Below are 179465 nucleotides of genomic sequence, written 5' to 3'. Positions count from 1 at the left end.
ATGGCTCCGCAAGCGTGCGATGGCTCCGCAAGCGTGCGATGGCTCCGCAAGCGTGCGATGGCTCCGCAAGCGTGCGATGGCTCCGCAAGCGTGCGATGGCTCCGCAAGCGTGCGATGGCTCCGCAAGCGTGCGATCGGCCGGCCGGCACCCGCGACGAGGCGGACCCTTGGGTCTACTTCTTCAACGGGTCGTGGCCCCAGTTCATCAACGAGTACCGCCACTTCGTTTCCTTGATGTCGCCGTTCGGGCGCTGGGCCAGGTGCCGGTGGACGTACCCGGCCACCTTGCGCATGTGGGCCTCGTCCTCCTCCGTCAGGTCGCCCTTGCGGGTGTGCAGCAGCTTGATGATCTTCCGGCCCGAGTCGTGGCCCACCGATTCCGCGTTCTCCGACTTCTTCTGGCCGACCTCGCGCGACTCTTCCGTCTTCAGCCACTTCTCCAGCTCGCCGGCCGTCATGTTCACCGCCGCGCGGAAGTCCTCGTACACGTCAGTCACGGTGCAGCGCCCCCGGCTTGTGCACCGCTTCGCGGCCGGTCTTGTCGCTCTTGACCTTGTACTGCGGGTCGTCCTTCGACGCGTCGACCGTGCGGCCCGCCGCTTCCGTGCGCTTGGTGATCTTCTGCTCGACCTCGCCCTCGACCTTCTGACCGTGGCTGCTCCACGACACGTGGTCGCCCTTGCTGAGGTTCTCGTCATGTGCCATGAGCTGCGGATACCCGGCTAGGAGGGCAAGTAACTCACGAAGATCGCGGTGCCCGGGAACAGCCTGCCGCGCAGCGGGCTCCACTGGCCCCAGATCTGGTCGTGGCCCTCCGGCCATTCCGGCTCGACCAGGTCCGTCAGCACGAAGCCGGCCGCGACCAGCTCGCGGATCCGGTCGCCCAGGGTGCGGTGCTGCTCAACATAAGTTGGCACGCCGTCGGCGTCCTGTTCCACGTACGGCCGGCGGTCGAAATACGGGTGCACGGCCAGCAGGCCGTCCTCGCCCGGTTCGTCGAGGAAGATCCATCGCATCGGGTGGGTGAGCGAGAACACCCATTTTCCGCCCGGCTTCAGCACCCGGGCCACCTCGCGCATCACCGCGCCCGAGTCGGCCACGAACGGGATCGCGCCGAACGCCGTGCAGACCACGTCGAACGAGGACGTGGCGAACGGCAGGGCCAGCGCGTCGGCCTGGACCAGCGGCACCCGTACCCCTGAGCGCTCGGCCGCCTCGCGGGCGTGCCGCAGCATGCCCGCCGACAGGTCCAACGCGACCGCGTCGGCACCTTGTCCGTCCAGCCAGCGGGCGCCGGCCGCCGCTCCCGCGCCCAGCTCCAGGATCCGTTTGCCGCGCACCTCGCCGAGCAGGCGCGCGTCGGCCTCCCGCAGGCCCTCCGGGCACCAGACGAAATCCACGTCGCCCAGGAACTTGCCGTGCTCGTCCTGGTAGTCGTCCGCGTCCAGGTCCCACCAGTGCCGGCTGGCGACCCGGCTCTCCGCATCGGTCACCGCCCGGCGCAGGGTGCCGGCCACGGCGGTTGGTTGCGCTTCGATCACGCCCAAACGGTACGGGGACCGTACGACACTTCCCGTCCGAGGCTTCAAGACCGCTCCCCGAGCGCTCAAAACGCCACAAAAAGGCCGCTCAGAGCGGTTCCGCGGGAACAATGTGCCTCGGTCATCAGGAGGCCTTGCAACCTGTGGTAATGCGCACGGTAAGCTAGTCGATGCACTCGCGGATCGTGTGCCTCGGCAGGGAGCAGGTTCCGCAAGTCGTCGGTCCCAGCATGATCCTGCTCGCTTGATCTGACTCCAGTTGTCGTGATCACCGGATGTTCGTGCTGTGTCCGCCGTCAGTTCCGTGAGGGCGAGAGAGACACCACGACACCATCCGTTCGGAGCAACAGTCCACATGACGAGCAGCATCGAGGCCACCTCGAGCGCCAACAAGGTCACCGTCGACGATCTCGGCTCGGAGGAAGCATTCCTCGCAGCCATCGACGAGACCATCAAGTACTTCAACGACGGCGACATTGTCGAAGGCACCGTCGTCAAGGTCGATCGGGACGAGGTCCTGCTCGACATCGGCTACAAGACCGAGGGCGTCATCCCCTCGCGCGAGTTGTCGATCAAGCATGACGTGGACCCCGCGGAAGTGGTGTCGGTCGGTGACCACATCGAAGCCCTCGTCCTCACCAAGGAGGACAAGGAAGGTCGCCTGATCCTCTCGAAGAAGCGTGCGCAGTACGAGCGCGCGTGGGGCACGATCGAGAAGATCAAGGAGGACGACGGCGTCGTGCGCGGCTCCGTCATCGAGGTCGTCAAGGGCGGCCTCATCCTCGACATCGGTCTCCGCGGCTTCCTCCCGGCCTCGCTGGTCGAGATGCGCCGCGTGCGCGACCTGCAGCCGTACGTGGGCCGCGAGCTCGAAGCCAAGATCATCGAGCTGGACAAGAACCGCAACAACGTGGTCCTGTCCCGCCGGGCCTGGCTCGAGCAGACGCAGTCCGAGGTTCGCACCGAGTTCCTCAACAAGCTGCAGAAGGGCCAGGTCCGCAAGGGCGTCGTGTCCTCCATCGTCAACTTCGGTGCCTTCGTGGACCTGGGTGGCGTGGACGGCCTCGTGCACGTCTCCGAGCTCTCCTGGAAGCACATCGACCACCCGTCCGAGGTCGTCGAGGTCGGCCAGGAGGTCGAGGTCGAAGTGCTCGACGTCGACCTGGACCGCGAGCGCGTCTCGCTGTCGCTGAAGGCGACCCAGGAAGACCCGTGGCGCCAGTTCGCCCGCACCCACGCGATCAACCAGATCGTGCCGGGCAAGGTCACCAAGCTGGTTCCGTTCGGTGCGTTCGTCCGCGTGGACGACGGCATCGAGGGCCTGGTGCACATCTCCGAGCTGGCCGAGCGGCACGTCGAGCTGCCCGAGCAGGTCGTCCAGGTGGGCTCCGACGTCATGGTCAAGGTCATCGACATCGACCTCGAGCGTCGCCGGATCTCGCTGTCGCTCAAGCAGGCGAACGAGAACTTCGTCGAGGGCGAGGAGCACTTCGACCCGACCCTCTACGGCATGGCGGCGACGTACGACAACGAGGGCAACTACATCTACCCGGAGGGCTTCGACCCCGAGACGGGTGAGTGGCTCGAGGGCTTCGACAAGCAGCGCGAGGCGTGGGAGAAGCAGTACGCCGACGCTCGCGAGCGCTGGGAGGCCCACACCAAGCAGGTGCAGGCGTCCCGCGAGGCCGACGCCGAGGCCGCGCTCAACCCGGCTCCGGCCGGTGGCGTGACCACCTCGTCGTCCACCTCCACCTCCACCACGTCGACGAGCTCCACCGCGGGCCCGGCGCGTGCGGCGGAGGAGCCGGCCGGCACGCTGGCCACCGACGAGGCGCTCGCCGCTCTGCGCGAGAAGCTCGCCGGCGGCAAGGCCTGAGGTTCAGCGCCTGGCACGCTAGCTAGTTGATCGGTCCGCAGGGCCGTCCGCGATTTCGGTCGCGGGCGGCCCTTCGGCATACTTGCCCGGTGTTGAAGGTCGGTCTCACCGGAGGAATCGGCGCGGGCAAGAGCGCCGTCGCCCAGCGCCTGGTCGCCCGCGGCGCGGTGCTCATCGACGCCGACCGGCTGGCTCGCGAGGTGGTCGCGGCCGGCACGGACGGCCAGGCCGCGGTCATCGAGGCCTTCGGCCCGGCGGTGCTCGGCCCGGACGGCGAGCTCGACCGGCCGGCGCTGGGCGCGCGGGTCTTCGGCGACGAAGCGGCCCGGCGCCGCCTCGAGAGCATCATTCACCCCCGGGTACGCGCCCGTACGGCGGAACTGACCGCGGCCGCCGCCCCGGACGCGATCGTGGTCAACGACGTCCCGCTGCTGGTCGAGACGGGGCTGGCGGCGTCGTACCACCTGGTTGTCGTGGTCGACGCGGACCGGGAGACCCGGGTCCGGCGGCTGGTGGAGAGCCGTGGCATGAGCGCCGAGCAGGCCGCCTCCCGGATCGCCGCGCAGGCCGACGACGCCGTCCGGCGCGACGCCGCTGACGTGGTGCTGACCAACGACGGTGGTCTCGACGAGCTGGACGCGCGGGTCGAGCGCCTGTGGCAGGACCGGCTGCGCCCGTACGAGAAGAATCTGCGACTCGGCCGCCATGCCCCGGCCGATGGAGTGCTCCGCGTCGTACCCCCGGATCCGACCTGGCCCCGGCAGGCGCAGCGGGTGATCGACCGGATCCGGCACGCCCTGGCGCCGCAGCTCGGCGGCGCCGCCGACGTCGCGCACATCGGATCGACGGCCGTGCCCGGCCTGCCCGCGAAGGACCTGCTGGATCTCATGCTGGCCGTGCCGACCCTGGCCGAGGCCGACCGGCTCGCCGCGGCGCTCGGGGCCGCGGGCCTGCCGCGGCGGGCGGGCGACTGGTACGACAACGCCCGCGGCGTGCCCGGCCGGACCTGGCCGAAGCGGTTGCACGGCAGCGCCGACCCGGGACGGCCGGTCAATCTGCACGTACGGGTGACGGGCTCGCCGGGCTGGCGGTTCGCGCTGCTGATGCGGGATCACCTGCGCGCGGTGCCGGCCGCCCGGGACGCATATGCGCAGGCCAAGCAGGAGTGGGCGGCGCAGCACCGGGACGTGGAGGGCTACGCGGAGGCGAAGGAGCCCTGGTTCGACGCGGAGGCGGCCGCGGCCGACGCCTGGGCACAGTCGAGCGGCTGGCAGCCGCCGAGGTCCTAGCGGCCGGCCGATTCTCCCGGCCCGGCCCGGCGGCGTCCGGATGGGTCGCCGGCCTTTGAGTAGAGCGGCGGCGTCCGGACGGGTCGCCGCCGGTCCGGACAGTAAGGGGCGCTCGCGGCGGCCGGTTCGCGCGGTTGCGCGACCATCGCGGATGCGCGCGCCGGACGAGCCGGGGCAGCAATCCACGGGCCGGCCCGGGCGCACCGTGTGATGGTGCCGGACCGGGCCGGACGGCCGCCGCGAGCGGCCTACCCGATCACCGTATAGCCGCAGGTGAACGCAGGACAATGCCGTTTCCCGGGGCCGAATGTGCACTCTGCGAACAGGGTCACCCGGCGCCCGCGGAAACTTGTCACACCCGCGACGTACGGTGGTCTGCATGGCGCTCGACATCCCACGACTCGACGGCCGCTTCGAGGTCGTCAGCGACTACAAACCCGCCGGTGACCAGCCCACGGCCATCGCCGAGCTGGAGCGCCGGGTGCGCCGCGGCGACCGCAACACGGTGCTGCTCGGCGCGACCGGCACCGGCAAGAGCGCCACCACCGCCTGGCTCATCGAGAAGCTGCAGCGGCCGGCGCTGGTGATGGCCCCCAACAAGACCCTGTGCGCCCAGCTCGCCAAGGAGTTCCGCGAGCTGATGCCCAATAACGCGGTCGAATACTTCGTCAGTTACTACGACTACTACCAACCCGAGGCGTACATCGCCCAGTCCGACACCTACATCGAGAAGGACTCGTCGGTCAACGAGGAGGTCGAGCGGCTGCGGCACTCGGCCACCATGTCCCTGCTCACCCGGCGCGACGTGATCGTGGTGGCGACCGTGAGCGCGATCTACGGCCTCGGCACCCCGCAGGAGTACGTCGAGCAGGCGGTCAAGATCAAGGTCGGCCAGGAGTGGGACCGCGACAAGCTGCTGCGCCGCCTGGTCGACATCCGGTACGCCCGCAACGACATGGCTTTCCAGCGGGGCACCTTCCGGGTCCGGGGGGACACCTTGGAGATCATCCCGGCCTACGAGGAGCTGGCGGTCCGCGTCGAGCTGTTCGGCGACGAGATCGAGAAGCTCTACTATCTGCACCCGCTGACCGGCGACATCGTCCGCGAGGTCGACGAGCTGATCATCTTCCCGGCGACGCACTACGCGGCCGGCCCGGAGCGGATGGAGCGGGCGATCCGCGACATCGAGGCCGAGTTGGCCGAGCGGCTCGCCGAGCTGGAACGCCAGGGCAAGCTCCTGGAGTCGCAGCGGCTGCGGATGCGCACGACCTACGACATCGAGATGATGCGCCAGGTCGGCTTCTGCAACGGCATCGAGAACTACTCCATGCACATGGACGGCCGGTCGCCCGGCGAGCCGTCGCACACCTTGCTGGACTACTTCCCGGACGACTACCTCACCGTCATCGACGAGTCGCACGTGACGATCCCGCAGATCGGCGGCATGTACGAGGGCGACGCCTCCCGCAAGCGCATCCTGATCGAGCACGGCTTCCGGCTGCCCAGTGCCGCCGACAACCGGCCGCTGCGCTTCGACGAGTTCCTCGAGCGGGTCGGGCAGATGGTGTTCCTGTCCGCGACGCCCGGCCCGTGGGAGATGGGCCAGGCCCAGGGCGAGTTCGTCGAGCAGATCATCCGGCCGACCGGCCTGGTCGACCCGCAGGTGGTGGTGAAGCCGACCAAGGGCCAGATCGACGACCTGATGCACGAGATCAAGCTGCGCACCGAGAAGGACGAGCGGGTCCTGGTCACCACGCTGACCAAGAAGATGGCCGAGGACCTCACCGACTACCTGCTGGAGAACGGCATCCGGGTCCGCTACCTGCACTCCGAGGTCGACACGCTGCGCCGCGTCGAGCTGCTCAAGGAGCTGCGCAAGGGCGACTACGACGTACTGGTCGGCATCAACCTGCTCCGCGAGGGCCTCGACCTGCCCGAGGTGTCGCTGGTGGCGATCCTCGACGCGGACAAGGAGGGCTTCCTGCGCAGTGGCCGCTCCCTGATCCAGACGATCGGCCGCGCGGCCCGCAACGTCTCCGGCGAGGTCCACATGTACGCCGACAAGATGACCCCGTCCATGCGCGACGCGATCGAGGAGACCGACCGCCGCCGGGAGAAGCAGGTCGCCCACAACAAGGCGAACGGCATCAGCCCGGAGCCGCTGCGCAAGAAGATCCACGACATCCTGGACGACATCTACCGCGAGGCCGAGGACACCGACGCGGCGGTCGGCGGTCAGCTGGTGGGCGGTGGCGGCCGGCAGATGTCACGCGGCAAGGGCCCGGTGCCGGAGACCCGGTCGAAGGCCCGCGCGAGCTCGGTGCCGGCCCGCGAGGGCATGGCCCGGGCGGAGCTCGCCCAGCTGATCCAGGACCTCAACGACCAGATGCTGGCCGCGGCCCGCGAGCTGCAGTTCGAGCTGGCGGCCCGGATCCGCGACGAGGTCCAGGAGCTGAAGAAGGAGCTCCGCGGCATGGACATGACCGGGGTGCGCTGAGGACCATGCAGCGATCGGAGGCGGAGGCGTTCTACCGCGAGTACAACGCGGCCTGCAACGCCCACGCCTTCGATCGCCTGTCCGGGTTCGTGGCCGAGGACGTCCTGGTCAACGACCAGCCGCAGGGCCTGACGGCGTACGTGGCGGGTCTGCGTGAGGTGGTCCGGGCGTTTCCCGACTACCGCTGGGAGGTCCGCGGTCTGCTGATCGACGGCGACAGGATCGCGGCGCACTTCGTGGATACCGGGACTCACCGGGGTGAGTTTCTGGGGGTGGCGCCGACGGGGCGCAGGATTTCGACGCGGGAGTTCGCGGTCTACGAGCTGGAGGCGGGCCGGATCGCCCGGGTGTGGGTGGCGGCGGACAACCTGGCGGTGCTCGACCAGCTCCGCTGATTGCCGCGCGGCGCTTTCACGGGTGTTGCCCGTTGCGGGCTGCTGGCGCTTTCCCGGGCGTTGCCCGTTGCGGGCTGCTGGCGCTTTCCCGGGCGTTGCCCGTTGCGGGCTGCTGGCGCTTTCCCGGGCGTTGCCCGTTCCGGGCCGCTGGCGCCTTCCCGGGCGCTGGCCGCTCCGGGCGCTGGCCGCTCCGGGCGTTGCCCGCTCCGGGCCGTTGTCCGCCCGCTGCCCGTCCTGGAGTCGCGGGCGGCTGCTGCTGGTCGGGCCACTGCCCGACTCGCGGTGCGCGACGATTGGTGCCCGCCTCAGAATGCCTGGCGGCTGCGACGCCCATCGCCAGCCGGATTGCGGCCCGTTCACAGCCGAACTCATCGTGCCGCCAGAGACCGCGGCGAGGAATTCGGTGGGGCGCGAGCCAGGCGTTCCCTACGCTGGCGCCCGTGTCAACGATGGTCACCTGGGCGCCCCTGCCGTTCGACGACGAGGATGCACTCGTCTCGCTGGCCGCGCGCTGTCTAGCCGCCGACGGCGGACTCCCGCTTGCCGCCGACCCAGCCTTCCTGCGCCGACGATGGCAAGCCCCCGGCACCACCACCATCCAGGGCCGAGACCACGACGGCCGCCTCGTAGCCGCCGGTGCCGCACGCCCCACGCCCGGGACCGGTGGCGTCACCTTCTGCGGCCTGGTCGACCCCGACGTCCGGGGCCGGGGGATCGGCTCCCACCTGCTCACCTGGGGCCTCGACCGGGATCAGCCCGTCACCGTCGAGACCGAGTCGTTGACCGGCCCGGCCGAGGAGCTTTTCGCAGCCCGCGGACTCCGGCAGGTCTTCGCCGAGGACGTCATGCGCATCGACTTTGCTGACGGCGTACCGGATGCGTCCTGGCCGGCCGGCACTCAGCTTGCCGCTTGGTCCGAAGCGCTTGCGCCGCGCTTTCACGACGTCTACACGGCCGCTTTCCGGGACCGGCCCGGCTTCCCGGGATGGACCGCCGACGAGTGGATCGCCGATCTCACCGAGGACGACGACTTCCGGCCGCAGTGGTCCGTGTTGGCGGCCCTGCCCGACCTGGGCGACGCCGGGTTCGTCACCGCCGCGGTCGACTGGATCGTGCAGGTCGGGGTCGCGCCCGCCGCCCGCGGCCGCGGGCTCGGGGGAGCGCTCGTCGCGGAGGCGCTGCGGCGGATGCGCGCGGACGGCGCGACCCACGCGTGGCTGGACGTCAACGTCGACAACCCGGCGGTACGGCTCTACCGCAAGCTCGGCTTCGAGCACCGGGGACGGCGGGCGCGCTACCAGCTCGGCTAGGCCGGCGCCACGTCGTTGAAGTGTTCGACCAGCGGCGGCTTGGCGAAGTACGGGCCGATCAGCGTCCGCCACTGGGTGAAGCGGTCCGAGTTGCGGAAGTTCTCCTCGTGGGCCTCGATCGACTCCCACTCCACCAGCAGGACGAAGCGGGACGGCGATTCCACGCCGTGGGTCATCCGGACCGAGTGGCAGCCTTCCGTGCCCGCCAGGATCGGGTGGGCTTTCCGGTACGCCGCGGTGAACTTTTCTTCCTGGCCGGGTGAGACGTCGATCAAGGCGACTTCGAGAATCATGCTCCGCAGCATGCCACAGCAGGAGAACTAGCCTCCTAGGATGCGGTAGAGGCTGTGGTGGGTGTCTGAAACGTCGGCAGGTGCAGGGGTGTGTCCGGTTCGCGGGGAAAAGATAGCGAGAGCCTCGACACGGATAGCCGGGGCGATGTGCGAATCGGACCACCGATGCGACACAATGGCGGCGTAGGAGGGGAGTATTCCTCTGCGCCGGTCTCGTCAACACGGTCTTCACCCTTTGAGGTGAGCCCGGGGCCGGCGGTCGTCGCCCAGCCGGGCGCCGGCGGAAGAGACCTCCGACAGTCGCACGTCGTTGTGACCGCTTCATTCCGGGGCGGGAGCAGGGATGAACCGTGTCTGCCGGAGGTTCCCGTTGAATGTTTCCGCCTGGGTCTGGGTCGTCACCCTCGTTGCCCTGGTCGTTGTCCTTGCCGTTGATCTGCTGATCGTCGGCCGGCGACCGCACGAGCCCAGCATGCGCGAGGCCGGCGGCTGGGTCGCCTTCTACGTCACGCTGGCTCTCGCCTTCGGGGTGGCCGTGTGGGTCGTCTGGGGTGGTCAGGCCGCCGGCGAGTTCTACACGGGCTGGCTGACCGAATACAGCCTCTCGGTCGACAACCTCTTCGTCTTCGTGATCATCATGGCGCGCTTCGCGGTGCCCCGGCAGTTCCAGCAGAAGGTGCTGCTCATCGGCATCGTGCTGGCGCTCGTCATGCGCGGCGCGTTCATCGCCGCCGGCGCCGCGCTGATCGCGCAGTTCTCCTGGGTCTTCTACATCTTCGGCGCGTTCCTCGTCTACACCGCCATCACGCTGCTCAAGCAGGGTGAGAACGACGAGGAGGACTTCAAGGAGAACCTGCTCATCCGGTGGAGCAAGCGCGCGCTGCCCATCTCCTCGTCGTTCGACAGCGGCAAGATGACGGTGGTGACCGAGGCCGGCAAGCGGCTGTTCACGCCGATGCTCATCGTCATGATCGCGATCGGCACCACCGACCTGATCTTCGCGCTCGACTCGATCCCGGCGATCTTCGGCATCACCAAGGAGCCGTACCTCGTCTTCACCGCGAACGTCTTCGCGCTGATGGGCCTGCGCCAGCTGTACTTCCTGCTCGGTGGCCTGCTGGAGCGGCTGGTCTACCTCAACATCGGGCTGGCGTTCGTGCTCGCGTTCATCGGCGTGAAGCTGTTCCTCGAGGCGCTGCACACCAACGCGCTCGGCTTCATCAACGGTGGCGAGGGCGTGCACTGGGCGCCGGAGATCCCGATCTGGCTGTCGCTGCTGGTCATCCTGGGCACGCTGGGCATCGCCACGGTCGCGAGCCTGGTCAAGTCGTCGCGTGACAAAAGGAAAGAACTGATCAAGGCCTGAGCAAGTCAAAAGCCGGGGGTACGCGTTGTGCGTACCCCCGGCTTTTTGTCTGTCCGTCAGCCCTGGTGCTTGCGGCGGGCCGCAGCCCGGCCGCGGACCTGCTGGTCGAGCACGACCTTGCGGATCCGTACGGCCGCCGGGGTCACCTCGACGCACTCGTCCTCGCGGCAGAACTCGAGGGCCTGCTCCAGCGACAGCTTGCGCGGCGGGATCAGCTTCTCGGTCTCGTCGGAGGTCGACTGACGCATGTTCGTCAGCTTCTTCTCCTTGGTGATGTTGACGTCCATGTCGTCCTGGCGGGAGTTCTCGCCGACGATCATGCCTTCGTAGACCTCGGTGGTCGGCTCGACGAAGAGCTGGCCGCGCTCCTGCAGGTTGGTCATCGCGAACGCGGTCACCACACCCGCCCGGTCGGCCACCAGCGAACCGTTCTGCCGGGTGCGCAGCTCGCCGAACCACGGCTCGTAGTCCTCGAAGATGTGGTGCATGATGCCGGTGCCGCGGGTCTCGGTGAGGAACTCGGTCCGGAAGCCGATCAGGCCGCGCGCCGGGACCAGCCACTCCATCCGCAGCCAGCCGGTGCCGTGGTTGATCAGCTCTTCCATCCGGCCCTTGCGGGTGGACAGCAGCGTGGTGATGGCGCCCATGTACTCGTCCGGGGCGTCGATGGTCAGGCGCTCGACCGGCTCGTGGATCTTGCCGTCGATCGTCTTGGTGACCACCTGCGGCTTGCCGACGGTCAGCTCGTACGACTCGCGGCGCATCTGCTCGACCAGGATCGCCAGGGCCAGCTCGCCGCGGCCCTGCACCTCCCAGGCGTCGGGACGCTCGGTCGGCAGCACGCGCAGCGAGACGTTACCGATCATCTCGCGGTCGAGGCGGTCCTTGACCATGCGGGCGGTCACCTTGCCGCCCTTGACCTTGCCCACCAGCGGCGAGGTGTTGGTGCCCAGGACCATGGAGATGGCCGGCTCGTCGACGCTGATCAGCGGCAGCGGGATCGGGTTCTCCGCGTCGGCCAGGGTCTCGCCGATCATGATGTCGGCGATGCCGGCGACGGCCATGATGTCGCCGGGGCCGGCGCTCTCGGCCGGCTTGCGCTCCAGGCCCTCGGTGATCAGCAGCTCGGAGATGCGCACGTTGCTGATCGTGCCGTCGGTCTTGCACCAGGCCACGGTCTGGCCCTTGCGGATCGTGCCCTCGTGCACCCGGCACAGCGCGAGCCGGCCGAGGAAGTTCGAGGCGTCGAGGTTGACGACGTGCGCCTGCAGCGGCGCACCCTCGGTGTAGGTGGGGGCCGGGATGGTGTCCAGGATCGTGCTGAACAGCACCTCGAGGTCGGTGCTGTCCTCCGGGATCGTGCCGTCCTTCGGCTGGGTCAGGGAGGCGATGCCGTCGCGCGCGCACGCGTAGACGATCGGGAACTCGATCTGGTGCTCGTCGGCGTCGAGGTCGAGGAAGAGCTCGTACGTCTCGTCGACGACCTCCTTGATCCGGGCGTCGGGCCGGTCCACCTTGTTGATGATCAAGATGATCGGCAGCTTGGCCTGGAGCGCCTTGCGGAGCACGAAGCGGGTCTGCGGGAGCGGGCCTTCGGAGGCGTCGACGAGCAGGGCGACGCCGTCGACCATGGTGAGGCCGCGCTCGACCTCACCGCCGAAGTCGGCGTGGCCGGGGGTGTCGATGATGTTGATCGTGACGGGCTCGCCGTCGGCGGGCTTGTAGCTGATCGCCGTGTTCTTGGCGAGAATGGTGATGCCCTTTTCCCGCTCCAGGTCCATGGAGTCCATGGCGCGGTCGGCCATCTCGCCCCGTGCGTGGGACTGGCTCCCCTGGCGCAGCATGGCGTCGACCAGGGTGGTTTTGCCATGGTCGACGTGGGCGATGATGGCGACGTTGCGTAGGTCGGTGCGGGTCTGCATATCACCATTGTCCCCGGTCTTTGTTGCGGTGACGCTCCGGGGTCACAACCCGGAACCGGTGTCGGACCTCGTCCCTGATGGGCATTTTGTCGGGCGGCACGGGCGGCGGACCGCTGCTAGCGTTCGGGCGTCGTCTCCAGGCACCGGGAAGGACTTCGTCGATGAACCGCAGGCTTCTCCTGTTCGTCGCGGCCCTGGTCGGGTTGCTGGTGGTGAGCGGTTGCGGGCTCGGCGGTGGGAAGAAGCAGCCGGTCACGGTGGCGGCGCAGCCCACGGCGTCGGTGCCGGAGAACATCGTCGACCCGGTGCTCGAGGACGAGGAGCCCAGCCCGGAGCCGACCACGGCGAAGCCCAGGCCCAAGAAGAGCACGGCCGAGCCCAAGGCGACCCCGACCGAGGATCCGAACAACTTCCAGCTGCCCGCCTGCGCCGAGCGCGACGGCAAGGAGATGCCCAAGGCCAAGGCCAAGGCGGCTCTGAAAGCCGCGGCCGGCAAGACGTACTGGCCGGGGTCCGCGCCGCAGCTCAAGGTGCCGAGCCGGCTGGTCCTGGTCACCGCCTGGCACGAGAGCGGCTGGACCTCGAACTACGTGAACTGCGACGGCGGCCGGGGCCTGATGCAGGTGATGCCGGACACCGAGGCGTTCATCAACCAGCGTTTCGAGAAGTCGTACTCGAGCAAGGACTACAAGCAGAACGCGGTGCTCGGCGCCAACTACCTGGCCTGGCTGACCAAGGCGTTCGGGGACTCGTACTTCAAGGGCAAGTACGACCTGAGCACCAAGAAGTGCAAGAGCCACTCCAGCCTGTGCCTGCTCAACATGGTGATCGCGGGCTACAACATGGGCCGCGGGGCGGTCGACGAGGCGTACGCGCGCAAGGAGCTCCCCAACGAGCAGTACGTGGACGTCACCCGTTCGCTGATGAAGTCCTGCTACTGCGACCGCTACTAGCCGACCGGGTCGCCGGGCGCCGCAAGGGTCGAGCTACACTAGTCGGCGGAACCCGAGACTGTGCCCGCCGCTTTGACCCATTCTCGAGCGCGGTAGTAAGGTCTCGGGGTTGTCGTGCGTTGATGATGCTGGCGAGCTCCTGATGTAGGTTCGTGCAGCACACACTAAGGAGCTTTTGCGTAATGCCGCCCAAGAAGAAGACCCATGAGGTAACCCTCGCGCTTGAGGCGGGTAACGCCGCGATGGTCGACCTCGGCAAGATGCTCGGCCCGACCGGCGCCAACATGCGTGCCGTCAAGGTCGAGTACGACGAGGCGACGTCGAAGCAGCGTGGCGAGATCATCCCGGTCGTCGTGTCGGTCTACGAGGACCGCAGCCACACGCTGACCTACAAGACTCCGCCGACGAGCTTCCTGATCCGCAAGGCTCTGGGCATCCAGTCGGGCGCGTCCAACCCGCTGACCCAGACCGTGGGCACGCTCAGCGCCGACCAGATCAAGCAGATCGCCGAGCGCAAGCTCCCCGACCTGAACGCGAACGACGTCGACGCCGCGGTGAAGGTCGTCGCCGGCACCGCGCGCTCGATGGGCGTCAAGGTCGCCGAGTAAGTCTCGTAAGCACGGAAACGGCGCGGGTCCCGATCGGGGCCCGCGCCGTTTTTCATGCCTCTTTGCCGACGACCTCGTCGATGAGGCCGTAGTCGCGCGCCTCGGCCGAGCTGAGCACCCGCCCGGCGGACAGGTCGTCCTCGATCCTGCTGCGGGTCTGGCCGGTCACCGCGACCAGGCGCAGCACGACCTCCTCCAGCTCACGCAGGTGCTGCCCGGCGGCCGCGGCCACCTCGTCGGCGGTGCCGGTGACCCCGGCCGCGCGGGGCTCGGCCAGCTTGAAGCGGGCATGCCGGTACGCGGAGCGGCGCTCGGCGGCGGCCAGCACCGCCAGCACGGCCCCGCCGGCCTCGGAGGTGACCACCGCGTGCACGGGCGCGGCCATGGCGTCCATGACGTCGATGACGGCGTGCGCCGCGTTCAGGTCACCGCCGGAGCTGGCCACGTGCAGCTGGATCGGCTCCGGCCCGGCCGCGTCCAGGGTGAGCAGGGCGGCGGCGATCCCCGAGGCGGCCTGCCCGGTGAGCGGGCCTCGGATCATGACGATGCGCTGGTCGAAGAGGCGTTCCTCGAGCCAGCCGGGGAGGCCGGGCCCGCCGCCCGGCCACTGCTCGGGTGGGGGAGGAGGACTGGAAGGTTGCCATCGCAGATCGGGTGTCACCGGACCTCCGCGCGTCGAGGGGTGTTCCGAGTCTAGGGACGCGCGCACCGGATGGGGGAACGGTTCAGCCGTGGGCGGACGGCGCATTGCCCGCGGCTGCCCGGAGTGCTTGCATGGACACCATGTGACCCGCCGCACACCAGGAGTTGTGATGTCCGAACCGCTGCAGCTGGACCCCGCCACGACGGCACTCGTGCTGATCGAGTATCAGAACGAGTTCGTCTCGGAGGGCGGCGTGCTGCACAACGCCGTCGCGCCGGTGATGGACAAGACCGGGATGCTGGCCAACACGATCGCCCTGGTCGACGCGGCCCGCGCGGCCGGCGTGACGATCATGCACGCGCCGATCACGTTCGCGCCCGGCTACGGCGAGCTGTCGCGGCACCCGTACGGGATCCTCAAGGGAGTCGTGGACGGCAACGCCTTCGTCAAGGGCACCTGGGGCGCGGCGATCGTCGAGGATCTGACCCCGGCCGAGGGCGACATCCTCATCGAGGGCAAACGTGGCCTGGACACGTTCGCCAGCACGAACCTGGACTTCATCCTGCGCTCGCGCGGCATCTCGACGGTGATCCTGGCCGGCTTCCTGACCAACTGCTGCGTGGAGTCCACGATGCGCAGCGCGTACGAGAAAGGCTACCGGGTCATCACCCTGACCGACTGCACGGCGGCGACCTCGGCGGAGGAACACGACAACGCGATCGCGTACGACTACCCGATGTTCTCCCTGCCGCTGGAGTCGGCCAAGGTCACCGCCGCCCTCTGAGCCTCACCAGCCGCGCTCGCGCCACTCGGTCAGGTGGGGGCGTTCCTTGCCCAGGGTCGAATCCTTGCCGTGGCCCGGGTAGAACCACGTGTCGTCGCCCAGGCGGTCGAACAGCTTGGTCTCCACGTCGCCGATCAGGGACGCGAAGTTCTTCTTGTCGCCGCGGGTGTTGCCCACGCCGCCCGGGAACAGGCTGTCGCCGGTCCACAGGTGGGCGATGCCGTCCGGCTCGCGGTAGAGCAGCACGATCGAGCCCGGCGTGTGCCCCACCACGTGGATCACCTCGAGGGTGCAGTCGCCCACCGCGATGGTGTCGCCGTCGCGGACCGTGCGGGTCACCACCGGGATGGCCTCGGCGTCGTCGGCACCGGCGATCGATTCCGCGCCGGTGGCCTTGACCACCTGCTGGAGGGCACCGGTGTGGTCCGGGTGGCGGTGGGTGGTCACGACCGCCGCGAGGCCGGCCGGGCCGACCAGCTCCAGCAGGGTGTCCGCGTCGTTCGCGGCGTCGATCAGCACCTGCGTGCCGTCGGCGCGGCAGGTCAGCAGGTACGCGTTGTTGTCCATCGGGCCCACCGACACCTTGCGGACGGTCAGGCCGGTGAGCTCGCGTACGGCCGGCCGGCCGCCGCGGGTCACGTCTCCGGTGTAGGACATGTCACTTCCACCTCGGGGGCTCGGGCAGTGCGCCGTCCGGCGACACCGTGAGGTCGCTGCCGTCGGCGCGGCCGGCCAGCCACGCCGCGATCGAGCGGGTCGGGCCGCTGATCTCCGGGGCGCCGTCCGGGTTGCCGATGGTCAGCGTGTGCTCGACGCCCTGCGGGCGCAGCACCAGGTCGAGGTCCTGGATGTTGGTGACGATCTCGCGCAGCAGCCGCAGCGCGAACGCGTCCGACCAGTCCTCGGGGGTGTAGCCGCGGCCCAGGTCGACGTGGTGCACCTCCACCTCGCGCAGCCTGGCCCACGGCACCGCGGCCGCGGACGCGCCGGTGGGGGCCAGGAAGAACGTCCACGCCTCGGCCGGCATCGCCGCGGCCGCGTCGGCGAGGCGTTCGTGGGCCTCGCGCAGGTCGGCGATCTGCTCGGCCACCGGCCGGTCGGCGCCGGCGTCGATGCCGTCCGCCCGGGCCGTCGGCGACGCGTAGGCCGGCGTCTCCACGCCGGTGCGGGCCCAGGTCAGCAGGTTGGTGTAGGCGTCGGCGTTGCGGGCCACGTGGGTCAGGACGTGACCGACGGTCCAGCCCGGCAGCGCGGACGGCGCGCTCATCGCGCTGTCGTCCAACCCTTCCGCGGTCCGGATCAGACGCTCGGTGGCCTGGTCAACATCGGTCATCAGCACAAGCGGGTCAACCGTCACGAGACGACCCTAGTTGGTGGCCCGGTAGCGGGCGCCACGGAATTCGCTTTCGTGGCCGTAGCGGCGTCCGTACCGTCGGTGCAGACGCGCCAGACGATCACGGAGGGGGTGGGAATCGTGCTGTTCGTCGTTCGTGCGTTCCGGCTTCGCCCGGAGGCTGCCGCCTGACGCCTGTCGGCGCGGCCTCCCCTTCACCCTAAGGGTTCTCATGTCTGACCTGTCCGCGCTGGGCTGGGACGAGACACTCGCGTCCGCCTATCGACCCTTCGACCGTCCCGACGCCACCGCCGGCCGCGTGCTGCGGGCCGACCGCGGCGTCTGCACCGTTCTCGATCCGTCCGGGGTGACCCGGGCCAGCCTGGCCGGCAGTGTGCTGCTCGGCGCCGCTCACGACCCGGCCAATCTGCCCTGCGCCGGTGACTGGGTGGTGCTGCGGCGCTGGCCCGACCGGCGTACCACCGTCGACTGTGTGCTGCCGCGGCGCACCGCGCTGATCCGCCGTACCTCGGACAAGGACTCCGTCGGCCAGGTCCTGGCGGCCAACATGGATGCCGTCGCGGTCGTCGAGCCGATGCACCCGGCGCCCGACGACGCCCGCCTCGAACGCCTGCTCGCGCTGGCCTGGGAATCCGGCGCGCAGCCGGTCATCGTCCTTTCCAAGAGCGACACCGCGCGGGATCCACAGGCGGTCGCGCGCCAGCTCGCCGAGCTGGCCCCCGGGGTACGCGTCCTGCCGGTCAGCGTGCACCGCGGCACCGGCCTCGAGGCGTTACGCTCCTACGTCGCCCCGGGACGCACCCTGGCGTTGCTGGGCCGCTCCGGCGCGGGCAAGTCGTCGCTGGTCAACGCCCTCGCCGGCACCGACGTGATGGGCATCCAGGAGATCCGGCGCGCCGACGGCAAGGGCCGGCACACCACCGCGTACCGGAATCTGGTCGTCATCCCCGGCGGGGGAGCGGTCCTGGACACGCCCGGCATCCGCGGGGTGGGTCTGCTCGACACCGCCGCGGGTCTCGACCGGGCCTTCGCCGATGTGACGGAGCTGGCCGGGCAGTGCCGCTTCGGTGATTGTGGTCACGACGGCGAGCCGGGTTGCGCGGTCGCGGCGGCGCTGGCCGACGGGACGTTGCTGCCGCGGCGGCTGGAGAGCTGGCGCAAGCTGCACCGGGAGGTCGCCGTCGAGAGCAGCCGGCGGGCCGCGCGGCTGGCCCAGGCCGCGAGCTCGTCACGGCGCAGGCCGCGCCGCTGAGCGCCTCTGGCACAATTCACCGGTGCCCGCGGTGGAAGAGGTCCTGGACGAGCGCGGCCTCCCGGCCGCGGCGGCGCCCCCGCCCGCGCGGCGCCGCCGCCCCGACCTCTGGGCGCTGACCAGCTATCTCGCGCTCGGCGTGCTGGTGCTGATCCAGCTCTGGATCGACCCGGCCGGGCGGGTGCTGTCGCACAACGACGACGACCACGGCTTCTTCGCCTTCGCCATGGCGCACGGCGAGCGGGTCCTCTTCCACGGGGCGAACCCGCTGTTCAGTGACCGGATGAACGTGCCCGGCGGCGTCAACATGATGGCCAACACCTCAGAGCTGGCGCTCAGCGTGCCGATGGCCCCGGTCACGCACTGGCTGGGCGTGGGCGTCTCGGTCGTGCTGCTGCTCACTCTCGGTCTCGCCGGTACGGCCTTCGCCTGGTACTGGGTGCTGTCGCGGCACCTGGTCGAGAGCCGCCGGGCCGCCTGGATCGGTGGCCTGTGGTGCGGGTTCGCGCCGACGATGGTGTCGCACGCCAACGGGCACATCAATTTCGTCTCGCAGTTCGTCGTGCCGTTCATCGTCTGGCAGGTGCTGCGGCTGCGCGAGCCCGGCCGGGCGGTCCGCGGCGGGGTCGTGCTCGGGCTGCTGATCGTGCTGCAGGTCTTCATCAACGAGGAAGTCCTGCTGTTCACGGCGCTCACGCTGGGTGCGTTCGTGATCGCGTACGCGGCGCTGGCGTGGTCCGAGGTGCGCGGCTACTGGCGCCGGTTCCTGGCCGGGTTGGGTGTGGCGGGTATCACCGCGCTGGTGCCGCTGGCGTACCCGCTGTGGTTCCAGTTCACCGGGCCGCAGAGTTACAGCGGGCAGCCGTTCGAGCCGGGCAAGTTCGTCACCGACCTGCTGTCGCTGGGCGCGTACGCGCGGCAGTCGCTGGCCGGCAACGCGGCGATCGCCCGGGAGCTGAGCGTCAGCCCGACGGAGGAGAACACCTTCTTCGGCGTACCGCTGCTGGTGTTGCTCGTCGTCTCGCTGGTGCTGGTGTGGCGCAACCTGGCCGCCCGGGCCGCCGCGATCGCCGGCCTGGTCCTGCTGATCATGTCGATGGGCCCCGAGCTGCGCGTCGGTGGCTACGACACCGGCATCCCGCTGCCGTTCGCGCTGATCGCCCACGTGCCGGTGATCGACCTGGTCAGCGTCACCCGGTTCGCGATGGTGACCACGACGATCATCGGCCTGCTGCTGGCGCTGGCCGCCGACCGGGTGCCCGCGCTGAGCCGGCGCCGGCAGACCGCGTTCTGGGTCGGCCTGGCCCTGGCGATCGTGCCGGTGCTGCCCAAGCCGCTGCCGGTGGTCGCCGCCGACCCGCTGCCGCCGTTCATCGCCCAGCAGATGTGGCATGACTACGTCAGCGACGATCGCACCCTGGTGACCGTGCCGTTGCCCGAAGTCACCACGGGCCGGGCCGGGATGCGGTGGTTCGCGATGTCCGGGCTGGATTACCGGGTCCCGCGGGGCTACTTCATGGGCCCGGCGGACCCGCCGCTGAACAACACCGGCTCCTGGAACGCCGCACCCCGGCGCACCTCCGACCTGTTACGCATCGCGGGGGCGTACGGTCGGATGCCGGTGGTCACGGTCGCCGACCGGATGGCCGCCAAGAACGACCTGAACTACTGGCGGGCCGCGGTGGTGGTGCTCGTGCCGGGCACCCCGCACCACGACCTGCTCGAAACCGTCCTCACCGACCTGCTCGGGAAGGCTCCGCAGCAGGTCGGCGGGGTTCAGCTGTGGGACGTCCGGGACATCGTTCGCCCGTCCGGGTGACGGGAATGCCGGTCCCGTCCACGGCGCTGTAGTTCGCTGGCGGAAAACTTGTCGTACCCCGTGGCTAGGGTGGCGGCGCCCATTGTCTTGACGTTACGGAGTGGCTGGCTGTGGCCGACCGACTGATCATTCGCGGCGCGCGGGAGCACAACCTGCGCGACGTCAACCTCGACCTGCCCCGCGACGCGATGATCGTGTTCACCGGTCTCAGCGGCTCGGGCAAGTCCAGCCTCGCCTTCGACACCATCTTCGCGGAGGGCCAGCGCCGTTACGTGGAGTCGCTGTCGTCGTACGCGCGGCAGTTCCTCGGGCAGATGGACAAGCCCGACGTCGACTTCATCGAGGGCCTGTCCCCGGCCGTGTCCATCGACCAGAAGTCGACCTCACGCAACCCGCGCTCCACCGTCGGCACGATCACCGAGGTGTACGACTACCTGCGGTTGCTCTTCGCCCGTACCGGAATCCCGCACTGCCCGGTCTGCGGTGAGCGGATCAGCAAGCAGTCTCCGCAGCAGATCGTCGACCGGGTCCTGGCGATGCAGGAGGGCACCCGGTTCATGGTGCTCGCGCCGGTGATCCGCGGCCGCAAGGGCGAGTACGTCGACCTCTTCGCCGAGCTGCAGTCCAAGGGCTACGCCCGGGCCCGGGTCGACGGCGTGGTGCACCCGCTGGCCGAGCCGCCGAAGCTCAAGAAGCAGGAGAAGCACACCATCGAGGTGGTCGTCGACCGGCTCTCGGTGAAGGCGAGCAGCAAGCAGCGCCTCACCGACTCGGTCGAGGCGACGCTGGCGCTGTCCGGCGGCATCGTGCTGCTCGACTTCGTCGACCTGCCCGAGGACGACCCGAACCGCGAGCGCCGCTTCTCCGAGCACCTGGCCTGCCCCAACGACCACCCGCTGGCGATCGAGGACCTCGAACCGCGGGTCTTCTCCTTCAACGCGCCCTACGGCGCCTGCCCGGAATGCACCGGCCTGGGCACCAAGAAAGAGGTCGACCCTGAGCTGATCGTGCCGGACGAGGAGCGCACCCTGCGCGAGGGCGCGATCCAGCCCTGGTCCGGCGGCTCCACCATGGAGTATTTCCTGCGGCTGCTGGAGGCCCTGGCCAAGGCTGAGAAGTTCAGCGTCGACACCCCCTGGCGGCAGCTGCCGAGCCGGGCCCAGAAGACGATCCTGTACGGCTCCGAGGACCAGGTCCACGTCCGCTACCGCAACAAGTACGGCCGTGAGCGCTCCTACTACACCGGCTTCGAGGGCGTGGTGCAGTGGATCGAGCGCCGGCACAGCGACACCGAGAGCGACTGGTCCCGCGACAAGTACGAGGGCTACATGCGCGAGGTGCCCTGCCCGACGTGCTCCGGCGCCCGGCTCAAGCCCGAGGTGCTGGCGGTCACGATCGCCGGCAAGAGCATCGCCGAGATCTGCAACCTGTCCGTCGGCGAGTGCGCCGAGCTGCTGGCCACCATCGAGCTGACCGACCGCGAGAAGATGATCGCCGAGCGGGTGCTCAAGGAGATCAACGCCCGGTTGCGCTTCCTGGTCGACGTCGGCCTGGACTACCTGTCGCTGGACCGCGGCGCCGGCACCCTGTCCGGCGGTGAGGCGCAGCGCATCCGGCTGGCCACCCAGATCGGCTCCGGCCTGGTCGGCGTGCTCTACGTGCTGGACGAGCCGTCGATCGGCCTGCACCAGCGGGACAACCACCGGCTCATCGAGACGCTGGTCCGGCTCAAGAAGCTGGGCAACACGCTGATCGTGGTCGAGCACGACGAGGACACCATCCGTACCGCCGACTGGATCGTCGACATCGGCCCCGGCGCCGGTGAGCACGGCGGCAACATCGTGCACAGCGGCTCGGTCAAGGGCCTGCTGGCCAACAAGGAGTCCCCGACGGGGGCGTACCTCTCCGGCCGCAAGAAGATCCCCATGCCGGCCACCCGCCGCCCGCACACGCCGGGCCGGGAGCTGGTCGTGCAGGGCGCCCGCGAGCACAACCTGCGCGACATCACCGTCGGCTTCCCGCTGGGGCAGTTCATCGCGGTCACCGGGGTCAGCGGCTCGGGCAAGTCGACCCTGGTCAACGACATCCTCTACACCGTGCTGGCCAACCAGATCAACGGCGCCCGGATGGTGCCGGGCCGGCACACCCGGGTCTCCGGCCTGGAGCACGTCGACAAGGTCGTGGGCGTGGACCAGTCGCCGATCGGGCGCACCCCGCGCTCCAACCCCGCCACCTACACCGGCGTGTTCGACAACATCCGCAAGCTGTTCGCCGAGACCGTCGAGGCCAAGGTGCGCGGCTACGGTCCCGGCCGGTTCTCGTTCAACGTCAAGGGCGGCCGCTGCGAGAACTGCTCCGGCGACGGCACGATCAAGATCGAGATGAACTTCCTGCCGGACGTCTACGTCCCCTGCGAGGTGTGCAAGGGCGCCCGGTACAACCGGGAGACCCTCGAGGTGCACTACAAGGGCAAGACGATCTCCGAGGTGCTGGAGATGCCGATCGAGGAGGCCGCGACCTTCTTCGAGCCCATCACGTCGATCCACCGCCACCTCAAGACCCTGGTCGACGTCGGCCTGGGCTACGTCCGGCTGGGCCAGCCCGCGCCGACCCTGTCCGGTGGCGAGGCGCAGCGCGTCAAGCTCGCCTCCGAGCTGCAGAAGCGCTCCACCGGCCGGACGGTCTACGTGCTCGACGAGCCGACCACCGGCCTGCACTTCGAGGACATCCGCAAGCTGCTGCTGGTGCTCAACGGCCTGGTCGACAAGGGCAACACGGTCATCACCATCGAGCACAACCTCGACGTGATCAAGAACGCCGACTGGCTGATCGACATGGGCCCCGAGGGCGGCAACAAGGGCGGTCTGGTGCTGGCCACCGGCACCCCCGAGGAACTGGCCGACGTGCCCGACAGCCACACCGGGCAGTTCCTGCGCCCGATGCTCGGCCTCACCGGTGAGCCGGCCGGTGCGGCCGCCGCGCTGGCCCGCGCGGCCAAGGCCAACGGCGCCCCGAAGGCCGTGACCAAGCCCCGGGCCACCCGCTCCCGGGCCAAGGCCGCCGTCTGATCCACAGGTAACACACAGCTACGCCGTCCGCCCGCCCCGCTACCTGGGGCGGGCGCTGCGGCGTGCCCGAAACCACCGCGAAATACGGCATCCAGGCCGATATTTTTCCACCCGGCCCATGAACCACAACGCGGATGGCAGCGTATGTACAAGCAACGCCGCGTGACGCAAGCACGCGGATCAGGGGTACGGGAAGGGTTCGGAACAGATGACTGACGTGCAGACGAGGCCCGACGCCGAGATCACCGCCGTCCGGCCGGCCTGCGGGGGAGCGGGCTCGTCGCGCCGTGTCGTGCTGGCCGGAGCCACCGCGCTCGGCGCCGGCTGCCTGCTGGCCGCCTGTGGCACCGACACCGGCGGTGCCGGCAGCAACGGCTCCAGCGGCGGCGACTTCAGCAACAACCCCGCGCCGGCCGGCAGCAAGGGCGCCGACACCGGCTCGACCTCCGGCGGCGACTCGGGCGGCTCCGGTGGCGCGGCGCTCGCGCTGGTCGCGGACATCCCCGAGGGCGGCGGCATCATCAAGGGCGACTACGTCATCACCCAGCCCGCCTCGGGCACCTTCAAGGCGTTCAGCAAGGTCTGCACCCACCAGGGCTGCGACGTGAGCAAGGTCGACGGTGGCGTGATCACCTGCCCGTGCCACAACAGCACCTTCTCCATCGAGGACGGCGCGCCGACCGGCGGCCCGGCCAAGAAGCCGCTGCCCGAGACCAAGGTCAAGGTGGACGGCGACAACATCGTCGCGGCCTGAGGGCCGCGACCCGATAACTGGGGCCGGCGTGATCCTGCCGACACCGCCGGCCCCGACACACTCCGGCCGGAGGCCCGACGCCGTGGCGGCGGCAACGGGCCTCCGGTCGGATAATCATGTCAGGGGTCCGCACTAGTGTTGAGTCGTGCCTGACCCGTCCAGCTACCGGCCGGCGCCCGGGACCATTCCGGACGCCCCCGGTGTCTACCGCTTCCGTGACCCCACCGGCCGCGTCATCTACGTGGGCAAGGCGAAGAGCCTGCGCAGCCGGCTGAATTCGTACTTCGCCGACACGTTCAGCCTGCACGCGCGCACCCAGCAGATGGTCACCACCGCGGCCGCCGTCGACTGGGTCACCGTCAGCAGCGAGGTCGAGGCGCTGCAGCTGGAGTTCTCCTGGATCAAGGAGTTCGACCCGCGCTTCAACGTGAAATACCGCGACGACAAGTCGTACCCGTTCCTCGCCGTCACGCTCAACGAGGAATACCCCCGCCTGCAGGTCATGCGCGGCGCCAAACGCAAGGGCGTGCGCTACTTCGGGCCGTATTCGCACGCCTGGGCCATCCGCGAGACCCTCGACCTGCTGCTGCGCGTCTTCCCGGCCCGCACCTGCTCCACCGGCGTCTTCAAGCGCGCCGGCCAGATCGGCCGCCCCTGCCTGCTGGGCTACATCGGCAAATGCTCGGCCCCCTGCGTCGGCACCGTCTCCGCCGCCGAGCACCGGGCGATCGTCGACGACTTCTGCGACTTCATGGCCGGGCGCACCGACACGTTCGTCAAGCGCCTCGAACGCGACATGATGCGGATGTCCGAGCAGCTCGAGTTCGAGAAGGCGGCCCGGCTCCGCGACGACATCGCCGCCCTGCGCAAGGCCATGGAGAAGCAGACCGTCGTGCTCGGCGACGGCACCGACGCCGACGTCGTCGCCTTCGCCGAGGACCCGCTCGAAGCGGCGGTGCAGGTCTTCCACGTCCGCGACGGCCGCGTCCGCGGCCAGCGCGGCTGGGTCGTGGAAAAGGTCGAGGACCTGAGCACGGGAGACCTCGTGCACCACTTCTGCACCCAGGTGTACGGCGACGAGCACGGCGAGAACGACGTCCCCCGGGAGCTGCTCGTCCCCGCCCTGCCGCCGGACGCCGAAGCGCTGGAGAAGTGGCTCACCGAGCACCGCGGCAGCCGGGTCAGCCTGCGCGTGCCCCAGCGCGGCGACAAGCGTTCCCTGCTGGAGACGGTGGCCCGCAACGCCGGCGAGTCCCTGGCCCGGCACAAGCTGCGCCGAGCCGGCGACCTGACCACCCGCAGCAAGGCCCTCGACGAGATCGCCGAGGCGCTGGGCATGGAAACGGCGCCGCTGCGCATCGAATGCTTCGACGTGTCCCAGATCCAGGGCACGGACGTGGTGGCCAGCATGGTGGTCTTCGAGGACGGTCTGGCCCGCAAGAGTGAATACCGGCGCTTCGCGGTCCGCGGAAATCCCGACGGCTCAGGCACCGACGACCTGGCGGCGATGAGCGAGGTGATGCGGCGGCGGTTCGCCCGCTACCGTGCCGAGGCCTCGCCGGGCGGCTCCGCCCCACCGTCCGACGCCCTGACCGACGCCCTGACCGCCGGCCCAGCCGATGTCCTGGCCGGTGGTCCGGCTGATGTCCTGACCGGTGGTCCGGCTGATGGTTCGGCCGATCGCCTGGGTGGTCCGGCTGACCGCCTGGCCGGTGGTCCGGCCGATGCCGTTGCGGCGGCTGACGGCTCTGAGCCGGTGACCAGCGAGCTGCCCGGCATCGACCCGCTGACCGGGCGGCCGCGCCGCTTCGCCTACCCGCCCAACCTGGTCGTGGTCGACGGTGGTCAGCCGCAGGTCAACGCCGTGGCCGCGGTTCTGTCCGACCTGGGCATCACCGACGTGGCGCTGTGCGGCCTGGCCAAGCGGCTGGAGGAGGTGTGGCTGCCGGGCGAGGACTTCCCGGTGATCCTGCCCCGCACCTCCGAGGCCCTGTATCTGCTCCAGCGGGTGCGCGACGAGGCCCACCGCTTCGCCATCGCGTTCCACCGGCAGCGGCGCTCCAAGCGCATGACGGCTTCCGCGCTCGACAACATTCCCGGGCTGGGGGAGACGCGGCGCAAGGCGCTGCTGCGACACTTCGGCTCGCTGAAGCGGCTGGGACAGGCGACACCGGAGGAGATCACCGAGGTGCCGGGCATCGGCCGCCGGACAGCGGAGGCGGTTCTGGCGGCCCTGGCCGACACCACGAAGGCGGCCGACACCGCACCGGACCCGGCCACACCGGCGACAGGCGGTGCGGGCAGAACGAAGGCGGGAGCCAACCGCAACAGGGCTGCGCGGCCGTTCATCCCGACCCCCGACACCGTGGACCTGGGCGACCCGCCCGCTGCTGAGCCGGGGCCGGAGGAGCCGTCCGTGGCCGCGCTGGAACGGCCTTGACGCGACCATTCCGCTGACGCCCCGGGTGGTGGCGGAATACGGGCGGTGGGGACGCCGTTCACCGGGTGGGTCGATCGGGGTGGCTTGCGGGACCCTTCGGGCACCGGATCGGGTAAAGGACACCACGTCCGGCGGTACCGGGTCGACGCTTCGGCCTAGGATGCAGTGTCCGCCCGGAGGGGGCGCAGGCGCAGTGCGGTTCAGGAGGAGTGCGTGACCGAGTCGATGCCGGAGTTCGTTCCGGAGCTGACGCCCGACGAGGCCGGAACCGACCTCGTGGTGGTGACCGGGGTGTCCGGTGGTGGCCGCAGCACGGTCGCCCGCGCCCTGGAGAACGTCGGCTTCTACGTCGTCGACAACCTGCCGCAGGCGCTCATGCTCGACATGGCCCAGCTCGCGTTCGAGGCCGGCGGGGCTGCCCGGCGTACGGCAATGGTCCTCGACGTCCGCAGCCGGGCCTTCTCCACCGACCTGGCCGGCGCGGTCCGCGCGCTCAAGGAGCGCGGCTTCTCGCCGCGCGTCGTGTTCGTCGACGCCGACGACGAGGTGCTGATCCGGCGCTTCGAGTCCGTCCGGCGCTCGCACCCGCTGCAGGGCGACGGCCGTCTCGCCGACGGCATCGCCGCCGAGCGCAAGCTGCTCGAAGAGGCGCGCGAGCAGTCCGACGTGATCATCGACACCAGCCACCTGAACGTGAACCAGCTCCGGCGCCGCGTCGAGGAGCTCTTCGGCGGCGAGGACGCCCGGCGGCTGCGCATCACCGTGCTCTCGTTCGGCTTCAAATACGGCCTGCCGCCCGACGCCGACTACGTGATGGACGCGCGCTTCCTGCCGAACCCGTTCTGGGTGCCGGAGCTGCGCGAGCACACCGGTCTGGAAGAGGGCGTCAGCAGCTACGTACTCGGCCAGGAAGGCGCCCACGACTTCGTCGGCACGTACGCGGGCCTGATCGCCGCGACGGCGCCCGGCTTCGAGCGGGAGGGCAAGCGCTACCTGACGGTGGCGGTCGGCTGCACCGGCGGCAAGCACCGCAGCGTCGCGATCGCCGAGGAGCTCACGGCGCAGCTGCGCGACATCCGCCTGTCCGCCCATTCCTCGCACCGCGACCTGGGGCGGGAGTGACGGCGGCGCAGCCGGCGGGGCCGGGCAGCAGCCCGGCAGAGCAACGCGGTGTGACCGCCGGTTCCAGCGACGACAGCACGCGGCGCCGCATCAAGGTCGTGGCGTTCGGCGGCGGGCACGGGCTCGCCGCGTCCCTGCGCGGGCTGCGGAACTGTGCGCCCGAGCTGGACCTCGACATCACCGCCGTGGTGACGGTCGGTGACAACGGCGGGTCGAGCGGGCGGCTGCGGGCGGAACGGGATGCGCAGCTGCCGCCGGGCGACCTGCGGATGGCGCTCGCGGCGCTGGCCGGTGACGATCCCGGCCATCAGCGCACGGTGGCGCTCATGCAGCACCGGTTCGCGCTCGTCGGCAAGCCCGACCGCCGCGGCTCCGACTCCGACCTCGTGGCCGGCGGCTCGACAGCCGGAAGCAACGGGCGAGCCGGAAGCAGCGGGGAAGCCGGAAGCAGCGGGGGAGCCGCAAGCAGCGGGGGAGCCGCAAGCAGCGGGGAAACCGGGAACGGCTCGGATGCTGGGCTCGGCTCGAAAGCCGGGACCGGCTCCGGCGGCGGGATGGGCGCGGGCTCTGATCCCGGCGTCGGCGTCGGCGTCAGCGTGGAAGCGGGTGACAAAGCCGGCTGGGGCAGCGTCGACCGCCGGATCGCCTCTGTGGGCGGCAAGCACGATCCGCTCGCCGGGCACGCCGTCGGCAATCTGCTGCTGCTCGGCCTGCTCGAGCTGCTCGGCGACCCCGTCGCGGCCCTCGAGCACGCCGGCGCCATGGTCGGCGCCCGCGGCCGGGTCCTGCCCATGGCCTCGCACGCCGTCGGGATCGAGGCCGAGGTGCGCGGCGGTGACCCTGACCGGCCCGACGAAGTTGTCACCGTTCGCGGGCAGCATGCCGTCGCCGTCGCCACCGGGCACATCGAGGCGCTGCGGATCGTGCCGTCCTCCCCGCCGGCCTGTCCGCCCGCCCTGGCCGCCATCGCCGAGGCCGACTGGCTGATCTTCGGACCCGGCAGCTGGTACACGAGTGTGCTGCCGCATCTGCTCGTGCCTGAGCTGGCCGAGGCCATCGTCGCCAGTCCGGCCCGGCGGCTGGTCACGCTCAACCTCGGCGCCGACAACGAGACCTCCGGGCTCTCCGTGGCCGACCATCTGGCCGCCCTGCACTGGTATCTGCCGCAGCTGCGCGTGGACACCGTGCTGGCCGACGCGAAGTGGGTCGGCGAGCCCGATCCGGTGCACCGGGCCGCCCAGGCCCTGGGTGCACGCCTGGTACTGGCCCCGCTGGCCGTTGCGGACGGCAGTCCCAAGCATGATCCTGAGTCGTTGGGCACAGCACTGGTGCCAGTCCTCGGCTCCGATCGTTAAGCAACTGGCGTACCGCGAAACAAGCATGAGGTGACTTCGAAGATGGCGATGACGGCAGCGGTCAAGGACGAGCTGAGCCGGGTCGACGTACCCAAGCCGTGCTGCCGCCGTGCGGAGATGGCCGCCCTGCTGCGCTTCGCCGGTGGGCTGCACATCGTGTCCGGGCGGGTGGTCGTCGAGGCTGAACTCGACACCGGCGCGGTGGCCCGGCGGCTGCGGCGCGAGATCGCCGAGGTGTACGGCTACCCGAGCGAGGTGCACGTCCTCGCCTCCGGCGGCCTGCGCAAGGGCAGCCACTACATCGTGCGGATCGTCAAGGACGGCGAGGCGCTGGCCCGGCAGACCGGTCTGCTGGACGTCCGCGGCCGGCCCGTGCGGGGCTTGCCGCCGCATGTCGTCTCGGCCAATGTCTGCTGCGCTGTCGCGGCGTGGCGGGGCGCGTTCATGGCGCACGGCTCGCTGACCGAGCCCGGCCGCTCCAGCGCGCTGGAGATCACCTGCCCGGGCCCGGAGGCCGCGCTGGCGCTGCGCGGCGCCGCGCGCCGCATCGGCATCACCGCCAAGGAGCGCGAGGTGCGCGGCGTCGACCGCGTGGTGATCAAGGACGGCGACGCGATCGCGGCGCTGCTCACCCGCATCGGGGCGCACTCGAGCGTGCTGGCCTGGGAAGAGCGACGGGTACGCCGGGAAGTCCGCGCGACCGCGAACCGCCTGGCCAACTTCGACGACGCCAATCTGCGCCGCTCGGCCCGCGCGGCCGTGGCGGCAGCGGCGCGGGTGACCCGGGCGCTGGAGATCCTCGCCGACGAGGCGCCCAACCACCTGACCTCGGCCGGCCGGCTGCGGCTGGAGCACCGGCAGGCCTCCCTGGAAGAACTGGGCGCGCTGGCCGATCCACCACTGACGAAGGACGCGATCGCCGGCCGTATAAGGCGTCTGCTCGCCCTCGCCGACAAGCGCGCCCGCGACCTGGGCATCCCCGACACCGAAGCCGCCGTAACCCCAGAAATGATGGCCTGCTGACCCACCACCACCCCTGACGGCGCCCCGGCACTGCGCCTGACCGGGGCTTGGCGCCGCGCGTGACCGGGGGCCTGGCGCCGCGCGTGACCGGGGGCTTGGCGCTGCGCGTGACCGGGGGCTTGGCGCTGCGCGTGACCGGGGGCTTGGCGCTGCGCGTGACCGGGGGCTTGGCGCTGCGCGTGACCGGGGGCCTGGCGTGCCGGCCCGGCCGCGGGTCTCGACCAGCCCGGCCTGCTCCAGCTCGCGCGCTGCGCGTGACCGGGACCCGCCACCGAGCGTAACCGGCGCGGTCTATTCGCATGACCACCCACCGGCCTCGGCCTGCCCGACAGAATCCCCTGGCGTCACCCCAGGCGCGGCAGCCAGACCGCAAACCGCAAGGGGATCACCGCTTGCACCGTGCACTCAGCTGCGAGCGACCAAGAACCTCCCCGCAAGTGACTCGCATGCAAGGTTGGGGGCCGGGGGTGCCCAAGCAGGCATAAAAACGCTCCACCAGCCAGCTTGGGCACCCCCGGCCCCCAACCGTCAACCGCAACCAACCCGCCCACCCGGGCCGCAACCAACCCGCCCACCCGGGCCGCGCAACCAACCCGCCCACCCGGGCCGCAACCGACCCGCCCACCCGGGCCGCAACCGACCCGCCCACCCGGGCCGCAACCGACCCGCCCACCCGGGCCGCAACCGACCCGCCCACCCGGACCGCAACCGACCGCCAACCCCGGCAGAGCCCAACGGCCCGGACCACCCACCCGGGCGGCCAAGCGGACGGCGCCCAGCCAGGTTTGCGGTTGTCGATGGCTGTGCGCGTACCGGAAACGTTTGCGCACCTGAGGTCACGATCAGGTCGCGCCCCCGGTCCAGGGGCGAAAGGGTTCTCGGATAGGGTGAGCTCGACGGCGACGGTGCCGGCAAGCATGGCCGCCCGCGCCGGGCGCCGCCGGCAGCGCCAGCTCCGACCTGGCCGCGGCGGACTCGACCTTCGAGGCGCGGTGGCCAGATGAAGCAACTGCCGGCCCTCGATCAGGTCGGCACGCAGACCTCCGCCGGTCCTAGATCCCGGCGGACCGAAACGAGGAGATCCACCTGTGACCATCCGGGTTGGCATCAACGGCTTCGGCCGTATCGGCCGCAACTTCTTCCGGGCGGTTTCCGCCTCCGGCGCGGACATCGAGATCGTCGGTGTCAACGACCTGACCGACAACGCGACGCTCGCCCACCTGCTCAAGTACGACAGCATCCTGGGCCGCCTGCCGCACGAGGTGAAGGCCACCGCCGACGAGATCACCGTCGCCGGCAAGACCTTCAAGGCGTTCGCCGAGCGTGACCCGGCGAACCTGCACTGGGGTGACCTGGGTGCCGACGTCGTCATCGAGTCGACCGGCTTCTTCACCGACGCCACCAAGGCCAAGGCGCACGTCGACAACGGCGCCAAGAAGGTCATCATCTCGGCGCCGGCCAAGAACGAGGACATCACGATCGTGATGGGCGTCAACGACAACCTGTACGACGCCGCCAAGCACACGATCATCTCGAACGCGTCGTGCACCACCAACTGCCTCGCGCCGATGGCCAAGGTGCTCAACGACACGATCGGCATCGAGCGTGGCCTGATGACCACGATCCACGCCTACACGCAGGACCAGAACCTGCAGGACGGCCCGCACAAGGACCTGCGCCGCGCCCGCGCCGCCGCCCTCAACGTGGTGCCGACCTCCACCGGTGCGGCCAAGGCCGTCAGCCTGGTGCTGCCGGAGCTCAAGGGCAAGCTCGACGGCTTCGCGATGCGCGTGCCGATCCCGACCGGCTCGGCCACCGACCTGACCTTCCAGGCCGGCAAGGAGACCTCCGTCGACGAGGTCAACGCCGCCATCAAGGCCGCCGCGGACGGCCCGCTCAAGGGCATCCTGGTCTACACCGAGGACCAGATCGTCTCCTCGGACATCGTCACCGACCCGGCCTCCTGCATCTTCGACGCCGGCCTCACCAAGGTCATCGGCAACCAGGTCAAGGTCGTCGGCTGGTACGACAATGAGTGGGGCTACTCGAACCGCCTCGTCGACCTGGTCAAGCTGGTCGGCTGAGCAAGTTGAAGACTCTCGACGACCTGCTCGGCGAGGGTGTCTCGGGTCGGCGCGTGCTCGTGCGCGCCGACCTGAACGTCCCGTTCGACAAGGCTGACCCAAGCCGGATCAGTGACGACGGCCGCATCCGCGCGGTGCTGCCGACCCTGATCACTCTGCGTGACGCGGGTGCCCGCGTGATCGTGTGCTCGCACCTCGGCCGCCCCAAGGGCGCGCCGGACCCGAAGTACACGCTCGCCCCGGTCGCCACCCGCCTCGGTGAGCTGCTCGGCAACCCGGTCGTCTTCGCCGAGGACACCGTGGGCCCGTCCGCCAAGGCGGCCGCCGACGCGCTGCTCGACGGCCAGGTGCTGCTGCTGGAGAACCTGCGCTTCAACGCCGGCGAGACCAGCAAGGACGACGCCGAGCGCGGCGCGTTCGCGGACGAGCTGGCCGGGCTGGCGGAGTTCTACGTCGACGACGCGTTCGGCGCGGTGCACCGCAAGCACGCCTCGGTCTACGACGTCGCGGCCCGGCTCCCGCACTACGCCGGCGGCCTGGTCCTCACCGAGGTCGAGGTCCTGCGCAAGGTGACCGAGACCCCGGAGCAGCCGTACGTGGTGGTGCTCGGCGGCTCGAAGGTCTCCGACAAGCTCGCCGTCATCCAGGCGCTGCTGCCGAAGGTCGACAAGCTGCTCGTCGGCGGCGGCATGTGCTTCACCTTCCTCAAGGCCCAGGGCCACGAGGTCGGCAAGTCGCTGCTCGAGGCCGAGATGATCGACACCTGCGCCGACCTGCTCGCGCAGGCCCAGGGCCGGATCGTGCTGCCGGTGGATGTCGTCGCGGCCACGGCCTTCGACGCCAACGCTGAGCACGACGTGGTCGCCGCCGACGCGATCCCGGCCGACCGGCTCGGGCTCGACATCGGCCCGGCGTCGGTGGCGCTGTTCGCCGAGGCCATCGGTTCGGCCAAGACGGTCTTCTGGAACGGCCCGATGGGCGTCTTCGAGCTGGCGCCGTTCGCGGCCGGCACCCGGGGCGTCGCCGAGGCCATCACCAAGATCGACGGCTTCTCGGTGGTCGGCGGCGGCGACTCGGCCGCGGCCGTACGCACCCTGGGCATCGACGAGTCCGGCTTCGGGCACATCTCCACCGGTGGCGGCGCGTCGCTGGAATACCTCGAGGGCAAGTCCCTGCCCGGCGTCTCGGCACTGGAGTCCTGATGGCTGACGTGACCCGCCGGCCGATCATGGCCGGCAACTGGAAGATGAACCTCAACCACTTCGAGGCCATCCTCCTGGTGCAGAAGCTCGCCGCGAGCCTCACCGAGCAGCAGCTGACCGACGTCGAGGCAGTTGTGCTGCCGCCGTACACCGACCTGCGCAGCGTGCAGACGGCGATCGACGGCGACAAGGTGCCGATCCGTTACGGCGCGCAGGACCTGTCCCCGCACAAGGGTGGCGCGTACACCGGGGACATCTCCGGGGCGATGCTGGCCAAGCTGGGCTGCACCTACGTGGTGATCGGGCACTCCGAGCGCCGCGAGTACCACAACGAGGACGACGCGCTGGTCAACGCCAAGGTGAAGGCGGCCCTGGCCAACGACCTGACGCCGATCCTGTGCGTGGGTGAGGGCCTGGAGATCCGCGAGGCCGGCAGCCACGTGCCGCACTGCTGCTCGCAGCTCGACGGCGCGCTCGACGGGCTCAAGGCCGAGCAGGTCAAGAGCATCGTGATCGCGTACGAGCCGGTGTGGGCGATCGGCACCGGCAAGACCGCCACGCCCGACGACGCGCAGGAGGTGTGCGGCGCCATCCGGGCGCGGCTCGCCGAGAAGTACGGCGCGGAGACGGCGGACGCGGTGCGCATCCAGTACGGCGGCTCGGTGAAGGCGGCCAACATCGCCGCGATCATGGGGCAGCCCGACGTGGACGGCGCCCTGATCGGCGGCGCGAGCCTCGACGCGGAGGAGTTCGCGTCGATCGTCCGGTTCCGCGAGCACGTCCAGCGCTGAGTTGTAGGCCCGGCCGCCGCCGTGCGGTGGCCGGGGACCCGCTATTGTTGTGGCGCTGCTGTGCCCTTCGAGAGGAATGACCCGACCATGCCGATCGCGTTCGCGTACACGTTGATCGTGTTGCTGCTCATCTCCAGCATCCTGCTGACCCTGCTCGTCCTGCTGCACCGCGGCAAGGGCGGCGGCATGTCCAGCATGTTCGGTGGCGGCGTCACTTCCAGCCTCGCCGGCTCCTCGGTCGCGGAGAAGAACCTGGACCGCTACACGGTGCTCGTGGGCGTCATCTGGTTCGCCTGCATCGTCGGACTGGGCCTCTGGCTCAAGGTCGCGCAGGCGGGCTGAAACAGATAGTTAACGTCCGCTTTCCAAGCGTTCGTTATCAGGTCTTCCTCCAGATGCTCCGCGAGTCGTAGACTCTGCCGCGCGGTCCGGTCCGTCCGGGCCGCGCGGTTGTTTTCCACCGCTTTTATACCGCCGCTTTCCCCGGCGATGAAACGCCCTCGAGACAGGAGTGACTTCCGTGTCCAGTGGCAGTGCGATCCGCGGCAGTCGTGTCGGCTCCAGCCCGATGCGCCCTGACGAGCGCAGTGAGCCCGCCCCGCGGCGGGAGGTGACGTACTGGTGCGCCGCCGGACACCCCGTGGAGGTCCGCTTCGCGGCCGATGTGGTGCCCCCGGAGACGTGGGACTGCACCCGGTGCGGCCAGCCCGGCGGTCTCGACCGGGAGAAGCCTCCCGGCCGGATGCGCAGCGAGCCCTACAAGTCGCACCTGGCCTACGTCAAGGAGCGGCGCTCCGACGAGGACGGTGCGGCCATCCTGGCCGAGGCGCTGGCCAAGGTCCGGCAGCGCCGCGGCCGCAGCGAGTAGGACGCGTCACTCGGTCGTGTCCCGGCCGAGATAGGTGACGGTGGCCGCGCCGGGCACCGGGATCTCGACGAAGCCCAGCCGTTCGTAGAAGGCCCGGGCGCTGACGTTGGTCACCGCCATGCCCAGATGCACCCGGGGCACTCCAGCGGCGCGCAGGCCGGCCAGGAAGGCGCTGATCAGGCCGCGGCCCCAGCCCTGGCCCTGCCACTGCGGCAGCAGGTCGATGTGCAGGTGCGCGGGGTAGCCGGCCAGCTCGGGCACGATCATGCGCTCCGGGTGCTCGTGCAGCCACAGCATGCTGTCCTCACGGGTCACCGGGGGCTCGGCCGGGTGCGGGTACCGGCCGGCGGTGGCGGGCAGCCACTCGTCGCGGTAACGCTGCGCGAAACGGGCCGTGTCGGCGGTGCCGAGCACGTAGCCCACGGCTGCGCCGGTGCCGTCGTCGAGGACATACGCGTGTTCCGGCTCGAGCGTCACGTACGGCGCCGCGAAGATGTCGCCCATCAGGCGGTCGGACGAGTACTGACCCCGGGCGTCACCCCCGGCATCGGCGGTACGCACGCAGATGTCGTAGACGGCGTCGAGGTCGGCGGGACGGTACGCGCGGATCAAGGGCTGCACAGCCGCGAGTCTAGGTAACGGCAACCTGTGACGGGCGTCACCATGGCAGCGCCAACCTCCTGGGGCGCCGCGCGTCTACTCCTGCGAAGGATCACCCCCGACCGCACAGGAGTTCCGTGATGCGCCTGACCCGCCGTACCGCCTCGATCGCCACCGCCGCGACTGTCGTCGTCCTGGCCGGCGTGGTGACCGCCACCAGGGCCTTCGCGGACGAGGCCCCGGCGCCGGCGCCGGCGGTGACAAGCCCGGCCCCCGCCGTTTCGCCGGCCGAGCCGCCCGCCGCGTCGCCGGCCGAGTCACCCGCGCCCACCTCCAGCACCGCTCCGGACGAGACGGCCGCCCCGGCGGAGCCCCCGGCCGCGAGCCCGGTACCGGTGGAGGAGTCGCCGGAGCCGTCCGCCACGGCCGCGCCGGCTCCCTCGCCGACGCGCGTCGGCGGCAAGCCCCCCGTCTCCACGGTGCCGTCGCCGACGCGGGCCGGCGACAAGCCGGGCGCCACCCCGGTACCCTCGCCCACCCGGACCCGGCGCTGACCCACAGGACTGCCATGACCTTCGTCGTAGCGCTGCCGGCGCTCGTACCGCGCTGGCTGCGCTCGATGCTGTCCGGACGATCGGCGGCGGTGCGCGGCGAGGGCGCGGACGGGCCCCCGGCGATCAACGAGCTCTACCACGCCCGCCGGCTCAGCCTGGTGCGGCTGGCGGTGCTCATGGTCGACGACCTGCCCACCGCGGAGGACATCGTGCAGGACGTCTTCGCCGCCCTGTACCGGCGGCACGGGGCTGACCTGCGTACCGTGGCCGACCCGCACGCGTACCTCACGACCGGGGTCATGAACGCCGCGCGGTCGGCGCTGCGGCGCCGGCGCACCGCCCGCGCCTACGTCCCGCCGCGGCCGGGCCTCGCGCCGGCCGCCGAGGACGAGGTGCTGCTCGGCCAGGGCGACCGGGAGGTGCTGGCCGCGCTGGCCCGGCTCACCGTGCGGCAACGCCAGGTCGTGGTGCTGCGGTACTGGTCAGAGCTGTCCGAGCAGGAGATCGCCGAGGTGCTGCGGGTGTCCCGCGGCACGGTCAAGTCGACCGCGAGCCGCGCGCTGGGCATCCTGCGCGGCCTGCTGGGGGAGTACCGATGAGCACGGACCTGGAGGATCGGGTGCGCCGGGCATTGTCCGCGCGGGCCGGTCAGATCACCCCCGGCAGCCTGCAGCCGGCCGTGCCGCCGACCGCGGCGGCGCCGGCCCGCCGGTCGTGGCGGCCCCGGTGGCGCTCGCTGCTGGTGGTCGCGGCCGTCGTGGTGGCGGTGGTCTTCTCGGTACGGCGGCCCGCCGGTGATCCGCCGCTGCCGGTCCCGAACGCCCCGGCTGCCACGGTGCCCTCGCCGTCGTTCGCGCCGTCGCCCTCACCCAGCCCGACGTCGGTCTCCGAACCGGTCCCGTCGACCGTCGGCATCAGCGACTCGCCCCCGCCGCTGTCGGCCACGTCGGTGCCGAGCGCCTCTCCGAAGCGCGCCGGGCCCGACACCAAGCCCCTGCCACCCGCCCGGACGCCCTGACCGGCTCAGCCGTGCCGACCCGCGTGGCCGTGCCGACCCGCTCGGCCTGACCCGTGCTGTGCGGACCGGTCAGCGCAGGCTGCGGGCCTTCGGGGGTACGTTGGCCGCCGCGGCCCGGTCCAGCAGCCACAGCGTCTTGTCAGTGCCCACCGCGCCCGCCGCCGGCAGCTGCTTGGGCCCGGCACCCTCGATCGCCATGCCGACCGGGGCCGCCTTGTCCTTGCCCGCGGCGATCAGCCAGACCTCCTCGGCCGTCTGGATCGTGGGCATGGTCAGCGAGATCCGGGTCGGCGGCGGCTTCGGGCTGTTGTGCACCGCCGCGACCGTGCCGGTCTCGTAACCGCCCGGGTGCTCCGGGAAGATCGACGCCACGTGCCCGTCCTCGCCGACGCCGAGCATCAGCACGTCGAAGTGCGGCAGCTCCGAGCTGCCCGGCTTGGCCGCCGCAGCCAGCTCGCGGGCGTAGCGGGCGGCGGCCGCCTTGGCGTCGTCGCCGTCCGGGCCGTCGGACGGCGGCATGGCGTGCACGCGGGCGGGGTCCAGCGGCAGCGCGTCCAGCAGCGCCTCGCGGGCCTGGGTCTCGTTGCGGTCCTGGTCACCGGCGGGCAGGAAGCGCTCGTCGCCCCACCACAGGTCGACCCGGGACCAGTCGACCGCGTCCGAGGCCGGCAGCTCCTTGACCGAGCGCAGCACCTTGGCCGCCACCCGGCCGCCGGTCAGCACGACGCTGGCCCAGCCGCGCTCGGCCTGCGCGTCGATGATCTTGATGACCAGCCGCGCCGCCACCGTCGACGCCAGGATGTCGGCGTCGGGAACCACCACCACAACGGTCTCGCTCATGAAGCCCCTCGTCACCGGAGAAAGGGGCCACCCGCCGAGTCGGCGAGCGGCCCCCACGATCTTAGAGCGTCAGGCGGCTGAGCCACCCGGGCCCGCGAAGGCGCCGGCCTCGTCGCCCGCCTGGGCCGCCTGCATCGGGTCCTTCCACACGTGTACGCGCATCGCCGGCTTGCTGTCCAGCCCCGCGACACCGGCCATGGCCCCCAGCGCCTCGCCGTAGATCTGGTCGGCGTCCAGCCGGCGCAGCTCCTCGGCGAGCTCGTCACCGACGGGTCGCTTCGGCAGCGGCATGTACCGGTCTTCCTGGCCGGTGCGGCTGAACAGAGCCGTGCCCTCGTCGCGGGTGACCCGGACGCAGTCACCGTTGGCGCACTGGAGCTCCACCGAGTGCATCCGCGGCGAACGGTCGGTGTGCTCCCACACCGGGTCGATCCCCAGCCGCGACTTCAGCCAGCCCTGCATCAGCGCGGCGGTCGGGTCGTTGAGCGGCGCCACGATCGTCGCGCCGGTGACCCGCTCGTCGGTGGTGTCGAACGCGCCGGCCACCAGGGTGCGCCAGAGGGTGATCCGGGTCCAGGTGAGGTCGGTGTCGCCGGGGGCGTAGTCCTTCGCCCGTTGGCGCAGCGCGGCCACCGGGTCCGGCGCGAGCTTGCAGTCGGTGATGCGCCGGTCGGCCACCACGCCCAGGAAGTCGTTGGCGATGACGTCCGGCGGCTCGCTGTGCCACCAGGTCACCACGGGCACGTCCGGGGCGAGCAGCGGCATGACGACCGACTCGGCGTGCAGGGCCAGGCGGCCGTACATGCGCATCACGACGGCCTCGGCCGGGCCCAGCCGGCCGCCCACCACGATCTCCGCGTCCAGCCGGCTGCGGCCCTCGAGGTCCGAGCGGACGACGATGAGCAGGCGGCAGGGGTGCGCGGACGCCGCGATGGTCGCGGCCGCCTCGGCCTCGCGGACCTTCTTCTCCTCCACGACGGCGACCAGCGTCAGGGCGAGGCCGCTGGCCACACCACCCGCACTGCGCCGCTCGGCAGCCAGAGCCTTGACGACCTCGTTACCGGTCGTGTCCCACAGCCCGATCATGCTCGCCTCCACGCACGGCCCTCGCGGGCCAACATCTCGTCGGACGCCCGCGGGCCCCACTCGCCGGAGCGGTACGGCTCCGGCTTGGTCCCGGCCCAGGCGGCCTCCAGCGGGTCGACGACCTGCCAGCTCTGCTCGATCTCGGCCGCGTCCGGGAACAGCGTCCGGTCGCCGACGAGCACGTCGAGCACGAGCCGCTCGTAGGCCTCCGGGCTGGACTCGGTGAACGCCTCGCCGTACTGGAAGTCCATCGCGATGTCGCGGACCTCCATCGTGGTGCCCGGCACCTTGGAACCGAACTTGAGCACCACACCTTCGTCCGGCTGCACCCGGATGACCAGCTGGTTGTTGCCCAGCATCTCCACGTCGGCCGGGTCGAACGGCAGGTGCGGCGCCTTCTTGAACATGATGGCGATCTCGGTGACCCGCCGCGGCATCCGCTTGCCGACGCGGACGTAGAACGGCACCTCGGCCCAGCGTCTGTTCTGGATGCCGAGCCGGACGGCCACGTACGTCTCCGTGGTGGAGTCCGGCGGGATGTTGGCTTCCTCGAGGTAGCCGACCGCGCGCTCACCGGCGACCCAGCCGGGCAGATACTGCCCGCGGACCGAGCCCTTGGCGATGTCGGCGGGCAGGCTGATGGCCTTGAGGACCTTCAGCTTCTCGGCGCGTACGTCGTTGGGGTCGAAGCTCGTCGGCTCCTCCATGCCCACCAGCGCGAGCAGCTGCAGCAGGTGGTTCTGCAGCACGTCGCGGGCGGCGCCGGAGGCGTCGTAGAACGCCGCCCGGGTGCCGATGCCGACGTCCTCGGCCATGGTGATCTGCACCGAGTCGACGTACTTGGAATTCCACACCGGCTCGAACAGGTTGTTCGCGAAGCGCAGGGCCAGGATGTTCTGGACCGTCTCCTTGCCGAGGTAGTGGTCGATGCGGAACACGTCGGCCGGGGTGAAGACCTCGTCGACCAGCTTGTTCAGCGCCATCGCGGTCTTCAGGTCGTTGCCGAACGGCTTCTCGACCACCACCCGGCGCCAGCCGCCGGACTTGGCGTTGTCGGCCATCCCGGTGCGGGCCAGCTGGTTGAGCACCAGCGGGAACGCGGCCGGCGGGATGGAGAAGTAGAAGGCGGCGTTGCCCGCGATGCCGTTGCGCTCACGCAGGTCGTCCAGCGTGGTGGCCAGGTGGTCAAAGGCGGCGTCGTCGTCGAACGAGCCGGGCACGAACTGGAACTGGCTGGCCAGCCGGGTCCAGACGTCCTCACGCCACGGGGTCCGGGCGCCCTTCTTGGCCGCCTCGTAGGCCAGCGACTCGAAGTCGCCGTCGCCCCAGTCGCGGCGGGCGAAGCCCAGGACCACGAAGCCGGGCGGCAGCAGACCCCGGTTGGCCAGGTCGTAGACCGCCGGGATGAGTTTCTTTCGGGACAGGTCGCCCGTGACTCCGAAGATCACCAGAGCGCAGGGCTCGGGGATCCTGGGAAGCCGTCGGTCCTGTGCGGTACGCAGCGGATTACCCACGAGTCCCATCCTGCCAGCTTTCTGGTGTCCCGCAGCGTTACGGCCAAGGGTCAGTGCCGCAACATCTCGGGGGTGGTGAGGACCTGGCGGATGCCGCCGGGCCGGTCGGTGAGGTACAGGTGCAGCAGCGGACGGCCCCGGCGGGCGCGGGATCGGCGCTCTCGGCGGGGAGGTCCGGAACGGGAAGCCGTCGCCGGGTTGCCGTGAAACGGCAACCCCGCGGCGGCTTCCACGCCCGCGAGCAAGTGATCGGTCTTTACGACTTGGCGGCGTCGCTCGGGTTGTCCGAACCCTTGGCCGCGGCCTTGAGCGACTTCTTCACGTCTTCGAGCAGCTCGGCCCAGCTGGCCTCGAACTTCTCGACACCCTCGTCCTCGAGGACCCGGAACACGTCGGTCAGGTCGACACCGGCGGCGGCGACGTCGTCCATCACCTTCTGCGCCTGGGCGTACGAGCCGGTGACCGTGTCGCCGCGGGTCTCCCCGTGGTCCTCGAACGCCTTGATGACCGACTCCGGCATGGTGTTCACCGTGCCGGGAGCGATCAGCTCCTCGACGTAGATGGTGTCCTTGTAGTCCGGGTTCTTCGTGCCGGTCGAGGCCCAGAGCGGCCGCTGCGGGAGGGCACCCGCGTCGGCCAGCGCCTGCCAGCGGTCGGAGCTGAAGACCTCGGCGTACGCCTGGTACGCGAGTTGCGCGTTGGCCACCGCGGCCTTGCCCCGCAGCGCCTTGGCCTCCTCGCTGCCGATCTTGTCGAGCCGCTTGTCGATCTCGGTGTCCACCCGGGACACGAAGAACGACGCGACCGAACCGATCTTGGTGAGGTCGTGGCCGTTGGCCTTGGCCTGCTCCAGGCCCGCGAGGAACGCGTCCATGACGGCCCGGTAGCGCTCCAGCGAGAAGATCAGCGTCACGTTGACGCTGATGCCCGCGGCCAGCGTCGAGGTGATCGCCGGCAGGCCCGCCTGGGTCGCCGGGATCTTGATGTAGAGGTTCGGCCGGTCGACCAGCCACCACAGCGTCTTGGCCTCGGAGGCGGTCTTCTCGGTCAGGTGCGCGCTGCGCGGGTCCACCTCGATGGACACCCGGCCGTCGACACCGTTCGACGCGTCGTACGCCGGCTTCATCACGTCACACGCCCAGCGCACGTCGTACGACGTCAGCAGCCGCACGGCCTCCTCGACCGTGACCTCCTGCGCGGCCAGGTCCTTCAGCTGCTTGTCGTACGCCTCCGCGTCGGCCAGCGCCTTCGCGAAGATGGACGGGTTCGTGGTCACGCCGACCACGTGCTGCTCCCGACGCATCTTGTCGAGCGAGCCGGTCTCAAGCCGGACGCGGGAGAGATCGTCGAGCCATACCGCTACACCAGCGGCGGAAAGCTCTGCCAGCCTGTCGGTCATCGCTACTCCTCAGTTTCCGGTCTTGTGACCGGTGATTTCGCCGACCTTGGCGAGGGCGGCGTTGGCCTTGGCCACCACGTTGTCCGCGGTGAACCCGAACTGCTCGAACAGCACCTTGGCGGGGGCGCTGGCGCCGTAGTGCTCGATGCTGACCGCCTCGCCGGCCTCGCCCAGCAGGCGGTCCCAGCTCATCCGGATGCCGGCCTCGACCGTCACCCGGGCCTTGACGCCGCGCGGCAGGACCTGCTGCTGGTACGCCGTGTCCTGCTCGAAGAACCACTCCTGGCACGGCATGGACACGACCCGGGTCGGGGTGCCCTCGGCCTCCAGCCGCTCCTGCGCCTTGAGGCAGATGGACAGCTCGGAGCCGGTGCCGATGAGGATGACCTTGGGCTCGCCGCCGGTCGCGTCGGAGATGACGTAGCCGCCCTTGAGGGTGCCCTCGGCCGAGGCGTACTTGCTGCGGTCGATGGTCGGGAGGTTCTGCCGGGACAGCGCCAGCGCGGTCGGCCGGTCGGTGTGCTCCAGGGCGCCGCGCCAGGCCCACGCGGTCTCGTTGGCGTCGGCCGGGCGGACCACGTCGAGGCCGACGATGGCGCGCAGCGCGGTCAGCGTCTCGATCGGCTGGTGCGTCGGGCCGTCCTCGCCCAGGCCGATGGAGTCGTGCGTCCACACGTACGTGACCGGCAGCTTCATCAGCGCGGACAGCCGGACGGCGCCGCGCATGTAGTCGCTGAAGACCAGGAACGTGCCGCCGTACGGGCGGGTGCCGCCGTGCGCCACGATGCCGTTGAGGATCGAGCCCATGCCGTGCTCGCGGATGCCGAAGTGCAGCGTGCGGCCGTACTCGTGACCCGGGAACGCCTTGGTGGCGTACTCGCTCGGGATGAACGAGGGCTCGCCCTTCATGGTGGTGTTGTTGCTCTCGGCCAGGTCGGCCGAGCCACCCCACAGCTCGGGCAGCACCGGCGCCAGCGCGTCGAGGACCTTGCCCGAGGCGGCGCGGGTGGCGATGCCCTTCTCGTCGGCGGGGAACTCGGGCAGCGCCTCGTGCCAGCCCTGCGGCAGCGTACGGGTGGACAGCCGGTCGAAGAGGGCCTTGCCCTCGGCGTTGCTCGCGGCCCAGGCCTGGAAGGACTTGTCCCACTCGGCGTGCAGGGCGCGGCCGCGCTCGACGACCTGGCGGGCGTGCTGCAGAACCTCGTCGGCGACGTCGAAGGTCTTGTTCGGGTCGAAGCCGAGGATCTCCTTGGTCGCGCGGACCTCGTCCTCGCCCAGCGCGGAGCCGTGGATCTTGCCGGTGTTCTGCTTGTTCGGCGCGGGCCAGCCGATGATCGTCTTGAGCACGATGAACGTGGGGCGGTCGGTGACCTCCTGGCCCGCCTTGATCGCCGCGTACAGCGCCTCGACGTCCTCCTGGTACTCGGTGCCCTTGTCCGGGTCGCCCTTGCGCCAGTCGACGTGCCGCACGTCCCAGCCGTAGGCCGCGTACCGGGCGCCGACGTCCTCGTTCTTGGCGATCCGGGTGTCGTCCTCGATGGAGATCTCGTTGTCGTCGTAGATCACCGTGAGGTTGCCGAGCTTCTGCACGCCGGCGATGGCGCTCGACTCGTGGCTCACGCCCTCCTCGATGTCGCCGTCGGAGCACAGCGCGTACACGTTGTGGTCGAACAGCGAGTCACCGTCGGCGTTCGGGTCGAACAGACCGCGCTCGCGGCGGGCGGCCATCGCCATGCCCACGGCGTTGCCGATGCCCTGGCCGAGCGGGCCGGTGGTGACCTCGACGCCGGGGGTGTGGCCGTACTCCGGGTGGCCCGGGGTCAGCGAGCCCCACTGGCGCAGCGCGGCCAGGTCGTCCAGGGCCAGGCCGTAGCCGTTGAGGTAGAGCTGGATGTAGAGGGTGAGGCTGGAGTGGCCACAGGAGAGAACGAAGCGGTCCCGGCCGGCCCAGAGCGGATCTGTCGGGTCATGGCGCATGACCCGGTTGAAAAGCAGGTACGCGGCGGGCGCCAGGCTCATCGCCGTGCCGGGGTGGCCGTTACCGGATTTCTCGACGGCGTCCATGGCCAGCACCCGGACGGTGTCGACCGCCCGGCGGTCTAGGTCGGACCAGTTCAAATCGTCTTTGGCAGCCACGTCGGTTGCGCTCCTCGGGCATGGTGTGTCGAATCCTTTTGACTTGACCCTATCCATTCCCGGTAAACCCCCGCCCGGGGAACGGCACAGGCCCATACGCTGAGAGCGGACAGTGAACCTTGCGGGCTGTGACGCCGTACACCCGTGCCGGGTCGACCGGAGGGCGCCCCGGGCTGCGCGTAGTCTGATCGAACGTGCCGGCCGGTCCCCATCGGCCACGGCTCTGTTCCACACCCTCGCCGATGCCGGAAGGTGGCTGTCCGTGAGCATGATCACCGAGCGTCCCGACCAGGGGCGGTCGCCCGGTCTTCTCGAGGCGGTCCCGCCCACGGCGGGCCGGCCGGGAGGTCGCCGCGACATCGGCGCCGTGGTGAAGGCGTACGTCTCGCTGACCAAGCCGCGGATCGTCGAGCTGCTGCTGGTGACCACGATCCCGGCGATGATGCTCGCCGCGGGCGGCTGGCCCAGCCTGTGGCTGATGGCGGTCGTGCTGGTCGGCGGATCCCTGGCGGCCGGCGCGGCGAGCGCGCTGAACTGCTACATCGACCGCGACATCGACCAGCTGATGCGGCGTACCAAGCGGCGCCCGCTGCCGGCGCACACGGTCACCCCGCGCTCGGCCCTGATCTTCGGCCTGGTGCTCGCGGTGGTGTCGGTCGTGCTGATGGGCGCCTTCACGAACTGGCTCGCCACGGCGATGACGGCGGCGTCCATCTTCTACTACGACGTGGTGTACACGCTGTGGCTGAAGCGGCGTACCCCGGCGAACACCTTCTGGGGCGGCATCTGCGGGGCGGCCCCGGTGCTGATCGGCTGGGCCGCGGTGACCGGCTCGGTGGCCCCGCTGGGCTGGGCGCTTTTTGCGGTTGTGTTCTTTTGGCAGATGCCGCATTTCTATGCCCTGGCCATCAAGTACAAGGACGACTACGCCCGCGCCGGCATCCCGATGCTGCCCGTGGTGCGCTCGGCCGGCCGGGTCAACGCCGAAATCCTGATCTTCACGGTGCTGATGCTGGTGGCGTCCCTGGCGGCGTGGCCGCTGGGCCTGGGCCCGATCTACGGCGTCACGGCGGTGCTGTCGGGCGCGGTCTTCCTGTCCGAGGCGGTGCGGCTGGTGCTGCGCTCACGCCGCGGGGAGCCGCTCAAGCCGATGCGGCTGTTCCACTGGTCGTACACGTACCTGACGATTCTGTTCATCGCCGTGGCGGTCGACGCACTCGTCTGAGTTGGTGGCATTGCGTGATGACATTCACGCACGTCGCACAGAATGCCCGTTATTTGCGTTAGCGAGGTCACGCTCCGTACCCCCTTAGGTGGAACCTGAGCAGGGGTGCAATTCGGGCAGTATCGGTCGAAAACAATGTCCGTAGCGCTTAAACCCGCAGGTAATTGCCATCACAAAAACGCACTGGGTGTGCTTGCCAAGGCCGGAAGTCTGCCTAGGCTGCGAGTCATGGCAGAAGGTTCCGATACGACACTGACCGCCGACATCAAGTCGTTCGCCGTCGGCCACGGCGGCGCGAAGGCGGTCATCGAGTACGTCGGCAAGCGGGGCGCCCGCATCGTCCTGGTCGGCGAGGACGGCGAGTGGACCGACCAGTTCGCCGCCGACGGCACCGACGTCGCCCGCAAGGCGTGCGAAACAGCAGGCGTCGAAGTGGAAAACGCATGGGAGCGGGAGCTCATGGAGCAGATGCGCCCGAGCAACGACCTGTGGCGCTCGATGTCCCGCCGAAGCATGGCGCGCTGAGCCCGGGGCTACTCCGCCTCCTCACATACAGTCCTTGTCCGTTGCAGCGGCCCGGAAGCTTTCCGGGCCGCTTTCGTATGTCCAGGGTCTTGATGCGAGGGACCCCCGAGGCTTCACGAGAGCTTTCGCCCGCGCGTACGGCCTGACGCCGCAAGCGTGGCGTACCGGCGCCCGGGCAGGCGCTCGCGGATGCCGGGGTGGACGACTTGAACGTCGGCGACCCGCGGGACTGGGTGGCCGAGCACGGAGGTCAGGCGACGGGCTCGGGGATCGCGGCCGGGACCGGTGGGGCGTTCTGCGGTGACTCGTGGAACGGGCGTTCGCGCAGGCTCCACAGCATGTTCAGCGTCGCCACCCAGACCAGGCAGGCGCCGAGCATGTGAGCGCCGACCAGGAGCACCGGCAGGTGGGTGAAGTACTGGACGAAGCCGATCAGGCCCTGGGCCAGCTCCACCAGGATCAGCACCCCGGCCGCCCGGATCACCGGGGCGGGAGCCTTCACCGCGCGCAGGGCGAACCACAGGCCGAGCGACAGGCCGATCAGCAGGAAGACCAGGTCGGCGTGGGCCTGGGAGATCGTTGCCGGGTCCAGGCCGTTGCGCTTGGCGTCCTGGTCGCCGGCGTGCGGGCCGCTGCCTGTCACCACCACGCCGAGGACGATCACGGCCCCGCTGACCAGGGCGGTCAGGCGGGCCAGAGTCGGCAGCGGGGTGGGGACCAGGGTGCGGCGCGGGCGGTCGCCCTCCGTGGTGCGCTTCCACAAGGCGTACGTCACCGCGATCAGCGCCATCGAGAGCAGGAAGTGCAGGCCGACCACCCACGGGTTCAGGTCGGTCAGCACCGTGATGCCGCCGATCACGCCCTGGCCCGGGATGCCCAGGCCGGCCGCCAGCGCCAGCAGGATCAGCGACCGGCGTCGCGGCTTCTGCAGCAGGGCGGCGATGAAGCAGGCCAGGGCGATCAGGCCGAGCACGATGCCGAGCACCCGGTTGCCGAACTCGATCGCGCCGTTGATGCCCATCTCGGGGGTCGACGTGTACGACTCCTCGGTGCATCTGGGCCAGGTGGGGCAGCCGAGGCCGGAGCCGGTCAGGCGGACCGCCGCGCCCGTGACCACCAGGCCGACGTTGGCGACCAGCGAGGCCAGGGCCAGCCGGCGCAGGAGGGTGCGATTGCTCACCTCAGGCATCGTACGCCCGAATTTGATCTTGATTGAGCGCGCCCGGGGCACGCGGTGTCCTGGATCACCAGGGTGCCGGTTTGCAGGGGCTCCAGGAATTACGTAACGTTGGCGTAGTGAAAAACGGAGTGCTGGCGCTGAGCAGGGGAGTGGCCGCTGTGGCCCCTTCTGCCGACGCGCGCACCCGTGACCGGGTCGCCCAGCTGCTCTTCGAGAGCGGCGCGGCCACCGCCGCCGAGCTCGGCGCCCAGCTCGGGCTCAGCCCCGCCGCCATCCGCAAGCACCTCGACGCCATGCTGGCCGACCAGCTCGTCGAGGTCCGCGAGACCCGGCCGCAGGGCCCGCGCGGCCGGGGCCGGCCCGCCAAGGCGTTCGTGCTCACCGCGGCCGCCCGGGAGGGCTTCCCGCACTTCTACGACGGCATCGCCACCGCCGCCCTGCGGTGGATCGCCGAGCACGGCGGCCCGGAGGCGGTCACCGCCTTCGCCACCGCCCAGGTCTCGGCCCTGGAGGAGCGTTGCCGGGCCGCGTTGCTCGAGGCCGGCGACGACCCGATCGCGCGGGCGGAGGCGCTCGCGGAGGCCCTGACCGCCGAGGGCTACGCTGCCAACGCGACGACGATCGCGTCCGGCGGGCAGCTGTGCCAGCACCACTGCCCGGTGGCGCACGTCGCCGCCGAGTTCCCCCAGCTGTGCGACGCCGAGACCGCGGTCATCTCGCGGCTCATCGGCACCCACGTGCAGCGCCTGGCCACCATCGCGCACGGCGACGGGGTGTGCACCACGCACATCCCCACCCCGCCGCGTGTGATCAGCACAACCGATACAACCGCCACCACTGTGAGGACAGATAGATGACCGAGCAGATCGTTCAGCCCGTCGTCACCCAGGAAGAGCACCTCGCCGCCCTGGGCAAGTACGAATACGGCTGGGCCGACGTCGACACCGCCGGGGCGACCGCCCAGCGCGGCCTGTCCGAAGCGGTGGTGCGCAACATCTCCGCGCTCAAGAACGAACCGCAGTGGATGCTCGACCTGCGGCTCAAGGGCCTGCGCCTGTTCGACCGCAAGCCCATGCCGAACTGGGGCGCCGACCTCACCGGCATCGACTTCCAGAACATCAAGTACTTCGTGCGCTCCACCGAGAAGCAGGCCGCGTCCTGGGACGACCTGCCGGCGGACATCAAGAACACGTACGACAAGCTCGGCATCCCCGAGGCGGAGAAGCAGCGCCTCGTCTCCGGTGTCGCGGCGCAGTACGAGTCCGAGGTCGTCTACCACAAGATCCGTGAGGACCTCGAGCAGCAGGGTGTCCTGTTCCTGGACACCGACACCGCCCTGCGCGAGCACGAGGACATCTTCAAGGAGTACTTCGGCACGGTCATCCCGGTCGGCGACAACAAGTTCGCCGCGCTGAACACGTCCGTGTGGTCGGGTGGCTCCTTCATCTACGTGCCGAAGGGTGTGCACGTCGACATCCCGCTGCAGGCCTACTTCCGGATCAACACCGAGAACATGGGCCAGTTCGAGCGGACGCTGATCATCGTCGACGAGGGTGCCTACATCCACTACGTCGAGGGCTGCACCGCCCCGATCTACTCCTCCGACTCGCTGCACAGCGCGGTCGTGGAGATCATCGTCAAGAAAAACGCCCGGTGCCGGTACACGACCATCCAGAACTGGTCGAACAACGTGTACAACCTGGTCACCAAGCGCGCCACCTGCGAAGAGGGCGCGACCATGGAGTGGGTCGACGGCAACATCGGCTCCAAGGTGACGATGAAGTACCCGGCCGTCTACATGACCGGCCCGCACGCCAAGGGCGAGGTCCTGAGCGTCGCGATGGCCGGCGAGGGCCAGCACCAGGACGCCGGCGCCAAGATGGTGCACGCCGCGCCGCACACCTCCTCGTCGATCATCAGCAAGTCGATCGCCCGGGGCGGCGGCCGCACCTCGTACCGCGGCCTCGTGCAGGTCATGGAGGGCTCGCACCACAGCGCCAGCACGGTCAAGTGCGACGCGCTGCTGGTCGACACGATCTCCCGCTCGGACACGTACCCGTACGTGGACATCCGCGAGGACGACGTGGCGATGGGCCACGAGGCGACCGTCTCCAAGATCAGTGACGACCAGCTCTTCTACCTGATGAGCCGGGGCCTGACCGAGGACGAGGCCATGGCGATGATCGTGCGCGGCTTCATCGAGCCGATCGCCAAGGAGCTCCCGATGGAGTACGCCCTCGAGCTGAACCGCCTGATCGAGCTCCAGATGGAAGGGGCTGTGGGCTAAAAGAAGCCCCCGGCCGACGCAACGCAGACGCAAAGGACGAGATGACTACCGAGGCCATGGCCCCGCCGAGCACCAAGTCGCAGGTGCTGCGCTCCTTCGACGTCACCGACTTCCCGGCCGTGGGCGGCCTGGAGGAGGAGTGGCGCTTCACGCCGATCAAGCGCCTGAAGGAGCTGGTCACGGCGACCACGCTGACCGGGGCGGCGCCGGGCTTCGCGCCCGGCGACCTGCCGGCCGGCGTGTCGGTGACCCAGGTCGACGCGGGCAAGGTCGAGGCGGTGCTGACGCCGTTCGACCGGATCAGCGCGCTGGCGTACGGCGCGGCGGCGAACGTGACGCTGATCGACGTCGCCGCCGACACCGTCGCGGCCGAGCCGGTGGTCATCCGGGTCGTCGGGCAGGGCCTCGAAGCGGCTGCCGCCCGCACCTACGTCAAGCTGGGCAACTTCGCGCAGGCCACCGTGGTGCTGGAGCAGACCGGCGCGGCGACGCTGGCCGACAACATCGAGGTGGTGCTCGGCGACGGTGCCCAGCTCACCTTCGTCACGCTCACCGAGTGGGACGCCGAGGCGGTGCAGGCCCAGCACGTCAAGTTCAAGGTGGGCCGCGACGCCAAGGTCGTCCACGTGCAGGTCAGCCTCGGTGGCAGCCTGCTGCGGCAGTTCGCCAGCGTGGAGTATGCGGGCCGCGGCGGCGAGGCCGAGCTCTACGGCCTGTACTTCGCCGACGCCGGCCAGCACGTCGAGCACCGCCAGCTGGTCGACCACAGCGTGCCCGACTGCCGCAGCTACGTCGGCTACCGCGGCGCGCTGCAGGGCCGGTCGGCGCACACCGTCTGGGTCGGCGACGTGGTGATCCGGGCGGCGGCCACCGGCACGGAGACGTACGAGATCAACCGCAACCTGCTGCTCACCGACGGCGCCCGCGCCGACTCGGTGCCCAACCTCGAGATCGAGACCGGTGAGGTGGTCAGCGCCGGGCATGCCAGCGCGACCGGCCGCTTCGACGACGAGCAGCTGTTCTACCTGATGGCCCGCGGCATCCCGGAGTCCGAGGCGCGCAAACTGGTGGTCCGCGGCTTCTTCGCCGAGCTGATCAACAAGATCCCGGTCGAGGAGCTGCGCGAGCGCCTGGGCGACGCCATCGAGGCGAGGCTGGCGAAGGCGGGCTCATGAGTTTCGAGCTAGTGGGCCCGGCCGCGGATGTCGCCAAGGGCTCCGTCATCACCACGGAGCTCGACGGCGTGGAGATCGCCGTCGTGCACGCCGACGACGACCAGTTCTACGCCGTCCGGGACGAGTGCAGCCACGCCGCCGTCGCGCTCTCCGAGGGGGAGGTCGACGGTTGCACCCTCGAGTGCTGGCTGCACGGTTCCCGCTTCGACCTGCGTACCGGTGAGCCCAGCGGCCTGCCCGCCACCGAGCCGGTGGCAACCTTCCCCGTCGAGATCCGCGACGGCGACATCTACGTTTCGACCACGCCGAGTAATGGAGTCATGCCGTGAGCACCCTCGAGATCCACGACCTGCAGGTGTCGGTCAAGCTGCCCGAGGGCGAGCTGAAGCCGATCCTGGCCGGCGTCGACCTGACCGTGAAGTCGGGTGAGACGCACGCCATCATGGGCCCGAACGGCTCCGGCAAGTCCACCCTGGCCTACTCCATCGCCGGGCACCCGAAGTACGAGATCACCGGCGGCACCGTCACCCTCGACGGCGAGGACGTCCTCGCGATGACCGTCGACGAGCGCGCCCGGGCCGGCCTGTTCCTGGCCATGCAGTACCCGGTCGAGGTCCCCGGCGTCTCGGTGGCCAACTTCCTGCGCACCGCCAAGACCGCGATCGACGGCGAGGCGCCGAAGCTGCGCACCTGGGCCGGCGAGCTGCGCGGCGCCATGGAGAAGCTGCAGATGGACCCGGCGTTCGCCCAGCGCAACGTCAACGAGGGCTTCTCCGGCGGTGAGAAGAAGCGCCACGAGATCATGCAGCTCGAGCTGCTCAAGCCGAAGATGGCGATCCTCGACGAGACCGACTCCGGCCTCGACATCGACGCGCTGCGCATCGTCAGCGAGGGCGTCAACCGGGTCCGCGCGTCCGGCGAGGCCGGCCTGCTGCTGATCACCCACTACACCCGCATCCTGCGCTACATCAAGCCGGACTACGTGCACGTCTTCGTGGCCGGCAAGATCGTCCAGGAGGGCGGCCCGGAGCTCGCCGAGCAGCTCGAGGCCGAAGGTTACGAGCGTTACGTGGCCGGCGCGCGGGCCTGAGGATCGGGGCGATCATGACCTTCGACGTGGCGCGGGTGCGTGCCGACTTCCCGATCCTGAGCCGGGAGGTCAACGGGCACCCGCTGGTCTACCTCGACAGCGCGAACACCTCGCAGAAGCCGCGCCAGGTGCTCGACGCCATGCGGGCGCACCAGGAGCAGTACAACGGCAACGTGTCCCGCTCCGTGCACACGCTCGGCACCGAGTCCACCACGGCGTACGAGGATGCCCGCGCGAAGATCGCCGCCTTCATCGGGGCGCCCAGCCCCGACGAGGTCGTGTTCACCAAGAACTCGACCGAGGCGATCAACCTGGTGGCGTACACGTCGGCGGATCTGCTCAAGCTGGGCCCCGGCGACGAGATCGTGGTCTCCGAGATGGAGCACCACTCCAATCTCGTGCCGTGGCAGCTGCTCTGCCAGCGCACCGGGGCGACCCTGCGCTGGTTCGGCGTCACCGACGAGGGCCGGCTCGACGAGTCGGGCCTCGACGAGCTGGTCAACGAGCGCACCAAGCTGGTCTCGATCGTGCACATGTCCAACATCCTGGGCACGATCAACGACCCGGCGCGGATCGTCGCCCGGGCCCACGAGGTCGGCGCGCTGGTCATGCTGGACTGCTCGCAGTCGGTGCCGCACCTGCCGCTCGACGTGGTCGAGCTGGGCGCGGACTTCATCGCGTTCACCGGGCACAAGATGCTCGGCCCGACCGGCATCGGGGTGCTCTGGGGGCGGATGGCGCTGCTGGAGGCCATGCCGCCGTTCCTGGCCGGCGGGTCGACGATCGAGACGGTGACGATGGGCGGCACGACGTTCGCCCCGCCGCCGGCGCGCTTCGAGGGCGGCACCCCGCCGATCACCGAGGCGATCGGCCTGGGCGCGGCGGTGGACTACCTGACGGCGCTGGGCATGGAGAACGTCCACCGGCACGAGCAGGAGCTCACCGCGTACGCGTTGAAAGCCCTCGCGGACGTGCCGGGCGTCCGGGTCTTCGGCCCGGGCACCCCGGAAGGCCGCGGCGGCACGGTCTCGTTCGAGGTCGAAGGTGTGCACCCGCACGATGTCGGGCAGATTCTCGACGACCTCGGTGTTGAGGTCAGGGTGGGGCACCACTGCGCGCGCCCGGTGTGCGCGCGGTTCGGGGTCCCGGCGATGACCCGGGCCTCGTTCTACCTCTATACGACGACCGACGAGATCGACGCCCTGGCGCGCGGTCTGGAGCAGGTGCGGAAGGTGTTCGCCTGATGATCGACCAGCTGTACCAGGAGATCATCCTGGACCACTACAAGCATCCGCACGGCAAGGGCCTGCGGGCGCCGTTCGGTGGCGAGGCGCACCACGTCAACCCCACCTGCGGCGACGAGGTGACCTTCCGGGTCGCCGTCGACGGCTCCACCCTGACGGACATCTCGTACGACGGGATCGGCTGCTCGATCAGCCAGGCTTCGGCGTCCGTGCTGCACGAGCTGCTCCAGGGGCGCACGGTGGACGAGGCGGCCCCGGTGCAGGAGGCGTTCGTCGCGCTCATGCAGAGCCGCGGCCAGATCGAGCCCGACGAGGAAGTGCTCGGGGACGGGGTGGCGTTCGCCGGCGTGGCGCGCTATCCGGCCCGGGTCAAGTGTGCGCTGCTGCCGTGGATGGCGTTCAAGGACGCCGCGGCGCGCGCCGGTGTGGGCGTGAGCCCGGAGGTGAAGACAGCATGACGGACAAGACGCTGGAAGAGATCGCCTCGGACGCGGCCGACACGGCGGGTCCCGACGACGCGACGGCCCCTGTGGTGGCGGAGGCGGCACCCGGCACGGTCGTGTCGAAGCCGACCATCGCCGACATCGAGGAGGCGATGAAGGACGTCGTCGACCCGGAGCTCGGCATCAACGTCGTCGACCTCGGCCTGGTCTACGACGCGCACGTCGACGACGACAACGTGGTGACCCTGGACATGACGCTGACCTCGGCGGCCTGCCCGCTGACCGACGTCATCGAGGACCAGACCCGCCAGGCGCTGACCACCGGGCCGGGTGGCGGCCTGGTCAAGGACTTCCGGATCAACTGGGTGTGGCTGCCGCCGTGGGGCCCCGACAAGATCACCGACGACGGGCGCGAGCAGCTGCGCGCGCTGGGCTTCAACGTCTGAGATCGCACCGCATCGCCAGGAACGCCGGGTCAGCGAGCTGACCCGGCGTTCCTGCTGCTCAGGCGGGCGTCACCGATCCGTCGAAGAGGGTGCACCTGGTGGTGCCCCACCCGACGACCGTGCCGTAGGTGTCGAAGACGCCGACGGTCAGCTCCTCGGCCAGGTAGTACGGCGTGGTGGTGGTCGTGCGGACGTAACCCGCGTCGGTCCAGGTGCCGTCGGCGGCCCGGGTCACCCGGTGCTCGATGTCCCAGGCACCGCCGAGCAGCTCGGAGCGGAAGCGCGGTTCGTTCGGCCCGTTCTGGACGATGCGCACGATGTGATATCCGACCCGGGTCGGGCGTCCGGCCCCGGACGAGGCGCCGGCCTGCCCGTTGCTGCCGTCGACGGTCGCGGTGATCGTGCGCGCCTCGGGGTCACAGGTCAACGTGACCGTGGTTCGCTGGTCGTGGTCGCAGGTCGCCTCGCGCGTGGTCAGGGTGACCCCGGCTGCGTTCTTGAACGTCACGACGAGCTTCTCCCGGTAGTACAGGGAAGTCACGGGGTTGAAGGTGGTCTTGTAGCCGGTCGCGTTGACCTCGCCCGAACTGGTGCTCGTGGTCTTGACCACGAGCGGCACGGCCGCCGACGCCAGGGGCGCCGACGTCGTGGCCGTGACGACCGTCCCGCCACGGCGCTGGAACTCGACGGTCACGGGCGCCGGCGGGGTCCCCGGCGTGAACAGGGTGCCGGAGGCCGAGGTGGTAACGGCCCCGGTCTGGGCGTCGCAGGTGATGTTCGCCCGCAACGGCGGCGTCGCCGCCTGGGCCGCGACGGGCGTGAACAGCAGCCCGGTGGTCGCCAGCACGACCAGGCCGGCCAGCGTGCGCAATCTCGACATGGGTCCCCCGGTGATCTCGGCGATGATGCGCCCCAGACGCTAACAACGATCGACACGCGCCGCTGTCCCGGGTGGACGGTCTCAACTGGGCAGGCGGATCCCGGTCATGCCGCCGTCGACCGCCAGCAGCGTGCCCGTCGTCGCGGACGCCAACGGGCTGGCCAGATAGGCGATGGCGTGGGCGATCTCGGCCGCCGTGACCAGCCGTCCGGTCGGCTGCCGCCCGCGCAACGCGGCCGCGGCCGCCGCCGGATCCTCGGCCGCGTTCAGCAACCGGGCCACCCACGGGGTGTCGGCCGTGCCGGGCACGACCGCGTTGACCCGTACGCCCTGCCGGACGTGATCGGCGGCCATCGCCAGGGTCAGCGAGGCCACCGCGCCCTTGCTGGCCGAGTACAGCGCCCGCTGCGGCAGGCCGAGCGGTGCCGCGATCGAGCAGGTGTTGACGATGGCGGCGCTCGGCGAGGCGAGCAGGTACGGCAGCGCCGCCCGCGACATCCGCGCGATGCCGACCACGTTGATGTTGAGCACCCGGTGCCACTCGTCGTCGCTGTTCGCGGTGACGTCGCCGACCGCGCCGATGCCGGCGTTGTTGATCAGGATGTCGATGCGGCCGCAGTGCTCGGCGACCGTGGCGACGGCCGCGTCCACCGACGCGCTGTCGCCGACGTCGCAGACCACCGACAGATCGGCGTCCTGCTCGACCAGGTCGAGGCCGGCCACCTGGGCGCCGCGTTCGCGCAGCAGGGCGGCGGTCGCGGCCCCGATGCCGCTGGCGGCACCGGTGACTATCGCGGTGAGTCCGGCGAACTCAGTCATGCCTGGGCCTCCCATGCCGTGCCCTTCCGGCCCGCGCCGGTCAGGCGGTAATGCGATGTCGTGCCGGCCCGGCCCGCGCCGGCCGGGCGGTGATCCGTTGGCGTGCCGGCCCGGCCCGCGCCGGCCCGGCGGTGATTTAATGTCGCGGCGCCGGCCGGGCGGTGATCCGATGCCGCTGGGCGTGGCCGAGTGCGGCCGGTCATGACCGGAGCCGCGGATCGACGTGGATCTTTGGTCCGGCGCCCCAGCCGGGACGACGTTCGCCGGCCAGCACCGCGGCGACGTCGTCGAGCCCGACGGTGGCGGCGATCAGCGGACGCGGGTCGACCTCACCCGAGGCGAACAGCTCGACCGTCCCGGCGAAGCCACCGGAGGCGCTGAGCACCCCGACCGCGGTGACGTCCTTGAGGGCCAGCGTCCGCGAGTCGATCAGGCTCGGCTCGGCGGAGAGCCCGACGTAGACGACACGCCGCCCCGGCTCGACCAGCTCGGCGGCGAGCGCCGGCAGCTCCGGGCCGTTGGACGCGTCGATGACCGCGTCCCAGGCCAGGTCCGGCAGCGTCCCGGCGGTCCAGCCCTGCGGAAAGCCCACCGAGGCGGCGAACGCCAGCGACGGCTCGCTGCGCCCGAGCAGGTGCACGTCGGCACCCTGGGCGAGGGCGATCTGGGCGGTGAGCAGGCCGATCGCGCCGGGGCCCAGGATCAGCAGCCGCCCGCCCGGCGGCAGGGCCGCCCCGCGGACCGCGCGCAGCGCGTTGCCACCGGGCTCGACCAGGGCACCCAGGGCCGCGTCGACCTGCTCGGGCAGGACCTGCAGGGCCTTCACCGGTACGGGCAACTGCTCGGCCAGCGCCCCCGGCCAGCCGTTGCGTACGCCGATCTCGTACCGGTCGGCGCACACGTGCTGCCGCCCGGACCGGCACCGGGCGCAGCGCCCGCAGCCCAGCATGGTTTCACCGGTGACCCGCCGCCCGAGCCATGTCTCCGCGACCCCCGACCCGACGGCGCTGACCGTGCCGGACCATTCGTGGCCGATCCGCATCGGGTACTTCGCCTGGCCGGTGTGCAGGTACGACATCGCGCCGCTGAAGAACTCCATGTCGGTGCCGCACACGCCGGCTCGCTCGACGTCGACCACGACCTCTCCGGGACCGGCCGACGGCGGCTCCACCTCCTGGACCTCCGCCCGGCCCGGCCCGGTGATCACGAAGGCGCGCATCAGCGGGCGGGCACCACGGTCTGGCGCTGGCTGCCCAGGCCGTCGATGCCCAGCTCCATGACGTCGCCGGGGCGCAGCCAGACCGGCGGGTCGAAACCCATGCCGACGCCGGGCGGGGTGCCGGTGTTGATCAGGTCGCCGGGCTCCAGCACCAGGAACTGGCTCAGGTAGCGCACGATCTCGTACGGGTCGAAGACCATCGTCGCGGTGCTGCCGGTCTGCCGCCGGACCCCGTTGACGTCCAGCCACATGCCCAGCGCGTTGACGTCGGCGATCTCGTCCGGGGTGACCAGCCACGGCCCGGCCGGGTTGAACGTCTCGGCCGACTTGCCCTTCGACCACTGCCCGCCGCGTTCCATCTGGAAGGCCCGCTCGCTGATGTCGTTGCTGACCACGTAGCCGGCGATGGCCTCGCGGGCGGCGTCGTGGTCGTCGAGATAGCTCGCCCGCCGGCCGATCACGATGCCCAGCTCGACCTCCCAGTCCAGCTTGGTCGACCCGCGCGGCTGCCGCACTCTGTCGTACGGCCCGACCAGCGTGTTCGGCGGCTTGGTGAACAGGATCGGCTCGGCCGGCACGGCCTGCCCGGTCTCGGCGGCGTGGTCGCGGTAGTTGAGCCCGATGCAGAGGATCTGGTGCGGGCGGGGGATCGGCGCGCCGACCCGTTCCCCGGCGAACCGGCGTACCTGCCCGGCGGCGATCCGCGCCTCGACGGCCTGCCGGAACTCCCGCGGCGCGGTGAAGAACAGCGCCTCCAGGTCGGCGGTGTCGACGTAGGTGTCGTCGTCGACGCGGACGACGCTGCGCTCGAGGCCGGCGTTGCCGATGCGCATCAGCTTCATGTCTCTCCAGGGTTGGGTCCGGCCCACGGGGTCACCGGCAGCCCGGCGATCCCGACGTCGGCCAGGAAGAGCCGGCCGGACATCGGGTGCGCGGCCAGCTGGTCCGCATCGAGGTGGGCGGTGGCGGTGGTGATCAGCAGCCGGTCCAGGCCGGCACCGACGAACGCGACGCTGGTGGTGTGCGGGGCCGCGACCGTGACGACCCCGGCGGGACGGGCGTCGGGGGTGTAGCGGCGCACCTCACCGGCGCCCCAGATCGCGATCCACAGGTGCCCGTCCGCGTCGGCGCACAGACCGTCGGGCAGGCCGTCGGTGATGCGCAGCCACTCCCGGCGGGGCCCGGTGGCGCCGGTGGCCGCGTCGTACGAGCGGACCCAGACGATGCCCGGGACGCTGTCGATGCTGTAGAGCAGGCTGCCGTCGGGGCTCCAGCAGAGACCGTTCGACAGGTTGAGGTCGTCGTCGAGCACCGTCAGCGAGCCGTCGCGCTCCAGGCGTACCAGGGTCTCCTCGCCCTCGGTGTCGCCCAGGGCGAGCGTGCCCACCAGGAACGCGCCCGCCGGATCGCAGGCGCCGTCGTTCAGACGGTGGCCGGAGCCGGCGGCGACGACCCTAGTCGGCGGCGTGGTGAGCAGCGTTTCCGCGCCCGCCACCAGCAGCTCGCCGGCGGCCGAGCAGACCACCGCGCCGACCGTGCGGTCCCGTTTCTGGGTGCCGGTGACGAGCACCCGGTCGCCGGCGAGCCGGCCCTCGTGCACCGCGCCGGCGTCGATGTCGACCCAGAGCAGCCGGTCGCGCGGGGCATCCCACACGGGGCCCTCGCCGAGCATGAAGCTCTGCGTGGAGGCGACCTCGGCGGTCCGGTTCATCGGGCCTCCACCGTCGCCCGGATGGCCCGGACCTCGGCGACCAGGGTCGCCAGCGGGGTGCGGGAGACCGGCGCGGAAACGCTGACGGCGCCGCTGGGCCGGGTCGGCGACGTGAGGAACACGGGTACGGCGAGACAGACGATGCCCGGCTCGTTCTCCTGGTCATCGACGGCGTACCCGCGGGCGCGGATGGTCCGCAGCTCCGCGGCGAGGGCTTCGGCGCTGGTCAGGGTGTGTGGCGTGCGCTGGGGGAGGGTGCGGTCGCCGACCCAGGCGGTGACCGCGTCGTCGTCCGGCAGCGCGTACGCCAGCAGCAGCTTGCCGACCGCCGTGCTGTGCACCGGGTTGCGCCCGCCGACCGTGGAGCTCAGCCGCAGCGCCCCGGCCGCCGGGTCGACCTTGGCCCGGTAGACCACCGTGTGGCCGTCGAGCACCGCGTAGTGGGCGGTCTCGCCGTACCGCTCGGTCAGCGCGGTCAGCACCGGGGCGATCCGCAGGTGGTCGGGGCGGGCCTCGTGGTGGGCGAAGGCCAGCCGCAGGAACTCGTCGCCGAGCACGTACCGGCCGTGGCCGTTGCGGGCGGCGAAGCCGAAGCGGCACAAGGCGGCCAGGGCGCGGTGCACAGTGGGCTTGGGGCTGGCCACTGCCCTGGTCAGCTCCTCCAGGGAGGCGCCGTCGGGGTGGCCCGCCAGTTCGGCCAGAACGGCGAGCACCCGGTCCGTGCCGACCAAGGGGGGTGCGGTATCCGAGGGCACCGGCGTACCGTACCTGATATTCCAGATAGGCACCCAGCGTTCCGATTATTGGAAGTTATATGCCTGAACTGCGCAGCGCCCAGTGGTACGCCGGCCAGGACCGCAACTCCTACATCCACCGCGCCTGGATGCGCCGGGGATCACCGAACTCGGCGTTCGAGGGCCGCCGCCCGCAGGTCGCGATCGCCAACACCGCCTCCGACCTGACCCCCTGCAACAGCCACCTCGACGAGGTCGCCGAGCACGTCAAACGCGGGATCTGGGAGGCCGGCGGCGTCCCGCTCAACCTGCCCGTCGTGTCGATCGGCGAGACCCAGGTCCGCCCGACCGCGATGCTCTGGCGCAACATGGCCGCGATGGCGACCGAGGAGATGCTGCGGGCCAACCCGATCGACGGCGTGGTGCTGCTCGGCGGCTGCGACAAGACGATTCCGTCGCTGCTCATGGCCGCGGCCTCCGTCGACCTGCCGGCCGTCGTGGTGCCGGGCGGCCCGATGCTCACCGGTACGTTCCGCGGCACCCCGCTGGGCTGCGGCACCGACGTGTGGCGGCTCTCCGAGGAGGTCCGTGCCGGCACCCTGAGCCAGGCCGCCTTCCTCGAGTCCGAGTCCTCGATGATCCGCAGCCGCGGCCACTGCAACACCATGGGCACCGCCTCGACCATGGGCCTGCTCGCCGAGGCGCTCGGCACGGTGCTGCCCGGCACGGCGGGCACCCCGGCGCCGGACAGCCGGCTGCTGGCCCGCTCGCACGAGACCGGCCGGCTGATCGTGGAGATGATCGCCGCGGACCGCCGGCCCAGCCAGGTGCTCACCACGGGCTCGTTCCACAACGCGATCGTCGCGCTGGCCGCGCTCGGCGGCTCCACCAACGCCGTCGTGCACCTGCTGGCCATCGCCGGCCGGCTCGGCGTGCCGCTCACGCTCGCCGACTTCGACCGGATCGCCGCGGACGTCCCGCTGCTGGTCGATCTCCAGCCCGCCGGCAAGTACCTGATGGAGGACCTGTACCGGGCCGGTGGCCTGGCCGCGGTGCTGCGCGAGGTGGCCGACCTGCTCGACCCGGACGCGATCGACGTGACCGGCCGGCCCTTCGTCGAGTCGCTGACCGAGGCGCAGATCTGGGACCAGGACGTCATCCGCACCCGCGACAAGCCGCTGCTGCCGCAGGCCGGCATCGCCGTGCTGCACGGCAACCTGGCCCCGGCCGGCGCGATCATCAAGCCCGCCGCGGCCAGCCCGCACCTGCTGCGGCACCGCGGCCGGGCGGTCGTCTTCGACTCGGTGGAGGACTTCCACGACCGCATCGACGCGCCGGACCTCGACGTCGACGCGGACTCCGTGCTGGTGCTGCGCGGCTGCGGGCCGCGCGGCTACCCGGGCATGCCCGAGGTGGCGAACATGCCACTGCCGACCAAGCTGCTGCACCAAGGCGTCCGCGACATGGTCCGGGTCTGCGACGGACGGATGAGCGGTACGGCGTACGGGACGGTCGTGCTGCACGTGGCCCCGGAAGCCGCCGCCGGTGGACCGCTGGACCGGGTCCGCGACGGCGACTGGATCATCCTCGACGTGGAGAACAGGCAGCTGTCGGTCGACCTGCCGGACGAGGAACTGGCCGCCCGCGAGCCGTCCGCCGCCCTGCTGGCCGCGCTGGCCCGTCCCGACCGCGGCTGGCAGAAGTTGTACGTGGACACCGTCCTGGGCGCCGAAGTGGGCGCCGACCTGGACTTCCTCGTCGGCTCCAGCGGCGACGAGGTGAGCCGGGAGTCGCATTGAGCCGAAACTTGTCGCACGCCGGTGGTAGACCATCGGGATGACGCAGTTGCTTCCCTTCCCCGAACTGCTGGACCTGATCGCCGAGCGCTCCGCCGCCTTCCGCCAGGCGGTCGCCACGGGTGACACCGGAGCCCGCGTGCCCGGCTGTCCCGACTGGTCGCTGCGAGACCTGGTGGCGCACCTGGGCGCCGTCCAGCGTTTCTGGGCCGAGGTCGTGGCGGCCGGCCCGGCCGACAGCGCGCCCGAGTTCGTCACCAGCGATCCCGTCGGTGACCTGGTCGAATGGTCGGCCGAGTCGACCCGGTTGCTGATCGACGCGCTGCGCGTGGCCGGCCCCGACCGCGACTGCTGGACGTGGTGGGGCGCCACCGAAGCGCCGATGACCTCCGGCGCGGTGGCCCGCCACCAGGTTCAGGAGGCCGCGGTGCACGCCTGGGACGCCCAGGAGACCGTCGGCAAGCCGGAGCCGGTCCCGGCCGCGGTCGCCGTCGACACGATCGACGAGCTGCTGGTGGTGACCCTGGGCTCGATCGGCGCCTGGCCGCACCGGCCGGCCCGGATCGCGCTGTCGGCGGTCGAGGGCCCGACCTGGCTGGTCGACCTCACCCCGTCCGGGGCCAAGGCCGGCCCGGCGGCGAGCGGCGAGCCGCTGGCGACGATGCGCGGCTCGGCCAGCGACCTGGTACTGGCGATCTACAAGCGGGTCCCGCTGGAGAGCATCGAGGTGGACGGCGACCGCGAGGCCGTCGAGGAGTTCCTGGCCTGGACCGACACGGAATAGCGCTCAGAGGTGGTCGACCGTGTTGTAGCGGTCCAGCACGAGACGCCCTGACGACTCCCGGAAGCTGGTGATCGAGGCGTTGCGGACCTGGCCGTGCTGCTCGACGATGCCCGGCAGCGCGGCGAGCTCCAGGCCCTCGATGACGAAGCGCATCATCAGCACCACCGAGTCGTGGGCCACCACCACGACCCGTTCACCGGCGTGCTTGCCGTTCAGGTCGGCCAGAAAAGAGGAGAGCCGCTCAGCGATGTCACCGAAGGTCTCACCGCCCGGTGGCCGGTAGGCGTACTCACCGTCCTGCTCGAAACGGGCCGGCTCGTCCGGGAAACGCTGCCGGATCGCGGCGTCGGTCAGCATCTCCAGCTCCCCGGTCAGCCGGTCCACGAGCCGGTCGTCCGTGCTTGGCGCGGGCAGCGACAGCCCGGAGCTCTCGACGGCGATCCGCCATGTCTCCCGCGCCCGCCGGTACGGCGAGGTGATCACCACCTCGGGCAGCTCACCGGGCGACAGCGTGGCGAGCCACCGCCCGACCGCACGGGCCTGCTCAACCCCGAGCTCGGTCAGCTCCACATCGGTGTCCCGGCCACTGAGGCCGGATTCCAGCAGTCCCCGCTGGTTGGCGAGCGGAAAGGCGACGTTCGCCGCGCTCTGCCCGTGCCGGATCAGGATCAGCTCCGCGACCACGCCCATCCCCGGACCCTAACGTGTCCGCGGCGGCCGCGGCGGCCCGCCCGAAACGCGCCGGAGCACACCGCGGTCGCGCGTCCGGGCCTGCTCAACCCCAACTCCGGCGACACCGGCCGGCTGCTGCGCGAAATCGGTGGCCTCCACCGCGGCGTCCCGGCCATCATGGCGGCGTGAAGAAGCCGAGCCCGCAACCGACCCTGTCTGCCGCCGCGCCCGTCCGGGCCACGCGACAGCAGCGCGTCGCCGCCGGCCCGGCCACTCACCCGCCCGCACCATGACCGCGGCGTTCCTGGCCGGCGCGATCGCCGGTTACGGCGTCGCCGTGCCCGTCGGTGCCATCGCGGTCCTGATCGCCGGCCTCACCGCCCGCACCTCCCTGCGCGTCGGGGCGGCGGCCGGGCTGGGTGCGGCCACCGCCGACGGGGTGTACGCGCTGATCGCCGTCCTGGGCGGGGCGGCGCTGGCAGCGGCGATCGCACCGATCTCGACGCCGCTGCGCTGGGTCGCCGCGGTGGTCCTGCTGCTCCTGGCGGCGCATACCGCCTGGTCGGCCTTGCCCAAGCGTGCGGCCCAGCCTGATTCCCCGGGTGACCCAGCGCGTCCCGAGCGTGCGTCTCCCGATGGCGGCGCCCGCGCGCCGCGTCTCGCGGATCCGGATGCCGGTGCCCTCGGGGTGGGGCCGGTCGCTGCCGTGCCGGACACCACCACCGCCGGCCGCGCCTACCTCGGTGTGCTCGGGCTCACGCTGCTCAACCCGGCCACCATCGTCTACTTCGCCGCGCTGGTCATGGGCCGCGGCGGCACCGGCGGCGGGGTGTGGTTCGTGATCGGCGTCTTCCTGGCCTCGGCGAGCTGGCAGCTGCTCATCGCCGGCGGCGGTGCCCTGGTCGGTCGCCTGCTCACCGGCGACCGCGGCCGCCTGATCACCGCCATGGTCTCCAGCGCGGTGATCGCCGTCCTCGCCGTCGGCCTGGTCACCTGACCGTCGAGCGGTCACAGGTGCTTGGTGGCCTCACGGACCGACAGCGGCGACAGGCGGTCACGGTGGTCAGCGACGTAACGGGCCACCGCGGCCGGATCGGTACGGGCGTACTGCCGCAGCGCCCAGCCGATCGCCTTGCGCACGAAGAAGTCACGGTGGCCCGCCTGCCGGGTGCAGTATCCGAACAGGCGGTCCGTGTCCGTGTCCGTGCCGTAGTGCAGCTGATGCAGGATCGCCGTACGGATCAGCCACACGTCCTCCTCCGCCGACCAGGCGTCCATCTCCGCACCCAGCTCGGGATGCCGGCGCACCAGGCCGCCCGCCACGCGCGTGGCCAGCGGGTCGATGGTGTCCCACCACGACTTCGTCGTGATCAGGGTGCGCAGCGTGGCGAGGAAGCCCGGCCCCGGCACCGCGACGTGCCGGCGCAGCCAGTCACAGGCGAAGTACTGGTACTCCCGTTCGTCCAGCTCCCAGCACGCCAGCGCCACCGCACGCAGCTCGTCCTCGGTCGGCGCGGGCAGCCCGGCCACCACCGTGCGGGCCAGGGCCCGCTGCGTCGGCGCGGGGATGCCCAGGAACGCGAACTGCTCCCGCATGTACGCCGCCGCCGGCCCGGCGCGTTCCGGGTCACGGGCCGCCTCGTAGCCGCGCACCAGGCGGTCCAGCAGTTCCTCCGCGGGCGCTCGGGTCATGCCGGGATCATCCCACCGTAGGGTGGCAGTCATGAGCGCGAAACCGGCGGCAGGCGGCGGACGGTGGGTGGACGTGGCCCCCGAGCGGCTGGCCCGCTGGCTGGAGAACTTCGCCGGCCGGCACGGCCCGTGGACGGCCGACGGGCTGCTGCTGACCGCCGAGGACGGCGCGACCGCCGAGCTGGCGCCGCCGCCCGGGTCGCCCGGGACCAGAGATCTGGACGAGTTGCGCCGGGCGGCGGGGGAGTCGCGCCGGATCGGTCTGCTGCTGGCCCGCAAGGGCGCGGTGGCGGTCGGCGTGGCCGACGGCCCGAAGCTGGTCGTGTCCAAGGTCGACACGCACTACGTGCAGGGCCGCACGGCCGCGGGCGGCTGGTCCCAGCAGCGCTTCGCCCGCCGCCGCGACAACCAGGCCAGAGCGGCGGCCGCGGACGGCGCCGGCATCGCGGCCCGCCTGCTCCTTCCGGAGGTACGCACCCTGAGCGCCCTGGTGACCGGCGGCGACCACACCGCGGTGGACACCATCCTGGCCGCCGTACCCCTGCAACCTCTCGCCGCGCTGCGCAGCGACCGCTTCCTGGAGGTCCCGGAGCCTCGCAAGACGGTGCTGGAGGACGCGATCGCCCAGGCCCGGGCAGTCCGCATCCTCGTCCGGGACCCGGTTTGAGGCTGGCGTGCGTCAGCTGACCGCGCCCGCGGCGAAGGTGTCGCAGCTCTTCGGGTCGCCAGTGTCGTAGCCGCGCTGGAACCATTCCTGGCGCTGGGCGCTGGTGCCGTGGGTGAACTCCGCCGGGTTGACCGAGCCGCCGCTCTTCTTCTGCAGGGCGTCGTCACCGATCTTGGCCGCGGTGTCCAGGCCCTGCTGGATGTCCTCCTGGCTGATGCTCTTGAAGATCTTCTGGCCCGAGCCGTCGTCCGTGCCCGTGGCGTTCTTCGCCCAGGCGCCCGCGTAGCAGTCCGCCTGCAGTTCCAGCTTGACCGACTGCTCGTTCGCCCCGGTCGGGTTGCGCTCCTGCTCACGGCGCATCGCGCCCTCGGTGCCGAGCAGGTCCTGGACGTGATGGCCGTACTCGTGGGCCAGCACGTACGGCTGGGCGAACTCGCCCGGCGCGCCCAGCTGCTGGGCCAGCACGTCGTAGAAGGTCAGGTCGATGTAGACGCGGTCGTCGGCCGGGCAGTAGAACGGCCCGACGCCCGAGTCGGCGCTGCCGCAGCCGGTGCTGACCCGCTGCGAGAACAGCACGGTCTTGGACGCCTTGTACTGCTCGCCGAAGCTCGCCGGGAGGGCCTCCACCCAGTAGTCCTGGATCGAGTTGACATAGAGCACGTTGCGGCAGTCCAGCTGCTTGACCGCCTCGGACTGCGAGCACTTCTGGGTGAGGGAGGTGTTGTCCCCGGTCTGCGTGCTCGCCCCGTCACCACCGGTGAGATTGTTGATGCCGAGGAAGCCACCGACGACCGCGATGAGCACGGTGACGATGATGCCGGTGAGACCTCCGCCACCGATGGGCAGGCCGCCGATCCCGCCGCCGCCCCCGCCGGAGGAACGCTGGTCGTCGATCTGACTGGTGTCGATCCTGGCGTTCTCGTTGAGTTCCATCGCATCCTCGCTCGCGCGTCCACCACGTGTGGCGCCCTTCGTACCCGGTGTCCGCGCCCGCTAATCGGGTGGGGGGTCGTGGCCGGCGCCCGGTACAATTGCCGGGTGCTGCTCTGCGAAGGCTGACCTGCCCCGCGCCGACCGTGATCTTCCGCGATCCCGGCGGCGCTTCCGTGTGCCCTGAGCCAGCCTTCTTCCCTCGAGAGCGAGACGCTTCCTCATGATTACCGCCACCGGACTCGAACTGCGCGCCGGCTCCCGGATCCTGATCTCCCCGACGACGCTGCGGGTGCAGCCCGGCGACCGGATCGGCCTGGTCGGCCGCAACGGCGCCGGCAAGACCACGACGCTCAAGGTCTTGGCCGGCGAGGGCACCCCGTACGCGGGCGAGGTGACCCGCACCAGTGAGGTCGGTTACCTCCCGCAGGACCCCCGCACCGGCGACCTGAACGTCACCGCCCGCGACCGGGTGCTGTCCGCTCGCGGCCTGGATGTCCTGTTGTCGCAGATGCAGAAGCTCGAGGTCGAGCTCGAGGAGAGCGCCGACGAGAAGCTGATCCGCCGCTACGGCCAGCTGGAGGACCAGTTCGCCAGCCTGGGCGGGTACGCCGCCGAGGCCGAGGCCGCCCGGATCTGCTCCAACCTGGGCCTGCCCGATCGCGCGCTGGCCCAGACGATCGGCACCCTGTCCGGTGGTCAGCGCCGGCGCATCGAGCTGGCCCGCATCCTGTTCCAGAATTCCGGCCAGAACGGCAAGGGCATCCTGCTGCTCGACGAGCCCACCAACCACCTGGACCAGGACTCGATCACCTGGCTGCGCGGCTACATCGCCAACCACAAGGGCGGCCTGATCGTCATCAGCCACGACGTCGACCTGCTGGAAGCCGTGGTCAACCGGGTCTGGTATCTCGACGCCAACCGCGCCGAGGTCGACATGTACAACGTCGGCTGGAAGACGTACCTGGCCCAGCGGGAGACCGACGAGCGCCGCCGCCGCCGCGAGCGCGCCAACGCGGAGAAGAAGGCCGGCGCGCTGCTGGCCCAGGCCGACAAGATGCGGGCGAAGGCCACCAAGACCGTCGCCGCGCAGAACATGGCCAAGCGGGCCAACAAGCTGCTCGACGGCCTGGAGGACGTGCGCACCTCGGACAAGGTGGCCAAGGTCCGCTTCCCGAGCCCGGCGCCCTGCGGCAAGACGCCGCTGACCGCGCAGGGCCTGTCCAAGTCCTACGGCTCGCTGGAGATCTTCGCGGACGTGGACGTGGCGGTGGACCGTGGTTCCCGGGTCGCCATCCTGGGCCTCAACGGCGCGGGCAAGACCACGCTGCTGCGGATCCTCGGCGGGCACCTGCAGTCCGACACCGGTGAGGTGCGGGCCGGGCACGGGCTGCGGCTGGGTTACTACGCCCAGGAGCACGAGACGCTGGACGTGGACCGCACGATCCTGGAGCACATGCGCAGCGCCGGTTCCGAGCAGACCGACACCGAGCTGCGGAAGATCCTGGGTGCGTTCCTCTTCTCGGGTGACGACGTCGACAAGCCGGCCGGCGTCCTCTCCGGCGGCGAGAAGACCCGGCTGGCGCTGGCCACCCTGGTCTGCTCGGGCGCCAACGTGCTGTTGCTGGACGAGCCGACCAACAACCTCGACCCGGTCAGCCGCGAGCAGGTGCTGGACGCCATCGCCAACTACCCGGGCGCGATCGTGCTGGTCACCCACGACGCGGGGGCCGTGCAGGCGCTGAAGCCGGACCGGGCGATCCTGCTGCCCGACGGCGACGAGGACGCGTGGAGCGACGATCTGCTGGAGCTCGTCGAGCTGGCGTGATCGCCATCGCTTGATCGAGGATCAACGGCATCGTCGGTTGTCAACTGGTGCCCACACAGACAGTGCGACTCCTGCCCGGCTCCGGTCACCGCGCGGCCGGCCCCGGGCACCCTTCTGCCGGGCTCCGCTGACCGTTCGGGCGCCGACCCACGCCTCTTAGTGCATGCTGCGTCGACGCTGCGTGACATCGTTGTCCGTCCACCGTGTAGTTGATGTTTGTGCAGCTCAACGGGTGGTCTTGGGGCGAAGTCCGAAGCCGTGGGGTGGTCCCGGCGGGCGCCCGGCGAACGCTCTCCGGCGTCCGATTCCCGACCCGATCCGGCCTCCGGAGCAACGGTCTGACATTGATGCGCATGGTCACCGTCGGGTTCCTGACAGTGGTAATTGGGCACGTTGGCTAAGCCGAGATACCTAGCGCATGATCGTTGGAGGCGGTCTAATAGGTGGGACCGTATCGAACCGCACAGTCTGGGACGTGAGGATTCAACATGGCAGCCACCGGCACAGCCACCAGCACTGAGAAGGGTCGTCGAATCGTCGGCAGCGAGCGGCAGACGCTCGCCAAAGACCTGGTGAAGCGATACACCTCCGGCGAGAGCATTCGGGCGTTGGCCGCCTCCACCGGGCGGTCCTACGGATTCGTGCACCGGGTGCTCACCGAGTCGGGTGTCCAGCTTCGCCAGCGCGGCGGCGCCCGTCGTCGCAAGAAGGCGTGACGACCAGCGCATCACCCGGGACCGAAACAGGCGTTCGGTATGACCAGGACGGGCCGGTCGCGACGGTGACGTTGTGCCGGCCCGATGTGCTCAATGCCCAGACTCCCGCCATGTGGTCGGAGCTCGCCGACATTTCCCGGAAAATGCCGGGGGACGTGCGAGTCGTCATTGTCCGGGGTGAAGGGCGTGCCTTTTCCGCCGGACTCGACTTGTCGGTTGCCCGGGGCGGCGGCGATTCTTCGTTGCCGGAACTGGCCGCGTTGTCCCCGGAAGAGTGCGCGGATCGGATTGCCGGCTTCCAGGATGCGTTCACCTGGTTACGCCGGCCCTCGCTGGTCACCATCGCCGCCGTGCAGGGCCACGCGATCGGGGCCGGATTTCAGCTCGCGCTCAACTGCGACTTGCGCATCCTGGCCGACGACGCCCGTTTCTCGATGGCCGAAGTCACCCTCGGCCTGGTGCCGGATCTCGGTGGCACCAAACGGCTGACCGAGCTCGTCGGGCCGTCCCGCGCGCTGGAGATCTGCGTCACCGGCCGGCGCATCTCGGCGCCGGAGGCGGACCGGATCGGCCTGGCCACTGCCGTTGTGCCCGGGGCCGACCTCTCCGGAGCGGTGTCGGACCTGGCCGCGGCCGTGCTGGCCGCCGACCAGGGCGCTGTCGCGGAGATCAAGGCCCTGCTGGCCGGGGCGACCGACCGCTCGTACGCCGAGCAGGACCGGGCCGAGCGGGAGGCGCAGACCCGCCGCCTGCGTGACCTCCTGGGTGCCGAGTAAGGACCGTCAAGGAAGAAACCGGTTACCTCTCGGGTTGTCATACCCAGCGGGCAGACTGTGCCTGCCACAGACGCCCGGGAGGTGACGCATGGGTCCGAACTCCAGCGGCTCCAGTTGGATGATGCTGCGCTCGATCCAGAATTCCGAGCGCGTCTCGAAGCATCAGCTCAGCCGGGGCACGACCAAGCGCATCCTGCGCTTCGCCCGGCCCTACCGGCGCGACATCATCGTCTTCCTGATCACCGTGGTGTTCGCCGCGGGCATCGGCGTCGCCACCCCGGTGCTCGCCGGCCACGTGGTCAACGCCATCACCGCCGGCGGCTCCGACGCCGCCGCGACGGTCGTCAAGCTCGCCTTCATGATCGCCGGGCTGGCCGTCGTCGACGCGTTCCTGTCCCTGGCCCAGCGGTGGTATTCGGCCCGCATCGGCGAGGGCATCATCCTCGACCTGCGCACCAAGGTCTACGACCACGTCCAGCGCATGCCGCTGCAGTTCTTCACCCGGACGCAGACCGGCGCCCTGGTCAGCCGGCTCAACAACGACGTCACCGGGGCCCAGCGGGCGTTCACCTCCACACTGTCCGGTGTGGTCAGCAACGTCATCCAGCTCGTGCTGACCGCCGCCGTGATGTTCAGCCTGTCCTGGCAGATCACCGTGTTGTCGCTGGTGATGCTGCCGGTCTTCATCATCCCGGCGCGCCGGGTCGGCAAGAAGCTCGCCGAGATCACCCGCGAGTCGTACAACCTAGACGCGAAGATGAACGCGACCATGACCGAGCGCTTCAACGTCTCCGGCGCCCTGCTGGTCAAGCTGTTCGGCCGCCCCGACGCCGAGGCCGCGCGCTTCGGTGAGCGCGCGCAGCGGGTCCGCGACATCGGCGTGCAGCAGGCCATGTTCTCCCGCACCTTCTTCGTCGCCATGCTGCTGGTCGCCTCACTGGCCCAGGCCCTGACGTACGGGCTCGGCGGCTGGCTCGCGGTCACCGGCAGCGTCACCGCCGGCACGGTGGTCACCCTGGCACTGCTGCTGACCCGCCTCTACGGCCCGCTCACCGCGCTGAGCAACGTACGGGTCGACGTGATGAGCGCGCTGGTCTCCTTCGACCGGGTCTTCGAGGTCCTCGACCTCAAGCCCGGCATCGAGGAGAAGCCGGACGCCGTCGCCATCCCGCCCGGCTCCGGCCGGCTCGAGTTCCGCGACGTGCACTTCCGCTACCCGAGCGCCGACGAGGTCTCCCTCGCCACGCTGGAGGACGTGGTCGCCCTCGACCGCACCGAGAACGCACCGGTGCTGCGCGGCGTCGACTTCGTCGTCGAGCCCGGCCAGATGGTCGCCCTGGTCGGCCCGTCCGGTGCCGGCAAGTCCACCACGTCCATGCTGGTCTCCCGGGTCTACGACGTGACCGAGGGCGCGGTCCGCGTCGGCGGCGTCGACGTGCGCGACGCCACCCTGGAGTCGTTGCGCGACACCATCGGCGTCGTCACCCAGGACTCCCATCTGTTCCACGAGACGATCGCGGAAAACCTGCGCTACGCCCGGCCGGAGGCGACCGAGGAGGAGATGTGGGACGCCCTGCGCGGCGCCCAGGTCGCCGAGCTGGTCCGCTCCCTGCCCGAGGGGCTGGACACGGTGGTCGGCGAGCGCGGCTACCGCTTCTCCGGCGGCGAGAAGCAGCGCATCGCGATCGCCCGGCTGCTGCTCAAGCACCCGTCGATCGTGATCCTGGACGAGGCCACGGCCCACCTGGACAGCGAGTCCGAGGCGGCCGTGCAGCGGGCCCTGACTGTGGCGCTGGAGGGCCGGACGGCGCTGGTCATCGCCCACCGCCTGTCCACGGTCCGCGACGCCGACCAGATCCTGGTGCTGGACGACGGCCGCATCGTGGAGCGCGGCAAGCACAGCGAGCTCGTGGCGGCCGGCGGTCTGTACGCGGAGCTGTACCGCACCCAGTTCGCGGTGGGTGACAGCCCGGCCATGCCGTACGCGGAGGAGACCGAGCAGGTCATCGTGCAGGTCCCGCACCCGATCGAGCCCTGAGATTTCAGCTGCGGCACCCGGTCGGTTGTGACAGAACTATTCGATGGACCTACGCCTGGCCGGCCCGGCGGACGCGGCCTCGATCGCGGAGTTGCACGCCGCGAGCTGGCGCCGGCACTACCGGGGAGCCTTCGCCGACTCCTATCTCGACGGTGACGTGGTCACCGAACGCCGGGCAGTGTGGTCGTCGCGGCTGGCGACTCCCGGGACCGGTCGGACGCTGCTGGCGGAGGCCGGTGCCGAGCTGATCGGCTTCATCCACATCGTGGCCGACCACGACGAGCGGTGGGGGAGCTTCATCGACAACCTGCACGTGCGTCGCGACCGGCAGCGTTCCGGGGTGGGCCGGGCGCTGATGAACGGGGCGCCGGAGGCTGTCGAGCACCGAGCCCGCTATCTGTGGGTGCTGGAGCAGAACGTCGCGGCGCAGGGCTTCTATCGGGCGCTGGGTGGGCGGTGCGTGGAGAAGGCCGAGGTGTCGCCGCCCGGTGGGGTGGCAGGCCGCCTGCACGGCACGCCGCACAAGCTCCGCTTCGTCTGGCCGTGACCAGCTGCCGCCCCCGGGTCAGGTGGCGCGCAGGAAGTCGATCAGCAGCGGGTTCACCGCTTCGGGTCGTTCCAGGCTCGGCAGGTGCCCGGCCCAGTCCAACTCGACGTGCCGGGCGCCGGGGATCCGCTTGGACAGCGCCACCGCGATCTCGTGGAAGTCGATCAGGTCGTGCGCGCCGGACACGAGCAGCGTCCGGGCGGTGATGGCCCCGACGTCCGGCTCGGTCGCCAGCTGCGGTAACTCCTCGACCGCGGCCAGCTGCACCTCGAAGGCGCGACGCTGCATTACGCGTACCTTGTCGCGGGTTGCCTGGTCCGCCGCCGGACCGACCCACATCTCCACGTTGAGTTCGGTGGCCGCATCCACCTCCCCGGCCTCCAGCAGCGTGTCCTCGCGGGCGCCGAAGGCCCGCAGATCGGCGCTGCGTTCCTGCTCCCACCAGGCGGTGCAGAGCAGCGCCAGGGTGGTCACCCGCTCAGGCCGGCCGGCGGCGATCTCCAGCGCCACCCGGCCCCCGCCGGACGCCGCGATCAACGCCACCTGCTCCGCGCCGAGCGAGTCCATCAGCTCGATGACGTCGTCGGCGTCGCCGGACGGCCGGTCGGGCATCGGGGAGTCGCCGTAGCCGCGGAAGTCGGCCCGGACCACCCGGTAGCCGGCCTCGACCAGCGCCGGGACCTGCGGGTCCCACATGCGCCGGTCGCACACCGTCGAATGCAGCAGCACCACCGTGGGGCCGTCGCCGGCCACGTCATGAGAAAGAGTCATCCGCGCCACCCTAGGCCCCGGGCCGGGCCGGCACATGCGGTTTATCCCGGCAGTGCCGCCAGCGCGGCGGTGGGGATCGCAATCCATCCTTCGGTCCGGGCCGCTGGCAGCTCCCGCTCGTCGGGACGGCAGACCTGATCGCGTACGGCGGCCCGCGCGGTCAGCGCCGCGACGACGGCGTCCAGCGCATGATCGCTGTGCCGGCACAGCTCCTCGTGCGCGCCCAGGTCCAGCCACGGCGCGGCCTGCTTCAGCTGGTCGACGACGACCCCGAGGGTGAGCTGGTTCTTCGCGGTCTTGTAGCCGCGCCAGGGCAGACCCCACACCTTGAGCGACGCGGCGGGGTAGACCTCCACGACCGCGCCGGCGCCGCTGCGGTCGACGCCGGGTCCGGACTGCGCCAGCCGTGTCTGCAGCGCCGCGCAGCGCATGGCGGTGTGCCCGATCCGGTCCGCGGACACGCTCAACGGCACCAGGCCGGTCAGCCGGCGGGCCACCTCATCGGTGTGCCGCCAGGCCAGCCGGCGTCGCCACTGCTTGGCGTCCACGCCGTCGGGGATCGGCACGCGGCCGTCGCGGTGGGCGCCGACGAAGGTCACGAACGCGTCCGGCCAGCCCAGCGGGCAGTCGATGCCGATCTTCCGGGCCTGACCGGCCAGTTCGACGATCGCCTCGTCGTCGGCGGACACGGTCACCAGCCGCACGCCGGCGCCGGTGGCGGACCAGGCGATGGACGCGACGGCGGTCCCGGCCGGGTCGGCGGCCAGGTCCACTCCGGCGGTCAGCACGCGCCGACCATACGCGCGCCGGCGATGACGGTCCGTGGCGGCTTGGCATGAATCCGTGAGCCGGACGGGCCCTCGACGTCGATACGGTGGGGCCTCGTCCAAGGGAAGACACGGGGAGAAACCGATGCGTCAGGTCACGAACAAGCTCACTCTGTTGGCTCTCACCGGCTGCGCGATCGCTGCGACAGCGGCCTGCTCCACACCGTCCGACGCGCCGATCGCCGCTCCGTCCGCGTCCTCGGGCGTCGGTTCCGCCGCCAGCCAGGCCGCCGGCCCGGCGCCGAGCCCCACCGTGAGCACCTCGACCGGGCCCGCGGCCCCGGCGGCGAAGCCGTCGACCAGCGAAAAGCCTTCGACCGGCCAGGGTGGACGGGCCGACGACACCGACTGGGCCAAGGCCGCCTTCCGGGCGCTCGGCTGCAAGCGCCACGCCGACCTGCCGAAGCGGGCCGAGGTGCAGCACGTCGACCACTCGGACCTCACCGGTGACGGCCGGCGCGACACGATCGTCGCGGCGTCCTGCCCGACCACCACCTCGACGAACGCGGTGCACGTCTTCGTCTTCGGCGCGGACTCCGGCACCGAGCCGCTGCTGACCATCGGCAAGGACTCGTACCTGCGGACGGCCGACCTGCGGACGAAGGGACGCTCGCTGACCGTCGAGTCCGAGGCGCTCAGCGACGACGCCCCGCTGTGCTGCCCCGACCTGCGGATCACCCAGAGCTGGAGGTGGACCGGCTCGGCCTTCACGCGTACCGCGTTCAAGAGCACGGCTCTCTGAATGCAACTAATCCGGGCTCAGCTCCGTCTTGGAGGGTGGGGCCTGGGAAGCGGCCCTCGGATGCCGCCGGAGGTCAGGTCAGTGCCCCCGCTGACCTGGCTTTCGGCCGGAGCCGTCCGGCAGCGCCGCGATCCGGGCGAGCAGCATCGGGATCCAGTGCTCGCCGTAGCGCGCCCGCAGGTCCGCGCGGCGCCAGTCGTCGCCGGTGACCGTGCCGCGGCACCGGGATGTACCGCAACGGCAGGCCATCGTGTACGCGGTCTCCGCCGTACTGGTGGCGTAGTCGTTGGTCAGCTCCTCACCCGGCGCGATCGGGCGCCGGGTGGCCAGCTCGTACGGGCCGACCCACCACAGGTTCGGGTCGCAGCTGTGGTTGCCGTAGCCATTGGGGCGCCGGGGCGGCAGGACCAGATGCTCGGTCTCGCTGACGGTGATCGTGTCGACGTACGGCTGCTCCGGGTCGGCGATGAGCCGGCGCAGTTCCGCCCACGACACCAACCGCCCGCCCAGACGCGAGACGACCACGCCCGCCGGGTACGCCTGCCGGGCGAACAGCCCCCGCCCCTCGATCGCCGAGTCCCGCACCTCGATGCCGGGATCCAGCCAGCAGTCGGCCTCGGGGGTCACCGCTCCGCCGCCTCCCGCAGCTCCGCATACGCCGCTGCCAGCGTGTCGACCGTGTAGTGCGCGTTCAGGCCGCTCGGATTCGGCAGCACCCACACCGGCACCCCGCCGACGGTCTCGTCCTGCGGCCCGATCCGCGCTTTCGGCCGGCCGAACGCCGCCCGGTACGCGGTTACGCCGAGCACGGCGAGATACCGCGGCTGCCAGGTGCGCACCAGCTTGTCCAGCAGCCGGCCGCCGTCGACGAACTCGGCGGGGGAGAGCTCGTCGGCACGTGCGGTCGCCCGGGCGACGACGTTGGTGATGCCCAGGCCGAGTTCGGGCAGCTTCCATTGCTCGGACGGATGCAGCAGCACCGGGGTGAAGCCGGCGCGGTGCAGCGCGGGCCAGAACCGGTTGCCGGGGCGGGCGAAGTGGTGCCCGGTGGCGGCCGAGTACAGGCTCGGGTTGATCCCGGAGAACAGCACTCGCAGCCCGGGCCCGACCAGGTCGGCGAGGGTGCGGTTCCCGGCGGCGGCGACTTCTTCGGCCGTCGGCGGCCGGAACGCGGGCGGCGGCACGGCGGACAGCATCGGCCAAGCGTATCGATCCGGCCGTCGGGGCCTAAGGTCCCGGCCGGTGCCGGGTCAGCTCATTGCGTAGGACCGCCGGGCCGGGACTCATCAGGCCTACATCGATCACGAAGGAACCTCGGCGCAACCGTGGCGTCCGGCCGGCTGTCGGGGCGGAAGCGACCGCATCCAGCGTGGTCGGGGTGACGACCAATTGGGTGAACGGGCCGGCGAACCGCAACCGGGCCGACGCGATGGCCGCCGCCGGCACGAAGGTCGCCCGGTGCCGGCTCGGCGCGAACTCCACGCCGGCCGCGGACACCCGTACCCAGCCGGGGTTCGATCCCGTGCCGGCCAGGGCACCCAGCCCGCCGGCCGCCGCGGTCGCAAGCGTCACCAGCCCGGCTTCCACGTAGTCACCGAAGTCGAGCGAGGCGCCGGCCGCGACCGCCGCGACCATGGCCAGCCCGCGGATCAGCAGAACCACCGGCGCGACGAGCAGCGCGACACCGAGGGCCAGCCGCCACCGGTGCAGGCGGAAGACGACCGGCTCGGTGACGCTCACAGCATCCGTAGCGCACCGCCGTCGACAGGCAGGGTCAGCCCGGTCAGGTAGCTCGCCGCCGGGGACAGCACGAACGCCGCCACCTTGCCGAACTCGGCCGGCTCAGCCAGCCGGCGGAGCGGGACCGAAGCCGCCGCCTCCGCGGCTGCCGCCTCGGCGTCGCCGGTCGCTTCGAAGAGCTCCTTGTTGCGGTCCGTCAGCACGCGGCCCGGCAACAGGCTCACCACGCGTACGCCGCGCGGGCCGTACTGATCCGCCATGTCCTTCGCCGCACCGGCCAGGCCGGGTCGCAGCCCGTTGGACAGGCCCAGGCCGGCGATCGGGGTACGCGCCGACGTGGACAACACCAGGGCGATCGCGCCGCCCTCGGTCAGTCCCGCCGCCACCGTACGCGCCGCGCGTACCGTGCCGAGAAAGACCGTCTCGAAGGCCTCGCGCCACTGCTCGTCGGTCAGGTCCGCGGCCGTGCCGCGGGCCGGGCCGCCCACCGAGATCAGCGCGCCGTCAAGGCGGCCGAAGCGCTCCCGCGCCGTGCTGATCAGCAGCTCCGGCGTGCCGGGATCGGTCAGATCCGCCACCACGCCCGCCGCGCCGTCGCCAAGCTGAGCGACCGCCGCGTTGACCGCCTCCTGCGAGCGCGCGGAGACGACAACCTTGGCGCCGTCGGCCACCAGCGCCTGGGCGGTGGCGAAACCGAGGCCCCGGGAGGCGCCGGTGAGGACGAAGACGCGATCAGCCAGCCCGAGATCCATGCCGCAGATCCTGCCACCCGGGCCGCCTTCGGGCACCCGGAAGATCAGTGGGCGTGCAGGAAGGCGGCGGTCGCCGCGTCCGCCGGCAGGAACGACTCGATGGCCAGTTCGTCGAGGGTGACATCGAGCGGCGTGCCGAGCACCGCCGTGACGCTGAAGAACGACAGCTCCCGACCCGCGGTCGCGTACCGCAGCGGCACGACCATGCCGTCCGGCCGGGCTGTGGCCTGCCCGCCGGGCAGCGCCAGCAGCTCGTCGTGCAGCGACCGCAACACCGGATCGCCGGTCGCCTGCGCCTGGCGGTCCAGCCGGTGCAGAACGTGCGCCCGCCATTCGGGCAGATTCCTGATCCGGGGCGCCATGCCGTCCGGGTGCAGCGACAGCCGCAGCACGTTCACCGGCGGTTCCAGCAGCTCCGGCGCGGCCCCGGCGGTCAGCAGCGGCACCGCCGCGTTGCCGTCGACCATGGTCCAGTGCCGGTCGATCAGGACGGCCGGATAGGGCTCGTGCCCGGCCAGCACGTCGCGCAGTGACGCCAGCACGGCGGCCAGGTCCGGGCCGCGAAGATCCCCCTCGGGATAGGCCGGCGCGAAACCGCCGGCCAGCAGCAACGCATTGCGCGCCCGCAACGGTACGGCCAGCTCCTCGGCCAACCGCAGGATCATCTCCCGGGTCGGCCGGGCCCGCCCGGTCTCCACGAACGACAGGTGCCGCGTCGACACCCCCGCCTGCCCGGCGAGCTCGAGCTGGCTCAGCCGCCGGCTGCCCCGCCACCGGCGCAGCAGCACCCCCACGTCGCTCATGGACCCGATCGTAGGGAGCCGGCCGAGGACCGCCGATTACCCGCGAGGTAATCGACCGGACTACCCGGGCCGGGTGACGGTGGTCGGGCAATAACCGGAGCAGCGAGGAGAACCGACATGAGCGACTTCGACATCGTGGTGCAGCGCTACGTGGCCGCCTGGAACGAGACGGACCCGCAGCGCCGCCGCGCGGCGATCGAGGAGGCCTTCACCGATGACGTCCGGTACGTCGATCCGCTGGCGGCGGTCGAGGGGCACGCGGCGTTGGACGGCCTGATCGGGGCGGTGCAGGCTCAGTTCCCGGGGTTGGTCTTCACGCCCGGCGAGACGGTCGACGCCCATCACCAGCAGGCGCGTTTCACCTGGCATCTGGGTCCCGCGGGGGAGGAGCCGGTGGTGATCGGCTTCGACGTGGCTGAGCTGGGAGCGGACGGGCGGATCCGCACGGTGCTCGGCTTCATCGACCAGGCACCCGCGGCGCTGGGCTGATCAGGCGGCTGCGTCAGGTCCAGAACGTGTCGTGGCGCAGGAAGAACTCCGTGCGTTCCTGCTCGGACATCTGCGCGACGGTCGAGACCCGTTCGAAGTAGTCCTCCCGGGGCGCCCCGGGGGCGAACAGGATCAGCATCGACGCCGGCTCACCCGACTCGTTGCGGAAGCCGTGCACGCCACCCTCCGGCACGTACAGGAAGTCGCCGGCACGGCCGTCCTGCCACTTGGTGCCGTCGAAGAGCTTGACCGTGCCGGACAGCACGAAGAAGGACTCCGAGATGGACCGGTGGAAGTGCGGGTCGGGACCGCTGCGGGGACCCTTGAAATCCCACCGGTACAGGCCGAACTTGCCGTCCGTGCTGGCACCGGTGGCGAGGTAACTCGCGGTGGTCGCCGCTCCGTCGAGCTCCGGTTCAGCGCCGGCGACCCGCAGGGTCGCGGTCGCCTCGCCACCGTCGCCGAGGTAACGCGCATCGGGATAGGACATATCAGCGACCGTACGCGGAAACCGCCTTACCGCGCTGCCCGTGCCGCGGGCCGATCGACGAGATCAGTCCATGGCATGACCGCCGTTGACCGTGATGCGCTCGCCGGTGATGAACCGGGCCCCGTCCGAGGCCAGGAACGCCACCACGTCCGCGATCTCACCCGGGGTGCCCATCCGGCCCAGCGGCACCTCGCGCCGGTATTGCTCCACGTACTTCGGGTCGATGCCCGCGTGCCGCTCCACCGGGATCCAGCCGGGCGCGACCACGTTGACGGTGATGCCCCACGGGCCGAGCTCGCGCGCCCACGTGCGGGTCAGCGAGAACTGCGCGCCCTTGGCCGCGCTGTAGGCCGACATGCCGGGTGCCGAGCGCTCGAAGAGGTCGGAGCCGATCTGGATGATCCGGCCACCGCCGCGCTCCCGCATGCCGGGCGCGATCGCCTGCATCAGCAGCGTGGGGCTCTTCACGAAGAAGGTGAGCTGGTCCAGGTGGTCCTGCCAGGTGACGTGGACCGCGTCGATCGCCGGCTGCGGGCCGGTGGCGTTGGGCACCAGCACGGCCACCGGGCCGAGCCGGGACTCGACGGCGGCGACCAGCGCGGCGACCTCCGCCTCGTCGGTGACATCGGCCCGGAACGCGGCCGCGCGCCCGCCGGCGGCCTCGATGTCGGCGACCACCCGCTCGGCGTCCGCCCGGTCGGGCAGATAGTTGACGGCCACGGGCCAGCCGTCGGCGGCCAGCCGCCGGGCGATGTGCGCACCGAGCCCCCGCGAGGCGCCGGTGACCAGAACCGAGCCATCCATGCCGACGAAGCTACCGCCCACCCCCGACAGTTTTCCGTCATCGGCCCCTTGCCCGACAGCAGCACCTGGGTTGTGGCCGATGCTCGCGATGGAGGGTGGGCCGATCGCAGAACCTGGGCTCAGCGGCGGGGCGCAGGCTCAGCAAGCCCTGCTTGGCGGCGGGGCTCGGCGGAATCCGGGCTCAGCCGTCGGACCTCGTTCAACTGCGGCGCAGGACGCGTACCCGGCCTGCGACCTGCCCGACCACCGACCCGGCGGCGCTGCGCACAGCCGGCATCCGGCGAGGTCGCGGCGGATTTTCACCGTCGTAGACCAGGGACGCCTCCCGGGCCGCGAGCTCCGCCCCGGCCGCGGCCGGCAGCTCCCGCCGGGCGGCCAGCTCCCGGGCCAGATCCCAGCCGTCGCGCAGCGACCCCCGCGTCGGCCGCGTCGCGGCCCACGCCGACCACTGCCTGTACCAGCCCGCACCCAGCGCGTGCACCAGATCCGGCCACTGCCGCGCGACCTCACCGGCCCGCTTCCTGAGCAGCGCGACCCGGGCGGCCTCGACGAGCCGGGCATCAAAACCCGGGGGTACGGCGGCCCCGCCGGTCAGCGCGGCCACCAGCTCGGCCTGCCGTTCCGCCAGCGACGTCATGTCACGCTCGGGTAGCCGGAGGCGGCGGCGATCGCGTCCAGTTCGCCGTTGAGCTCCGCCGCCGACGGGTAGTCGCCGTCGCGTTCCAGCATCAGTGCCGGTGGCCGGTGCCGGGCGCACAGTTCGGTGATCAGGTCGAGCACCGGCTGGGGGACCGCGTCGGTGTGTGTGTCGTGGTAGATCCCGTCGTGTTCGGCGCCGCCGGCCACGTGGACGTAGGCGATCCGGTCCAGCGGCAGCCGGTCGAGCAGGGCCAGCGGGTCCGTGCCCCGGTTGAGCGCGTTGGCGTAGACGTTGGCCACGTCCAGCAAAAGCAGGGCGTCCGTGCGTTCCAGGATCTCGGTCAGGAACGCACCTTCGTCCAGCTCGTCGTCGGGCCAGTCGAACAGGGCCGCGATCGGTTCCAGGGCGATCGGTACGGACAGCTCCGCCTGGGTGCGCTTGACGTTGGCCACCACCGCGTCGACGGCTTCGCGGCTGCGGGGGATCGGCAGCAGGTGACCGGCCTCCACGCCGCCGGCGCGGACGAACGCGATGTGCTCGCTGACCAGGGGCGCGCCCAGCCGCTCGGCCACGGCCGCGAGGTGGGTGACGCGGGCCGGCTCGACCGGTTCCGCGCCGCCCAGCGACAGTTTCACCCCGTGCGGCACGACGGCCACGCCGCGGTCGCGCAGCTCGGCCAGGCCCACCGGCAGGTCACCGTGGGCGGGTACGGACTCGGCGACCACCTCGGCGAACTTGAGGCCGGGGAGCTGGGCGACGAAGCCGCCGATCTCGGGCCGCCAGCCGATGCCCACCCCGTACGCGGTGGTCATCCGCCGCACCCGCCTCCGCCGCAGCCGCCGCCTCCGCCACCGCAGGACGAGCCGCCGCTGCTGCACGAGGAGGAACTGCCCGAGTCGCCGCTGGAGCCGCTGCCGGAGGAGGCGTTGACGCGCTGTACCTCCGCGTCGGCGGCGAAGGCCGGGTCCATCGTGTAGAGCGTCGCGGTGCCGTACAGGGCCACGCCCATCGCCGCGCCTGTCGCGCCGTAGGTGGCGTACGAGGGGGACTGGTGCGGCGCGAGGTAGGCGTGCTGCTGACGCAGGGCCCGCATGCCCTTGTCGGCGGCGTGCGTCGCGCGGCGGCGGCGGGTCAGCAACATGATGGTCAGGAAGAAGGCGATCACGATGGCCACCACGAGGAAGCCGACGGGCTTGTCGTTCTGCAGCCCGTCGACGAGCCGGGCCACGCCGGCCAGCACGATCAGCGCGCCCACCAGGGCCCAGGCCCGGGCGGCCTTGAGCTTGCCCGGGGTCACGGCCAGGCCCTGCGCCTCCAGGCCTTCGCGCAGCTGGCGCACCGCCGCGACGACCCACTGATCACCGGTGAGGTCGCGGGCCCGCAGGCGCCGGCCCGCCGCGTTGTAGACCGCCGAGTCCAGCGGGGTGGTCCCGGCGGGCATCGGGCCCGACTGCTGCAGGGTCTTGCCCGGGCCGCCGGTGATGGCCCCGGCGCCCCGCAGGCCACCCAGCGAGGCGTAGACGGCGAGCTGGTCGCCGCCGTTGAGGTACGCGACCTGCTGCGGGCCGAGCCGGTCGACGGGCGCGCTGCGGTTGCCGGAGAACAGGACGCGCCGGTGGATGGCCGAGAGGATCAGCACCGAGACGATCGCGGTGAAATAGAGGACGAGGAAAGCCGGTCCGGGGATGCCCCAGGTGTCACCCTGCGCCGCGAGATTCATGTCCGACCTCCCGAGCTGTGTCGTTGCTGGACCTCATTGTGCAGGTCAATGCAACATTCGGGTCACGGCCGGCGGACAGCTTCCTCCACGACGTCCAGGACCTGGCTCAGTTCGCCCGCCGGGCGCCCGGTCGCCAGGTGCAGGACCAGCCCGTCGTATGCCAGCTCGAGGAACTGGGTGAGCACCTCCACGTTCACGTCGTCGCGCAGCACACCGGCCTCGTGCTGGCGTTCCAGCCGCTCGCGGGTGGCCTCGGCGATCGCGGCGGAGCGCTCGGCCCAGCGCTTGGCGAAGGCCGGATCGGTGCGCAGCCGCCGGGAGACCTCGAGCTGGCTGCCGAGCCAGCCGGCCGTGTCGCCGTCGCTGGTCCGGGCCTGCTCGAGCAGGTCGCGCATCACCTGGACGAGGCCGTTGCGGCGGACCGTGGTGACCATGGCGGCGGCGTCGTCCTCGGCGACGGCGAGGAACAGCGAGTCCTTGTCGCGGAAGTGGTGAAAAATCGCGCCACGTGAAAGGCCGGTGGCCTCCTCGAGGCGGCGCACGGTCGCGCCCTCGTACCCGAATCGGGCGAAGCATCCGCGCGCCGCCGCGAGGATCTCGTGGCGGCGGGCGTCGAGCTGGTCCTGGCTTACCCTGGGCACGCTGCGATCGTGTCACGCCGGTTCGGACGCTTGCAATCCGTACGTACGGCTTGCCAGCCCATCGAGATCCGTCTCGCATGGTGCCAAAAGCGTCATCCGGCCCTCCCTTTGTTAACACTCTTGGACTGTCCGCGCCCGCATTCACTCACGTACAGTGCGCGGGTGCCTCTCGTCTTCCTCGCGCTGGACGACACCCTGCTTGACCGCAGCGGTGCGTTCCGTCTGTGGGCGAAAGGTTTCCTCGACGAGATCGCGGCGCCGCAGGACGACCTCGACTGGTTACTGTCGGTCGACGCGGACGGCCTCACCTCCCGGTGGGACCTGGCCGATCTGATCCGCGACCGCTACCAGCTCGACATCCCCTCGATCGACCTGCTCGAGGAGCTGCACGAGGGCCCGCTGGCCTACGAGCGGCTCGACCCCCTGGTGGCCTGTGCGCTGCAGATCGCCGGGGATGCGGGGTGGGTCCCGGTGGTGGTCACCAACGGCCCGCACGAGCAGCAGGAGACCCGGATCCGGCGCACCGGGCTGGACCGGTACGTCGCCGACTGGGTCATCTCCGAGCAGGCCGGCGTCAGCAAGCCCAACCCGCGCATCTTCGCGCTGGCCGCCCAGCGGGTCCGGATGCGACTCGGCGGCGCCTGGATCGTCGGGGACAGCCCGGAGGCGGACATCGGTGGCGCCGCCGCGATGGGACTACCCAGCGTGTGGTTGCACCGGGGCCGGGACTGGATCGACAACCGGTTCGCGCCGACCCGGGTGGTCGGCAACGTGATCCAGGGACTGTCCGCGGTGATGGCCGCCCGTTAATTCGGTTGCGCGACCGGGTGACGCCCGGGAGAGTGCATCCCGTACGTGCTCCGCAGGTTTCTCGAGAAGAAGGGGGTGAACCTCATGGCTGTCGTTGTCCTTCGCCATGCCCAGGTTCCAGTTCTTTCTTTCTTCTCCGAGGAGACCCTCCAGTGCGAGAGCACGACGCTTTCGGCCCGGCAACCATGCGCCGCGGCCGCCGCAAGTTCGACGACGACGAAGCCGACTTCGTAAAGACGGGCAAGCTCGAGCCCGCTCTGGCCGAGGACCCCGACCTGCCCGAGACCGGCGACCGCTGGTCGACGTGGGACGGCGCCCTGCACGGCCCCCATCCCCGCCCCGACTGGGTCCGCACCGAGTACGGCGCGGTGGACACCGAGCTGGGCATGCTCAAGACCGGCAAGGAAGCGGACGTCTTCCTGGTTCGCCGGGCCGTACCCGGCACCGACCAGATCAGCATGATCGCGGCCAAGCGGTACCGCGACGGCGACCACCGGCTCTTCCACCGCGACGCGGGCTACCTCGAGGGACGCCGGGTGCGCCGGTCCCGTGAGATGCGCGCGATGACCAACCGCACCGCCTTCGGCAAGGAGCTCATCGCCGGGCAGTGGGCGGCGGCTGAGTTCGGCGCGCTGTCCCGGCTCTGGCAGGTGGGTCAGGAGGGCGGCACGATCTCCGTGCCGTACCCGGTGCAGCTCATCGGCACCGAGCTGATGCTGGAGTTCATCGGCGACTGGGAGACCGGGGAGGCCGCGCCGCGGCTGGCGCAGGTGCGCACCGACCGCGACGGGCTCGAGGACCTGTGGCGGCAGATGACCGACGCGCTCAGCGTGCTGGCCCGCACCCAGATCGCGCACGGCGACCTGTCGCCGTACAACACGCTGGTGCACGAGGGGCGGCTGGTGATCATCGACATGCCGCAGATCGTCGACCTGATCGCCAACCCGCAGGGCGCCGAGTTCCTGGCCCGCGACGTGCGCAACGTGGCGAGCTGGTTCACCGCGCGCGGCCTGACGGTGGACGCCGACGGGCTGATCGAACGCCTCAGCTACGAAGCGGGGCTGCTGTGACGTCCCGGGGCAAGCAGCCCGGACCGCGGCCGCCGGACAAGCGGTGGCCGCGGCCGGGGCCGCGTCACTGGAGGTAGCCCTCGACCTCGCTGGTGCTGTGGGCCTGCTCGCTGTCCGGGTTGTTGCCGAACTCCCGGGCAGCGCGCCGGCGGCGCAGCAGGTCCCAGCACTGGTCCAGCGACTCCTCGAGCTCCTTGAGCTTGGCGTGCTCCTCGTCGCTGCTGATCTCGCCGCGGCTCAACTGCTGGCGGAGCTTGTGCTCCTCTTCGACCAGGCCGTTGATCCGGCCCAGCACAGTGTTGTCATCCATGACCAAGAGCCTTGCACACGGCTTTCACAGATCAAGCGGCACTCGCGGCGCGACCGGCTCGGCCCAGTCGCCGGTGAGCATCCGGCCGGTCTGCTGCGGTGGGAGCACCAGCTTGTAGCCGACCTGCCGGACCGTGCCGATCATGCACTCGTACTCGGTGCCGAGTTTGGCCCGCAGCCGGCGGACGTGCACGTCGACGGTGCGGTGGCCGCCGAAGTAGTCGAAGCCCCACACCTCGCGCAGCAGCTGGTCCCGGCTGAACACCCGGCCCGGGTGCTGGGCCAGGAACTTGAGCAGCTCGAACTCCTTGTAGGTGAGGTCGAGCTGGCGGCCCTTGAGCCGGGCGGAGTAGGTCTGCGGGTCGATGGCCAGCTCGCCGGCGGTGACCGTGCCGCTCGCCCCGCCCGCGGTGCCGCCGGAGACCCGTCCGGTGGTCATCCGCAGCCGGGCCTCGACCTCCGCCGGTCCGGCGTGGGTCAGCAGCACGTCGTCCAGGCCCCAGTCGGCGGCCATCGCGATCAGGCCCGCCTCCTCGACGACGGCCAGCAGTGGCACCCGCAGGCCAGTGGTGCGCAGCATCCGGCACAGGTCACGGGCCTCGAGCAGGTCACGGCGCGCGTCCACCAGGACGACATCGGGGTCGGCGCCGGACAGCAGGGACTGGACGTCGAAGGTGCCGACCCGCAGCGAGTGCCGCAGCAGATCGAGCGCCGGCAGCGCCCGATCCTCCGCAGCGGCGCCGGGGCGGGTGGCCAGCAGCAGGATCTCCATGGGCCTCAGCGTGCGGCACGCATGTTTCGAAACGTGTTCTTCATATGTAAGAACACCCCGTCATCCGGCGGACAACGGGGTGTTCTACAGCACATCCAGGGCTCAGCTGGTCAGCATCTTGCGCAGCACGTACTGCAGGATCCCGCCGTGGCGGTAGTAGTCCGCCTCACCGGGGGTGTCGATCCGGACGTCGGCGTCGAACTCCACGCCGGTGTCGGTCAGCACCTTGACGGTCGACGGGATGCCGCCGTCGTTGAGCGCCTCGACGCCGGTGATCGTGAACGTCTCGGTGCCGGTCAGGCCCAGCGACTCCGCGTTGGTCTTCGGCGGGAACTGCAGCGGGAGGACGCCCATGCCGATCAGGTTCGAGCGGTGGATGCGCTCGTACGACTCGGCGATGACCGCGCGTACGCCCAGCAGCATCGTGCCCTTGGCCGCCCAGTCGCGCGACGAGCCGGAGCCGTACTCCTTGCCGGCCAGGATGACCAGCGGGACGCCGGCCTCCTTGTACGCCACCGAGGCGTCGTAGATGCTGCTCTGCTCGCCGGTCAGGTGGTTGACGGTGAAGCCACCCTCGACGCCCGGGACCAGCTGGTTGCGCAGGCGGATGTTGGCGAACGTGCCACGGATCATCACCTCGTGGTTGCCGCGCCGGGAGCCGTACGAGTTGAACTCGTGCCGGGGCACCCCGTGCTCGGCCAGATACTGGCCCGCGGGGGAGTCGGCCTTGATCGAGCTGGCCGGCGAGATGTGGTCGGTGGTCACCGAGTCGCCCAGCTTGGCCAGCACCCGAGCGCCGGCGATGTTGGTGACCGGCGAAGGGTCGGCCTGCATGCCCTCGAAGTACGGGGGCTTGCGCACGTAGGTCGATTCCGGCGCCCACTCGAAGGTCTTGCCCTCCGGCGTGGGCAGCGACTGCCACTGCTCGTCGCCGGCGAAGACGTCCGAGTAAGCCGTGCTGAATCCGATCGCGCCGATGGTGGCGGCGATGACCTCGTCGATCTCCTTGGCGCTGGGCCAGATGTCGGCGAGGTAGACCGGCTTACCGTCCGAGCCGGTGCCCAGCGGCTCGGTGGTGATGTCCAGGTCCATCGTGCCGGCCAGCGCGTACGCGACCACCAGGGGCGGCGAGGCCAGGTAGTTCATCTTGATGTCGGGGTTGATCCGGCCCTCGAAGTTGCGGTTGCCGGAGAGCACGCTCACCGCCGTGAGGTCCGCCTCGTTGACCGCGGCCGAGATGGCGTCGGGCAGTGGGCCGGAGTTGCCGATGCAGGTCGTGCAGCCGTAGCCGACCAGGTTGAAACCGAGCTTGTCGAGGTACGGCGTGAGCCCGGCCCGGTCGTAGTAGTCCATGACGACCTTGGAACCCGGCGCCAGCGTGGTCTTGACCCACGGCTTGCGGTTCAGGCCCTTCTCGACCGCGTTCCGCGCGAGCAGCGCGGCACCGATCATGACCTGCGGGTTCGACGTGTTGGTGCAGGACGTGATCGCGGCGATGCCGACGAAGCCGTGGTCCAGCTCGAACTCGCTGCCGTCCTCGCCGACCACCCGGGTGGGCTTGGAGGGCCGCCCGGTGGCACCGTCGGCAGCACTGAAGACGTGCGGCTTGTCGGCGTCCGAGTGCTCGTGGTTCGCCGGCGGGTCGCTGGCCGGGAAGGACTCCTCGCTGGCCTCGTCGGCGGGGCCCACGGCGCTGACGTAGTTGGCGAGCGCGTCGCGGAACATCGGCTTGGCGCGGTCCAGCGGGACGCGGTCCTGCGGGCGCTTCGGGCCGGCCAGCGACGGCACGATGGTCGACAGGTCCAGCTCGAGGCGCTCGGAGTAGTTCGGCTCCCCGGCCGGGTCGTGCCACAGGCCCTGGCGCTTCGCGTACGCCTCGACCAGCGCGACCTGCTGCTCGGAGCGGCCGGTGAGCTTGAGGTACTTGATCGTCTCGTCGTCGATCGGGAAGATCGCCACGGTGGAGCCGTACTCGGGCGACATGTTGCCGATCGTGGCCCGGTTGGCCAGCGGCACGGCGCTGACGCCGGGGCCGTAGAACTCGACGAACTTGCTGACCACGCCGTGCTCGCGGAGCATCTCGGTGATGGTCAGCACCAGGTCGGTGGCGGTGGTGCCGGCCGGCATCTCGCCGTGCAGCTTGAAACCGACGACCCGCGGGATCAGCATGCTGACCGGCTGGCCGAGCATCGCGGCCTCGGCCTCGATGCCGCCGACGCCCCAGCCCAGCACGCCCAGGCCGTTGACCATGGTGGTGTGCGAGTCGGTGCCGACCACGGTGTCCGGGTAGGCCTGGCCGTTCCTCTCCATGATCGTGCGGGCCAGATACTCGATGTTCACCTGGTGGACGATGCCGGTGCCGGGCGGGACGACCTTGAACTCGTTGAACGCGGTCTGGCCCCAGCGCAGGAACTGGTAGCGCTCGCGGTTGCGCTGGTACTCCAGCTCCACGTTGCGGGCGAAGGCGTCCTCGCGGCCGAACAGGTCGGCGATGACCGAGTGGTCGATCACCAGCTCGGCCGGGGCGAGGGGGTTGACCTTGGTGGGGTCGCCGCCCAGCTCCTTGACGGCCTCCCGCATGGTGGCGAGGTCGACGACGCAGGGCACGCCGGTGAAGTCCTGCATCAGCACCCGCGCCGGGGTGAACTGGATCTCCACGCTCGGATCGGCGGTGGGGTCCCAGCCGCCGAGGGCCCGGATGTGGTCGGCGGTGATGTTCGCGCCGTCCTCCGTGCGGAGCAGGTTCTCCAGCAGGATCTTCAGGGAGTACGGCAGGCGGTCATGCCCGTCGACCTTGTCGATCGTGAAAATCTCGTAGCTCGCGTCTGCGACGCGTAGCTCGCTCTTCGCACCAAAGGTGTCGAGGCTGGCCACGTCATCTCCTTCACACCCAGCGACCGTGAGTAGTCCTCATCAGTCTGTCCCACCGGTGACGGCCGCCCGCCGGTTAGGTTGTCCTAACTCAGGGTTCACGTCTTCCGTAAACCGTACGTCCGTCTTGTTATTCGGTGCAACCCGGGTCCGAGGTTTGATCCTCATGATCAACGGGAACTGACCGTCCCGTGCAGGCACCCACGGATCTGGACCACCTCACGGACTTCTTCGACCGCTACGGCTCCGCCCTGACCAGGGGCGACGTCTCGGCGGTGGCCGGCTGCTACGCGTTGCCGGGCATGGTGGTCTCGGACTCGTACAGCTTCACCTTCGCCTCGCCGGCGGCGGTGGCCCTGTCGTTCCTGGGTGCCGCGCCGGCGTACAAGGAGCAGCAGATCGTCGCCGCGCATGCGCAGCTGCGCGATGTGCAGCGGCTCAGCCCGGCGCTGGCGATGGTCGCCGTCGAATGGGAGTACCTCGACAGCCTCGGCAACGCGGTGCCCGGCGAGAGCTACCGCTACCTGATCCGGGTCGACGCGAACGGCCCGCGGATCACCACCGTCATCGCGACGCACTGAAACTGACGTACCCCGGTGCCATCATGTCCAGGTGACCACGATCGAGATCGCCTCGCCTGAGGCACCGACCAGACTCAGCAGACCGCAGTGGCTGGTCGTGCACTACCGGCGCGAGGACGAGGGCTACGGCGACTGGTCACTGCACGCCTGGGGTGACATCGCCCCCGACGCGATCACCGGCTTCCCCGGCGGGCACCCGTTCGCCGGCGCCGATTCCTACGGCCGTTTCGCCTGGGTGCGGCTGGCCGATGCCGCCCGCGAGGTCGGCTTCCTGGTGGTCGACCACACCGGTGCCAAGGACGTGGCCACCGACCGGCACGTCGACCCGGCCGTCACCCCGCAGATCTGGCTGCGCCCCGGCGACCCGACGGTCTACACCAGCGCCGCCGCGGCCGGCCACACGACCGAGGTTCCCGAGGAGGACGACTTCGCGGTCATCCACTACCGGCGGGCCGACAGTGACTACGACGGCTGGGGCGTGCACGCCTGGGAGGGCACCCCGGCCAAGCCGCGCTGGCACGCGCCGCTCGCCCCGGCCGCGTTCGACGCGTTCGGTGCGGTGTTCCGGGTGCCGGTCCGCCCCGATGCCGTCGGCCTGCGCTTCGTGCTGCACCGTGGCGACGTCAAGGACCTGCCCGACGACCAGCGCCTCGATCTGACCGTCGGTCGCGAGGTCTGGCTGCTCTCGGGCACCACGGCGCCCGTGCTGCCCGACGTACGGTCGCTCGGTCCCGAGCTGGACCCGGCCCGGGCCCTGGCCGTCTTCCTCGACCGGACCACGCTGGCCCTGCCGCCGCACCTCGCCGACCGGGCCGAGAGCTTCGCCCTGGTCGCGTCCCCCGACGGCGGCCTGCGCCGCGACGGCGACGAGCTGACCGGCGAGCGCACCATCCTGCCGCTGACCCCGCGCCCCGGCGGCCTGTTCCAGGCGCAGAGCCGGCACTTCCCGCACCTGCGGGCCTACCGCGCCTTCGCGGTGCCGGAGCTGGGCGACGCGGCGCTGGGCTATCTGCTGCGCGGGCAGCTGCTCGCGGTCGGCCGCGACCACGCCGGCCGGGTCACGGCCCTGACGGCGGTCCAGCTGCCCGGCGTGCTCGACGACCTGTACGCGGATGCCGCCGACGCCGAGCTCGGCGTGGTCATGGAGGGGGAGCGGCCGACCATCTCGGTGTGGGCGCCGACCGCGCGCACGGTGGTGCTGGAGCTCTCCCGCACTCCCGGCGACGACGAGCCGAAGGTCCTGCCGATGGACCGGGACTCGCTGACCGGCGTCTGGTCGATCGCCGGCAAGCGCAAGTGGCTCGGCCGTTACTACCGCTTCCGGGTCGAGGTGTGGCACCCGGCGGCGCAGCGCGTGGTGACCAGCAGCGTCACCGACCCGTACTCGCTCTCGCTGTCGGTCGACTCCACCCACAGCCAGCTCGTCGACCTGGACGATCCCGAGCTGCGGCCGCCGGGCTGGGAGACCCTGGTCAAGCCGCCGCCGGTCGCGCCCGCCCGGATGCAGATCGCCGAGCTGCACGTCCGCGACTTCTCCATCGCCGACACCACCGTGCCGCCCGAGCAGCGCGGCACCTATCTGGCCTTCACCCGCGACGACTCGGCCGGGATGCGGCACCTGCGGATGCTCGCCGACGCCGGGCTCACCCACGTGCACCTGCTGCCGGCGTTCGACTACGCGACCGTGCCGGACCGCCGCGCCGACCAGGCGGTGCCCAAGTGCGACCTGGCCGGCCTCCCGCCGGACTCACCCGAGCAGCAGCGCGCGGTCATGGCGGTCGCCGCCGAGGACGGTTTCAACTGGGGCTACGACCCGCTGCACTACACGACCCCCGAGGGCAGCTTCGCCGTCGAGCCCGCCGGCAGCGCCCGCATCCGGGAGTTCCGGTCGATGGTCGCCGCCCTCAACGCGGCCGGCCTGCGAGTGATCATGGACGTCGTCTACAACCACACGATGGCCGACGGGCTGGCGCCGTTCAGCGTGCTCGACCGCATCGTCCCCGGTTACTACCACCGGCTGCTCGACGACGGCACGGTTGCCGAATCCACCTGCTGCTCCAACACCGCGCCCGAGCACATGATGATGGGCCGGCTGGTCATCGACTCGATCGTCACCTGGGCCCGCGAGCACAAGGTGGACGGCTTCCGCTTCGACCTCATGGGACATCACCCGCGGGCCAACATCCTCGAGACCCGGGTCACCCTCGACCACATCGACCCCGACATCTACCTGTACGGCGAGGGCTGGAACTTCGGCGAGATCGCGTACGACGCCCGGTTCGTGCAGGCCACCCAGGTCAACATGGCGGGCACCGGGATCGGCACGTTCAACGACCGGCTGCGCGACGCGGTCCGCGGCGGCGGCTCCTTCGGTGACGACCCGTCGGAGCAGGGGTTCGCCACCGGGCTGGGCGCGGCCACCCCGCTGTCGGTGCACGACCGGATCAAGGTGGGCCTGTCGGGCGGCCTGGCGACGTACCGGTTCGTCACCCACACCGGCGCCGAGCACAGCGGCGCCCAGATCGACTACAACGGCTCACCCAGCGGATACGCGGCCGCACCGGGCGAGTGCGTGACGTACGTCGACGCCCACGACAACGAGATCCTCTACGACGCGATGGCCTTCAAGCTGCCGCAGTCCCTGCCGATGATCGACCGCGCCCGCATGCAGGTGCTGGCGCTGTCCCTGGTGGTGCTGGGCCAGGGCGTCGGCTTCGTGGCGCTCGGCACGGAACGGCTGCGCTCCAAGTCGCTGGACCGCAACTCCTACGACTCGGGCGACTGGTTCAACCAGATCCGCTGGAACGGCGCCGACGGCAACGGCTTCGGCGTGGGCCTGCCCCCGGCCCCGGACAACGAGGACAAGTGGCCGTGGGCCCGGCCGCTGCTGGCCGACCCGGCGCTGGTGCCGTCGGCGGAGATCATGGACCTGACCGCGGCCCGGTACGCCGAGCTGTTGCGCATCCGCCGCTCGTCGCCGGTCTTCGGGCTGCCCACGGCCGACGAGGTGCAGCGGAGGCTGACGTTCCCGCTGGGCGGGCCGCACGAAAGCCCCGGCGTGATCGTGATGTGCCTGGACGGGACCGGGCTGGACCAGCGCTGGAGCACGGTGGTGGCGGTCTTCAACGCGACCGGGACCTCGACGACGCAGCACGTGCCGGCGTTGGCGGGGGTGCGGCTGGAGTTGCATCCGGAGCTGGTGGCTTCGGCGGATCCGGTGGTGCGGACGGCTACGGCCGAGGGGGGCACGCTGAGCGTGCCGGCCCGCTCGGTGGCGGTCTTCGTCGCCGACCTGGCCTGAGTGGCCCGGGCTGGTCCGGCTTGAGCGAGCCGGGCGCGTTCGGCTTGAGGCCAGCAATGCGCCGACTGGCAGCCCTTACGGCACAAGCCTGGCGACAGTCCACGAGGCCGCAAACAGAAGTAGGGCACGAAACCCCGCCGGACATCCGGCGGGGTTTCCTTATCTGGCTTCAAGCAATTCCAGCCTTCGACAAAGCGGCCGACACCTCCGGCACATCAAGATGGCCCTGAGCCACCCCCATCACCAGGTCGTACGCCTCGTCGTTGCTCATGTTCGGCTGGCCACCCGCGTTCAAACCGCAGAACACCCATGCCGCCGCCAGTGCAAGACGCTTGTTGCCGTCCTGCAACGGATGGTTCATGCACAACGCCACCAGCAGTGCCGCCGCCTTGTCGGCGATTGTCGGGTACGGCTCATGCCCGAACGCCCGCGTCTGCGGCCGGTGCGCGGACATGGACAACAGGCCCACGTCGCGGATCACCACATCCTGCGGCGCTATCACTGCCGCGGCGATATCGACGAGATCCTCCACGTCGAGATAGATCACGCGCCTTCGCCCAGACGCCGCAATGCATCGGCGAAGTTCGCTTGGACGACCTGAACCTCACGCGCGATCATCGCCTTCTTCGTGTGCCGGGCCAGGTAGTCCTCAGCCATCTTCACCAGCAGGGCCTGCACGCTGACGTGTTCCGCGTCGGCCTGCGCGCGTAGGCGTTCGGCCAGTTGCTCCGGGGGTCGAAAGTTCATCGCCATGCACGCAACGGTACCAGGATGGTACCAAATTTGCCCACGGCTCTTCGCCCGACGCGTCCGGCTGAGCCGTTGTCAGCGCTCGGGCGGCGGGCAGCTCGGCACGGTCACCGTGAAGGTCGTGCCGCCGTCCGGGCCGGCCGGCTCCGCCGAGAGGCCGCCGTGGTGGGCGTCGATGATCGCTTTGCTGATCGCCAGGCCCAGTCCGGTGCCCTTGATCCCCTGCGACACCGCGTTCGACGCGCGGAAGAACCGGTCGAACAGGTGTGGGCGTTGCTCCGCCGGGATGCCGATGCCGGTGTCGGTGACCCGTAGCGTCGTCGTAGCCGTCGCGTCGTCGTGGCGGCCGGTCAGGGTCACCGTGCCGCCCTGCGGGGTGTACTTCACCGCGTTCGAGATCAGGTTGTCGAGGACCTGGCGGATCCGTACCGGGTCGGCGTGGGCGGGCAGGTGCCGGGCCACGTCCACCTCGATCGTGATGTCCTTGGCCGTGGCGTCCGGGCGGCGGGCGTCCACGCTGTCCACCACCAGCCGGATCAGCGACAGCGGGCGCGGTTCCAGCTTCATCTGGCCGGCGTCGATCCGGGCCGTGTCCAGCAGGTCGTCGACCAGGCCCTGCATGTGGGCGCTGTGCTTGTCGATCACCGACGCCAGGTGGCGGTGGTCGCCGGTGAGGCCCGCGTCGTCGAGGAGCATCTCCGTGTAGCCGCGGATCGTCGCCAGCGGGTTCCGGAGTTCGTGGCTGACCAGGGCCACCAGTTCGTCCTTGAGCCGGTCGAGCTCGCGCAGCCGGCGGTTCTGCTGCTGCTGGTCGTGCAGCACCTGCTCGCGGCGGTCGGCCAGCTCGCGGCGGGCGGTCACGTCGGTCGCGATGCCATCGATGTACAGCCGGCCGCCTTCCGGGCGGGGCACCGACCGGATCCAGACCCAGCGGGTGACGCCGTCCAGGCCCAGCAGGCGGACCTCCGCGTCCGCCGGTTCGCCGCCGAAGACGGTGTCGCGGAGCCGGGCCATGGCCGGCAGGTCGTCCGGGTGCACGTTCTCGGCCATGGTCTTCGCGATGTCGGTGCCGGCCGGCAGCTGCCCACCCAGGATGCCGTGGCTGTCGGGGCTGGCGTAGACGACCACGGGCCTGCCGTCGTCCTCGATGGCGTAGGTCCACACGTAGTCGTTCACCTGGGCCACGACCCGGTCGAAGGCCCGCTGGGTGGCCGCCAGGACCTGGGTGAGCTCCTCCGCGCGGCGGCGTTCCAGGTGCCGGCCCAGGTGGGCGCAGACGCCGTCGAGCATGGTCAGCAGTTCCGCGTCGGGCTTCTCGACCGTGGTGCTCAGGAACAGCAGGACGCCGAGGATGCGGTCGTCGCTGCGGACCGGCAGGCCCACGGCGGTACGCAGACCCGCGGCGCGGGCCTCGTCGCGGCGCACCGCCGTACGGGGATCGTCGGCGAGTTCCGGCACCCACAGCTCCGTGCCGGTCTCCCAGACGATTCCGGCCAGTCCGGTGCCGCGGGGCAGGACGAACGGCTTGTCGTTGGTCACCGCCGGCAGCGGATGCCCCGGCTCCGTCCAGTGGCCGACCCGGCTGATCAGGCCGGTGTCGTCGTCGGTGCGCCAGAACTCCCCGCAGGTCCAGCCGAGCGCGGTGGCGATGGCGGCCACGGTGCCGGTGGCGGCCTGCTCGGCGGTGGTGGCGTCGGCCAGGGCGCGGGCCACGGCGTGCTGGGTCTGCTGCAGTGTCGCGGCCCGGTGCTGGTCGGTGACGTCGTGCAGGGCGACGACCGCGCCCAGGTGCCGGCCGTCGGCGGTGGTGATCGGGCGGGCGTTCGCCACGAAACGGCGGCGCCGGCCGTCGGCGGCCCGGACCGTCACGTCCTGCCCGTCGACGTGCTCACCGGCGTACGCCCGGGCCAGCGGCACCTCGTCCGGCTCCAGCGGGCGCCGGCCGTCCGGGTCGTAGAGCCGGCCCACCGCGGTGAGCGAGGCGACCGCCGCGGGTTCCTCGCCCGGCTCGTACAGTTCGCGCAGGGCGCTGTTGCGCAGCACGAGCCGCCCCTCGGCGTCGCAGGCGGCCACCCCGGTGTCGAGGCTGTCGAGCAGCGTGTGCAGGAACGTCCGGTCGTCGTCGGCCCGCTGCCCGGCTGCCTTGCGGTCGGTGATGTCGTGCAGGAACGCGTGGCAGACCAGCGCGTCGTTCTCGGCCAAGACCTGCAGCGTCATCTCGATCGGGAACTCGCGGCCGGAACGGTCCACGGCTGCCAGTTCGAGGCGCTGCCCGGACAGGATCGACACCCCGGTGTCGCGTACCCGTCGCAGCCCGGCGTCGTGCGCGGCCCGGTAGCGGGCCGGCAGGATCAGCTCGCCGACCGGCCGGCCGATGGCCTCGGCCGCCGGGTAGCCGAAGAGCGTGGCCGCCGCGGTGTTCCAAGCAATGATCACTCCGTCGGCGTCGGTGGACACGAACGCGTCGTGCGCGGTGTCCAGCACCCGGCGCATGCGCTCGGTGGCCAGCAGCAGGTCCCGGTTCGAGGTCCGCAGCGCGATCTCCGTCTCGGCCGCGGTGGCCAGGGCCTGCACGATCGCGAGTTCCTGCGGCGTCCAGTCGTGGGGCACGGTGTCGATCACGCAGAACGAGCCCAGCACCTCGCCGTCGGGGGCGTGCAGCGGGTAGCCCGCATAGGCCGCCACCTGCAGATCGTCGATCGCGAGGCTGTCCCGCAGCCGGGGGTCGGCGCGGGTGTCCGGCACGATCAACGGGGCGTCGTCGATGACCACGTACTGGCAGACGGAGTGCGACATCGGGGTTCCGCGCCGGCTCGCCCAGGGCTCGCCCAGCCCCACCTGGCTGGCGAAGACCTGGCTGTCGGCGTCGACCATCGAGACCAGCGCCACCGGGGCGCCGGTCTGCTGCGCGGCGGCGGACGCCAGCCGGTCGAGCGACGGATAGCAGTCGTCCTCGAGCAGCCCGCTCTCCCGCAGCCGGCGCAGACGTACCGCGTCGGTCAGCCGGCCGTGCTCCTCCACGTCTTACCCATCGTCCGATTCGCGGCCACCATGAGCGTGTGGCGGGTCACCCGCACGGCGGGTGCGGTGGGGCGCGCAGCCATTGCGCCGATCTGGGAACATGGGCGCGGCCCGCCGGGTGGTGGGCGTTCTCAAGGTCGGAGGTCACCGTGCGGTACGCCCGGGCATTGTGCGGCATCGCACTCGTCGCGGCCCTGACCGGTTGCACGGACGACAAGCCGGCGGCGGCTCCGCCCACCTTCGTCGCGCCCGCGTCGGCGCCGGCGTGGACCGAGCCGGCCGATTACGCCTTCGTCGCCGACCGGCAGTGCGAGGGCGGGCCGTCCCTGGGCAGATACCGCGTCACCGTCACCGCCGGCGAGGTCGCCGGCGTCGAGCGGATCGACGGCAAGACCGCCTCCGGCGAGGAGGAGATCGAGGTGCCGTCGCTCGGCGGCCTGCTGGAGCTGGCGCAGACCGCGGCCGACGACGGCGGCGCGATGACGGTCAAGACGGACCCGGCCGACGGCCACCCGGTCGCCATCACCTTCGACGTCTCCGACGGCACCGACCCGGCAGCGGGCGGGGAAGGCCCCACCTGCTTCGTGATCTCCGACTACGCGCCGCGCACGTAGAGCTGGCCACCCGCGATCCGGCTACTCCGGCAGGCGCGGGCCGGCCTCGCGCTGGGACGCCAGCCACGCCTCGACCTGGTCGGCCGAGCGGGGCAGGCCGGCCGACAGGTTGCGGCAGCCGTCGGCGGTGACCAGGACGTCGTCCTCGATGCGGATGCCGATGCCGCGCAGCTCCTCCGGGACCAGCTCGTCCTCGGGCTGGAAGTACAGGCCCGGCTCCACGGTCAGGACGTAGCCCTGGCCGAGCTCGCCGTCGCGGTAGGTCTCCTTGCGGGCCGCGGAGCAGTCGTGCACGTCGATGCCGAGCATGTGGCCGAAGCCGTGCAGGGTCCAGCGGCGGTACACCGTGGACTCCTCGGACATCGCCTCGTCCACGCTCACCGGCAGCAGGTCGAGGTCGTGCAAGCCCTCGGCGAGCACGCGCATGCAGGTCAGGTGCACGTCGCGGAACTTGACGCCGGGCTTGATCGCGTCCATGCCGGCCTGCTGGGAGGCGTGCACGATGTCGTAGACCTGGCGCTGCAGCGGGGTGAAGGTGCCCGAGACCGGCAGCGTGCGGGTCACGTCGGCGGTGTAGAACGTGCGGCCCTCGACGCCCATGTCCATCAGCAGCAGCTCGCCGGGCTTGGTCACGCCGGTGTTGCGGACCCAGTGCAGGATCGTCGCGTGCGCGCCGGCGCCGACGATGCTGCCGTAGCCGACGTCGTTGCCGTCCGTCCGGGCGCGCAGCCCGAAGACGCCCTCCAACAGGCGCTCCTTGACACCGCGGTCGGCCGGCAGGACGCGGGCGACATCCTCGAAGCCGCGCACGGTGGCGTCGATGGCGTCCTGGAGCTGGGCGATCTCCCACTCGTCCTTGACCAGCTTGAGCTCCGAGATCACCCCGGCCAGGGCGCGGTCGCGGCGGGCCCGCGGGTCCGGCTCGTACGCCAGGATCGCCCGGTCGACGTTGGCGTCGTGGCCGCGCAGCACCCGGGTGCGGGCCGGCGCGCAGTCGGCCAGCGCCGGCCCGAGCTCGCCCCACGGCGCCGTCTCGATGCCGAGCTCGGTCGACTTCTCCGCGAGGGTGTGCCGGCGGCCGACCCACAGCTCGCCGTCGCGGCTGCGGAAGAACTCGTCGGTCTCCTTGGAGGACCGCTGGTGGCTGTAGAGGACAGCGTCGTGCCCGGAGCCGCTGGGCCGCAGCACCAGCACGCTGCCGGGGTCGCTGTCGCCGGTCAGGTAGACGAAGTCGCTGCCCGGGCGGAACGGGTAGTCGGTGTCGTTGGCGCGGACCTTCTCGGTGCCGCTGGGGATGATCAGCGTCTCGCCCGGGAACGCGTCGGAGAGCGCGGCGCGCCGCTTGGCGTAATTGGGCGTCTCCGGCCGGGGCGTCACGCTCAGCGCGTCGTCCCGCCAGCCACCGCGCATGAACTGCAGGAACGCCTCCGGGAAATCCGGGTCGTGCGACTCGGTCCTCGGTGTCGTGCCCTCGCTCTGCTCGGCCATGGCCGGCCCTCCCGTCATCCGCGCGGCGTCGCTCGTCCCGTCCTGACGTTACCGCCTCGCCAAGATCAAGAGCAGCCCGGCATCACCCGTTGCCCAGGGTGAGGCAGGCCACCCGCGGTCCGGCCGTCCCGGCCTTGCCCGCAGCGGTACGGGTGTGCTCAGCGTGCACGATCAACGAGCGGGCCGGCTCCACCTCGTCGAAGACCCAGTTCTGGCGCGCGGTGACCGAGGCGCCGCCCCGCGCGTCGGCGGTGAAGTCCAGCCACACCTCGTTGCGCGGATTGGCGTAAGCCGGGTCGACCGAGGGCGGCGAGGCAGCGGCCTTCGGGTCGGGACTGTGCTGGTAGTGCGGGCCGGCGTCCTCCGGCGTCGCGGTGCACGGCCGGGTGTGCAGGTGGGCTCCGTACGCCCGGCGCGGGACCAGCCCGCCGGCGGTCAGCCGTACCGTCGTGCCCGTGGCCGTCCGGGAGATCGTGAGCTGGGCCGTCGCACCGGGCGGGACCACCTTGGGGTCGTAGGTGACCGCCCGTGCGCTCTGCGGGAACGGCAGGAACGTGCCGGAGACCGTGCCCTCGACCAGTGGCGCCGCCAGGCCGCCCGGAGAGGGCGCCGACGACGGCAGCGCGGGGCTCGGTGCGCCGCTGACCAGCCAGGGCGTCGAGCCCGGCGGCAGCGACACGCCGGACCCGGTCGCCGTGCCGCCCGGGCCGGCGCAGCCCGCCAGGGCCGCGGTGAGCAGGAGGGGTAGGGCGAAAGCGCGCGGATGCATGGGTGAATCATGTCAAACAACCACAAAACGGGCGAGCATCCGGGAGTGGCTGGCTTTCTCGCGTCCCGGGCGTAAGGCTGACGGCATCGGTGCGGCGTTACGTGGAGGGGATCCGGATGGGCTACGCGGTGGTGCTCGGTGAGGCGTTGGTGGATCTGCTGGAGACCGAGCGCGACGGCGAGCTGATCTATCGGCAGGCGATCGGCGGCGCCCCGCTCAACGTCTCGGTCGGCGTCACCCGGCTCGGCGGCGAGGTGCAGTACTTCGGCTCGCTCGGCAACGACACCCTCGGCGACCGGATCGCCGCGTTCCTGCGCCAGATCGGGGTGGGCACGACCGGGCTGACCCGCGTACCGGTGCCGACCACGCTGGCCGTGACGACCTTCGAGGGCGCCGAGCCGACCTTCCAGTTCTACGGCGAGCCGCCCTCGTACGCGCTGCTGCGCCCCGAGGACGTCGACGACAAGGTGGTGGCCGGGGCCGCGGTGCTCTACACCGGGTCGATCAGCCTGATGCGCGAGCCGTTCCGGGCCGCGGCCCGCAAGGCCTGGGCGATCCCCGGGCCGCTGAAGGTCTTCGATCCCAACGTACGCCCGAAGCTGCTGCCCGACGCCGCCGCGGTCGGCGAACTGCGCGACCTGGTCGAGGAGTTCTTCGCCACCGCCGACCTGGTCAAACTCAGCTCGGCCGACGCCGAGGTGCTCTGGGACGGCGTGGGCCCGGCCGCGGCCGCGGAACGCATCCTCAAGATCGGCGCGAAGGCGGTCGTGGTGACCTGCGGCTCGAAGGGCGCGTACGTGGCCGCCGGGCAGAGCACGGTCATGCTGCCGGCGCCGACGGTAGACGCGGTGGACGCCACCGGCGCGGGCGACTCGGTGATGGGCGCGCTGGTCCGCCGCCTGCTGGCCGACGGTGTGCCGGCCGAGCCCGAGGGCTGGCAGAGCTACGTCCGCTTCGCGCTGGCGGTGGCCGGCCTGGTCTGCGAACGCCCGGGCGGCGCGGTGGCGATGCCGACCATGGAGGAGCTCACTGCCCGCTGGGGCGCGCTGCTGTAGCGCGCATCGGGTCCAGCGCCCATCGGGAGGAAAGTTCGCCGGGAGCGATGATTCGCCGGCGCGGTGGGAGTCACCTCTCGGACAACGCATCCCGACCGTGTCCGGAGGACCCTCGATGACCACGATTCCCGTCACCGCCCAGCAGTTCGCCGTGCCCGGCGCCCGGCTGCACTACGAGGTACGCGGCAGCGGCCCGCTCGTGCTGCTGGCCGGCGCGCCCATGGACGCCCGCTCGTTCGAGGCGCTCGCCGGCCTGCTGGCCCGCGACCACACCGTGCTGACCACCGACCCCCGTGGCATCAACCGCAGCTCGGTGGACCACCCGGACCGGGACTCCACCCCGCAGGAACGCGCCGACGACCTGGCCCGGCTGCTGACCCACCTCGACGCCGGGCCGGCCGTGGCGCTCGGCTCCAGCGGCGGCGCGGTCAGCGTGCTGGCCCTGGCGCAGAGCCGGCCCGAGCTGGTGCACACCGTCATCGCCCACGAGCCGCCGCTGCAGGAGCTGCTGGAGGACCGCGCCGAGCTGTACGCGGCCACCGAGGACATGGTCGCCACGTACCTGGCCGGGGACGTGCTCGGTGCCTGGGTCAGATTCCTGCGGGCGGCCAATATCGCCTTCCCGCCGGAGATGATCGAGCAGGTGTTCCTCAGCGACCGCTCGCCGCAGACCGTCGCCGACGAGCACTTCCAGTTCGCCCACATGCTGCGGGCCACCGCCCGGTGGGTGCCCGACCTCGACCGGCTGCGGGCGGTGCCCACCCGGATCGTGGTCGGCATCGGCGAGGACTCCACCGGGCAGCTGTGCGACCGGGCATCCCGGGCGCTCGCCGCCGGCCTCGGCCTCGCGCCGACCATGTTCCCGGGCGACCACATCGGCTTCGCCGAGGACCCGGCGGCGTTCGAGGTACGCCTGCGGGCCGTCCTGGAAGGCTGACCGTCGGGCACACTTCGTGAGGTGAGTGACACCCGCGCCGAACCCGCCGACCTGGCCCGGGCCCGCAACGGCGACGACGAGGCGTTCAACCGCGTCGTCGGGCCGTTGCGCCGGGAGCTGCACGCCCACTGCTACCGCATGCTCGGCTCCACCCACGACGCCGACGACGCGCTGCAGGACGCGCTGCTGCGGGCGTGGCGCGGGCTCGCCGGGTTCGAGGGCCGCAGCTCGCTGCGCTCGTGGCTCTACACCGTGGCCACCCGGACCTGCCTGGACGCGGCCGAGGCGCGGGGACGGCGGGCGCTGCCCGTCGACGTCGGGCCGTCGAGTCCCCGGGCTGTGCTCGGTGATGTGCCGTCGCACGAGGTTGCGTGGCTGGGGCCGTACCCGGACGGGCAGTTGGGCCGCGCCCGGCCGGACGCGCGTTACGAGCAGCGCGAGGCGGTCGAGCTCGCGTTTGTCGCCGCCCTGCAGCATCTGCCGGGCAACCAGCGTGCGGCGCTGCTGCTCTTCGAGGTGCTGGGCTTCTCGGCGGCCGAGATCGCCGAGGTGATGGCGACCTCGACCGCGTCGGTGAACAGCGCGTTGCAGCGGGCCCGGGCGATCGTGGCGGCGAAGGTGCCGGCGCGCAGCCAGCAGCAGACCCTGCGCAAGCTCGGCGACGCGCGGCTGCGGGAGATCGTCAGCGGCTACTCGGCGGCGCTCGAACGCGGCGACGTCGACGGGCTGGTCACGCTGCTCACCGAGGACGTGACCTGGGCGATGCCGCCGCTGCCGCACTGGTACGAGGGGCTGGCGGCGGTCACCGACTTCGCGGCCCGCGTGCCGCTGAGCTCGTGCGGATCGTGGCACAACGTGCCGGTGACCGCGAACGGGCAGCCGGCGGTCGCTCAGTACCTCGACGGGCGGGCGTGGGCGATCACCGTGCTGACTCTGCGCGACGACCGGATCGCCGAGATCACCTCGTTCCTGGGCGCGGAACACTTCGCCGCCCTCGAGCTGCCGGCCGCCACCTCGCAGGCCAAGATGGGGCATGACGCGATACACGATCGACGCTCCCACCGCGATCCGTCTCGTCCGTGAAGGCGTGACGGTGGCCGCCGAACATCAGCTCGTGGCCCCCAACGTGCTCCGCTCACAGGCGCTCTCGCTGCTCTACCGGCAGACCCGGCAGGGCGAGATCGCCGCGGCGGACGCGCGGAAGCTGCTCGACGGGATCACCACGATGAAGATCCGGCTGCTCGGCGACCGGGTCTCCCGGCAGACCGCGTGGCGGGTGGCCGAGCAGTTCGGCTGGGACGACACGGTCGCCGCGGAATACGTGGCCGTCGCGCAGCTGCAGGCCGACGCCTTCGTGACCCTCGATCCGGAGCTGGCGCGCCAGGTCGAGGGCGTGGTGCCGCTGGCGCCGTTCGAGGCGCTGCTGAGATAGTCGCCCCAGGCCTTGCTCAGTCGTCCAAGGCTTTGCTCAGTCGCCCAGGGCCTTTGCTCAGTCGCCCAGGGCCTTGGCGATGAAGCGCTGCCGGTCCAGGAGCACCCGCTCGACCCGGACCTCGGCCACCAGCTCCTCACCGTCGCGCACCACGACGTCGAAGAGCAGCTTGCGCCCGTCCACCTTGGCCAGCGTGGCCAGCGCGGTGACCCGGCGCCCGAGCGGGGTGGGCGCGCGGTGCTCGACCTCGGCGCGGACGCCGACCGTGGTGACGCCGCCGGGCATCTGCCGCGCGGTCGCGGCGACCGTGGCGGCCTCGGCCAGCGCGAGCACCCTGGGCGTGCCGAGCACGGGCACGTCACCTGAGCCGAGCGCCTGGGCGGTGTCCGCGTCGGTGACGGTCAGCTCCACCCGGGCGCTGAGCCCGGGGGAGAACTCCGGTAGTTCCATGCGACACAGCTTAGGGCTGCGGCGGCCGGCGCCAGTAAGCGTCATCCACAGGCACGGCGTCATCCACAGGCACCGCGCTGTCCGGGGGCGCCGGACGCTGATCGGTGGTAGCGGGCTGGACCGGCTGCTCGGCGGCGTCGGGCTGGACCGGCTGCTCGTCCGGGCCGGCCGTGGGCTGACCGGCGAACGACGGACCCGGGACAGCGGGCGCCAGAACCGGCTGCTGCTGCCCGGTCACCTGAGCCGTCACGGCCCGGGCGTGGCGCGCGCGGATCGACAGCTGCTCGGCGATCCACCACGCCTCGTCGACGTCCCGGTCCTGAGCCACCCCCGACCGCCCGCCCGCCGTGTCGGCGTAGACGGTGGCCAGGCGCAACATCCGCTGCACCGGCCCCTGCACGACCCGTACGCTCTGCAGCCGCGCGTACGGGACCATGGTCAGCTCCTTGGTGAGCAGCCCGGAGCGCGCGACGAAGACCTCCGGCGTCAGCCCCGTGCCGAACGACCGCAGCGCGAACGGGTGCAGCCAGCGAGCCCGGTCCGGCGGCGGCAGCGTGGCGAGCGCGGCCAGGTCGACGCCCGGGAGCACCTCCCACACCAGCTGCCGGCCGGCCGCGAACACGCCCACCGGCAGCAGGCGGTCCGAGCGTTTGTCGTCGTTCGACTGCGGGCCGGCGTACCCGGCAATGTCCAGGCGCATGTGCAGCCAGTCCTTGGCCCGCCAGAGCAGCGGCCAGGTCACCCCGATGGACTGCACCCGGTTCAGCGGCACGATCTGGCTGCGGGTCTCCAGCAGCCCGTAGCGCACCGCGAGCCGCCCGTCGGGATCGCGGGCCAGCCGGAAGTCCCAGTCCTGCAGCACCCGCCGGACCGGTTGCAGCAGCACACCGGCCATCGCGGTCACCGTGCTGGCGATGCCGACGAAGGTCCAGGACCCTTCGAGCACGAACTGCATCACCACGAAGGCGACGCCGATCGGCAGCAGGAAGGCCTGCGGGGTGAGCAGCTGGCTGATCAGCAGGTCACGGTTGCTGACCCGGAAGAGTGGCCGCTCGTGCGCGGCCACCGCCGGCTCCGCGGCGCCCGGAGCAACAACCCCAGGGGTACGGCCGGCGAGCGCAAGCAACCGCTGCCGGAGCGCGGCGGCCTCCCGGACACTCAGGTACGCCAGAGGAGCCTCGGTCTTGCCGCCGCCGACCACCTCGAGCCGCAACTCGGCCAGCCCGGTGAGCTGGGCCAGCAAAGGCCGCCGCATCTCGACGGCCTGCAACCGGTCGAGCGGGATGGCCCGGTTGCGCCGCCAGAGCAGCCCGTCCTGGATCCGCAGCTCCCGCCCGACGACGTGATAGCCGGTGTTCAGCCAGCCGATCACCGCGAAGATGACCACGCCGACCGCGACGACGGCCACGACCAGGGCGAAGCGTTCGATCCCGACCTGCGACAACGTCTGCCAGCTCAGAGCGGCGACGATGACGGCGATGGACTTGGCGCCGCTGAGCAGCGGGCTGAGCGGGTGCAACCGCCGGCGCGGCTCTGCGACCACCGCGTCCGCGGGCGCCGGTGGCCCGGTTTCGGCGACCGGTCGGGTGGGATCCGGTGGGCCAGTGGAGTCGGACGGCTCGGCGGCATCGGACGGCCCGGTGGTTGCGGCGGGGTCGCCGCCGGGTCCGGGGTCCGGCTGGGGGCGGGAGTAGGCGGCGGTCACAGGCCTTCGGCCCGGTCCTCGCCCAGCGCCGTCAGCCTGTCGCGCAGGCGGGACGCTTCCTCCGGGGGGAGGCCGGGGATCTTGGCGTCGCTGGCTGCCGACGCGGTGTGCAGCTGGACGGTGGCCAGCTTGAACGCGCGTTCCAGCGGTCCCGCCGTCACGTCGACGAACTGCATGCGGGCGTACGGGACGATCGACAGCCGGCGGATCACCAGGCCGTGGCGGACCAGGAGGTCGTTGTCGCGTTCCGCGTACCCCCAGGCTTTGACGGCCCGGACCGTCACCAGGGAGCGCCAGATCGCCGCGGCCACGACCACCGCCATCGCCGCCCGCCAGATCCAGTGGTCCGTCAGGACCGCGCCGACCGTCAGGCCGGCCAGGACGATGACCACCCAGATCGCCCTGTTGATCAATTCCACAGTGATCAGGCTGCGGGAGACCGGCCGCCATTCGACCGTGTCGGGCCACGGCTCGAGCGGGTCGGTCGGGGCGGGCGCCGGGGCGCTGGGCTCGGTCACGCTGAAAGCCTAAGCGGAGCTGTCGCGCTGCGGCGCCCGGAACGGGGTGACCTCGCGCAGGAATGCCCGCGCGGTCAGGAAATCGATGAGGTATTCACGGTGGTCGTCGCAGGCCAGCCAGGTCTTGCGGTACGCCGGGTCGTGCAGCTTGGGGTTGTTCCACAGCAGCGACCACGCGCCGGGCGCACGGCAGCCCTTGCGCGAGCATTGCGGGGAAAGCTCCTCGGGCCCCTCGACCATGGGATGAACACTATCCGGTGGGAGGGGTTAGAGCGCCGGGCGACCACGGGGGAAGTCGCCCGGCGACGGGCTGAATGTTACACGCTCACGCGGGTGCCGCGTCTACCCGCCGGAGGTGCCCGTTCGAGCGCATCGCGCAGAAAGATCGACATCCTCGTCCGCGCGGCGGGCGCGTAATCCGCCTCTGCCCGACGGCTCCCAGCGTGGTCGTGTAAGTCTTGAGCGTCGGCACCCGTGCCGGCGCGACCTGAGAACCGCAGAATCTCGATGGAGGACCGGTGGCCGAGCCGACCATGCCCGAGGGCACGAGCAGCGCCGATCCGGGCAGCACCGATCAGGCCCGGCCGGAGACGAGCCGGCCGGCGCAGGGCTGGCCCGAGCAAGCGCGGCCCGAGCAGGGATGGCCGGAGCAGGCGCGGCCGGAGCAGAGCCGGCCCGAGCAGGCGCGGCCCGAGATGGGCCGGCCGGTGACGCCCGCTCAGGACGCCACCCAGCTGGAACGGGCCATGTTCGAGGTCAAGCGGGTCATCGTCGGCCAGGACCGGATGGTCGAGCGGATGTTCGTCGCGCTGCTGGCCCGCGGCCACTGCCTGCTCGAAGGCGTGCCCGGCGTGGCCAAGACGCTGGCGGTCGAGACCCTGGCCCGCGTCGTCGGTGGTTCCTTCTCGCGCATTCAGTTCACCCCCGACCTGGTGCCCGCCGACATCGTCGGCACCCGGATCTACCGGCAGTCGAGCGAGAAGTTCGACGTCGAGCTCGGCCCGGTCTTCGTCAACTTCCTGCTCGCCGACGAGATCAACCGGGCGCCCGCCAAGGTGCAGTCCGCGCTGCTCGAGGTCATGGCCGAGCACCAGGTGTCGATCGGCGGCGAAACGCACTCGGTGCCGGACCCGTTCCTGGTCATGGCGACCCAGAACCCGATCGAGCAGGAGGGCGTCTATCCGCTGCCCGAGGCGCAGCGCGACCGCTTCCTGATGAAGATCCTGGTCGGCTACCCCACCGACGTGGAGGAGCGGGAGATCGTCTACCGGATGGGCGTGAGCCCGCCGGAGCCCAAGACCATCTTCTCGTCCGAGGACCTGCTCGCCCTGCAGCGCCGCGCGGACCAGGTCTTCGTGCACAACGCGCTGGTCGACTACACGGTCCGGCTGGTGCTGGCCACCCGCGCGCCGGCCCAGCACGGCATGCCCGACGTCGCCCAGCTCATCCAGTACGGCGCCAGCCCGCGCGCCTCGCTCGGCATCGTCCGCGCCACCCGGGCCCTCGCGCTGCTCCGCGGCCGCGACTACGCGCTGCCGCAGGACGTGCAGGACATCGCCCCGGACATCCTGCGGCACCGGCTGGTGCTCAGCTACGACGCGCTCGCCGACGACATCCCGGCCGACCACATCGTCGCCCGGATCATGGCCAGCGTGCCGATGCCGTCGGTCGCCTCCCGGCAGGGCACCTCGCCCAACGGGCACGCCGGCGCCCACCCCAACGGTCATCCCGTGTCGGCGGTGCCGGCCCCGGCCAGCGGTGCCCCGGCGTTCGACTCGATGCCGCAGCAGCCGGCCTGGCCAGGACAGCAGTGACGGTCAGCTCGTGACGACCGCCGACCTCCCGCCCGTGGTGAAGGACGCGAGCACGGCCCGCGCCGAGGCCGTGCTGTCGCGCCTGCAACTGCTGGTCACGCGCAAGCTGGACGGTCTGCTGCAGGGCGACTACGCGGGGCTGCTGCCGGGTCCGGGCAGTGAGGCGGGGGAGAGCCGCGAATACCGGCCCGGCGACGACGTGCGCCGGATGGACTGGCCGGTCACGGCCCGGACCACGCTTCCGCACGTACGGCGTACGGTGGCCGACCGTGAACTGGAGACGTGGATGGCCGTCGACCTGTCGGCCAGCCTCGACTTCGGCACGGCGACCATGCTCAAACGCGACCTGGTGCTCGCGGCGGCCACGGCGATGGCGCACCTGACCGTACGTGGCGGCAACCGGATCGGCGCTGTGGTGGGCACCGGCTCGGGCCTGCCCGCCCGGCAGCCCAGCGGCTTCAGCTGGCGCCGGCGGCGGGAGCCCAGCACCCCGGCACCACAGACCCAGCCGATGGTGCGGATGCCCGCCCGGCCCGGCCGCAAGGAGGCGCAGGGGCTGCTGCGTGCGATCGCCCGTACCCAGATCAGGCCCGGACGCACCGACCTGGGTGAGCTGATCGACATGCTGAACCGGCCACCGCGCCGCCGGGGTGTCGCCGTGGTCATCTCCGACTTCCTGGCGCCGGTGGAGGGCTGGTCGCGGCCGATCCGCAAGCTCGGGGTCCGGCACGACGTGCTGGCCATCGAGGTCGTCGACCCGCGCGAGCTGGAGCTGCCGGACGTCGGCGTGCTCACCCTGGCCGACCCGGAGACCGGGGTGCTGCACGAGGTGCAGACGGCCGATCCGGCGTTGCGGGCCCGGTACGCCGAGGCGGCCGGCAACCAGCGCGGCGAGATTGCCAGGGCACTTCGGGCCGCCGGTGCCGCACACTTGAGGTTGCGCACCGACACCGACTGGCTGCTGGACGTCGTCCGTTTTGTGGCCGCCCAACGACACGCACGCACCCGGGGGACAACGCGATGATCCGTTTCCTGCAGCCGTGGTGGCTGCTCGCCGTCCTGTCCGTCCTGCTCGTGGCGGGCGCGTACGTCCTGCGGCAGTTCCGCCGCCGCACGTACGCGATGAAGTTCACCAACGTGGAGCTGCTGCGCACCCTGGCGCCCAAGGGCCTGGGCTGGCGCCGGCACGTGGCCGCCGGCGCCTTCCTGCTGAGCCTGCTCTCGCTGGCGTTCGCGATGGCCCGGCCGTCGATCGACCGCGAGGAGCCGCTGGAACGGGCGACCGTGATGCTGGCCATCGACGTGTCGCTGTCGATGGAGGCCGACGACGTCCAGCCGAACCGGATCGAGGCGGCCCAGGAGGCGGCCAAGGCGTTCGTGCAGGAGCTGCCGCCGACGTACAACCTGGGCCTGGTGTCGTTCGCGAAGGCGGCGAACGTGCTGGTGTCGCCGACCAAGGACCGCGCCGCGGTGCTCGCCGGCATCGACGGGCTGACCCTGGCCGAGGCGACGGCGACCGGCGAGGCGGTCTTCACCTCGCTGGACGCCATCCGCACGGTCCCGGCGGACGGTGCCAACGGCGCGCCGCCGGCCCGCATCGTGCTGCTCTCGGACGGCTACCGGACCTCGGGCCGCTCGGTCGAGGACGCGGCGGCGGCGGCCGAGGCGGCCAACGTGCCGGTCTCGACGATCGCCTTCGGCACCGACACCGGGGTGGTCGACATCCGCGGCCAGCTGCAGCGGGTGCCGGTGGACCGGCTGTCGCTGCAGCAGCTGGCGGACAAGACCAAGGGCTACTTCTACGAGGCGGCGTCGGTCTCGGAGCTCAAGCAGGTGTACGAGGACATGGGCAGCTCGATCGGCCACCGGATCGAGCCCCGTGAGGTCACCCAGTGGTACGCCGGGGTGGCTCTGCTGCTCGGGCTCCTCGCCGGGGCGATGAGTCTGCTCTGGACGTCACGCCTGCCCTAGCGGGTCAGGGGGCGCTGTGGACGAGGACGAAGAGGACGACCACCCAGGCGGCGGCGATGGTGAAGGTGAGGGGAGCGACGAACTTGCCCATGGCTGTGACTTTCCGGTGGGTGACCGACGGGGAAAGTGCGCACACGGCTCATCGCGGCCGGCATCCGGCTCCCGTCGCGGCGCGGCACGACACCACCCGGCTCCGGCAGAGAGACGGAGCCGCAGGGCGGTTGGAGCGGGATGGGTTGCTGCGTCAGCGGGTCAGACTCGGGGCGCACGCCGGTGAAGGCGCGCGGTGGTCGAGGTCAGAGCGGCTGACGAACGGCCCGGCCACGACTGGGAGGATCGCTATCTCGCACAGCGATCACCTCCGTTAGTAGTCCGGGCTCGGGAACCGTCGAAGAGCGTACCTCTTAAGCGGGGCTTAAGGTAATCGGGCTCACCGTGGTGTCGCCCACGTGTCGCGACGGCGAGAATGCCGGCCAGCACGGGCAGCCAGGCGAGGCGCTGCCAGGCCCAGCCGGCGCTGTCCGGAGCGGTCAGCAGACCGGGCATCGCGGGGTTGAGCAGGGCCGCGGCGCCGGCTACGACCAGTAGGACGCTCTGGTGGCCGAGGTAGACGGGGACGGCGGCGCGGTTGAGGGCGGTGATCGGGCGTCGGACCCGGTCGTGGCGCAGGAGCCGGGCGAGCGGTCCGCGCAGCATCAGGAAGACACCGATCTGGGTGACGGCCAGCGCTACGGCGGCCAGGGTGGGCGGGTCCAGGTTGGACCGTCCGTCGCCTGGGACCCCGACGGCGCTGGCGGGATAGCCGCCGATCAGGATCAGCGCGGCCAGGACCGCGGCGCCGTTGCAGGCCAGCGCGGCGCCGACCCACGGGTCGGCGCCCGGCCGCGGGCCGGCACCCACCCACGGGTCACCGCCCGGCCGTGGGGAGATGCCCGGCCGTGGGGAGATGCCGGGCCGTGGGGAGATGCCGGGCCGTGGGGAGACGCCGGGCCGTGGGGAGCCGCCGGGCCGTGGGGAGCCGCCGGGCCGTGGGGCGACGCCCGGCCGTGGGGAGAGGCCCAGGGACGGGTCGGCGGCGATCCCCTGGCTGGCGTCCTGGCGCGGGGAGGCGTCCACGGACGGGCTTGCGGTGGCCCATGGGCCGGCGCCCGGGCGCGGCCGGGCGTCGTCGCGCGGAGCGATGGCGGCCGGGGCGCGGCGGCGGTCGCTGCCGGCCAGCATCATGCCGAGCAGCCACGGGATCGACCACGCCGCGGGGATCACCACGAGGTCCGGGAGGAGCCCGAGATCCCCGGCCGCGACGGCCACCAGCGGCGGCAGGACGGCCGCCACCCCGAGCCGGCGGACGACCCGGCGCAGCGGGCCGGTAGCGGCGCGCAGGGCGAGATAGGGCAGCAGGAACCACAGCGGGCTGACGACCAGGCCGGCGATCGTGCGCAGCGTCGCGGTCGGAGTTCCCAAGGCCGCCCCCGCGAACAGCACCAGCGCCCACCCGGCCAGCAGGAAGGTCGCCGGGCGCAACAACCGGGCGAGCGCCCCGCGGCGCCGGCCGGCCGGCCCGGCGGCGGCGGCGGCGGGCCGGCGTGCCTGTGCCGAACTGGCGGCGGCGGGCCGGCGTGCGCGTGTGAAACCGGCGGCGGCGAACCGGCGTACGCGTGTGGAGTTGGCGGCGGCGGACCGGCGTGCGCGCGTGGAGCTGGCGGCGGCGGACCGGGGTGCGCGCGTGGAGCTGGCGGCGGCGGACCGGCGTGCGCGCGTGGAGCAGGCGGCGGAGTATCCGCCGGCGAAGAAGAGCAGTCCGAGGGTCTGCAGCAGCCAGGTCGCCGGAGCCGCCCCGGGCATCGCGGCGAGCGGGCTCGCGGTCGTCACGCCGTCCGGGCCGGGGACCAGACCGGTGACCAGCCAGTGCCCGGCGACCACCCCGACGATCGCGTACGCGCGGACCGCGTCGATGGTCCGGTCCCGCGGCGCCGCGCTCATGCCGCACCCGCGGTGGCGGAGTGCGGGGCGGGGTGCAGCACGACCGAGGCCACCGCGCTCAGCGTCGCCGAGCCCGGGCACAGGTACCCGTCGTGGCCGCTCACCCCGGCGGTCGGCAGCGGCAGCGCGCCGAACGCGGGCGACGAAGGCCGCCGGCCGTGACCCAGGTGGCCCACCCGCAGCTGCGGTATCCGCCGGATCCAGTCGTTGTCCGCGAGCGCCGACCACACCCGGGCCCCGCCCAGGCCGGCCGCCGTGTTCGCGCCCATGCCCGGCGCACCCAGCGCGACGACGTCGGCGACGCGCGGCAGGTGCGGTGCGGCGAGGCCCACGACCAGCGCGCCGTAGCTGTGGCCGATGAGCGTCACCGCGGCCCGGGCCGGCAGCGTCTGCACGAAGGCGGTCAGCTCGTCGGCGCCGGTCCGGGCGCGCAGGTCGCGGGCCGAGTCCAGGGACAGTCCTTCTGGCGGGTCGTAGCCGAGCCAGGCCACGACCGCGACCCGGGTGCCGGGAGCGGTGGCGCGTAGTTCCGCGTACAGCGCGCGAGCCTGGACGGCTGGTGCCCGGCGGGCGACGCCGCCCAGGCCGCGGTCGAAGTCGCGCAGCCGGGTGTCGACGCCGGGGACGAGCACCGCGATCCGTTCCGCGCCGGCCAGGTCGCCGAGCACCTCGACGGCCCGGCCGTCGCCGCGCGGGTCGAGGGTGAGGAACTGGCGGCCCGAGCGGGCCCAGGAGGCGTACGGCTCACCCGCAGGGACGGGTGCGGGGGTCGGCGGTGCCGCCTGCAGCGGCAGGGCCAGGGTCAACAGCAGGAGAGTCAGGGAGATCCGCATGGCCTGCACCCTGCGGCGGCGGCCTGCTCCCGGGCGTCACCCCACGGAGCCCACTGCGAGGCCCTACCGGGGTGCTACTCGCCGGCGGCGATCAGACCTGACTCGTACGCGAAGACGACCGCCTGGGCCCGGTCGCGCAGAGCGAGCTTGGCCAGGATGCGGCCCACGTGGGTCTTCACCGTCTGCTCCGCGACCACCAGCTCCGCCGCTATCTCCTGGTTGGACCGGCCGCGGGCGATCAGCCGCAGCACGTCCGTCTCGCGCGGGGTCAGACCCGTCAGCGCCGTGGGGCGCGGCGGCCGGGCCTGGGGGCGGGCCGCGAACTCGGCGATGAGCCGGCGGGTCACCGAGGGCGCCAGCAGGGCCTCGCCGGCCGCGACGACCCGGACCGCGTGCACGAGGTCCGCCGCGGGGGCGTCCTTGAGCAGGAAGCCGCTGGCCCCGGCGCGCAGCGCCTCGTACACGTAGTCGTCGAGGTCGAAGGTGGTCAGGATCAGCACCCGGACCGACGCGCCCGGGGTCAGCAGCCGGCGGGTCGCCTCCAGGCCGTCCATGACCGGCATGCGGACGTCCATCAGCACCACGTCCGGGTCGAGCCGGCGGGCGGCCGCCACCGCCGCGGCGCCGTCCGGGGCGCTGCCGACCACGAGCAGGTCGGGCTGGGCGGCCAGCAGCGCGCCGAAACCCTCGCGGACCATGGCCTGGTCGTCGGCGATCAGGACCCGGATCATTCAGACCTCCGTCAAGGGCAGCCGGGCCGCGACCCGGTAGCCGCCGTCCGGCGCGGGGCCGGCCTCGAGTGTGCCGCCGAGCAGGGCGGACCGTTCACGCATCCCGACCAGCCCGTGCCCGGGGCCGTCGGCTGCGGCGGTGGGCGCGGCGCCCGGATCGTTGCCGACCTCCACCCACAGCGCGTCGGCGGTGCCGCGGACCGAGACCCGCACCGGGCCGCCGGGCGCGTGCCGGGCCGCGTTGGCCAGGGCTTCCTGGACGATCCTGTACGCCGCGAGCCCGACCGCCTCCGGCACCTCCGCGACGTCCTCCTCGGCCAGGGTGACCTCGACCCCGGCCCGCTGAGCGGTCTCGACGAGCGCCGCCACGTCGGACAGCCCCGGCTGCGGCGTGCGCAACGACTCGTCGGTCTCCGCGCGCAGTACGCCGAGCAGCCGCCGCATGTCGCCCAGCGCCTCCCGGGCGCCCGCCGCGATGGTGCCGAACTCGGCCAGGGCCGGCGCGGGCAGGTCGGTGATCCGGTACGGCGCGGTTTCCGCCTGCACGGCGATCATCGACATGTGGTGGGCCACCACGTCGTGCATCTCCCGGGCGATCCGGGCGCGTTCCTCCAGCACCGCCCGCCGGGCCTGCTCCAGCTCGGTCAGCTCGGCCTGGCGGGTCAGCTCGGCCCGGTTGCGCCGACGGCGGGACAGCAGGTCACCGGCGAGACCCATCGCGACGAGGAGCATCACGACGCTCCACACGTTCTCGCGCGGGGCGAACGCCACCACCGGCACGATGGTCAACGCGGTCACCAGGGCGATGACGGCGGACTCCTCCTGCCGTACGAGCGCGGCCAGGACGAACAGGAAGCCGAAGATCTGCGCCGGCGACCACGGCCAGGGCTCGTCCGGGGTGGCGCCGAGCATGCCCAGGAACAGCAGGGGATAGGCCAGGCGCCAGGCCAGCAGCGGCCGGCGCACGGCGACCAGCAACGGCAGCACCGCCCAGAGCGCCAGGGCACCGGCGACGAACCGGTTGAGGTCGCGGTTGTCGAGCAGATACTGGGCGTTCACCAGGGCCAGGCCGACCAGGGCGAGCAGGGCCACCGGGACGCCGTACAGCCGGATCCTGGCCCAGCGCCGGGTCCGGGCCGGCGGCTGCCGGCGGTCCGGGCCCAGCAGCACCCGGCGCAGGGGACCGGTCAGCTCCATCCCGGCAGGCTACGGTGACCGGCCCCGGCCCGTCGTGCCCCTGCGGGATGATCTCTGTGTCCTACTCAGGTATGACAAGGGGTGGGCTTCGTCCTACCAGCAGGTAACGCCTAGTCTGCGAGCGGTCTGTTCCTCGAGCGAAGGAGTACGCGTGGCCCGCACCGTGTTGGTGACCGGAGGTAACCGCGGCATCGGCCTGGCCATCGCGCGGGCCTTCGCCGAGCAGGGCGACCGGGTCGCCGTCACGCACCGTGGCAGCGGCGCGCCCGAGGGGCTGTTCGGGGTCCAGTGCGACATCACCGACTCGGCCGCCGTCGACGCCGCCTTCACCACCGTGGAGCAGGAGCTGGGCCCGGTCGAGGTGCTGGTCGCCAACGCCGGCATCACCGACGACACGCTGCTGCTGCGGATGAGCGAGGAGCAGTTCAGCCGGGTGCTGGACACCAACCTGACCGGTTCGTTCCGGGTCGCCAAGCGGGCCAGCAGCAAGATGCTGCGGGCCAAGTGGGGCCGGATCATCTTCATCTCCTCGGTCGTCGGCCTGTACGGCGGGCCGGGCCAGGTCAACTACGCGGCCAGCAAGGCCGGGCTGGTCGGCATGGCCCGCTCGATCACCCGTGAGCTGGGCAGCCGTAACATCACGGCGAACGTGGTCGCGCCGGGCTTCATCGACACCGAGATGACCGACGTGCTGTCCGAGTCGCGCAAGGCGGAGATCCTCAAGGCGATCCCGGCCGGACGGCTCGCGGCGCCGGATGAGGTCGCCCGGGCGGTGACGTTCCTCGCCGGGGACGGCGCGGCGTACATCTCGGGCGCGGTCATCCCGGTCGACGGCGGCCTCGGCATGGGTCACTGAGACCGAATTCACCCGCGGCGGAAAACCCGGGCAAAAGCTGTCGGCCCGCCCACTCAGCTCAGCTCTGCGAAACGGAGAAAACGAAGTGTCTGGACTGCTCGCCGGCAAGCGGCTGCTCATCACCGGCATCATCACCGACGCGTCGATCGCGTTCTCGGTGGCGAAGATCGCCCAGGAGAACGGCGCGACGGTCGTGCTGACCGGCTTCGGCCGCATGTCGCTGGTGGAGCGGATCGCCAAGCGGCTGCCCGGGCCGGCGCCGGTCATCGAGCTGGACGTGACCAACCCGGAGCAGCTCGCCGGCATCGCCGACAAGGTGCGTGAGCACGTCGACGGGCTCGACGGCGTGGTCCACTCGATCGGCTTCGCGCCGCAGAGCTGCCTCGGTGGCGGGTTCCTGGACGCCCCGTGGGAGGACGTCGCCACGGCGCTGCAGGTGTCGACGTACTCGTACAAGTCGCTGGCCACCGCCTGCCTGCCGCTGATGGGCCCGGGCGGCAGCATCGTCGGCCTGACCTTCGACGCGACCAAGGCGTGGCCGGTCTACGACTGGATGGGCGTGGCCAAGGCGGGCCTGGAGTCGGCCTCCCGCTACCTCGCGCTGCACCTGGGCAAGCAGGGCATCCGCAGCAACCTGGTGTCGGCCGGGCCGCTGCGCACGATGGCGGCCAAGTCGATCCCGGGCTTCGAGCAGTTCGAGGAGGCCTGGGCCGAACGCGCGCCGCTGGGCTGGGACCTGAGCGACCAGGAGCCGGCCGCGCGGGCGGTCTGTGCTCTGCTGTCCGACTGGTTCCCGGCCACCACGGGCGAGATCGTGCACGTCGACGGCGGGTATCACGCGCTCGGCGCCTGAGCCCGGGGCGGGGGTGGCTGTGGGCCACCCCGCCGGGCGAGGGAGTATGGAGCGGTGGCGTACGACGCGTTCCTTCTGCTGTCCTTCGGTGGCCCCGAGCACCCCGACGATGTGATGCCGTTCCTGCGCAACGTGACACGCGGGCGGGGCATCCCCGAGGAACGTCTGGCCGAGGTGGCCGAGCACTACTACCACTTCGGCGGCGTCTCGCCGATCAACCAGCAGTGCCGTGACCTGCTGGCGGCGGTGACGGCGGACTTCCGCGCGCACGGCATCACGCTGCCCACGTACTGGGGCAACCGCAACTGGCAGCCGATGCTGGCCGACACCATGGCGCAGATGCGCGACGACGGCATCACGTCGGCGCTCGGCTTCGCCACCAGTGCGTACGGCGGCTACTCCTCCTGCAAGCAGTACTGGGAGGACATCGCCCAGGCCCGCGCGAAGGTCGGCCCGGGCGCGCCGGCCGTGGCCAAGCTGCGCCAGTTCCACGACCACCCGGGCTTCGTCGCGCCGCATGCCGACGCGGTCACCGCCGCACTGGCCCAGCTCGACCCGGCCCGCCGGGCCAGCACCCGGCTGGTGTTCACCGCACACTCCATCCCGGTGTCGATGGCCCGGACCGCCGGTCCCGACGGTGGCCGCTACGAGGCCCAGCTGCACGAGACCGCCGCGCTGGTGCACGCCGCCGCCGCGCCGGACCTGCCCTGGGACCTGGTCTGGCAGAGCCGGTCCGGCCCGCCGCAGGTGCCGTGGCTGGAGCCGGACATCAACGACCACCTGACCGCGCTGGCCGAGAAAGACGTCACCGACGTGGTGGTCAGCCCGATCGGCTTCGTCTCGGACCACCTGGAGGTGCTCTGGGACCTCGACAACGAGGCCCGCGACACCGCCGCCGAGCTCGGCCTGGGCTACGCCCGCGCGGGCACCCCCGGCACCGACCCCCGGTTCGTCACGATGGTCCGTGAGCTGGTCGAGGAGCGGACGAACGGCGTCGCCCGGGAACGGCTCGGTACGCTGCCGGTCTGGGACCAGTGCCCGGCCAACTGCTGCCCGTCCCCGCAACGCCGAGGAGCCTCATGACCGAGCGCAAGGCTGTCGAGAGCTGGCTCACCGACATGGACGGGGTCCTCGTCCACGAGGGCGAGCCGGTCCCGGGTGCGCCCGAGTTCGTCAACCGGATGAAGCAGTCCGGCAAGCCCTTCCTCATCCTCACCAACAACTCCATCTACACCCCGCGGGACCTGCAGGCCCGGCTGGCCCGGATGGGCTTCGACGTGCCCGAGCAGTCGATCTGGACGGCGGCGTTGGCCACCGCGCAGTTCCTGGCCGACCAGCGCCCGGGCGGCACCGCGTACGTGATCGGCGAGGCCGGCCTGACCACGGCGATGCACGCGGTCGGTTACGTGCTGACCGACTACGCGCCGGACTACGTGGTGCTCGGCGAGACCCGGACGTACAGCTTCGAGGCGATCACCAAGGCGGTCCGCCTGATCAACGACGGCGCCCGGTTCATCTGCACGAATCCGGACCCGACCGGACCCTCCAACGAGGGTGCTCTGCCGGCGGCCGGCTCGGTGGCGGCGATGATCTCGAAGGCGACCGGCGTCGACCCGTACTTCGTGGGCAAGCCGAACCCGATGATGATGCGCTCGGCGCTGAACGTGATCGGCGGGCACAGCGAGAGCACGGCGATGATCGGCGACCGGATGGACACCGACGTGCTGTGCGGCCTGGAGGCGGGGCTGGAGACGATCCTGGTGCTGACCGGGATCAGCACGCGGGCGGAGAGCGAGCGGTATCCGTACCGGCCGTCGCGCATCGTGGACAGCGTCGCGGATCTGATCGCCGAGATCTGAGGCTGCGCGCACGGCACGGCCGCTCCCCGCGTACGGGAGCGGCCGCGGCCTCGCGATCAGCAGGCCGTGGACGACCGCATCCGGTAGGCGACGATCTTGACGATGCCGCTGGTGACGGCGTGGTTCCCGGCAGTCCAGTTACTGCCGGCGCGGATCCACTTGCCCTGCGACTCGTTCCAGGTCCACCGCTGGGCGCAGTAGCCCGAGCCGATGTAGACGCCGCCGGCGTGCGGCCAGCCGAGGCTGGTGGTATAGGCGCCGGACGGCAGGATCTCGTCGTATCCCGAGGAGCGGTAGTCGTAGAGCACGCCGATCCCGACGCTGCTGCCGTTCAGGACGGCCTTGGCTGTGCTGGCCGCCTGCGCGGGTGCGGCGCCGGTCAGGGCGGCCGTGACCGCCAGCAGAGCGGCGACGATGAGCTTTCGCATGGGCACGTCCTTGGGGTGAGTGGGGGCGGTCAGCAGTGGTACGGGTAGATCTGCACGAAGTAGTTCCCGGCGAGCCGGAACCGGTTGGGTCCCCGGAAGTCGCTGCCGGCCGGGTTCCAGGTCCCGGGCTGGCCGGTGGCGGAGGTGTACCGCGCGGCGCAGTAGCCGGAGCCGATGTAGACCCCGCCGGCGTGCCCCCAGCCGAGGTTGTAGTCGGTCCAGTTGCCCGAGGGCAGGATCCGGTCGTAGTTCGACCCGGACGTCCGCCAGTTCTGCAGCACGCCGATGCCGACCGATCCGGAGTTGTAGATGCCGTAGACGCTGGTCGGGGCGGCCTGCGCGGGGGCGGCGCCACCCAGCGACAGCGGGACAGCGAGGGCCGCGGCGACAGCGGCTCCGACGAGACGTTTCACGAACACAGATAGCTCCTCACGGTGGATGGGGTTCGGTGACCGGCCGCCCTCCATGCTGGACAGACAGCTCGCCGGGCGGAACGTCCATCCGTCCCCCGGCAGCGGTCTTCTGTCCCCCGCAGACAGATGATCCGGTGCTGGCACAATGAACGCCGTCGATTCCCGGGGGTGACGTTCGTGCCGGAACCGCTGGCGCCATGGTGGAAAGAAGCTCACGACGCCGCGCGGCTGCTGGCCTCGAACCTCGAGGCGGCAGCGGCCCACGCGACCCGCGAGGGCGTCTACACACCGCCGCCGGGATCGCCGCCGCCGCGCCGCCGGCGCCGGCCGGGCTCGCTGCGTCACCTGGCCGAGGTGATCCGCAGCCGGCGCCTGGCCCCCGGTGTCTCGGTGGACAAGGACATCGTCGCGGGCGTCCTCGCCGGGGAGCTGCGTTACATCACCGAACCGGTCCTCGTCACCGCGGTCGCCCGGGCGGCTCATCTCATCGCGCGGGTGCCGTTCGCCGTGGCCGACGCGGAGCGTCTCGCCGTGGCCTGCGCCCATGTCGCCGCCCTCGTGGAGGCCGCGGAGGAGGCCGACCGGCGGGCACCGAGCCTGCTGCCCGCCTCGCGCGGAGCCGGCACCCCACAGCGCACCGAGCCGGCTTCCCCGACAGCCGACGCCCGGGATCACCGTGATGGCCCGGATCACGGCGACGGCCCGGATCTCCGCGACGGGCCGGTCATCATCGACGCCACCTTCACCACCCGTCGCCCACGGCGTCATCGGGCGGTGCTGGCCGGCGTCGTCCTGCTGGTCCTGGCTCTCGCCGCGGCGGGACTGGTCGTCGCCACCCGCGGCGAGGAGCCGACCGGCAAAGAGCCGACCGGCGACGAGCCTGCCGGTGAGGCCGCGTGCCGGTCGGACACCACCGGCGACGAGGTCATCGCGGACACGCCGCGGGTCTTCGACGACGACCTGGCCACCCGGCTGAGCCCCACGCTGGACTTCGACCAGATGAACGGCTCCGCCCGCTACGCCCGCCACCAGGGCCGCACCTACTACTGGGGCCGGGCCGGCTCGGACGACCACGACCCGCACTCCGGCGGCGCCCGCGTCCGCTGGCGCGCCGCGGGCGGGCAATGGCACAGCTGCCCGGCGCCGCTGGCCGTGACCGAGCGCGGCTACGTGCACACCCCGGCGGTGGCCACGACCATCGGCGGGCAGCCGGTCACCGTGCAGATCTGCCTGTGGCGCGACACTCCCCGCCGGGAGAACTGCACCCCGGAGATCCGCAACGGCTGATCCGGATGCCCGCCGAGTCGAGGAGCCGTCAAGAACGCGTCGAGATCGGCCGTGCCGGCGCCGGTCGGGCCGCCGATCGGGTACACCTGAGCATCATGGGAACCTCAGCAGCCGGTGCGCCGGGCGATCGGCGCCGCCGGGCGTGGCGGCGGGCCGGCACCGGCGTGGCGGTGGCGGTGGCCGGGCTGACCGCGGTCAGTGCCGTGCTGGTGCCCGCCCGTGGTGACCTGTCGCTGGCCGGCGTGGTCCTGCTCTATCTCGTGCCGGTGGTCATCGCCGCCATGGTCGGCGGCTGGGCGCCCGCGGTGGCCGCTGCCGGCGTCGCGGGCCTGCTGGTCAACTACTTCTTCATCGTGCCGCTGCACACCCTGGCGGTCGAGACGGCCGACGACGTCGTCGTGCTGGTCGTCTACGCCGGGGTCGCCGTGGTGGTGAGCCTGGCCGTCGAGCTGGCCGCCCGGCACCGGGCCACCGCCGAGCGCCGGGACGCCGAGGCAGCCCTGCTCGCCGCGGCCAGCACCCAGCCGATCGAGCGCGCCTCGCTGACCCGGCTGCTGGAGCAGGTCCGGCTGACCTACCGGATGGACACCGTCGCGCTCACCGACGACGGACGCACAGTCGGGGAGGTCGGGCCGTCACCGCACGGCGAGCCGGTGCTGTCCGTCGCGGCCGGGGGAGGGGTGCGGCTGATCGGGTGGGGGCCGCAGTTGTTCGCCGAGGACCGGCGGGCCCTGCAGCGCCTGGCCGCCACCGCGGCCCGTACCTGGCAGACCCAGCGGCTCGCCGGTCAGGCCGCCCGGGCCGAGGAACTGGCCCAGATCGACCGGGTCCGGGCCGCGCTGCTCGGCGCGGTCGGCCACGACCTGCGTACGCCGCTCGCCGGGATCAAGGCCGCGGTGTCGAGCCTGCGGCAGTCCGACGTCGAGTTCAGCGCGGACGACCGGGCGGAGCTGCTGGCCACCGTGGAGGAGTCCACCGACCGGCTGACCACTGTCGTGGACAACCTGCTGTCCCTGAGCCGCCTGGAGGCCGGGGTGCTGTCTGTGCACTCCGGCCCGACCGCCCTGGATGCCGTCGTGGCCCGGGCCGTCATGATCACCGACACCCACGGCGTCGCCGTCGACGTGGACATCCCTGACGACCTGCCTTGGGCCGAGGCCGACGCCGGCCTGCTGGAACGCGTCGTCGCCAACCTGCTGTCGAACGCCGTCGCCGCGACCCCGGCCGGACGGCCGGTCGTGATCCGTGGCCGCGCCGAGGACGACCGGCTGCGGCTGCGGGTGATCGACCACGGTACGGGCATCGCGGCCGCCGACCGGGACCGTGTCTTCGCACCGTTCCAGCGCCTGAACGACCAGGCCGGCGCCGGGCTCGGTCTCGGCCTGGCCATCGCCAGAGGTTTCACCGAGGCCCAGGGCGGCACGCTGACCCCGGGCGACACCCCGGACGGCGGACTGACCATGACCATCACCCTGCCCGTCGCCGCTGTCCGGCCGGTCACCCCGTGACCCGGATCCTGCTCGTCGACGACGACACCCACCTGCTGCGCGCGCTGCGGATCAACCTCACCGCCCGCCGCTACGAGGTCGTCACCGCCGCCGACGGCACCACCGCGCTGGCGCTGGCCGCCCGGACCCCGCCGGACCTGGCGATCATCGACCTGGGCCTGCCCGACCTCGACGGCGTCACGGTCGTCGAGGGGCTGCGGGGCTGGACCCAGGTCCCGATCATCGTGCTGTCGGCCCGGGACAGCGAAGCCGCCAAGGTGGCCGCCCTCGACGCGGGCGCCGACGACTACGTCACCAAGCCGTTCGGCATGGACGAGCTCCTCGCCCGGATCCGGGCCGCTCTGCGCCGCGCCACGCCCGGCACCGACGTCGCCGTCATCACCACGGCCGACTTCACTCTCGACCTGGCCGCCAAGCGGCTCACCGGCAGCTCTGGGGAACCGGTCCGGCTCACGCCGACGGAATGGCATCTGCTGGAGGTCCTGGTCCGCAACCGGGACAAGCTCGTCGGGCACCGGCAGCTGCTGCAGGAGGTGTGGGGGCCGGCCTACGAGACCGAGACCAACTACCTGCGAGTGCACCTGGCCAACCTGCGGCGCAAGATCGAGCCACAGCCCGCCCGCCCTCGCTACCTCATCACCGAGCCGGGCATCGGCTACCGCTTCACCGCCTGACCACCCGCCGAAATCCGACTCGGGCGGTCCTGGGCATCGCGGCCCTCGATGGGCACAATGCGGGCATGGTTTTGACTGTCGGTAGTGGACCTGCTCACGTTCTGGCGTTGCACGGCTGGTTCGGTTCCGCCCGGGGGTGGGGTGGCCTGCCCGAGCTGATCGACGGCTCGCGCTTCACGTACGCCTTCCCCGACCTGCGTGGCTACGGCGAGCGCCGTGACGTCCCGGGCGCGTACACGATCGCGGAGGCCGCCGCCGACATGCTGGCGGTGGCCGACGAGCTCGGCTGGGACCGGTTCTCGCTGGTCGGCCACTCGATGGGCGGCATCGTGGCGCAGCGGGTGCTGGCCGACGCGCCGGACCGGGTCGAGCGGCTGGTGGGCATCAGCCCGGTGCCCGCGAGCGGTGTGCCCTTCGACGAGCAGGGCTGGGCGCTGTTCAGCGGGGCCGCCGAGACGCCGGCCAACCGGCGGGCCATCATCGATCTCACCACCGGCAACCGGCTCGCGGGCAGCTGGCTGGACCGGATGGTGCGGGCCTCGCTGGACGGCTCCGACGCCAAGGCCTTCGCCGCGTACCTGCCGGCCTGGGCGCGGACCGACTTCAGCGCCGAGATCGCCGGCAACCCGGTGCCGGTGCTGGTGATCGCCGGCGAGCACGACCCGGCCCTGGGCGAGGCGGCGATGCGCGGGACCTGGCTGGCCCACTACCCGAACGCCCGGCTGGAGGTGCTGGCCAACGCCGGGCACTACGCCATGGACGAGACCCCCGTGCGGCTGGTCACGCTGCTGGACGCATTCCTGTCAACAGAGCGGTGAGCACCCGGGTCAGCCGCGGGCCGACCTCCACGACGGCGTGGGCCAGCCGCGGGTCCTCGCGGTAGAGCGCGCTGACCTCGGGGCCGGGTGTCGCCATCTGCCACAGCGCCCCGGCCATGCTGGTCGCCGTCGCGATGACGTCGACGCTCTGCTCCTCGGTGAGCCCGAGCAGCCGGTGCACCTCGGCCCGGATCGCCTCCACCTCGGTGAGGGTGACGAGCTTGAACGCGCGTACCGACTCGAGGGACACGTTGCGCTCCAGGTTGAGCGGGGCCTGGGCGAGCAGGTCGCAGAACATCGGGCGCTCCACCAGGCTGCCGGCCAGCACGTCCGCCACCGCGTCGGCCCGCGGCGGGCACTCCCGCAACGCCGCGCACAACGCCGCCGACCAGTCCCGCCAGCCGGCCGCGGTGAGCCTGAGGAAGATCTGCTCCCGGGTCTCGAAGTACCGCAGCAGGGCGGACTTGTGCATGCCCACCGCCTCGGCGATGTCGGTGAGCGTCACCTGGCGGATGCCGCGCCGGGCGCCGAGCTCGGTCGCGGCAGCCAGGATCGCCGCCTCTCGCTGCTCCTTGGCGGCGGCGGAGCGGGCCCGCTGGAATGAGGTGCTCATCACTGGCCAATCATAACGCAACCGTGTTTTGTTAAAGGCATGACACAGACATGGTTCGTCACCGGATCCTCCCGCGGGCTCGGCCGCGCTCTCGTCGTGGCCGCCCTGGAAGCCGGCGACCAGGTGGTCGCCACCGCCCGCCGGCCCGAGCAGCTCGCCGACCTCGCCGACAAGTACGGCGACCGCATCCTCACCGTGGCCCTCGACGTCACCGACGCCGCCCAGGTGGACGAGGCCGTCGCCGCCGCGACCGCCCGCTACGGCCGCCTCGACGTGGTCGTCAACAACGCCGGATACGCCAACGTCGCCCCCATCGAGACCGGCACCGAGGCCGACTTCCGCACCCAGTTCGAGACCAACTTCTGGGGTGTCTACCACGTCTCCCGGGCGGTCATCGCGCCGCTGCGGGCCCAGGGCGGCGGTATCGTCGTGCAGTTCTCCTCGATCGGCGGACGGGTCGGTGGCTCGCCCGGCATCGCCAGCTACCAGGCGGCCAAGTTCGCCGTCGACGGCTTCAGCCGGGTGCTCGCCGCCGAGACCGCGCCGTTCGGCATCAAGGTGCTGGTCGTCGAGCCCAGCGGCTTCGCCACCGACTGGGCGGGCTCGTCCATGTCCGTCGACACCATCCCGGCCGACTACGACACCACCATCGGCGCCATGCACCGCCGGGTCCGGGCCGGTGCCGGTGGCGCGGCCGGCGACCCCGACCGGGCCGCGGAGATCATCGTGCGGACGGTCAGGAGCGGGAACGTCCCGACCCATCTGCCGCTCGGCGTGAACGCCAGCGAGATGGCGCTGGACTACTCGCGCCGCCAGCTCGACGAGGCGGGCGCGTGGCAGGACGTGAGCCGGTCGGCGGACTTCGGCCAGCCGTACCCGGCGGAGCTGCCGGTGCGGCCGGGCAGCTGAGCGCCCGCACCGATCTGGCAGGGTGGTCGCATGGCACTGTCTTGGGACGAGTCCTACTTCGGGCAGCTGCGGGCCCTGGCCGGCAACGGCCGCACCCTGATCAGCGTCGGCTCCCGCTGCGTGCTGCGCGACGACACCGGCCGGGTGCTGCTGGTCCGTCGCTCCGACAACGGGACCTGGGCGCTGCCCGCCGGGATGATGGAGCTCGGCGAGTCGCTGCGCGACTGCGCGGTGCGTGAGGTACGGGAGGAGACCGGCCTGGAGGTCCGCGAGCTCACCCCGTTCGCGGTCTACACCCGGTCGCCGGAGCGGGGCCCCGACATGTACGGGCACACGTACCAGCACATCACCATGACGGCGCGGATCGACGCGTACGAGGGGGAGCTGGTGCGGGCCACGGACGAGACCACCGACGCCGGCTGGTTCCCGCCCGGCGCCCTGCCCGAGCCGCTGCGTGAGGGTGTCCGGCGTACCCTGACCGACCTCGCGGCGTTCGAGACCGCGGGCACCTTCACCCTGGAGTGACGACAGTGGGACTGTCCTGGGAAGAGTCGTACATCGGCGGCCTGCGTACCCTCGCCGGCGACGAGCGCGTGCTGATCTCGATCGGCGCGCACGGCGTCGTCCGTGACCCGGACGGCCGGATCCTGCTGATCCAGCGCTCCGACGACCGGACCTGGGCGCTGCCCGGCGGCACGATGGAGCTGGGCGAGACCTTGCGCGAGTGCGCGATCCGGGAGGTACGCGAGGAAGCCGGCCTGGTGGCGCGCGACGTCACCCCGTTCGGCCTCTACACCCGGGCCCGCGACTGGTACCCGAACCCGTACGGGCACAGCTACCAGTACATCTCCCTGATGTGCCGGGTCGACGGCTACGACGGCGAGCTGGAACGGGTGACGGACGAGAGCGTGGACGCGGGCTGGTTCGCCCCGGACGCGCTGCCGGAGGGCTCGGGCGGCCTGGTGATGCGGGCCCTGGAGGACCTGGCGGCGTTCGAGACGAAGGGCACCTTCGCGCTGGACTGAGCCCGGCGGCTACATGCCCGCGGCGACCTGGGCGAAGTAGTGGTTCGCGACCCGCGTGTGCAGCTCGAAGCCCAGCGCCTGCGGACCGTGCAGCACTTCCCGGCCCAGAGCTTCCTCGTTGGGCACCACGGGCGGCAGTTCGTCCTCCGAGGACAGCGCCGGGAGCAGGCCGAAGATCAACAGGGTGCCGTCCGGGGCGCTGATCGTGTCGTACAGGCGTACCGTCTCGGGGTCGGTCCGCAGGCCGACCTCCTCGCGCAGCTCGCGCGACGCCGCCTGCTGCCAGGTCTCGCCCGTCTCGATGAAGCCGCCCGGCAGGGCCAGGGTGTCGCGGGCCGGCGGGATGCCCCGGCGCACGACCAGCAGGCCGCCGCCGACCGGCTGCACCGCGACGGCGACCGGTTTCGGATTCAGGTAGCTGGTCTCGCCGCAGGCGCCGCAGCGGCGCGGCCAGGGCTGATCGGGCACGAAGCGCGCGCCGCAGAAGGTGCAGTGCGCGTATCTGTCAGGCATGCAGCGGGGCGTTGCAGGCCGCGACCAGCGCCTGCCGGCAGGCCGTGGTCAGCGGGCGCAGCGCCGCGTCGCGCTGCTGCGCCTCGTAGCCGTTCACCGCGCCGCCGGGGGCGTTGTGCTCGGCCAGCACCAGGACCTGGTCGAGGATGCTGGCCCGGGCGAACAGCCGGCGCGAGCGCGGGTCGAAGCCCGGCGGCAGCGTCGCGGTGCTCTCCGGGCGGCGCAACGCCTGGAGCGCACCGGCCAGCTCGGGGCGCCACTGGGCGACGTCCAGGCGGGTCAGCTGGGTGGTGGCCTCGGTCAGGGCCGTGGTCAGCTCGATCTCCGCCTCGGCCGAGCCCATCTGGAACGTCGGCTTGAACGCCGGCACCGGGTAGAAGCGCCACAGCACGGTCTCGAACTCCACGCCCGAGCCGGACGTGTGCCGGCGCAGCTCGGGCACGACCCCGAACGACGGCGTCACCACGGCCTCGCCGGCCAGCAGCGCCGCGCCGGTGAGCTCGCCCGGGCCGGGCAGGCCGCGCGGGTCGCCGGGGGCCGGCAGCACCAGCCGGATGTCGTCGGGGTGCAGCTTGGCGAACGCGGGCAGCGCACTGCTCAGCGGCACGTCGGTCCACGTGCCGGGGGCATCGGCGACGAGGTGCTCCTCGTCGCCGGCGATCTCGTCGGCCAGCTCGTCGAACGGGACGAGGCCGGCCCGCCAGGCGCGTACCCACGCCACGAACCGGGTGGACCGGCGTGCCGTGAGTGTCGCCGCATCTGCTGCGGGGGACATGCGAGCAAGGGTACGTGCCGTCCGCCTGGCTTGTCTCGGTCGGAGCGTCGGAAGCGGCGTGTCCGTGCGGAGGGTTTAACGTGCTCGACATGTATGGGGAGGATGTGCTCTCGGGGAACTGGCGGCGCCGCAAGGTGATACCCGAGGTGGACGCCGAGCCTGACCTGGTGGTCGAGGACGTGGATTCGGGTTTCTGCGGCGCGGTCGTCGGCTTCGAGCTCGGTGCGGTCGTGCTGGAGGACCGGCGTGGCAAGCGTCGCAATTTTCCGCTGGAGCCGGCCGCGTTCCTGCTGGAGGGCCAGGTGGTGACCCTGCGCCGGCCGACGGCCCGGCCGGCTGCCCCGGCCCGGCAGCGGACCGCCTCCGGGTCGGTCGCGGTCGCGGGGGTACGCGCCCAGGTCGCCAAGGCCAGCCGGATCTGGGTCGAGGGCGTGCACGACGCCGCCCTGGTCGAGCGGATCTGGGGCGACGACCTGCGCATCGAGGGCGTGGTGGTGGAGCCGCTGGACGGCATCGACGACCTGGCCGGCGCGGTCCGTGACTTCCGGCCGGCCCGCGGTCGCCGGGTCGGCGTGCTGGTCGACCACCTCGTCGCCGGGTCCAAGGAGAGCCGGATCGTGGCCGCGGTCACGGACCCGAACGTGCTGATCACCGGGCACCCGTACATCGACGTGTGGCAGGCGGTGAAGCCGGAGCGGGTCGGGCTGAAGGCGTGGCCGGTGATCCCGCCCGGGCAGCCGTGGAAGGAGGGCGTCTGCCGGGCCGTCGGCATCGCCGAGCCGTACGAGATGTGGCGGCGCATCCTCGGCAGCGTGAACAGCTACAAGGATGTCGAGACGCCACTGATCAACGCCATGGAACGGCTCATCGACTTCGTCACCGAGCCGAGCTGAGCAGTGCCTCGGCCAGCGCCGTCCGGACGTTGAGCACGCTGCGGCCCTGCCGGTGCGCGGCGACCAGCCCGGCCGCCCGCAGCACGCTCAGGTGCTGGGAGACGCCGCCGGCGGTCATGCCGGTGCGCCGGGCCAGTTCGGTGGTGGAGCTGGGCGCGTCCAGCTCGATCAGCAGCCGCGTGCGGCCGCGGCCCAGCACCGCGCCCAGCGCGTCCGTGCTCTCCCGCCGCGGCTCCCACAGCGTGGCCACGCCCCGGGCCGGATAGGCCAGTTGCGGCACGTCACCGGCGAAGATGCTCAGCACCGCCGGCCAGACGAACACCGACGGCACCAGGACCAGGCCGGTCCCGTCACTGACGTCCTCGGCGGTGCAGTAGCGCTGGCTGATCGACAGCGTGCCCGCCTCCCAGCGGACCCGCTCGTGCAGGTCGTTGAGCAGACCGGCGGCGCCGTCCTCGGCCAGGGCCCGCGCACGGGCGAAGATCTCGGCGTCCAGCAGCAGCTGGATCCGCGGCCAGTCGGGCGCGACGGCGGTGTGCCAGAACGCCTCGATCTCGGTGCACAGGCGGGCCAGGCCGGTGGCGGGGTCGGCGTACAGCTCGCGCACGGCGGGCGGGCGGTGGCCGTACAGATCGAGGTGCTCGCGGACCACCGCGGCGGGTGTCGCCCGCAGCCGGGCGAGCTCCGCGCCGAGCTCGGGGGTCAGGCCCGCCGGCGGGGGCGTCAGAAAATCCGGGAGGTACGCCGGTTCGCGCGGCACCAGTTCCCAGAGCAGCGTGTCGCGCGGCACAGCGACCCGGCGCACCCAGGGCAGGTGGACCGCGTGGCTGCCCGGATCGCGCAGCACCCGGACCGCCGCGACGACCTCCCAGAGGCAGGACACGGCGAAGCGGATGCGTGCCACGGCACCGGCCGACAGCCCGATCGCCACCATGCGGACCCCCGACGTTTCAGCTCCAGCTGAATCATTATCGCGACCGGCCGGGCGCACCGACACTGGCCGCATGACCGACTTCCGTGACCTGCACGTGCCCGGCAAACCGCTGATCCTCGTGAACGCCTGGGACGCCGCGAGCGCCCGCCTGGTCGAGGCCGCCGGTGCGGCCGCCGTGGCCACCACCAGCGCCGGAGTGGCCTGGAGCCTGGGCGCGCCGGACGGCGGTGCCCTGGACGCGTCCGCCGCCGTCGCGGCGGTCGCGCGGATCGCCGCGGTGGTGTCGGTGCCGGTGACCGCCGACATCGAGAAGGGGTACGGCGACGTGGCGGAAACGGTCCGGCGGGTCCACGCCGCGGGGGCCGTGGGCGTCAACATCGAGGACGGCGCCACCGCCGAGCCGGACCGGATCGCCGCCGCCCGGGCCGCCGCGCCGGAGCTGTTCCTGAACGCGCGCATCGACACGTTCCTGGCCGGCGTGGGCGGGCTCGACGAAACGATCGAGCGGGCCACGGCGTACCTGGCGGCGGGCGCGGACGGCATCTTCGTGCCCGGGGTGACCGATCCGGCGACCGTCGCCGCCCTGGTCGACCGGATCGACGCCCCGGTCAACGTGATGGCCGGACCCGGCGCGCCCGGCCCGGCCGAGCTGGCCGCGCTGGGGGTGGCCCGGATCAGCCTGGGCTCGTCCGTCGCCCAGGCCGCGTACGGGCTGGTCGCCCGGGTCGCGGCGGCGGCCCTGGGCGACGGCGGCTACGGCGAGCTGGCCGGCGCGGCCGACTACGGGACGCTCAACGCCCTGCTCACGCCAGGTGCATCGGGTCGCGGCTGAACACGAAGGTGGCGATGTCGAGCCGCTCGACCGCGCCGTCCGGGCCGCGCAGCACGGTCAGCACCTCGCCGGTGTTCATGCCGGCCGTGCCCCGCCAGCGGTCCCGTGACTCCCGGACGAACCGCCACGGTGGCTTCTCCGGCGCGGTCACCTGCCGCATCAGCAGGCCCGGACCGTCGGCGAGGACCTCGTACTCGCGGCCCATCCACCACCAGCGGCCGCACAGCTGGGCGACATCGGGGTCGGCCGGCGGTGCGGGACGCCACGGCTCGGCCGGCACCGGCTCGTGGTCCAGCACCGTGGTCAGCACCTCCAGGGCCAGCGCCCGGATGCTGCTGCCGCGCAGGCCGTACGAGTTGGCGAAGGCGATCACGCCGGTGCGGCTGGGCCGGTGCACGGCCAGCTGGGAGTTGTAGCCGGGCATCGAGCCGCCGTGGCCGACGTACACCCGCTCGCCGACGCGCATCAGCTCCGGGCCCAGGCCGTGCCCGGCGGTCCAGGCATCGTCCTGGATGACCACCGGGGTGCACATCTCGTCGACGGTCTCCCGGCTCAGCACGGCCGGCGCGGGATCGGCCAGGAACGCCGCCCACTTGGCCATGTCGGTCACCGTCGACCAGAGCTGCCCGGCCGGGGCCATCGCGCCCGCGTCGAGCCGGGGCTCCTCGTGCAGGCTGTCGTCCAGCTCGTGCACGACGTAACCGCGGGCGTACGGCTCGACCGGCGCGTACGTGGTCCGCTTCATGCCCAGCGGGTCGAGCACCCGCTTGCCGACCAGGTCGGTCCAGGACTCCCCGGTGACGCGCTGCAGCACCGCACCGAGCAGCCCGTAGGCCAGGTTGGAGTAGTGGTAGGTCCGGAACGGCGGCCCGGCGACCTTGTCGGCCAGCTCGGCCAGCAGCTGGTCGACGTCGCCGCCGGCGTTGCGCTCCCACCAGGGCCCGTCCGGCTCGCGGTGCAGGCCGGAGACGTGCCCGAGCAGCTGACGCAGCGTCAGCCCGCCCACCGAGGTGCCCGGCAGGTGCCGGTAGAGCAGATCGTCGAGGGCGAAGAAGCCCTCGTCGCGCAGCTGCATCACCATGGTGGCGGTCAGCGTCTTGGTGATCGAGCCGAGCCGGTACTGGGTCTTGGGGTCGGGCGGCGGGGTCTCCCCGGCGCCGGTGAAATGCAGCAGCGAGCGGTCGCGGACGACCGCCAGCGCCACGGACGGCGCGCGGCCCGCGGACTGCGCGCGGGCGACGATCCCGGTGACGCGTCGGCCGGTTTCCGGCAGCAGGGACACGGTGGGCCTCTCTCGGGCGGGAACGGTCCAAGGTTTAACTGAACGGCGCCGATCTGGCTACGGAAGAACCCGACGTGACGGGACGTCGCCGCGCGAGCGCGGACGTGTCACGATCTGGGTATGGAAAGCGTTCTCTGGATCGTCCTCGCCATCGCCCTCGCGATCGGCGAGGCCTTCACCGCGACTTTCCTCATCATCTTCTTCGCCGTCGGCGCTCTCGCCGCGGCCGGTGCGGCGGCTCTCGGCGCCCCCGTGCTGCTGCAGGCCATCGTGTTCGCCATCGTCTCCGGTCTCTCCGTCGCCGCGATCCGGCCCATCATCATGCGACACGCAAAATCGGCCGCCGAGACGGGCGACACGCCGTTCGGCATCGAGGCCATCGAGGGCTCGCAGGCGACGGTGCTCGAAGAGGTGACCGCCGACCACGGGCTCGTGAAGATCGACGGTGAACTCTGGACGGCGCGCTCCTTCGACGGCGACGAGAAGTACGCGCCCGGCGACCGGGTCCGGGTCATCAAAGTGAAGGGCGCCACCGCGATCGTGTGGCGCGACGAACATCCCAATCTCTGAGCAGACGCCACACATACAAGAGAAAAGAGGACGCCATGGAAGTTGTAATCGGTGTACTCATCTTCGTGATCGCCCTTTTTGCGGTGATCACGCTGGTTCGGTCGGTCCGCATCGTCCCGCAGCAGCGGCACGACGTGGTGGAGCGGCTGGGTAAGTACAAGCGCACCCTGTCCCCGGGGCTCAACCTGCTGGTGCCGTTCGTCGACACGGTCCGTACCAAGGTGGACATGCGGGAGAACGTGGTCAGCTTCCCGCCGCAGCCGGTGATCACCTCGGACAACCTGGTGGTCTCGATCGACACGGTGCTCTACTTCAAGGTCGTCGACCCGGTGCGGGCGACGTACGAGATCGCGAACTTCCTCCAGGCCATCGAGCAGCTGACCGTCACCACCCTGCGTAACGTCATCGGCTCGCTCGACCTGGAGCGGGCACTGACCAGCCGCGAGGAGATCAACCGGCACCTGTCCGGGGTGCTCGACGAGACCACCGGCCGGTGGGGCGTCAAGGTCACCCGGGTCGAGATCAAGGCGATCGAGCCGCCGCCGAGCATCCGCGACTCGATGGAGAAGCAGATGCGCGCCGAGCGGGACCGCCGCGCCGCGATCCTGACCGCCGAGGGTGTCAAGCAGTCGCAGATCCTCACGGCCGAGGGCGACAAGCAGTCCGCGGTGCTGCGCGCCGACGGTGACCGGCAGGCCCGGATCCTGACCGCCGAGGGTCAGGCCAAGGCCATCCGGACGGTGTTCCACGCGATCCACGAGGCCAACCCGAGCCAGAAGGTGCTGGCCTACCAGTACCTGCAGGCCCTGCCGCAGATCGCCAACGGCTCGGCCAACAAGGTCTGGATCGTGCCGACCGAGCTGACCCGGGCCCTGGAGGGCATGGGCGGCGCGCTGGGCGGACTGGCCAACATGGTCGGCGACCTGCCGACGGGCAAGGTCGACGCCGCCGCGGTCGAACGGGAGGCCGCCGAGGCCGCCGAGGAAGCGGCCAAGGAGGCCGCCGCCGTGAACGCCCAGGTCCGTGCGGCCGAGGCGCAGGTCTCCGGCGACAGCGGCCCGCGGGGTCTGCCGGCCCCGTCCACGGTGCCGCCGTCGGCGGCGCTCGGCGGTGCCGACTACAACGGCGCGGGGGAGCCCGAACGCGCCTGACGTCCGCCCGGGCGGTGCAAGATCGGAGCGAATATCGCAAAACCCCGCGCTGTGCGCGGGGTTTTGCCATGCTGACCGAGGATTCCGACCGGTACCCCCGGGCCGCTCGGCTGTGAGCCCACCACGAGGCGGAGCCATGAGCCATGAGCATTAGCCAGAACCAGACTGCCAGTGGACGGCCGCTGCGGGTGGCGCCGGCCTGGGTCGGCGCCGCGGGGCCGGGTGCCGTCGCGGAGCATCACCTGCCGGTGCGCGAAGCCGTCTGGATCTGGTCGGTGCGTCGCTATGCGCGCGTCTCGCTCTGGGCCCTGCCGGTCGGCGCGGCCCTCTACGGCTGGTCCACTCTGGGCATCTCCGCCCCGCCCGGACCGCTGCTGCTGAAGCTGGCCGCCGGCTGGTTCTGCGCCATCGCGATGATCGGCCTCGCCGGGCTGCTGGCCGGTTCCCGCACCCGCCGCTCAGCCGTCGCCGGGCTGCTCACCGCCATGGCCGGCTCCATCATGCTGCTGCCGCTGGCCGCGCTGCCGACCGGCACCGGCCCGGACGGCATCGGCCTCAGCGCCGCCCAGGTGCACACCGCCTCGCTGGTCGCGGCAGCCGTGACCGGCACCGGCTGGCTGCTGCTGGGCTGGGCGGTCTTCCGCTCCAAGCTGGTCAACCCGGCCGACGGCGTGCTGCTGATGCTCGCGGCCGTGTCGATCGGTGCCGGGTCGCACGCGATGCGCCCGCTGCCCACCGTGGGCGCGTTGCTGCTGCTGGCCGCCGGCATGGGTCTGGCCTGGACCGGCTCCCGGCTCATCCCGCCGGCCTGATCCGTCGTACCCGGGTGGCATGCTCGGCTCGAAGCAACGACGAGCCGGGGAGTGCACATGGGCAAGGTGGTCGCCGACATCTCGGTGTCGCTCGACGGATATGTGACCGGGCCGGATCCCGGCCCCGACAGCGGTCTGGGTCGCGGCGGTGAGGGCCTGCACACCTGGGCGTTCAGCACCGACCCGGTGGACCGGGAGGTGCTGGCATCGGCCACCGACGCGACCGGCGCGGTGGTCATGGGCCGCCACCTGTTCGACATCGTCGACGGCCCACACGGGTGGAACGACGAGGTCGGCTACGGCGCGGGCCTGGCCGCGGCGCCGCCGGTCCTGGTGGTGACCCGCAGACCACCCGACACGGTACGGCTGGCCGACCGCTTCACCTTCGTCGTGGACGGCGTCCGCAGCGCGATCAGCACGGCCCGTGCCATGGCCGAGGAACGCGACGTGGTGGTCATGGGCGGCGCCCAGGTCATCCGGGGTGCGCTGGCGGCCGACGCGGTCGACGAACTGCGCCTGCACCTCTCGCCGGTGCTGCTCGGCGGTGGCACACCACTGTTCGACGCCGGGGTCAGTCCGCGCACTTTGCGCCAGATCCACGTCCGGGTCTCCCCGCACGCCACCCACCTGACCTACCGGGTCGACTGACCGGCACTCGGGTGATGCCGGCCGGCCTGTTCGTCGGCGGTCAGCGTGAGGGATCCACGAGCAGACGCATCGCCGCTACGGCCGGCCGGCTCGGCGGAGGTTTCGTCCTTCTCGGCCGGCTCGGCGCCGGCCAGGGTGAACACCAGCCGAGCGCCCCGCTGGTAAGAAGCGTCCAGGGCGATCTCACCACCGTGATGCTCGACGATCTTCTTGCACAGGGCCAGACCGATTCCGGTGCCCGGGTAGCTGTCCCGCGGGTGCAGCCGCTGGAAGATCACGAATATCTTGCCGGCGAATTCGGGATCGATCCCGATGCCGTTGTCCTCGACGCCGAATGTCCAGACGCCGTCGTCGACGTCGGCAGTGATGTGGATCAGTGGGGGCTGCCCCGGCCGGCGGAATTTGATCGCGTTGCCGATCAGGTTCTGCCAGAGCATGGTCAGGAGGGTGGCGTCGCCGGGAACAGTGGGCAGGGTGGGCCTGACGACCCGGCCGCCGGACTCGCCGATGGCCAGGGCGAGGCTTTCCTCCGCCTGCGCGACGGTCTGGTTCAGATCAACCGGCTGGATGGCCTTGTGCACCCGGCCGATGCGGGAGAAGGCGAGCAGGTCGTTGATCAAAGTCTGCATCCGCGAGGCGCCGTCGACCGCGAAGCCGATGTACTGCTGCGCCCGCTCGTCGAGTCCGTCGGCGTAGCGCCGCTGCAGCAACTGACAGAACGAGGCGACCTTGCGGAGCGGCTCCTGCAGGTCGTGCGAGGCGACGTAGGCGAATTGTTCCAGGTCGGCGTTGGACCTCTGTAGTTCACGTTGCTGCTGTTCCAGCTGCTCCCGGGCGCGTTGGCTCGTCGCGAGCCCGTCGACCAGGCGCCGCCGCATCGCTTCGACGTCATGACCGAGCCGGGCCAGGTCGGCAGGGCCTGCGGGGGTCAGGCCATGAGTGAAGTCTCCTCCGGCGACGCGGCGCACCGCCCTGCTCAGCTGGATCAGCGGCCGGAGCACCACCACGCGCAGCAGGACGGCGATCAGCACGAGGAAGGCGAGCAGGACGGCCGCGAGGAAGACGAAGACACCGTTGCGGACCTGTCGGGATTGATCGAGTGCCGCCCGCCCGTCCTGCCTGATCTCGATGAGGCGACCGTCCAGTACGGCGACGCTGGCCCGTACCGCGTCGAAGGCTGTCTTGCTCCGCATCACGACTGTCATGGGCGCCGGCGCGGCGCCGTCCTGATGGCGTGCGATCAGCGGGTCGGCCACGGTGGTGCGCCACCGGCGGGCCTGCTCCTCAGCATCGGCCAGGCCGGCCAAGGCGAGCGGCTCGGTGCTCAACAGCTGCCGGATCCGGGCGACGGCCGCCTGCTCGGCGGCGATCCCCTGCTGGTACGGCTCGAGGAATTGTCGTTGACCACTCAACAGGTAGCCCCGTACGCCGATCTCCTGGTTGACCAGCGCCGCGCCGAACTCCACCACCGCGGTCCGCGCCGGGGACACCCGATCGCTCAGATGGTTCGAGACCGTCGCCGTGCGCGACAGTGCCTGCGCTCCGACAACCGCACCGGCGAGCACCAGCACGACCATCGCCAGCAGCACCGAGGCGAACCATCGCTGGGTGGTCCATCGGCTGCCGGGCGCTTGAGCGAGAGTCGCGCCGGCGTCGATGTCGGCCACGGCGGTGAGATTCACAGGCGCACGGTACGCGAGGCCCCGTCGTCGTGCCAGGGCACAAGATCCTCCAGCCGCGCCTCGGCGCGTTCGACAAGTTGCGTCGGTTGCTGCGTCGATTGATCGGCGGTATGGTCCGGGGAGTGTCTACCGGCGCCGCCCGTCGGGCAGCTCTCGACGACGAATGAGTCGCCGTGAATGAGGTCTTCAGCATCAGTGGAAGGACGACCATGAACGTGACAGTCGCCACCCCGATGACCGACATGTCCGAGGCCCCGGCCGGCCCGGGCGGCCAGCGGGACGTCACCGACGCCGTGCAGCTGGTGAAGGCCATGGCCGCCCTGCCGACGGGCGATCGGGCCAAGGCCCGTCTCCGCGAGCGCGCCATCGAGGCGTGGCTGCCGTTGGCGCAGCATCTCGCCCATCGCTACTACGGCCGCGGCGAGCCCCAGGACGATCTGACGCAGACGGCGACGATCGGTCTCATCAAGGCGATCGACCGGTTCGACCCCGACCGCGGAGTCGAATTCGTCGGCTTCGCCATTCCCACCATTCTCGGCGAGATCAAGCGACACTTCCGCGACCGCACCTGGTCCATCCGGGTGCCGCGGCGGCTGCAGGAGCTCCGGGCGGCCATCACGGCGGCCAACAACACGCTCAGCCACACCCTGGGTCGTTCGCCGACGGTGGCGGATATCGCCGTCCACCTCGGGATCACCGAGGAATCGGTGTTGGAAGGGCTCGAGGGTGCCATGGCCTACAGCGCCACCAGCCTCGCCACTCCGATCGGTGCCGAGGGAGACCGGGAGCTGGGCGACACGCTCGGTGGCTATGACCACGATCTTGAACTCGTCGACATGCGCCTTGCGCTCGGGCCGGCCCTCGCGTCGCTCGACGCCCGGGATCAAAAGATCGTCGCTCTGCGTTTCTACGGAAACCTGACGCAGGCGCAGATCGCGGAGCAGCTCGGCATCTCGCAGATGCACGTCTCGAGGCTGCTCACCCGGGCCCTGCTGACGCTTCGCCACCGGATCGACGCCGGCTGACGCCGTCCTCGCGATCGGAGGTGGGCTTGTCCGGTTCAGGGGCTTGAACCGGCGAAGCCCCGGCGGGAGCACATGCCGCTCGGGCTGGCTCGACCCGCCGGGGCCGCTGGTCGATCAGACAGCTCAGTGGTTGTGCGAGTCGGTACGCGGGTCGGTGTCGCTGCTGCGGCTGCCGGCCTTCGCCAGGCCGCGGCTGACCATGTAGCCGATGGTGAGCAGAGTGATGTACCACCACGCCTTGTCGGCGGCGAAAATGTCGCTGCCGTCATTGTTGGCGCGGTCGCCGACCACGTACGAAGCGATCAGAACGCCCAGCACGGCGGCCACGTAGACGATCAGCTCGGTGGTCTTGAACGAGGGCTTCGTCTCCTCGCCGTGCGTACGGGTGCGCGCAACGCTCTTGGTGTCGTTGTTCCCGCGAGTGGACGTCGTCATTTTGCCATCTCCTGAAGCTGTCAATATTGCTGTGGGGGTGCCCTTGGCGTAATGCCGCCGGCGAAAGTGGTGTACCCCGGGCTCAGGAATTCACACGATAATCGTCGAATGAATCCGACTCGCGGTGCGCTCAGGACACTTTTTCCTGGTCAGCGCCGGTCACGCTTTCTGAGCCGCTGAATCGGTGCCGCGGTGATTCATTCCGTATTGACGTGTGGGTGAAACTCGCGGCCGGGGGTTGCCCCGGAACGGCTACCGCCAAACCACGATCAACCTGAGCCGTACGCCTGCTCACGGGTCGCGCCGGTCGTGCTCTGGTAGCTGAGCACGAACATGCAGCTCAGATAGAGACCGAACAGTCCCTGGTGCACCGCGATGAAGGTGAGGCCCTTTCCGGCGGGCAGCACGAGGAAGATTCCGCCGAGGTATGCGACGAGATGCAGTCCGATCAGGGGCAGCTCGCGCAGCCGTTGTCGGGTATGGCTGTTGACGAGGTGGCGGGCGCCGGCGAAGTGGGCTTTCGCCGCCTCCAACAGCAGCAGGGGCAGGGCCGTCCAGGCGCGATGGTGGTGGCGCATACCGGCGGGCAGCCGGCTGAGCTGAGCAATCCATGCGGCGGAGACGAGACCGAGGATCCCGACGTCAGGATCCTCGTCCGCGTCGTCCGGGCCGTCGTGGTGGCGGGTGGGCCGCGAGGCCCACCAATCGAAGCTGAATCCCACACCCACATTGGTCAGGGAAACCCCGAGAAGGTAATTGGCCCGGGGGGACGGGAAGATCCGGCTGTGCCCCACGTCGTGGCCGAGCACGGCGAGCCGCGTGGACAACAGGGCGAAATAGGACGCCAGGGCCAGCTGCCACCAGGAATTCCCGATCAGCACGAAAGCAGTCACGGCAATGGCGAACAACGAGAGCACGACGACGGTCTGACCGACCCAATATCCGCAGTACTGGTCCGGTGCGGCCGCCCGCGGGGTCGCGGTCGTCGCGCGGTCGTCGCCGGAAACCTCTTGGGGCTGCATTGCCGCTCCCGCTCCACAGTCGTCCTCATGGGCGCTGCCGGGGTCCGGAGCAGGCGGAAGGTTATTACCCGGCGCAGCACATGTCACACCCTCGACTGTGGTTCCCGTCTACCGCACTGCATGGATGGCCGCGACGGCTGCGCGAGCGTCCGGCACCGTGATGGTGACAGTCCGGCCGGTGCGCAGGGTCAGCCGCAGGGCCGGCCCGGACCGAACCGTGCAGGACGTGCGCCTCGGCGTCCACCAGAAGCCGTAACCCACAGCCCACACCGGAAGGTCGACGACCTCGACCCGCTCGATCTGCGCGATGCGGTAGGTGCCGCGCGGCCAGCCGAGCACCCCGAACCGGACAGAGACGCCGTTCGGTCCGGCCGCCGTCCGGATCGACCCCGCGGTCAGCAGGTTGACCAGCGCACCGGCGGCCGCGACGAGCAGCGGGATCACCAGGACAGGGCCGTTGCCGAGCACGAGCAGCGGCACCACCAGGGCGATGCTCAGCACCACCATCGGCCAGTTCGTGACCCGTCCGGTGTAGAGGGAGAACGGGCCCGTTCCAGGAATCGCGGATGCCGTCACGGGGCACCGTCCTTTCGGTTGGTCACGTCAGCTGCTCGATGAGGCGGATCAGGTCACTGCGTCCGAGCCCGTGCCGGCGGGCCACGGCCACCAGTTCCTGGGCCGCTTCGGCGACCGGGGCCGGCTCGGTCATGGTCGACGCGACGCGCGCGCCCCGGCCCCGGCGGAACTCCAGCAGGCCGTCGTCCCGCAGCTGCCGGTACGCGGTCAGCACGGTGTTGCGATCGACAGACAGCGCCGAAGCCAGCTCGGCCGCCGGCGGCAGCTGCTCACCCACCTTGAGCTCGCCCGAGACGACGCCTTGGCGGACGCATCGGGCGATCTGGTGCTGAAGCAGCTCCCGCGACGAATGATCGATCAGCCATCTCATAGTGCTAGCATTATCAGCACCATTATTCGAGTGAGTCAAGCCGCTCGCGTACCCACGCCAGCGTCGCCACACCCTGGGCCCGCTGGAAGTCGCGCACGGTCGGCAGGCCGGGCGGGTCCGGCTGACGGGCGGCGTCGAGGAAGAAACCCGCCATGCCGGCGAGGACGGCGGTCAGGTCCCGCGGATCGACGCCGGGGGTGTGCTCGGCAAGCAACCGGTCCGCCGGCTGCCCGCCGTAGAGCCGTACGTTGATCAGCAGCAGCACCGTGTCCACCCAGCCCGCGCCGCGGCAGGCCCAGGGCCAGTCGACCAGCGTGATCCGGCCGTCCGGGCCGATCAGCAGGTTGTCGGCCCGCACGTCCAGGTGCACGAGCGCGTCCCCGGCAATCGCGGCCCGCGCCCGGTCGGCGAGCGCGCACAGCCGGTCGAGGTGCTGCTCGGCCCAGGGTTCGAGGTTGCCCGGCGGGTCGGCGGCGATCCGCTGCCAGCCGTCGAAGTCGTAGCCGAGGACGTCGGCGGCCAGGGGTACGTCGGTGATCGGCGACGGGGTGAGCCGGCGAGCCAGGTCCCGCAGCACGGCCAGTACGGTGGCCAGTTCGCCGGCCTGCCACGGGGTGTGCGGATGCCGCCCGGGCACGTCCTCGAGGACGAGCGCGACCCACTCGCCGTCGTCGTAGGTGCCCAGCAGGCGGGGCGCGGCCGCTTCCACCGGGAGGCGTGCCGTGATGGCTGCCTCGCGGCGATGGAACTCGACGCTGCGGGGATTCTGTGCCGTGCCGACCGCTTTGACGAAGGCCCGGGTGCCGGCCGCGGTCCGTACCCGGTCGGCGGTGCCGGGGGAGAACCCACCCGGCTGCGACACGGCCTCCACGACGGGAGAGCCGAGCAGGTTTTCGATCGCGGAGCGGACTCTGCCGGGAAGGTCTGTCCAGCCGATCCGTACGCCGGTTGCTGTCGTCATGCCGGGATTCTGACCGTCGGCGGCACCTGCGCGCGCCCCATTTCGCCGGCCGCGGTGACGGCACGATCAGCCGCTGGCACTGGATCAGAAATCAGCCCTTGGCGAGGCCGCCGCGAAGACCAGGTCTGGATGTCTGATCCGGTACGACGGCGGTGCGGCCGAGCTCCCAGAAGGCGATGGCCGCGGCGGTCGCGACGTTCAGCGAGTCCACGTTGTTGTGCATCGGGATGGCGACGCGGACGTCACTGGCCTCCAGCGCCTGGCGGGTGAGGCCGGGACCCTCGGCACCCAGCAGCAACGCGGGCCGTTCCCGCTGAGCGGCGGTGAGGTGCTGCAGCGCCACCGCGTCGGGCGCCGGGGTCATCGCGAGCAGGGTGAACCCGGCGGCCCGGACCGCGGCGAGGGTGTGCGGCCAGTCGTCGGCTTTCGCGTACGGGATGGCGAAGACCTCGCCCATGCTGACCCGCACGGCTCGCCGGTACAGCGGATCGGCGCAGGTGGGGGACAGCACCACCGCGTCGATGCCGAGCGCCGCCGCACTGCGGAAGAGCGCGCCGAGATTCGTGTGGGTGTTCAGCCCTTCCAGCACAGCCAGCCGCCGGGCCCCGGCAAGAAGCTGGTCCAGCGGGATCAGCTCGCGCCGGTGGAAGGACGCCAGGATGCCGCGGTGGACGTGGAAGCCGGTGACCGACTCCAGCACGTGCGGGGCGGCCGCGTAGAGCGGCGCGTCGGCGGGCAGGTCACTGAGCTGGTCGACCCGCTTCTCGTCGACCAGGGCGGAACGCAGCCGGTACCCGGCCCGCAGCGCGCGGTGGATCACCAGTTCGCCCTCGGCGATGAAGAGCCCGTTCGGCGGCTCCCACTTGGTCCGCAGCTCGACATCGGTCAGCGCCCGGTAGTCGGCGATCCGCGGGTCGTCGGGGTCGGTGATGCTCAGTGCTGGCACAACCGGCATTCTGCCTGCCGCGGCCGGGCCCCCCACGACCGACCGGGTACCGGCAGGATGGGGGGATGTTCGTCGACTCGCTGGAGACGCTGCGTAAGCGCCGCAGTGCCAAGTGGCGCACGTACCCCGATGATGTTCTGCCCATGGGCGTCGCCGAGATGGACTGCTCGCTGGCCCCGGCCGTGACCGCCGCCCTGCGGGCGGCCGTCGACGCCTCCGACACCGGCTACTCGGCGGCGGAGCCGGAGCTCGGCGAGGCGGTCGCCGGCTTCGCGGCCCGGCGCTGGGGGTGGGAGGTGGACCCGGCCGCGGTCACCGCGGTCACCGACGTGGGCGTCGGCGTGGTCGAGCTGCTGCGGATGCTCACCCGCCCGGCGGACACCGTGGTGATCAGCCCGCCGGTCTACCCGCCGTTCTTCGACTGGCCGCCGGAGGCCGGTGTGCAACTTCGGGAGGTGCCGCTCACCGCCGAATACCGCCTCGACCTGCCGGCCCTGGAGGCGGCCTTCGCCGCCCACCCCGCGGTCTACATCCTGTGCAATCCGCACAATCCGGTCGGCCGCGTGCACACCCCCGACGAGCTGGCGGCCCTGGTCCGGCTGGCCGAACTGTACGGCGTGACGATCATCAGCGACGAGATCCACTCCCCGCTGGTGCTGCCGGGCGCCCACTTCACGCCCACCCTGACCGTCCCCGGCGCGGCGGAGGTCACGGTGAGCCTGGTGTCGGCGAGCAAGGCCTTCAACCTCACCGGCCTCAAATGCGCGGCCATCGTGACCGCCGACCCGGCGATGGCAGCGCTGGTCAAGCGCCTCCCACCGGACATCCGCTGGCGCACGGGCCACTTCGGCGTGGTGGCCACGGTGGCGGCCTTCACGGAGGGCGACGCCTGGCTGGACAACGTGCTCACCGAACTGGCCGCCCGCCGCACCGAACTGGGTGAGCAACTCCGCACCCGTCTACCGAAGATCAACTGGATCCCGCCGGAAGCGACCTACCTGGCCTGGCTGGACTGCCGAGCCCTGGGCGACGACAACGAACCCCGGGAGTTGTTCCTGTCCCGCGCCAAGGTAGGCCTCGAACCAGGCACCCGCTTCGGCGCCCGCGGCGCAGGCTTCGTTCGGCTGAACTTCGGCACGAACGCCGATATCCTCAACGAGGCGACCGCACGTATGGCGAGCGCCACCGACAGGTAGCGGCGGCGGCTCGGACGTTGCGGCAGTACGGTTGTACTGTTCGCGTCGTTCTGCCGTCGGGGGTGTGCAGGTGTCGTCCGGTCCCGGGTCCGACCCTCATATGCTGGCGCTGCTGCGAGCCATCCGGCTCCGGCTCGCCGCACCGGACGCGGCTGCCGCGGGAGCGGCTGATGCGACGGCTGCTCTGGGTGGTGCGGAGGCCGGGGAAGCTCCGGCCGGGCAGCCCGGGGGTGAGCCGGTCCACCCCGACTGGATGATGCATCCTGACTGGCCTGCGGCGTCTCCGCCCGGCCAGACCTCTGCTCCCGGCCTGACCTCGCCTTCCGCGCAGACTTCTCCTCCCGGTCAGATTTCTCCCCCTGGTCAGAGCTTTCCTTCCGCTCACGCGTCTTCTTTCGCCGGTGGCGACGAAGCCGGTCCGGCCGGTGATCGCCGGAACTTCGCGCTTGGCGGGCAAGGTGAGCAGCCCGCGCCGGACGCAGCCGGCGGGTCCGAGGCGCGTCCGCCAGGCCGGCCTGAGGGCCATCACTCCGGGCTGCCTGCGGGGGATTCGCACGCTTTGCCGGCGGCGGATCTGCCCAGCCTGCCGGCGGCGGACCTGCCCAGCCTGCCGGCGGCGAGCCCACCTGACCTGCCGCCGGCGCATCCTCTGCGTGACGCCTCGGCCGGCGGTGTGCCGCGCGTGGAACGGGAGACGGCGGGGAACGACAGCCGGGCCTGGCGTGCGAGTGTCGGGCCGATGCCGCGTGGGCCGCGGCCGCCCTATCAAGCTCCTTCTTCGCCGGGCAGCGTTCCCTCGTCGCCGGGTGGGCCGACTCCTTCCGCGCCCACGCCTGGGACGGGGTCCGGACCTGGCTATGTGGTTCCGGACGCCGGTGGGTCTGTACCGCTTCCTGGGAGTGACCCCGGTGAGCCGGTGGCTCCTGGGAGGGTCGACTCGCCCGGGTGGGCGCCCGGCCGGCCCGGCACGACGCCGGTGCCGGGCGGTGTGCCGATGCGGCCGGGCTCGACGCCGGTCGTGCCCGATCCCGACGACTTCCTTCCGGATGCCGATGCAGGCAGCGGCGGACGGGTGCTGCCCAATCCGATCGGAACGGGGCCGTCCGGGTCCGGCTTCCCATTCCTGCGCGGGGGGAAGCCGGCCCTTCCGTCGGCGTTCAGCACGACTCCGGTGCCCGGTGCGGCGCCTGCGCCGGGCGGCGGTGCGGGATCCACTCCGGGGACGTCCGGCACCGGCCTGGGAACGACGTCCGGCGGGGGCTCAGCGCCCGGTTCGGGTTCAGCGCCCGGTTCGGGCTCAGCGCCCGGTTCGGGCGGGACGCCCGGCGCCGGTACCGGCTCGGGACGGGGACCGGGTGCGGGTTCCGGTTCGGGGACGGCCCCGGGCGCCGGTCCTGGTTCCGGCACGGGTGCGGGTGCCGGGTGGGGGACGGCTTCCAACGCGGGCCGAGCCTTCGGTGCAGGCATGGCCCCGGGAGGCCTCGGCACATTCCCGGTTCCCGGCGCGTCTGTTGCTGGCGAGTCCATCCCCGGCGCGACCGGCCCCGGAGGCGTAGCTCCGGGAAGCGGACTTCCTGGCGGAGTGATGCCGGGTGGGACCGGCCCCGGTGGCGCGGTCCCGGGTGGGACGGGCCCTGGCGGGGCGATTCCTGGCGGGACGGGTCCGGGTAGCGCGGTTCCTGGCGGAGTGATCCCGGGTGGGACCGGCCCCGGTGGAATGGGCCCCGGTGGCGCCGTCCCGGGCGGCGCGGTCCCGGGCGGCGCGGTCCCGGGCGGCGCGGTCCCGGGCGGCGCGGTCCCGGGCGGCGCGGTCCCGGGCGGCGCGGTCCCGGCTGGGACGGTTCCTGGCGGGGTGATTCCTGGCGGGACGGGTCCGGGTAGCGCGATTCCTGGCGGGACGGGTCCGGGTAGCGCGATTCCTGGCGGGACGGGTCCGGGCGGGGCGGTTCCGGGTGGGACGGGGCCGGGCGGGGCGGTTCCGGGTGGGGCGGTTCCGGGCGGGGCGGTTCCGGGTGGGGCGGTTCCGGGTGGGGCGGTTCCGGGCGGGGTGGGCCCCGGTGGCACGCTTCCCGGCGGCGCTGTTCCTGGTGGTGGGATTCCCGGGGGCAACGGCCTGGTGCCCCGCGGCACCATCCCCGGCGGACTTGTCCCCCCGACCGGCCCCGGCGGCGGTCAAGGTCCAGCAAGCGGTCAACACCCCACCCCCGGCACGTCCATCGTCCCCGCGGTTCCTCCCGGCGCTGTCGTTCCCGTTCGGCCCGGTGCCACGCCGCCTGTGCGGGGCGGGCTGCGTCCCGGGGCCACCACCCCGTACCCGCCGGGGGCTGGGCCTTGGGCCGGCGGCGTACCGCTCGTCCCGGCCACCGGCTCGTCGACCGAGCCCATCAGTGGCATTCCCGGCATCGGCGGCCCGCGGCCGGCCGGGCCGCAATGGCCCGGTGATCCGGTTCAGGCCGTCGGTCCCTTCGGACCGGTACGCATGCCCGACATCGTCCCGCCCGTAGGCACCCGCCCTGCCCTCCCCGCCGACGGCATGGACCCCGCCGATGACGCTGCCCTGCGGGAGATGGCGCGGCTGCTCGGCAACAGCCTCTCGCTGGCCGGCGGGCCCGAGGAGGTCGCCGAGCGGTTGCGGGCTGCTCTCGCGCAGGCCCAGCCGGCGTTGTTCGCCAAGTTGCCCGGCGGGCCGGCCGTTCAGGTCGCGCAGCTCGCCGAGGCTCTGACCTGGCTGGTGCATCATCTGGACCAGCCGCCGGTGCTGGTCGCGGCGTGTGGCCGGCTCGGTGCCTCGCTGGCCGAGTGTGGCGTCCTGCCCCAGCAGTTGCAGCTCGCCGGGGCCGCGCTGGCCGAGGCGATGCGCGCGGGGATGGCTGCCGGTGGCTGGCGGCAGGACTTCGACCAGGCTTGGCGGTCGACGTGGGAGCACGCGTACGAGTGGATTGCCCACGGGATGGCCACCGCCGCTTATCAGCCGACCGTGTGGACCGCGGTTGTGGTCGGGCACGAGCGGCGCCGCGATGATCTTGCGGTGTTGTGGTTGCGACCGTATTTGCCCATGCCTTACCGGCCCGGTCAGTACGCCCGGATCGAGTTGCCGGACCAGCCCGGCGTGTGGCGGCCGTACTCGCTGGCCGGGAACCCGCGCCGGGACAACATCGTCGAGCTGCACGTACGGGCCAAGAGTCACAGCGGGATCAGCGGCGAGCTGGTCTATCGGACGGCCATCGGGGACACCGTGCGGATCGCGCGCGCCGAGGGGGAGATGGGGCTGCCCGAGTCCGGCCGGGATCTGCTGATGATCGCCGGGGACACCGGGGTCGTGCCGCTCAAGGCCCTGCTCACCGAGCTGGCCGCGACCGGGGATCCGCGCTCGGCGGTGCTCTTTTGGGGCGTGCGCAACCTCAGCGAGCTGTACGACATCGACGACATCACGGACATCGCCCGGGCCTGCCGGCGGGCCACCGTGATCCCGGTGGTCTCCGAGGGGGAGGCCGGCCCGTACCCGAGCGGCCTGGTCACCGACGCGGTCGCCGCCTACGGCGAATGGTCCGCCCACGAGGTGTACCTGGCCGGACCGCCGCTGATGCTGGCCGCGACGAGCCTGGCCCTGCAGGCGCTGGGCGTGGCCCCCGACCGCATCCACCACGACAAGCCCGACTGACCGGCCCCGGCCTAAGCAAGCCGGGTGGCCCGGCGGCCCGGGTGGCCCGGGTGGCCCGGGTGGCCGGCGGCCGGGGTGGCCCGGCAGCCCGGGTGGCCGGCGGCCGGGGTGGCCCGGCAGCCCGGGTGGCCGGCGGCCGAAGCGGGCGCGGCCGGCCAGGCCCGAGCGGTCATCGCCTGACCGGCCCGGTCAGGCGAGGGCGGCAGCCAGGATCTTGGCGTAGGCCGGCGGCACGAAGGTCGGCCCGCCCGGCGTCAGCACCTCATCCCGTGAAGCAGCCGCCCACGCCTCCGCCGGCACCGCCGCCCGCAGCGCCGTGATCACCGGTGCGTCCGCCCACTGCGGGTCGTCGCCCAGCATGGTCAGGGCGACCAGCGATTCCTCCACCTCGCCGACGCATTCGAACGGCTTGTGTGCGTCGATGCCCAGCAGTTCCAGGTAGCCCGGCACCTGCGCCGGCTCGGCGAAGAGGTCCCGGCCGAAGATCCTCCCCAGCCGGGCCCGGGACATCGACGGCGCCATGGCCAGCGCCACGAAGCGGCACTTGGGGCAGTCGCCGCACCAGCGGGCCGTCGGGTCGTGCAGCTTGAACGCCTTGTTGCAGCTCGTCACCACGTCGTCGTACGCGGTGTGCCGGGCGAAGAGCTGGGCGATGTGCAGCTCCGACAGTGAGCGCAGCAGGGAGAAGTACGGCTCGGTCAGGCCGGTGTGTGCCGTGACCGCCGCTCGCAGCAGGCCCTCGGCGACCACTCCCTTGGACCACTGGTGGTTGATCTCGTGACCGTTCCAGATCAGGTTGGGGTCGGAGGCCGAGCGTTCGTTGGACATCACCACCGGGCCCAGGCCGTGCAGGGCCGCGGTCGCGATCGCGATCAGCGAGTTGATCGCGGTCACCGGGATGTGGCCGTTGAGGGCTCCCGCCTTGTTGAGCTCGAACAGGCGCGGGTCGAGTTTGCGGCGGGCGGCCAGGGCGCTCAGGCCGGAGGCGGCGTTGACGTTGACGATCACCGGGTTGGGGTTGACCGAGAACGGCACCGGGTCCAGCCCGGCGGCCCGCAGGATCTCCAGCGTGACGATGGAGTCCTTGCCGCCACCAACCGCCGACAGTGGCCGGCCCTCGGCGTTGTCCACGGGAGAAGGTGGGGGAGCCGAGGAAGCCGGCGAGGTGACCGACAGCTCGAGCACGTGCGGGAGCTTGTTGACGTACGCGTACTCCCCGAGGCCGTGTGTGTAGACGGCTGTGAAGAACTCGGTGACCGCGGCCGGCACGGCGACCGGCGCCTCGATCCGGGCCGGCGCGCCGACCTTGTAGTAGCTCACCCCGGCCACGACGTGCAGCAGCTCGAGCACCTTGAAGAAGTGGGCCGGCGGCTCGCCCGGGCCGAGCGGGAAGGTGATGGTCTCGGTGAACTCCAGCGGGTCCGGGCCGTCGAGCAGGTAGTCGAACTCCGCGACCCCCGTCGCCGGATCGAACCTGTATGCGGGGAACCGCATGACCTCGTACTGCGCACGCACCCGGCACTCCCAACGTAGGACCAGCGAGCCATACTAGTGCGACTCGACCGAGGGAGACGATTGTGCGCCTGGCAGACCTGCGCGGCCGTTCCGTTGCCGTCTGGGGCACCGGCCGGGAGGGCCGGGCCGCCGTCACGGCCGTCGCCGCCCACGGTCCCTCGCGCCTGATCGCGGTGGACGACAGCGCCAACTTCCTGTCCGTGCCCTGGGAGGGCGAGCTGGCCGCGCTGGCGCCGCTGGCCGGTGGCGATCACGCCCAGGCCGCGCTGATGGCCGCCGACGTGGTGGTGCGTTCGCCGGGGGTGCCGCAGACCCATCCGTGGATGGCCGATCTGCGGGCCCGGGGGGTCACCGTGACCGGTGGCAGCGCCCTGTGGATGGCCGACCACGCCAACCGCACGATCGGGGTGACCGGCAGCAAGGGCAAGAGCACCACGTCCAGCCTGATCAGTCACCTGCTGGCGGCGGTCGGCCGGCCCAACGTCTTCGGCGGCAACATCGGGGTGCCGCTGCTCGATCTGCCGCCGGCCGAGCAGTACGTCCTGGAGCTCTCCAGCTACCAGTGCAGCGATCTGACCGACTCGCCGCGCGTCGCGGTGGTGACCTCGCTGTTCCCCGAGCACCTGGACGCGCACGGCGGCGAGCGGGAGTACTACCGCGACAAGCTCAACCTGCTGGCCCACGGTCCCGAGCTCATCGTGATCAACGGGGCCGACGACCGCTTGGTCGCCGAGACCGTGGCGGTCAAGGACGCGAACGGCTTCGCGGCGATCCCGGCCGCCGGGGGCGACTCGCGGTTCCGGGTCGAGGCCGACGCCCAGGTGTACTGCAGCGACGAGGCACTGTTCCCGCGCGACACGCTCAAGCTGCGCGGCCGGCACAACGAGCGCAATCTCTGTGTCGCCCTGGCCGTGCTGGACGGCATGGGCATCGACGTGGTCGGCGAGCGGGAGGCCCTGCGCGCGGCAGTGGCGTCCTTCCAGGGGCTGCCGCACCGGCTGGCCGAGATCGAGGACCCGTCGGGGCTGACGTTCGTGGACGACACGCTGTCCACGAGTCCGTACTCGGCGATGCACGCGATCGACGCGTACGAGGGCCGGCCGTTGACCGTGCTCGTCGGCGGCACCGACCGCGGCCTGGACTACAGCCCCCTGCGGGAGCACCTCAAGGACCGGGAGATCACCGTGATCGGCCTGCCGGACAGCGGGCCGCGCATCCTGGCCGAGCTGGCCGGCCTGGCCGGCGTGCGCACGGAGGCGGCGGAAGATCTGCCCTCGGCGGTACGGCTGGCCCGCAAGCTCACGCCGTCCGAGGGTGTGGTGCTGCTGTCCCCGGCGGCCCCCAGTTACGGCCGTTTCCGCAACTTCGAGCACCGCTCCGAGGTCTTCGCCCAGGCGGTCCGCGACAGCGCTTAACCGGTTCTGGGCAGAATTATTGCCGGACCTCCTCCTGTTTCGAGACGCCCTCGCAGATTGCGAGGGCGTTTCGCGTTGTCTGCCGGGTCCTCCGTCCGGGCCGGGCCGGGGCGCCGTTTGATGCCGTTGGCGACCCAAAAGGCCGATGATCAAAACGTCCCAAACGGGTGCATGCCCTGGCGGTAACGCCCTAACGGCCATATGCGGATCGACGTACGTCAACCGACTGCCGGGTCACACGCGTTCATCGACGTGCTCCAGGTAACGGTTTGAAAACTTCACCCACGGTCTTGACACGGGGGGTCAGAAAGTAAGAACTTTTACCGCGACAGTTAACACTCCTTTCTGAAGGGACGGCCCATGGTCGAGCCAGACGCAGACGGCACCGCAGCGACCGCGGTCGTCGACTCGCTGGTGCGCGACCAGGCCCCGCCGCCGCAGCACAGCATGAACAACTCGGACGGGGTACTGGTGCGGGTGCGCACCCTGCTGCCCGAGTTCACCGGCGCCCTGCAGCGCGTCGCCGAGCAGGTCCTCACCGACCCGGCGGCAGCCTCCCGGGCGACCATCGTCGAGCTGGCCGAGCGCAGCGGCACCTCGCCGGCCACCGTGACCCGGTTCTGCCGGGCCCTGGGCTTCGACGGCTACGCCGACCTGCGCCTGGGCATCGCGGCCGAGACCGGCCGGGCCCGCGCGTCCGGCTGGACCGTGGACATCGGCCGCGAGATCCAGCCCAGCGACCCGCTGGAGCGGGTGCTCGGCCAGATCATGGCGGCCGACACCCGGGCCATGCACGACACCGCCTCGCTGCTGGACCTGGCCGAGGTCGAGCGGGCCGCGGTGGCCATCGCCGCCGCGCCGCGGGTCAACATCTTCGGCGCCAGCGGCAGCGCGCTGGTCGGCGAGGAGATGCAGTTCAGCCTGCACCGCATCGGCGTGGCCGCCTGGGCCTGGACCGATGTGCACAACGGCCTGGCCAGCGCCGCGCTGTCCCGGGCCGGCGACGTCGCCCTCGGCATCTCGCACAGCGGCGAGACCGGCGAGACCATAGAGCTGCTCGCCGAGGCCAGCAGCCGCGGCGCCACCACCATCGCGCTGACCAGCTTCCCCCGCTCGCCCCTGGCCGAGCTGGCGGACATCGTGCTGCTCACCGCCACCCAGGCCACGACCTTCCGGCCGGACGCGCTCTCCGCGCGGCACCCGCAGCTGGTCGTCCTCGATCTGCTCTACGTAGCCGTCGCCCAGCGGACCCACGAACGTTCGCACGCGGCCTTCCAACGCACCGCCCAAGCCGTCCACGGCCACAAAGCCGTCAAGGACGGGAGCTCCGCCCCATGAATTCGAGATCCCTCTCACCCGCATAACTCACTCGTCCAGGAGGACTAGCGTGAAGCGCAGAATCGCGGTTGCGGCGACCCTCGCCGCGACGCTGCTCGGTGCCGCCGCGTGCGGCTCGAACAGCGACAGCAGCGACACCCCCAATGCCGCCGCTTCCGTCAACGGTGCCGGCAAGACCATCAAGGTCTGGCTGATGGTCGACGCCCAGTCGGGCTGGCCCGAGGTCGTCAAGCAGGCCAACGAACGCTTCACCCAGGCGACCGGCGCCCAGGTGCAGGTCGACTACCAGCAGTGGACCGACCACCTGGCCAAGTTGGACACCACCCTGGCCGGCAACGACGTGCCCGACGTGGTGGAGCTGGGCAACACCGAGATGCCGAAGTACGTCTTCAACGGCGCCTTCGCCCCGCTCGACAAGGGCCAGTTCGAGAACTCGGCGCAGTGGCTGACCGGCCTCTCCGCCCCGTGTGAGCTCGACGGCAAGACCTACTGCGTGCCGTACTACGCCGGCGCCCGGGTGCTGCTGTACCGCACCGATCTCTTTGAGAAGGCCGGCCTGACCGCGCCGAAGACGTACGACGACCTGGTCAACGCGGCCAAGGTGCTGAAGGAGAAGAACGGCAGCGACAAGCAGTTCTCCGCCTTCTACATGCCGGGCAAGTACTGGTACGCCGCGATGGCGTGGGTGCACGGCAACGGCGGCGAGATCGCCAAGAAGGACGGCGACAAGTGGGTCGGCGCCCTGTCCGAGCCGGGTGCGCAGGCCGGCCTGACCAAGTGGGCCGAGATCGCCAAGACCTACTCCAGCGGTGACCCGACCAAGGACGAGAACGACCAGGACGCGGTCTACGCGCAGGGCAAGTCCGCCATGCTGTACGGCAACGGCTGGGAGCTGGGCGCGGTCCAGGAGCAGCCGAAGGACCCCAACGACCCCGCCTCGGCGAAGGTCAAGACCAAGGTGAACGGCAAGGTCGCCACGGCGCCGCTGCCCGGTATCCCGTCCTTCCTCGGTGGCTCGGACGTCGCCGTGACGGCCAAGAGCAAGAACGCCGACCTGGCCGCCAAGTGGGCGCAGATCTTCACCGACGCCAAGTCGCAGGAGGGCCTGATCGCCAAGGGCGTGCTGCCCAACGCGACCTCCCTGCTGGACAAGGCCGCCGCGGTCAAGGGCAACGAGGCGACCGCGCAGGCCGCCAAGGAGACCTGGTTCGTGCCGATGGCGCCGAAGTGGTCGGACGTCGAGTCGGCCAACGTCCTGCAGAACATGCTGGTCAGCATCGCCACCGGTAAGGCCACCGTGCCGGCCGCGGCGAAGGAAGCCGACGCGAAGATCAACGAGATCCTCAACGCCAGCTGACCGTGATCGGGCCGCCCACCCTCCCCGGGCGGGCGGCCCGGCCCGGCACCGCATCCCCGCAGAGAGGTGACCGATGTCCGTCGTCGACTCCCCGTCAGCCCCACCGGCCCAGCAGCCGCCGGCACCGGCGCCGGCGGGCGGGCGCGCCCGGAGCAAGCGTCGTTCGGCCACGAGCGGCGGCTTCGCCCCCCTCGCGCTCACGCTGCCCGCATTGCTGCTGCTGGCCGGCCTGCTCGGTTATCCGCTGGTACGGATGATCGTGCTGTCGTTCCAGAGCCTCGGCCTGCGCCAGCTGTTCGGCAACCTGCCCCCGGACAACGTCGGGTTCGCCAACTACGTCAAGATCTTCACGGACGCGACGTTCTACCAGGTCGTCGGGCGTACGGTCGCCTTCACCGTGGTCTCGGTGCTGCTGACCCTGCTGCTCGGCCTCGGTGTCGCCCTGCTCATGCGCCGGGTCGCGCCGAGCGTGCGGATCGCCATGATCGTCGCGATGATGTTCGTCTGGGCCATGCCGCAGCTGGTCGCCACCCAGACCTTCCGCTGGCTGGTCGACTCGGACTTCGGCGTGCTGAACTACCTGATCAACCTGCTGCCCGGCGTCGACTTCGCCAACCACAGCTGGTTCGCCGACCCGTGGCAGGGCTGGTCGGTGATCACCACCATCGTGGTCTGGGCCGGCATCCCGTTCATCGCGATCACCCTCAACGCCGGCCTCACCCAGGTGCCCAAGGAGCTGCTCGAGGCGGCCGTGGTCGACGGCGCCTCGGCTTGGCAGGTGCTGCGCTCGGTGACTCTGCCGATCCTCAAGCCGTTGCTGATCATCGTCACTACGCTGTCGGTGATCTGGAACTTCGGCCTGTTCACCCAGGTCTGGGGCGTCCGCAACGGGCGGCCGGAGGAGGAGTACCAGGTGCTCGCGACCTGGTCGTACAGCACCGCGTTCAACAACAACAACTACGGGCTGGGCTCCGCGATCGCCGTCGTCACGGTGTTGCTGCTGCTCGGCGTGACCGCCTTCTACATGCGGCAGATGTTCCGGATCGGAGACGTGGACTGATGGTCGCCACCGCACCGTCGACCGCCGTACGCAAGCGGCGCCGCCCGGCCCGCGAGTCGGACACCCCCACCGTCGGCCGCAGCACCGCCGGCACGATCGCCGCGAACGCCCTCGGCGTGCTCTTCGCCCTGGTGATGTTCTTCCCGATCTACTGGATCATCAACACGGCGTTCAAGCCCGCGCCGGAGATCCTGCAGTTCGACCCGACGTTCTTCCCGCACACCTTCACGCTGGACAACTTCAAGTCGGCGTTCAACGCGCCGTTCTTCCAGCGGAACCTGATCAACGGCGTGCTGATCACCTGCGCCGCGGTGCTCGGTGCGCTGGTCGTCGGCTTCCTGGCGGCACTGGCCATCGCCCGGTTCCGGTTCTACGGCCGCAAGGCGATCATCCTCGTCGTCCTGTCGGTCCAGATGGTGCCGTTCATCGCGATCCTGATCCCGCTGTTCCTGATGCTGCAGAAGGCGAACCTGACCAACAGCCTGGGCGGCATCGCCCTGGTCTACGTCGTGCTGATCCTGCCGTACACGGTGTGGACCCTGCGCGGCTTCGTCCAGGCGATCCCGCGCGAGCTCGACGAGGCCGCGCTGATCGACGGGGCCAGCCGGTTCCAGGTCTTCTGGAAGATCATCCTGCCGCTGACCGGTCCCGGTCTGGTTGCGACCTCGGTCTACGGCTTCATCCAGGCCTGGAACGAGTTCATCATCATCAACACGCTCAACGACCAGGCCCACCAGAACCTGATGGCCTGGCTCCTGCAGAACCAGACGAGCCGCGGGACCTTCTGGGGCCCGCTCATGGCAGGGTCGATCTTGACCGCCCTCCCGGTGGTCATCTTCTTCCTGATCGTCCAGCGCAACATCGCAACCGGCCTGACGGCTGGCGCCGTCAAGGGCTGACCCGGCACCGCATCACCATCTGAGGAGAAAGCGCATGACTGAGATTTTCAAGCCCGAGGTCGACCGCCGGACGCTGCTGCGCCGCGCTGCCGCCGTGGGCCTGCTGGCCACCCCCGCCGTCACGATGCTGAGCGCCTGCGTGGGCGGCGGCAGTGACGACAAGGACGACGCCGCGGAGAAGCCCGCCGGTACGGTCTCCGCGACCAACCCGCTGGGCATCAAGGAGGACGAGCCGCTGGAGATCCTGATCTTCAACGGTGGCCTCGGCACCAAGTACGCGACCGACGTGGACATCCCGTCGTACAACAAGCTCTTCCCGAACTCCAAGGTCACGTTCAACCAGGCCGAGGAGATCTCGACCGTGGTGCAGCCGCGGTTCACCGCGGGCAACCCGCCGGACATGATCAACAACTCCGGCTCGAAGCTGATGGACCAGGGCGCCCTGGTCCAGGCCGGCCAGGTGCAGGAGCTGACCGACCTGTACGCGGCCCCGTCGGTGGACATCACCGGCAAGACCGTCAAGGACACCCTGATCCCGGGCACGATCGAGCAGGGCACCTTCAACGGCAAGCCGTACGTGCTCAACTACGCCTTCACCGTCTTCGGCCTCTGGTACAGCGGCAAGCTGTTCAAGGACAACGGCTGGACCGCGCCGACCACCTGGAGCGACTTCACCGCGCTGCTCGACAAGATGAAGGCCAAGGGCATCACGCCGTTCGGCTACGCGGGCGCGAACGCGCCGTACTACATGTACACGCTGCTGCTGACCAGCGCCGCCAAGATCGGTGGCGCCGACATCCTCAAGAACATCGACAACCTCGAGGACGGTGCCTGGACCAACGACGCCGTCAAGCAGGCCGCCGCCGCGTGGGCCGAGGTCGGCGCCAAGTACTCCAACAAGGCGTTCCTCGGTCTCAAGCACACCGAGGTCCAGCTCCAGCAGAACCAGTACAAGGTGGGCCTCTACCCGTCCGGCTCCTGGCTCGAGAACGAGCAGGCCAAGGACACCCCCGAGGGCTTCGACTACCAGCTCATGCCGGTGCCGAGCGTGACCACGGCCGACAAGCTGCCCGTCACCGCCCTCTACGCCGCGGCCGGCGAGCAGTACTTCGTCGCCAGCAAGGGCAAGAACCCGCGCGGTGGCATGGAGTTCCTGCGCCACATGCTGAGCAAGGCCGGCGCCGTGGGCTTCACCCAGCTCACCAAGACGCTGACCGTCGTGGCCGGCGCCACCGACGGCATGGAGATCAGTGCCGGCCTCACCTCGGGCAACAAGGCGCTGGGCGCGGCGGGCGCGGACACCTTCAGCTTCCGTTTCGACACCTGGTACAAGAAGCTCGACGACGAGCTGCGCGCCGCCACCAACGAGCTGATCTACCAGGGCGGCACCGCCGACAAGTTCGTCGCGCGGATGCAGAAGGCCGCCGACGCGGTCAAGAAGGACTCGTCCATCCAGAAGTTCTCCCGCTGATCCCGCGCTGACGACGTACCCGCAATCACGAACGGAGTTCGAGAACCATGAAGCACGGCAGGTACCCGTTCATCATTGGCTTCCTGATCGTGCCGGTGGCCATCTACGGCACGTTCGTGATCGCGGCGTACGTCCAGGCGTTCCAGCTGTCGTTCACCAACTGGCGGGGCTTCTCGCCGGACGTCAGTTACATCGGCTTCGACAACTTCGTCAAGCTGTTCCAGGACAACACCTTCTGGAAGGCGATCCAGCACCACATCCTGTTGCTGATCTTCCTGCCGCTGCTCACGATTGTGCTGGCGCTGTTCTTCGCGTTCCTGCTCAACGTGGGCGGCGGCTCGAAGGGCGGCCGTACCCGGGGGGTCTGGGGTTCGAAGTTCTACCGGGTGGTGTTCTTCTTCCCGCAGCTGCTGGCCCTGGCCCTGGTCGCGGTCATCTTCTCCCGGGTCTACTCGTCGGACGACAGTGGTCTGATCAACGGCCTGCTCAACCAGGTCGGCGCCGGGCCGGTGCTGTTCCTGGCCGACAAGAACCTGGCGCTCTGGTCGATCCTGGCCGTGCTCGTCTGGCAGGCGGTCGGCTTCTACGTGGTGCTGTTCTCCGCCGGGATGGGCTCCATCCCGACGGAGATCTACGAGGCCGCCGCGCTGGACGGCGCCACCCGGGGCACCCTGTTCTTCAAGGTGACGCTGCCGCTGCTGTGGAACACCCTGCAGGTCGCCTGGGTCTACCTGGGCATCGCCGCCTTCGACGCGTTCGCCCTGGTGAACGTCATGTCCGTGGACCGCGGCGGCCCGGACGGCGCCACCACGGTGCTGGGCCTGGAGATCTACCGCAACGCCTTCGACTACGCGCAGTTCGGCTACGCCTCGGCGATGGGTGTCGTGCTGTTCTTCCTCACCATCACGTTCGCGGCGCTGACCCTGCGGGTCACCCGGCGCGACGCGATCGAGCTGTGAGCCGGACCGGGAGCCTCAAGTGACTTACACCAAGACGGACGGGCCGGCGGCCTCGTACACCGGGTCGCGGCACTCCACCACCGCCACGCAGCGGGACAAGAAAGAGATCAAGCTCTTCAGCGGCTTCGCCCACGTCGCCCTGGCGGTCTGGGGCCTGCTGGTCATCGCGCCGCTGATCTGGGTGATCCTGGCGTCGTTCAAGAGCAACACGGAGATCTTCACGCAGGCGCCGTTCAGCCTGCCCAGCAAGATCTCGTTCGAGACGTACAAGACGGCCTGGACCGAGGCGCACGTCGGGCGCTACTTCCTCAACAGCGTCTTCGTGGTGGCGATCAGCACCGCCGGCACGATGCTGTTCGGCTCGATGGCCGCCTACGTGCTGGCCCGCTACAAGTTCGTCGGCAACCGCTTCATCTACTACCTGTTCGTCTCGGGTCTGGCCTTCCCGGTGTTCCTGGCGCTGGTGCCGCTGTTCCTGATCCTGCAGAACCTCGGCCTGCTCAACACCTACACCGGCCTGATCCTGGTCTACATCGCGTACTCGCTGCCGTTCACGGTCTTCTTCATGACGGCGTTCTTCAAGACGCTGCCGAACCAGATCGCCGAGGCCGCGATCGTCGACGGCGCCTCCCACACCCGGCTGTTCTTCCAGGTCATGCTGCCGATGGCCCGGTCCGGCCTGGTCAGCATCACGATCTTCAACATCGTCGGCCAGTGGAACCAGTACCTGCTGCCGGTGGCGATCATGCAGGGCGCGGGCGCGCAGGAGAAGTGGGTGCTCACCCAGGGCATCGCCAACATCTCGGTCTCGGCGGGCTACCAGGCGAACTGGGCCGCGCTGTTCGCGGCGCTCACGCTCTCGATCCTGCCGATGATCATCGTGTACGCGTTCTTCCAGCGTCAGATCCAGTCCGGCCTCACCGCGGGCGCGACCAAGTAGCTCAAGCACGGCATACGGGCGGCGTCCTGCCACGGGGGAGGGGCGCCGCCCGGTTGCGTTCCCCGTCCGAAGGTTGTGGCCGGGTGCCACGCCCTGGCCGAGGCCCGGGACGTCGGGGCGTCCGACGGTCCCGTGGTGGACGACCAGGTCTTCGAGCGGTCCGCCGAGACCGACGATGCGACCCGGGCCGCGGAGCTCATCCGGACCATGGCGGCAGAGCTGTGCGGTCAGCGGTGCCGATCACCCAGGAGTCGTTCCCGCCGAGCTGACCGGGGCAGCTCAGGCGCGGTTGAGCAGGACCCGGCCCAGCACCAGCGTGCCCAGGCCGGCGACCACCACGCTGAGCAGGCCGACCCGCAGGCTGCTGTGGTCGGCGACCAGCCCGACCAGCGGCGGCGAGACCAGGAAGCCCACCCGCTGTAACCAGCTCACGATGGTCAGGCCGGCGCCGTGCGCGAGCCCGCGCAGTTCGTCGGCCGTGTGCATCGCGGCCGGGACCAGCGTCGCCGTGCCCAGCCCGGCCAGCGCGAAGCCGGCCAGGGCCGAGCCGACGGACGGCCACGCGAGCGCGCAACCCATCCCGGCCGCGGCCAGCGCCCCACCGGCCCGGGTCACCGTGCGCTGGCCGAACCGGTCGACGGCCCGGTCGCCCAGCAGCCGCCCGGCGGTCATCGCCACCTGCAGCGCCACGAAGGCGAGACCGGCCGTCGCCGCGCCGGCGCCGAGGTAGTCGGTCAGGTACAGCGCGCCCCACGATGAACCGGCGTCCTCCACGAGCGCCCCGAAGGCCGCCAGAGCGCCGAGCGCGGCCAGCATCCGTACCGCCGGCCAAACGAAGGACCGCCGGCCCGGCGGGGCCGCACCCGGCTGCGGCGCCGCCCGCTCGGCGTCCTCCGGTCCGGGCAGCATGAACCGGTACGCGACCAGCAGGATCACCCCGACCAGCACCGCGGCCACGCTGAGGTGCAGGACCAGCGGCACCCGCAGACCGGCCGCGGCTGAGCCCATGAGCCCGCCGAGCACCGCCCCGATGCTCCACACGCCGTGGAACGAGTTCACGATCGAGCGGCCGTAGAGCCGCTGCACCCGCAGGCCGTGGGCGTTCTGCGCGACGTCGACGATCGCGTCCGCCGCCCCGGCCACCAGGAACACCGCGGCCAGCACCCACCAGGCCGGCGCGACCGCGACCCCGATGAACGCCACGGCCATCAGCAGCATGCCGGCCAGCCCGGTCCGCGACGACCGGAAGCGGCGGATCGCCGCGGCGGCGAACAGGCCACCGAGCAGCGAGCCGAGCGCACCCGCGCCCAGGGCCGAGCCCAGCGCCGCGTTGCTCAGGTCCAGCGATTCCTTGATCTGCGGGTAGCGCGGCACGACGTTGGCGAACAGGGCGCCGTTGGTCAGGAACACCGCCGCGACGGCGATCCGGGACCGGCGGGCCTGCTCGGCCGGTCCGGCGCCGAGGGTCGCCGTCACTGCGCGCTGAACCGCTGCACCGCGGCCTCGACGTCCGGCTCGGTGACCGGGAAGCCCGGGAAGCGCGACAGCCGGACCAGCGGGATGGCCCGCATCATCTGGCCGTTGGTCGGGTCGGAGAGCATGTCGGTGAACAGGCCGGTGCCGAGCTGCTCGCGCAGCCAGGAGCCGGCGGCCGGGTGGGCCAGCCAGACGTCCACGCTCGACTCGGCGGCCAGCGGCACGGCGTAGCCCTGGCCGGCCAGCGTGACCGTGCCGGTGAGCCGGATGTCCCGCGAGGACGCGCCGACGCGGACGCCGAACTCGCCGCCCTCGACCACCCAGCTCCGGGCCGCCTCGTGCCAGAACGCGAACGCCCGCGTCCCCAGTGTCAGGGTCACCGGCGCGCTCTCGCCGGGACCGAGCGCGACCTGGGTGAACGCGCGCAGCTCCTGCTCGGGGCGGTAGACAGTGGCCTGCGGGTCGGCGACGTAGAGCTGGACCGTCTCGCGGCCCGGGCGCGTACCGGTGTTGGTGACCGTCAGGCTGACCTCGACCCGGGGGTCGCCGCCGTCGGCGAGCACGGAGACGGCCAGGTCGCTGTAGTCGAAGCTCGTGTAGGAGAGGCCGTGGCCGAACGGGTACGCCACGTCGAGGCGGTGGGCGTCGTACCAGCGGTAGCCGATCAACAGGCCCTCGCCGTACCGGACGTGGCCGAGCTCGCCGGGGAACGCGCCGATGGTCGGGTTGTCGGCGAAGCGCACCGGGACGGTCTCGGCGAGCCGGCCGGCCGGCTCGGCCGCGCCGAGCAGCAGGTCGGCGGTCGCGCTGCCACCGGCCTGGCCGAGCAGCCAGCCCTCGAGGACGGCCTGCGCGCGGTCCCGCCAGGGCGCGACGGTGACGACCGAGCCGTTGGAAAGCACGACCACCACGCGGGGGTTGGCGTCGGCCACGGCGTGCAGCAGGTCGAGCTGGTGGGCGGGCAGGTCCATGTGGTCGCGGTCGTAGCCCTCGGACTCGTACGACGGGGGCAGCCCGAGGAACAGCACGGCCACGTCGGCGGCGGCTGCGGCCCGTACCGCTTCGGCGACCAGGCCCTCGTCGGCTGAGTCGGAGTCGATCACGAAGCCCGGGGCGAAGGTGACCTCGCGGCGCCCGTCGAGGGCGGCCCGCAGGGCGTCCAGCGCGGTGTCCACCCGGGTGGGGTTGACCTGCGAGGATCCGGCGCCCTGGAACCGCGGCGTCCGGGCGAACTCGCCGATGACCGCGACCGGGCCGCCGCCCGCGGGGTCGAGCGGCAGGATCCCGCCCTCGTTCTTGAGCAGCACCGCGCTGGCCACGGCGGCCTCACGGGCGAGCGCGTGGTGGGCGTCGGCGTCGAAGGTCTGGCCCTCGTGCAGCGCCGGCAGGGACCGGTTGATCAGCGTCAGCACCCGGGTCGCTGCCCGGTCGACGTCCGCCTCGCTCAGCGTGCCGGCCCGGACGGCGTCCAGGATGACCCGGGTGCCGGCCCCACCGGACGACGGCATCTCCAGGTCCAGCCCGGCGGCCACCCCGGCGTCGCGACGGTTCACCGCGCCCCAGTCGGAGACGACCAGCCCCTCGAAGCCCCACTCGTCGCGCAGCACCTGGGTGAGCAGCCAGGGGTCCTCACTCGCGTACGTGCCGTTGATCTTGTTGTAGGCGCACATCACCGTCCAGGGCTGCGCCTGGGTGACCACCCGCTCGAAGGCCGGCAGGTAGATCTCGCGCAGCGTCCGTGCGTCGACGTCGGCCGAGACCGTCATCCGGTCGGTCTCCTGGTTGTTGGCGGCGAAGTGCTTGAGCGAGGCACCCACCCCGGTGCTCTGCAAGCCGTTGACCAGGGCCGCGCCGAGCTCGCCGGCCAGCAGCGGGTCCTCGGAGAAGTATTCGAAGTTGCGTCCGCACAGCGGCGAGCGCTTCATGTTGACGCCCGGGCCGAGCAGCACGGCGACCTGCTCGGCGCGGCACTCCTGGCCCAGCGCCACACCGATGCGGGCCAGCAGGTCGGTGTTCCAGGTGGAGGCGAGCCCGGCGGCGGGCGGGAAGCAGGTGGCCGGGACGCTGTCGTTGAGGCCGACGTGATCCGCCTCGCCCGCCTGTTTGCGCAGGCCGTGCGGCCCGTCGGTGACCATCACGCCGGGGATGCCGAGGCGCTCGACCGGCTGCGTACGCCAGAAGTCGGCCCCGTCCAGCAGGGTGGCCTTCTCCTCGAGGGTGAGTGCGGCGAGCAGCGCGGGAACGTCGAGTGTCATGACCCGACCGTAACAATGAAAACCTCCGCATGGAAGTTTTTGTGCCCTACGATGGCGCGATGGACGAGGCCCCCGAGATCACCCGGCGCGGCGCGTACGACAAGGGCGTGCGCCGCCGGCGCGAGATCCTCGACCGGGCCATCGAGGTCTTCGCCGAACGCGGCGCCGAGGGCACCTCGCTGCGCGCCATCGGCGAGGCCATCGGGGTCTCGCACGCCGCGCTCAAGCACTACTTCGCCTCCCGCGAGGAACTGCTGATCGAGGTCTACCGGGCCGCCGAGGAACGCTCGGTCGCCGAGGACCGGCTGCCCCCGGACGTCTCGGTGGTCGGGCTGATGACCCACGCGGCCCGCCGCAACCACGCCGTGCCCGGCCTGGTCCAGCTCTACTCGACGCTGGTGGCGGGTGCGCTGGAGGAGGGCCACGAGCCGTCCCGCGAGTTCTTCGGCCGGCGCTTCGCCCAGCTCCGCAAGGTGCTGACCGAGCGCATCGAGGCGGAACAGCGGGCCGGCCGGATCCGCCCCGACATCAGCCCGCCGGCGGCGGCCGCGCTGATCATCGCGGCCTCCGACGGCCTGCAGACCCAGTGGCTGCTGGACCCCGCGGTCGACATCGAGAAGTCCCTGGAACTGCTGGAAGGCCTGCTCGGCGGCTGAAGTGTCATACCCGCACGGCAGAATGGGTCCGTGCTGGTGGCTGTGGTGTCCGACGACGGGAGCTGGCACGGTTCCGGCCGCTGGCAGCAGCTGCACCCCGACGGCAGCCCGGCCGGTGAGCCGCAACGGGTCGCCGACCTGCCGGCCGCCATCGCCGCCCGCGAGGCCGCCGAGCACCCCCGCTGGCTGTGGGCGGCCACCAATGACTGCTATCCCACGCTGCTGCGCGCCGGCGTGCGGGTGCGCCGCTGCCACGACATCGAGCTGACCGAGGCGCTGCTGCTCGGCCACGCGGGCCGCTGGGGCGAGCCGCGGGCACTGGCGGCGGCCTGGGCCCGGCTGACCGGCGCGCCGGTGCCGGCCGACCCGCCACCGCGCCTCCCGCAACCACCGGGCTTCGCCCAGGGCGCTCTGTTCGAAGCCATGTCCGGGCCGTCGGCCGCCGCCGGCTCGGTGACCCTCGAGGCTCTGATGCGGGTGTACGCGGACCAGCACGCCCGGATCGCGGCGACCGGCCAACCCGGCCGTTTCGCCCTGCTGGTGGCCGCCGAGTCCGCCGGGGCGCTGGTCGGCGCCGAGATGGGGCACGCCGGCCTGCCGTGGCGCGCGGACATCCACGACCAGCTGCTGCGCGACCTGCTCGGCGCCCCGCAGCCGGTCGGCCCGCCCCGCCGGCTGGCCGAGCTGACCGCCGAGATCAACGCGGCCTTCGGTGTGCACGGCCTGCACCCGGACTCCCCGGCCGAGGTGCTGCGCGCGTTCGCCCGGGCCGGCATCGAGGTGCCCAACACCCGGGCCTGGGTGCTGCGCCAGGTCGAGCACCCGGCGGTGAAACCCCTGCTCGAATACAAGGAGCTCTACCGCATCTGGACGGCCCACGGCTGGGCCTGGCGCGACGCCTGGATCAGCGAAGGCCGCTTCCGCCCCGAGTACGTCCCCGGCGGCGTGGTGTCGGGCCGCTGGGCCACCCGCGGCGGCGGCGCCCTGCAGGTGCCCAAGGTGGTCCGCCGGGCGGTGGTCGCCGACCCCGGGTGGCGCTTCGTGGTCGCCGACGCGGGCCAGCTGGAGCCCCGCGTGCTGGCGGCGGTGTCCGGCGACTCCCGCCTGGCCCGCGCCGGCGCCGCCGGAGACCTCTACGCGGCCCTGGCCACCGACTCATTCGGCGGCGACCGGGCCAAAGCCAAGGTCGCCCTGCTGGGCGCGATGTACGGCCAGACCGGCGGCGCGGCGATCCCGGCCCTGGCGGTGCTGAGGCAGAGCTACCCCACGGCCTTCGACTACGTGGAGGCCGCGGCCCGCACGGGGGAGGCCGGCGGGCTGGTCCGCTCCTGGCTGGGCCGCACGTGCCCGCCGGCGTCCACGGCTTGGCGCGAAGCGGGCCTGGAGCCGCCGGAGGAGTCGGGATCGGCGGAGCCGCAGGGCGGAGCGTCGGGCCGGGCGCGAGGCCGCTTCACCCGCAACTTCGTGATCCAGGCGACGGCGGCGGAATGGGCGCTGGTGCTGTTGGCGACGCTGCGGACGGCGTTGGAGGGGATGCGCGCCGAGCTGGTGCTGTTCGTGCACGACGAGGTCGGGGTGCATTGCCCGGTCGAAGAGACGGAACGGGTCGTCGAGGCGGTGCGGGCGAGCGCGGCCAAGGCGGGGGAGCTGTTGTTCGGGGGGATCGAGGTGCGGTTCCCGCTCGACGTGTCGATCGTGGAGTGCTACGCGGACGCGTGACCTACCGAGCCGTCGCCTTCCGGAGGTCGCTCAGCCACTCGACGCCGAGCCGGTGGCCGTCCGGGAACTGGTCGTCGCGATCCCAGCGCCACGCGGTGATCATCGCCAGCACGACGGCCCGGCAGTCGCGGAGCAGGTCGTGATCGACGCCGGGGTAGTGGTCTGCGACCTCGTCGGGTGCGTGGGCCAGGTCGAACTCGACCGGCCCTCGGCAGCACGTCTCGAAGTCGATGAAGAGCGGGCCGATCGCGGTCGGGAGCAGGTTGCCCGGGTGAGGTTCGCCGTGCAGGAGCTGTTCGGGCCGGCCGGTGTCGCCGAGCGCCCGGTGCAGGCGGTCCAGCGTGCCGGCGAGAAAGATCCGGTCCGTGTCGGCCAGCTTCGGCGTTCTTTCCTGGTCGGCCACGAGCGTTCGGGCCTCGGAGATCCGGTCCGTGAAGTGCGGGGTGGGCAGGTCGACCCGGCGCATCCCGGCGTGCAGACGTTCGAGCGCTCCGGCGTAGTCCGCGGGCGGGATCGCTTGAGTGGTCACCGGTTCGTAGTAGGTCCACAAGGTGGCCACGAAGTCGCCCCGGACGAAGACCTCAGGCGTTTGCGGCGCGGCCACCGGGCTGCCGACCTTGAACAGCCGCTGAGCGATGTCCAGTTCGAACTGGGCGGACTGGCGTGCTGCCGGTGCCACCCGGGCCAGCACGTCGCAGGGTCGGAGGCGCAGGGTGAGCTTGTTCGAGTTGTGCAGCACGACGGCGTCGTGGGCGGTCAGGCCGAGCGATGCGGCGGTTGACAGGGCTGCTTGGGTTGCCCGGTGGGCCGCGTCCGCCTGCATCGGAGCACCGTAACCCGGCGTTGTCGGAGCGGCAGCCGTATTTCGATCTGCCCTGCGTCACCAACAAGAGCGGCGGCGACTGCACCCGAGGCTTCCATCTCTTGAGGGCGGTCACCGGGGCCGTGTGACAGCATTTGGGCAGCCGCCCGAGCGGGAGGCGACGAGGGAGGACCACATCCATGGCAGTCTCCGTGAACCTCGACGCGATCCTCGACCCCGAATTCCGGACAGCGACCTCGCCACGCTCGTGAACGCGCCGGTGTCGGCGCTCTCCGGCATATCGGACGAGGAGGCCGAAGGCTTGTCGCGATCCGCGAGATGGCGAACGTGGCCCGGCCCGTTCAACGACGATTGACGACGGTCAAGACACATTGCCCGGACTGAACCTCAGCGTCCAGGACCGCTCGCGCCGAAGCGCCCGATCCACACCGTCGCCTTCTCCGGCAAACCGGCCGGCTCGGCGTCGTCGCGGGGAGTCGAGAATCTGATTGAAAGGGGCCCGAGCGCGGGTGTGGCGACAAGACTGGCCGGCATGAGTCTGAACGTCGGTGACGAGATGATGAGGCTGCTTGGCGTGCTGCGGCACGAGCCGACGGACAAATGGGTCCGCGCCCGGCTCGGCGGCCGGCTCGTCGTCGACAGCCGTGCCGGGCTGCTGCTGTGGGAACCGCGCCGCATCGTGCCCACCTACGCCGTCCCGGACAAGGACGTCCGAGCCGAACTCGTACCCGTCGAGTCTGTCCCGGAGAGCGACGCACCGGTGTTGCACCCCGGCATCCCGTTCGCCGTGCACTCCACGCCCGGGCAGACGTACGACGTCCGCGTCGGTGACGACGTCCGCGAGCGCGCCGCGTTCCGCCCTGACGACGCCGATCTCACCGGTCATGTCGTGTTCGATTTCGACGCGTTCGACTGGACGGAGGAGGACGAGCCCGTGTTCTCGCACCCGCGCGACCCGTTCTCCCGCGTCGACGCGCGGCGCAGCAGCCGGCACGTGCGCATCGAGCGGGACGGCGTGCTGCTCGCCGAGTCGCACACCCCGACAGTCGTGTTCGAGACGATGCTGTACCCACGGTTCTACCTGCCGCGCGAGGACGTCAAAGCCGAAACTCTGCCCAGCGACATGGTGACGGCCTGCCCGTACAAGGGCCGCGCCACGTACCTGTCGTTCGCGGTGGGAGAGAACCTGGCCTGGACCTACCCGGACCCGCTGCCGGACGCGTCACCGCTCGCCGGTCTGGTCGCGTTCTTCGACGAGGTCGTCGACGTGACCGTCGACGGCGTGCGCCGCGAGCGGCCCGATTCGCCGGTGGCCAAGGTCATGAAGGACGAATTCGGCGTCTCCTGATTGCCGTGATGCTGCCGAAGGCGCGGTCGAAGCCTGCCACTGACATGATCCGCGCGTCCGGCGCGTCGGATGTCGTGTCAGGAGAGACGGAGGCGCAGGTAGGAGCGGTCGTCGAAGCTGGTCTGGCCGGCCATGACGCCCTTTGTCCCGCGCAGCGGACCGATGCAGTGCGGGTCCTCGGCCAGCAGCTCGGCCAGCCGCGCCTCGGTCTCCGCCAGCGTCGGCAGGATCACCGGATAGCCGTCGCTGGCCAGCACCAGCTCCTCGACGTACCCAGGGACGTCACGCACGACGATGAGCGAAGGCGGCACCGGGCGCCCGTCGATCGCCGCGAAGCTGTAGGGGCCGACGGTGTTGCGCAGGGCACCCTGCCGTGAGATCAGCACCCGGGCCGCGGCCCGGCCCGGATCGCTCACGGCGAGATCCGGCGCTCCGATGGCCATCTCGGCCGCTGTCACCGCCGCCCGGAAGTCGGCGGCGATCTGGTCGAGCGGTTTGCGCGGCCGCCCCGCCGCCGGCATCCCGGCGTAGGAGAAGCCCACGTCCCCGATCTGCCACACCTGTCTGCGCCGCCGCGAGTAGAGGGTCACCGACGCGCTCGGGCGCAGGTGCGGCGGCAGCTCCGGGTCGATCCGCTCGGCGAGTGTCGAGGTCAGGTGGAGAGTGGCGGCCTCCACGTCGGCGTCCTCGCGTCCTCGCAGAGCTGGGGGTCGCCGGCCTTGCCGGCGACGAAGCTTTCGACGACCCGCACGCCGGTCAGCCGTCGGCCCAGAGTTCCAGGTCCAGGCGTTGCAGCACGTGCGGGGCGAACATTCCGCAGACCGACAGGATGGCGATCAGCGTGAACACAGTGCGTAGCACCAGCACCTCGCCGCGACCGCCGACCTTGATCGCTATGCCGTTCGGAACGCCGATCATGCGCCACATGCGGCGGCCCATCGGGATCGGCCACAGGATCGGTACGCCGTTCTTGGTGATCATGTCGCCCAGCAGGTGCACGACGCAGCCCACGCCGACCGCGAAGCCCAGCATCGGATAGCCGCGGTCGCCGGGCAGGTTCGCCGCCGTGAACCACGCGATCACGCCCGACGCCAGGGTCACGATCACCCAGCCGGCGCGTTCGGCCCACTCGTCGAAGAGCCCGCGCAATGCCAGGCCGGCCATGAAGAACACCACCGCCACGACCGCCCACTTGCCGGAGCCCGCGCACAGTGCCGTCGTGCCCCAGCCGACCAGGGCCGCGAACGGCAGCGTGTGGGTGAACGTACGGTGACCGTTGTTGCGGCGCGGGTCCTTGCTGAGCTTCGTCGCCGTGTAGATGCCGAGCGAGATCTTCTCGATGACCTCGGCCACGAACAATGAGAACACGCCGAACGTGCGGGCCACCGTCGCGCCGCCCTGGTTGCGGGTCACCTTGCCGGACAGGTCCAGGTCGGGCAGCAGGGCGCCGCCCGCGCAGACCGTCGTGCCGACCGCGATCGCGAGCGGCGACTGGGCGTACCCCGCGAAGTGATCCAAGGCCCAGCTGCCGGCCAGCCAGACGGCCGCGCCCGACAGTGCGTGCGACGGACCCATCATGGTCGTGCCCACCCCTCCCCGTAACCCCGGCGCGACACGGCCGGGGGTAAACCTGGCAACTGTCGCAGAGCGGGGAGGGGCGGGCAACGACCGCCACGTCTACTGTGGAGTGTTTACGATCACCTATAGGTGGGCGCGTTCCACGGGGCGACGTGGTGGCGGTAGCCGTACTCGGCCCGGTAGCGGCCGTACCGCGCGTGCCGCATCAGGCCCATGACCAGGAACACCAGCGGGATCGCGGGCCAGAAGAAGTGCGCCCCGGAGAGCGCCCAGAGGCCGGTCAGGAAGAGGGCCAGCATCGCGACGAAGCCGGCGTGCCGGCGTACGCCCCGGCGTGTCGCGGCCTGCGCCTCCGGTGTCGCGGCCAGCGCGCGGCGGCCGTTGTCGGGCAGGTCGGCGGTCAGCGGGGCGAGCTCGTCGCGGTACTTGGCGGCGTACACCTGACCAAGCCTTTCCTCGCCCTCCTCGAGGGTGAGCCGGCCCTCGGTCATCGCGGCCCGCAGGATCTCGGCCACCTGCTCGCGCTCGGTGTCGGAGGTGCGGAGCCGATTCGGACCGGACCGGGTGGTGTCGCTGGGATACACGGTGACCTCCTGAAACGTGGCGGGACTGACTTCCAGGGTGGCGGATCCGGCGCCGGGCCGCGTCGCCCCGGCGGAGCATCCGGTACGGCCACCGGTACGCCCTGAGGAGTACGCGACGGCCGGCCGTAGTACCTGAGGCGCAGGGCGCCGTCGTTCTTCGTGCGGATGCCCGGGTGAGCAGCGGTGCCGTAGGTTCGGGAACGTGCCAGACCGGGGTGTACGCGACCAGCCGCCTTCCCTTCGTGGGAGACCGTCTGCCGCCTCCCGCGCCTCCCGCAAGGCGGAGTGGGAGGAGTGGCGCCGACGCAGCCGCTCGGGGCGGTTCCGGTCGGCGGACTGGCCCGGCTACGCACGCCGCCGAACGCGGCACGGGCACTGGCGCGGTGCGGTCATCACCGCTCTCTGCTTCCACATCTTCGGCAACTGGCCGTACGCCGCTCACCTGGCCCACCCGCGGGACGTCATCGCGTGTGCGTTGCTGCTGGTCGGTCCCCTGGCCCTGGCCTGGCGGGGACGCGCGCCGATCGTGGCGCTCGCGGTCGCCGGTGCCGCCTCGATCGGGTACGCCGCCCTCGCCGTGCCGTCCTGGACGTATGCGGTCGCGCCGGTCATCGCGTTGTTCACCGCGGTGCGCACCGGTCACCGCCGATCCGCGCTGATCACCGTGGCCGCCGGCTACCTGGCCTATCTCATCGTCATGGTCGTGTGCGCCGATCCGCTCGGACTCTCGCCCGTCGCCCGCCCGACTCCGCGCGACGCCGTGCTCACCGGTTTCGGGCTGGCCCTGACCGGCTTCCTCGGCAGTGCCGCCGGGGCCCGCGCCGCGTACCTCGCCGAGATGTCCAAGGTCAACGCCGAGCGCGCCCGTGCCCGCGAGGAGCAGGAACGCCGCCAGGCCGCCGACGAACGGTTGCGGATCGCCCGCGAGCTGCACGACGTGCTCGGCCACCACCTGTCGCTGATCAACGTGCAGGCCGGGGTGGGCCTGCACCTCATGGACAACCGGCCGGAGCAGGCCCGCGAGGCGCTGAGCGCGATCAAGACGGCGAGCGCGGAGGCTCTGCGGGAGGTTCGCGCCGTGCTCGGCGTGCTGCGCCCCGAGGAGGAGGCGGCGCCCCGCCAGCCCGCGCTCGGCCTGGACCGCCTCACCGACCTCACGGCGGACGCCGGCCTGCCGGTGACGACCGAGACCGTGGGGGAGCGGCGGGACCTGCCGGCGGAGGTGGACCGCGCGGCGTACCGGATCGTCCAGGAAGCCCTGACGAACGTACGCCGGCACGCGGCGACCGGCGTTTCGGCCACTGTCTCGGTCACCTACGCCCCGGACGAGCTGCGCTTGACGATCCGCAACGACGGCGGCCGGCCGGCGTCGCGACCCGAGCCCGACGCGGCTGCGGAGACCGACGACGACGGCAGCGGCATCGCCGGGATGCGAGCCCGGGCCGCCAGCCTCGGCGGCTCCCTCGAGGCCGGTCCGTTGCCCGACGGCGGCTATCTGGTCTCCGCGGTTCTGCCCACCACCCCGACAAGGGAGCCTGCATGATCACGGTGTTGCTGGCCGACGACCAGGCCCTCGTGCGGGCCGGGTTCCGGGCCCTGCTGAACGCCGAGCCGGACATCGAGGTGGTCGCCGAGGCGGGCGACGGGCTGGAAGCAGCCCGGCTGGCCGCCGAGACCCGCCCGGACGTGGTGCTCATGGACATCCGGATGCCGGGGGTGGACGGTCTCGAGGCGACCCGCCGCATCGCCGCGGACCCGGCCCTGGCCGGCACCCGGGTGGTCATCCTGACCACGTTCGAGCTGGACGAGTACGTCTTCGAGGCGCTGCGCACGGGTGCGTCGGGCTTCCTGGTCAAGGACACCGAACCGGTCGAACTGCTGCGCGCGGTCCGGGCGGTCGCGGCCGGCGACGCCCTGCTGTCGCCGAGCGTCACCCGGCGGGTCATCGGCGAATTCGCCACCCCGGGCGGGCGCGGTCGTCCGTCGGTGCCGCCCGAGGAGGCCGAACGCGTCCTGGAGCAGCTCACCGACCGAGAACGGGAGGTGATGGTGCTGGTCGGCGAGGGGCTGTCCAACGACGAGATCGCGGCCCGCCTGCTGATCAGTCCGGCGACGGCGAAGACTCACGTCAGCCGGACGATGGTGAAGCTGGGGGCTCGGGATCGGGCGCAGGTGGTGGTTCATGCCTACGAGGCGGGGCTGATCCGGCCGGGCTGGCTCGCCTGAGATCGGCCGGCCGGGCGGGTGCGGTTGGCGGGGGTGCGGCGCGGGCCGGGCGGGGTGCGGCGCGGGCTGGGCGGGGGTGCGGCGCGGGCTGGGCGGGGTGCGGCGCGGGTTGGGGGGAGGGTGCGGCGCGGGCGAGGCGCGGCGCGGGCTGGGCGAAGCCCGGCCGCCGGTTTCAGACGCCGGCGGCGACAGCCACCCCGAGCAGGACCAGCACCCCGCCGGTGACCACCTGCACCCGGCGATGTACCGCCGGCCGAGACGCGAACGACCGCCCTCGGTTCACCGCCCATGTGAAGACCAGGTACCAGCACGCCGTCACCAACGCCCACAAGCCGCCGAGGGCGAGGCTCGACAGGAAGACCGGCCCGTCCGCCGTCACGAACTGAGGGAGCAGTGAGATCGCGAAGACGCCGGCCTTGGGATTGCCGAGGTTCGTCGCCAACCCGGCGAGGTAGCCGCCCCATCGCGCCGGTTGCTGTGGCGCTCCGGCTGCGAGCGGGGTCTTGCGCAGGGACAGCAACGTGCTCACGCCCAGAATGGCCAGCACCGCGCCACCGGCGACCCGGATCGCCGCGTACGCGCCGGGGTTGGTCAGGACGACCGCCGACAAGCCGGCGGCGGCCGCGGCAGTCCAGATCAGCAGCCCGGTCGCCGTTCCCGCGATGCCCGCCCACGCCGCCCGCAGTCCACCGGCCAGCGTCTGGCGGACCATGAGAGCCTGGCCGGCACCGGGCAGCATCGCGAGCAACCAGGTCGTAACGACGAAAGCGGCAAGGTGAGTGGGCACGAACCCAGCGTGCGGCCCCCCGAGCATGAAGTGAAGGCCGCAATCTGGCAGGTAGTGTTAGCTATTCTTCACGCATGGAGCCGGCCCAGCTGCAACTGCTCGCGCTGATCGACCGCTACGGCTCGATGGCCGGTGCGGCGCAGGCACTGGGCCGCACGCCCGCAGCGGTCACGCAGCAGCTCGCCAAGGCGGAGCGCGAACTGGGCACCACCCTCGTGCATCGCGGACCGCGTGGAGCCGCCCTCACCGCCGCCGGCGCCCTGCTGGCCCAGCATGGGCGCGTCATCGACGAGGAGACCCGGCGCGCCGCTTCCGGGCTCGACGGGCTGCTCGGACGGCTCTCCCTCCGGCTGCGCATCGGCGCTTTCCAGGCCGCCGCCCTGCACCTGCTGCCTCCGGCTCTCACCGCATTACGTCACCGCTACCCGGACGCCGACCTGACCGTCACCGACATCACCTCCGACGTCGGCATCGACGAGGTTGTCGCCGGCCGCCTCGACGTGGCGGTCACCGCCTCCTGGGACACCCCGCTCACGCCGCCGGAGCGGGTCACCGTTCATCCGTTGCTGCGCGACCCCATGGTCGTCGTGCTGCCCGACGAGCATCCCGCGCTGGCCGCGCCGGGGCCGGTCGAGCTGGCGCAGCTGCGCCAGGAAGCCTGGGTGACCATCCTGGCCGGTCACGCGGCCCGGGCCCAGTTCGGCCGGGTCACCGCCGCGGCCGGCTTCGTGCCGCGGATCCGCTTCCAGACCGCGTCGTACGACGTCGCCCAGGCACTCGTCGGCACCGGCATCGGCGTCGCCCTGGTGTCGCGGCTGGCGCTCGCCCACGCGCCGGGTACCGCCCATCGAGCCCTGCGTCCGCCCGTGCCGCACCGCGACCTCCAGGTCGTCACGATGACCGATGCCACCGTCACGCCGCTGGTCGCGGTGTTCCTGCGGCTGCTCCAGGACGTCGCGGCCGACCTTGGATCGGCCTGGGCCGCCAACCAATAACCTACTTCTCGACGTACTTCTTCAGGATCTCGTAGTACTGGCGGTCGCCGACCTGGCTGTAGACGTTCCGGTCGGCGCCGAGCAGCACCATGAACGGGCATTCGTCGTCCTCGCCCGACAGCGTCTTCTCGATCACCTTCTTGCCCGTCGCCACCTCGTACAGGGCCAGCCGGTACTTGGCCTGGCGCAGCGGGATCTTGAGGCCTTTGGGGTCGTCGTACTTGCAGCTTTTGATCTTCTTGCCGGTCTGCACCAGGTCCACGCAGGCCACCAGGCGCACCTTGCCCGGCGACGACGGGTCCCACGCCTGCTGCTTCGGCTTCGTGTACCAGTTCGGGATGTCGAACAGGGTGGCCTCGTGCTTGGTGTCGAAGTCCTTGCTGTCCTGGGCGAAGATGCTGACCGGCTGGGTGCCCGACGACTTCACCTTCGGCGACTTCGGGTAGTACCACTGCTCGCAGACCCGCTTGAGGTCGTCGGCCGTGCGTACCGGATAGGTGCTGGCCCGGGGGCCGGTGACCGTCTCCGCCTCCGGGTCCTGGGCCGCGCCCGGCGCGGCCGACGCGCCCGGGAAGCTCAGGCCCTTCGTCACCGGCGGCGTGGTCGACCGCATCGCGTGCATGCCCAGGAAGCCGGCCCCGCCCAGGCAGCCCAGCACGACCACAACAGCGGTGACCGTCCCCCAGACGCGCCAGCGCGAGGGCTGCGCCTGTGGCTGGAACGCCGGCTGATCAGGTGTTGTGCGCGTTTCATCCATGGGTCGCCTCCCCGTGTACCGGCATGGAAGCGGCGATCATATCGGTGCCGGTCAGTAACCGGGGACCGCGTTCTCGCCGGGCCGGGCGAACCAGGCCGGCGCGTCCTGCGGCAGCGACGTGCGGATCCGGACCAGGGCGAACGGGTTCAGCTCGGGCAGCGCGTCCGGGGCGAACCAGCCGACCGCGATCGACTCCGAGTCGTTGACCCGGGCCTCGCCGGCCACCGCCCGGCAGCGGAACCAGGTGTTGACCATGTGGCAGCGGTCGCCGTTGCCGTACACGACCTCGTGCAGGGCCACCCCGGCCAGGCGTTCGATCTCGACCTGGATGCCGGTCTCCTCCTCGACCTCGCGGACCAGCGCGTCCGCGGGCTGCTCGCCGGGGTCCATCATCCCGGCGATGACCGACCACTGGCGGTTGTCGCTGCGCTGCCCGAGCAGGATCTCGCCGCGGTCGTTGAGGATGATCGCGCTGACCGTCGGGAACATGATCAGGCCGTGGCCGACCCGGGCGCGCAGCTTCAGGACGTAGTCGGAGGCAGGCATGCCGCCGACCCTAACCAGCTTGGGCTGCGACGGTGGCGCGGACGCGTCGGCGACGAACACCGGGCGGTGGCCCGCCCGACTGACGGCGGTCAGCGCCCCAGCGTGACCTGACCGGCGTACAGGATCGCCACGGCCACCGCCAGCCCGCCGAGGACCAGTCGCAGCCCGCGTTCCGGCAGGCGGGGTTGCAGGTGCGCGCCGACGTACCCGCCGACCAGGCCGCCCACCCCGCAGAGCAGGCCGATGCCCCAGTCCGGGGCGATGTCGCCCGGTCCGGCCCAGCCGAGCACGGCGAAGGCGGCGGCGCCGGCCACCGACGTGACGAACGTCGAGGCCAGCGCCGCCGGCGCGACGACCGCCACCGGCAGGCCGCGGCCGACCAGGATCGGGCCCAGGATCGACCCGCCGCCGATGCCGTAGACGCCGCCGACCACGCCGACGCCCAGGGCGAGCGCGACGATGCCCCGCTGCGGTGGCCGGCCGGTCACCGGCCGTTCCGGTGGCGGCGGTGGTTCGCGCAGGCAGAGCCACACGCCCAGCGGCAGCAGCAGCACGGCGACGATCACCCGGAACACTCCCGGGCCGGGCACCGCGAAGACCCGCAGCACCGCCCCGGCCGCCACGCCGGGCAGCGTGCCGAGCAGCAGCAGCCTGGTCAGCGGGCTGGCCAGGCTGCCCCGGCGGCGGTAACGCAGCAGCGCGCCCGGCCCGGACACGACGTTGAACAGCAGGTTCGTCGGCGTCACGGCCGGGTTGGGCACGTCCAGCACGCTGAGCTGCACCGGCAGCAGGAACACCGCGCCGGAGACGCCGACCGGAGTTGTCACGATCGAGATGAGCAGGCCGGCGGTCACGGCGATGATGGCGTCGGCCCAGGTCACCGGGACAGTGTGCCCGGCGATTGTTAAGCCGGGTCCGGCCGCCGACGATCTTCGGCGGCGGCCTCCGTTAGTGTTCGTAACACCTGCCAGTAACAATGCAGCGAGGTCCGGACGAAGGGGGTGGGCGGCGGCGTGGCGGAGCGCGAGCGCTTGGCGCAGGCGGACTCCGGCGAGCGGCCCTGGCGTGCGTGGGGGCCCTATCTCGCCGAGCGGGCCTGGGGCACGGTCCGGGAGGACTACAGCGAGCACGGCACCGCCTGGGACTACTTCCCGCACGACCACGCGCGCTCCCGGGCGTACCGGTGGAACGACGACGGCATGGCCGGCGTCTGCGACGACCGGCAGACGTTCTGTTTCGCCCTGGCCCTGTGGAACGGGGCCGACCCGATCCTCAAGGAGCGGATGTTCGGCCTCGGCGGCGACGGCGGCAACCACGGCGAGGACGCCAAGGAGTACTGGTGGTATCAGGACTCCACGCCGACCCACTCGTGGATGCGCTGGCGCTACCACTACCCCCAGGTCCCCTTCCCGTACGACGAACTGGTCCGCGTCAACGGCCACCGTTCCCGGGAGGAGCCGGAGTACGAGCTGATCGACACCGGCGTCTTCGACGACGACCGGTTCTGGGTCGTGACGGTCGACTACGCCAAGGCCGACGTGAACGACATGTGCATCGTCGTGACCGTGTCCAACCGCGGCCCGGACGAGGCCACGCTGCACGTGCTGCCGTCGCTGTGGTTCCGCAACACCTGGTCGTGGGGCCTGCCCAACCGGCCGGTCCCGGTCATCACCGGCAGCCCCGGGCGCCTCGACGGTGAGCACCGCACCCTCGGGCACATCACCCTGGACGGCGAGGGCGCACCGCCCGCGCTGATGTGCGACAACGAGACCAACGCGCAGCGCCTCTGGGGCCTGCCCGGCACGAGCATGTACCCCAAGGACGGCATCAACGACCACCTCATCGCCGGCGCCCCGACGGTCAACCCGGCGGGCGTGGGCACCAAGGGCGCACTGCACTACGAGCTGACGCTGGGCCCCGGGGAGACCCGCGAGATCCGGCTGCGGCTCACCCGCACCGACGATGGGCCCGGGGCGCCCGACCTCGGCGATGGCTACGCGGCCGTGGTTCGGGACCGGCTGGCCGAGGCCGACGCCTACTTCGCCGAGCTGATCCCGGCCGCGGCCTCGGCCGAGGAGGCCGCCGTCGCCCGCCAGGGCATCGCCGGGCTGATGTGGGGCAAGCAGTTCTACCACTTCGACGTCAAGCAGTGGCTGCACGGCGATCCCGGCTCGGCGCCACCGCCGCCCGGCCGCCGCTACGGGCGCAACAACGCCTGGTGGCACATGAACAGCTTCGACGTCATCTCCATGCCCGACCCCTGGGAGTACCCCTGGTACGCGGCCTGGGACCTGGCCTTCCACTGTGTCTCGATCGCCCGGGTCGATCCCGGCTTCGCCAAGTCGCAGCTGCTGCTGTTGCTGCGCGAGTGGTACATGCACCCCAACGGCCAGATCCCCGCGTACGAGTGGGCGTTCGGTGACGTCAACCCGCCGGTGCACGCCTGGGCCGCGCTCAACGTCTTCGAGATCGACGGCGGGCAGGACTTCGACTTCCTGGCCCGGGTCATGCACAAGCTGCTGCTGAACTTCACCTGGTGGGTCAACCGCAAGGACGTCGGCGGCAACAACGTCTTCGAGGGCGGCTTCCTCGGGCTGGACAACGTCGGCCCGTTCGACCGGTCCGCGGCGCTGCCGGTGGCGGGCGTGCTGGAGCAGTCCGACGGCACCGGCTGGATGGCCATGTACGCGCTCAACCTGCTCGACATGTCGATCCGGCTGGCGCTGCACGACCGCACCTACGAGGACATGGCCACCAAGTTCTTCGAGCACTTCGCGTACATCGCCGAGGCGGCGTACCGGCAGGGGCTGTGGGACGACGAGGACTGCTTCTTCTACGACGTGCTGCGCCTGCCCGACGGGCACCGGATGCCGCTCAAGGCCCGCTCCATCGTCGGGCTGCTGCCGCTGGCGGCGACCACCCGGCTGTCCGCCGGCACCCTCAACCGGCTGCCCGAGCTGGCCGCCCGGCTGCGCTGGCTGCTGGCCGGGCAGGCCGAGTACGCCGACGTGATCAGCGCGCGCCGGCTGTCGGCCGACGGCCGCCGGCAGCGGCTGCTGTCCATGGTGGGCCAGGACCAGCTGCTGCGGATCCTGGCCCGGATGCTCGACCCGGAGGAGTTCCTCTCCCCGTACGGGCTCAGAACGCTCTCCCGCGCCCACCTGGAGAAGCCGTTCACGGTGCACCTGGGCGGCTCGGAGTTCACGGTCGGGTACGAGCCGGCCGAGAGCACCAGCGGCCTGTTCGGCGGCAACTCCAACTGGCGCGGCCCGGTCTGGATGCCGGTCAACTACCTGCTCATCGAGGCACTGCGGGAGTTCGCGGCGTTCTTCGGCGACGACCTGATGGTGGAGTACCCGACCGGCTCGCAGACCAAGATGCCGCTGAGCGCGGTCGCCGACGACCTGTCCCGCCGCCTGGTGTCACTGTTCGTCCCGGACTCGTGGGGCCGGCGCCCGATCTACGGCGCGTCCGAGGTCTTCCAGAACCATCCCGACTGGAAGGACCTGATCGCCTTCCCCGAGTACTTCCACGGCGACAACGGCGCCGGCCTGGGCGCGTGGCACCAGACCGGCTGGACGGCCCTGGTCGTGGACCTCATCCTGACCTTGCACCGGGACAGCTGAAGGGACCGAGGCATGGAGTTCGGCGTCGGCTATTTCCCCACCCATGACGGCCTGGGCCCCGGGGCGGTAGCGCGGCTGGTGGAGGACCGCGGGCAGGACGCGCTGTTCTTCGCCGAGCACACCCACATCCCGGCGAGCCGGCTGTCGCCGTGGGGTGACGGCACCCGCGAGCTGCCCCGCAAGTACGCGCACACGTACGACCTGTTCGTGGCGCTGACCGCGGCGGCCGAGGCGACCAGCCGGCTGCGCGTGGGCAGTGGCGTCTGCCTGGTCGTCGAGCGCGACCCGATCATCACCGCCAAGGAGGTCGCCAGCGTCGACCACCTGTCCGGCGGCCGGCTGGAGTTCGGCGTCGGCGCGGGCTGGAACCGTGAGGAGATGGCCAACCACGGCACCGACCCGCGGACCCGTACGGCGCTGCTGACCGAACGCGTCCAGGCGATGCAGGCGATCTGGACGCAGGACGAGGCCTCGTACGCCGGGGAGTTCGTGAACTTCGACCGGATCTGGTCGTGGCCCAAGCCGGTCCAGCGGCCGTGGCCCCCGGTGCTGATCGGCGGGGGCGGCCCGACCGTGCTGGACCGGGTGCTCGCCTGGGCCGACGGCTGGTTCCCGCAGTGGCACGACAAGGACCTGTTCGCCCGCATCGCCGAGCTGGAGGCCCGCGCCGACCGGCCGATCCAGGTCCAGGTGCTGAGCGTCCCGCCGCAGGCCAAGGCGCTGGAACAGCTGGCCCATGCGGGCGTGCACCGGGCGTCGAGCTGGCTGCCGTCCGGGCCCCGCGACGAGGTCGAGGCCGGCCTGGACAAGTGGGAACGGGCGATAGCTGAGTTCACCGGCCGCTGAGCTAGGTACGCGCACTCAGGGCCGGGGCGGCCGGCGCGACGAGGATCGACGGCGTGACCTCGTACCCGTGCCCGTCGTGCCGTACCCCGGCGAACCTGGCCTCCGGCTGCCCCGGCTGCGGCCGCGGCCCGGACCCCGACGCCGCCGAGGTGATCCGCCTCGACGCGGAGATCCCGGTGCTCACCGCCCGGCTGACGGCCGCGCGCGAAGCGGTCGCGGGCGCCGACGCGGCGCTGCGCCGGGCCTGGCAGCTGCGGCAGGCCGCGGTCGCGCGGATCCAGGCGTCGCTGGCCCCCGTGCCCGTGGCGCCCGTGCCGCTGCCGCCGCGCCCGATGGCGGCACCCCGCACCAAGGAAGCCTCGACCCGGCTGGTGCAGAACGCGTTGTTCCTGCTCGGCGGCCTGCTGCTGGGCGTGGCCGCGATCGTGTTCACCGCGGTGGCCTGGTCGCAGTTCGGCGTGGGCGGCCGGGCGCTGCTGCTGACGGGCTTCACGGTCGCGGCCCTGGCGGCGCCGCTCGCCGCGCTGCGCCGCGGCCTCACCGCGACGGCGGAGACCTTCGCGGCGGTCGGCCTGCTGCTGGTGCTGCTCGACGGGTACGCGGCCTGGTACGTCAACCTGTTCGGCGTCGCGGACTACTCGGCCCTGGGGTACGCGGGCGCGGTCTGCGCGGTGACGGCCGCGGTGGCCGCCGGGTACGAGCACGTGACCGGGCTGATCGGACCCCGCTTCGGGGCGCTGCTGGTGGCCCAGCCGGTGCTGCCGCTGCTGGTGGCGCCGTTCCACCCCGACGCGACCGGCTGGGCGTACACGATGGTCGCGGTGGCTGTGGTGAACCTGGCGGTGGTCCAGCTGCGGCGTTCCGGGCTCACGGCGCTGGGGGTCCCGGCGTACGCGCTCGGCGGGGGTGCGGCGATCGTGGCCGCACTCGCCGCACTGACCGCGCTCGGCACCGACTTCGCGTCCGGCGAGGTGGCACTGGCCGGCGGGGCGCTGATCGCGGCGGCGGGCGTACCCGTGGCGGCAGCGGTCCTGGCCCGGGCCCCGCGCTGGCAGTCGGCCACGGGTGGGCTGCTGGTGGTCGCGCTGGCCGTCGCGGCCGGGCGGTTCGCCGGGGTCGCCGGCGGCAGCTTCGCCGCGCCGGTGCTGATCGCCGGGGTGGTCGCGGCGCTGGCCGCGCTGGTCACGGCCGTGAACCGCAGGCTGCCGGCAGTGGTACGCCGGGGGCCGTGGATCGGTGCTCTGCTGGTGGTCGCCGGGACGGGTGTGGTGGTCGTGGGGGTCACGATCGCCGTCGCGGCGACCGGTGACGGCGACTGGCGGCTGCTCGCGGTGATCGCTCTGGTCACGGGTGGGCTGACCGTGCTGGTGCCGCGTGGGGTGCAGGCGCACGCCGTGCTGGGCGGGCTGGCGCTGGCGGCTGTTGCGGCGCCGGCCGGGTTCGGGTTGCCGTGGTGGACTGCGCCCGGGTTCGAGCTGGTGGTGGTCGCGGCAGCGCTGGGGTTGGCGTTGCGGGTCCTTCCGCTGTGGCCTGTCGCGGTGGCGGTCGTCCTGACGACTCACGCGGTGGCCGTCGCCTTCGCACAGCCGTGGGTCGCTTGGGCGACGCTCAGTGCGGTAGCCGTCATCGGGGTCTCCACCGCACTGGTGGCTCGCACGGCCGGCGTGCTCGGGGGAGTGGCGCTTGCCGTGGGGATGCTGGCTGTGCCCGCAGCGGCGTGGAGTGGCGCGGCTGCACTGTCGCTGTCCGCACCGGTGCAGAGCAGGGTGGCGCTGGGCGCGGCGGCCCTGCTGGTCGGTGCGCTGCTGGTCGTCCGTGGCGGGTACCGGCCCTATGCCCTGGCGGCGGCGCTGCTGGGTGTCGTGTCGGCGCCGGTCTGGGCGCTTGCCACCGGCGACTCTCCGGCTGTCTATGCGGCCATCGGGCTGTTGCTGGTCGCGCTGACCTTCTCGCGTACCGTTCCGGCCGGTCTTGCTGCTCTTCCACTCGGGATCGCGCTGTTCCTGGCGACCGCGCCGAGCCTGTCGGCTGTGCTGCTGCGGCCCTACGAGTGGCTGGGCCGGGTGTGGGACGGACGTCCGGACGGTACCGGCGTCGGTGCGGTTGCCCTGGCCGACGTCGTTGCGCTGGGGGTGCTTGCCGTGGCGGTGGTGATTGCGGTGCAGGGCGCTCGTGGACGGCGGAGTGCGGTGTGGGCTGTCGCGCCGGTGCTGGCGGTGATCGCTCCCATGGGTCTGGCCGCAGCCGGGGTTCCGTGGCCCGGTGTGCCGGCGGAGAGCCTGGTTGTCGGGCTCGCCGGACTGCTCGCGGTGGCGTTGCTGCGTCCGGGGATGCGGGCGATGGGGCCGGGGGTGACGTGTGCTGCCCTGGTTGGCGCCGGGCTTGCCGGTGCGCTGGCGACGCGTGGTGCGACGCTGGCTGCGCTGGGGTTGACCCTGGTCGCCGGGGCGGTGGCGGGGGTTGCCGGCCGTGCTCTCCGTGCGCGGCTGGCCGGTTGGTTGACCGGCGCGGGAGCGGCGGTGGCGTTCGCCTACACGGTGGGCCGGGCGGCGGAGCTTTCGCCGGCGACCAGCGCCTTCGTTGTGCTCGGCGCGGCCGCGGTGATCCTGGCCGTGGGCGCGATGCTTGCCGGGCGGCGGGGCGATGCGGGCCGTGCCGACACGGGCCGGGCGGATGCAGGTCGGGCGGATGCGGGTCGGGCGGATGCGGGTCGGGCGGATGCGGGTCGGGCGGATGCGGGTCGGGCGGATGCGGGTCGGGCGGTGGAGCGTCTGGCGGTGGAGGTGGCGGCTCATGCGGCGGCGTTGGTGGCTTTGCTGCTGACGGTCGGCTCGCTTCGGCATGCTGCCGCGGTGTGCACGTTCTGGGGGCTCGCGCTCGGCGTGCGGGCGTTGCGGCCGGGCGAGACCGCGCCGGTCCGGCGGGGACATGTGCTGGCCGCGGCGGTCGCCGAGCTGGGTGGCTGGTGGCTGCTGATCGCTTCGGAGCAGGTGGCGACGGTGGAGGCGTACACGTTGCCGGCGGCCGCGGTGGCGCTGCTGGCCGGCTGGCTGGCGCGGCGCTCGCGCCCGGGGCTGTCCAGCTGGGTGACCTACGGTCCGGCGCTGGCCGCGGCGCTGTTGCCGACGCTGGCCTCCGTGCTGGCGGACGAGGGCCAGCCGCTGCGCCGGTTGCTGCTCGGCCTGGGTGCGCTCGCGGTGTTGCTGGCCGGCGCCTACCGCCGGCTGCGGGCCCCGGTGGTGGCGGGTGGCACGGTGCTGGCTGCGGTCGCGCTGCACGAGGTGGTCCTGGTCTGGGACCTGCTGCCGCGGTGGATCCCGCTGGCGGCGGCCGGGCTGCTGCTGGTCGGGCTGGCCATGACGCTGGAACGACGCCGCCGGGACCTGGCCCGGGTCCGGGCCGCCCTGGGCCGGATGGGCTGAGCGGGACCGCCCGGCTGAGTGGGACCGGCCGGCTGAGTGGGACCGGCCGGCTGAGTGGGACCGGCCGACTGAGTGGGACCGGCCGGCTGAGTGGGACCGGCCGGCTGAGTGGGACCGGCCGGCTGAGCGGGACCGGCCGGCTGAGCGGGACCGGCAGGCTGAGCGGAACCGGCGGCTGAGCCGAACGCGGCGGGCTGGCGGGAATCCGGTGGAATGCGGCCGTCAGAGCCCTGTCCGCCGCACCAGCCGTGTTCCTACGGTGACACATGCTTCGTTACGTTATCCCCGTGGTCGTGGCGCTCGTCTGGGCCGGAGTCTTCTTGTTCGTGCCGGAACCGCACCGCCGCCGGGTCAACGCGGTCCTGGTGGGCGGTGCGGGAGCCGCCTACATCAGCGGTGGGAGCTTCGGCCTCGGCGAGCTCGGCTTCGCCGCCCTGATGAGTGCGGTCGCCTACCTGGGACTGCGGTCCTGGAACTTCATCGGCGTCGGCTGGCTGCTGCACACCTGCTGGGACATCCTGCACCACCGCCGCGGCGCGCCGCTGATCCCGTCGCTGTCCGACTCCTCGTTCGGGTGTGCCATCTGCGATCCCGTCATCGCGCTGTGGTGTTTCACGGGGGGCCGGTCACCCCGGGAGCTGGTGGTGTGGCTGCGGGGCCTGGCCCGGGACCCGGCGCCGTCCGGGCGGACCACGGCGCCGGACCGACCGGGGAGGGCCGGACCGGCGTGATCGGCCGCCGCGCAGCCTGTCGGGCCCTGCG

General features: G+C 71.6%; 173 protein-coding genes and 2 pseudogenes. 96 read left to right on the top strand and 79 right to left on the bottom strand.

Annotation, left to right across the window (positions count from 1 at the left end):
• Window positions 1-173: 173 nt before the first annotated feature.
• Genes ACZ6S4_RS03705 through ACZ6S4_RS03695 form a run of 3 tightly spaced genes read right to left on the bottom strand, consistent with a single transcriptional unit; the run spans window position 174 to window position 1541 of the window.
• Window positions 174-497, bottom strand: coding sequence for a DUF3140 domain-containing protein (locus ACZ6S4_RS03705; protein ID WP_465473380.1), 324 nt, complete (start codon window positions 495-497; stop codon window positions 174-176).
• Complete coding sequence (locus ACZ6S4_RS03700) at window positions 490-705, bottom strand: hypervirulence associated TUDOR domain-containing protein (protein ID WP_360547849.1); 216 nt, start codon at window positions 703-705, stop codon at window positions 490-492. The genes ACZ6S4_RS03705 and ACZ6S4_RS03700 overlap by 8 nt, the downstream gene beginning before the upstream one ends.
• A gap of 17 nt (window positions 706-722) precedes the next feature.
• Entirely contained in the window at window positions 723-1541 is an 819-nt protein-coding gene (locus ACZ6S4_RS03695; RefSeq protein WP_465473379.1) for a class I SAM-dependent methyltransferase, read from the bottom strand.
• Window positions 1542-1896: 355 nt separating this feature from the next.
• On the opposite strand from ACZ6S4_RS03695, the gene rpsA reads away from it, so the two are divergent.
• The 5 genes from rpsA to ACZ6S4_RS03670 all read left to right on the top strand — a co-directional run bounded on the left by rpsA (window position 1897) and on the right by ACZ6S4_RS03670 (window position 8908).
• Window positions 1897-3417: a 30S ribosomal protein S1 gene (rpsA, locus tag ACZ6S4_RS03690; protein WP_465473378.1), complete on the top strand. Its 1521-nt coding sequence runs from the start codon at window positions 1897-1899 to the stop codon at window positions 3415-3417.
• A gap of 89 nt (window positions 3418-3506) precedes the next feature.
• Window positions 3507-4706: a dephospho-CoA kinase gene (gene coaE, locus ACZ6S4_RS03685; protein ID WP_465473377.1), complete on the top strand. Its 1200-nt coding sequence runs from the start codon at window positions 3507-3509 to the stop codon at window positions 4704-4706.
• A 379-nt stretch (window positions 4707-5085) separates the two neighbouring features.
• The gene (gene uvrB / locus ACZ6S4_RS03680; protein ID WP_465473376.1) at window positions 5086-7203 is read left to right on the top strand and encodes an excinuclease ABC subunit UvrB; all 2118 of its coding nucleotides are present in this window, start codon (window positions 5086-5088) and stop codon (window positions 7201-7203) included.
• A 5-nt stretch (window positions 7204-7208) separates the two neighbouring features.
• Window positions 7209-7598: an ester cyclase gene (locus ACZ6S4_RS03675; RefSeq protein WP_465473375.1), complete on the top strand. Its 390-nt coding sequence runs from the start codon at window positions 7209-7211 to the stop codon at window positions 7596-7598.
• A gap of 449 nt (window positions 7599-8047) precedes the next feature.
• The gene (locus ACZ6S4_RS03670) at window positions 8048-8908 is read left to right on the top strand and encodes a GNAT family N-acetyltransferase (RefSeq protein ID WP_465473494.1); all 861 of its coding nucleotides are present in this window, start codon (window positions 8048-8050) and stop codon (window positions 8906-8908) included.
• Here the strand turns inward: ACZ6S4_RS03670 and ACZ6S4_RS03665 are convergent.
• Window positions 8905-9201, bottom strand: a complete 297-nt coding sequence (locus tag ACZ6S4_RS03665; protein ID WP_465473374.1) for an antibiotic biosynthesis monooxygenase family protein — start codon at window positions 9199-9201, stop codon at window positions 8905-8907. The two genes, ACZ6S4_RS03670 and ACZ6S4_RS03665, sit on opposite strands and share 4 nt — an antisense overlap.
• Window positions 9202-9571: 370 nt before the next feature.
• Between ACZ6S4_RS03665 and ACZ6S4_RS03660 the strand changes: the two genes are divergently transcribed.
• Complete coding sequence (locus ACZ6S4_RS03660) at window positions 9572-10567, top strand: TerC family protein (RefSeq protein ID WP_465473373.1); 996 nt, start codon at window positions 9572-9574, stop codon at window positions 10565-10567.
• 56 nt (window positions 10568-10623) lie between these two features.
• Here the strand turns inward: ACZ6S4_RS03660 and typA are convergent, their stop codons facing one another.
• Complete coding sequence (gene typA, locus ACZ6S4_RS03655; RefSeq protein WP_360819459.1) at window positions 10624-12489, bottom strand: translational GTPase TypA; 1866 nt, start codon at window positions 12487-12489, stop codon at window positions 10624-10626.
• 161 nt (window positions 12490-12650) lie between these two features.
• Here typA and ACZ6S4_RS03650 point away from each other — a divergent pair, with 161 nt between their 5' ends.
• Complete coding sequence (locus ACZ6S4_RS03650; RefSeq protein WP_465473372.1) at window positions 12651-13442, top strand: transglycosylase SLT domain-containing protein; 792 nt, start codon at window positions 12651-12653, stop codon at window positions 13440-13442.
• A 182-nt stretch (window positions 13443-13624) separates the two neighbouring features.
• Window positions 13625-14050 carry an uL11 family ribosomal protein gene (locus ACZ6S4_RS03645; protein ID WP_212993075.1) on the top strand — a complete coding sequence of 142 codons (426 nt, stop codon included), beginning with the start codon at window positions 13625-13627 and terminating at the stop codon, window positions 14048-14050.
• Window positions 14051-14102: 52 nt separating this feature from the next.
• On the opposite strand, the gene ACZ6S4_RS03640 is transcribed toward ACZ6S4_RS03645, so the two are convergent.
• Window positions 14103-14711, bottom strand: coding sequence for an ATP-dependent Clp protease proteolytic subunit (locus ACZ6S4_RS03640; protein ID WP_465473371.1), 609 nt, complete (start codon window positions 14709-14711; stop codon window positions 14103-14105).
• A gap of 151 nt (window positions 14712-14862) precedes the next feature.
• Here ACZ6S4_RS03640 and ACZ6S4_RS03635 point away from each other — a divergent pair, with 151 nt between their 5' ends.
• Window positions 14863-15477 carry a cysteine hydrolase family protein gene (locus ACZ6S4_RS03635; protein ID WP_465473370.1) on the top strand — a complete coding sequence of 205 codons (615 nt, stop codon included), beginning with the start codon at window positions 14863-14865 and terminating at the stop codon, window positions 15475-15477.
• 3 nt (window positions 15478-15480) lie between these two features.
• Here the strand turns inward: ACZ6S4_RS03635 and ACZ6S4_RS03630 are convergent, their stop codons facing one another.
• Together ACZ6S4_RS03630 and ACZ6S4_RS03625 are read right to left on the bottom strand one after the other, a co-directional pair.
• The gene (locus ACZ6S4_RS03630) at window positions 15481-16134 is read right to left on the bottom strand and encodes an MBL fold metallo-hydrolase (RefSeq protein WP_465473369.1); all 654 of its coding nucleotides are present in this window, start codon (window positions 16132-16134) and stop codon (window positions 15481-15483) included.
• 1 nt (window position 16135) lies between these two features.
• The gene (locus ACZ6S4_RS03625; protein WP_433726845.1) at window positions 16136-16834 is read right to left on the bottom strand and encodes a maleylpyruvate isomerase family mycothiol-dependent enzyme; all 699 of its coding nucleotides are present in this window, start codon (window positions 16832-16834) and stop codon (window positions 16136-16138) included.
• Between the two features lie 208 nt (window positions 16835-17042).
• On the opposite strand from ACZ6S4_RS03625, the gene rsgA reads away from it, so the two are divergent.
• From rsgA to ACZ6S4_RS03560, 13 genes and pseudogenes are all read left to right on the top strand, one after another.
• Complete coding sequence (rsgA, locus tag ACZ6S4_RS03620; protein ID WP_465473368.1) at window positions 17043-18083, top strand: ribosome small subunit-dependent GTPase A; 1041 nt, start codon at window positions 17043-17045, stop codon at window positions 18081-18083.
• A 22-nt stretch (window positions 18084-18105) separates the two neighbouring features.
• Window positions 18106-19902, top strand: a complete 1797-nt coding sequence (locus ACZ6S4_RS03615; RefSeq protein WP_465473367.1) for a glycosyltransferase 87 family protein — start codon at window positions 18106-18108, stop codon at window positions 19900-19902.
• Window positions 19903-20012: 110 nt separating this feature from the next.
• Window positions 20013-22970: an excinuclease ABC subunit UvrA gene (uvrA, locus tag ACZ6S4_RS03610; RefSeq protein ID WP_465473366.1), complete on the top strand. Its 2958-nt coding sequence runs from the start codon at window positions 20013-20015 to the stop codon at window positions 22968-22970.
• A gap of 208 nt (window positions 22971-23178) precedes the next feature.
• The gene (locus ACZ6S4_RS03605) at window positions 23179-23724 is read left to right on the top strand and encodes a Rieske (2Fe-2S) protein (RefSeq protein ID WP_465473365.1); all 546 of its coding nucleotides are present in this window, start codon (window positions 23179-23181) and stop codon (window positions 23722-23724) included.
• Between the two features lie 145 nt (window positions 23725-23869).
• Window positions 23870-26044, top strand: a pseudogene (gene uvrC / locus ACZ6S4_RS03600) (excinuclease ABC subunit UvrC); the annotation flags it as partial.
• A 345-nt stretch (window positions 26045-26389) separates the two neighbouring features.
• Window positions 26390-27286 carry an RNase adapter RapZ gene (gene rapZ, locus ACZ6S4_RS03595; RefSeq protein ID WP_360822008.1) on the top strand — a complete coding sequence of 299 codons (897 nt, stop codon included), beginning with the start codon at window positions 26390-26392 and terminating at the stop codon, window positions 27284-27286.
• Window positions 27283-28641 (top strand): gluconeogenesis factor YvcK family protein, encoded by a 1359-nt coding sequence (locus ACZ6S4_RS03590; protein ID WP_465473364.1) that lies wholly within the window; start codon window positions 27283-27285, stop codon window positions 28639-28641. Before rapZ ends, ACZ6S4_RS03590 begins: the two co-directional genes overlap by 4 nt.
• Window positions 28642-28683: 42 nt before the next feature.
• Window positions 28684-29664 (top strand): DNA-binding protein WhiA, encoded by a 981-nt coding sequence (gene whiA, locus ACZ6S4_RS03585; protein WP_184996434.1) that lies wholly within the window; start codon window positions 28684-28686, stop codon window positions 29662-29664.
• 1088 nt (window positions 29665-30752) lie between these two features.
• Window positions 30753-31748 (top strand): type I glyceraldehyde-3-phosphate dehydrogenase, encoded by a 996-nt coding sequence (gap, locus tag ACZ6S4_RS03580; RefSeq protein ID WP_360828333.1) that lies wholly within the window; start codon window positions 30753-30755, stop codon window positions 31746-31748.
• A 5-nt stretch (window positions 31749-31753) separates the two neighbouring features.
• Complete coding sequence (locus tag ACZ6S4_RS03575) at window positions 31754-32950, top strand: phosphoglycerate kinase (protein ID WP_465473363.1); 1197 nt, start codon at window positions 31754-31756, stop codon at window positions 32948-32950.
• Window positions 32950-33741, top strand: coding sequence for a triose-phosphate isomerase (gene tpiA / locus ACZ6S4_RS03570; protein WP_465473362.1), 792 nt, complete (start codon window positions 32950-32952; stop codon window positions 33739-33741). The genes ACZ6S4_RS03575 and tpiA overlap by 1 nt, the downstream gene beginning before the upstream one ends.
• Window positions 33742-33828: 87 nt before the next feature.
• Complete coding sequence (gene secG, locus ACZ6S4_RS03565; RefSeq protein ID WP_360547801.1) at window positions 33829-34083, top strand: preprotein translocase subunit SecG; 255 nt, start codon at window positions 33829-33831, stop codon at window positions 34081-34083.
• A 178-nt stretch (window positions 34084-34261) separates the two neighbouring features.
• Window positions 34262-34609, top strand: coding sequence for an RNA polymerase-binding protein RbpA (locus ACZ6S4_RS03560; RefSeq protein WP_203763021.1), 348 nt, complete (start codon window positions 34262-34264; stop codon window positions 34607-34609).
• A 6-nt stretch (window positions 34610-34615) separates the two neighbouring features.
• On the opposite strand, the gene ACZ6S4_RS03555 is transcribed toward ACZ6S4_RS03560, so the two are convergent.
• Window positions 34616-35230 carry a GNAT family N-acetyltransferase gene (locus ACZ6S4_RS03555; protein WP_465473361.1) on the bottom strand — a complete coding sequence of 205 codons (615 nt, stop codon included), beginning with the start codon at window positions 35228-35230 and terminating at the stop codon, window positions 34616-34618.
• A 119-nt stretch (window positions 35231-35349) separates the two neighbouring features.
• Here ACZ6S4_RS03555 and ACZ6S4_RS03550 point away from each other — a divergent pair, with 119 nt between their 5' ends.
• Genes ACZ6S4_RS03550 through ACZ6S4_RS03540 form a run of 3 tightly spaced genes read left to right on the top strand, consistent with a single transcriptional unit; the run spans window position 35350 to window position 36781 of the window.
• On the top strand, window positions 35350-35763 hold the full coding sequence (locus ACZ6S4_RS03550) for a hypothetical protein (protein WP_465473360.1): 414 nt from the start codon (window positions 35350-35352) through the stop codon (window positions 35761-35763).
• 14 nt (window positions 35764-35777) lie between these two features.
• The gene (locus ACZ6S4_RS03545; RefSeq protein ID WP_465473359.1) at window positions 35778-36362 is read left to right on the top strand and encodes an RNA polymerase sigma factor; all 585 of its coding nucleotides are present in this window, start codon (window positions 35778-35780) and stop codon (window positions 36360-36362) included.
• Window positions 36359-36781, top strand: coding sequence for a hypothetical protein (locus ACZ6S4_RS03540; RefSeq protein WP_465473358.1), 423 nt, complete (start codon window positions 36359-36361; stop codon window positions 36779-36781). The genes ACZ6S4_RS03545 and ACZ6S4_RS03540 overlap by 4 nt, the downstream gene beginning before the upstream one ends.
• Before the next feature lie 69 nt (window positions 36782-36850).
• On the opposite strand, the gene pgl is transcribed toward ACZ6S4_RS03540, so the two are convergent.
• From pgl to tkt, 5 genes are all read right to left on the bottom strand, one after another.
• Complete coding sequence (gene pgl, locus ACZ6S4_RS03535) at window positions 36851-37621, bottom strand: 6-phosphogluconolactonase (protein ID WP_433726872.1); 771 nt, start codon at window positions 37619-37621, stop codon at window positions 36851-36853.
• Window positions 37622-37690: 69 nt separating this feature from the next.
• Window positions 37691-38707 carry a glucose-6-phosphate dehydrogenase assembly protein OpcA gene (locus ACZ6S4_RS03530; RefSeq protein WP_465473357.1) on the bottom strand — a complete coding sequence of 339 codons (1017 nt, stop codon included), beginning with the start codon at window positions 38705-38707 and terminating at the stop codon, window positions 37691-37693.
• Entirely contained in the window at window positions 38704-40221 is a 1518-nt protein-coding gene (zwf, locus tag ACZ6S4_RS03525; protein ID WP_465473493.1) for a glucose-6-phosphate dehydrogenase, read from the bottom strand. Before zwf ends, ACZ6S4_RS03530 begins: the two co-directional genes overlap by 4 nt.
• Before the next feature lie 256 nt (window positions 40222-40477).
• Complete coding sequence (gene tal, locus ACZ6S4_RS03520) at window positions 40478-41620, bottom strand: transaldolase (RefSeq protein ID WP_465473356.1); 1143 nt, start codon at window positions 41618-41620, stop codon at window positions 40478-40480.
• Between the two features lie 9 nt (window positions 41621-41629).
• On the bottom strand, window positions 41630-43813 hold the full coding sequence (tkt, locus tag ACZ6S4_RS03515) for a transketolase (protein WP_465473355.1): 2184 nt from the start codon (window positions 43811-43813) through the stop codon (window positions 41630-41632).
• Window positions 43814-44018: 205 nt separating this feature from the next.
• Between tkt and ACZ6S4_RS03510 the strand changes: the two genes are divergently transcribed.
• Together ACZ6S4_RS03510 and ACZ6S4_RS03505 are read left to right on the top strand one after the other, a co-directional pair.
• Window positions 44019-44981 (top strand): heme o synthase, encoded by a 963-nt coding sequence (locus tag ACZ6S4_RS03510; RefSeq protein WP_465473354.1) that lies wholly within the window; start codon window positions 44019-44021, stop codon window positions 44979-44981.
• 228 nt (window positions 44982-45209) lie between these two features.
• On the top strand, window positions 45210-45506 hold the full coding sequence (locus tag ACZ6S4_RS03505) for a hypothetical protein (protein WP_203763057.1): 297 nt from the start codon (window positions 45210-45212) through the stop codon (window positions 45504-45506).
• Between the two features lie 250 nt (window positions 45507-45756).
• Here the strand turns inward: ACZ6S4_RS03505 and ACZ6S4_RS03500 are convergent, their stop codons facing one another.
• Window positions 45757-46695: a COX15/CtaA family protein gene (locus ACZ6S4_RS03500; protein ID WP_465473353.1), complete on the bottom strand. Its 939-nt coding sequence runs from the start codon at window positions 46693-46695 to the stop codon at window positions 45757-45759.
• 107 nt (window positions 46696-46802) lie between these two features.
• Here ACZ6S4_RS03500 and ACZ6S4_RS03495 point away from each other — a divergent pair, with 107 nt between their 5' ends.
• Genes ACZ6S4_RS03495 through ACZ6S4_RS03460 form a run of 8 tightly spaced genes read left to right on the top strand, consistent with a single transcriptional unit; the run spans window position 46803 to window position 53371 of the window.
• Window positions 46803-47543 (top strand): helix-turn-helix transcriptional regulator, encoded by a 741-nt coding sequence (locus ACZ6S4_RS03495; protein ID WP_465473352.1) that lies wholly within the window; start codon window positions 46803-46805, stop codon window positions 47541-47543.
• On the top strand, window positions 47540-48973 hold the full coding sequence (gene sufB / locus ACZ6S4_RS03490; protein WP_465473351.1) for a Fe-S cluster assembly protein SufB: 1434 nt from the start codon (window positions 47540-47542) through the stop codon (window positions 48971-48973). Before ACZ6S4_RS03495 ends, sufB begins: the two co-directional genes overlap by 4 nt.
• Before the next feature lie 41 nt (window positions 48974-49014).
• Window positions 49015-50148 (top strand): Fe-S cluster assembly protein SufD, encoded by a 1134-nt coding sequence (gene sufD / locus ACZ6S4_RS03485; RefSeq protein WP_465473350.1) that lies wholly within the window; start codon window positions 49015-49017, stop codon window positions 50146-50148.
• The gene (locus ACZ6S4_RS03480) at window positions 50145-50477 is read left to right on the top strand and encodes a non-heme iron oxygenase ferredoxin subunit (RefSeq protein WP_360547771.1); all 333 of its coding nucleotides are present in this window, start codon (window positions 50145-50147) and stop codon (window positions 50475-50477) included. The genes sufD and ACZ6S4_RS03480 overlap by 4 nt, the downstream gene beginning before the upstream one ends.
• Complete coding sequence (sufC, locus tag ACZ6S4_RS03475) at window positions 50474-51238, top strand: Fe-S cluster assembly ATPase SufC (RefSeq protein WP_465473349.1); 765 nt, start codon at window positions 50474-50476, stop codon at window positions 51236-51238. Before ACZ6S4_RS03480 ends, sufC begins: the two co-directional genes overlap by 4 nt.
• A gap of 14 nt (window positions 51239-51252) precedes the next feature.
• A complete protein-coding gene (locus tag ACZ6S4_RS03470; RefSeq protein WP_465473348.1) occupies window positions 51253-52482 on the top strand; it encodes a cysteine desulfurase in 1230 nt (409 codons plus the stop codon).
• Complete coding sequence (gene sufU / locus ACZ6S4_RS03465; RefSeq protein ID WP_465473492.1) at window positions 52479-52940, top strand: Fe-S cluster assembly sulfur transfer protein SufU; 462 nt, start codon at window positions 52479-52481, stop codon at window positions 52938-52940. The genes ACZ6S4_RS03470 and sufU overlap by 4 nt, the downstream gene beginning before the upstream one ends.
• Complete coding sequence (locus ACZ6S4_RS03460; RefSeq protein WP_465473347.1) at window positions 52937-53371, top strand: metal-sulfur cluster assembly factor; 435 nt, start codon at window positions 52937-52939, stop codon at window positions 53369-53371. Before sufU ends, ACZ6S4_RS03460 begins: the two co-directional genes overlap by 4 nt.
• 58 nt (window positions 53372-53429) lie before the next feature.
• On the opposite strand, the gene ACZ6S4_RS03455 is transcribed toward ACZ6S4_RS03460, so the two are convergent.
• The 6 genes from ACZ6S4_RS03455 to ACZ6S4_RS03430 form a co-directional block, all read right to left on the bottom strand.
• Entirely contained in the window at window positions 53430-54251 is an 822-nt protein-coding gene (locus ACZ6S4_RS03455) for a hypothetical protein (protein WP_465473346.1), read from the bottom strand.
• An 81-nt stretch (window positions 54252-54332) separates the two neighbouring features.
• Window positions 54333-55070, bottom strand: a complete 738-nt coding sequence (locus ACZ6S4_RS03450) for an SDR family NAD(P)-dependent oxidoreductase (protein WP_465473345.1) — start codon at window positions 55068-55070, stop codon at window positions 54333-54335.
• A 199-nt stretch (window positions 55071-55269) separates the two neighbouring features.
• Window positions 55270-56289 (bottom strand): zinc-dependent alcohol dehydrogenase, encoded by a 1020-nt coding sequence (locus tag ACZ6S4_RS03445; protein ID WP_465473344.1) that lies wholly within the window; start codon window positions 56287-56289, stop codon window positions 55270-55272.
• Window positions 56289-57131: a fumarylacetoacetate hydrolase family protein gene (locus ACZ6S4_RS03440; RefSeq protein WP_465473343.1), complete on the bottom strand. Its 843-nt coding sequence runs from the start codon at window positions 57129-57131 to the stop codon at window positions 56289-56291. Before ACZ6S4_RS03440 ends, ACZ6S4_RS03445 begins: the two co-directional genes overlap by 1 nt.
• On the bottom strand, window positions 57128-58000 hold the full coding sequence (locus tag ACZ6S4_RS03435; RefSeq protein ID WP_465473342.1) for an SMP-30/gluconolactonase/LRE family protein: 873 nt from the start codon (window positions 57998-58000) through the stop codon (window positions 57128-57130). Before ACZ6S4_RS03435 ends, ACZ6S4_RS03440 begins: the two co-directional genes overlap by 4 nt.
• Window positions 57997-58755: an IclR family transcriptional regulator gene (locus tag ACZ6S4_RS03430; protein WP_465473341.1), complete on the bottom strand. Its 759-nt coding sequence runs from the start codon at window positions 58753-58755 to the stop codon at window positions 57997-57999. The genes ACZ6S4_RS03435 and ACZ6S4_RS03430 overlap by 4 nt, the downstream gene beginning before the upstream one ends.
• 59 nt (window positions 58756-58814) lie before the next feature.
• On the opposite strand from ACZ6S4_RS03430, the gene ACZ6S4_RS03425 reads away from it, so the two are divergent.
• A complete protein-coding gene (locus ACZ6S4_RS03425; protein ID WP_465473340.1) occupies window positions 58815-60533 on the top strand; it encodes an IlvD/Edd family dehydratase in 1719 nt (572 codons plus the stop codon).
• 37 nt (window positions 60534-60570) lie between these two features.
• Window positions 60571-61314 (top strand): maleylpyruvate isomerase family mycothiol-dependent enzyme, encoded by a 744-nt coding sequence (locus ACZ6S4_RS03420; RefSeq protein ID WP_465473339.1) that lies wholly within the window; start codon window positions 60571-60573, stop codon window positions 61312-61314.
• A 3-nt stretch (window positions 61315-61317) separates the two neighbouring features.
• Here ACZ6S4_RS03420 and ACZ6S4_RS03415 read toward each other — a convergent pair whose 3' ends face one another.
• Complete coding sequence (locus ACZ6S4_RS03415) at window positions 61318-62004, bottom strand: histidine phosphatase family protein (protein WP_465473338.1); 687 nt, start codon at window positions 62002-62004, stop codon at window positions 61318-61320.
• A 271-nt stretch (window positions 62005-62275) separates the two neighbouring features.
• Here ACZ6S4_RS03415 and ACZ6S4_RS03410 point away from each other — a divergent pair, with 271 nt between their 5' ends.
• A complete protein-coding gene (locus ACZ6S4_RS03410) occupies window positions 62276-62983 on the top strand; it encodes a LysE family transporter (RefSeq protein ID WP_465473337.1) in 708 nt (235 codons plus the stop codon).
• An 11-nt stretch (window positions 62984-62994) separates the two neighbouring features.
• On the opposite strand, the gene ACZ6S4_RS03405 is transcribed toward ACZ6S4_RS03410, so the two are convergent.
• The gene (locus ACZ6S4_RS03405) at window positions 62995-63678 is read right to left on the bottom strand and encodes a DNA alkylation repair protein (protein ID WP_465473336.1); all 684 of its coding nucleotides are present in this window, start codon (window positions 63676-63678) and stop codon (window positions 62995-62997) included.
• A gap of 31 nt (window positions 63679-63709) precedes the next feature.
• Here ACZ6S4_RS03405 and ACZ6S4_RS03400 point away from each other — a divergent pair, with 31 nt between their 5' ends.
• Entirely contained in the window at window positions 63710-64345 is a 636-nt protein-coding gene (locus ACZ6S4_RS03400) for an acVLRF1 family peptidyl-tRNA hydrolase (protein ID WP_465473335.1), read from the top strand.
• Between the two features lie 12 nt (window positions 64346-64357).
• On the opposite strand, the gene ypfJ is transcribed toward ACZ6S4_RS03400, so the two are convergent.
• Window positions 64358-65278 (bottom strand): KPN_02809 family neutral zinc metallopeptidase, encoded by a 921-nt coding sequence (ypfJ, locus tag ACZ6S4_RS03395; RefSeq protein ID WP_465473334.1) that lies wholly within the window; start codon window positions 65276-65278, stop codon window positions 64358-64360.
• Window positions 65279-65498: 220 nt separating this feature from the next.
• Between ypfJ and ACZ6S4_RS03390 the strand changes: the two genes are divergently transcribed.
• The 5 genes from ACZ6S4_RS03390 (at window position 65499) to ACZ6S4_RS03370 (ending at window position 71180) form a co-directional block, all read left to right on the top strand.
• The gene (locus tag ACZ6S4_RS03390) at window positions 65499-67103 is read left to right on the top strand and encodes an ABC-F family ATP-binding cassette domain-containing protein (RefSeq protein WP_465473333.1); all 1605 of its coding nucleotides are present in this window, start codon (window positions 65499-65501) and stop codon (window positions 67101-67103) included.
• Between the two features lie 488 nt (window positions 67104-67591).
• Window positions 67592-67819 (top strand): helix-turn-helix domain-containing protein, encoded by a 228-nt coding sequence (locus ACZ6S4_RS03385; RefSeq protein ID WP_015620263.1) that lies wholly within the window; start codon window positions 67592-67594, stop codon window positions 67817-67819.
• Complete coding sequence (locus ACZ6S4_RS03380) at window positions 67816-68595, top strand: enoyl-CoA hydratase/isomerase family protein (protein WP_465473332.1); 780 nt, start codon at window positions 67816-67818, stop codon at window positions 68593-68595. Before ACZ6S4_RS03385 ends, ACZ6S4_RS03380 begins: the two co-directional genes overlap by 4 nt.
• 88 nt (window positions 68596-68683) lie before the next feature.
• A complete protein-coding gene (locus tag ACZ6S4_RS03375; protein WP_465473331.1) occupies window positions 68684-70633 on the top strand; it encodes an ABC transporter ATP-binding protein in 1950 nt (649 codons plus the stop codon).
• A 43-nt stretch (window positions 70634-70676) separates the two neighbouring features.
• Entirely contained in the window at window positions 70677-71180 is a 504-nt protein-coding gene (locus ACZ6S4_RS03370; RefSeq protein WP_465473330.1) for a GNAT family N-acetyltransferase, read from the top strand.
• 18 nt (window positions 71181-71198) lie between these two features.
• On the opposite strand, the gene ACZ6S4_RS03365 is transcribed toward ACZ6S4_RS03370, so the two are convergent.
• Together ACZ6S4_RS03365 and ACZ6S4_RS03360 are read right to left on the bottom strand one after the other, a co-directional pair.
• Entirely contained in the window at window positions 71199-71951 is a 753-nt protein-coding gene (locus tag ACZ6S4_RS03365) for an alpha/beta fold hydrolase (RefSeq protein ID WP_465473329.1), read from the bottom strand.
• Between the two features lie 41 nt (window positions 71952-71992).
• The gene (locus ACZ6S4_RS03360; RefSeq protein ID WP_465473328.1) at window positions 71993-72739 is read right to left on the bottom strand and encodes a DUF429 domain-containing protein; all 747 of its coding nucleotides are present in this window, start codon (window positions 72737-72739) and stop codon (window positions 71993-71995) included.
• 124 nt (window positions 72740-72863) lie between these two features.
• On the opposite strand from ACZ6S4_RS03360, the gene ACZ6S4_RS03355 reads away from it, so the two are divergent.
• On the top strand, window positions 72864-73520 hold the full coding sequence (locus ACZ6S4_RS03355) for a hypothetical protein (protein ID WP_465473327.1): 657 nt from the start codon (window positions 72864-72866) through the stop codon (window positions 73518-73520).
• Between the two features lie 78 nt (window positions 73521-73598).
• Here ACZ6S4_RS03355 and ACZ6S4_RS03350 read toward each other — a convergent pair whose 3' ends face one another.
• Genes ACZ6S4_RS03350 through ACZ6S4_RS03330 form a run of 5 tightly spaced genes read right to left on the bottom strand, consistent with a single transcriptional unit; the run spans window position 73599 to window position 76815 of the window.
• Window positions 73599-74147 (bottom strand): SET domain-containing protein, encoded by a 549-nt coding sequence (locus ACZ6S4_RS03350; protein WP_465473326.1) that lies wholly within the window; start codon window positions 74145-74147, stop codon window positions 73599-73601.
• The gene (gene mug, locus ACZ6S4_RS03345) at window positions 74144-74716 is read right to left on the bottom strand and encodes a G/U mismatch-specific DNA glycosylase (protein ID WP_465473325.1); all 573 of its coding nucleotides are present in this window, start codon (window positions 74714-74716) and stop codon (window positions 74144-74146) included. The genes ACZ6S4_RS03350 and mug overlap by 4 nt, the downstream gene beginning before the upstream one ends.
• A gap of 31 nt (window positions 74717-74747) precedes the next feature.
• Window positions 74748-75260, bottom strand: a complete 513-nt coding sequence (locus ACZ6S4_RS03340; RefSeq protein WP_465473324.1) for a hypothetical protein — start codon at window positions 75258-75260, stop codon at window positions 74748-74750.
• A complete protein-coding gene (locus ACZ6S4_RS03335) occupies window positions 75257-76012 on the bottom strand; it encodes an SDR family oxidoreductase (RefSeq protein WP_465473323.1) in 756 nt (251 codons plus the stop codon). The genes ACZ6S4_RS03340 and ACZ6S4_RS03335 overlap by 4 nt, the downstream gene beginning before the upstream one ends.
• 44 nt (window positions 76013-76056) lie before the next feature.
• Window positions 76057-76815 carry a helix-turn-helix domain-containing protein gene (locus ACZ6S4_RS03330; protein ID WP_465473322.1) on the bottom strand — a complete coding sequence of 253 codons (759 nt, stop codon included), beginning with the start codon at window positions 76813-76815 and terminating at the stop codon, window positions 76057-76059.
• A gap of 117 nt (window positions 76816-76932) precedes the next feature.
• Between ACZ6S4_RS03330 and ACZ6S4_RS03325 the strand changes: the two genes are divergently transcribed.
• Window positions 76933-77304 (top strand): nuclear transport factor 2 family protein, encoded by a 372-nt coding sequence (locus ACZ6S4_RS03325; RefSeq protein WP_465473321.1) that lies wholly within the window; start codon window positions 76933-76935, stop codon window positions 77302-77304.
• A gap of 13 nt (window positions 77305-77317) precedes the next feature.
• Here the strand turns inward: ACZ6S4_RS03325 and ACZ6S4_RS03320 are convergent, their stop codons facing one another.
• From ACZ6S4_RS03320 to ACZ6S4_RS03295, 6 genes are all read right to left on the bottom strand, one after another.
• Window positions 77318-77794, bottom strand: coding sequence for a cupin domain-containing protein (locus ACZ6S4_RS03320; protein WP_465473320.1), 477 nt, complete (start codon window positions 77792-77794; stop codon window positions 77318-77320).
• Between the two features lie 63 nt (window positions 77795-77857).
• Window positions 77858-78598 (bottom strand): SDR family oxidoreductase, encoded by a 741-nt coding sequence (locus tag ACZ6S4_RS03315; RefSeq protein WP_465473319.1) that lies wholly within the window; start codon window positions 78596-78598, stop codon window positions 77858-77860.
• A 199-nt stretch (window positions 78599-78797) separates the two neighbouring features.
• Window positions 78798-79235 carry an SCO6045 C-terminal-like domain-containing protein gene (locus tag ACZ6S4_RS03310; protein WP_465473318.1) on the bottom strand — a complete coding sequence of 146 codons (438 nt, stop codon included), beginning with the start codon at window positions 79233-79235 and terminating at the stop codon, window positions 78798-78800.
• Window positions 79232-80050: an MbnB/TglH/ChrH family RiPP precursor modification enzyme gene (locus ACZ6S4_RS03305; RefSeq protein WP_465473317.1), complete on the bottom strand. Its 819-nt coding sequence runs from the start codon at window positions 80048-80050 to the stop codon at window positions 79232-79234. Before ACZ6S4_RS03305 ends, ACZ6S4_RS03310 begins: the two co-directional genes overlap by 4 nt.
• Window positions 80047-80958 (bottom strand): TIGR04222 domain-containing membrane protein, encoded by a 912-nt coding sequence (locus ACZ6S4_RS03300; protein ID WP_465473316.1) that lies wholly within the window; start codon window positions 80956-80958, stop codon window positions 80047-80049. Before ACZ6S4_RS03300 ends, ACZ6S4_RS03305 begins: the two co-directional genes overlap by 4 nt.
• Window positions 80959-81020: 62 nt before the next feature.
• Window positions 81021-81599, bottom strand: a complete 579-nt coding sequence (locus tag ACZ6S4_RS03295) for a TetR/AcrR family transcriptional regulator (protein ID WP_465473315.1) — start codon at window positions 81597-81599, stop codon at window positions 81021-81023.
• Between the two features lie 162 nt (window positions 81600-81761).
• On the opposite strand from ACZ6S4_RS03295, the gene ACZ6S4_RS03290 reads away from it, so the two are divergent.
• Window positions 81762-82409 (top strand): HAD family hydrolase, encoded by a 648-nt coding sequence (locus ACZ6S4_RS03290; RefSeq protein WP_212993014.1) that lies wholly within the window; start codon window positions 81762-81764, stop codon window positions 82407-82409.
• A gap of 152 nt (window positions 82410-82561) precedes the next feature.
• Window positions 82562-83479 (top strand): serine protein kinase RIO, encoded by a 918-nt coding sequence (locus tag ACZ6S4_RS03285; protein ID WP_465473314.1) that lies wholly within the window; start codon window positions 82562-82564, stop codon window positions 83477-83479.
• A 64-nt stretch (window positions 83480-83543) separates the two neighbouring features.
• Here ACZ6S4_RS03285 and ACZ6S4_RS03280 read toward each other — a convergent pair whose 3' ends face one another.
• The 3 genes from ACZ6S4_RS03280 to acnA form a co-directional block, all read right to left on the bottom strand.
• On the bottom strand, window positions 83544-83789 hold the full coding sequence (locus tag ACZ6S4_RS03280; protein ID WP_465473313.1) for a DUF2630 family protein: 246 nt from the start codon (window positions 83787-83789) through the stop codon (window positions 83544-83546).
• A 24-nt stretch (window positions 83790-83813) separates the two neighbouring features.
• On the bottom strand, window positions 83814-84560 hold the full coding sequence (locus ACZ6S4_RS03275) for a winged helix-turn-helix transcriptional regulator (protein WP_465473312.1): 747 nt from the start codon (window positions 84558-84560) through the stop codon (window positions 83814-83816).
• Window positions 84561-84662: 102 nt separating this feature from the next.
• Window positions 84663-87434 (bottom strand): aconitate hydratase AcnA, encoded by a 2772-nt coding sequence (gene acnA / locus ACZ6S4_RS03270; RefSeq protein WP_465473311.1) that lies wholly within the window; start codon window positions 87432-87434, stop codon window positions 84663-84665.
• Between the two features lie 188 nt (window positions 87435-87622).
• Between acnA and ACZ6S4_RS03265 the strand changes: the two genes are divergently transcribed.
• Window positions 87623-88012, top strand: a complete 390-nt coding sequence (locus ACZ6S4_RS03265) for a hypothetical protein (RefSeq protein WP_360547696.1) — start codon at window positions 87623-87625, stop codon at window positions 88010-88012.
• Between the two features lie 31 nt (window positions 88013-88043).
• The gene (gene pulA, locus ACZ6S4_RS03260) at window positions 88044-91313 is read left to right on the top strand and encodes a pullulanase-type alpha-1,6-glucosidase (protein ID WP_465473310.1); all 3270 of its coding nucleotides are present in this window, start codon (window positions 88044-88046) and stop codon (window positions 91311-91313) included.
• A 169-nt stretch (window positions 91314-91482) separates the two neighbouring features.
• Here pulA and ACZ6S4_RS03255 read toward each other — a convergent pair whose 3' ends face one another.
• The 3 genes from ACZ6S4_RS03255 to ACZ6S4_RS03245 form a co-directional block, all read right to left on the bottom strand.
• Window positions 91483-91860, bottom strand: a complete 378-nt coding sequence (locus ACZ6S4_RS03255) for a type II toxin-antitoxin system death-on-curing family toxin (protein ID WP_465473309.1) — start codon at window positions 91858-91860, stop codon at window positions 91483-91485.
• Window positions 91857-92066: a hypothetical protein gene (locus tag ACZ6S4_RS03250; RefSeq protein ID WP_465473308.1), complete on the bottom strand. Its 210-nt coding sequence runs from the start codon at window positions 92064-92066 to the stop codon at window positions 91857-91859. The genes ACZ6S4_RS03255 and ACZ6S4_RS03250 overlap by 4 nt, the downstream gene beginning before the upstream one ends.
• A gap of 72 nt (window positions 92067-92138) precedes the next feature.
• Window positions 92139-95084: a PAS domain-containing sensor histidine kinase gene (locus ACZ6S4_RS03245; protein ID WP_465473307.1), complete on the bottom strand. Its 2946-nt coding sequence runs from the start codon at window positions 95082-95084 to the stop codon at window positions 92139-92141.
• Between the two features lie 149 nt (window positions 95085-95233).
• Here ACZ6S4_RS03245 and ACZ6S4_RS03240 point away from each other — a divergent pair, with 149 nt between their 5' ends.
• A complete protein-coding gene (locus ACZ6S4_RS03240; protein WP_465473306.1) occupies window positions 95234-95698 on the top strand; it encodes a DUF6174 domain-containing protein in 465 nt (154 codons plus the stop codon).
• A 21-nt stretch (window positions 95699-95719) separates the two neighbouring features.
• On the opposite strand, the gene ACZ6S4_RS03235 is transcribed toward ACZ6S4_RS03240, so the two are convergent.
• Window positions 95720-97186: an aminopeptidase P family protein gene (locus tag ACZ6S4_RS03235; RefSeq protein WP_465473305.1), complete on the bottom strand. Its 1467-nt coding sequence runs from the start codon at window positions 97184-97186 to the stop codon at window positions 95720-95722.
• Between the two features lie 82 nt (window positions 97187-97268).
• On the bottom strand, window positions 97269-97955 hold the full coding sequence (locus ACZ6S4_RS03230) for a hypothetical protein (protein WP_465473304.1): 687 nt from the start codon (window positions 97953-97955) through the stop codon (window positions 97269-97271).
• A gap of 116 nt (window positions 97956-98071) precedes the next feature.
• Here ACZ6S4_RS03230 and ACZ6S4_RS03225 point away from each other — a divergent pair, with 116 nt between their 5' ends.
• From ACZ6S4_RS03225 to ACZ6S4_RS03210, 4 genes are all read left to right on the top strand, one after another.
• The gene (locus ACZ6S4_RS03225; protein ID WP_465473491.1) at window positions 98072-99010 is read left to right on the top strand and encodes a carbohydrate kinase family protein; all 939 of its coding nucleotides are present in this window, start codon (window positions 98072-98074) and stop codon (window positions 99008-99010) included.
• Between the two features lie 115 nt (window positions 99011-99125).
• Window positions 99126-99947, top strand: a complete 822-nt coding sequence (locus tag ACZ6S4_RS03220) for an alpha/beta fold hydrolase (RefSeq protein ID WP_465473303.1) — start codon at window positions 99126-99128, stop codon at window positions 99945-99947.
• Between the two features lie 21 nt (window positions 99948-99968).
• Window positions 99969-101030 (top strand): sigma-70 family RNA polymerase sigma factor, encoded by a 1062-nt coding sequence (locus ACZ6S4_RS03215; protein ID WP_465473302.1) that lies wholly within the window; start codon window positions 99969-99971, stop codon window positions 101028-101030.
• On the top strand, window positions 100981-101379 hold the full coding sequence (locus tag ACZ6S4_RS03210; RefSeq protein ID WP_465473301.1) for a hypothetical protein: 399 nt from the start codon (window positions 100981-100983) through the stop codon (window positions 101377-101379). Before ACZ6S4_RS03215 ends, ACZ6S4_RS03210 begins: the two co-directional genes overlap by 50 nt.
• Before the next feature lie 57 nt (window positions 101380-101436).
• Here ACZ6S4_RS03210 and ACZ6S4_RS03205 read toward each other — a convergent pair whose 3' ends face one another.
• The 4 genes and pseudogenes from ACZ6S4_RS03205 to ACZ6S4_RS03190 form a co-directional block, all read right to left on the bottom strand.
• Window positions 101437-101829, bottom strand: coding sequence for a thioesterase family protein (locus ACZ6S4_RS03205; RefSeq protein ID WP_451914763.1), 393 nt, complete (start codon window positions 101827-101829; stop codon window positions 101437-101439).
• Between the two features lie 253 nt (window positions 101830-102082).
• Window positions 102083-103534, bottom strand: a pseudogene (locus tag ACZ6S4_RS03200) (PH domain-containing protein); the annotation flags it as partial.
• The gene (locus ACZ6S4_RS03195) at window positions 103531-104052 is read right to left on the bottom strand and encodes a PH domain-containing protein (RefSeq protein ID WP_465473300.1); all 522 of its coding nucleotides are present in this window, start codon (window positions 104050-104052) and stop codon (window positions 103531-103533) included. The pseudogene ACZ6S4_RS03200 and the gene ACZ6S4_RS03195, both read right to left, overlap by 4 nt.
• A 9-nt stretch (window positions 104053-104061) precedes the next feature.
• Window positions 104062-104292 (bottom strand): hypothetical protein, encoded by a 231-nt coding sequence (locus tag ACZ6S4_RS03190; RefSeq protein ID WP_465473299.1) that lies wholly within the window; start codon window positions 104290-104292, stop codon window positions 104062-104064.
• A 455-nt stretch (window positions 104293-104747) separates the two neighbouring features.
• Between ACZ6S4_RS03190 and ACZ6S4_RS03185 the strand changes: the two genes are divergently transcribed.
• Genes ACZ6S4_RS03185 through ACZ6S4_RS03175 form a run of 3 tightly spaced genes read left to right on the top strand, consistent with a single transcriptional unit; the run spans window position 104748 to window position 107837 of the window.
• A complete protein-coding gene (locus tag ACZ6S4_RS03185) occupies window positions 104748-105866 on the top strand; it encodes an AAA family ATPase (protein WP_465473490.1) in 1119 nt (372 codons plus the stop codon).
• A 10-nt stretch (window positions 105867-105876) separates the two neighbouring features.
• Window positions 105877-106890: a DUF58 domain-containing protein gene (locus ACZ6S4_RS03180; protein WP_465473298.1), complete on the top strand. Its 1014-nt coding sequence runs from the start codon at window positions 105877-105879 to the stop codon at window positions 106888-106890.
• The gene (locus ACZ6S4_RS03175) at window positions 106887-107837 is read left to right on the top strand and encodes a VWA domain-containing protein (RefSeq protein WP_465473297.1); all 951 of its coding nucleotides are present in this window, start codon (window positions 106887-106889) and stop codon (window positions 107835-107837) included. Before ACZ6S4_RS03180 ends, ACZ6S4_RS03175 begins: the two co-directional genes overlap by 4 nt.
• 4 nt (window positions 107838-107841) lie before the next feature.
• Here the strand turns inward: ACZ6S4_RS03175 and ACZ6S4_RS03170 are convergent, their stop codons facing one another.
• The 5 genes from ACZ6S4_RS03170 to ACZ6S4_RS03150 form a co-directional block, all read right to left on the bottom strand.
• Window positions 107842-107973, bottom strand: a complete 132-nt coding sequence (locus ACZ6S4_RS03170; RefSeq protein WP_465473296.1) for a hypothetical protein — start codon at window positions 107971-107973, stop codon at window positions 107842-107844.
• A gap of 203 nt (window positions 107974-108176) precedes the next feature.
• Window positions 108177-109817, bottom strand: coding sequence for a hypothetical protein (locus ACZ6S4_RS03165; RefSeq protein WP_465473295.1), 1641 nt, complete (start codon window positions 109815-109817; stop codon window positions 108177-108179).
• Entirely contained in the window at window positions 109814-110650 is an 837-nt protein-coding gene (locus tag ACZ6S4_RS03160; RefSeq protein ID WP_465473294.1) for an alpha/beta hydrolase, read from the bottom strand. Before ACZ6S4_RS03160 ends, ACZ6S4_RS03165 begins: the two co-directional genes overlap by 4 nt.
• A 74-nt stretch (window positions 110651-110724) precedes the next feature.
• Window positions 110725-111381: a response regulator gene (locus ACZ6S4_RS03155; RefSeq protein WP_465473293.1), complete on the bottom strand. Its 657-nt coding sequence runs from the start codon at window positions 111379-111381 to the stop codon at window positions 110725-110727.
• The gene (locus tag ACZ6S4_RS03150) at window positions 111382-112578 is read right to left on the bottom strand and encodes a sensor histidine kinase (protein ID WP_465473292.1); all 1197 of its coding nucleotides are present in this window, start codon (window positions 112576-112578) and stop codon (window positions 111382-111384) included.
• A gap of 151 nt (window positions 112579-112729) precedes the next feature.
• Between ACZ6S4_RS03150 and ACZ6S4_RS03145 the strand changes: the two genes are divergently transcribed.
• From ACZ6S4_RS03145 to ACZ6S4_RS03130, 4 genes are all read left to right on the top strand, one after another.
• A complete protein-coding gene (locus ACZ6S4_RS03145) occupies window positions 112730-113434 on the top strand; it encodes a beta-ketoacyl-ACP reductase (RefSeq protein WP_433727005.1) in 705 nt (234 codons plus the stop codon).
• A gap of 85 nt (window positions 113435-113519) precedes the next feature.
• Entirely contained in the window at window positions 113520-114287 is a 768-nt protein-coding gene (gene fabI, locus ACZ6S4_RS03140) for an enoyl-ACP reductase FabI (RefSeq protein WP_465473291.1), read from the top strand.
• Between the two features lie 54 nt (window positions 114288-114341).
• A complete protein-coding gene (locus tag ACZ6S4_RS03135; protein ID WP_465473290.1) occupies window positions 114342-115370 on the top strand; it encodes a ferrochelatase in 1029 nt (342 codons plus the stop codon).
• Window positions 115367-116146 (top strand): HAD-IIA family hydrolase, encoded by a 780-nt coding sequence (locus ACZ6S4_RS03130; RefSeq protein ID WP_212992989.1) that lies wholly within the window; start codon window positions 115367-115369, stop codon window positions 116144-116146. Before ACZ6S4_RS03135 ends, ACZ6S4_RS03130 begins: the two co-directional genes overlap by 4 nt.
• Window positions 116147-116202: 56 nt before the next feature.
• Here the strand turns inward: ACZ6S4_RS03130 and ACZ6S4_RS03125 are convergent, their stop codons facing one another.
• Together ACZ6S4_RS03125 and ACZ6S4_RS03120 are read right to left on the bottom strand one after the other, a co-directional pair.
• Window positions 116203-116574, bottom strand: a complete 372-nt coding sequence (locus ACZ6S4_RS03125; protein WP_465473289.1) for a hypothetical protein — start codon at window positions 116572-116574, stop codon at window positions 116203-116205.
• A 29-nt stretch (window positions 116575-116603) separates the two neighbouring features.
• Window positions 116604-116993, bottom strand: coding sequence for a hypothetical protein (locus ACZ6S4_RS03120; RefSeq protein ID WP_465473288.1), 390 nt, complete (start codon window positions 116991-116993; stop codon window positions 116604-116606).
• Between the two features lie 171 nt (window positions 116994-117164).
• Between ACZ6S4_RS03120 and ACZ6S4_RS03115 the strand changes: the two genes are divergently transcribed.
• The 4 genes from ACZ6S4_RS03115 (at window position 117165) to ACZ6S4_RS03100 (ending at window position 121274) form a co-directional block, all read left to right on the top strand.
• Window positions 117165-118274: a hypothetical protein gene (locus tag ACZ6S4_RS03115; RefSeq protein ID WP_465473287.1), complete on the top strand. Its 1110-nt coding sequence runs from the start codon at window positions 117165-117167 to the stop codon at window positions 118272-118274.
• A 95-nt stretch (window positions 118275-118369) separates the two neighbouring features.
• On the top strand, window positions 118370-119782 hold the full coding sequence (locus ACZ6S4_RS03110; RefSeq protein WP_465473286.1) for a sensor histidine kinase: 1413 nt from the start codon (window positions 118370-118372) through the stop codon (window positions 119780-119782).
• Window positions 119779-120456 (top strand): response regulator, encoded by a 678-nt coding sequence (locus tag ACZ6S4_RS03105; protein ID WP_465473285.1) that lies wholly within the window; start codon window positions 119779-119781, stop codon window positions 120454-120456. Before ACZ6S4_RS03110 ends, ACZ6S4_RS03105 begins: the two co-directional genes overlap by 4 nt.
• A 65-nt stretch (window positions 120457-120521) precedes the next feature.
• Window positions 120522-121274: an alpha/beta fold hydrolase gene (locus tag ACZ6S4_RS03100; RefSeq protein WP_465473284.1), complete on the top strand. Its 753-nt coding sequence runs from the start codon at window positions 120522-120524 to the stop codon at window positions 121272-121274.
• Here ACZ6S4_RS03100 and ACZ6S4_RS03095 read toward each other — a convergent pair.
• Window positions 121237-121887 carry a TetR/AcrR family transcriptional regulator gene (locus ACZ6S4_RS03095; RefSeq protein ID WP_465473283.1) on the bottom strand — a complete coding sequence of 217 codons (651 nt, stop codon included), beginning with the start codon at window positions 121885-121887 and terminating at the stop codon, window positions 121237-121239. The genes ACZ6S4_RS03100 and ACZ6S4_RS03095 overlap by 38 nt on opposite strands.
• A gap of 39 nt (window positions 121888-121926) precedes the next feature.
• On the opposite strand from ACZ6S4_RS03095, the gene ACZ6S4_RS03090 reads away from it, so the two are divergent.
• The 3 genes from ACZ6S4_RS03090 to ACZ6S4_RS03080 are packed head-to-tail and all read left to right on the top strand — an operon-like array spanning window position 121927 to window position 123821.
• Window positions 121927-122796, top strand: a complete 870-nt coding sequence (locus tag ACZ6S4_RS03090; protein ID WP_465473282.1) for an SDR family NAD(P)-dependent oxidoreductase — start codon at window positions 121927-121929, stop codon at window positions 122794-122796.
• Between the two features lie 30 nt (window positions 122797-122826).
• On the top strand, window positions 122827-123321 hold the full coding sequence (locus tag ACZ6S4_RS03085; protein WP_465473281.1) for an NUDIX domain-containing protein: 495 nt from the start codon (window positions 122827-122829) through the stop codon (window positions 123319-123321).
• Between the two features lie 5 nt (window positions 123322-123326).
• Window positions 123327-123821, top strand: coding sequence for an NUDIX domain-containing protein (locus tag ACZ6S4_RS03080; protein ID WP_465473489.1), 495 nt, complete (start codon window positions 123327-123329; stop codon window positions 123819-123821).
• 9 nt (window positions 123822-123830) lie between these two features.
• On the opposite strand, the gene ACZ6S4_RS03075 is transcribed toward ACZ6S4_RS03080, so the two are convergent.
• Both ACZ6S4_RS03075 and ACZ6S4_RS03070 read right to left on the bottom strand, forming a co-directional pair.
• Window positions 123831-124334 carry an NUDIX domain-containing protein gene (locus ACZ6S4_RS03075; protein ID WP_465473280.1) on the bottom strand — a complete coding sequence of 168 codons (504 nt, stop codon included), beginning with the start codon at window positions 124332-124334 and terminating at the stop codon, window positions 123831-123833.
• The gene (locus ACZ6S4_RS03070) at window positions 124327-125109 is read right to left on the bottom strand and encodes a hypothetical protein (RefSeq protein WP_212992984.1); all 783 of its coding nucleotides are present in this window, start codon (window positions 125107-125109) and stop codon (window positions 124327-124329) included. Before ACZ6S4_RS03070 ends, ACZ6S4_RS03075 begins: the two co-directional genes overlap by 8 nt.
• A gap of 89 nt (window positions 125110-125198) precedes the next feature.
• Here ACZ6S4_RS03070 and ACZ6S4_RS03065 point away from each other — a divergent pair, with 89 nt between their 5' ends.
• Window positions 125199-126002: a DUF3097 domain-containing protein gene (locus ACZ6S4_RS03065; RefSeq protein ID WP_465473279.1), complete on the top strand. Its 804-nt coding sequence runs from the start codon at window positions 125199-125201 to the stop codon at window positions 126000-126002.
• Here ACZ6S4_RS03065 and ACZ6S4_RS03060 read toward each other — a convergent pair.
• Entirely contained in the window at window positions 125986-126936 is a 951-nt protein-coding gene (locus ACZ6S4_RS03060) for an ArsR/SmtB family transcription factor (RefSeq protein WP_465473278.1), read from the bottom strand. The two genes, ACZ6S4_RS03065 and ACZ6S4_RS03060, sit on opposite strands and share 17 nt — an antisense overlap.
• 70 nt (window positions 126937-127006) lie before the next feature.
• On the opposite strand from ACZ6S4_RS03060, the gene ACZ6S4_RS03055 reads away from it, so the two are divergent.
• Window positions 127007-127768, top strand: a complete 762-nt coding sequence (locus tag ACZ6S4_RS03055) for an isocitrate lyase/PEP mutase family protein (protein ID WP_465473277.1) — start codon at window positions 127007-127009, stop codon at window positions 127766-127768.
• Here the strand turns inward: ACZ6S4_RS03055 and ACZ6S4_RS03050 are convergent.
• On the bottom strand, window positions 127740-129050 hold the full coding sequence (locus ACZ6S4_RS03050; protein WP_465473276.1) for a serine hydrolase domain-containing protein: 1311 nt from the start codon (window positions 129048-129050) through the stop codon (window positions 127740-127742). The genes ACZ6S4_RS03055 and ACZ6S4_RS03050 overlap by 29 nt on opposite strands.
• Before the next feature lie 120 nt (window positions 129051-129170).
• Between ACZ6S4_RS03050 and ACZ6S4_RS03045 the strand changes: the two genes are divergently transcribed.
• The 4 genes from ACZ6S4_RS03045 to ACZ6S4_RS03030 all read left to right on the top strand — a co-directional run bounded on the left by ACZ6S4_RS03045 (window position 129171) and on the right by ACZ6S4_RS03030 (window position 132231).
• Window positions 129171-129620 carry an NfeD family protein gene (locus tag ACZ6S4_RS03045; RefSeq protein WP_433727044.1) on the top strand — a complete coding sequence of 150 codons (450 nt, stop codon included), beginning with the start codon at window positions 129171-129173 and terminating at the stop codon, window positions 129618-129620.
• Window positions 129621-129655: 35 nt separating this feature from the next.
• On the top strand, window positions 129656-130771 hold the full coding sequence (locus ACZ6S4_RS03040; RefSeq protein WP_465473275.1) for an SPFH domain-containing protein: 1116 nt from the start codon (window positions 129656-129658) through the stop codon (window positions 130769-130771).
• Between the two features lie 143 nt (window positions 130772-130914).
• Window positions 130915-131583: a hypothetical protein gene (locus ACZ6S4_RS03035; RefSeq protein WP_465473274.1), complete on the top strand. Its 669-nt coding sequence runs from the start codon at window positions 130915-130917 to the stop codon at window positions 131581-131583.
• A 57-nt stretch (window positions 131584-131640) separates the two neighbouring features.
• Complete coding sequence (locus tag ACZ6S4_RS03030; RefSeq protein ID WP_465473273.1) at window positions 131641-132231, top strand: dihydrofolate reductase family protein; 591 nt, start codon at window positions 131641-131643, stop codon at window positions 132229-132231.
• On the opposite strand, the gene ACZ6S4_RS03025 is transcribed toward ACZ6S4_RS03030, so the two are convergent.
• Window positions 132216-133913, bottom strand: coding sequence for a sensor histidine kinase (locus ACZ6S4_RS03025; protein ID WP_465473272.1), 1698 nt, complete (start codon window positions 133911-133913; stop codon window positions 132216-132218). The genes ACZ6S4_RS03030 and ACZ6S4_RS03025 overlap by 16 nt on opposite strands.
• A 233-nt stretch (window positions 133914-134146) precedes the next feature.
• On the opposite strand from ACZ6S4_RS03025, the gene ACZ6S4_RS03020 reads away from it, so the two are divergent.
• Window positions 134147-134938 (top strand): SigB/SigF/SigG family RNA polymerase sigma factor, encoded by a 792-nt coding sequence (locus ACZ6S4_RS03020; protein WP_465473488.1) that lies wholly within the window; start codon window positions 134147-134149, stop codon window positions 134936-134938.
• A 123-nt stretch (window positions 134939-135061) separates the two neighbouring features.
• On the opposite strand, the gene ACZ6S4_RS03015 is transcribed toward ACZ6S4_RS03020, so the two are convergent.
• From ACZ6S4_RS03015 to ACZ6S4_RS02990, 6 genes are all read right to left on the bottom strand, one after another.
• Window positions 135062-135373, bottom strand: coding sequence for a hypothetical protein (locus tag ACZ6S4_RS03015; RefSeq protein ID WP_465473271.1), 312 nt, complete (start codon window positions 135371-135373; stop codon window positions 135062-135064).
• A gap of 269 nt (window positions 135374-135642) precedes the next feature.
• On the bottom strand, window positions 135643-136395 hold the full coding sequence (locus tag ACZ6S4_RS03010) for a fatty acid desaturase family protein (RefSeq protein ID WP_465473270.1): 753 nt from the start codon (window positions 136393-136395) through the stop codon (window positions 135643-135645).
• 108 nt (window positions 136396-136503) lie between these two features.
• Window positions 136504-136971 carry a hypothetical protein gene (locus tag ACZ6S4_RS03005; protein ID WP_465473269.1) on the bottom strand — a complete coding sequence of 156 codons (468 nt, stop codon included), beginning with the start codon at window positions 136969-136971 and terminating at the stop codon, window positions 136504-136506.
• Window positions 136972-136993: 22 nt separating this feature from the next.
• A complete protein-coding gene (locus ACZ6S4_RS03000; RefSeq protein WP_465473268.1) occupies window positions 136994-137341 on the bottom strand; it encodes a GntR family transcriptional regulator in 348 nt (115 codons plus the stop codon).
• Between the two features lie 22 nt (window positions 137342-137363).
• Window positions 137364-138302 carry a phosphotransferase gene (locus tag ACZ6S4_RS02995; RefSeq protein WP_465473267.1) on the bottom strand — a complete coding sequence of 313 codons (939 nt, stop codon included), beginning with the start codon at window positions 138300-138302 and terminating at the stop codon, window positions 137364-137366.
• 91 nt (window positions 138303-138393) lie between these two features.
• On the bottom strand, window positions 138394-139257 hold the full coding sequence (locus ACZ6S4_RS02990; protein WP_465473266.1) for a TrmH family RNA methyltransferase: 864 nt from the start codon (window positions 139255-139257) through the stop codon (window positions 138394-138396).
• 56 nt (window positions 139258-139313) lie between these two features.
• Here ACZ6S4_RS02990 and ACZ6S4_RS02985 point away from each other — a divergent pair, with 56 nt between their 5' ends.
• Complete coding sequence (locus ACZ6S4_RS02985) at window positions 139314-140444, top strand: MalY/PatB family protein (protein ID WP_465473265.1); 1131 nt, start codon at window positions 139314-139316, stop codon at window positions 140442-140444.
• A 2479-nt stretch (window positions 140445-142923) separates the two neighbouring features.
• Window positions 142924-144105 carry a globin gene (locus ACZ6S4_RS02980; RefSeq protein ID WP_465473264.1) on the top strand — a complete coding sequence of 394 codons (1182 nt, stop codon included), beginning with the start codon at window positions 142924-142926 and terminating at the stop codon, window positions 144103-144105.
• A 189-nt stretch (window positions 144106-144294) separates the two neighbouring features.
• On the opposite strand, the gene ACZ6S4_RS02975 is transcribed toward ACZ6S4_RS02980, so the two are convergent.
• Window positions 144295-145620: a MurL-like N-terminal domain-containing gene (locus tag ACZ6S4_RS02975; RefSeq protein WP_465473263.1), complete on the bottom strand. Its 1326-nt coding sequence runs from the start codon at window positions 145618-145620 to the stop codon at window positions 144295-144297.
• Between the two features lie 62 nt (window positions 145621-145682).
• On the opposite strand from ACZ6S4_RS02975, the gene murD reads away from it, so the two are divergent.
• From murD to ACZ6S4_RS02935, 8 genes are all read left to right on the top strand, one after another.
• Window positions 145683-147035 (top strand): UDP-N-acetylmuramoyl-L-alanine--D-glutamate ligase, encoded by a 1353-nt coding sequence (gene murD / locus ACZ6S4_RS02970; protein WP_465473262.1) that lies wholly within the window; start codon window positions 145683-145685, stop codon window positions 147033-147035.
• Window positions 147036-147395: 360 nt separating this feature from the next.
• Entirely contained in the window at window positions 147396-148373 is a 978-nt protein-coding gene (locus ACZ6S4_RS02965) for a MurR/RpiR family transcriptional regulator (protein WP_360547592.1), read from the top strand.
• 49 nt (window positions 148374-148422) lie between these two features.
• Window positions 148423-149730: an extracellular solute-binding protein gene (locus ACZ6S4_RS02960; RefSeq protein ID WP_465473261.1), complete on the top strand. Its 1308-nt coding sequence runs from the start codon at window positions 148423-148425 to the stop codon at window positions 149728-149730.
• A gap of 73 nt (window positions 149731-149803) precedes the next feature.
• Complete coding sequence (locus ACZ6S4_RS02955) at window positions 149804-150790, top strand: carbohydrate ABC transporter permease (RefSeq protein WP_465473260.1); 987 nt, start codon at window positions 149804-149806, stop codon at window positions 150788-150790.
• Window positions 150790-151689, top strand: coding sequence for a carbohydrate ABC transporter permease (locus tag ACZ6S4_RS02950; protein ID WP_465473259.1), 900 nt, complete (start codon window positions 150790-150792; stop codon window positions 151687-151689). The genes ACZ6S4_RS02955 and ACZ6S4_RS02950 overlap by 1 nt, the downstream gene beginning before the upstream one ends.
• Window positions 151690-151723: 34 nt before the next feature.
• A complete protein-coding gene (gene ngcE / locus ACZ6S4_RS02945; protein WP_465473258.1) occupies window positions 151724-153160 on the top strand; it encodes an N-acetylglucosamine/diacetylchitobiose ABC transporter substrate-binding protein in 1437 nt (478 codons plus the stop codon).
• Between the two features lie 47 nt (window positions 153161-153207).
• Window positions 153208-154119 (top strand): carbohydrate ABC transporter permease, encoded by a 912-nt coding sequence (locus tag ACZ6S4_RS02940; RefSeq protein WP_465473257.1) that lies wholly within the window; start codon window positions 153208-153210, stop codon window positions 154117-154119.
• 19 nt (window positions 154120-154138) lie between these two features.
• A complete protein-coding gene (locus ACZ6S4_RS02935; RefSeq protein ID WP_465473256.1) occupies window positions 154139-155059 on the top strand; it encodes a carbohydrate ABC transporter permease in 921 nt (306 codons plus the stop codon).
• A gap of 279 nt (window positions 155060-155338) precedes the next feature.
• Here ACZ6S4_RS02935 and ACZ6S4_RS02930 read toward each other — a convergent pair whose 3' ends face one another.
• Both ACZ6S4_RS02930 and ACZ6S4_RS02925 read right to left on the bottom strand, forming a co-directional pair.
• On the bottom strand, window positions 155339-156535 hold the full coding sequence (locus ACZ6S4_RS02930) for an MFS transporter (protein ID WP_465473255.1): 1197 nt from the start codon (window positions 156533-156535) through the stop codon (window positions 155339-155341).
• Window positions 156532-158790 (bottom strand): glycoside hydrolase family 3 C-terminal domain-containing protein, encoded by a 2259-nt coding sequence (locus tag ACZ6S4_RS02925; protein WP_465473254.1) that lies wholly within the window; start codon window positions 158788-158790, stop codon window positions 156532-156534. Before ACZ6S4_RS02925 ends, ACZ6S4_RS02930 begins: the two co-directional genes overlap by 4 nt.
• A 59-nt stretch (window positions 158791-158849) precedes the next feature.
• Between ACZ6S4_RS02925 and ACZ6S4_RS02920 the strand changes: the two genes are divergently transcribed.
• Both ACZ6S4_RS02920 and ACZ6S4_RS02915 read left to right on the top strand, forming a co-directional pair.
• Window positions 158850-159446, top strand: coding sequence for a TetR/AcrR family transcriptional regulator (locus ACZ6S4_RS02920; protein ID WP_465473253.1), 597 nt, complete (start codon window positions 158850-158852; stop codon window positions 159444-159446).
• Window positions 159447-159476: 30 nt separating this feature from the next.
• A complete protein-coding gene (locus tag ACZ6S4_RS02915) occupies window positions 159477-161165 on the top strand; it encodes a bifunctional 3'-5' exonuclease/DNA polymerase (RefSeq protein WP_465473252.1) in 1689 nt (562 codons plus the stop codon).
• A gap of 1 nt (window position 161166) precedes the next feature.
• Here ACZ6S4_RS02915 and ACZ6S4_RS02910 read toward each other — a convergent pair whose 3' ends face one another.
• Window positions 161167-161988 carry a phosphotransferase family protein gene (locus ACZ6S4_RS02910; protein ID WP_465473251.1) on the bottom strand — a complete coding sequence of 274 codons (822 nt, stop codon included), beginning with the start codon at window positions 161986-161988 and terminating at the stop codon, window positions 161167-161169.
• A 532-nt stretch (window positions 161989-162520) separates the two neighbouring features.
• Between ACZ6S4_RS02910 and ACZ6S4_RS02905 the strand changes: the two genes are divergently transcribed.
• On the top strand, window positions 162521-163336 hold the full coding sequence (locus ACZ6S4_RS02905) for a DUF427 domain-containing protein (RefSeq protein ID WP_465473250.1): 816 nt from the start codon (window positions 162521-162523) through the stop codon (window positions 163334-163336).
• A 77-nt stretch (window positions 163337-163413) separates the two neighbouring features.
• Here the strand turns inward: ACZ6S4_RS02905 and ACZ6S4_RS02900 are convergent, their stop codons facing one another.
• The 3 genes from ACZ6S4_RS02900 to ACZ6S4_RS02890 all read right to left on the bottom strand — a co-directional run bounded on the left by ACZ6S4_RS02900 (window position 163414) and on the right by ACZ6S4_RS02890 (window position 165498).
• Complete coding sequence (locus ACZ6S4_RS02900; RefSeq protein WP_465473249.1) at window positions 163414-164013, bottom strand: hypothetical protein; 600 nt, start codon at window positions 164011-164013, stop codon at window positions 163414-163416.
• A 79-nt stretch (window positions 164014-164092) separates the two neighbouring features.
• Window positions 164093-164914, bottom strand: coding sequence for a metal-dependent hydrolase (locus ACZ6S4_RS02895; protein WP_465473248.1), 822 nt, complete (start codon window positions 164912-164914; stop codon window positions 164093-164095).
• Window positions 164915-165033: 119 nt separating this feature from the next.
• On the bottom strand, window positions 165034-165498 hold the full coding sequence (locus ACZ6S4_RS02890) for a DUF1707 SHOCT-like domain-containing protein (RefSeq protein ID WP_465473247.1): 465 nt from the start codon (window positions 165496-165498) through the stop codon (window positions 165034-165036).
• A 202-nt stretch (window positions 165499-165700) separates the two neighbouring features.
• Between ACZ6S4_RS02890 and ACZ6S4_RS02885 the strand changes: the two genes are divergently transcribed.
• Both ACZ6S4_RS02885 and ACZ6S4_RS02880 read left to right on the top strand, forming a co-directional pair.
• The gene (locus ACZ6S4_RS02885; RefSeq protein ID WP_465473246.1) at window positions 165701-167041 is read left to right on the top strand and encodes a sensor histidine kinase; all 1341 of its coding nucleotides are present in this window, start codon (window positions 165701-165703) and stop codon (window positions 167039-167041) included.
• Window positions 167038-167724, top strand: a complete 687-nt coding sequence (locus ACZ6S4_RS02880) for a response regulator (protein ID WP_465473245.1) — start codon at window positions 167038-167040, stop codon at window positions 167722-167724. The genes ACZ6S4_RS02885 and ACZ6S4_RS02880 overlap by 4 nt, the downstream gene beginning before the upstream one ends.
• Window positions 167725-167896: 172 nt before the next feature.
• Here ACZ6S4_RS02880 and ACZ6S4_RS02875 read toward each other — a convergent pair whose 3' ends face one another.
• A complete protein-coding gene (locus ACZ6S4_RS02875) occupies window positions 167897-168511 on the bottom strand; it encodes a LysE family translocator (RefSeq protein ID WP_465473244.1) in 615 nt (204 codons plus the stop codon).
• 74 nt (window positions 168512-168585) lie between these two features.
• Here ACZ6S4_RS02875 and ACZ6S4_RS02870 point away from each other — a divergent pair, with 74 nt between their 5' ends.
• Window positions 168586-169506, top strand: coding sequence for a LysR family transcriptional regulator (locus tag ACZ6S4_RS02870; RefSeq protein WP_465473243.1), 921 nt, complete (start codon window positions 168586-168588; stop codon window positions 169504-169506).
• A 1-nt stretch (window position 169507) separates the two neighbouring features.
• Here the strand turns inward: ACZ6S4_RS02870 and ACZ6S4_RS02865 are convergent, their stop codons facing one another.
• The 3 genes from ACZ6S4_RS02865 to ACZ6S4_RS02855 form a co-directional block, all read right to left on the bottom strand.
• A complete protein-coding gene (locus tag ACZ6S4_RS02865) occupies window positions 169508-170263 on the bottom strand; it encodes a hypothetical protein (RefSeq protein WP_465473242.1) in 756 nt (251 codons plus the stop codon).
• Window positions 170264-170314: 51 nt separating this feature from the next.
• Entirely contained in the window at window positions 170315-170809 is a 495-nt protein-coding gene (locus tag ACZ6S4_RS02860) for an NUDIX hydrolase (RefSeq protein ID WP_465473241.1), read from the bottom strand.
• 89 nt (window positions 170810-170898) lie between these two features.
• Entirely contained in the window at window positions 170899-171690 is a 792-nt protein-coding gene (locus tag ACZ6S4_RS02855) for a TSUP family transporter (protein ID WP_465473240.1), read from the bottom strand.
• 132 nt (window positions 171691-171822) lie between these two features.
• On the opposite strand from ACZ6S4_RS02855, the gene ACZ6S4_RS02850 reads away from it, so the two are divergent.
• The 4 genes from ACZ6S4_RS02850 to ACZ6S4_RS02835 all read left to right on the top strand — a co-directional run bounded on the left by ACZ6S4_RS02850 (window position 171823) and on the right by ACZ6S4_RS02835 (window position 179434).
• Window positions 171823-174435, top strand: a complete 2613-nt coding sequence (locus ACZ6S4_RS02850; RefSeq protein WP_465473239.1) for an MGH1-like glycoside hydrolase domain-containing protein — start codon at window positions 171823-171825, stop codon at window positions 174433-174435.
• Between the two features lie 12 nt (window positions 174436-174447).
• On the top strand, window positions 174448-175281 hold the full coding sequence (locus ACZ6S4_RS02845; protein ID WP_465473238.1) for an LLM class F420-dependent oxidoreductase: 834 nt from the start codon (window positions 174448-174450) through the stop codon (window positions 175279-175281).
• Between the two features lie 53 nt (window positions 175282-175334).
• A complete protein-coding gene (locus ACZ6S4_RS02840; RefSeq protein ID WP_465473237.1) occupies window positions 175335-178703 on the top strand; it encodes an SCO7613 C-terminal domain-containing membrane protein in 3369 nt (1122 codons plus the stop codon).
• 266 nt (window positions 178704-178969) lie between these two features.
• Window positions 178970-179434 carry a DUF6010 family protein gene (locus ACZ6S4_RS02835; protein ID WP_465473236.1) on the top strand — a complete coding sequence of 155 codons (465 nt, stop codon included), beginning with the start codon at window positions 178970-178972 and terminating at the stop codon, window positions 179432-179434.
• Window positions 179435-179465: the final 31 nt, after the last annotated feature.

The organism is Actinoplanes sp. NPDC051405 (genome assembly GCF_055586185.1).
This window is presented reverse-complemented; position numbering and strand designations above follow the sequence as displayed.

Coding starts and splice junctions, on each gene's coding strand:
- ACZ6S4_RS03700 (WP_360547849.1), bottom strand. CDS start 705: ATGGCACATGACGAGAACCTCAGCAAGGGCGACCACGTGTCGTGGAGC.
- rpsA (WP_465473378.1), top strand. CDS start 1,897: ATGACGAGCAGCATCGAGGCCACCTCGAGCGCCAACAAGGTCACCGTC.
- uvrB (WP_465473376.1), top strand. CDS start 5,086: ATGGCGCTCGACATCCCACGACTCGACGGCCGCTTCGAGGTCGTCAGC.
- ACZ6S4_RS03675 (WP_465473375.1), top strand. CDS start 7,209: ATGCAGCGATCGGAGGCGGAGGCGTTCTACCGCGAGTACAACGCGGCC.
- ACZ6S4_RS03670 (WP_465473494.1), top strand. CDS start 8,048: ATGGTCACCTGGGCGCCCCTGCCGTTCGACGACGAGGATGCACTCGTC.
- ACZ6S4_RS03665 (WP_465473374.1), bottom strand. CDS start 9,201: ATGATTCTCGAAGTCGCCTTGATCGACGTCTCACCCGGCCAGGAAGAA.
- typA (WP_360819459.1), bottom strand. CDS start 12,489: ATGCAGACCCGCACCGACCTACGCAACGTCGCCATCATCGCCCACGTC.
- ACZ6S4_RS03650 (WP_465473372.1), top strand. CDS start 12,651: ATGAACCGCAGGCTTCTCCTGTTCGTCGCGGCCCTGGTCGGGTTGCTG.
- ACZ6S4_RS03645 (WP_212993075.1), top strand. CDS start 13,625: ATGCCGCCCAAGAAGAAGACCCATGAGGTAACCCTCGCGCTTGAGGCG.
- ACZ6S4_RS03635 (WP_465473370.1), top strand. CDS start 14,863: ATGTCCGAACCGCTGCAGCTGGACCCCGCCACGACGGCACTCGTGCTG.
- ACZ6S4_RS03630 (WP_465473369.1), bottom strand. CDS start 16,134: ATGTCCTACACCGGAGACGTGACCCGCGGCGGCCGGCCGGCCGTACGC.
- rsgA (WP_465473368.1), top strand. CDS start 17,043: ATGTCTGACCTGTCCGCGCTGGGCTGGGACGAGACACTCGCGTCCGCC.
- ACZ6S4_RS03605 (WP_465473365.1), top strand. CDS start 23,179: ATGACTGACGTGCAGACGAGGCCCGACGCCGAGATCACCGCCGTCCGG.
- rapZ (WP_360822008.1), top strand. CDS start 26,390: ATGCCGGAGTTCGTTCCGGAGCTGACGCCCGACGAGGCCGGAACCGAC.
- whiA (WP_184996434.1), top strand. CDS start 28,684: ATGGCGATGACGGCAGCGGTCAAGGACGAGCTGAGCCGGGTCGACGTA.
- tpiA (WP_465473362.1), top strand. CDS start 32,950: ATGGCTGACGTGACCCGCCGGCCGATCATGGCCGGCAACTGGAAGATG.
- secG (WP_360547801.1), top strand. CDS start 33,829: ATGCCGATCGCGTTCGCGTACACGTTGATCGTGTTGCTGCTCATCTCC.
- ACZ6S4_RS03550 (WP_465473360.1), top strand. CDS start 35,350: ATGCGCCTGACCCGCCGTACCGCCTCGATCGCCACCGCCGCGACTGTC.
- ACZ6S4_RS03545 (WP_465473359.1), top strand. CDS start 35,778: ATGACCTTCGTCGTAGCGCTGCCGGCGCTCGTACCGCGCTGGCTGCGC.
- ACZ6S4_RS03540 (WP_465473358.1), top strand. CDS start 36,359: ATGAGCACGGACCTGGAGGATCGGGTGCGCCGGGCATTGTCCGCGCGG.
- pgl (WP_433726872.1), bottom strand. CDS start 37,621: ATGAGCGAGACCGTTGTGGTGGTGGTTCCCGACGCCGACATCCTGGCG.
- ACZ6S4_RS03530 (WP_465473357.1), bottom strand. CDS start 38,707: ATGATCGGGCTGTGGGACACGACCGGTAACGAGGTCGTCAAGGCTCTG.
- tal (WP_465473356.1), bottom strand. CDS start 41,620: ATGACCGACAGGCTGGCAGAGCTTTCCGCCGCTGGTGTAGCGGTATGG.
- tkt (WP_465473355.1), bottom strand. CDS start 43,813: ATGGATAGGGTCAAGTCAAAAGGATTCGACACACCATGCCCGAGGAGC.
- ACZ6S4_RS03505 (WP_203763057.1), top strand. CDS start 45,210: ATGGCAGAAGGTTCCGATACGACACTGACCGCCGACATCAAGTCGTTC.
- ACZ6S4_RS03500 (WP_465473353.1), bottom strand. CDS start 46,695: ATGCCTGAGGTGAGCAATCGCACCCTCCTGCGCCGGCTGGCCCTGGCC.
- sufB (WP_465473351.1), top strand. CDS start 47,540: ATGACCGAGCAGATCGTTCAGCCCGTCGTCACCCAGGAAGAGCACCTC.
- sufD (WP_465473350.1), top strand. CDS start 49,015: ATGACTACCGAGGCCATGGCCCCGCCGAGCACCAAGTCGCAGGTGCTG.
- ACZ6S4_RS03480 (WP_360547771.1), top strand. CDS start 50,145: ATGAGTTTCGAGCTAGTGGGCCCGGCCGCGGATGTCGCCAAGGGCTCC.
- ACZ6S4_RS03470 (WP_465473348.1), top strand. CDS start 51,253: ATGACCTTCGACGTGGCGCGGGTGCGTGCCGACTTCCCGATCCTGAGC.
- ACZ6S4_RS03460 (WP_465473347.1), top strand. CDS start 52,937: ATGACGGACAAGACGCTGGAAGAGATCGCCTCGGACGCGGCCGACACG.
- ACZ6S4_RS03455 (WP_465473346.1), bottom strand. CDS start 54,251: ATGTCGAGATTGCGCACGCTGGCCGGCCTGGTCGTGCTGGCGACCACC.
- ACZ6S4_RS03450 (WP_465473345.1), bottom strand. CDS start 55,070: ATGACTGAGTTCGCCGGACTCACCGCGATAGTCACCGGTGCCGCCAGC.
- ACZ6S4_RS03445 (WP_465473344.1), bottom strand. CDS start 56,289: ATGCGCGCCTTCGTGATCACCGGGCCGGGCCGGGCGGAGGTCCAGGAG.
- ACZ6S4_RS03440 (WP_465473343.1), bottom strand. CDS start 57,131: ATGAAGCTGATGCGCATCGGCAACGCCGGCCTCGAGCGCAGCGTCGTC.
- ACZ6S4_RS03435 (WP_465473342.1), bottom strand. CDS start 58,000: ATGAACCGGACCGCCGAGGTCGCCTCCACGCAGAGCTTCATGCTCGGC.
- ACZ6S4_RS03425 (WP_465473340.1), top strand. CDS start 58,815: ATGCCTGAACTGCGCAGCGCCCAGTGGTACGCCGGCCAGGACCGCAAC.
- ACZ6S4_RS03420 (WP_465473339.1), top strand. CDS start 60,571: ATGACGCAGTTGCTTCCCTTCCCCGAACTGCTGGACCTGATCGCCGAG.
- ACZ6S4_RS03415 (WP_465473338.1), bottom strand. CDS start 62,004: ATGGGCGTGGTCGCGGAGCTGATCCTGATCCGGCACGGGCAGAGCGCG.
- ACZ6S4_RS03410 (WP_465473337.1), top strand. CDS start 62,276: ATGACCGCGGCGTTCCTGGCCGGCGCGATCGCCGGTTACGGCGTCGCC.
- ACZ6S4_RS03405 (WP_465473336.1), bottom strand. CDS start 63,678: ATGACCCGAGCGCCCGCGGAGGAACTGCTGGACCGCCTGGTGCGCGGC.
- ACZ6S4_RS03400 (WP_465473335.1), top strand. CDS start 63,710: ATGAGCGCGAAACCGGCGGCAGGCGGCGGACGGTGGGTGGACGTGGCC.
- ypfJ (WP_465473334.1), bottom strand. CDS start 65,278: ATGGAACTCAACGAGAACGCCAGGATCGACACCAGTCAGATCGACGAC.
- ACZ6S4_RS03390 (WP_465473333.1), top strand. CDS start 65,499: ATGATTACCGCCACCGGACTCGAACTGCGCGCCGGCTCCCGGATCCTG.
- ACZ6S4_RS03385 (WP_015620263.1), top strand. CDS start 67,592: ATGGCAGCCACCGGCACAGCCACCAGCACTGAGAAGGGTCGTCGAATC.
- ACZ6S4_RS03375 (WP_465473331.1), top strand. CDS start 68,684: ATGGGTCCGAACTCCAGCGGCTCCAGTTGGATGATGCTGCGCTCGATC.
- ACZ6S4_RS03370 (WP_465473330.1), top strand. CDS start 70,677: ATGGACCTACGCCTGGCCGGCCCGGCGGACGCGGCCTCGATCGCGGAG.
- ACZ6S4_RS03365 (WP_465473329.1), bottom strand. CDS start 71,951: ATGACTCTTTCTCATGACGTGGCCGGCGACGGCCCCACGGTGGTGCTG.
- ACZ6S4_RS03355 (WP_465473327.1), top strand. CDS start 72,864: ATGCGTCAGGTCACGAACAAGCTCACTCTGTTGGCTCTCACCGGCTGC.
- mug (WP_465473325.1), bottom strand. CDS start 74,716: ATGCTGTCCGCCGTGCCGCCGCCCGCGTTCCGGCCGCCGACGGCCGAA.
- ACZ6S4_RS03335 (WP_465473323.1), bottom strand. CDS start 76,012: ATGGATCTCGGGCTGGCTGATCGCGTCTTCGTCCTCACCGGCGCCTCC.
- ACZ6S4_RS03330 (WP_465473322.1), bottom strand. CDS start 76,815: ATGAGCGACGTGGGGGTGCTGCTGCGCCGGTGGCGGGGCAGCCGGCGG.
- ACZ6S4_RS03325 (WP_465473321.1), top strand. CDS start 76,933: ATGAGCGACTTCGACATCGTGGTGCAGCGCTACGTGGCCGCCTGGAAC.
- ACZ6S4_RS03320 (WP_465473320.1), bottom strand. CDS start 77,794: ATGTCCTATCCCGATGCGCGTTACCTCGGCGACGGTGGCGAGGCGACC.
- ACZ6S4_RS03315 (WP_465473319.1), bottom strand. CDS start 78,598: ATGGATGGCTCGGTTCTGGTCACCGGCGCCTCGCGGGGGCTCGGTGCG.
- ACZ6S4_RS03310 (WP_465473318.1), bottom strand. CDS start 79,235: ATGACGTCGCTGGCGGAACGGCAGGCCGAGCTGGTGGCCGCGCTGACC.
- ACZ6S4_RS03305 (WP_465473317.1), bottom strand. CDS start 80,050: ATGACCACCGCGTACGGGGTGGGCATCGGCTGGCGGCCCGAGATCGGC.
- ACZ6S4_RS03300 (WP_465473316.1), bottom strand. CDS start 80,958: ATGAATCTCGCGGCGCAGGGTGACACCTGGGGCATCCCCGGACCGGCT.
- ACZ6S4_RS03280 (WP_465473313.1), bottom strand. CDS start 83,789: ATGGATGACAACACTGTGCTGGGCCGGATCAACGGCCTGGTCGAAGAG.
- ACZ6S4_RS03275 (WP_465473312.1), bottom strand. CDS start 84,560: ATGGAGATCCTGCTGCTGGCCACCCGCCCCGGCGCCGCTGCGGAGGAT.
- ACZ6S4_RS03250 (WP_465473308.1), bottom strand. CDS start 92,066: ATGGCGATGAACTTTCGACCCCCGGAGCAACTGGCCGAACGCCTACGC.
- ACZ6S4_RS03235 (WP_465473305.1), bottom strand. CDS start 97,186: ATGGCCGAGCAGAGCGAGGGCACGACACCGAGGACCGAGTCGCACGAC.
- ACZ6S4_RS03230 (WP_465473304.1), bottom strand. CDS start 97,955: ATGCATCCGCGCGCTTTCGCCCTACCCCTCCTGCTCACCGCGGCCCTG.
- ACZ6S4_RS03225 (WP_465473491.1), top strand. CDS start 98,072: ATGGGCTACGCGGTGGTGCTCGGTGAGGCGTTGGTGGATCTGCTGGAG.
- ACZ6S4_RS03220 (WP_465473303.1), top strand. CDS start 99,126: ATGACCACGATTCCCGTCACCGCCCAGCAGTTCGCCGTGCCCGGCGCC.
- ACZ6S4_RS03210 (WP_465473301.1), top strand. CDS start 100,981: ATGACGCGATACACGATCGACGCTCCCACCGCGATCCGTCTCGTCCGT.
- ACZ6S4_RS03205 (WP_451914763.1), bottom strand. CDS start 101,829: ATGGAACTACCGGAGTTCTCCCCCGGGCTCAGCGCCCGGGTGGAGCTG.
- ACZ6S4_RS03190 (WP_465473299.1), bottom strand. CDS start 104,292: ATGGTCGAGGGGCCCGAGGAGCTTTCCCCGCAATGCTCGCGCAAGGGC.
- ACZ6S4_RS03185 (WP_465473490.1), top strand. CDS start 104,748: ATGGGCCGGCCGGTGACGCCCGCTCAGGACGCCACCCAGCTGGAACGG.
- ACZ6S4_RS03175 (WP_465473297.1), top strand. CDS start 106,887: ATGATCCGTTTCCTGCAGCCGTGGTGGCTGCTCGCCGTCCTGTCCGTC.
- ACZ6S4_RS03165 (WP_465473295.1), bottom strand. CDS start 109,817: ATGAGCGCGGCGCCGCGGGACCGGACCATCGACGCGGTCCGCGCGTAC.
- ACZ6S4_RS03160 (WP_465473294.1), bottom strand. CDS start 110,650: ATGCGGATCTCCCTGACTCTCCTGCTGTTGACCCTGGCCCTGCCGCTG.
- ACZ6S4_RS03155 (WP_465473293.1), bottom strand. CDS start 111,381: ATGATCCGGGTCCTGATCGCCGACGACCAGGCCATGGTCCGCGAGGGT.
- ACZ6S4_RS03150 (WP_465473292.1), bottom strand. CDS start 112,578: ATGGAGCTGACCGGTCCCCTGCGCCGGGTGCTGCTGGGCCCGGACCGC.
- ACZ6S4_RS03130 (WP_212992989.1), top strand. CDS start 115,367: ATGACCGAGCGCAAGGCTGTCGAGAGCTGGCTCACCGACATGGACGGG.
- ACZ6S4_RS03125 (WP_465473289.1), bottom strand. CDS start 116,574: ATGCGAAAGCTCATCGTCGCCGCTCTGCTGGCGGTCACGGCCGCCCTG.
- ACZ6S4_RS03110 (WP_465473286.1), top strand. CDS start 118,370: ATGGGAACCTCAGCAGCCGGTGCGCCGGGCGATCGGCGCCGCCGGGCG.
- ACZ6S4_RS03100 (WP_465473284.1), top strand. CDS start 120,522: ATGGTTTTGACTGTCGGTAGTGGACCTGCTCACGTTCTGGCGTTGCAC.
- ACZ6S4_RS03095 (WP_465473283.1), bottom strand. CDS start 121,887: ATGAGCACCTCATTCCAGCGGGCCCGCTCCGCCGCCGCCAAGGAGCAG.
- ACZ6S4_RS03090 (WP_465473282.1), top strand. CDS start 121,927: ATGACACAGACATGGTTCGTCACCGGATCCTCCCGCGGGCTCGGCCGC.
- ACZ6S4_RS03085 (WP_465473281.1), top strand. CDS start 122,827: ATGGCACTGTCTTGGGACGAGTCCTACTTCGGGCAGCTGCGGGCCCTG.
- ACZ6S4_RS03075 (WP_465473280.1), bottom strand. CDS start 124,334: ATGCCTGACAGATACGCGCACTGCACCTTCTGCGGCGCGCGCTTCGTG.
- ACZ6S4_RS03070 (WP_212992984.1), bottom strand. CDS start 125,109: ATGTCCCCCGCAGCAGATGCGGCGACACTCACGGCACGCCGGTCCACC.
- ACZ6S4_RS03065 (WP_465473279.1), top strand. CDS start 125,199: ATGTATGGGGAGGATGTGCTCTCGGGGAACTGGCGGCGCCGCAAGGTG.
- ACZ6S4_RS03060 (WP_465473278.1), bottom strand. CDS start 126,936: ATGGTGGCGATCGGGCTGTCGGCCGGTGCCGTGGCACGCATCCGCTTC.
- ACZ6S4_RS03055 (WP_465473277.1), top strand. CDS start 127,007: ATGACCGACTTCCGTGACCTGCACGTGCCCGGCAAACCGCTGATCCTC.
- ACZ6S4_RS03045 (WP_433727044.1), top strand. CDS start 129,171: ATGGAAAGCGTTCTCTGGATCGTCCTCGCCATCGCCCTCGCGATCGGC.
- ACZ6S4_RS03040 (WP_465473275.1), top strand. CDS start 129,656: ATGGAAGTTGTAATCGGTGTACTCATCTTCGTGATCGCCCTTTTTGCG.
- ACZ6S4_RS03035 (WP_465473274.1), top strand. CDS start 130,915: ATGAGCATTAGCCAGAACCAGACTGCCAGTGGACGGCCGCTGCGGGTG.
- ACZ6S4_RS03030 (WP_465473273.1), top strand. CDS start 131,641: ATGGGCAAGGTGGTCGCCGACATCTCGGTGTCGCTCGACGGATATGTG.
- ACZ6S4_RS03020 (WP_465473488.1), top strand. CDS start 134,147: ATGACCGACATGTCCGAGGCCCCGGCCGGCCCGGGCGGCCAGCGGGAC.
- ACZ6S4_RS03015 (WP_465473271.1), bottom strand. CDS start 135,373: ATGACGACGTCCACTCGCGGGAACAACGACACCAAGAGCGTTGCGCGC.
- ACZ6S4_RS03010 (WP_465473270.1), bottom strand. CDS start 136,395: ATGCAGCCCCAAGAGGTTTCCGGCGACGACCGCGCGACGACCGCGACC.
- ACZ6S4_RS03000 (WP_465473268.1), bottom strand. CDS start 137,341: ATGAGATGGCTGATCGATCATTCGTCGCGGGAGCTGCTTCAGCACCAG.
- ACZ6S4_RS02995 (WP_465473267.1), bottom strand. CDS start 138,302: ATGACGACAGCAACCGGCGTACGGATCGGCTGGACAGACCTTCCCGGC.
- ACZ6S4_RS02990 (WP_465473266.1), bottom strand. CDS start 139,257: ATGCCGGTTGTGCCAGCACTGAGCATCACCGACCCCGACGACCCGCGG.
- ACZ6S4_RS02985 (WP_465473265.1), top strand. CDS start 139,314: ATGTTCGTCGACTCGCTGGAGACGCTGCGTAAGCGCCGCAGTGCCAAG.
- ACZ6S4_RS02980 (WP_465473264.1), top strand. CDS start 142,924: ATGCCCGACATCGTCCCGCCCGTAGGCACCCGCCCTGCCCTCCCCGCC.
- ACZ6S4_RS02965 (WP_360547592.1), top strand. CDS start 147,396: ATGGTCGAGCCAGACGCAGACGGCACCGCAGCGACCGCGGTCGTCGAC.
- ACZ6S4_RS02955 (WP_465473260.1), top strand. CDS start 149,804: ATGTCCGTCGTCGACTCCCCGTCAGCCCCACCGGCCCAGCAGCCGCCG.
- ACZ6S4_RS02950 (WP_465473259.1), top strand. CDS start 150,790: ATGGTCGCCACCGCACCGTCGACCGCCGTACGCAAGCGGCGCCGCCCG.
- ngcE (WP_465473258.1), top strand. CDS start 151,724: ATGACTGAGATTTTCAAGCCCGAGGTCGACCGCCGGACGCTGCTGCGC.
- ACZ6S4_RS02940 (WP_465473257.1), top strand. CDS start 153,208: ATGAAGCACGGCAGGTACCCGTTCATCATTGGCTTCCTGATCGTGCCG.
- ACZ6S4_RS02925 (WP_465473254.1), bottom strand. CDS start 158,790: ATGACACTCGACGTTCCCGCGCTGCTCGCCGCACTCACCCTCGAGGAG.
- ACZ6S4_RS02920 (WP_465473253.1), top strand. CDS start 158,850: ATGGACGAGGCCCCCGAGATCACCCGGCGCGGCGCGTACGACAAGGGC.
- ACZ6S4_RS02910 (WP_465473251.1), bottom strand. CDS start 161,988: ATGCAGGCGGACGCGGCCCACCGGGCAACCCAAGCAGCCCTGTCAACC.
- ACZ6S4_RS02905 (WP_465473250.1), top strand. CDS start 162,521: ATGAGTCTGAACGTCGGTGACGAGATGATGAGGCTGCTTGGCGTGCTG.
- ACZ6S4_RS02895 (WP_465473248.1), bottom strand. CDS start 164,914: ATGATGGGTCCGTCGCACGCACTGTCGGGCGCGGCCGTCTGGCTGGCC.
- ACZ6S4_RS02880 (WP_465473245.1), top strand. CDS start 167,038: ATGATCACGGTGTTGCTGGCCGACGACCAGGCCCTCGTGCGGGCCGGG.
- ACZ6S4_RS02870 (WP_465473243.1), top strand. CDS start 168,586: ATGGAGCCGGCCCAGCTGCAACTGCTCGCGCTGATCGACCGCTACGGC.
- ACZ6S4_RS02865 (WP_465473242.1), bottom strand. CDS start 170,263: ATGGATGAAACGCGCACAACACCTGATCAGCCGGCGTTCCAGCCACAG.
- ACZ6S4_RS02860 (WP_465473241.1), bottom strand. CDS start 170,809: ATGCCTGCCTCCGACTACGTCCTGAAGCTGCGCGCCCGGGTCGGCCAC.
- ACZ6S4_RS02845 (WP_465473238.1), top strand. CDS start 174,448: ATGGAGTTCGGCGTCGGCTATTTCCCCACCCATGACGGCCTGGGCCCC.
- ACZ6S4_RS02835 (WP_465473236.1), top strand. CDS start 178,970: ATGCTTCGTTACGTTATCCCCGTGGTCGTGGCGCTCGTCTGGGCCGGA.